The sequence below is a fragment of the Amycolatopsis sp. NPDC001319 genome, assembly GCF_042896185.1.
GTDB lineage: Bacteria > Actinomycetota > Actinomycetes > Mycobacteriales > Pseudonocardiaceae > Amycolatopsis.
This window is the reverse complement of sequence record NZ_JBIAWY010000003.1, coordinates 563,252-787,130: the sequence shown is the minus strand read 5'-3', so window position 1 is coordinate 787,130 and position 223,879 is coordinate 563,252. Positions and strand designations below refer to the sequence as shown.

Genomic DNA, 223,879 nt, shown 5'->3' with positions numbered 1-223,879 from the left:
CGACCGCGCCCTGGTCCATCACCACGGACTTGCCGTCGTCGGACAGGATGTGGCCGCCGAGCGATTCGACGAGCGTGTTGTAGATGACGACCAGGCCTTCGTACTGCGCACCGGTGAAGACGATGCTGTACGGCTTCTTCTCCTGCTTGAGCTGCTGCGACATCTGCATCATCTCGTCCCACGTCTTCGGCGGGTTCGGGGTGATGCGGTCGTCGTACCAGAGCAGCTGCACGTTGGTGTTCTTCGGTGCGGCGTAGAGCTTTCCCTCGTAGGTGGCCGTCTCGAGCGGGCCCTGCAGCACACCGTCGGACGCGGCGGCCTTGTTCTGGCCCGTCCACTCCTCGGCCCAGCCCGCCTCGGCGAACTCCGACACCCACGTCACGTCGAGCCCGAGGATGTCCATCGAGGTGTCACCGGCGGCGAGCCGGCGCGCCATCTGGATTCGCTGGTCGTCGGCACCGCGCTGGAGTTTGTTGTAGACGATTTCGTAGCGCCCGTTCGCGGCTTTGTTGCAGTTGTCGACAACGGTCTGGAAATTGTCCTCAGGCGCGTAGTACACGTTGATCTTCATCGGTCCCCCGCCCGTGCCACACGCGGCGAGCAGACCCGTGGTCATCAATCCGGCGGCCAGCAGCGCGCCCGTTCGGGCGGGCGAGCGACCCCGTAGCCTCTTCTTCCCCATCGAACAAAAGCCTCCTCACCCGCGCACGCCGGTTACCGTGACGCCCCCAGGCATCACGACGCGATGAGGCGAGTCGCGCCAGCACCCCGACGTGCTAGTGCTCGGTCGGTCGCGCTGGAGGACGCGGCCGCCCGACTGGTGTCGGACAACCTATGCCCGGCGATCACACCCCGCAAGCAGTATCCGTAACGATTCAGGCTTGTGCAGCGCGAAACGCCGGAATTATTGGGGTGAACTGTGGACCGGGAGTGCTTCCATTCGGGTGACTCAGCACGAATTCGCCATCGGCACAACCCGAATTCGGCCTAGGAAGGCCCCTAATCGGCCCCCTCTTCTTCACTGCCCGGCACCACGGGGATGCGGCGCCGGGCAGTGGAGAACGGGCGTCAGGCGGTGGCGGGTGGCGGCTTCAACGCGAGCTTCGAGAGCAGTTCCCGCCCCTGTTCGGCCGAACGCGGCTGGCACAGCACGTCGTAACGGCCGGCCACCAATTGGCTCGCCGACGAGAAGTCACGGCGCCCGCGGGCCGCGCGGTAGCCGATACCCGCGAACAACAGACCCGAAAGGACACCGAGCACGAGCCCGGTGAGCAATTGCAACGCGAAGCCCTGGTTCACGAACAGGCCCAGCAGCAGCCCGGCGAACAAGCCGAACCACGCGCCGGACATCGCGCCCGCCCCCAGGACCCGGCCCCACGTGAGCCTGCCGATCACGCGTTCCACGAGCATCAGGTCCACGCCGACGATCGTCACGTCGGTGACCGCGAACTCGCTCTCCGCCAGGAAGTCCACCGCGCGCTGGGCTTCCTCGTAGGTACCGTACGACCCGATCGGCCAGCCGGTGGGCGGCGTCGGGAGCCGCGGCGGCCCGGCCGGCCGTCCACCACCAAAGGGACTGCTCACCATCATCACCTGCGTACTCGTCCGGTCCGAGGGGTCCATCTTGTCAAGAACCGGCGAACCGTGCGAACCGCGTACTGGTGAATGCCGTTCACCCGCGGTGGGTCAGTGGTCCAGCCCCTTCGCGAAACCGGCCACCGCGTCGGCGAACGGCCTGGGCTCCTCCAGGTGGCCGAAGTGCCCGCTGTGCTCCAGGACCACGAGCTGCGAGCCCGGGATCCCGTCGTGCAGCTCGCGGCCCCAGCGCACGCCGCAGATCACGTCGTAGCGGCCGACGACCACGAGCGCCGGCACCCCGATCGTGGTCAGCACCGGACGGTCGTCGAACAGGTCGGGGGTGCCGTCGGCGTCGCGGCCGGAGATGTAGACGCCGCCGACCTGATCCTGCAGCGGGCCGAACTCGGCGAAGCGGCCGCGGAAGTCGGCGAAGTACGCGGGCAGGACCCCGCGCACGGCCCGCGTCATGTCCTCGTCGGACGAGATCGAGCCGATCGACTGGAACGCCGCGAGCACGTCCGGCAGACCGCGGTCGCCTTCGGAGCGGGCCGCGTACGCCTCCAGCTGACGCATCAGCTCCTCGCCGTGCTCCGCCCCGACGACGGGCGCGCTGTCGTAGAGCACGATCCCGGAGACGCGCTCGGGGTGCGTCAGCGCGAGGCGCTGGGCGACGAACCCACCGTGGGAGTGGCCGAGGAAGAGCGTCTTCTCGAGCCCGAGGTGGTCGAGAAGCGCGAGGACCGCGCGGACGTAGCGGTCGCGGGTGTAGCCGTCCGGGTGCGTGGCCAGCCGGCTCGAACCGCCGGTGCCGATCGGCTCCGGGTAGACGACGGTGAACTGCTCCTCCACGACCGGCATGCGCAGGTACTCCCAGTCGATGCCGGGACCACCGGAGTGCGCGAGCAGGACGGGCCCGCAACCGTGCACGTGGTAGCGCTGGGCGAGGCCGTCGAGCTCGACGGTGTGGGTGCCCGGGGAAAGGTGGTCGGTCACAGCTGGGTCGGTCACGGGGTGCTCCGTCTCGTACGGGTGTTCTGGACACCCGCACGATGCGCAGCGGCGGCGGTTAGTTCGATCCGTTCGCTGTGACGGCGACCATAGGCGCGTGGTGGAGCCGCAGCTCCGCCACGCGGCCGCCGTCCAGCGTCATCAGCCAGGCGACGCCGGGCGGGCAGTGCGTCGGGTTGTCGGGCGGGTTGACCAGGTCCATCTCCCACACCACGACGTCTCGGCTGGCGACGACGTGCACCGGCCGCTGGCGCACGCCCGCGGCGAGATCACCTTCCATCCCGCGCAGCAGGAAGTCGTGGCCCACGCCGCGGACGTCACCCGCGGTGAGCACGACGTCCTCGGCCCACCGGTCGGCGAGCACCCGGGTGAACTCGCCGCGCTCGGCCGCGGCCAGGGTGTCCAGCGCGTCGAGCTTGCTGCCGGCGACGAGCGCGCCGGCGTCGTCGTGGGCCGAAGCCGCGGTGGCGCGCAGTGCTTCGGCGAGCTTGGCGCGGCCGTGGTTCAGCCGGCTGCGCACGGTGCCGACGGGGACGCCGAGCGCTCGCGCGATCTGCTCGTACGACGTGACGCCGAGCGAGAAGTGCCGCAGGATCATCACCATCCGCACGGGCGGCGAAAGCTGCTCTACGGCCTGCCAGACCCAGTCGCGCAAGGCGTGGTCGTCGAGCAGCTGCTCGGGAGTGGCGAGCGTCGACGCGGTGAGGTCCCAGCCGTCGGCGACGGGAATGTCGCGTGTGGACCGAAGCCGCGCGCGGCAGGCGTTGCGCACCACCATCCGCAGCCACGCGCCGGCCGCGGCCGGGTCGCGGACGTCGCCGATCCGCCGCAGTGCCACCACGGCCGCGTCCTGCACGGCGTCGTCGGCCTCGGCGGTGTAGCCGAGGAGCGCGATCGCGACGCCGCGCATGCCGGCTTCGTGGCGCGCGAGGAGCACACCGAGCGCCGTCATGTCACCGGACTGCGCGGCGCGCGTCAGCTCGGCGTCCGAAAGCTCGCTCACCACTCCAATGTACGAGCGGTCCGGTGCACTTCCGCGTGAACTCGGGCACTCCGGGCAGCGAAGGGGGTGTGGTCAGGCAGGTGTTCAGGATTTCGACTTGTACTCACGCAGCAGGCCGCGGCTGATGATCGTCTTCTGGATCTCGCTGGTGCCCTCGCCGATCAGCAGGAACGGTGCCTCGCGCATGAGCCGCTCGATCTCGTACTCCTTCGAGTAGCCGTAGCCGCCGTGGATGCGGAAGGCGTCCTGCGTGACCTCGGCGCAGTACTCGGACGCGAGCAGCTTCGCCATGCCGGCCTCGACGTCGTTGCGGGCGCCGGAATCCTTGAGCCGCGCGGCGTTGACCATCATCAGGTGCGCGGCCTCGACCTTCGTCGCCATCTCCGCGAGCTTGAACGCGATGGCCTGGTGCTCGGCGATGGGCTTGCCGAACGTCTTGCGCTGCTGCGCGTACTCCACCGCCAGCTCGAACGCGCGGATCGCGATGCCGCACGCCCGCGCGGCCACGTTCACGCGGCCGACCTCGACACCGTCCATCATGTACGCGAAGCCCTCGCCCGGCGCGCCGCCGAGCACCTGGCCGGCGTCGATGCGGAAGCCGTCGAACACCGCCTCGGTGGTGTCGACGCCCTTGTACCCCATCTTCTCGATCTTCCCCGGGATGGTGAGGCCCGGCAGCACCTCGCCGTAGCCCTCGGGCTTCTCGACGAGGAACGTCGTGAGGTTGCGGTGGGCCTTCTGCGCACCTTCGTCGGTCTTCACGAGCAACGCGATGAGGTTCGAGGTGCCGCCGTTGGTGAGCCACATCTTGGCGCCGTCGATCACGTAGCCGTCGCCGTCGCGGCGGGCGCGGGTCTTGATCGCGGCGACGTCGGAACCCAGGTCCGGCTCCGACATCGAGAACGCGCCGCGCACCTCACCCGTGGCCATTCGCGGCAGGTAGTGCTGCTTCTGCTCTTCGGTGCCGTGACGGGAAATCATGTGGGCGACGATGAAGTGCGTGTTGATCACGCCCGAGACGCTCATCCAGCCGCGCGCGATCTCCTCCACCACGAGCGCGTAGGTGAGCAGCGACTCGCCGAGGCCGCCGTACTCCTCGGGGATGGTGAGGCCGAACAGGCCCAGTGCCTTCATGCCCTCGACGATCTCCGCCGGGTAGGCGTCCGCGTGCTCCAGCTCCTGCGCGCGCGGGATGACCTCCTTGTCCACGAACGAACGCACGGTCGCGAGGATCTCGGACTGCACGTCGGTCAGGCCGGCGGTCTGGGCGAGGCGGGCCATCACGGGCTCCTTCCGCGGGGTTACCGCGGAGTATGGACGGCTGCGCGGGTACCCGCCTATGAGGGTGCTCACGCCCAGGCCGCGTTTGCCCCGTTACTGTACCGATCGTTACTGATCCGACCACAGTCACGGCCGAATGGCTTCGTAGCAACGGTTACGTGCCGCGTGGGGGGTCGGCCTACTTTTGGCCGGATCAGTAAAGTGCGGTTCCAGGCAACCTGTGGCTGGGAAGGAGCGTGATGAACGAGAGCTACGAACACCCGTCGTTCGAGCACCAGCCGTACCCGCCGCAGGGTCCGCCGCCCGGCGCGGGTCTGGCGATCGGGTCGCTGGTGTGCTCGATCGCGGGCTTCATCGTGTGCGCGCCCGCCGCGATCGCCGGGGTCGTGATGGGCCACATCGCCTACTACCGCTCGCGCCACGGGCGGGCGACCGGCGGCGCGCTGGCGATCGCCGGCTTCGTGATCGGTTACCTGGCGCTGGCCGTGTGGGGGATCATGATCCCGCTCGTGCTGCACGAGCTCGACAAGTACGGCGCCTTCGGCTGAGAAGGCTCGCGGTGGGCGACCACCAGAACCGAGGGGGAACCCGATGACCAACCCGTCCGAGCCGCAGGACCGGCCGAACGAGACCACGGCGTACGAGCCGCCGGCGACCGCCGAACCCGGCTCGTACGACCCGCCGGCCACCGCGGACCCGGCGCCGTACGACCCGCCGGCTTCCGACGCGACGGGGTTCGGCTCGCCCGACAGCGTCAGCACGGCGAGCGACCAGCCGATGAGCTTCGCAGCGCCGGACAGCACCGGGTCTTCGAGCGAGACCGCGTTCGCCGCGCCGGGCTCGACCGAGGCCGCATCGCCGTACGCGGCGCCGGGCAGCGGTGAGCAGCCGTCCCCGTACGCCGCGCCCGGAAGCCAGCCCTCCGGCGGCTTCGCGGCGCCCAGCCAGCCCGAGGCCGCCGCGTACCCCGGTGTCCAGCCGTCCAGTGCGTACGCGGCTCCGGCCTACCCCGGCCAGCCGTACCCGGGCCCGACCGCCTCGTACCCGGGTGCGCCGGGAGGTCCCGGTGTTCCGGGCGTGCCGGCCGCCGCGCCGTACGGCCAGCCCTACCCGCAGCAGCCCTACGGTCAGCCGTACTCGCCGTACGGCCCGCAGCAGTCCAACGGCCTCGCCATCGGCGCGCTCGTCTGCTCGCTCCTGGGCCTGCTCACGTGCCTGATCGCGATCCCCGGCATCGTCATGGGCCACATCGCGCTCGCGAAGGCCAACCGCGGCGAAGCGGGCGGCCGCGGCATGGCGCTCTCGGCCGTGGTGATCGGCTACGTGATCGTGGCGCTGTACGTGGGCTTCTTCGTCACGATCGTGATCCTCGGGACCAACGGGTACCTCGACAACTAGCAGCCGTCACTCAGCCAGCGCGTCACCCTCCTGGCGCGGCTGCGGCGGGCCGGCGTGCCCGTTGGGCACCGGCGCGGTCACCTGCGGCACGGGTCGCTCCAGCGCGGGCGGCTCGGGCTCGGGTGCCTCGGGGGCGGCCGGCTCCTCGGCCGGCTGCTTCTTGCCCTGCGGGGTGTTCGCGTCGAGGAAGCGCAGCAGCTCCACCGGGAACGGCAGCACCAGCGTCGAGTTCTTCTCCGCCGAAACCTGCACCACCGTCTCCAGCAGGCGCAGCTGCAACGCACCCGGGTGGTCGCTCATGGCCGCCGCGGCCTGCGCGAGCTTTTCCGACGCCTGCAGCTCACCGTCGGCGGAGATCACGCGCGCACGGCGTTCGCGTTCGGCCTCGGCCTGGCGCGACATCGAGCGCTTCATCGACTCCGGCAGGGCCACGTCCTTGATCTCGACGCGGTCGATGTGGATGCCCCAGTCGATCGCGGGGCTGTCGATCATGATCTCGAGGCCCTGGTTGAGCCGTTCCCGGTTCGACAGCAGGTCGTCGAGGTCGCTCTTGCCGATGATGGACCGCAGCGACGTCTGGGCCACCTGGCCGACGGCCGCGCGGTAGTCCTGCACGTTGACCGCGGCCAGCACCGGGTCGACCACGTTGAAGTACACAACGGCGTCGACGCGGACCGTCACGTTGTCACGCGTGATGCCGTCCTGGCCCGGCACGGGCATCGTGACGATCTGCATGTTCACCTTGTGCATGCGGTCCGCAACCGGTACCAGCAGCGTCAGGCCGGGCCCGCGCACCTCCGGGCGAACCCGCCCGAAGCGGAACACCAGGCCACGTTCGAACTGCTTCACCACGCGCACACCGGAGGCGAGCCAGACTCCGCCCACGACGACCACCGCGCTGAGAATTTCAACGATCATGGCAGCTCCCCGGGATCGCAGAACCCCTGGATTTTTACTGTACGCGCGCTTGGTGCCCAGGGAAATGACTCGACGTGACTGCCACGATGGTCGAGTGCCCCGACTCGTGATCCCGCCGTCGTTCGCCACCCGCGCGCCCCGGGTCCTCGGACCGGAGTCCCAGCCGTGCTGGCGGCGCTGCCCGGCCTGGCCGATCGCTTCGCCCGCGAATGGGGCCTGGAGTTCGAAGGCGAGGCGATGCACGGGTTCGTCGGCGTCGTGCAGCCCGCGCGCCGGATCGATGGCACGCCGGTCGTGCTCAAACTCGGCTGGCCGCACGAGGAATCCCGGGACGAGCCGCTGGCACTGTCCACATGGGCCGGTCGCGGTGCCGTGCTGCTGCTGGAGTCCGCGCCGGAAGAAGGCGTGCAGCTGCTGGAGCGCCTCGACCACACGCGGACCCTGCACACCGAGCCGGTGCTCGAAGCCGTGGAGATCATGAGCGAGCTCGCGCGCCGGCTGGCCGTGCCGGCGCCACCGGAGTTGTCGCGGACGCTGACCGGCGAAGCCGAACGCCTCCTGGAGGAGCTGCCGAAGACCTGGCACGACCTCGGCGGCCCGTTCCCCCGCCGCGAGCTCGACGCGGCCCTCGCCGTGTGCCGCGACCTCGGCCCCACCGCGGGCGCGCTGCTCGTGAACGAGGACCTGCACTACGAGAACGTGCTGGCCGCCCGGCGCGAACCGTGGCTCGTGATCGACCCCAAACCGATCGCCGGCGACCTCGAGTACGGCGTGTTCTCCTTGCTTTGGAACCGGTTCGACGAATCCACAGTGGACGCCAAGCTGGCCGCCACCGGGCTCGACCCCGATCGCGCCCGCGCGTGGACGCTCGTGCGCGCGGTGCAGAACCGGCTGTGGTTCGAGTCGGATCTGCGCGACTTCACCGACCTCGGCGACGAGCAGCCCTCCTCTGCGGCTCTGCCCGCTTTGACCGCCTGGGCCTGCGAGTCCTAGCTGAGAGGACGCTGGCAAGACACGGTCGCGCGACGCGGGCGCCGGGGCCTGCTTGCGGATAGTGTCTGCCTCATGGCTGCCGTGAACAGGGTTTTCGTGGCTCGGCTGGCGGGTCTGCCGGTGTTCGGGCCCGACGGCGAGTCGATCGGCAAGGTCCGCGACGTCGTCGCGGGCCTCCGGCTCGACCAGCAGCCGCCCCGCATCCTCGGCCTGGTGGTCGAGCTCGCGACGCGGCGGCGCGTTTTCGTGCCGATGCTGCGCGTCACCACGATCGAGCCGACGGCTGTGACGCTGGCCACCGGATCGGTGAACATGCGGCACTTCACCCAGCGCCCCAACGAAGTCCTCGTCTGCGGGCAGCTGCTCGACGCGCACGCGTCGCTCGCCGGCACGGACACGCGCGTGGCGGTCGTCGACGCCGCGATGGAACCCACCCGCACGCGCGACTGGGTGCTCGCGAAGCTCGCCATCCGCGAACGCCAGACCCGGCTCGGGATCGCCCGCCGCCGCACCGCCATGCACGTCGTGCCGTGGAACGAGGTCGCCGGGCTGGGCCTCACCGATCTGTCGGCGCGGGAACCTCAAGGCGCGGGCCAGCTGCTGATGCTCTTCGACACCATGCGGGCCGTCGACATCGCCGCCACCGTGCGCGACCTGCCGCTGAAGCGCCGGCACGAGGTCGCCGACGCGATGGACGACGAACGCCTCGCCGACGTCCTCGAAGAGCTGCCCGACGACGACCAGAAAGAGCTGCTGGCCTACCTGTCGGAGGAGCGCGCGGCCGACATCCTCGAGGCGATGAGCCCCGACGACGCCGCCGACCTGCTGGCCGAGCTGGCGCCGGCGGACCAGAGCCGCCTGCTGGCGTTGATGGAGCCCGAGGAGTCGGAGCCGGTCCGGCGGCTGCTGGCCTACTCGTCCGACACCGCCGGCGGTCTGATGACCCCGGAACCGGTGGTGCTCACACCCGACGCGACCGTGGCCGAGGCGCTCGCGCACATCCGCAATGCCGACCTGCCCGCCGCGCTGGCCACGATGGCGTTCGTGTGCCGCCCGCCGACGGCGACGCCGACCGGCCGGTTCGTGGGCGTGGTGCACTTCCAGCGCCTGCTGCGCGAGCCGCCCGCGGAGCTCGTGGCGAGCGCCGTGGACACCGACCTCACCGCGCTGCGGCCCGAGGCCTCACTGGCTGAGGTCACCCGTTACTTCGCCGCGTACAACCTCGCGTGCGGCCCCGTGGTCGACGCCGAGGAACACCTGCTGGGCGCCGTCACCGTCGACGACGTGCTCGACCACCTGCTGCCCGACGACTGGCGTGAAACCGGCCTGCACGACGTTGCCGACGTGCCCGCCGAAGTCCACGACCAGGCCGAAGCCCACATCCAGGAGGCCGACCGTGCCTGAACTCACCTCGGGCCGCCGGCTCGACCAGCCGCGCAGCCAGGCGCGGTTTCGCCTCAACATCGATCCGGACACCTTCGGCCGCTTCACCGAGCGCATCGCGCGGTTCCTCGGCACCGGCAAGTACCTGTTCTGGCAGACGCTCATCGTCATCGTCTGGATCGTGCTGAACCTGGCCGCGGTGTCGCTGCGCTGGGACCCGTACCCGTTCATCCTGCTCAACCTGGCGTTTTCCACGCAGGCCGCGTACGCCGCGCCGCTCATCCTGCTGGCGCAGAACCGGCAGGACGACCGTGACCGCGTCTCCCTCGAAGAGGACCGCACGCGCGCCGCGCAGACGAAGGCCGACACCGAGTACCTGGCACGCGAGCTGGCGGCGCTGCGGCTCGCGGTCGGCGAGGTCGCCACCCGCGACTACCTGCGCAGCGAGCTCGATCGGCTGCGCGACGACCTCGCGATGAGCCCGAAGTCACGCAAGGCGAAGCAGGCGGCGAAATCGGACGTGCCGACCGGTACGTAACATGGGTCTGGTGACGAGTACACAGCAACTCCCCAGCGTCGAAGACGTCCGCACCGCGCTGAAGGACGTGTACGACCCCGAAATCAAAAAGCCGATCACCGACCTCGGCATGGTCAAGGATGTCGCGGTCGGCGAAGACGGCGTGGTCGCTGTCGGCATCTACCTCACCGTGGCGGGCTGCCCGCTCAAGGCGACGCTGACCGAGGACACCACCAAGGCCGTCAAGAAGCTCCCCGGCGTCGCCGACGTGCGGGTCGAGCTCGACGTGATGAGCGACGAGCAGCGCACGGAGCTGCGCAAGTCGCTGCGCGGCGACGCCGCCGAGCCGGTGATCCCGTTCTCGCAGCCGGGTTCGATGACCCGCGTGTACTGCGTGGCTTCGGGCAAGGGCGGGGTCGGCAAGTCTTCGGTCACCGTGAACCTGGCCGTCGCGATGGCCGAGCGCGGCCTTTCGGTGGGTGTCGTGGACGCGGACATCTACGGCCACTCGATCCCCCGCATGCTGGGCGCGCGCGAGAAGCCGACCAAGGTCGAGACGATGATCATGCCGCCGCAGTCGCACGGCGTGAAGGTGATCTCGATCGGCATGTTCACGCCGGGCAACGCGCCGGTGGTGTGGCGCGGCCCGATGCTGCACCGCGCGTTGCAGCAGTTCCTCGCCGACGTGTTCTGGGGCGACCTCGACATCCTGCTGCTGGACCTGCCGCCGGGCACCGGCGACATCGCGATCTCCGTGGCGCAGCTGATCCCCAACGCGGAGATCCTCGTGGTCACCACGCCGCAGCAGGCCGCCGCCGAGGTGGCCGAGCGCGCGGGCGCGATCGCGATGCAGACGCGGCAGCGCGTGGCCGGCGTGATCGAGAACATGTCGTGGCTGGAGACGCCCTCGGGCGAGCGCATGGAGATCTTCGGCTCCGGTGGCGGCCAGGCCGTGGCCGACTCGCTGTCGAAGTCCGTGGGCTCGCAGGTGCCGCTGCTGGGCCAGGTGCCGCTCGACCCGCGCCTGCGTGAGCAGGGCGACGAGGGCACGCCGATCGTGCTGGCGGAGCCGGACGCGCCGGCGTCGCTCGTGCTCAAGGAAGCGGCGAAGAAGCTCACCGTCCGGGCCCGCGGCCTGGCGGGGATGATGCTGAACGTCAGCCCCGCCGGCCGCTGAGCCCGGCCGTTCGAACCGCTGGGTCCGCCGGGTCCGCGCCTGAGGTCAGGAGGCGCGGACCGTCGTCAGCAGCGTCTTGTCGGCGCCCAGCGTCACCGCGGTGGCGCCGGGCTGCGTGACGGCCCAGTCGATGTTCGCGGAGTCGCCTGGGCCGACGGCGGTGGCGGCTTCGGGGTGGCCGTCGACGTTCACGTCGACCTGCTGGTCCGAGGTGAGCACGACCCGGACGCGGTTGCCGACCTGCACGTCGACGGTGCCGGCCGGCGGGCTGATCTTGCCCTTGGCCCAGTCGAGCGTGATCAGGACGTCGACGTCGGGCACGCCGGTCTGGGCGCCGCGCTTCACGAAGGCCTGGTCGCCGGCGGGGGCGTTCAGCGTGCTGCTCGGGGACGGCGAGCCGGACGGGCCGCCGGTCGTCGCGGGGGCGGGCACCGACGTGTAGGTGGCCGGTGGCTGGGTGCTGGGCTCGTCGTCCGCGGTGCACGCGGCGGCCAGGACACCCGCGGCGGCGATGATGGCGGCCAGAGCGCCCGCACGGCGTGACATGTCAGAGACCTCCAGGGTCGTTATGGGCGGTTTGCCCGAGGCTACCCAGGAAGTTCGTCTGGTCGTGCGAGAGGTCGGGTCACGCCGGGCCGGCCGCCACATCGGCAACCCGGCACAGCCAACTCGCCCGTTCCCGGCGCCGCAAGTCGGCGCGCACCCGACGTCGCGAGGTCCGGCCGAGGTCACACCCGGACGGGTCGCAAGGGGACGGACCCGGCGCTCAGGTGGCGTCGGGGTCGACCGGGGGCCGCTCGCCCGGCTTGAGCGGTTCGGCCTGCGACGGGGCGCTCTGCGGCTTCACGGCGGCGGAACCATTGGAGCCGTTCGTCCCGTTCGAACCGTTCGTCGAGTTGAAACCGTTGAGCCCCAACGGATCCGCGTCGCCGTCGAACAGGTGCTGGGTCACGACCCGCTTGGGGTCGAAGTTGCGCAGCCCGCGCAGGTCCTCCAGCGGCTTGCGGAGCTGGTCGAACTCCGGCCCCATCTCCTCGCGCAGCTGCGCGCGCGCACCGTTGGCGAACTCGCGGACCTTTTTCACGCTCTTCGCCAGCCACGACGCGGCTTCCGGAAGTCGCTCCGGGCCGAGGATGAAGAGCCCCGCGACGATGAGCACGAGGATCTCGCCCCATCCGACACTGTCGAACACCCGTGAACCTCCGCTCGGTACTTCCCCGGTCAGAGTACCCGGGCCGCCCCGCGTTCCGGCAGGCCCGAAGGACGAAGCGGGGCTTAAGACGATGTGACGTCGATCAGTCGGATCCGAGAGTCACGTCGACAACCAGCACCGCGCCGGCGCGCGCCAGCTGCACGGGCACGACCTCACCGACGTCGTGGTTGCGGACGGCCACGGTCAGCTCCGCGGAGTCGCGCACCAGGCGGTCGCCGATCTTCGTGATCACGTCGCCCTCCTTGATGCCGGCCGCTGCCGCGGGACCGTTGGGCTCCACGTTCTTCACCTGCGCGCCCATCGTCGACGAGCCGGCGACCGTGGACGAGGCGTTGATGCCGATGTCCGCGTGGACGACCTTGCCGTTCTTGATCAGCGCCTTGGCGATCTTCATCGCGTAGTCGCTCGGGATGGCGAAGCCGATGCCGATGCTGCCGCCGTCGGCGCTCGAGGAGCGGATCGACGAGTTGATGCCCACCAGCGCGCCGGTGGAGTCGACGAGCGCGCCGCCGGAGTTGCCGTGGTTGATGGCGGCGTCGGTCTGGATGGCCTCGTAGGTCACGGGCGGCTCGCCGCTGTCGCCGCCGGCCGTGATCGGCCGGTCGAGCGCGCTGACGATGCCGGACGTCACGGAGTTCTGCAGCGCCAGCGGCGAACCGACGGCGATCACGGCGTCGCCCACCTGCAGGTCGGCCGACTTGCCGATCTGCATCACCACGGGGTTGGTGACGTTGACCTTCACCACGGCGAGGTCGGTCTTCTGGTCGGAGCCGACGATCTTGGCTTCGGTGCGCGTGCCGTCGTTGAAGATGGCGGTGATCTTCACGGTCGGGTCGGCGACGGCGGTGGTGACCACGTGCTCGTTGGTGAGGATGTAGCCCTGCGGGTCGATCATCACGCCCGAGCCCTGCTCACCGGAGTCGGCGCCGGGCTTGAAGACCTCGAGCGACACGACCGCGGGCGACACGCGCTTCGCGATGTCGGCGATCGACCCCGGCGGACGTTCCTTCGACGCTTCGGCCTCGGAGATCGTGGCGCTGCCGGTGAGCGCCGAACCCGTGTCGGCGATCCACCAGCCGACGAGCCCGCCGACCGCACCCACGAGCAGCGCGACCACGCCGAGCAGCGCGAGCGCCTTCGGCTTCACGCGACGGCCGAACAGCACCTCGGGCAGGCTCAGCAGCGCACCGGACGGGCGTTGGCCGGGCTTCTCTTCGTCTTCCGCCGGCATCGCCGGACCGGCCAGCACGGCACCGGCCGCGGGATCACGCCACGGGTCGCGCGTGTCCGTCCACAGCGGATCCTCGGGCGCGGGCTGCTCGCCGGTCGCCTCCCGCGGACGCTCCAGCACCACCCCTTCGGCCCCCGGCGGCCGGCGGAACGCCTCCGCCAGCGACTCGGGCGTGGGCGGGGCGAGGTCGAGGTTCCCCTTGCCGTTGGCGGCGGGCGTGTAGAGCTTGTCGAACGCCCCGTCGACGCCACGCGGCCGGCCGAACACCGCCTCCTGCGCCGGGTCCACGGCGGGGCGATCGAGCGGCCGTGGCCCCAGCCGATCGTCGCCCGCGGCAGGCGGCTGGGCGGAGTTCGCGTTCGGCTGCTCGGTCATCATTCCCCGGGGCTGAGATCAGGTGGCTGGGCGTGACGATACCCAAGCCTCGACGTCCGAGTCTGCCCAGACGACGGTGAAATGGCTGTTGCCCCGTGCTCCCGGCCCGATCTGGCGCGGTGGTCGGGGCCGCTCATCGAGTCGATTCGGGACCGCCCGCGTAGCCGGGCGACGGCAATTTGGCCCCGTTGCGGCGGGTTGGCTCGGAGAGCTCGAACGCGGGCGACCGCCCACGTGGCAGTCGGCGGCCGATGGCTGACTCCGCGTGCCGGACCGCCGGAGGCCGACCGGCGCCGTGTCGAACACACCGGCAGCACAGGCTGTTGCCCCGCACCGCTACCTCCCCCTGGAGAAGCGGTGCGGGCGGCTCAGCGAGCCGGGACCGGGGTCAGCCGGTCGACCACCGGCGTGGCTGTCGGCGACGTCGGGGACGGGGGTGGCAGCGTCGGCTCGGAGCGGGGTACGGCCATCTGGGCGGGCAGCAGGTTCGCGTTCGGCTGCGGCACGCCGCCGGTGTCCGGGGCGCCTTCGCCGCTGTCGGCGGTGGTGCCGACCAGGGCCAGGGCGCTCAGCACCAAGCCGGAGACGACGACGCCCGCGCCTTGGGCGGCGCGCTTACGGGTGAGGGTGAAACGGCCGCCGCCGAGCACGTGGGACGAGTGCCCGAGCGGCGTGGACGAGCCCAACGGGGCAGTACCTCCGAGAACCCCCGCGTCTCGCAGGCCCGCGACGCGGTCGGGGCGCTGGATGGCGACGAGCTGGCCGTCGGCCGTCATGGCCAGGTTGTCGGGGGTGCCGGGCAGTTCGGTGTGGTCCGGGATCGACCGCAGGCTCGCGAGGAACCCGGCCGACATCGACGGCTCGCCGGCGCGCTTCACGGCCTCGACGGCCTGCCGCTGGGCGGCGACCTCGGCCGCGCACCCCGGGCAACGGGCAATATGGGCCGACGCGCGGTCCTGCGCGCCGAGCGAAAGCTCGCCGTCGACGAGCGCGACCACGACGTCGGGAAGCAAGTGCGACTCGGGGAGACCCCACCCTCGCGCAGCGGTCATACCGACACCTTCGCAGACTCGTCGCGGAGCGCACGGCGGCGCTCCAGCGACGCACGCAACGCCTGCCGGCCGCGGTGGATGCGGCTGCGGACGGTGCCGAGCTTGACACCCAGCGTGGCGCCGATCTCCTCGTAGGAGAGGCCTTCGACGTCGCAGAGCACCACGGCGGCCCGGAACTCCGGGGGCAGCTCGTCGAGCGCCTCCTGCAGGTCGGGGTCGAGGTGCGTGTCGGTGTAGACCTGCTCGGGGCTCGGGTCGTCGCCGACGATGCGGTCGGTGTCGTCCGGCAGCCCCTCCATGCGCACGCGCGAGCGGCGGCGGGCCATGTCGAGGAACAGGTTCGTGGTGATGCGGTGCAGCCAGCCCTCGAAGGTGCCCGGCTTGTACGACGCGAGCGAGCGGAAGACGCGGATGAACGTCTCCTGCGTGAGGTCCTCGGCGTCGTGCGTGTTACCGGTGAGGCGGTACGCCAGGCGGTAGACGCGGTCGGCGTGTTCGCGCACGACCTCGTCCCAGGACGGGGGCGTCCAGGTGGCCTCGCCCGAGTCCACGGTCACCGGCTCGGGTTCCGACTTGTCGGCGTTCTGCATCAGGGGAGCAGGCACCTCCATCTGCGACTCTCCTCTTCTGCTCAGCCAACGCTGCTCTCGGGCACGGTGTTCCCGCGCGGTCGAGATTGAGTTTGTCGGGTCTCCTTATGGTTCTAGTGAGACGGGACTGAGAGCAGCCTGAGAAGTTATTTCGGCGGGCTTACCAGGGAGCCTTCGCTGATTTATCGACAAGCAACGCTAACCTTCGCGCGTGAGTTCCGGGACGCATGCGGCCTCGGCGGCCGAGCCGGTCGGCGCCGAGTACGTCGACGGGTACCTTCCCGACGACGACGTACTGGCCGCGGCGCGGGCGCGCGCGGCCGACCTGGGCTGCGCGCCGCTGGCCTCGGGGGCGGGCGCGACCTTGCGTTTCCTCGCCGCGACGCTCGGCGCGCGGGCCGTGGTGGAGGTCGGCACGGGGGTCGGCGTGAGCGGCCTGCACCTGCTGCGCGGGATGGCTCCCGACGGCGTGCTGACGTCGATCGACCTCGAGCCGGAGTACCAGCGCGCGGCGCGCATGACGTTCCGCGAAGCGGGCATCCCGCCCGGCCGCACGCGGCTGATCGTCGGCCGCGCCCTCGACGTGCTCCCCCGGCTCACCCCCGGTGGCTACGACCTGGTGTTCGTCGACGCGGCGCGCCTCGAGTTCCCGAACTACTACGAGAAGGGCGTCTCGCTGCTGCGCCGCGGCGGGATCATCGCCTTCCACAACGTGCTGGCCGGCGGCCGCGTCGCCGATCCGTCGCGCCGCGACCCGGAGACGCTCGCCCTGCGCGAGGTCGCGCGGGCGATGCGGGAGGACGAACGCCTGGTCCCGGCCCTGTTGCCGGTCGGCGGCGGGCTGTTGGTGGCGGCGGTCGGCTGAGTTCTCACGTGTGCGCGAGCTCGCGCGGGCGGAGGCGGACGGTGGTGCCCACCCCGACGGCGGCCGCCGCGAGCACGAGCCACACGGCCACGGCGGCGATGAGCCAGGCCCAGCCGGCTTCGCCGTAGATCACCGCGCCGACCGCGCCGCCGACGCTGCTACCGAGGTAGTACATCAGCGTGTAGAAACCGCCGGTCTGCCCGCGCGCGTTTTCTGGCGCTTCCGCGGCGGCCCAGCTGTTGGCGATGGCGTGGGCGGCGAAGAACGAGCAGGTCAGCACTACAAAACCGACGGCGACCATGGCCACGGAGTCCGGAATCGTGAGGGCCGCGCCGACGGCCATGACCAGCAGCGCGCCGATGATGGCGCGACGGCGGCCGATCCTCGTCGCCAGGCGGTTGGCCGTCGCCGAGGAGACCGAGCCCAGCGCGTAGGCGAGGAAGACCAGTGACGCGATGGCCGGCGAGAGGTGCAGCTCGCCGGTGAGGCGGAAGCCGGCGGCGTTGTAGAGCGCGACGAACGACCCCATGGCCAGCAGCGCGACGGCGTACTGGGCCAGGAGCACCGGTTTGCGCACGGCGTGGAGCAGGCCGATGCCGACGTCACGCAGGGTTTGGCGGTCTTCCCGGTGCTGCCGGCCCCTCGGCAGCGCGACGACGGTGACGATCGCGCAGACCAGCGAGATGCCGGCCACGACGTACAGCGCGCCCCGCCAGCCCAGCGGGCCCGCGGTGAAGCCCGTCGCGAGACGGCCGGTCATGCCGCCGATGGAGTTGCCGGCGATCATCGCACCCACCGCCGCCGCCACCCCGACCTTGCCGAGCCGCTCGACGAGGTACGCCGTGGCGACGCCGGGGAACCCCGCGATCGCCACGCCCTGGACGGCCCGCAGCACCAGCATCACCGAGTACGACGGCACGAGCGGCAACAGCAGCCCCAGCACCGCCGAGATCACCACCGACGCGATGATCACCGACCGCCGCCCGACCACCTCGGACAGCGCCGCGATGGGCAGCACGGAGATCGCCAGCGCCCCCGTCGCCACACTCACCGCGAGCGACGCGCCACCGGGGTCGAGGTGGTACTGCTGCGCGAGCTGCGGCAGCACCGGCTGGGGCGCGTAGAGCAGCGCGAACGACGTGAACCCGGCAGCGGCGACGGCGACCTTGACCCGGACGGTGGTACTGGCGGTAGTGGTCACATCTGCCGAAAGTAAGGAGAGCTAACCAATACGTCCAATACGGTTGTGCGCGATAATCCATACCGTGTCGCATGAAAGCCTGACTTCCCAGCTCGCGCCCCACCTACTGCTCCTCGCGACCCTGCGGAGCACGAGGAACGTCACACGCACGGCCGAGTTGCTGGGGGTGCCGCAGCCCACAGTGAGCCGTCGGCTGGCCGCGCTCGGCGAGTCGTTGGGCGCGCCGTTGACGGTGCCGGACGGGCGCGGGATCCGGCTGACTCGGGCGGCCGAGTTGCTCGCGGAGGCTTCGGAGCGGGCGCTGGCTTCCGTCGACGCGGGGGCGCGGCTGGCGAGGGAGGAGATCGAGCCGGAGAGCGGACGGGTGGTGCTCGGGTTCCTGCATCTGCTGGGGAGGTCGTTGGTGCCGTCGTTGCTGCGGGGGTACCGGGCGCAGGTGCCGGGGGCGCGGTTCACGTTGGTGCAGGGGTCGCGGCAGGAGATGGTCGACCGGTTGGCGGGTGGGGAGCTGGATTTGGCGTTGCTGGCGCCGGTTCCCGACGACGTCGTGTTCGAGACTGCGGTGTTGTCGACGCAGCCGATTTTGTTGTCGGTGCCGTCCGGGCATCGGTTGGCTCGGCGGGCGGGCGTGCGGATGGAGGAGCTGGCGGATGAGGAGTTCGTGATGTTGGAGCCCGGGTATGGGCTTCGGCGGATCACGGACGAGTTGTGTGCGGAGGCGGGGTTTTCGCCGAAGGTGGCGTTCGAGGGGCAGGAGTCGGACACCGTGCGGGGGTTGGTGGCGGCTGGGTTGGGGGTGGCGTTGTTGCCGCACTTTGAGCCGGGGGCGCCGGCGGGGGTGGCGGAGGTGCCGATCGAGCCGGGGGTGGGGAGGACGATCGGGCTGGCTTGGCGGAGAGGGGAGCCGGTTAGTCGGGCTGTGGGGGTTTTTCGGGAGTTTGTGTTGGGTGGGGTGTGAGGGGTTCTTGGTCCTCGCAGGGCGTGTTGCGTTGGGGGTGCACCCCGAAGCTGGATTGTGTTGACGGCCGGTGAGCCGTTGTCAAGGCGGGAAAGCGTGCCTTGACAACGCCTCGCCGGCCGCAAGGAGGCTTCGGATCGGGGTGCCGGGGCGGGGCTGGGTGCAGGTTTCGTCGCGTGGGTGGGCGGCGGTTGGTGAGGTTGGCGGCGGTTGGGTGGTGGCCAAAGCGCCCCAATGTGGCGTTCGGTGCGCTCGGCGCAACCAACGCCGCATTGGGGTGCGGCGGGCGCGGGTGGCATTCGCTGCGGCGGAGCGAGGGGCTGGGGGGGTCAGGCCTGAGGGTTGCGTTGCGGGCGAGGGCGGCGGGGGTTTTCTGTTGCCTCGTCGCCGGCTGGGAAGGGGACTTCGACCGGGGCGGTGGTCAGGTCCTTCGCGTCGATGAGGGTGTCGGCGACGGAGCAGGAGGATTTCGCCGCGACGCCGGTGCGGATGAAGAATTCGGCGCGGGACAGCGTGAGGGGGCCTTCGCGCAGGGCCACTCCCAGGCGTTTGGCTTCGGCGAGATCCATGTCCAGCGTCACGCGGTCGGCGGTTCTGGATATGAGCATGCGGGCCAGCCTAGGCACCTGGGGCGGGTGGTGAGTGGGACGCCAGAGCGCCCCAATGTGGCGTTCGGTGCGTTGAGCGCAACCAACGCCGCATTGGGGTGCGCGGCCTCGTGAGGGGTCAGGCTGAGTAGGAGGCGGCCAGTTCCACCAGGGTGCGGGCGGCGAAGCCGGAGGCGCCGGGGACCACGTCGTCGTAGGTTTTGTCGGCGCGGGCGGGGCCGGCGATGTCGAGGTGGGCCCAGGGCAGGCCGGCCGTGAATTCGCGGAGGAAGAGGGCCGCCATGATGCCGCCGGGGCCGCCGGGGGCCTGGCGGACGTCGCCGAGTTCGCCTTCGATGGAGGGGGCGTAGTCGTCGACCAGGGGCATGCGCCACCAGGATTCGCCGGCGCGGGTGCCGGCCGCGATGACGCGGGCGGCCAAGTCGTCGTCGGTGGAGAAGAGGCCGCCGGTGCGGAGGCCGAGGGACACCTTCATGGCGCCGGTGAGGGTGGCGGCGTCCACGACGAGGTCGGGTTTGTACGTCTGAATCCCGTAGGCGAGGGCGTCGGCCATGACCATGCGGCCCTCGGCGTCGGTGTTGCCGACCTCGGTGGTGCGGCCGCCGTAGTGCCGGACGATGTCGCCGGGGCGGTACGAACCACCGGAGACGTGGTTCTCGGCGGCGGGCACCAACGCCGTCACGCGCACGGCCAGACCCAGCGCGGCGATGGCGCGCACGGAGGCGATCACGGCCGCGCCGCCCGCCATGTCGGTGCGCATGAGGTGCATGCCGTCGGCGGGCTTGACCGACAGGCCGCCGGTGTCGAACGTGATGCCCTTGCCCACGAACAGCAGGTGGGTCTTGGCGCCGCGCGGAGAATACGAGAGCTCGATCAGGCGCGGCGGCGAGTCCGAACCTCCCCCGACCGCGAGCACGCCACCGAAGCCGTTGTCCGCGAGCCACTTCTCGTCGCGCACGTTCACGGTCACCGCGGCCGAGCCGACGACCTTCGCGGCGGTGTTCGCGAGCCACGCGGGGTTCTTGATGTTCGACGGCGCGTTGGCCAGGTCCCGCGTCAGCGCGGCGGCGGCCGCCAGCTCACGCACGCGCGCGACCTCGTCCGCGTAAGCCGCGGCCGAAGGGCTCACCAGCCGGACGGTCTGCACCGCGGGCTTCGGGTCCTCTGTGGTCACGACGAACCGGTAGCCGCCCAGGAGCAAACCCATCGCGAGCTCGCCGACGTGCGCGGCGGCCACGTCCTCGGGCAGCCCCACCTGGACGGTCCGAGCCGGCTGGTCCACGGAGGACACCGCGCGCGCCAGGGCCGCCCCCGCGCGGCGGTAGTCGCGCGGCTCGCCGGCGCCGAGGCCCGCGACCCAGCGGACCGCGCCGTCGGACGGGACTTCCTGCACGTCGCCCGCTTTGCCGGTCGCCTTCACCCCGCCGAGCTCCAGCTCCGCGGACGAAAGTGCCAGCACCACTTGCGGGGCCCCGCGCCGGAACGCGTCGGCGACCTCGATCTCGGGCAGCTTGGTCGGGACAGGCGGTAGTGAGTTACGCACGGTGAGCAACCTTTGGGCGCAGACGAACCGCGACCCCGGCCTCCATGAGGAGGCCGGGGTTCGGTGAGTGGATGGGGAGGGGAGCCGGAATCAGCCGGTGACCTCCTGAAGTGCTGCGCCGAGGTCCTTCGCTTCTTCCGCGGAGAGCTCGACGACGAGACGGCCGCCACCTTCCAATGGCACTCGCATCACGAGGCCCCGCCCCTCCTTGGTCACTTCGAGGGGACCATCTCCGGTCCGGGGCTTCATGGCCGCCATAGCGTGCTCCCTCCGTCTCAACCGGCGCGCCCGGGTCGCGCACTCCCATGCCAGCCGGGTCTTGACCCCCATTGTCCCTCATCAGCGGCCGGGCGCGAACGCGGACCGATCATTTGCCGCCGTATCGGTGCTGGTATGCGCCACGCGGGGCTGAAAGACTCGGCGGAGGACCCACGATTACGCCAAGAGGAGCACCACAGTGACCACACCCGACGTCCTCCTGACCGCCGACGCAGACGGCGTGCGCACCCTGACCCTGAACCGGCCGGAGGCGTACAACTCGCTGACCGTCGAGCTCAAGGAACGGCTGCTCGCCGAGCTGCGCGCCGCGGCCGACGACGCGGACGTGCGCGCGATCGTGCTCACCGGCGCGGGCAAGGCGTTCTGCGCGGGACAGGACCTGAAGGAACACGTCGGGCTGCTGCAGGCCAACGACCCGGCCCCGCTGCACACGGTGAGCGACCACTACAACCCGATCGTCAAGGCCATCGTGGACATGCCGAAGCCGGTCATCGCCGCGGTCAACGGCACGGCCGCCGGCGCTGGCGCCGCCTTCGCCTACGCGAGTGACCTGCGGATCGCCGCCGAGTCGTCGTCGTTCCTCATGGCCTTCGCGAACGTCGGCCTCGGCCCCGACTCGGGTGCGTCGTGGACGCTGCAGCGGCTGATCGGCCTCGGCCGCGCCGCCGAGCTGATGCTGCTGGCCCGCACCGTCGACGCGAGCGAGGCCCAGCGCATCGGCCTGGTCGGCGAGGTCGTGCCCGACGAGGAGCTCGCCGCGCGCGCCCAGGCCGTGGCCGCGAAGCTGGCCGCCGGCCCGACGGTGGCGTACTCGAAGATCAAGCACGTGCTGGCCGTCGCCGCGCAGTCCTCTCTGGACGAAGCGCTCGCGGCCGAGGACGAGGCCCAGACCGCGCTCGGCGCCACCGCCGATCACACCGAGGCCGTGGAGGCCTTCGTCGGCAAGCGCAAGCCGAATTTCCAGGGCAAGTAGTCCGCGGGGGGTGTTCCGTCCGGCCGAAACCGGACGGAACACTCACGAGCGCTTGGCCCGGAAGCAGCCCGAGACGTGGTCGTCGACCATGCCGGTCGCCTGCATCAGCGCGTAACACGTCGTGGGGCCGAGGAACGCGAAGCCGCGCTTCTTCAGTTCCTTCGCCATCGCCTTCGACTCGTCGGTCACGGCCGGCACGTCGGCCATCGTCCGCGGCCGCTTGTGCTTCGCCGGGGCGAACGACCACAGCAGCTCGTCGAGCGGCACGTCCAGGTCCGCGATCGCGCGGGCGTTGTTGATGGCCGCGAGGATCTTCGCGCGGTTGCGCACGATGCCGGCGTCGGCCATCAGCCGCTCGATGTCGGCGTCGCCGAAGCGCGCGACCTTCGCCGGCTGGAACTTGCGGAACGCTTTGCGGAAGTTCTCCCGTTTGCGCAGGATCGTGATCCACGACAGTCCCGACTGGAACGACTCGAGGGTCAGCCGCTCGTACAGCGGGGCCTCGCCGTGCAGCGGCGTGCCCCACTCCTCGTCGTGGTAGGCCACGTAGTCCGGCGTCGAGTTCCCCCAGGAGCAGCGCTTGACGCCGTCCTGGCCCAGCAGTTCGGTCACTGCTCACCGACCGAATAGTCCTGCACGAACTTCGCGAACCGCTTCATCGACTGGTGCACCCCGAGCGAGAACGCCGGGCGCACCGCGGGCCAGCCGAGGCGCCCGATCAGCCCGAACGGCAGGTCGAGGTGCTCGGCCCAGACGAACGTGGAGCGCGTCGGCCCGTTGGCCACGACCTGGAACGCCGCCGTGCCGCGCACGAGGCTCCCGAGGTGGCGCATCGTCACCCGCAGCGGCGGCTCCCACGCGGTGACCTCCATGGTGTCGGTGAACCCGACGCCGGCGATCCCCGTGGTGGCCGCGATCTTCGAGCCGACACTGCGCCCGTTGCCTTCGAGCACGCGCACGGTGGTGCCGAGCACCCACTCGCTCTGGCGCGGCCAGTCGGTGAGCGCCAGCCACGTCGTGCCCGCCGGCGCCTCGACCTCGACGGACAGGATCAGGTCACTACTCACCCGCGGGCCTCGGCTCCGGCTGGGCCGCTTCGAGCTCCGCGACGCGGCCGCGCAGCTCGTCGAGCTCCACGCCGAGCCGGCGCATCACCCAGTCCACTTCGGACATCTTGTACCCGCGCAGCACGAGCTGGTAGCGCACGTGACGCACGTCCTCGCCGGTGATGTCCTCGGCGGGCAGGCGCGTGGGCGAGCTGCCCGGCGGCAGCGGGGCCAGCTCCTCGCCCCGGCCGAACACCACGGCAGCGAGCAGGAACACCACGGCGGCCACCAGCAGCATGACTACGAGGTAGATCAGCGCGGTCGTCACGCCACGATCGTGGCACACCGGCCCCAGGAACGTCGCGCGAGCACGACCAGACGCACCGACAGCAGTACATACGCCACCATCAGCAACACGCACGGAACGGACAGGAACAGCCGCGAGACGTCCACGAACCCCGTCGCCACCACGAGAGTGAGCACCGAGGCGAGGTTGATCCCGACGGCGCCGGCGATGAAGAACCCGCACGTGCGCGCCAGGCGGACGCCGTCGACGCGCCGGCTCAGCCACCGCGCGCAGACCAGCGCGACGAGCCCCACGGCCGGCACCACGAACACCGCGCCGTGGGAGAAGTGCGTGGCCACGCGGTACCACTCGGGCGTCGGGGTCGACAGGCGCGTCCAGTCGCCGAACGTGAGGATCCGGGCGAAGTCCCAGGAAAGCTGCATCGCGGGCACACCGAGCACGAGCTTCCACAGCGTGCGCACGCCGCTGTGCATGGACAGCTCCGCCTGGTAGTCGCCGGCCACCACGTCGACGCCACCGAAGTCGGCCACCGCGCGGCGCTCGGCTTCGTCGTGCGGCCAGCCGCCTTCGCGGTACGCGTCCGCCGCGTCGCGCAGGCCGTGTCGCGCTTCGGCGAGCAGGTCGTCCTTCGTCGACCGGCAGCCGACGAGCCGCCGGTCGAGGTCGCTCAGGTACCCCTCGATCGCGTTCACGCGGACCTCCCCCGCCGTCATGCCTCCGCCCGCAGGACGCCGCCGATCACCGTGGTGAACTCCCGCCACTCGGCCCGCTCGGCAGCGAGCGCCTGCTGCCCGGAGCGGGTGAGCCGGTAGGTGCGGCGCTTGCGTCCCGACACCACGTCCCACTCGCTGGCCAGGTAGCCGGCCCGCTCCAGCCTGCGCAGCGCCGGGTACACGGTCCCGGTCGGCAGGTCGAGCGCGCCGTCGCTCCGCAGCGAGAGCGCCTCGATGATCGCGTAACCGTGCAGCTTCCGGCCGTCGAGCACAGCCAGCAGCAGCGCGTCGAGGTGCCCGCGCAACGTGTCCGCCTTCATAGGTGGGCAGTCTACTCATGTTGTCCCCGGAAGCGTAATCCCCCGTTCCTCCTAGGGGACCCGGGGAAAACCCTGAGATGACCCTGGTCTCATAGATTTCTCTACTACATGTAGCCGCACTACCTATACACTCGCTCGCCATGGACCCCCTACCCATCGCGAGACTCCAGTTCGCGACCACCACGTCGTTCCACTTCCTGTTCGTGCTGCTCACACTGGGTCTGGTGACCGTGACCGCGGTCATGCAGACGCGCGCGACGATCAGCGGCACGCCGCAGCTGCTCCGCATGACCCGGTTCTGGGGCCGGCTGTACGTGATCAATTACGCGCTGGGCATCGCGACCGGAATCGTGATGGAATTCCAGTTCGGGCTCACGTGGACCGGGCTCTCCGCATTCGCCGGTGACGTATTCGGCGCCCCGCTCGCGATCGAGACGCTGGTGGCGTTCTTCCTCGAGTCCACATTCCTCGGCCTGTGGATCTTCGGCTGGGGCCGGCTCAACAAGTGGCTGCACCTGTCGCTGATCTGGCTGGTCACACTCACCGCGTACGCGTCGGCGCTGTTCATCATGGTCGCCAACTCGTTCCTGCAGAACCCGGTCGGCAGCCACCTGCAGGGCGGCGTGCTGCGCCTCGACGACTTCGGCGCGCTGCTCACCAACCCGGCCCTCGTGGCGTCGCTGCCGCACGTGATCGGCGGCGCGCTGATGACCGGCGGCTTCTTCGTGACCGGCGTGAGCGCGTACCACTTCCTCAAGCGCACCGCGCAGGTCGACTTCTTCACCCGCTCGATGCGGTTCGGCGTGGTCACGGCGCTGATCGGCAGCATCGTCACGATCAACCAGGGCTTCGAGCAGTTCGGCGAGCTGGCGAAGTACCAGCCGGACAAGCTCGGCGAGAGCGCCGTCGGGGTGCCGCTGGCCGCGATGATCGGAATCGGGTTCGTCGCACTGCTGTGCTCACTGGCCGGCACGATCCTGCTGATCCGCGGCTGGCTGATGCGCGCCCGGTTCCTGCACTACCTGATGGTCCCGGCGATCGTGCTGCCGTTCGCCGCCGCGATCTGCGGCTGGCTCGTGCGGGAGCTCGGCCGCCAGCCGTGGCTGATCTGGGGCAAGCTGCGCACGGCCGACGCGGTCGCGGACGTGCCCGGCGGCCAGGTCCTGTTCTCCTTCATCGCCTTCGGCCTGCTGTTCGCGGCGCTCGCCGTGGCCGACTGGGTGCTGATGTCGCGGGTCGCGCGGCGCGGGCCCGAGCCGGAAGAGGCGCCCGCGGAACCCGAACTTCCCGTACTGAGCGGAGTCTGACGATGACGACCATCTGGTGGGGTGTGCTCGGGCTGCTGCTCGGTGGGTACTTCGCGCTGGCCGGCTACGACTACGGCGTCGGCTTCCTGCTGCCCGGCCTCGGCCGGGACGAGGCGAAGCAACGGCGGGCGCTGGGTGCGCTCGGGCCGTTCTTCCTGGCCAACGAGGTGTGGCTGATCGCGGCGGTCGGGGTGCTGTTCGGGGTGTTCCCGCACCTGGAGGGCCGGGTGTTCGCCGGCGCGTACGTGCTGGTGGTGGCATTGCTGCTGGGGCTCGTCACGTTCACCGCGTCGGTGCAGCTGCGCAGCCGCCGGCCGGATGGGCGCCGCGGACCGTGGTCGTTCGGCATCACGGCGGGCGCGCTCGTGACCACGCTGGCGTGGGGCCTGTTCCTCGGCAACCTCGTGCTCGGCCTGCCGGTCGACGCCCAGGGCAACCCGGTCGACGACGTGCTCGCGCTCTTCGACCCGTACGCCGTGCTGTGGGGCCTCGGGTTCGTGGCACTGTTCGGGCTGCAGGGGGCGGTGTTCCTCGCCGTGCGCGGGCCGGCGGAGCTCACCGGCCGGTCGGCGCGGCTCGCGAAGACGTTCACCACGCCGGTCGGCACGTTCCTGGTGGTGGCCACGGCGTGGGGTGCGCTTGCCGTTTCGGGGATCTCGTGGGCCGCGGTCGCGGTGACGGCACTGGCGTTCGCCGCGTTCGGCACCGTCCTGTTCGGACTGCGAGCCAAGCGGTACCGGCTCGCACTGCCCGCGGCGATGCTGCTGTCGGCGACCCCGGCGCTGGTGGTCGGTGCGCTGCGGTTCCCGACGATCCTGGTGTCCGCTTCGGACCCTGGGTACGCGCTCACCGTCTCCGACGCGTTCACCGCACCTGAGACGGCGTCGTTGCTGGTGTGGTTCGCGGTGCCGGTGCTCGTGGTGCTGGTGGTCGTGCAGTGGCTGACCTGGCGGGCGAACCGCGGGCCCGTCGACCGGCAGTCGCTGCTGCACTTCTAGAGGGGGAACGAAATGCCGTCACTGCCCGGCTTGCGCCGGTACCTGTTCCTGCTCGGGCTCCTCGGCGCGCTGACCGCCGGCGTGGTCCTGCTGCAGGCCGAAGGCCTCGCGACGCTGCTCACCGGCGGCGGCCTGGGTGTCACGTTGGTCGTCGCCGTGGCCCTGCGAGTGCTGCTGGCACTCGCGATGGGGGTGGTCACGGGGCGGTTCGCGGCCGGCGCCCAGGCCGGGCTGCGCCGGCGGCTGCTCGGGTCGACGGCCGATGCCGGCGTGGTCACCACGCAGGTCACGAAGGGCGTCGACGCGACCACGGCGTACCTCACCGGCTACCTGCCGGCGCTCGTCGCGTCGGTGCTCGTGCCGATCGCCGTGGTGGTGCGGCTGGTCACGACGGACCTCACGTCGGCGTTGATCGTGGTGGCCACGCTGCCGTTGATCCCGGTGTTCGCGGCGCTGGTCGGGGCTCGCGCGAAGGCGCGGACGGAACGGCAGTGGGCGCTGCTGACCCGGCTGGGCGGGCACTTCCTCGACGCCGTGCGCGGCCTGCCGACGTTGAAGCTCTTCGGCCGCGCCCGCGCACAAGCCCAGCACGTGCGCGCGATGGCCGACGCGCACGCCGACGCGACACTGGGCACGCTGCGCGTCGCGTTCCTGTCGTCGCTGGTCCTGGAACTGGTGGCGACGCTGTCGATCGCGCTGATCGCCGTGCCGATCGGCTTCCGCCTGCTGGAGGGCTCCCTCACCGCGCACACCGCGATGCTCGTGCTGGTGCTCGCGCCCGAGGCCTACCTGCCGCTGCGCGCGGCGGGCGCGAAGTTCCACGCAGCGGCCGAGGGGCTCACGGCTCTGCGCGAAGCGCTGGCCATGCCGCTTGCGACTCGACGCGGTGGCACGGTCACCAGGCCGGCGGGGCCGCCGGAGATCGAGTTCGCCGGCGTTTCCGTGCATTACGGCGAAGTTTCCGCACTGTCCGAAGTGGACCTGGTGATCCGCCGCGGCGAACACGTCGCCCTCACCGGGCCGAGCGGTTCCGGGAAGTCGACGCTGCTGGCCGTGCTACTGGGGTTCGTCACGCCGTCCGCCGGCCGCGTGCTCGTGGACGGCGTGGACCTGCGGTCCCTCGACCACGCGGCCTGGCTGCGCGACACGGCGTGGCTACCGCAGCGGCCGACGTTGTTCAGCGGCACCGTCGCGGAGAACATCGCCCTGGGCTCATCAGCCGACGTGCGCACCGCCGCCCGCGCCGCCGCGCTCGACGACGTGGTCACCGACCTGCCCGAGGGCTACGCGACCCGCATCGGCGAGCTGGGCGCAGGATTGTCGGCAGGCCAACGGCAACGCGTCGGCCTCGCCCGCGCACTCGCCCGCACCGACGCCGGGCTGGTCCTGCTCGACGAACCCACGGCCCGCCTCGACCGCGGCACCGAACAGGCTGTACTCGCCGGAACAGCGGCGTTGCTGCCCGGCCGCACGGCGTTGTTCGTCGCCCACCACCCCGCGTTGGCCGCCATGGCCACCCGCACCATCCCACTCGCGGGCGGCCGAGTCCCGCTGGAGGTCCGATGAACACCACACGCCTGCTGCGCGCCGCACTGCTCGCCGCCGGGGCCGAGGTCTCCGGGCTGGCGCTCACCGGCACGGCGGCGTGGCTGCTGATGCGGGCGGCCGAACGTCCGCCGCTCGCCGCGTTGACCGTCGCGATCGTGGCGGTGCGGGTGTTCGCCTTGGCGCGCGGCGGTTTGCGGTACGCCGAGCGGCTGGCCGGGCACGAGGTCGTGCTGCGGTACCTCGGCGCGTTGCGTGCTCGGGTGTACGCGGCGCTCGTGCCGCGGCGCGTCGCCGAGCACTCCGGCGCCGACCTGGTGACGCGGCTGGTGTCCGATGTGGACGCGGTGCAGGACGCGGTGCTGCGGCTGGCGCTTCCGGCCGCGGTGGCCGGGCTCGTGGGCCTGGCGTTGGCCGCGGTCACGGCGTTCGTGAGCTTCCCGGCCGCGGCGGTGCTCGTGGCCGGGCTGCTCCTCGCGGGTGGGCTGCTGCCGTGGCTGGCCGCGCGAGTCACGGCGCAGAGCCAGGCCCTCACTTCGCCTGCTCGGCAGGAGCTGGCCGAGCACACGGTCGAGCTGGTCACCGGGCGCCACGAACTGGTGGCCTACGGCGTCGAGCCCCAGGCGACGAAAGCCGCCGGCGCCATCATCGACGGAATAGCCGCAAGGGCCCGCAGTGTCTCGGCCCGGCTGTCCGTGCTGACCGCGGCCGGCGCCCTCGTCCAGCTGGCGACCACCGCAGGCGTGGCTTTGCTCGCCGGCGCGAGCCTGCCGGTGACGGCCGCGTTGACGCTCGCTGTGCTGGCCCTGTTCGAGATCGTCCTTCCCCTGACCGCCGCGGCCCAGCGCGTTCCCGAACTGCGGACGTCGCTGGGCCGCGTGCGTGAACTACTCGCGACCACGCCACCGGAAACCCCCGAACACACCGGACCCGGTCACCTGAAGCTGGACAACGTCACAGTCCACCACCCGGGCCGGCAACCCGCTCTCCGGAACATCGACCTCGACCTCCCGTCCGGCACCCGGCTGGGCGTGCTCGGCCCGTCCGGCGCCGGCAAGACCACCCTGCTCCACGTCCTGCTCGGCTTCACCGCACCGACGTCCGGACAGGCCACAGTGGACGGTCACCCGATCCAGGGCCCCAGCCCCCGCGTGGTCTCCGGCGCCCTCGCCGACGCGCACGTCTTCGCCACCACCGTCCGCGAAAACCTCCTCATCGCCGCGCCCAAGGCGACCGACGACGAGCTCCGCACGGCCTGCGCCGTCACCGACCTCGACGTGCCGCTCGACCGCGACGCCACCACCCTGTCCGGCGGCCAGCGCCAGCGCCTGGTCCTCACCCGCGCCGTCCTCGCCGCCCCGCCGGTGCTCGTGCTCGACGAACCGGTGGAAGGCCTCGACGAAACCCACGGCGACGAGGTCCTCGCCCGCGTCCTCGCGAACGCCCGAGGGACCGTCGTCCTCGTGACGCACCGGCCTGAGCACCTCGAAAACTTCGACCGCGTGCTCAGCCTCGAGGACGGACGGCCCGCACCTGCGCCATCGGCGGCCGGTCCAGCACGGGGATCTCGCTGACGTCGGGCAGCCACTCCCCCGACACCTGCACGAACTGCGTCAGCCGCGCCTCGGCGTGGGTCGGCACGCCGCAGCGCGCCAGGGCCGTGCCGAGGATCTGCCGGGCCATCACGCCCAGCTGCAGCAGCGAGCGGTTGCGGTGTTTGCGGACGCCGAGGTTGACCTGGGCGAGGCCGTCGAGGCCGTAGCGCTGCTCGGCGTCGAGCAGCAGGCCGATCTCCACGCCGTAGCCGCCGGCGAAGGGCACCGACTCGAAGAACTCGCGCGTGCCCGCGTACTCGCCGCCGAGCGGCTGCACGAGCTCGCCCAGCGCCGGGCGCAGCGCGGACAGCACGGGCCGGGCCAGCAGCTCGGTGACCCGGCCGCCGCCCGTGCTCTCCAGCCGCAACGGGCGCCGGTAGAAGCCCTTGACCAGGTGCACGCCGGGTTCGGTGAGCAGCGGCCCGAGCAACGCCGGCACGAACGCCGGGTCCGGGTCGACGAGGTCCGAGTCGAGGAAGACGACGACGTCGCCGGTCGTCGCGGCCAGCGACCGCCACAGCACCTCACCCTTGCCGGGGCGCGGCGGCAGGTCGGGCAGCACGTCCTCGCGGTGCACCACGCGCGCGCCGGCCGCGGCCGCGACCTCCACGGTGGCGTCGGTGGAGCCGGAGTCGACCACCACGAGCTCGTCGACGACGGTGCCGAGCAGTGGCCGCACCGACGCGACGACGTCACCGACCGTTCGCTCTTCGTCCAGCGCCGGAAGCACCACCGAAACCGTGCGGTCACGCTTGGCCGCCAGGATGTCCGCGGGCGTCCACGCGGGTTCCTGCCAGGTGCGACGTTCGAACCAGCTCATCGGCCGATCGTGCCATGCTGGTGACACCGACCTGCCCGCCGGAGGGAGACCCCTTGCTGCCCCTGCTCGTCCGTTTCGTGCTCGGCCCGCTGGTCCGCGCGATCTATCGCCCCGAGGTCGAGGGTGTGGAGAACGTGCCGGCCGACGGACCGGTGCTGCTCGCCGCCAACCACCGCGCGGCACTGGACACCGGCGTGATCACCTTCACCACGCCGCGCAAGGTGCGTTTCCTCAGCAAGGCCGAGTACTTCACCGGCACGGGCCTGAAGGGCCGCTTCATCGCCAACTCGCTCGACGCGCTGGGCTACATCCCCGTCGAGCGCGGCAGCGCCTCCGCCGGCCTCGCCGCGCTGGAGGCCGGGCGGCGCGTGCTCGAAGACGGCGGCGTGTTCGCCATCTACCCCGAAGGCACGCGCTCGCTCGACGGCCGCCTGCACCGCGGCCACACGGGCGTCGCGGCGCTCGCGCTGTCCACCGGCGCGAAGGTCGTGCCCGTCGCGCTGTGGGGCACCGAGGGCATCCAGCCGAACGGCTCGAAGATCCCGCGCGTGTGCAAGATCAAGATCAAGTTCGGCACGCCGCTGGACTTCTCGCGCTACGAGGGCCAGGACTCGTCGTCGGCCATCCGGCGTTCGGTGACCGACGAGGTCATGTACTCGATCCTCGAGCTGTCGGGCCAGGAGTACGTGGACACCTACCACAAGCGCCCGAGCGAGGGCGCTGCTTGAGCTGTCAGTTCCACTTCGGGGGCGCGGGCGGGGCGTACTCGGCGAAGCGGTCGAGCAGGGCCGACACGTCGGAGTCGATCAGCAGCAGGTCGCGATAGCCGGCGCCGAGGAACCCTTCGGTGACCATGTGGTCGGCGAAGGACACGAGCGGGCCGTAGTAGCCGCCGACGTCCACGAGGCCGATGGGCTTCGAGTGCAGGCCGAGCTGGGCCCAGGTCCACACCTCGAACAGCTCCTCCAACGTCCCGGCGCCGCCGGGCAGCGTGAGGAAACCGTCGGACAGCGCCGCCATCTTGGCCTTGCGCTGGTGCATGTCGGGGACCACGTGCAGCTCCGTGAGGCCCGCGTGCGCGATCTCCACGCTGGACAGCGCCTCGGGGATCACGCCGATCACCTCACCGCCCGCCGCCAGCGCGGCGTCGGCGACCACGCCCATGGTGCCGACGCTCGCACCGCCGTACACGAGCCCGATCCCGCGCTGGGCCAGCAGCTTGCCCAGTTCGGCGGCAGCCTCCGCGTACGCCGGGGAGAAGCCCATCGAGGACCCGCAGAAGACGCAGATCCGGCGCAACGAGCTCATCAGTGGGTGTCCTCCCAGGCCTGGTACGACTCCTCGACCACGCGCACGGCGTCGTCGATGTCGTCGGTGAGGTGCAGCAGGTCGAGATCCTTCTCGCTGATCTTGCCGCCGTCGAGCACCGACTTCGAGATCCAGTCGTAGAGCCCGCCCCAGTACTCGGTGCCGAACAGCACCACGGGGAACTTGGTCACCTTCTTGGTCTGCACCAGCACCAGCGCCTCGAACAGCTCGTCGAGCGTGCCGAAGCCGCCGGGCAGGCAGATGAAGGCCTGCGAATACTTGATGAACATCGTCTTGCGCGCGAAGAAGTAGCGGAAGTTCACGCCCAGGTCGACCCACGGGTTCAGGCCCTGCTCGAACGGCAGCTCGATGCCGAGGCCCACGGAGAAGCCGCCGGCCTCGTTGGCACCGCGGTTCACGGCCTCCATCGCGCCCGGCCCGCCGCCGGTGATAACGGCGAAGCCGGCTTCGGCGAGCGCGCCGCCGATCTTGCGACCGAGGTCGTACTCAGGGTCGTCGCGCTTGGTCCGCGCGGAGCCGAACACGGTCACCGCGCGCGGCACCTCCGCGAGCGCGCCGAAGCCCTCCACGAACTCGGCCTGGATGCGGAGCACCCGCCACGGGTCGGTGTGCACCCAGTCGCTCGGGCCGCGCGCGTCCAGGAGCCGCTGGTCGGTGGTGCTGCCCTGGTCACGACGGTCGCGCCGCAGCACGACCGGGCCCTTGTGGCGCTCCACCGGGCGCTCGGGGTACTGGCCGTCCGGAAACTCAGACTGTTCACTCACCAACCCAGCCTACGGGCCGTCCCGCCAGGCAGAACCCCAGCGTCGCCACCATTGGGCGACGCCGGTGACCGCGAGGTGAACGGTCCCTTGTGGACCACCGGTCCACACCTACCAACGGCCGGTTCACGGCAAGTCCCGACGAAAGTAGCCCCGCGTACCGCGGACCGGGAAACGCCCTGATGTTCAAGGGTTTTTCGCGGTTGATTAATGCCCGAGTAATGCTTTCCTGGGCCATTCGGAGCATTGACCGACCCTGTGACGACTCCTTTACTCACGGTGATCATCCCCGTCCCCGAAGGGAACCCGATGACCGGCAGAAGAGGGATCACCGCAGGCCTGGCCACCGCCGGGCTCGCCCTGTCCGCGTTCACCGTCCCGGCTGCGCCCGCGTCAGCCGCACCCCCACCGGCCGACCCCCTGACCTTGGCGGCCACCGCGTCCGACCAGGCCACGAGCCTCTCCGCGCTGCGTTCGAGCGCCGACGAGGCGTTCCACCGCGTCGGCACCACCGCCGGCGGGGGCGGGCTCTACTACAGCGCGTACGAACGCACCTACCGCGGCCTGCGCGTGGTGGGCGGCGACGCCGTGGTCGTCGCCGACGGCACCGGGCGCGTCCGCGACACCACGGCGGCCGATACCGCGCCGCTGTCGGTCGCGACGATCGCGACGCTCGACGCCACGCGCGCCGCCGACACCGCGCGCCGACAACTGACCACTGTGGACGGTGTGGCCAAGCCGGACCTCGTCGTCCTCGCCGGGAAGCAGCCCAAGCTCGCCTACGAGGTCGTGGTCACCGGCCGCACCGCGAAGGCGCCGAGCAGCCTGCACGTGTTCGTCGACGCCGCCACCGGGGCCGTGCTCCAGCAGCGCGACGACTGGAAGTCGGAGGCGGGCGATCGGGAAGCGGGCACCACGGCGGCGGCCCCGCTCGCCGCCGGCAACAGCTTCTACGCCGGCAGCGTCAGCATCGACACCACCGGCTCCGGCTCGTCGTTCTCGATGCGTGACCCCGGCCGTCCCGGCATCAGCTGCGGACGCGAGGGCGGCTCGGTGTTCACCGGCCCCGACGACAGCTGGGGCAACGGCAACGGCACCGACCTCGAAACCGCGTGCGTCGACGTGCTCTACAGCGTGCAGACCGAGTGGAACATGCTGCGCGACTGGCTCGGCCGCAACGGCATCAACGGCACCGGCGGCGGCTACCCCGCGTCGGTCGGGCTCGACGACGTCAACGCCGGCTGGGACGGGCGCTCCACGCACTTCGGGCACTCGTCGGACAACCAGCGCCAGGCCTCGTCGATGGACGTCGTCGGCCACGAGTTCGGCCACGGCATCTTCCAGACGACCCCGGGCGGCGCCGGCGGCAGCATCGAGAACGGCGGCATGAACGAGTCGACCGGCGACATCTTCGGCGCACTCACCGAGGCGTACGCGAACAACCCGAAGGACCGGCCCGACTACGAGGTGGGCGAGGGCGTGAACCTCGACGGCCAGGGCCCGATCCGCTACATGTACAACCCGTCGCTGGTGCGCGACCCCAACTGCTACTCGACGTCGCTGCCGCCCGAGGTGCACGCCGCCGCGGGGCCGCAGAACCACTGGTTCTACCTGCTGGCCGAGGGTTCCGCCCCGGTCGGCAAGCCGGCGAGCCCGACGTGCAACGGCAGCAGCGTGACCGGCATCGGCATCCAGAAGGCCGGCAAGATCTTCTACAACGCGCTGCTGAAGAAGACCTCGTCGTGGAACCACCGCGCCGCCCGCAAGGCGACGCTGGAGACGGCGCTCGCGCTGTACCCGGACAGCTGCGCGGAGTTCACCACCGTGAAGGCGGCGTGGGACGCGGTGAGCGTGCCCGCGGCGACCGGTGAGCCGACCAGCTGCGGCACGACCACCCCGCCCACCGACTGCGCCGCCGTCTCCAACGGCACCGACGTCGCGATCCCCGACGCGGGCGCGACCGTGGCCAGCAGCCTCACTGTTTCGGGTTGCGCTCGCGCCGCCTCCGCTTCGACCCGGGTCGAGGTGCACATCGTGCACACCTACGTCGGTGACCTCGTGCTCGACCTCGTCGCCCCCGACGGCACCGCGTACCGCCTGAAGAACTCCAGCAACGACTCCGCCGACAACATCGACACCACCTACACCGTGAACGCCTCCACCGAAGCCGCCAACGGCACCTGGCAGCTGCGCGCCCGCGACGTCGCCCGCGCCGACACCGGCCGGCTCGACTCCTGGACGCTGACCGTCTAGCCCGCCCGGAGGCCGCCGCTCCCCAGGGCGGCGGCCTCCCCCCGTGGAAGGGGAAACCATTGCTGTGGAAGAAAAAATCCGTCGCGGGACTGGCAACGCTGGCATTCGCGGTGGGCTCGCTGGCGCAACCGCCGGTCGCGTCGGCCGCGGTCGCGCCGGACATCTCGCTCGCCAATATCAAGACCCACCTCGGCCAGCTGGAGGCCATCGCCCGCCAGAACGGGGGCAACCGGTCGGCCGGTGGCGGCTACGCGGCCTCGGTGTCCTATGTGGAGGGTAAGCTGCGCGCCGCCGGCTACACCGTGACGCGCCAGACGTGCACGAGCTGCGCCGGGCGCACGCAGAACCTCATCGCGGACTGGCCGAAGGGCGACTCGAACCGCGTGCTCATGCTGGGCGCGCACCTCGACAGCGTCAGCGCCGGGCCGGGCATCAACGACAACGGCTCCGGCAGCGCGTCAATTCTCGAAGTCGCGCTGACGCTGGCCCGCACCGACCCGGCGATGGCCCAGCGCGTGCGGTTCGCGTGGTGGGCCGACGAAGAGTCGGGTATGCGCGGCTCGAAGTTCTACGTGAACAGCCTCTCGGCGGCCGAGCGCGCGAAGATCACCGCGTACCTCAACTTCGACATGATCGGCTCGAAGAACTGGGGGTACTTCGTCTACGACGACGTGGCTTCGATCAAGAACGTGTTCGACCGGTACTTCTCGTCCGTCGGGATCCAGACCGAGGGCGACCGCGAGGGCGACGGGCGCTCGGACCACGCGTCGTTCAAGAGTGCGGGGATTCCCGTCGGCGGTCTGGCCACCGGCGCGGGTGACGTGAAGACCACCGCTCAGCAACGCAAGTGGGGCGGGACGGCGGGGGCGGCGTTCGACAACTGCTACCACCGCGCGTGCGACACCGTCGCGAACATCCCGGACGCGCCGCTGGAGCGCAACAGCGACGCGATCGGTTACGCGGTGTGGCAGCTGGCGACCACGTGAGGACAAGGCCGAGGGTGGCGACGCGGCGACGGCACCCTCGGCCGGCTTGTCCAGACCACCTATTTGTCTAGACCACCAGTTCGTAGGTAGTCAACTGCTCCATACGCCGCCTACCGTTCGTCGGAACGCCGCGTGCTGGGACAGCGTTGTCGCGAGACGGGAGCCGGGATGTTCGGTCGCAGGTCACGGATCTTCGGTGCGGTGGTGGCCGCCGCGCTCGCCCTGCCGTTGGCGGGGCTCACGGGGACCGCGGGCGCGTCGGTGCAGGCCGACACGTGTGCGGTGAAGTCGAAGCCCGCCGGGAAGGTGCTGCAGGGTTACTGGGAGAACTGGGACGGCGCCGCCAACGGTGTGCACCCGGGCCTCGGCTGGGTCCCGATCACCGACGCGCGCATCAAGTCCCACGGCTACAACGTGATCAACGCGGCCTTCCCCGTCATCCGCTCCGACGGCACGGTGCTGTGGGAAGACGGCATGGACGCCGGCGTGAAGGTGGCGACCCCGGCCGACATGTGCGCCGCGAAGGCCTCGGGCGCCACGATCCTGATGTCCATCGGCGGCGCGGCGGCGGGCATCGACCTGTCGTCGTCGGCGGTGGCGGACAAGTTCGTGAGCACGATCGTGCCGATCCTCAAGAAGTACAACTTCGACGGCATCGACATCGACATCGAGACCGGCCTGACCGGCAGCGGGAACATCAACTCGCTCTCGGCTTCGCAGGCGAACCTCATCCGCATCATCGACGGCGTGCTCGCGCAGATGCCGTCGAACTTCGGCCTCACGATGGCGCCCGAAACCGCTTACGTGACCGGCGGCAGCGTCACCTACGGCTCGATCTGGGGCTCGTACCTGCCGATCATCAAGAAGTACGCGGACAACGGCCGCCTGTGGTGGCTGAACATGCAGTACTACAACGGCTCCATGTACGGCTGCTCCGGAGACTCCTACGAGGCCGGCACCGTGCAGGGCTTCACCACGCAGACCAACTGCCTCGCCAACGGCCTGGTCGTGCAGGGCACAACGCTAAAAGTGCCGCTCGACAAGCAGGTACCCGGCCTCCCGGCCCAGCAGGGTACCGGCGGCGGGTATCTGGCGCCGAACCTCGTCTCGCAGGCGTATCGCGCTGTTTCGGGCGTGAAGGGCCTGATGACCTGGTCCATCAACTGGGACGGCTCGAAGAACTGGACGTTCGGCGACAACGTCCGCTCGCTCGAAGGCCGCTGAAATCCGGCGCCGGGGCCCCGAACACCAGGCCTCGGCGCCGGAACCGCTCCCGGTTCCCGCTGTGGCCCAAGGCTTGTCGTTGACGTCGCTGATAACGTGCCCCGACAAAGTCGAGCAGAGGAGACGACGTGTTCGGGCGCAAGCGAAACAACGGACAGCGTGGCGGGCCCGTGACGTTCAACGCCGAAGCCGGACTCCTCAGCGTGCGGGTCGGTGACGAGCACGGCCGCCCGCTCCCGGGCACGCAGATGGTGATGCTGCACAAGCGCACCCAGCGGCAGACGAAGGCCGTCGCGGACGAGTTCGGCCTGGCGGTGAGCACCTTGTCGGCCGGGACGTACGCGGTGACCGTGAGCGCGCGCGGCTACCAGCCACGCAACAGCACGGTCGAGGTCGTGAGCGGCGACCACACCTCCCTCGAAGACCTGCGGCTCGTGCCGGACGACAACCGCCAGCTGCCTGACCCGGGCGAATGGGTGCTCGACCCCGACCACACGGCCATCCGGTTCATCGCGCGGCACATCGGGCTGTGCGAGGTCCACGGCCGGTTCCGCAGCTTCCAGGGCAGCATCGTCGTCGGCAAGCAGATCGAGGACTCCACCGTCGAGGTCGTGATCGACGCCGCGAGCATCGACACCTCCGCCGACAAGCGCGACGACCACCTGCGCTCCCCCGACTTCCTCGACGTGCGCCGCTTCCCGCAGATCCGCTTCCACGGCCACCGGTTCCGCCGCGCGCCCGGCGACCGCTGGAGCATCGACGGCACGCTCAACCTGCACGGCGCCAGCCGCGGCGTCCGCCTCGACGCCGGCTACCTGGGCTTGCGAACGTGGAACGGCGACCGCCTCGGTGCCGTCGCCACGACCGAGCTGCACCGCGAGGACTTCACGATCAACTGGCAGCAGACGCTCGCCAAGGGCCTGGTCATGGTCGGCTCGACGATCGAGATCCAGCTCGACATCCAGGCCGTCCGCGCGGGAACGGCCTAGCCACCCGGCCACTCACCCCGGCCGCCGGGTCTCGGCAAGCACCCCAATGCGGCGTTCGGTGCGCCCAACGCACCGAACGCCGCATTGGGGGCGCAGGACCGGCAAGCGGCCGGGGGTCAGCCCAGGAACTTGCGCAGGACGTCGGCCACCTGGCGGATCTCGGCGACGTGCACGTGTTCCTGCTGCGTGTGCGCGAGGCTCGGGTTGCCGGGGCCGAAGTTGACGGCCGGCATGCCCAGCGCGGCGAATCGGGCGACGTCGGTCCAACCGAGCTTCGCGGCGGCGCGGCCACCGGCGGCGGCCACGAGCTCGGCGGCCGCCGGCGCCGAAAGGCCAGGCAGCGCGCCCGGTGAGAGGTCCGTGAGCGTCACGTCGTAGCCGTCGAAGACCTCGCGCACGTGGGCCTCGGCCTGCGCGGGGTTGCGGTCCGGGGCGAAGCGGAAGTTGACCGTGAGCACGGCGGCGTCGGGCACGACGTTGCCGGCCACGCCGCCGGAGATCTTGGTGGCCTGAAGGCCTTCGCGGTAGGTGAGGCCGTCGATGTCGACCACGCGCGGCGCGTACTCGGCGAGCCGGCGCAGGGGTTCGGCCAGGGCGTGGATCGCGTTCTCACCCATCCACGCGCGGGCGGTGTGCGCGCGGGTCCCGCTCGTGCGGATCTCGACGCGCAGCGTGCCCTGGCAGCCGGCCTCGATGACGCCGTTGGAGGGCTCGCCGACCACCGCCAGGTCGCCGGCCAGCCACTCGGGCAGCTCGCGCTCGATGCGGCCGAGGCCGTTCTTGACCGCTTCGACCTCTTCGTTGTCGTAGAAGACGAACGTCACGTCGTGGCGAGGCTCGGGCAGCGTGGCGGCGAGGTGCAGGAACACCGCGTCGCCGCCCTTCATGTCGACGGAGCCGAGGCCGTGGAGCAGCTCTTCGTCGCCGGAACCGGTGCGGTGCGACGGGAGGTTGGCGTTCTCCGGCACGGTGTCGAGGTGCCCGGCGAGGATCACGCGCGAGCTGCGGCCGAGGTTCGTGCGCGCGAGCACGGCGTCCCCGTTGCGGACCACCTCGAGGTGCGGCGCCTGCTCGGTGAGCGCGGCCTGCACGGCGTCGGCGAGCCGGGCCTCCTCGCCGGAGACGCTGAACGCGTCGACGAGGGCGGCGGTGAGGTCGGCGGGGTCGGCGCGCAGGTCCAGCGAGGTCATACCGGCACCGTACCGACCCGGCGCGAGGGCTACCGTGAGGGACGTGCGCACGCGAAGCTCCCTGGTCGCTCTCGGCGGCGTCCTCCTGTCCCTGGTCCTGACCGGCTGCGGCTCCGAGGCGGGCCCCACGCCCGGCCCGAACCCCGGGTCGCCGGGCCCTGACGCGCTGCCGATCAAGCTCGACGCGCTGTCCGCCGACGCCTGCTACACGAGCCCGCAGACGCAGCTGCCCAAGGGCTGCGAGAAGTTCGTCACGGAGGTCGGCGGCACGGCCGCGTCGGTGCACGAGCGCGCGGCGGCCGGCAAGACCGTCGACGTGGCGCTCGATCACGCGGCGGCCGCGCTCGACCAGGGCGTGAGCGCGTTCCGCGGGGCGGGCTGCACCACCGTGCCCACCGCGGGCGGCGCCTGCACGCAGGCGCTGATCACCATCTCGGCTGCGCTCACGTCGGTGAAGAAGCTCGTGAACCAGCAGGCCACCACGAGTTGAGGCGCGTGGCTCGACTACCGTGACCGGCGTGAGCGAGCAGACCCCTGACCCCGAAACGACCGGCGCCGTCGGCGTCGGGCTGGCCACCGTCGCGTCCGACGGGACGGTGCTGGACACCTGGTACCCGCACCCGAAGCTGACCGGCACCGGCACCAGTGGCACCGAGCGGCTGTCGGCCGCCGAGACCACCGAGCTGCTCGGTGACGCCGCGGCGGCGCTGCTCGGGCCCGACACCGACCGTGGCGTCGAGGTCGTCGCGGTGCGCGTGACGATCGGCAGCCTGGCCGCGGCCCCCGCCGACGCGCACGACGCCTACCTGCGGCTGCACCTGCTGTCGCACCGGCTCGTGCAGCCCCACGGGCAGAACCTCGACGGCATCTTCGGCAAGCTGGCCAACGTCGTGTGGACGAACCACGGCCCGTGCCCCGTCGAGGGCTTCGAGCAGACCCGCCTGCGGCTGCGCTCGCGTGGCGCGGTGGCCGTGTACGGCGTGGACAAGTTCCCGCGGATGGTCGACTACGTGCTGCCCTCGGGCGTGCGCATCGCCGACGCCGACCGCGTGCGCCTGGGCGCGCACCTCGCCTCCGGCACGACCGTGATGCACGAGGGCTTCGTGAACTTCAACGCCGGCACGCTCGGCGCGTCCATGGTCGAGGGCCGGATCTCGGCGGGCGTGGTCGTGGGCGACGGCAGCGACGTCGGCGGCGGCGCGTCGATCATGGGCACGCTCTCGGGCGGCGGCAAGGAGGTCATCGCGATCGGCGAGCGCTGCCTGATCGGCGCCAACGGCGGCGTGGGCATCTCCCTCGGCGACGACTCCGTGATCGAGGCCGGGCTGTACATCACGGCCGGCACGAAGGTCGTCGTCGACGGCAAGACCGTGAAGGCGCGGGAGATCTCGGGTATTTCGGGTGCGCTCTTCCGGCGGAACTCGGCGACGGGCGCGGTGGAGGTCGTGTCGCGCACCGGCGTCGGGATCGAACTGAACGAAGCGCTGCACGCGAACTGATCGTCTTGCCGAAAAGGGCGCGCCCCACCGGGGTCGCGCCCTTTTCGTCACGAGTCACATCCACTCTGCCTGCGTGTTCACTTACCATTCATGTCGTGACCACCGAATCGTTGCCCTCCTCGACCCGCCGCCGCGCACCTGAGCCGACGACCCCGGCCGAGCTCGGCCTGCCCGACGAGCCCGCGAAAGCCGGCCCCCGGGACCCGGCGGCCACCCACATCCGGGCCAAGCTGGACCACGAGCTGCGCGAGCTGCTGTCGCGCGAGCCCGGCACCCGCAGCGGCACGGACCCCGAAGACCTGCACCAGATGCGCGTCGCCCTCCGGCGCATGCGCAGCGTGCTGAAGACCTCCGGCGCGCTGCTGGGCGAGTCCGCCGAGCCCGTGCGCGCCGAGCTGGGCTGGCTCGGCCAGTCCCTCGGCGAGGTCCGCGACTACGACGTGCTGATCGGCCACCTGCGCGAGGTGATCGCCACCTTCGAGGTTCGCGACCAGCCCGCGGGCCGCCGCCTGGTCTCGAAGTTCGTCACCGAACGCGGCGCCGCCCGCCGCCGCCTGACGCGCGCCCTGTCGAGCGCCCGCTACGCCACGCTGCTGCAGCGCATCGCCCAGCTCACGCGCATCCCGGACCACGAGCTCGACCCCACGCCGCTGGGCTCGGGCAGCCTGGCGACCGACGTCCGCAAGCCGTACCGCCGCCTGTCGAAGGCCGTCCGCGCCCTGCCCGCGGACCCGCCGGACGACGACCTGCACGCCCTGCGCATCTACGGCAAGAAGCTGCGCTACACCGCCGAACTGGCCCGCTCGTCGGCGAAGAAGAAGCAGGCCACCGCCCTCACTGAACTCGTCAAGTCGACCCGCAAACTCCAGACCGTCCTCGGCGACCACCAGGACGCCGTGATCGCCGCCGAAAGGGTGCGCGCGGTGCTGGCCAGCGTCGACAGCGAGGTCGGCTTCATCGCGGGCCGCATCGCCGAACACGAACTCCTCAAGCGCACCGAGGCCCGCGCGGCCTGGCCGGCGGTCTGGGCCCGCATCGACAAGGCGGCAGACACGGCTCTCTGACCCTCGGCCAGATCACTCCGCCGTGATCGACCAGACGTAGCCGTCCGGGCGGATCAGCACGCGGCGCCCCGCCGTGGCCTCGTAAGCCGCGTACGCGTGGCCGCCCGCGTCCACCAGATCCGAGCCCGAAGCCATCGACCCGGCGGGCAAGATCCGGTGCGCCTCCGGGGAGGAACCCACCGCACCCGAACCAAAGACGAGCTCCGTCGCGTGCGGGCCCCGGAACAGCTCGAACAGCCGCACCGGCTTCCCGTTCGCGTCCACCAACGGCGCGTCCGGAGCCCGGTCCCCAGCCCGAAGCGAGCCAGAACCAGCAGCGGCCAACGGCCCACCCCGATACCCGACATCCAGCTGCTGTGTCTCCGACCCCCGCCGATGGGCGTCCTCGTCGCCGTCGGCGTACTTCTCCATCAGAGCCGTCGAAACGCCCAGCACCCGCGCCGCCACCGCCCGCCGCTCGGGTTCGTAGGTGTCCAGCAGCGAGGGAGACCCGGAGGCCAGCTTCCAGCCCAGGTTGTACGCGTCCTGGACCCCCGTGTTCAGCCCCTGCCCACCCGTCGGCGGGTGCACGTGTGCGGCGTCGCCGGCGAGGAACACGCGCCCGACGCGGAAGGAAGCGGCCAGGCGGATGTTCGGCCGCCACACGGTCGACCAGGCCAGGTCGAACAGCCGGATCCCGCCGCCCGACACCGAGTCCAGCCGCGCCTGCAACGCCGGCAGCGAGGTCTCCACCGCCAGGTCCCCGTCCCCCAGCGGCGCCCCGAACTGGAAGTGCGGCGTGCCGGCCAGCGGCGTGAACGCCACCCCGCTCATCGGCGACGAAGCCGGCGCGAACCAGTACGACGAGTCGTGCGAGAGCCCCGACGCCTGGACGTCCCCCAGCAACATCCGGATCGACTCGTCGGTCGTGCCCTCGAACGGAATCCCCAGTGCCTTGCGCACGAAGCTCTTCCCGCCGTCGGCACCGACCAAGTAGGAAGCCTCGACCGTCTCCCCCGTCGACAGCGAAGCCGTCACGCCCGAAGCGGACTGCGTGAACCCCGCCAGCCCCACCCCGAGCTCCACCCGCACCCCGAAAGACGACAGCCGCTCGCGCAGGATGCCCTCCGTCTGCGACTGCCCGAGGAACCAGATGTTCGGGTACGGCACCGCGGGCGTCGGCTCGACGGTGTCGCTCATCCAGCGCTCCTGCACGAACTCGCCGTCCAGGTAGACCTTCATCGGGTACTGCGGCGAGCCCGCCGCCAGCACCGCGTCGAGCACGCCCAGGTCCTCGAAAACCTCCAGCGTGCGGGGCTGCAGGCCGTCGCCTCTCGAGCCGTTGAAGAAGGCCGGGGCCTTGTCGACAATCCGGACCGCGACGTCGCGCCGGGCCAGTTCGATCGCCAGGGTCAGGCCGGTCGGGCCGGCTCCCGCGATCAGCACCGTGGTGTCCATGTCCCCTCCAGTGAATTCAAATTCAGTGAATCTGAATTCAGCATGCGCGCTGCTAGCGTTCCTGTCAAGGGAGGTGCCGAGATGACGGCGACGAGCCGCAAGGAGAAGGCCGCCGAGACGGAGACCGCGTTGAAGGAGGCCGCCAAGCGCGTGTTCGCGCGCAAGGGCTACCTGAACACGAAGATCACCGACATCACGGCGGAAGCCGGCCGGGCGGCGGGCTCGTTCTACAACCACTTCGCGAGCAAGGAGGAGCTGCTCGAGGCGCTCCTGGGCGACCTGGCGGCGGCGGGCGACGAGGAGGCGGCCTCCGAGGGCCACCTGTCGGACTTCAGCGACCCCGAGGCCGTGCGCTGGCACGTGCGCCAGTACTGGGCCTTCTACAAGGAAAACGCGGCCACGATGCAGGCGCTGCGCCAGGCGTCGATGGTCCACGACGGGTTCGCGAGCACGCTCGCGAGCTTCGGCGTCACGCAGGCGGCCGACATCGCGGGACACCTCGAGAGGGTCACGGCGGCCGGGTACGAACTGCCCGCGTCGACGCAGCTGAGCATCGTGATGATGTACCAGCTGATCGACAACTTCGCGCAGATGTGGCTCACCGCGCCGGCGCCGACGGGCTGGACGGCACCGAGTGACGACGAGGCCGTCGAAGCGCTCACGAGGTTCGTCTACCGGGGCTTCACGGGACGGGATTTCTGAGCGGGCGCACCGAAGCGCGCCCGCCCGGAAATCAGGAGTTCAGCCGCTCCGCGGCGGCGTCGATGCGCTCGTCCGTGGCGGTCAGGGCCACGCGCACGTGGTTACCGCCGGCCGGGCCGTAGAACGTGCCCGGCGCCACGAGGATGCCGCGCTCGGCCAGCCACGCGACGGTGTCCAGCGCCGGTTCGCCGCGCGTGGACCAGAGGTACAGCCCGGCTTCGGAGTGGGAGATCTCGAAACCGTTGTCCTGCAATGCTTTCCGCAACACGAGCCGGCGGCGCAGGTACCGCTCGCGCTGCGCGGCGACGGCCTCGTCGTCGGTCAGGCCGGCCACCATGGCCTCCTGCACCGGACGCGGCACGATCATCCCGGCGTGCTTGCGGATCTCCAGCAGCTGCTTGACCAGCTTCGGGTCGCCGGCGATGAACCCGGCGCGGTAGCTCGCGAGGTTCGCCGACTTCGACAGCGAGTGCACGGCCAGCAGCCCGTCGAGCCGTCCACCGTGGACGGACGGGTGCAGCACAGACACGGGCTCGGCGTCCCAGCCGAGCGAGAGGTAGCACTCGTCCGACGCCACGATCACGTCGCGCTCACGCGCCCACTCCACGACCTTGCGCAGGTGCTCGACCCCGAGCACCTTGCCGGTCGGGTTCGACGGCGAGTTGAGCCAGATCATCGCCGGCCGCTGCGGCCCGAGCTGCGTGAGCCCGTCCGCGCGGACGACGTCGGCGCCCGCCAGCAGCGCCCCCACCTCGTAGGTCGGGTACGCCAGCTCGGGGATCACCACGGTGTCGCCCTGCCCGAGGCCGAGCAGCCGCGGCAGCCAGGCCACGGCTTCCTTCGACCCGATCGTCGGCAGCACCGCGTCCGGCTCGAGCCCCTCGACGCCGTAGCGCCGGCCCAGCGCCTCCACGGCGGTCGTCCGCAGCGCGGGCGTGCCGTGGGTGGCCGGGTAGCCCGGGATCTCCGAGACCGATGCCAGCGCGTCGCGGATCGAGGCCGGAACCGGGTCCACGGGCGTGCCAACGGAGAGGTCGACGATCCCGCCGGGATGCGCCTGCGCGCGGGCCTTGACCTCGGCGAGCGAATCCCAGGGGAAGTCGGGCAGGGGGCGGGTTGTCATTCGCCCTGCGGGGGCAGCGCCTTGATGAAGGCGGGGTCGTGGCTGGTCTTGCCGACCTTGGAGGCACCGCCGGGCGAGCCCAGCGTGTCGAAGAAGTCGACGTTGGCCTTGGTGTAGTCGGACCAGTTGTCGGGGACGTCGTCCTCGTAGTAGATCGCCTCGACCGGGCAGACCGGTTCGCAGGCGCCGCAGTCGACGCACTCGTCGGGGTGGATGTACAGCATCCGCTCGCCCTCGTAGATGCAGTCCACGGGGCACTCGTCGATACACGCCTTGTCGAGCACGTCGACGCAGGGCTCGGCGATCACGTAGGTCACTGCGTACTCCTGCTTTTCTCTGCTTAGCCAGTCCCTGCGGACATTACGCGCTTCCCGAGGCACCGGTGGTGCTTAGGCAACCCTTAGCCATACCCCTGGTATGGGGCCGAATGTCCCGCTCAGCGGTCCCGGCGGCGGGGCTTCGGGGCGTTGCGCGCGTCGCCGGTGATGGTGAACCCCGGGCCGGTGGGCTTGGTGTCGCCCTCGCGCTTCTCCTTGAGCGTGCGTTCGAAACCGTCGGCGATCTCGTCGACCAGGTCGTCGTTGTGCTTGTCGTCCCTGCGCACGTAGCTCATCGGTTCTCCCTGCGAAAATGGGGTGCCGCGTCAAGGACAATCTAACCGTGAACGACTCGGAAATGCTCGAACTCGTGTGTGCGCGGGCCTGGCCCCCGGTGGTCGACGAACCCCTCGGCGACTGGCGCCTGCGCTGGGCCGACGGCTTCACCGGGCGCGCCAACAGCGCACTCGCCGTGGGCGACCCCGGCCGGAGCGTGGCCGCCGCGTTGACGGCCGTCTGTGACTTCGCCCACGATCGGGGGATCCCACCTGTTGCGCAGGTGATCCAGGACAGCGCCACCGAGCGTGCCGTCGCAGCCGCCGGTTGGCGCGAGTGGACCGAACACGCCGCGGGCCACGAGGTGTCGGTGCTCGTCGGGCCGCTGCCGGCCGGGCCCGCGCAGGACGCCGAGATCCTCGACGAGCCGACCACGGCGTGGTGGGAGCTGGCCGCCGACAGCCCGTCGCCGGGCGCGGCCGAACGCCACGTGCTGAGCACGGGCAAGGTGGGTTATGGCGTGGTCGACGTGGACGACGCTGCCGGTGTCACCGCCGGAGCCGTGCGCGGTGCCATCGTGGACGGGTGGCTCCACGTGTCGCGCCTGGCCGTGCGGCCGGAGTTCCGCCGGCGTGGGCTCGCGTCGGCGCTCATGTCCGCGCTGGCCGGGTGGGGTCGCGCGCACGGTGCGGAGAGGTGGGTGTTGCAGGTGGCCGTGGATAACGAAGGCGCGTTGAAGCTGTATTCCGCGCTCGGCTGTACGGAGCACCACAGGTACCGCTACTGGGGCCCGGGACCGGGCGCGTGCGAGGATCCGCAGTCGTGAAGATCGTCGTTTTGGTCGGTGGAGTCGGTGGCGCGCGCTTCCTGCTCGGCGTGAAGACCGCACTCGGGATGCCCGCGATCGGCGAGCCGGAGAGCCCGTCCCCGCACGAGGTCACGGCGCTGGTGAACACCGGCGACGACGTGTGGATGCACGGCCTGCGCATCTGCCCCGACCTCGACACCTGCATGTACACCCTCGGCGGTGGCATCGACACCGAACGCGGCTGGGGCCACGCGGGTGAGACGTGGGTCGTCAAGGAGGAGCTCGCCGCGTACGGCGCGGAGCCGACGTGGTTCGGGCTGGGCGACAAGGACATCGCGACGCACCTGATCCGCTCGCGGATGCTGCGCGCGGGCTACCCGCTCTCGGCCGTCACCGAGGCGCTGTGCGATCGCTGGCGCCCGGGCGTGCGGCTGCTGCCGATGTCGGACGACCGCGTGGAGACCCACGTCGTGATCGACGACCCCGACCAGCCGGAGCAGCAGAAGGCGATCCACTTCCAGGAGTGGTGGGTGCGCTACCGGGCCGACCGGCCGGCGCACTCGATCGTCTCGGTCGGCGCCGACGAGGCCAAGCCCGGGCCGGGTGTGCTCGAGGCGCTGGGCGAGGCCGACCTGGTGCTGTTCGCGCCGTCGAACCCGGTGGTGAGCGTCGGGACGACGCTCGGGGTGCCGGGTGTGCGCGAGGCGCTGCGCAAGTCGAAGGCCAAGGTCGTGGGGATCTCGCCGATCATCGGCGGCAAGGCGCTGCGCGGCATGGCCGACGCGTGCCTCACGGCGATCGGCGTGGAGACCTCCGCCGAGGCGGTCGGCCGGCACTACGGCGCCCGCTCCGACGGCGGGGTGCTGGACGGCTGGCTCGTCGCCGAGGAGGACCACGACGTGACGGTGCCGGGCGTCGACGTGCGCGCGGTGCCGCTGCTGATGTCCGATGCGGACGCCACGGCCGCGATGGTGCGGGCGGCCTTCGACGTTGCGGGAGTGTCCGGTGTCTGAGTTCAGTGATCACGCGTCGGCCAAGGTCGAGATCCTGCCCGTGACCGGGCTGCCGGAGTTCCGTCCCGGCGACGATCTCACCGGCGCCATCGTCGCGGCCGCGCCGTGGCTGCGGTCGGGCGACGTCGTGGTGGTGACGAGCAAGGTGTTCTCGAAGGTCGAGGGCCGGCTCGTGCGCGTGCCGAGCGACCCGGAGGCCCGGGACGCGGCGCGACGCGAGCTGATCGACCAGGAGACGGTGCGGGTCGTCGCGCGGGTGGCGCGCACGGTGATCACGGAGAACCCGCTGGGGATCGTGCAGGCCGCTTCGGGGATCGACGCGTCGAACGTGCAGGGCGACGAGGTCGCGCTGCTGCCCGCGGACCCGGACGCGTCGGCCCACGCGCTGCGCGGCGGACTGCGGGACCGGCTGGGTGTCGAGGTCGCCGTGGTCGTCACGGACACGATGGGCCGCGCGTGGCGCGTCGGGCAGACCGACGCGGCGATCGGCGCTTCGGGACTGCGCGTGCTGCACGCGTACGCGGGGCAGGTCGACTCGCAGGGCAACGAGCTGGCCGTGACGGAGATCGCGGTGGCCGACGAGCTCGCCGCCGCCGCGGACCTGGTGAAGGGCAAGCTCGGCGGCCTGCCGGTGGCGGTCGTGCGCGGACTGCAGCTCACCGACGACGGCTCCACCGCGCGGAACCTGATCCGGCCCGTCGACGAGGACCTGTTCCGCTTGGGCACCAACGAAGCGCTGGCGCAGGGCCGGCGGGAAGCCGTGCCGCACCGGCGTTCCGTGCGCACGTTCTCCGACGCGCCGGTGGATCCTTCGGTCGTCCGGCGCGCGGTCGCGGCGGCGTTGACCGCGCCCGCGCCGCACCACACACACCCCGTGCGGTTCGTGTGGCTGCGCGACACCGGGCTGCGCGCGAAGCTGCTGGACGCGATGCGCGAATCGTGGCGGGCGGACCTGTCGAACGACGACTTCACGCCGTCGCAGATCGAGAAACGCTTGTCGCGCGGGGACATTCTGTACCGCGCGCCCGAGGTCGTGATCCCGTTCCTCGTGCCCGAGGGCGCCCACACCTACCGCGACCAGCGGCGCAACGACTGCGAGCACACGATGTTCACGGTCGCCGCCGGCGCCGCGGTGCAGGGCCTGCTGGTCGCCTTGGCGGCGGAGGACCTGGGCTCGTGCTGGATCGGGTCGACGATCTTCGCGGCCGACCTCGTGCGCTCGACGCTGGGCCTGGACTCGCGCTGGGAGCCGCTGGGCGCGGTCGCGATCGGGCACCCGCTCGAAACGCCTGCCGCGCGCTCGCTGGGTGAGCCGGGCGAAGGGCTGGTCGAACTGTGACGCTGCATGCGGATGCGGTGAAGATCCTGACGGCGTGGGCTCCTTCCCTGGGCTCGCAGGAATCGCTGCGCCAGGCGTTCCTGGGTTTCCTGGCCACGCGGGACGACACCGTGCAACGCTCGTGCGCGGCCGGGCACCTCACGGCCTCAGCGGTGGTCCTCGACTCGACGGGTACGCAGGTGCTGCTGACACTGCACCCGCGTGTCGGCCGCTGGCTGCAGCTGGGTGGGCATTGCGAGCCGTCCGACGCGTCGGTCGCCTCCGCGGCTCTGCGCGAAGCGACGGAGGAGTCGGGCATGACGGGCCTGGAGATCGGCGCCGAGCCGGTGCACCTCGACGTCCACCCGATCACGTGCTCCCTCGGCGTGCCGACGCGGCACTTCGACGTGCGCTACGCGGTCCGCGCGCCGGCCGGGGCGCTGCCCGTCCGCAGCGACGAGTCCGACGACCTGCGCTGGTGGCCGGTCGACGCCCTGCCCGCGGGGTCGGAGGATCTGGCCGAACTCGTGAACGCGGCCGTTTCGTCCCGTTAGCATGGTCGGCATGCCCTTGGTGCTCGCCAACCCGCACATCCACACCGGCGACGGCGGGTTCGTGAGCGGCTGGGTCGTGGCCGTGGGGTTCGGGGTGGCGTTCGTGCTGGTCGTCGTGGGTGTGGTCGTCAGCCTGCGCAGGAAGCGCCGGCGTTAGGGAGGTTTCGCGGTGACCGTGAGCTACGACAGCGCCTCTTCGGTGCCGCCGTTCGAGCAGGTGCGCTCGTCGATCGCCGCGCAGATCAACGACGGCACCCTCGCCGTCGGCACCAAGCTCCCCACCGTTCGCGCGCTGGCCTCGGACCTGGGCGTCGCCCCGAACACCGTGGCTCGCGCGTATCGGGAGCTGGAGGAAGCCGGCCTGATCGAAACGCGCGGCCGCGCCGGCAGCTTCGTGGGTGCCTCGGGGGACGAGTCGCGTTCGCGGGCCCTGTCGGCGGCCGCCGATTATGCAGCAGTGACGCGACAGCTGGGCCTGTCGACGGACGAGGCGCTGGCCATCGTGACGGCCGCGCTGCGCTGACCGCTCCGGTCTCGCCCAGCCCCCGACGGCCACTCCCCCCTACGATGACCATGGGCCGGGGAGAGGGGACTTTTGTCGTGAACGCCATTCAGCCTTGGCATCTCATCATCTTGCTGCTGCTGGCAGGCATCGTCGCGGCCATCGTGGTGGGCGTGCGGGCTTCGAAGAAGCGCCGTCAGCCGCCGATTCCGCCGCCGTGGCAAGGAATGCAACCGCCGGGTTATCCGGGCTACCCCGGTTGTCCGCCCGGGCAGGCGGGGTATCCGGGTTACCCGCAACAGCCCGGCTACCCGCCCGGACAGCCGGCGCAGCAACCCGGCTATCCGCAACAGCCGGGATATCCGCAGGGTCAGCCCGGTTATCCACAGCAACAGCCTCCGGTACCCGGCCAGTACCCGCAGCAGCCCTATCCGCCGCAGCCGCCGGGCCAACAACCGCCGTCCGGATTCGGGAACTGAGGCGACCGGTGAACATCCACAACCTGATCACGCCGATCCTGCTGGTGGCTCTGCTCGTAGTCCTTCTCGTCCTGAAGCTCACGGTGTGGCGAAAGCCGAAGCAACCGTCGTATCCGCCGCAGCCCGGCCCTCAGCAGCAGTACCCGGGCCAACTGCCATTTTCTTCGCAACAGCCGTGATATCCGCAGGGTCAGCCCGGCTTTCCGCAACAACAGCCTCCGGTGCCCGGCCAGTACCCGCAGCAGCCCTATCCGCCGCAGCAGCCGGGTCAAACACCGCCGTCCGGATTCGGGAACTGAGAAGGAGATTCAGCCGTCGTGTTGCGTCAAGTGCTTCCAGCGCTGCTGATCATCGTGCTGGTGGTCATCCTCGTGCTGAAGTTCACCGTGGGGCGGAAGCCGAAGCAGCAGCCTGGGCCGCAGTATCCGTCGCCACAGCAGCAGTATCCGCAGCAGCAGCAGTATCCGCAGCAGCAGCCGATGCAGTCGGGGCAGTATCCGCAGCAGCCGGGGTATCCCGGGCAGCAGCCAGGGCCGTATCCGCAGCAGGGTTATCCGCAGCAGGGTTATCCGGCGCAGCAGCCGAATCAGCAAGCCGCGCAGAACTGGCAGCCCTACCCCTCACCGCAACAGCAGCAGTACCCGAACCAGCAGCCCGGCCAGGGTCAGCAGCCGCCGCAGTAGGTCACATCGCGCGGTAGTCGCGGAGTTCGATGCGGGGCCCGTACCGCGGCGCGCGGGCCCCGCCGACTTCCAGGTACCGAATCGCGCGCTGGCGATGGGGGGCGTAGGGCGCGAGCAACTCGGCCATGGTCTCGTCGTCGATGCGCCGGCCCAGCAGTGTGTGGCCGACCATGTTCGGGATGTTGTAGTCGCCGAAGCTGACGGCGTCCGGGTCACCCCAGGCGCGTTGGGCGATTTCGGCGGCGGTCCACACGCCGATGCCCGACACTTTGCGCAGCAGGGCTCGGCCCGCGGAACCCCGGAGCGCCACGGCTTCCTCCAGCCGCGGAGCCACGCGGGCGGCGTTGATCAGCGCTGTCCGGCGTTTGAGGTCCACGCCGATGCGGTGCCAGTTCCAGTCCACAATGGACCTGATCGCCACCGGGGACGGGGGCACGCGCAGCGAAGCCGGCCCCGGGCCGGGCGCGGGCGTGCCGAACCAGCGGCACAGCTCGGCCCACGACCGGATGGCCTCCTTGCCCGAGACCTTCTGCTCCAGCACCGCGAGCACGAGCGAGTCCCACACGCGCCGCGTCGAGCCGAGGCGCAGGCCGGGGGCGTCGTGGCGCGCGCGGGCGACCACGGGGTGGTGCGCGACGAAGCCGGTGTCGTCGTCCTCGGCGCCGAGCAGCGCCGGCACGCCGTCGAGCAGGAACTCCGCGCCGGGGCCCCACGCGTCGGCCTCGACGACGCCGTCGGGCCGGCGCAGCAGCGCCAGCGTGCCCACGCCGGACGGCGTGTTGGCGGCCAGCCACCAGACGCCACGCTCACCGCGGAAGTTCAGCGAACCGCGCCCGCGGCTGAGCGGGCCCAGCACCGCGGCCAGGTCCAGCGGGAAGGGCGGTCGCCACTCGATCATGCGTCGCTCGAGAACCGGATGCCGCCGTCGGGCAGGGTGACGCCGGGCCAGACGCGGGCGCCGTCGAGGAGCTCGCAGCCGGCGCCGACGGACGCGCCGTCGCCCAGGACCACGCCCCGCAGCACCGCGCCCGCCCCCACGAACGCGCCGCGACCCAGCACCGAACGCTCCACAATGGCCCCGGCCTCGACCACGGCTTCGTCGAACACGACCGAACCGTCGACCGTCACCCCGTCGCCGATCACGGCCTTCTCCCCGATCGTCGTCCCGCCCGTCAGCTGAGCGGACGAGGCCACGGAAGCACCGTCGAGGACCAGCGACTCGCCGGTCGGGCCCGCCAGGGCGGACGTCGGCGCGATGCCGCGCACCAGGTCCGCGCTGCCGCGCACGAACGCCTCGGGCGTGCCGACGTCGAGCCAGTACGAGGAGTCGACAAAGCCGTGGAGGTGCGCGCCGGCTTCGAGGAGCCCGGGGAAGGTCTCGCGCTCCACCGACACGCGCCGGCCCGCCGGGATGGTCTCGACCACCGAGCGGCGGAAGACGTAGCAGCCGGCGTTGATCTGGTCCGTCGGCGGGTTGGGCGTCTTCTCGAGGAACGCCTGCACGCGGCCGTGCTCGTCCGTGGGGACGGAGCCGAACCGGCTCGGGTCGGGCACGCGCTGGAGGTGGAGGGTGACGTCGGCGCCGGTGTCCACATGGGTCTGGAGCTGATGGCGCAGGTCGGCGCCGGAGAGGATGTCGCCGTTGAAGATGATCGCGTGGTCCGCGCGCAACCTGTCGTACACGTTGCGGATGGCGCCGCCGGTGTCGAGCGGCTCGTCCTCGACCACGTACTCGAGTTCGAGGCCGTGGGCCGAACCGTCGCCGAAGTACTCCTCGAAGACTTCGGCGCGATAGGACGTGCCGAGCACGACGTGGCGGATCCCGGCCGCGCGAATTCGCGAGAACAGGTGACTCAAGTAGGGGGTCCCGGCCGTCGGCAACATCGGCTTCGGCGCGGACAGGGTGAGCGGCCGCAGGCGGGTGCCCTTGCCCCCGACCAGCACGACGGCGTCGACCTCGAGCTCGGACGTCACAGAAAACTCCTCTTGTATCACGCACCGCTGAGCGACAAGCCGCGGGAAACGCTGACGGCTGCGCCCCCGAGGGCCTACCCTAGACAGGAAACAGGTGGGCCTTTCCCCAGAGGCCCCGGGTCAGTCGGGAGGCCGAGGGGATGGACCCCCGCGATCGCGCGGACGCTTTGCTCGCACGCGCCCGTTCCCGCGGCGCCTTCGTGGTGACGCCGGACAACATGACGTCGCCGATGGACGCCTCCAACACGCAGCAGATCCCGAGATCCGTGGTCTCGGAGCTCGACCAGCAGGATCCCGACACGACGACGCAGCTCCCGGCGTCGTTGATCGAGGAGAACGACGAGCACCCGCTGGCGAAGCCGAGCACGACCACGCCGCTGGAGGTGCCGGCCGCGCAGGTGACCACTCCGCTGGTGCCGCGTCCGCAGGCCGCGCCCGTGCCGAGCCCGCTGCGGGAGCCGGCCGAGGAAGAGCTGACCGGGCTGGTGCCGACGATCAAGCAGAGCACCGGCCGGTCGAACCTCTCGCGGCGGCTCGACGGGCTGTGATCAGGCTCCTTCGAGCTTGACGCGCACGGCCAGCCCGAGCTTCACCGCCGCCAGCACGGGCTTCCACAGCACGCCCTGGTGCCGGTCGGCGAGGTAGCGGTAGGCGCTGGCGTGGTGCGCGCGCAGCATCTTCTTCGACACGCGCGCCGTCGACACGCCACCGATGTGCATCACGCTCGACGAGGGCGCGTAGACGTTCAGCCAGCCGGCCTTCGCCAGCCGGTCGCCGAGGTCGACGTCTTCGAAGTACATGAAGTAGCGCGTGTCGAAGCCGCCCACCGAGTCGAACGCCTCGCGCCGGAACAACTGGCACGAGCCACTCAGCCACTCCGACGTGCGCTCCTGCGGCGCGGCGTTCTCCTGGCGGTACTGGCGCGTCCACGGGTTGCCGGGCCAGACCTTCGAGAACACGGCGTGCCCGATCCCGCGCCCGAACGACGGCAGCAACCGCGCGGACGGGTAGACGGTCCCGTCGAGATCGTGGATCAACGGCCCGAACGCACCCCCACGCGGCCACCGCTTCGCCACTTCCAGCAGCGCGTCCAACGACCCCGGCTCCCACTCCAGGTCCGGGTTGACCACGACGACCCACCCGTAGCCGTCGTCGAGCGCCGCCACGCCGCGGTTGGCGGCCGTGCCGTACCCGACGTTTTCGCCGATGCTGACCAGCTGCACGTTCTCGCGCTCCGCCGCCTTCTCCGGCCCGCCATCCGTGGACGCGTTGTCCGCGACCACCACGCGGACGTCCCGGTCGGTCGCCTTGTCCAACGTGTCGAGGAACTTCTCGAGCATGTCGCCGGGAAAGTAGGTCACGGTCACGACGGCGAGTTTGTCGCCGTAGGTGCGCTGCTGCTCGGTCACGGGCGCCATTGTCCCCCGCTCACGCACGGCTACGGGCATGGATCAACCCCGTCACCGAGGGTGATGGCAGGGCCGCCAGAATGAGCGGATGTCTGTGCACGCTTTCGTCGACGAATCGGCGCGGAATCGCCAGTTCCTGCTGTGCGTCACCCTCGTCGAACCTGCCCACCTCCGCCCAACGCGGCGCGCGTGACGGAGTTGCTCCTCCGTGGCGCGCGGGAGCTGCATTTCAAGAAGGAGAAGGAGCCTCGGCGAAGACAACTCATCGATCAAATGGCCAAGATGTCGGTCTCTGTTCGCATGTACACCGGGTCGTGCACACCCAAGACCGAAGAAGCCGTGCGGCAGCAATGCCTGCGCAGGGCTGTCGAAGACCTGCTCGAAAGCCGCGCGCACCGTCTCGTCCTGGACACCAGGAACGAGCGCGACGACCACGACCGCCGGACGATCCAGGAGACGCTGGGTTCTCAGCCGTCTAAGACCGAGCTGACCTACGAACACCTGGACTCAACGCTCGAGCCCCTGCTCTGGATCTCCGACGCCGTCGCCTGGTGCTTCGGCGCAGCCGGGAACTGGACGCACAAGATCGAAGGGCTGATCGAGGAGCACGTTCGGCCCTGAAAAGGCGAAAAGCCTGTGAGACGACCGTCCGGACGCATCACAGGCTCTCTTCTCGGTCCCACCGGGACCTCGCACGATCATGGTAGCAGAACCTGGCAGAACCGGCTCAATGCATCCGGCGGTGCCGGTCCCACGCTTTCTCATACGCCCCGCGGTGACGTTCCGCCGTTGTGGCCCACGAGAAGTCCTTCGCGCGCTGCTGGGCGGCCGCGGAGAGGAAGGCGCGGCGGGGCGGGTCGGCGAGGAGTTCGGTGATCGCGGCGGCCACGTCGCCCGCGCCGACGCCGCAGTAGGCGACGGCGTCGCCGCCGACTTCCGGGAGGGAGAGGCGGCGGGTGGTCAGGACGGCGGCGCCGCAGGCCATGGCTTCGAGCACGGGGAGGCCGAAGCCCTCGCCCAGCGACGGGTAGGCGACCAGCTCGGCCCCGCCCAGGAAGCCCGCGAGGGTCCCGAAGGGCAGGTAGCCGGCGCGGATCACGCGCAGCCGGTGCGGCACGGCGTCCAGCGCGCGTTCGACCTGCGTGTCCCAGCCGGGCTGGCCGGCCAGCACCAGAGCGGGCGCGTCCGGCTGGCCGGCGACGGCGCGGGCGTAACCGCGGATCAGGGCCGGCACGTTTTTGCGCGGCTCAAGCGCCCCGAGGAACGCGATGTACGGCGTCCGCCCGATGCCGACGGCCGCGCGCGCCGCGGCGATCTCCTCGGGGGACGGTGGGTGAAAGCGTTCCGAGTCCACGCCGTGGTGGATGATTTCCAGTTCCGCGTGCCGCACGGGAGTCACGCGGCCGAGCTCCAGCGCCGTCGCCTGGCTCGGGACGACGCACAGCGTCGCGCGGCGCAGGGCGGCCACCGTCCACGCGCGGAAGAACCGCGCCTTCACCGACGAGTGCAACACGGGGTCGGTGAAGAACGTCGCGTCGTGCAGCGTCACGACCGAAGCCGCGGGGCTCGCAAGGGGCATCGTGTAGTGCGGCGAGTGGACGACGTCCGCCGCCAGGCGACGCACGAGCCGCGGCAACGTCGCCTGTTCCCAGGTCAGCCGGGCCGTCCGAGTGGACGTCGCGGGCGACGCGGGCACCACCCGCGCCCCCGGCGCGAGCCGGTCGTACAGCGACAGATCCCGGGGCTGGCACACGACCGTCAGCCGCGCCCCGTCCTGGTCCAACGCCGCGACGAGCGAGTCCACGTACCGGCCGACGCCACCCCGATCCGCGGGCACCGCGGTCGCGTCGATCAGCACACGGGGATCACCGGTCACGTGAGCAGAGTACGGCGATCACCCAACGCATAGGTGAGGAACCGACGAACTGTGCTGTGTTGTCCGCCTCCGGCACTGTGTTGCCTGCCGACGCGGCAAGATCGCCGCAAACGATCTTGCGCGCCACTCACGTTCGCTGCCCAAGCTCAGGCAGCGCCGATGGGGCGCTCGCGCACCGCCCGGCCGTCCGCACTCACGCCGACTGGCGGCGAACCTACGCTCGCGTCGGGTAGCAGCTCACGAAAAGCGCTCACGCAGAGCGACGGTCTCCGCCGTGCCGGCACCGGGTCGGCAGCTCCCCACCGCCGCCGTCCAAGCTCGGCCCGCGCGCGTCCCCGTGCCTGGCCCGCGCCCATCGCCGCCACTCCTGTCGGCGACTCGCGCTCAAGCGCGCTTCCAACGAGCAGCCCGCACGGCCTCCAACGCGACCAGCCGCTCGAACTCGCCCGCCGCGGCCCAGTCGCACCAGTTCCGCCACGTGCATCAGCACCCGGCGCTGTCCATCGCAGGCACCCGGCCGACCCCTAGATCACGTCCGCTTCCAGTACGCCGCCCGCACGACCTCCACCGCGGCCAAGTCGCACCAGTTCCGCCACGCGCGCCAGCACCCGACTCTGTCCATCACAGGCACCCACTCAACCCGCGGTCACGTCCGCTTCCGATGCGCCGCCCACACCGCCTCCGCGGCGGATCGCCACGTGAACTCCCGGGCGCGGTCGCGGCCCAGCCGCGCCAGGTCCGCCGCGCGTGCAGGGGAGCCGAGGACCTCGCGCAGCCCGGCGGCCAAGGCCACCGCGTCGCCGCGCGGTACGACCACGCTCGCGCCGCCGGCGACCTCGACCAGGGCAGGCACGTCGGTGTGCACTACGGGGACCCCCGAGGCCATCGCTTCGAGCACCGGCAACCCGAAGCCCTCGGCCAAGCTGGGCACCGCCAGCACGCTCGCGCCGCGCAGGGCCGTGGCCAGTTCCGCGTCGGTGACCTTGCCCAGCACGTGCACGTCGGTCAGGCCGCGTGAAGCGGCAAGCGCGACCGGGTCGATGCCGCCCCAGCCCGGCTGGCCGGCGAGCACCAGGGCGACGTCGCCCACCGCGGCGACGGCGTCCACGAGCACGTCGATGCCCTTGCGCGGCTCGATGGTCCCCACCGCGAGGACGTACTTCGACGGCAGGTCCAGCGCCGCCGAGCCCTGGGGCACGGTCACGCCGTGGGGCACCACGCGCACCGGCACGGTCACGTCCACCAGCACAGCCAGCTCGTCGGCCACCGCGCGCGTCGGCACGATCAAGGTCGACGCGCGGCGCGCGGCGCGGGCGATCATCGACCGGTGCCAGCTCACGCCGCGGGCGGTGAGGGTCTCCGGGTGGGTCCACGGCACGGTGTCGTGCACGGTCACGGTCAGCGTCTTGCCCGCGGGCGGGCGCGGCGGCGCGAACGGCGTCGGCGCGTGCACCGCGTCGCCGCCCGGCCACCAGGGCACGCCCAGCTGCCACAGGCCGACCAACGCGCGCGGCGGCACCGGGAGCGCACGCGGCCCCTCGACGCCTTCGACGACGGCGGCAGAAACATCCGCGTGGCGCGCGACCACGCTCGACACCGTCCAGCCCGGCGGCGCGGTGCGCGCCAGCGCGGGCAGCAGTTCGGCGGTGTACCGGCCCGTACCACCCGGGACGGGGGCGAGCAGCTGCTCGGCGAGCACTACCAGTTCGGGCACGCCGCTATTCTCACCCAGGTGACCAGCGCGGAAACCGGCAGCACCGTCGTCGTGGTCACCTGGCGTGGCGCGGCTCACGTCGAGGCCTGCCTCGACGCCCTCGCCGCCCAGACGCGTCCACATCGGACGCTCGTGATCGACAACGCCTCCGACGACGGCACTGCCGCCCTCCTCCAGGCGCACCCGTCGAAACCGCAGGTCATCCGCCTCAAGCGCAACACCGGCTACGCGGGCGCGATGGCCGTGGCCCTCGACCACACCACCACCCCACACGTGGCCTGGCTCAACGACGACGCCGCCCCCGAACCCACCTGGCTCGCCGAGCTCGAAGACACCCTCGCCGAACAGCCGCTCGCCGCCGCCGTCACGAGCCGCCTGGAGCTGGCCGACGGCACCACGCAGTCGACCGGCGTCCGCCTCACCGCCGACGGCCACGGCGCCGACCTCACCGAACCCGCCGACAAGGTCTTCGGCTTCTGCGGCGGCGCCGCCCTCCTGCGCACGGACGCGCTCAAAGCCGTCGGCGGCGTCCCCGCGAGCTTCTTCTGCTACTACGAGGACACCGACACCGCGTGGCGCCTGCGGCTGGCCGGCTGGCACGTCGTCTCCGCCCCGAAGGCCCGCGTCCACCACCTCCACGGAGCCAGCACCAAACCCGGCTCTCCCCTGTTCCACCGCTGGAACGAACGCAACCGCCTCCTCATGCTTCTCCGCTGCGCCCCGGCCGCGATCGCCGTGCGCGAAATCGTCCGGTTCGCCCTGATCACCGCGCTGCTCCCGCTGCGCCGCAACAAGCCCGCCGCCGCCAACTTCCGCGTCGGCCTCCGCGCTCGCGTGCTGGCCGAAGTGGCCCTGAGACTCCCCGCCACCCTGCGCGCCCGCAGACGCACAGGCGAGATCACCACCCTCGGCCGAGGGGCGATCTGGGACGCCTGGGCGGGCCTTTAAGCTGGGCGAGGCCCGACATCACGGACAGGAGCTCGTTTTGGCGCTGGGGGAACCGCAACCGCTCGTCTCGGTGATCGTGGTGAACTACCGCGGCGCCGAAGACACGATCACTTGCCTTCGCGCGCTGTCCGACCTGGACTACGAGCACGTCGAGCTGATCTGCGTCGAGAACGCCTCCGGCGGCGACGACGCCGAGCGCATCCGCGCCGCCGTGCCGGCCGTGAAGCTGATCGAGTCGCCCGTGAACAGCGGCTTCGCCGGGGGCTGCAACCTCGGCGCGAAGCACGCCAACGGAACCGTGCTCGCCTTCCTCAACAACGACGCCCGCCCGGCGCCCGCGTGGGTCTCCGCGGCCGTCGCGGAGCTGCAGGCGCAGCCGACCGTCGCCGCGGTGGCCAGCAAGGTCGTCGACTGGGACGGCACCGGCACCGACTTCGTCGACGCGGGCCTGACCTGGTTCGGCATGGGCTACAAGCGCCACGCGGGCAGCCCGCTGGCCGACGTGCCCGAGGCCGAGCGCGAAGTCGCCAAGGACGTGCTCTTCGGCACCGGCTCGGCGATGTTCGTGCGCGCCTCGGTGTTCGCCGAGCTCGGCGGCTTCGACGAACGATTCTTCATGTTCTACGAGGACGTCGACCTCGGCTGGCGGCTGAACCTGCGCGGCTGGCGCGTGCGCTACGTGCCGGAATCGCTGGCGTACCACCGTCACCACGGCACGATGTCCGCCGTCGACGCGCCCGAGACCGGCCGCGAGACCTTCCTCCTGGAACGCAACGCGCTCGCCGCGCTGTACAAGAACCTCTCCGACGAGTCGCTCGCCAAGGCGCTGCCCGCGGCGCTCGCGCTGGCCGTCCGGCGCGCCACCGCCCGCGGCGGCCTGGACCCCGAGCAGCTGAACCTCGAAAAGGGTGTCGGCCCGGTCGAGACGGGTGACCTCGCCGTGCCGCGGACGACGGTCGCGGGCGTGCTGGCCATCGACCGGTTCGTGGAAATGATGCCCTCGCTCGCCGAGTCCCGCGCCGAGGAGCAGGCCGCCCGCGTCCGCACCGACGCCGACCTGCTTCCCTTGCTGCGCAAGGCTTTGGAGCCCGCCTATCCCCTGCCGGACTACCTGCGGGCCCACGAAATCCTTGTCGAGGCCTTCGGCATCGAGGCCGTGTTCGGGCAGCGCCGCAAGATCCTCGTGCTCACGGGCGATTCGATCACCGAGCGCATGGCCGGCCCCGCGATCCGCGCGTGGAACATCGCCTCGACGCTCGCCGCCGAGCACGAAGTGCACCTGATGACCACCAACCCGCTGCTCTCGCCGCCGGCCGCGGCGTTCCGCATCAGCTCGGGCAAGTTCCGCGACCTCGACGCCCCCATCGAGTGGGCCGACGTGATCATCCTGCAAGGTCACGTGCTGGAGCTCGCGCCGACGCTGAAGAAGCAGCACGCCAACAAGATCGTGGTCGCCGACGTCTACGACCCCATGCACCTCGAGCTGCTGGAGCAGGGCAAGGGCGTGGCCGACGACCAGCGTGCACTCGACCTCGCGGGCGTCACGAAGGTCCTCGACGCACAGCTGGAGCGCGCCGACTTCTTCCTCTGCGCCTCCGAGCGCCAGCGCCACTTCTGGCTGGGCCACCTCGCCGCGCTGGGCCGGCTCTCGCCGCGGCTCTACGACGCCGACCCGACCACGCAGTCGCTGCTGGCCGTGGTGCCGTTCGGTCTCTCGCCGCAGGAACCCGTGCGCACCGGCCCCGGCCTGCGTGCGTCGCTCGGCCTCGGCGAGTCCGACCGCGTGGTGCTGTGGGCCGGCGGCGTGTACAGCTGGTTCGACCCGCTCACGCTCATCCGCGCCGTGGATCTGCTCCGCCGGAACCGCGACGACGCACGGCTCGTGTTCCTCGGTATGAAGCACCCGAACCCCGAGGTCGCCGAGATGGACATCGGCGCCCGCACGATCCGGCTGGCCGACTCGCTCGGCCTCACGGACAAGCACGTGTTCTTCAACGAGCAGTGGGTGCCCTACGGCGAGCGCCAGAACTGGCTGCTCGACGCCAACTGCGGCGTGACCACGCACTACGAGCACGTCGAGACCACGTTCGCCTTCCGCACCCGCGTGCTCGACTACCTGTGGGCGGGCCTGCCGATCGTCACCACGGACGGCGACGCGTTCGCCGACCTGGTCCGCACCGAGCGGCTCGGGGTCGTCGTGCCGGCCGAGGACGCGGAGGCGCTCGCGGCCGCGCTGGAGAAGTCGCTGTACGACGAGGAGTTCGCGGCCGGCTGCGTCGAGCGGATCGCCGAGGTCGCGCGCCGCTACGCGTGGCCGGAGGCGCTGAAGCCGCTGGTGGAGTTCTGCCGCAACCCGCGCCCGGCCGCCGACCGGCTGCCGGGCGGCGCGGACCTTACAACCACCGCCCCCGTCCGCGGCACGGCGCTGGTCCGCCGCGACGTCGACCTCGTCCGCGAGTACCTCGCGCAGGGCGGCCCGAGCGAGCTGGCCCGCCGCGTCGGCGGCCGCTTCGTGAAGGTCGCCCGGCAACGGTTGCGCCGTGGCTGACCGACCGCTGCGCGTGCTGCTCGACGGCACCCCGCTGCTCGGCTCCCGCACGGGCATCGGCCGCTACACGGCGGCGTTGAGCGAGGAACTCGCGTCGATGTCCGAAGTGGACCCTCGCGCGGTGGCGTTCACGTTGCGCGGCTGGCGAAAGCTGCGCGGCGTCCTGCCCCACGGCGCGCGGGCGCGCGGGATGCCCGTGCCCGCGCGGTTGTTGCGACGCGCGTGGCTGCGGTCCGAGATGCCGCCGGTCGAGCTGTTCGCCGGCCCCACCGACGTCGTCCACGGCACCAACTTCGTCCTCCCCGGCCGGCTGCGCGCCGCCGGCGTGCTGACCATCCACGACCTGGCGTTCCTCGACGAACCCGGCGAGCTCGCGCCGTCCGACCGGACGCTGCCGGAGCTGGTCCGCCGCGGCGCCCGCCGCGCCGACGTGATCTGCACCCCCACCGCGGCCGTCGCCGACTCGGTGGCCGAGCGCCTGGACGTTGCTCGCGACAAGATCGTCGTCACCCCGCTCGGCGTGAACCCGGCGTGGTTCACCGCGCGTCCGCCGGACGACGGCCAGCGCGCGAAGCTCCGCCTGCCGGAGAAGTACCTGCTGTTCGCCGGTGCCGCCGGGCCACGCAAGGGCCTCGACTGGCTGGCCCGCACGCACGCGTCCGCGCCGGATCTGCCGCCGCTGGTGTTCGCCGGGCCAGGTCCGTTCCCGCGGCTGCCGCGTTCCGGGCAGACGGGTTATCTGTCCGATGTGGACCTCCGGACCGTCGTCGCCGGGGCGGCGGCGTTGGTGCTGCCCTCGCGCGACGAGGGCTTCGGGCTGCCGGTGCTGGAGGCCATGGCGTCGGACGTTCCCGTGGTCTGCACGGACATTCCGGCGCTGCGGGAAGTAGCCGGTCCGTGTGCGACGCTCGTGCCCTACGACGACGTCGACGGCCTGGCGACGGCGTTGCGGCAAGCCGTGCTCGATCCCCACGCGACGGCCACGTCGACGGCCCGCCGCACGCACGCCGCCGGCTTCACCTGGCGCAACTGCGCGACGCTCACCGTCGAGGCCTACCGCCGGGCCGCCAAGCGCTGAACCGCCGGTGAGGGCGCACCGCGCCCTCACCGGTCAGCTCCGGAAGTACTCTGCGAGCGCCTCGCGCCACGGCCGCAACGGCGTCAGCCCCGCCTCGCGCCAGGACGCGTTGGACAGCACCGAATACGCGGGTCGCGGCGCCGGCCGCGGGAACTCTTCGGTCGTGCACGGCCGCACCCGCTCGGGGTCCGCGCCGATCTCCTCGAAGATCGCCTTCGCGAACCCGCACCACGTCACCTCGCCCTCGCCGGTGCAGTGCAGCACCCGCGACGACGGACCTTCGCCGGCCGCGATCCGCCCGGCCAGCTCCACCACCCCGGCGGCCAGGTCCGCGGACCACGTCGGCGACCCGGTCTGGTCGTCCACCACGGTCAGCTGGTCCTTCTCGCCCTCCAGCCGCTGGATGGTCTTGACGAAGTTGGCCCCGCTCTTGCCGTAGACCCAGCTCGTGCGCACCACCCAGGCCGACGCGCCGGACCCGAGCACCGCGTCCTCGCCGGCGGCCTTGGTCCGCCCGTACGCGCTCTTCGGTCCGAGCTCGTCCGTGACCTCGTACGGCCGCGAAGCGTCGCCCGGGAACACGTAGTCCGTGGACACGTGCACCAGCGGCACCCGCCGCGACGAGCACACGGCGGCGAGCACGCGCGGCCCGTCGGCGTTCACCCCGAACGCGCGGACCTCGTCCTGCTCGGCCGCGTCGACCGCCGTGTACGCCGCCGCGTTCACGACCACCGGCGCCACACCCGAGGCGGCGGCCCGGGAAACCAGCGCGTCGAGCGCCCGGACCACCTCGCCGGCCGAGCGGACGTCGAGCTCCGCCGAAGCCGGCGCGACCACCTCCACCTCGGGACCCGCGAGCGCTGCCAGGTCGCGGCCGAGCTGGCCGGAACCGCCGGGGACGAGCAGAGCGAGCCGCACCGTCTTACCTCCACACGAAAAGCACGAAAAATCCTCAGGACGTACCGAGCGCGGCGCGGCCCTTCAGCGGCTCCCACCACGCGCGGTTGTCGGCGTACCAGCGCACCGTACCTGCCAGACCGTCCTCGAAGGACACCCGCGGCGCGTAACCGAGCTCGGAGCTGATCTTGGTGATGTCGACGCTGTAGCGCCGGTCGTGGCCCTTGCGGTCCGCCACCGGCTCCACCCGCTCCCAGCCGACGCCCACCGCGTCGAGCAGCCGCCCGGTGAGCTCGCGGTTGGTGAGCTCCGTGCCGCCGCCGATGTTGTAGATCTCGCCGGCGCGCCCGCCGTCGGCGACGAGCTGGATGCCGTGGCAGTGGTCGTCGACGTGGAGCCAGTCGCGCACGTTGAGGCCGTCGCCGTAGAGCGGCACTTTCAGCCCGTCGAGGAGGTTGGTGGTGAAGAGCGGGATGACCTTTTCAGGGAACTGGTACGGGCCGTAGTTGTTCGAGCACCGTGTGACGCACACGGGCAGGCCGTGCGTGCGGAAGAATGAGCGCGCGATCAGGTCCGACGACGCCTTCGACGCGGAGTACGGCGAATTCGGCTCCAGCACGTGGTCTTCCGACCACGAACCGTCCGCGATGGACCCGTAGACCTCGTCGGTGGACACGTGCACGAACTTGCCGACGCCCGCCTCCAGCGCGGCCTGCAGCAGCGTCTGGGTGCCCAGCACGTTGGTGAGCACGAAGTCGGCCGAGCCCAGGATCGAACGGTCCACATGCGACTCCGCCGCGAAGTGCACCACCAGGTCGATGCCCCGCATCAGGTCCGAGACCAGCGGCGCGTCGCAGATGTCGCCGCGGACGAACCGCAGGCGGGGGCTGTCGGCGACCGGGTCGAGGTTCGCCTCGTTGCCGGCGTACGTGAGCTTGTCCAGCACCACGACCTCGGCGTCACGCAGCGTCGGGTAGGCACCCGAAACCACCTGCCGGACGTAGTGCGATCCGATGAATCCCGCACCGCCCGTGACCAGGACTCGCATCCTTCTCCACCCTTCGTGCCCGCTTCTCGTGCCCGACCGGGCAATCCGACCACCAGACTACGGATGACCCACCCGAGACTCGGTAGAGTCTCCCGAAGGCACTCCGGTGCCCACGGGGCATGGGTGGGGGAGGAACGCGTGACCGAGTGGCCTGGGTCTCCGCTGCCGTCGCAGCGGGTACCGGCAGCGCACGGCCGCGGCGTGCTCGTCGGGCTGCGCCGCGGTGGCAAGGTCGTGCTCTCGATCCTCTCGATCGTGATCCTGGCCCTGACCTGGTACGGCTGGCAGTTCATCGGCGACCCGCAGACCGGGTTCACGACCACGCAGATCTTCGACCAGCCCGAGGCGCACGCCAAGCCGCTCGACGGCGCCATCGACATCCTCCTCGTGGGCCAGGACAGCCGCACCGACGCGCAGGGCAACCCGCTGCCGCGCGAGGTGCTCGACATGCTCCACGCCGGCATCGCGGACGGTGAAAAGCAGACCGACACGATGATCCTGGTGCACATCCCCCAGAACGGGCAGCACGCCGTCGCCATCTCCTTCCCGCGTGACTCGTGGGTGGAGATCACCGGCGGCTTCGGCAAGCACAAGCTCAACAGCGCGTATGTGTACGCCTACAACGACACGTTCAAGACGCTGCAGAACCAGGGTGACACCGACCTCAAGGACGTCGACCAGAAGTCCAAGGTGGCCGGTCGCAAGAACCTCGTGGCGACGCTGGAGAAGTTCATCGGCAAGCCGGGCATGATCGACCGCTACGCCGAGGTGAACCTCGCGAGCTTCTACGAGATCACGAAGGCCATCGACGGCGTGGACGTGTGCCTCAAGGCGCCGGTGAAGGAGAAGAAGTCCGGCGTGGACCTGCCGGCGGGCCGCCAGAGCATCTCGGGTGTGCAGGCGCTCGCGTTCGTGCGCCAGCGCTACGGCCTGCCCAACGGTGACCTCGACCGCATCGCGCGCCAGCAGGCGTTCCTCTCGGGGCTGGCGAACAAGGTCCTCTCCGGCGACGTGCTCACCAACCCGGCCAAGATCGCGCAGCTCGTGGCCGCGGTGAAGAAGTCCGTGGTGCTTTCCGAGGGCTGGGACCTCACCGAGTTCGCGGAGCAGATGCGCGGCCTGACGGGCGGCAACGTCGAGTTCCACACCATCCCCACGCAGGGCAACGCGGTGATCGGCGGCGCCGACGTGCTGCGCGTCGACCCGGCCCAGGTTCAGGCGGAGGTCGACCGGCTCACCTCCGACGGCACGCCCGACACCCCGACCTCGACGCCCGCCACGCTGCCCGGCGCCGGCGCCGTGACGGTCGAGCTGTTCGACGGCAGCGGCGCCGACGTCGCCACGCAGACCCACACCCTGTTGCAGGGCAAGGGCTTCAAGCTCGCGGGTGACACGAAGCTGTCCGCCCGGGCGAGCACCGTGATCCGCTACAACCCGGCCGACGACGCCGCGCTCGCGCTGGTCCGCCAGGCCCTCGGCGGCGACCTCGAGGCCGAGCCCGACTCCGACGTCACCGCCGGGCACGTGCGCGTGCTGCTGGGCAAGGACCGGCGCGGCGCGGGCGCCGGGTCGGGATCGACGGTCACGACCACCCCGACAACGCCCACCGCGCCCACCGCGCCGGCCGCACCACCCGCTCCGCCGATCACGGCCGGCGGAGTGCCCTGCGTCAACTAGAGTCGGGCACTCAGCGTGGCGGCCGGGGCGGGCCTCTAGGCTGGGCTATGGGGAGGTACTTGGGGTGGATGAGAACGAGGACAAGCCGGACCGGGTCGAGGGCGGGGAGCCGGCAGAGCCGTCGCCGGAAGAAGCCGTCGAGCCGGCTGAGGCCGCCGAGACGCCGGAATCGGACACGGACAGTGACGAATCCGCGGAGTCTTCCGAGTGGAAGCCGTCGCCCTACCCCCGGTTGGACCTGCCACAGCCGACGGTGCGGACCCCGCGTGTCCGCCCGGGCCGCGCCGGCCGCATCACCCGGCGGATCGCGCTCGGGCTCGTGTCGGTGCTGGCGCTGGGCGCCACGGGCTACGCGTACGTGACGAAGGACCAGCTGCAGAGCAACGTCCCCACCACCGACGTCCTCACCCCCCGCGCGGGTGAACCGCCGGCCCCGCCCGCCGACGACGGCGCCACCGACATCCTGCTCGTCGGCAGCGACGCGCGCACCGACGCGCAGGGCAACCCGCTGCCGACGAGCATGCTGAAGTCGCTGCGCACCGAGGAGAAGGCGGGGATCAACACCGACACGATCATCCTGCTGCGCTTCCCGAAGGACGGCAGCAAGCCGTCGGGCGTCTCGATCCCGCGCGACAGCTGGGTCGACATCCCGGGCCGCGGCCAGGCGAAGATCAACTCGGCGTACGGCGTGGCGAAGGCCCAGTTCGCGGACGCCGAGCGCGCCAAGGGCGAGCGCGACCAGGCGAAGATCGAGCGTGACTCCGACAGCGAGGGTCGCCGGGTATTGGTCCAGACCGTGCAGGACCTCACGCAGATCCGCGTGGATCACTACGCCGAGATCAACCTGCTGGGCTTCTACCTGCTCACCGAGGCCCTCGGCGGCGTGAAGGTGTGCCTGAACCACTCGACGTCGGACAAGGACTCGGGCGCGGACTTCCGCCGCGGCGTGCAGACGGTGTCCGGCGGCGAGGCGCTGTCGTTCGTGCGCCAGCGCAAGAACCTGCCCCACGGCGACCTCGACCGGATCGTGCGGCAGCAGGCGTTCCTGTCCTCGGCGCTGCACCAGGTGCTGTCGGCGGGCACGCTGACCAGCCCGTCGACGATGAGCAGCCTGATGGACGCCGTGCACCGCTCGATCACGCTCGACGACGGCCTCGACGTGCTCGACTTCGCGCAGCAGGTGAAGGGCGTGGCGTCGGGCGACCTGAACTTCACGACCGTGCCGGTGATCACGGCCAACGGCCGCAGCGCCGACGGGCAGAGCATCGTCGAGGTCGACCCGACGGCGGTGCGCAAGTTCGTGGCCGGCCTGGTCGGGCGCGCGCCGATGGGTGGCGGCGGGGCCGCGGCGGGTGCACCCGTACTCCAACTGCAATCGGGCATCCCCGGCGTGCCGTGCGTCGACTGAAGCCCCGGCTAGCCTGGACTGCATGAGCCTCACCGAACAGCTGCTGCGCCCGCTGCTGGCGTCGCCCGCGAAACCGCTGATCACGCACTACGACGACCAGCTCGGCAGCCGCGTCGAGCTGTCGGTGGCGACCACGCTGAACTGGGCCGCGAAGACGGCCAACTGGCTCGTCGACGAGTTCGACGTCGAGCCGGGCGACGACGTCGCCGTGCAGCTGCCCGCCCACTGGCAGACCGCCGGCATCCTGCTCGGCGCCTGGTGGTGCGGCGCCCGCGTCGTCCCCGAGCCCAACGGCGCGCGCGTGGTGTTCATCGGCCCCGACGCTTCCGTCGACGCCCCGGCCGTCGCCGTGGTCTCCCTCGACCCGATGGGCCGCGGCCTGTCCACTCCCCCGGCGGGCGGCGCGCTCGACTACCTCACCGAGGCGCGGATGTCGGGCGACCAGTTCACCCCGATGTCGGCCATCCCGGGCGACACTCCCGCGCTCGGCTCGTCCACTGTGGACGAGATTCTCTCGGAAGCCCGTGCGCGCGCCGAAAAGCTGGGCCTGACCGCCGCCGACCGCGCTCTGTCCACCTTGGACTGGACCATCCCCGACGGCGTCCTCGACGGTTTCCTCGTGCCCCTGGCCGCGAGCGCCCACCTCGTCCAGGTCACCCACGCGGACCCGGCGAAGCTCGACCGCAAACGCGACGCCGAACGCACCACGACCGACCTCGGCTGACGAACGTCAGACGGTTTCCAGCTCGGCCGGCCGCGCCTCGCGCTTGCGCCAGAACAGCACGTGGTCCACCGACAGGCGGCCGCCGTTGAAGCCGAGGGCGAGGGCGGCCAGGCCGAGCACCAGCACGAGTTCGTAGCCGTTGTCGCCGGTGAGGCCGTTGGACACGTGGACCGAGAGCAGCGCGCCCGTCATGTCGACGACGTAGCCGAGGGCGATCACCGGCAGCAGGAAGCCGGCGACGAAGGCGATCGAGCCGAGCACCTCGAGGATGATCACGAACACCGCCGCGACCGAGGGCAGCGGGACACCGACCTGGCTGAAGAAGTTCGCAGTGGCGCCGATGCCACTGTTCCACTTCTGCACCCCGTGGGCGAAGAAAACCACTGCCACGCCGATCCGGCCGAGCAGCAGGGCGACATCCTTGACTCGAGTGTCCATCAAAAACTCCTGATCGGTGATCTTCCCACTGTCCCGGCCCACAGTAGGTCGGGTCGCACCACCGAAGCCCGCTTCGGCGAGTGATCGACAGGAAACCGACAGGCACCGGAAAATACTCGCTGTACGCGTCCGTCACCGAGCGGTATCGTGCCGACCGCCCTGTCCGAGACGGTGAGGAGACCCCGATGCGCCGACAGTCCGACCGACCCCAGTTCGGCCTGTCCATCGCATCGATGAGGACCTCACCCACCCATGAAGACCCTCACCCTTGGCGTTCTCGCGCACGTCGACGCCGGTAAAACCAGCCTGACCGAGCGCCTGCTCTTCGAGACCGGCGTGATCGGCCGGCTCGGCAGCGTCGACTCCGGCGACACCCAGACCGATTCCCTGGAGCTCGAACGCCGCCGCGGCATCACCATCAAGTCGGCCGTGGTCGCCGTGACCACGGGCGAGCACCGGCTCACGCTCGTCGACACCCCCGGTCACTCCGACTTCATCGCGGAGGTCGAACGTGCCCTCGGCGTGCTCGACGCCGCCGTGCTCGTCGTGTCCGCAGTGGAGGGTGTGCAGGCGCAGACCCGCGTGCTCATGCGGACTCTCACCCGCCTCGGCATTCCCGTGCTCGTGTTCGTGAACAAGATCGACCGGTTGGGCGCGCAGGAATCCACCCTGCTCGACGCCCTGCGCACCCGGCTTTCCCCGCGTTGCGTCGCCCTCGACACGGTGACCGGGCTCGGGACGCCGCAGGCGAAACCCGTGCCGCTGCCGCCCGGCGAGCACCTGGCCGAAGCCCTGGCGGACGACGACGAGTTCCTCGCGTCCTATGTAGCGGGACGGGAACCGGACTACCACGCGGCCCTCGTTCGCCAGGTCGCACGCGGAGCCGTGCACCCGGTGGTTTTCGGCTCGGCGATCACCGGCGCGGGCGTGGCCGCGCTTTTCTCGCGCGTCCGGGACCTGTTTCCGGCACGGGAACGCACCGACGCCGGAGAGCTGGCCGCCACCGTGTTCAAGATCGAACGTGGGCGCGCCGGCGAGAAGATCGCGTACGTCCGAGTGCGGTCGGGCTCGCTGAGCCCGCGCACGCCGTTTCCCTTCCACCGCCGCGAATCCGACGGCACGGTCACCGAGCTGACCGGCCGCGCGTCCGCCGTGCGCGTCTACGAACACGGCGCCACCCCGGTCGACGGCCTGGCGTGCGCCGGCGACGTCGCCCGCGTCTGGGGACTGAAGGACATGCGGATCGGCGACCACCTGGGTCTCGCCGACCCCCTGGCCGAGCCCGGATTCTTCGCCCCGCCCAGCCTGGAGACGGTGGTGCGGCCCGTCGACCCGGACGACGCCGTGGCCCTGTACTCGGCGCTGGAACGACTGTCCGAACAGGACCCGCTGATCAGCGTCCGCCGCCACGAACACGAAGTCTCCGTACGGCTCTACGGCGAAGTCCAGAAGGAGGTGATCCGCTCGACGCTGGCCGAGGACTTCGGCCTGGCCGCGGAGTTCGAGGAGTCCCGCGTCCTGCTCGTCGAACGCCTCTGCCGTGCGGGCCACGCCGTGGGCCGCCGTGCACCTGACGAACGCGTGTACTTCTTCGCCACCGTCGGCCTGCGCGTGGAACCCGGCCCGCCGGCCTCCGGCGTCGGGTACCGGCTGGGCGTGGAGCTCGGGTCGCTGCCGCTGGCGTTCCACAAGGCCATCGAGGAGACCGTGCGAGCTCAGCTGAGCCACCGCCCGCGCCCGGTGATCGACTGCGTGGTGACCCTGACCGACGCCGCGTTCTTCCCGCCACTCACCACAGCCGGCGACTTCCGCGGCATGACCGCGCTCGTGGTCGCCGAAGCCTTGCGCGCCGCCGGCACCCGCATGCACGAACCCGTGCACAGCTTCGAAGTCGAGGCCCCGGCGAACGCGGTGAGCGGCGTGCTCCGCAAGCTCGTGGAGCTGCGCGCCGTGCCCGACGAGCCCGCGGTCACGGCCACCGGCTGCACCGTCACCGGCACGATCCCGGCCGCGTCCGTGCACGAGTTCGAACAGGCGTTGCCCGCACTCACACAGGGCGAGGGGGTGTTCTTCAGTGAGTTCGCCGAATACCGGCCGCGCTGAGCGTCACCGCTTGTGCGCCCACGCCGCCCCGAAACAGTACGCACCGAAAGCCGCGAGTCCTAACGCGACAATCGTGAGCAGCACCGCGCCGAACGGCTGCCCGGCCAACGTCCGCAGCGCCGCGTCGAGACCGCCGGCCTCCCGAGCGTCGGACTGCAGACCGGCATACCCGAGCAGCACGGCCACCAGCGCGAGGACCACGCCTTTCGCCACGTACCCACCCGTGCCGAGGCGAGCCACCCAGCGCCGGGTGCCCCGCGGCAGCTCTGAGGTGTCGAGGTCCTCCAGGAACGACTGCCGCACACCCTTCACACCGGATGCGACGGCGACCGCGGCCACGCAGCACGCCGCGACCACCACGAGGGCAGGCCCGGCAGGCAACGCGAGCACCTTCCCGGTGGCCTCCTGCTGGCGCTGGTTGCCCGCGGACGAACCGGCACCGACCGCGATCCGGATCGCGCTGTACCCCAGCGCGAACACCACGATCGCGCGGCCGCCCGAGCCGAGGCGCTTGCGCACCCGTTTGCCGCCGGACACCCACTCGTACCCGGTCGCGGCCATGAGCACCTGCCACAAGCCGAACGCGATCAGCCCGACCGCGAGCACCCACAGCACCGCGGTGCCGAACGCGTTGGAGCCGATCTCTTGCAGCGCGCCGTTCTGGTCCGCGGCTTGACCGGTGCCACCGCCGAAGGCGATGCGCAGCGCGAGGTAGGCGATGATCAGGTGCACCAAGCCGTAACACGCCATTCCGGCGCGGCCGAGCGTTTGCGCGACCTTGGTGCGGCGCGGGTTTTCGACGTGCGATCTCGCCGCGGCTGCGGCGGACTGGGGAGCGGTCATCGGGCACCTCCGTTCCCGGAGGCTTACCCGCCGATGACCGCCGCTACCCGCCTGGACAGGATTAGCCCGGCGATTGGGCCGTTCGGCTCAATCGACTGTCGCGTGTGGACTCAGGCCGGGCCGCGGCGGACGGAGTCGAGGGCGGCCCAGCCGCCGTGGGTGGCCAGGAGCGTCAGGACCTGTTCGGCGTGCGCGGCGAAGCGCTGCAGGTCTTCGTGGAGCTTGGGCGCGCGGTCGGAGTCCAGGGGCGCGAAGTCGTCCCACCACAGGCCGATCACGGCGCTCGCGCACAGGGCCAGGGCCTGGATCACGTGCACGAACTCCTCCGACGGGTCGGCGGAAGACTCGCGGTACACGGTCTCGATGTCGTCCAAGGCGTCGAGCAGTTCGCGCAGCTGTTTGACCGCGTCGGCAGGGGTGCCGTCCCACGCGGCCGTGGGCCAGGCGCGGTCGCTCAGCTCGAGCCACAAGCGCCAGCCGGCGACCAGCTCGGCATCGTCGCTCGGCTTCCAGGTGTCAGGGACCGGCCAGAACATGTCGACGACTGTGACACTCTGCCGCGGGCCTGCACAACCGGAATGGCACAACGGGACGAAAAGAGTTCGCGTTTGTACCTACTTCTGGAATCCTCGTTACGTGCTCATCCGCGACGCGACGGGCGAAGACTGGCCCGCCATCTGGCCGTTCCTGCACACCATCGTCGCCGCCGGTGAGACCTACGCGCTGCCCCGTGACCTGGGAGAACAGGCCGCCCGCGACTACTGGCTGGCATCCCCGCCATCGCGCACAGCCGTGATTGTGAACAATTTCGGTGACATTCTCGGCTCCGCGAAGATGGGGCCGAACCGCGAAGGACCGGGCTCGCACATCGCGACCGCAAGCTTTATGGTGGCGCCCGCTTCCGCCGGCGAGGCGCCGGCCGCGCCCTCGGCGAGAACATGCTGGAGTGGGCGCGCGCCGAGGGCTACCGCAAGGTGCAGTTCAACGCCGTCGTCGAGACCAACACCCGAGCGGTCGCCCTGTGGAAATCATTCGGCTTCACCGTGATCGGCACGGTGCCCGGGGCCTTCCACCACCCGACGCACGGGTACGTCGGGCTGCACGTGATGTACCAGTCGCTCAGCTGATCACCGGAGGCACGAACACGCATTTCGGGGTCTGCGCGTGCGCCGGGTCGAGCGCGTTGAGCACCTCGCGCTCGGCGATCGGGTCGTACGGGATGCCGAGGTGGTCGGTGAAGTCCGCCGAGCAGACGTCCTGCAGCACGATGTTCTCGACGTTCGGCGCCGGCTTGAGGAACGCGTTGGTGTAGGGCGTGACCACGTCGTCGTACTTCGTCTGGATCACGGTGTAGTCGATGCCGGGCACGGTGTCGCCGCCGGCGTTGAGGTCGGTCAGGAAGGCCGAGCCGGTGGACTGCTCGTTGCACGACGCGCACGCGAGGCCCACGAGGTCACGCACCGGCGGGATGGCCTGCAGCGTGCTGAGCAGGCCGAACAGGCTCGTGCCGTAGTTCGACGGCGAGAGGCCGATGAGCTTGCCGATCTTCGAGGCACCGCCGAGGTACTTGATCCAGTAGCGCGGGTTCATGCCGCCCTGCGAGTGCCCGACGATGTCCAGTTTCGCCGCACCCGTGGCAGCGAGGACCTTGTCGCCGAACTGCGCGAGCTGCGCGGCCGTGCCCGCGACCGGGCCGACGGTCTGCAGGAAGCTACCCGGCGAGCCGCCGAAGTTGCCGGCGAACACGCAGTAGCCGTGGTCGGCGAGCACCTTCGAGAGATTGGCCCAGTTCTCGTACGCGTTGGCCGTGGTGCCGTTGGACAGCAGGACCGGGTTGGGGTGCTCGGCGGAAGGCTTGCAGTTCCAGTCGTTGGCGCCCGGTGGAGCGATGGTCGGCTGCACCACGGAGTACAGCGCCGCCGAGATGATGTTCGGCTGGACCGGGCCGGTCGGCTCCTTCACCGCCGCGTCCGCGGTGCCGGTACTCAGGGCGACCGCTCCCAGTGCCGCCATGAGAACCACTACCCGACGCCCGAACGCGCGCACGCCCATCCGCTCCACCTCTCTGTGAACCGATGGTGACCCCAGTCACCTGATCAGTTAACGCGTTGAGAGAGGAACGGAAACTCCTCCAAGTGGGTTACTTGCCCGCAGCGTGGGCTTCGAGGAACTTCTTCAGGTGGGGCTGCACGTCCGACGCGTGGGTGAGGCTGAGGAAGTGCGCGCCGCTCACGACCGTGACCAGCGGTTCGGCGTTGGGGAGCCCGGCCACGAGCGACTCGGCGCGGGCCATCGGGTACTCGTTGTCGCCGCTGCCGTGCAGCACGAGCGCCGGCGCCTGGATCTCGCCCACGCGTTCGAGCACGCTGTCGCGGCTGACGAGGGTCTCCATGATCCGCTGGAACTTCTCCCCGGGGACCTTGAGCCACTTCGTCTTCCAGTCGGACGCTTCGAAGTCGCCCAGGCAGAACGTGGCGATGCCGTCGACCAGCGGCTCCGGCCCGGCTTCGAGCCAAGCGGCAATCAGGTGCCGGTAGACCGTGGCGGTGCCTTCGGCCTCCTTCTCGGCGGACGTGCCGAGCACGGCCAGCGCGGTCACGCGCTCGGGTTGGAGCAACGCCATGCGCAGGGCGATGAACCCGCCCTGGCTGGTGCCGATCACGGCGGCGCGCTCGATGCCGAGGTGGTCCAGCACGCCGAACGCGTCGCGGGCGACGTCCCAGTAGTCGAAGTCCGCGTCGGCCGGGGTGGCGCCGTGGCCGCGTTCGTCGATCGCGATGAGCCGGTAGTCCGCGCCGAAGGACTCGACCTGTGGCTGCCACATGTCGATGTCCATCAGGAAGCTGTGCAGCAGCAGGACAGCGGGGCCGTCACCGCCGTAGTCGACGAAGTGGACCTGCTGCCCACCGTTGACGGTCACCGTGGCCATCCGACACCTCCGCGTTCGGGATCAGCATGGCACATGTCTCACATGCGCCCGGGTCGGGCAAGAGGCTGGGAAATCCTCACCCGAATGCCTGGTCTCCGCCGCCGATTCGCCGGTGTGGCGTGGATCAGCGCGCGGCGTGCGCGGCGAGGAAACTCTTGAGATGCGGGTTGACGTCGGCGGCGTGGGTGAGGCTGAGGAAGTGCGCGCCGTCCGCGATCGTGACCAGCGGTTTCGCGTTCGGCAGACCGTTGACGAGTTCTTCGGCCTTCTCGAGGGGGTAGGCGCGGTCGGCCGTGCCGTGCAGGACCAGCACCGGGGTCTGGACCTCTCCGAGGCGGTCGAGGAGGCTGTCGCGGCCGGCGAGGGCGCCGATCAGCAGGCGGGCTTGCTCACCCTGGTAGTGCTCGCGCCACTTGGCCTTCCACGCCGTGGCGTCGAAGCTGTCGCCGAAGCAGATGGCGGCGACGCCGTCGATCACGCCGTCGGGGCCGTCCTGTGCCCACACGTCGCCGAGCTGCCGGTAGACGGCCGCGACCTCGGCGGGCTCCGCGTCGGCCGACGTGCCGAGCACGGCCAGCGCGGTCACGCGCTCGGAGGCGAGCAGCGCCATGCGCAGGCCGACGAACCCGCCCTGGCTGGTGCCGATCACGGCGGCGCGGTCGAAGCCGAGGTGGTCGAGCACCGCGAGCGCGTCGCGGGCGATGTCCCAGTAGTCGAACGGTCCGTCCGCGGGGGTCTCGCCGTGGCCGCGCTCGTCGATCGCGATCAGGCGGTGGTCACCGCGGAACGCCTCGACCTGCGGGAGCCACATGTCGACGTCCATCAGGAAGCTGTGCAGCAGGACGACGGCCGGGCCGTCGCCACCGTGGTCGACGTAGTGGACCTGTTGCCCACCGTTCACGGTCACCGTGGCCACACCGCACCTCCGCATTGAGACAGACAAACGTTTTGTCTCACGTTCGAGGTGTTTTGGCAAGCGGACTCGGCCATACTGCGCGGATGGCCGGCCCACCCTCCACCGACGACGTCGTCCGCGCGGCGACCGAGGCGTACCTGCGCGGCCGGCCGATCGACATGTCGGCACTGGCGGCCGAACTCGGCCTGAGCCGCGCGACGTTGTACCGCCGCGTCGGCAACCACGAGCAGCTGCTCGGGCGCGTGCTCGCCGACAGCACCGAACGGACCTACCTCGCGATCGAGTCCGGCGTGACCGGTCCCCCGGGCCTCACGCGGACGCTCGTGGTGGTCGAGCGGTTCATGCGCACCGTCGTCACGCTCGCGCCCCTGAAGGACCTCGCGCGCCGTGACCCCGTGCTGTTCGCGAAGGTGATCATGTCACCCGGCGAGGTCGAGTCCCGCGCGGCGCGCCTGTTCACCGAACTGCTCGACCGTAACGGCCTCCACTTCGACGCCCCGACCGAGGCCGTCGCCCAGGCCGTGATCCGCATCGGCGACTCGTTCATGTACTCCCAGCTCCTCGGCGGCGAACCCCGGCTCGACGACGCCGTTCAGGTCATCGGCCTGCTGCTCGCCACCGCGAAGTAACCCGCGGCTGGGTGGTTCAGCGCCGGCCGCAAGCGCTTCGCGAAGTGACCGCCGCGGCCGGTGGTTCAGCGCCGGCGCAAGCGCTTGTCGAGGATCGCCGGTGTGGGGTTGATGTAGAAGTCGCCCGAGTGCACGTCGACGCCCGGCGGCACGATCTCGTCGATGCGGTCGAGCACGTCGTCGCTCAGCTCCACGTCGGCGCCGGCCAGCAGGTCGGTGAGGTGCTCGGGCCGGCGCGGGCCGATCAGCACCGACGTGACCGCCGGGTGCGCGCGCACGAACGCGATCGCCAGGTGCGGCACGGAGATCCCCGTGTCGGCGGCGAGCTTGGTCAGCTCGGCCACGGCGTCGGCTTTCGCCTGCACGCCCGGCCGCGAGAGGTCGAACATCTGCGCGCCGCGGCCGGCGTTGCGGTGCCCGGCGGTCGGGTCCGCGCGGCCGGACAGCCAGCCCGAGTTGAGCGGGCCGAACGTGAGCACGCCCATGCCGTAGCGCTGCGCGGTCGGCAGCACGCGCTGCTCGACGCCGCGCGCGAGGATCGAGTACGGCGGCTGCTCGGTGCGGAAGCGGTGGTGGCCGCGGCGTTCGGCCGTCCACTGCGCTTCCACGGTCTCCTCCGGCGAGAAGAACGAGCTGCCGATCGCCCGCACCTTGCCCTCGCGCACGAGGTCCGACAGCGCGCCGAGCGTCTCGTCGATGTCGGTGTCCGGGTCGGGACGGTGCAGTTGGTACAGGTCCACGTAGTCGGTGCCGAGCCGGCGCAGGCTGTTCTCCAGCGCCCGCTTGACCCAGCGCGGTGAGCCGCCGCGCTGGTTCGGATCCTCGCCCATGGGGAGGCCGAACTTGGTCGCCAGCACCACCGCGTCGCGCCGCCCCGCGAGCGCCTTGCCGACGATCTCCTCCGACTCCCCGGCCGAGTACACGTCGGCCGTGTCGAGAAAGTTGATGCCGGCGTCGATCGCCGCGTGGATCATGCGGACCGACTCGTCGTGGTCGGTGTTGCCCATGGCGCCGAACATCATCGTGCCGAGCGCGTATTCGCTCACGGAGATGCCGGTGCCGCCGAGAATGCGTCGTTTCATGGTTCCCACGCAACCACCGTTCGCTCCCGAGGTGAGAGGACTCCCTCCACCGGGGGTCCAGCAGACCCCCTCTCGCGGCGGCGATCGGCCCTACGCTGGATCGCATGAGCGAGCAACTCCGGGACTTCCTGCGCTCGCGCCGAGCGAAGATCACCCCCGCCGACGCGGGCCTCACCCCGCACCCCGGCCCCCGGCGCGTGCCCGGCCTCCGCCGCGAGGAGGTCGCGCAGCTCGCGGGCGTGAGCGTGGACTACTACGTCCGCCTCGAACGCGGCCGCAACCTCAACGTCTCCGAGTCCGTCCTCGACGCCATCTCCCGAGCCCTGCAGCTCAACGACCTCGAGCGCACCCACCTCTTCACCCTCGCCAAGCCCACGCGCTCACGGCCGCGGCCCCTGCCGCCCCAGCGCGTGCGCCCGGGCCTGCAGCTCGTGCTCGACAGCCTCCACCACGTGCCGGCCATCGTGCTCGGCCGCCGCATGGACGTGCTCGCCGCCAACCGCCTCGCCTGCGCCCTCTACGCCGACTTCGACGCCCTCCCTCCTCGCTCCCGCAACATGGCCCGGCTCATCTTCCTCGACGACACCGTCCGCGGCCTCTACACCGACTGGGAAGGCGCCGCCCGCGGCGTCGTCGCCACCCTCCAGCTGTACGCCGGCCGCTACCCACACGACCCCGCCCTCGCGGAGCTCATCGGCGAACTCTCCGTGCGCGACCAGGACTTCCGCCACTGGTGGGCCGACCACGACGTCTTCCAACGCACCCACGGCGTCAAGCACTACCACCACCCGCTCGTCGGCGAGCTGACCCTCGGCTACGAAGCCATGACCCCCGTCGACGACCCCGAGCAGACCCTCGGCATCACGACCGTCGAGCCGGGCTCCCCTTCCGAGGAACGCCTGCGCCTCCTGGCGAGCTGGACGTCACCGGCCAAAGTGGACGGTTAGCTTTCCGTCGAACACCCCTCCTCTCCCAGTGTCGTGACCAGCCGCGCTCGCAACGCCTCCCGCACCTCGGCGTCGTCAGGATCGAGCACCTGGCCCCGCTCCGGCAACGCCCGGTCCACTTCCGCCAGCAACCGCACGGCCTCAGCGGCGTCGCCATCCCTCTCCGCCAGCACGGCACTCGCGAGTTCGCCGTACGGCACCAGGTCGCCGACGTCGTGTTCCCTCGCGTACCGCCGAACTCCCTCGAACAACTCCCGCGCCCGCCCGACATCGCCGGACTCCAGCTCGACGTACCCGAGGTTCAGCTGCTCCCAGACCACGAGATCGGCCAGCCCCGCCTCCTCCCGCAACGCGATGCTCCGCGCGAACAACTCCCTCGCTTCCTCCAGCTCTCCCTTCATCCGCGCCACCGCCGCCAGCACATGCACCGGCCCCCGCTCCAACGCCGAGTCACCACTGCGGCGCGCAACCTCGAGCGCCGCCACGGCCAGCTCCCGGCACCCGGCCAAGTCCCCACCCCGCACGGCGACCCGGGCCAACATGCACAACGCATCGACCTCGCCGACCGCGTCACCCGCGGCCTTCGCCCGCGCGAGCTCCGTGCGACTCATCCTCTCGACAGCGTCGGTCTCCCCTCGCCTGAACGCGGCGAACGCCTCTTCCGCAAACGCCATCCCACTCCCTTCCTGCCGAGCGCCCGGCCCAGCGATCGCCCCACCGGAAGCCACCCGGCGGCCACAGCTCGGCCCTCATTTCTCCACCCCTCACCTCGATTCTTCTGCCTCCGCCGGGAATCGCGCGAAGGACCGCCGAGTCCTCTTCGTCACGCCGCTCCCCGCAACGGCACCTCGATCCCCCTCGACGGCACCTCGATCAACTCCGCCGCGGCAACCAGCTGCGCGGCAAGCTCGCGCGCCCCGGCGCCGTCGACCTCGACGTCGGCCCAGCAGTCCCGGTTTTCGACGTGCACCAGCACCGTCTGCCGCTCGGTGGACCACGTCTTCGCCATCAACACTCCTCATCCACTGCTCCTCGTGCAGCACAGTGCTCCATCAGCACCGCTGTCACCCAGCGTGCCTCAAGCGGCGCTGCGCGTCAAGCACTACACTGCTCCTCGTGCAGGATCTCCCGGAACCACCGCGCGAAGCGCCCGGCGACGCCATCGGCGCCCAAGCCGAGCGCACCTTCGCCCTCAACATGCGTGCGCTGCGAGAAGAGCTGGGCGTGTCCCAGGCTGGGCTCGCGAAGAAGCTGGAACGAGTGGGAATCCAACTCGACAGCACGGCCATCACCCGCATCGAGAAACACGCCGACGGCACCACCGGCCGGACAATTCGCCTCAGTGAAGCGGTCGCCATCGCGAAGGTCCTCGACACTTCGCTCGCGAACATGGTCCTGCCCGCGCGGTCAAGCCTGTTCGAACAACTGTCCCAAGCGACGGAAGAACTGGAATCCGCGACCGACGCCGCCGACACCGCCAACCGCCACCGCGACGACGCCGAGGAAAAAGTCCGCACGCTGCAAAGCCGTTTCGTCGAACGCGAAGTCCCCAGCCTGCAAGAGATCCTGCGCTACACCGCCCGAGACCTGCACCGTCTGGCCGGCACCTGGAGCGAGCAGCGGGAATCGTTCAAACAACAGCGCATCAATCTGGCGAAAAACGCGGACGCGACCGACCCCGAAACCGAGTCAAGGCTGCTGCAACTGGAAGAAAAAGAACTGATCTGCCTCGACGTCCTCTACCGGATCGAAGACGCCGCCAAGATCCGCGCCGGCTGGCGACGGCAATGAAAAAGCCCGCGCACCCGGAAAAGGTGCGCGGGCCGAAAAGCCGAGAACCTCAGCCCTTGAGCAGAGCCCGGGCCATCACCATGCGCTGGATCTGGTTCGTGCCTTCGTAGATCTGCGTGATCTTCGCGTCGCGCATCATGCGCTCGACCGGGAAGTCGCGGGTGTAGCCGGCGCCGCCGAAGAGCTGCACGGCGTCGGTGGTCACGGACATCGCGATGTCGGACGCGTAGGCCTTCGCGGCGGAGGCCATGAAGCCCGCGCGCTTGTCGCCGCGCTCGGAGGCGGCGGCGGAGGCGTAGACGAGGTGGCGGGCCGCCTCGATCTTCGTGCCCATGTCGGCGAGCATGAACTGCACGCCCTGGAACTCGGAGATCGACTTGCCGAACTGCTTGCGGTCCTTGACGTACGCGATCGCGGCGTCCAGCGCACCCTGCGCGATGCCCAGCGCCTGCGCGCCGATGGTCGGGCGGGTGTGGTCGAGCGTCTTCAGCGCCGTCTTCAGCCCCGTGCCCGGCTCGCCGATGATGCGCTCGGCCGGGATCGTGCAGTTCTCGAAGTAGATCTCGCGCGTCGGAGAGCCCTTGATGCCGAGCTTCTTCTCCTTCGGCCCCACGGAGAAGCCCGGGTCGTCCTTGTGCACGACGAACGCGGAAATGCCGTTGGACTTCTTCTCCGCGTCCGGATCGCTCACGGCCATCACCGTGTACCACGAAGATTCACCCGCGTTGGTGATCCACGCCTTGGTGCCGTTGAGCACCCAGTGATCACCGTCGAGCTTCGCCCGCGCACGCATCGAGGCGGTGTCCGAGCCGGCTTCGCGCTCCGACAGCGCGTACGAGGCCATCGCCTCGCCCCGCGCGATCGACGGCAGCACGATCTTCTTCAGCTCTTCCGAGGCCGACAGGATGATCGGCTGCGTGCCGAGCTTGTTCACCGCCGGGATCAGCGACGCCGACGCGTCGACCCGCGCGACCTCCTCGATCACGATGCAGGCGCCCACGGCGTCGGCACCCTGGCCGTCGTACTCCTCGCCGATGTGCACGGCGTTGAAGCCCGACTTGTTCAGCGCCTCGAGCGCCTCGGTCGGGAACCGCTCGTTCTCGTCGACGTCGGCCGCGTAGGGCGCGATCTCCTTCTCGGCCAGAGCCCGGACCGCGGCCCGCAGCTCCTCGTGCTCCTCGGCAAGCTGGTACAGGCCCTCGGCCACTTCCGTCACCTTCTCTGCAGCAATGGGGAGAGTTTTGTCGATGTTAGCGCTCGTTCACGCCGGGCGCTCCGCTCGATCTTGTGTCCTTGGCCGCACTCTTCGTAAGGTCGGGTGATGGCCATCACCGCGTCGACGCCGCCGCCCGGATTGCCCGCTTCCCTCACCTACCCCGAGGTTCCGGTGGGTTCGATACTCGCCGGCGCCGCCGCCCGCTTCGGTGATCGCACCGCGTTCGCCATGGGCGACGACAGCCTCACCTTCACCGAAACCTACGCAGGTGCGTGCAAGTTCGCCAACTCCCTGCTCGCCCGCGGCATCGGCCACGGCGACGTGGTCGCGATCCACCTGCCCAACTGCCTCGCCTACCCCATCGCCTACTACGGCACCCTGCTCGCCGGCGCGACCTTCAGCCCCACGAACCCGCTGCTCCCGCCCGACGACCTGGCCTTCCAGCTCACCGACTGCGAAGCCGCCGCCGTGGTCACGTTCGGGCCGGTCGCGGGCACCGTCGCGGCGGTCGCGGACCGGATCCCGGCCCGGCTGACGATCGTCGTCGCGCCGAGCGCGCCCGCCTGGTCCCACGACGTCGTGGAGTTCAAGCAGTTCTTCACCGAAGCGCCCGCCACCCGGCCCGACGTGGCCATCGACGTCCACCGCGACCTCGCCCACCTCGCCTACACCGGCGGCACGACCGGCCGGTCGAAGGGCGTGGAGCTCACGCACCGCAACATCGTGGCCAACACGATCCAGAGCGCGTGCTGGAGCAGCGGGTCCGTCCCGACGCTGGACACGCACGGTGACGTCATTCTCGACCAGATCGGCAGCGAGGACGAGTGGCCCGGGCGCCTCGGCACCGGCGTCGCGATCAACCTGACACCGTGGTTCCACGCGATGGGCGTGATCGCCGGCCTCAACGCCCTGCTGCTCAGCGGCACCCAGACCGTGTTGCACGCGCGCTTCGATCCGGCCGCGTACGTCGCCGATGCCGAACGCCTGCGCGTCACCTCACTCGGCGGCGCGCCCGCGCTGTTCGCCGCGCTGCTGGCGACGCCCGCGTTCCACACGGCCGACCTGTCGTCCGTGCGCAGCATCGGCTCCGGCGCGGCGCCGATGAACCACGAGATGATCCGCGCGCTCCACGAGCGCTTCCCCGGCGTCGTGATCGCCGAGGGCTACGGGCTGACCGAGATGACGATGGGCGCGGTGATCTCACCGTCGTACCGCTCAGGTGTGCGCAAGGTGGGCTCCGTCGGCGGGCCGATCTTCGACACGGAGGTGAAGATCGTCGGCCTCGACGAGACCCCGCTGCCCGCCGGCGCCGAGGGCGAGGTGTGCCTGCGGGGGCCGCAGATGATGCGCGGCTACCGCAACCGGCCGGACGAAACGGCTGCCGCGCTCGTCGACGGCTGGCTGCACACGGGCGACATCGGCGTGCTCGACGACGACGGTTACCTGTCCATTGTGGACCGCAAGAAGGACATGCTGCTGTACAAGGGGTACAACGTCTTCCCGCGTGAGCTGGAGGAGCTGCTCATCGCATTGCCGGGCGTCGCGACGGCCGCGGTGGTCGGCCGCCCGCAGGCCGACGTCGGCGAGCTGCCCGTCGCGTTCGTGGTGCGGCGGCCGGATGCCGACCTCGATGCCGACGGGCTGATCGCCGCCGTGAACGAGAAGGTGGTGCCGTACAAGCGGATCCGGGAGCTGCACTTCGTCGACGAGATCCCGGTGTCGGCGGCGGGGAAGGTGCTGAAGCGGGAGCTTCGCAAGCAGCTGCCCTGACCTACTGGCCGGCCTTCTCGCGCAGCGCCGCGTCCTTCTCCAGCACCAGCGTCTCCAGGCTCGACTGGAACTCGGCCAGCTTCGACTGCAGCTGCAGGTCCGAAGCCGCCAGGATGCGCACGGCGAGGAGGCCGGCGTTGCGCGCGCCGCCGACCGAGACCGTGGCGACGGGGATGCCGGCGGGCATCTGGACGATGGACAGCAGCGAGTCGAGGCCGTCGAGGTACTTCAGCGGCACCGGGACGCCGATGACGGGCAGCACGGTGGCGGAGGCGACCATGCCGGGCAGGTGGGCGGCACCGCCGGCGCCGGCGATGATGGCGCGCAGGCCGCGGGAGGCGGCGGACGTGGCGTAGTCCAGCATGCGCTGCGGGGTGCGGTGGGCGGAGTAGACGCCGACCTCGTACTCCACGCCGAACTCCGCCAGGGCCTGGCCGGCGGCCTCCATGACGGGCCAGTCGGAGTCACTGCCCATGATCACGCCCACCTGCGGCGCCATATGTGTTCCCTTCAGTGGACTCAGTGGATCTCGTAGCCGTCGAGCCAGACGGCGTGGGACAGCCAGTGGGCCGACAGCAGCGCGCGGTTGCGCAGGTCGTCCATGTTGTCGCCGACGAAGTTGACGTGGCCGAGCTTGCGGCCAGGGCGGTCCTGCTTGCCGTAGAGGTGGATCTTCACCTCGGGGTAGCGCGCGAACAGGTGGTGCACGCGCTCGTCCGGGCTCATCTGCGGCGCGACGTCGGCGCCGAGCACGTTGGCCATCACGCACGCGGGCGCGACGAGGTCGGTGCGGCCCAGCGGGTAGTCGAGCACGCCGCGCAGGTGCTGCTCGAACTGCGATGTGCGCGCGCCGTCCATCGTCCAGTGGCCGGAGTTGTGGGGGCGCATGGCCAGCTCGTTCACGAGCAGGCCCCGCTCCGTCTCGAACAGTTCGACGGCCAGCAGCCCCGTGACGTCCAGCATCGACGCGATGCGCAACGCGAGGTCCTGCGCTTCGTGCACGCGCTCCTCGGACAGGCCGGGCGCGGGGGCGAGGACCTCGGTGTTGATGCCGCCGGTCTGCACCGTCTCGACCACGGGGTACGCGGCCCCCTGGCCGAACGGCGAGCGGGCGACCAGCGCCGCCAGCTCGCGCTTCATCTCGACCTTCTCCTCGACCAGCAGCGCCGTGCTCGCGTCGAGCAGCTTCGGCACCACCTCTCGCGCGTGCTGCGCCGTGTCGAGCATCCAGACGCCGCGGCCGTCGTACCCGCCGCGGGCGGCCTTGAGGACCACCGGCCACCGGTGCGCCGCGCCGAAGGCGATCACTTCGTCCACAGTGGACACCTCGGCGAAGTCCGGCCCCGGCACCTCCATGCCGGCCATCATCTCGCGCATCACGAGCTTGTTCTGCGCGAACCCGAGCGCCGACGGCGCCGGCCGCACCACGACGCCCTCCATCACGAGCGTCAGCAGGTGCTCGCCGGGCACGTGCTCGTGGTCGAACGTGAGCACGTCGACACCCTGCGCGAACTTCCGCAGCGCCTCGAGATCCGTGTGGTGCCCGATGACCACGTCGGACGCGACCAGCGCGGCCGAATCGTCGGCGCTCGCCGACAGGACCCTCAGCGACTGACCGAGGGCGATCGCCGCCTGGTGCGTCATGCGGGCCAGCTGCCCACCGCCCACCATGCCCACCACGGGAAGACCGGTTCGTTTGTCCATAGCGCCGCTCAGGTTACTTGGCGAGACCTGGCGGAGCTGCGGGTACCGGCTCAGTGACCGGCGCCACCGGCGCCCGCGCCCAGGCGTGTGCGACCGGTTCGCGGCCGGGCCGCCGCGTCGGCGCGCGCGGTCAGGTGCTTCACGACGTACTCGGCGTCGCGGCCGGCGCCGCCGACGAGCATCGACGAGAAGGCCCACTGGAAGGACAGCCCCACGAAGTACAGGCCCGGGGCCGTGGTCGCCACGCCGTGGTCCTCGCGCGGCCAGCCGGAGTCGTCCGTGATGGGTGGGTCAATCCAGGAGAAGTCCTGGCGGAAGCCGGTGCACCACACGACGTTGGCGACGTCGAGCACCCGGCCGTCGGCGAGGACGGGGGCACCGGCGCGGACGCCGGTCGTGCGGTCGGCGACGTGCTCGACGCCCTCGCGGGTCAGGTCGGCGCGCTTCACGCGGATCAACGGGCCGCCGTGTGCCCGAATTTCGGACCGCAGCGCGCGGCCCAGCGGCGTCCGCAGCGTCAGCACGTGTTTGGCCGCGAAGAACAGCACCGGGAACAGGACGCGCGCCGGGCGCCGGTTGATGTCGAACGGCAGTTCGCCGCGGATCGGCCCGCTGAGCACCACCGGATGGCCCGCCCGGGCGGCCTCGAAGGCGATGTCGCCGCCCGAGTGCGAAGCGCCGACCACCAGCACCGGACCCGGCTTCAGCTGCAAAGGGTTGCGGTACTCGCTGGAGTGCAGCTGCCGGATCCCGGGATCGAGCCGGTCGGCGAACTCGGGAACGCGCGGCGCGCGGCCGAACGTGCCCGTCGCGACCACCACGTTGTCGCAGGTGAACGTCGTCGTCTCCGTGGTCACCTCGAAACCGGCCCCGTCGTGCGACACCCGGGCCACGCGCTGCCCACCCCGCACGGGCAGCGCGAACCGGCGCGCGTAGGTCTCCAGGTAGTCGGCCATTTCGTCCTTGGTCGCGTAGTGCATCGGCGGACCCGGGAACGCCATGCCAGGCAGCCCGGCTGCCAGGGCCGGCGTGAATAACCGCAGCGTGTCCCAGTGGCAGCGCCAGTTGTCCCCGATCCGGTCGTTGCCGTCGAGGATCACGAAGTCGCGGCCGCGCCGCGCGAGGTGGTACCCCGCCGACAGCCCCGCTTGCCCCGCTCCGATGACCACGGTTTCGGTGTGCTCGTTCATCAGTCCTACCTCCTGACCAGCACGTTAGGAGCCGGCGGCGCCGTCGGCATCGAACAGCCGTACCACTTCGCCCGAAGTGGGATGGTCCGTCCGTACCACGGGTCAGATGAGGTGCTGCTGCACCGCGTGGGTGGCCGCGGCGGCGCGCGAAGGCACGCCGAGCTTCGCGAACACGTTCTGCAGGTGCCGCCGCACGGTGTGTTCGCTGATCACCAGCCGCGCCGCGATCTGCCGGTTCGACAGTCCCTCGGCCACCAGCGCCAGCACTTGCAGTTCCCGCTCGGTGAGCGAGGTCTGCGAAGTCGGCGGAGCACTGACGTCCGCGCCGAGCCGCTGCAGGACCTCGCGCGCGGTGGCGAAGTCCACTTCGGCCGCGTCCTCCTCGCCCGTCAGCTGCCGGGCCCGGCCGATGAGCAGGCGTGTGCGCGCTCCCTCGTACGGCGCGTCCAGCTCGGCCCACCCCTCGCACGCGGCGCGCAGCTCACCGAGCGCGGCCGAGGGATCGCCCTCCGCCAGCAGGACCGAGCCTCGCGCGTGCGCGGCCGTCGCCCACAGCAGTGGCATGCCGATCTCGGCGGCGATCGCCGACAGCTCGTCGGCCGCGCCGCGGGCGGCGCCCGGTTCTCCGGCGGCCAGCACGATCTCCACCTGCGCCGCGAGCATCCGGGCACGCACGAGGTGGTCGTCCACCGCCTCGACGACGGCGTGGCCTATCGCCGAGACCGCCGCGGCTGTCCGGCCCTGGGCCAGGCGCAGCAACGCGCAGCCGGGCTGGGTGGGATGGCCGTACTCGCCGGCGCTCCGGTAGCCGTCGTCGGCCGCGGCGAGCTCGCCGCGCAGCCGGTGCAGCTCGGCTTCCTGGTACAGCGCCATGCCGAGCGCCGGCTGGCGGCGTGGACCGGAAAGCCGCTCACCGGCTCGGCGGGCCTCCACCAGGGCTTCCGGCCACGCGCCGAGCGCCTGCAGCACCTGCGAACGGTGCACCAGGCACTGGCCGCGGAAGAGCACCAGGTCCGGCTGCGCCGCGCACCACGCGCTCAGCGACGCCGTCCACTCCTGTGCGCGGACGACGTCGAAAACCTCGTGGCAGCCTTCGATCGCGCTGCAGTAGACGACTCCCGCGGGGATCGGCGACACCTCGCCCGAGGTCACCGAGACCATCGCCTCGTCGAGCAGAGCCAGTCCTTCGGCGGTGCGGTGCAGCTTGATCAGGGCGCGGCCCTGCGCGTGCCGGCCCAGCGCCAGGAGGTCCGCGTCGCCGAAGCGGGCGGCGATCTCCACCGCGGAGGTGAACGCGTCGTGCGCGCCCCGGGTGTCCCCGCCGTGGATGCGCTGCAGGCCCACGGGCACCAGGAGGTAACCCCGTTCGACGCAGTCCAACCCGTGCTCGTCGAGCAGCCGCCGCGCCCGCGCCAGCCAGCCGTTCGCGCGCGCCGGCTCACCCCGCAACAGCAGCGGCAGGGCCAGGAAGAACGCGCACCGGGCAGCCTCGGCCGGGCAGGCGTCCCGCACGTACTCGAGATACGCGCGCTCCCGCGATTCGAAACTCTCGTCGTCGTGCCCGAGCAGGTAAGCCGCCGTCGAAAGGCGTACGAGATCGTCCGCGGTCAGTGCCGCACGACCTCCGGTGAGCCCCGCGTACACCTCTCGCCACGCCTGTCCGGCGAAGGCCCGCTCGGCCGCCTCGCCGTTCACCACCGCCATGCACCTCCCGGCAGTCGTTCCACTGTACGACGTGGATCCGACGCTGGGGAGCGGCGCTATTTCGCCAGCCTCGCCGCCGGAGAGCTCAGCCGCAACTCGCGGACCGCCAGGCCGAGGATCGTGCCGGCCGCCGCGATGACGTACGCGTTGCCCAGGATCGACCAGCCCAGGCCCCACCTGAGCTCGATGTCGGCGCCGTTCGGGACGAGCATGACGATGTGCGAGGCGAACAACGCGGTGGCGGCGAGGGCCCACCAGCGGCGGCCCGTGGTGACGAGCAGGGCGATGAGCGCCACGGCCCACACCCAGTGGTGCGACCAGGAAACGGGGGAAAGCAGCAGCCCGTAGAACGCCGTCACGAGCAGGGCGGCCACCGGTTCACCGCGGCGGTGCAGGCGGATCACGAGCCACACGGCGGGCACGGCGAGCACCGCGCCGACCGCGACGGCCACCGTGAGCGACCACGGGGCGAGGGCGGAGGCGCGGTTGACGAGACCGTTGAGCGACTGGTTGAAGATCCACGTGACCGAGCCGACGCGGCTGGGGTCGGTGGCGGACTTCGTCCAGAAGAACCACGCGTCGTGCGGGATGACGGCGAACATGATCGCCTCGAGGCCGACGAAGGTGCCCAGGGCGCGCAGGCCGTCTTTCCAGCGGCCGGTGAAGAACAGGTGCGGTACGAAGATCAGGGGCGTCAGCTTGATGGCCGCGGCGACGCCGATCAGCACGCCGGCCCAGCGTGAGCCGCGCAGCGAGAGCACCAGGACGTCGACGACGACGAACGCCATCAGGATCAGGTTGATCTGGCCCAGGAACAGCGTTTTCCACACCGGCTCCAGGCCTAAGGCCAGCACCGTGCCGCCGAGCAGCCACCAGCGCGAGGGGTGCGCGACGACCGCGATCACCACCGTCAGTGACACCACCGACAACACCGCCACCACGCCCCACACCAGCCCGGCCGGCACGAGGACGAGCGGCACGAACAGCGCGGCCGCGGCGGGCGTGTAGGTGAAGGGCAACCGGACCCAGTCGGGCAGCGTCGTGAGGTCGCCGGTGGTGTAGAGCGGCTCGCCCTTGAGCAGGGTCAGCGCCCCGGCCCGGTAGACGGCGCTGTCGGCACCGAGGTGCCGATGCGTGAGCCAGACGACGACTCCGAGGACAAGTGCGAGGAACGGCAGCGCCAGCAGGCGCGGGTCAGTGAGCCGGCGTGGCGTCGGCACGGTCCGCGGCCTCCCCCGAACCCGAACCGGAACCCGGCGCGGAACCGGAACCCGGTCCCGTGTCCGGCCCCGCATCCGGCGAGGAACCGCGATTACGCGCCCGCCGCTGCAGCCCCCACCGCAGGATCAAGGCAACCCCCAGCACCACCGGCATCAGGATGTACGCGTCACCGAGGACGTTCTGCCACACCTTCCAGTGCAGCTCCACGTTGCGCCCGTTCGGCAGGATCAGCAGCACGCAGCTGACGAACACGAACGCCACGAGCCCCGTGCCCAGCCAGCGTTTCCACGCCGTGGCGGGTGTCGTCTTCGGCAGGCGCGACACGAGCAGCACGATCAGCGGAGCGACCCACACCCAGTGGTGCGACCACGAGATCGGCGACATCAGGAGCGTCCAGAACGCCGTCACCAGCAGCGCGGCCAATGCCTGACCCTTGCGGTGGAAGCGGATCAGCAGCCACAGCGCCGGAATCGCCAGCAGCAGGCCGATGCCCATCGCGGCCTTCGACGCCCACGGCGCGAGGTCGGTGGCGCGGTTCATCAGCGCGTTGAGCGATTGGTTGCCGGCCCAGTGCACGGGACCGATGCGGCCGGTGTCGGGCAGCGTCGCGGTCCAGTAGCGCCACGCGTCGTGGGAGTTGATCAGGAACATCAGGCCCTGCAGCACCACGAACGTCGCCAGCCCGCGCAACGCGTCCTTGCGGCGGCCGGTGATGAACAGGTGACCCAGGAACACCAGTGGCGTCAGCTTGATCGCCGCCGCGACGCCCACCAGCACGCCGCCCCACCGGCTGCCGCGCGCGCCGAGCACGAGCATGTCCAGCAGGATCATGGCCATCAGGATCAGGTTGATCTGGCCCAGGAAGATCGTGCGCCACACGGGTTCCAGACCGAGGAACACGACGAAGAACACGATCGTCGACCGCGCGGGCGAGGCCCACCACCGCGGCCCGTCCTCGTCGGGACGCGGCAACGCACCGATCGAGATCCGCACCGACAACGCGAGGGCACCCAGCGACACGGCTGTCAGGAACCCCCACGCCACCTGCGTCGGCACGAGCGCGAGCGGCACGAAGAACAACGCGGCCGTCGGCGGGTACGTGAACGGCAGCAGCGCCCACCACGGTTCGGTGGACAGCGTGTTGGTGTCGTACAGCGAGTCCCCGTGCAGCAGGGTGAGCGCGCCGCCGCGGTAGACCGCGCTGTCGACGCCCAGCCCCCACTCGTGCGTCCAGCCCCAGATCCCGACGCCGATCGCGACCAGCGGGATCACCGAGAGGATCAGGATCGACCGCGGCCGCATCGACAGCCTGGCGAGTGACCTGCGCAGGGCCAGGCGAGGCTGGGCAGCGCTCACCGGAACTTCGCCGTCGAAGGCGGAGGGAACGGTCCTGGTCACCACACCAGGAAATCATGAACGCGCCGCAGCAGGCCCGATGGGTCGGGCCGCGAGCCTTCACCGGGCCAAGATCAGAACCACATCCGGCGCACCTCCGGACAACGTCAGCCGCGGGCCAGGTCGGACAGCAAGTCGCACGCGCTGTCGTGCGAACCCGGCAGGCGGACCGCCGAGACGCGCGGCCGGTTGACCTCGCGAAGCTGCGCGTCGACCGACAGCCGGTCGTTCAGGGCCCGGCGCAGGGCCACGCCTCGCGAAGCCAGACGGCCGTCCCGGCGGCACAGCACCGCGACCACCGACGGCCCCAGCGTCGCGTGGCTCTCGCCGGTGTCGAAGACCGCGCGCAACGCGTCGGCCACCAAGATCATCCCCGTGAGCCGGGGCCAGCCGGACACGGTGGTCAAGTCCATTGCGACCACGAGCAGCACGTGTTTGTCCGCGGCGCTCGCCCGGTAGACCTCTGCCAGCCGCGTCCGCAGATACGAGGCGGAAGGCAAGCCGGTCAACGGATCCGTCACCTCGGTGTGCACCAGCTGATCCGTGGCGACGTCCGCCCAAGCCAGTGCGGTCACGCGCAATAACCGGGCGGGGGTGGCGTCGACGTCCGGTGAGACGAAGCCGTCGACCGCGTCCGGGTCGTCGAGCACGGCGTGCAGCGCGGCCAGGTCGGACAGCGTCTCCGCGAGGTTCGCGCCCGCGGCGGCCCGGGCGCGGCCGAGGCCGGCCAGCGCCGTCTCGGCGCCCGTCGCGCCGTGGCGGACCACCGCGGCGCACACGGCGTCCACTTCGGGCAGTGCCCAGTCGCTCGGGAAACGCCACCCCGCGGCGAGACTGGCGGTGCGCCATCTGGCCCGCAGGGCGCGTAGGTTCCGGTCCCGGTCGAACCGGGCACGGGACTCCTGCTCGCCGGCGGGACCGGACAGTGCCCCGGTCGCCGGTACGTCCACTGGCCACCGCTCCTTCCCGGTCGATGTCGATCTTGTCCTGCTCCACTCAGGGGACGTGACACCGCCGTCCGCGTGACGGCGTTCCGGGGTCTTTTTCGCAGGACCGCCGCAGCGACACACCCCAGACCCGGGTGAACTTGTTGCGCCGACGGAGTCAACACGCCGACCACGAGGTGACGCGTATCGCCGCGTCCGTCACACTTGTGCTCGCGTTGGAGAGGTAGATCGTGGCTGGCCAAGGCCGCGTGTGCCAGATGAAGGAGCCCCGTGTCCACCGTTCCCGCCGATCTGTCCGGTAAGAGCGACGCCGAGCTGATCGCCGAGGTCCGCTCAGGGAACATCGCCAGCTACGGGCCCCTGTACGAGCGCCACAGCGGCGCCGCCCACAACCTCGCCCGCCAGCTCGCGCGCTCGAGCTCCGAGGCCGACGACCTCGTGTCCGAGGCCTTCTCGAAGGTCCTCGAGACGCTGCGCGGCGGCAAAGGTCCGGACACCGCGTTCCGCGCGTACCTCCTCACCGCGCTTCGCCACACCGCGTACGACAAGACCCGACGCGACCGCCGCGTCGACCTCAACGAGGACATGAGCGACGTCGGCGGGGCCGTCGGCGAGGCGCTGACCGTGCCGTTCTCCGACACCGCCGTGGCCGGGCTCGAGCGCACGCTGGCCGCGAAGGCGTTCGCGCGGCTGCCCGAACGCTGGCAGGCCGTGCTCTGGCACACCGAGATCGAGCAGCAGAGCCCGGCGGAGGTCGCGCCGCTGCTGGGCCTGACCGCGAATGGCGTGTCCGCCCTCGCCTACCGCGCCCGCGAGGGCCTGCGCCAGGCGTACCTGCAGGTCCACCTGCAGGAAACCGCCGCCGAACGCTGTCACGCCACCGCGGAGCGGCTCGGCGCGTGGACTCGCGACGGGCTGTCCAAACGCGAGCGAGCCCAGGTCGAGAGCCACCTCGACGAGTGCGAGGACTGCCGCGGTCTGGCCGCCGAGCTCGCCGACGTCAACGGCGGCCTGCGCGCGATCATCGCCCCGATCGTGCTGGGCGGCGCCGCGCTGGGTTACCTCGCGACGATCGGCGCCGCGAAGGCGGGCGCGGCCACGGCGGGTGCCGCCGTGGGTGCGGGCGCCGCCGCGGCGGGTGGCGCCAAGGCCGGTGCCGCGGCCGCCGCTTCCGCGCCCCGTCAGTTCGTGGGTGTCGCGGCTTCGGGCGCCGCCATCGTGGCGACGGTGGCGGTCGCGCTGGCCGCGGCCGGCTCGCCGCAGGAGATCCCCGTGGCCGCGCAGGTTCCGCCGCCGGCCGCCGCGCCCGCGGTGCCGCCGGCCAAGCCCGCGCCTCCCGCGCCGCCGGCCCCGCCCGCACCTCCGCAGGCGCCGCCGCCGGCGGTCCCGGCACCCCCGCCGGTCCAGCCGCCGCCCGCCGCTCCGCCCGCGGCACCGCCTCCCCCGGCGGCACCCGCGGCGGCGAAGATGTCCGCGACCACACCTTCGGGTGATCTCGAACTCCAGCCCGGCGCCGGGCCGGTGAACCTGCCGATCACGGTCCGCAACGACGGCGGCAGCCCGTCCGACCCCGTCCAGGTCGCGTTGAACCTGCCGCCCGGCGTGTCCGCCGTGCCCGCGGGTGGCGGCGGCGGTGCCGTGAGCGGGTTCTCGCGCCAGGCCGACACCCCGGCGACGACCCAGCTCAGCATCGACTGCCCCGGCGGCACCGGCACCGTGACGTGCAAAACGGGCTCCGGCCTGCAGCCCGGTCAGACGGCCGTGCTCACGTTCCGCCTTCAGGCCGACGACTCCGCGCAGGGCGGCACCGTCACGGGTTCGGTCACGGCGGGCGCGACGATCAAGGTCGCCGTGAGCGTGAAGGTCACCGTGAAGTCGCCACCCGACCTGCTCGCGCTGCAGGCCGACACCGACGGGCTCTCGGCGTTCCCGTGGACGCGCAACCCGCTCGTCTACGTCCGCGTCCGCAACACCGGCGACACCACCAAGCCGGTCACCGTCACCTTCGACCACGCGCTGTACCAGTCGTGGAGCCTCAGCGGCTTCCCGTGCCACTCCACCGACACGGGCGCCACGTGCACCACGCGGGGCGCGCTCGCGCCGGGCCAGCACGTGAACCTGTGGGTGCGCCTCAAGGGCCGCCCGGCGCACAACGCGGCCGTGACCGTGAACGCCACACTCGGCAAGGCGGCGCAGCAGGCCAAGGTGTCGTTCGGCTGCTGGCTCGGGATCTGCGACGTGCCGTACCCGACGACCGGAGTCCCGCCGACGCCGACTTCTTCCCCTTCTTCCTCGACGACGACCTCGGACACCCCCGAGTCGGCCAGCTCGTCGAAGAAGCCGCCGCACCGGAAGCCGACGCCGTCGAGCACCCCGCCGGCGAAGCCCACGGACCCGGTCACCACCACCCCGCCGAGCACGCCGTCGACCACCACGAGCGCGCCCCCGACCCCGGGAAGCGGCAACTCCGGCAAACCCGGCGAGACCCCGCCGTCGATCGAGCCCCGCGGCTTTTTCGACTGGCTGAGGGGGTAGCGTCGCCCGGGTGCGAGGGTTCCTGGCGAAGCACCGCGAGCTGCTGCGGTTCGCCGTGGTCGGCGGGATCAGCTTCCTGATCACCACGGCGATCACCTACGTCCTGAAGTTCACCGTGCTGCGGAGCAATCCCGTCACGGCACTCATCATCGGCGTGCTGATCGCCACGATCTTCTCCTACGTCGCCAACCGCGAGTGGTCCTTCCGCACCCGCGGTGGCCGCGAGCGCACGCACGAGGCCGCGTTGTTCTTCCTCATCAGCGGCATCGCGCTGGGGCTCAACGCGCTGCCGCAGTGGATCTCGCGCTACGTGCTCGACCTGCAGCAGCCGCACCTCACGTTGCTCGGGCAGGAAGTGGCCGACTTCGTGAGCGGCATGATCCTCGGGACGCTGCTGGGCACGCTGTTCCGCTGGTGGGCGTTCAAGAAGTGGGTGTTCCCCACGGAGGGTGCTCGCCTGCGTGCGGTGAGGTCATCGGACGATGCGGACATTTCCGACAGGAAGGCCGCCTGAGACCCGCGGTGACCTCGGGTTCTCTAAACTGGCGGGCGTGACCGTTGTCGAGACCGTGCTGGCCCGCACACCGGAGCCATTGCGCTCGGTGCTCATCAAGCACCGGGAGATGCTGAAGTTCGCGATCGTCGGCGGCACGACCTTCGTGGTCGACAACGGCGTCTGGTACCTGCTCAAGCTCAGCGTCCTCGAGTCGAAGCCGACGACCGCGAAGGCCATCGCCATCATCGTGGCCACGATCGTGTCGTACGTGCTCAACCGCGAGTGGTCCTTCCGCACCCGCGGCGGGCGCGAGCGGACCCACGAGGCCGCGCTGTTCTTCGTGATCAGCGGCGTGGCGGTGGTGGTGAACCTGATCCCGCTGTACGTCTCGCGGTACGTGCTGCACCTCGAAGAGCCGTTCGTCTCGAGGTTCGTGCAGGAGTTCGCCGACTTCGCGAGCGGCTCGATCATCGGCATGCTGCTGGCGATGGTGTTCCGGTACTGGGGCTTCAAGAAGTGGGTCTTCCCGGCCGAACTGGGCGAACGCCGGCGTGAACAGGTCACGCGGCTGCCGCGGTAACTCGGTTGTGCGCGGACCTGTGTTTGCCTAGCGTCCTGTTCGTCGTTGTTCCTTCTTGAGACACCGCCCGGGGTCGACCGGGCCGGTGGGACGAATCCGAGGTGGTCGCCGAGCGCGAAGAGGACCGCACCCGATCGCGGGTGACGGTTGGACCCTTTTCCCGTCTCGTGCCCTCGCACGCCCTCGTGCGTTTTCGTTCTGTCTCAAGGAGTTCTTTTCGTGATCCTCGTTCTCGGCGCCACCGGCAAGGTCGGCCGCGCCCTCGTTCCCGCCCTGCTCGACGCCGGCTCCCCCGTCCGCGCCCTCACGCGCGACCCCGCCCGCGCCCGCATCGACCCGCGTGCCGAAGTGGTGCGCGGCGACCTGGACGACGTCGACTCTGTGCCGCTGTCCGGCGTCTCCCGGGTGTTCGTGCTGACCTCCGGCCACGGCGGTGACCTGGCCGCGCGGGAAACCGCGTTGGCCGGCGCTGCCGCGCGGGCCGGCGTCACACACCTCGTGAAGCTGTCCACCGCGGGCGTCCACTTCGGACAGACGGACCCGATCACCCGCGCCCACGCCCGCGCGGAGCGGGCGATCCGCGAAGCCGGTCCGGCGTGGACGATCCTGCGCCCCGGCGCGTTCATGGACAACCGCCGCTTCTGGCTCCATACCGCCCGCACGGACGGCGCCGTGTACGTCCCCGAAGGCGACCCCGCGTCGGCGCTGGTGCACGTCCGCGACATCGCCGCCGTCGCCACGCTCGCGCTCACCACCCCCGGCCACGAGCGCGCCACCTACGAACTGACCGGCGGCGAAGCCCTCACGCCCGCCCAGCAGGTCGCCATCCTCGGCGCCGCGCTGGGCCGTCCGGTGCGCTACGTCGAAGAGCCCGAACCCGCCGCCCGCGCGCGCCTGCTCGCCCTGGGCTGGCCCGCGGACGCGGTCGACGGTGCGTTCGAGCTCAAGCGCCAGTCAGCCGGCCGCGAGGACGTCGTGTTCGACACGGTGGAACGGCTGCTCGGCCGCAAACCGCTGACGTTCGCCGAGTGGGCCCGGGAAGCCGCCGGGCCGGGGACCGGTCCCCGCCCGCGGCCTTAACCTCGGCCGCCGGAAGGGGGCGTGAGGTGGACGCGGAACCGGCGGTGCCCGAGGTCGTGCTCGTGATCGGCGCGATCTGGCTGGTGGGCATGACCTGGTACACCATCGCGAAGATCCGCTCGTCCAGGGCGTTTCGGCGACAGCAGGTGCGCCAGATCGCCCGGGTCCGGGAAACCAAGCCGGGTCCCGCCGAGCTGGGTTCGCTGGTGTCGGTCCACCGCACGGCGGGCCGCCACCGGCGACGCCGGGTCGCGTTGTGGGCCACCGTGATCGGCTTCGCCGGGCTCGCGGCCGTGCTCTGGTTCGCCTTCATCGCCCTCGGCGACGACTCGTCCGACCACGTGGTGCCGATCGGGGGTTACGCGGGGCTGGCCGGGCTCGCGTTCGCCGTGCTGGCGAGCGGCGTGAGCGTCGGTGTGAGCGAGGTGCGGCACGGCGACGAGGAGTTCCGGCTGCACGAAGGCGGTTTCGTCCACACCGACCGCCACGGCACGCGCACGGTCAAATGGGCCGACGTCGCCTACGTGCACCAGCGCACCGGCGGCACGCGCTGGACGGCCAGCGGCAAGGTCGAGCTGCGCGACGGCGCCCGGATCGTCGTCGCGGGTCTGGTGGAGAACGGCTTCTCGCTGCTCGAACGGGCGAAGCAGGCGGTTCACCTCGGCCGCTACCCGCGTCGGACGCGCTAGCGCGGCACCGGCTCCGCCGGCCAGCGGACCTCGCCGACGTCGTCCGGGCGGGGCACTTTGAGGAACAGGCTGAAGATCGCCGGGCGTTTGTTGGACAGCTCCAGGCGGCCGCCGTCGGCTTCGACGAGGGCGCGGGCCAGGGCGAGGCCGACGCCGGTGGAGCCGCCGCCGGAAAAGCCGCGTTCGAAGATGTGCGGGGCGAGCTCGTCGGGCACGCCGGAGCCGGTGTCGCCGACTTCGATGACCACCGTGGCGTCGGACTCGCCGCGGCGGGCGGCCAGCGTCACGGTCCCGGCGCCGTGGCGCAGGGCGTTGTCCAGGAGAACGCCGATGACCTCGCGCAGGCGGCCGGGCGTCGCGCGGGCCATGAGGCCGTCGGCAACCTTCAGACGTAGGTTGCGGCCCTCGACCCGCAGCAGCTGGCGCCACTCCTCCGCGACCTGGGGCAGCGTCGCGTGCAGGTCGACGGGCTCGGCGTCCACCTCGCGGGCCGCGCGCGCGGCGGCAAGCAGCTCGTCGAGGGCCTCGGCCAGGCGGTCGGCCTGCTCCTGCGCGGCGCGCGACTCCTCGACGACGTCGGGATCGCCGTGCACCGTCAGCGGTTCCAGCCGCAGCTGCAACGCGGTGAGCCGGCTGCGCAGCTGGTGCGAGACGTCGCCGACGAGCTGCCGTTCCCGCTGCACGAGCTGCGCCAGCGCCGACGCCGACGTGTCCAGCGCCTCCGCGACCATGTCCAGCTCGGCCACGCGGTAGCGCCCCGGGTCGGGCCGGAAGTCGCCGCCGCCGAGGCGCGAGGCACGGTCCGCGACGTGCCGCAGCGGTTTCGCGAGCCGGCGCGCGGTCACAGTCGCCACCACCGCACCGGTGCCGACGGACAGCACCACCAGCAGCACCACGAGCAGCGTCACCTGCGTCTGCTTCGTGCGCACCGGACCCCGCGGGATCGACAGGACCACCTCGCCGTGGCGTGCCGTCGGCACGCGTTCGACCACCGGGTCGGGCCCGGGGTTCACGCCGAGGTGCTTCTCGATCAGCCCGTCGCCGCGGACCTCCAGGAAGCCGCCGTGCGGCACGCCGACGCGGAACTGCTGGATGTCGATCTCGTCGCCGTTGGCGACCTGCGTGTCGACGGTCGCGGCGATCACGCGCGCGCGTTCGGCCAGGCTCTCGCGATTGAGGTTCTCCACCAGCCGCCAGGCCGTGACGCCGAGCGGGATCCCGAGCACCGCCGCGGTCACGAGCACGGCCAGCAGGATCGCCATCAGGATGCGGCGGCGCATGCTCATCGCGCGGCGCTATTCGACGTTGAAGCGGAAGCCGACGCCGCGGACGGTCGCGATGCGCCGTTCGCCGTCGGAGTGGGTGGACTTGGCCGGGCGCCCGGCGGCTTCGTCCGCCGCGACGGCGAGCTTGCGCCGCAGCCAGGACATGTGCATGTCGAGCGTTTTCGACGTCTTCGACTCCAGGTCGTTCCACACCTCGGCGAGGATCTCGTCGCGGCTCACGACCTGGCCGGCGCGGCTCATCAGCACGCGCAGGAGCTCGAACTCCTTGTTCGCCAGCTGCACCTCGTGCATGTCGACGGTGACGAGCCGCGCGCCGAGGTCCATGCGGACGCCCCCGGACTCGAGCACCTCCGGCACCCGGCGGCGCAGCAGTGCGCGGATGCGGGCCAGCAGCTCCGCCAGGCGGAACGGTTTGGCCACGTAGTCGTCGGCTCCCGCGTCGAGCCCCACGACGAAGTCGACCTCGTCGGTACGGGCCGTGAGCATCAGCACCGGCAGCTCGGTGCCGCCGGCGCGCAGTCTGCGGCACACCTCGAGCCCGTCCATGCCGGGCAGGCCCAGGTCGAGCACGAGCAGGTCGACGCGGTGGGCGGAGGTGGCGCCGAGCACCGCCGGTCCGTCGGTGACGACCTCGACCTCGTACCCCTCTCGCTGGAGCGCCCGGGACAGGGGCTCGGCGATGGTGGGGTCGTCTTCGGCAAGTAGGACCATGCTCACCTCGCCAACCTTACGGCGAACACCCGTGAAACCATCGTGACCGTGCCTGGCTACGAGGATGATCTGACCCTTGCCACCCGGCTGGCTGACGCCGCCGACGCGATCACCACAGCGCGTTTCCGCGCGCTCGACCTCTCGGTGTCCCGCAAACCCGACCGCACCCCGGTGACCGACGCCGACACCGCGGTCGAGGACGCCATCCGTGCGATCCTCGCCACAGAGCGCCCCGGCGACGCCGTCGCGGGCGAAGAACGCGGCGGGACGGCCGGCGCGACCGGCCGCGCGTGGGTGCTCGACCCGATCGACGGGACCAAGAACTTCCTGCGCGGTGTGCCGGTCTGGGCGACGCTGATCGCGCTGGTCGAGGACGGTTCGCCCGTCGTCGGCATGATCACCGCGCCGCTGCTGGGCCGCCGCTGGTGGGCTTCGCGCGGCGACGGCGCGTACAGCAGCGACACGGCCGGCGTGCGGCGGCTCGCGGTGTCGGCCGTGGCTTCGCTGGAAGACGCGTACCTCTCCACGACGGACCTCAACACGTGGACCGAGTACCACTCCCGCGAGAAGTACCTCGCCCTCACGGAGGCCTGCTGGGAGAGCCGCGCGTTCGGCGACTTCTGGCAGCACTGCCTCGTCGCGGAGGGCGCGCTGGACCTCGCGGCCGAGTGCATCGTGAACCCGTGGGACGTCGCGGCCGCGCAGGTCCTCGTGACGGAAGCCGGCGGGCGGTTCAGTGACCTCACGGGCGCTGCGACCTACGAGGGCGGCTCGGCGTTGTCGAGCAACGGCGCGCTGCACGACGCCGCGCTCGGCCTCCTCAAGCGCTAGCCCGGCGGGTGCTGCCCGGCCCCGATCGGTTCAGTGGCCGGGCAGCACGCCGACGGCGCCGCGCGCGACCTGCGACCACGCGAGGCGGCCGAAGAGGTAGTGGCAGGCGACCTGCTCGGACGTGAAGCGCGCCCAGTCGTAGCGGTTGCCCTGCTCGCGCCAGAAGACTTCCCAGCCCTCGTCGTCGGCCGGCATCAGGCACCACGCGTTGTCGGCCTCGGTGCCGACGGAGACGACCTCCGCGGGCACGCCCAGCCGGTCGAGCCAGCGCCGGATCGACTGCGTGTTCATCGCGCCTCCCGCGTGACGTCGGCCAGGAACCCCAGGGTGACCAGCTCGTCGGCGGCCAGCACGGCACGGTAGCGGATCCCGCCGCCCGGCTGCCCGAACCACTCCGGTGCGGTCGAGCCCCACATCGGCACCGGCTTCACCACGCGGTAGCGCCGGTAGCCGGCGTGGCGCGCGGACTCGGGCAGCGACCGCTGCGCGAACGGCGTGCCGTCGGCGGCGAAGAGGCGGCCGTGTTCGTCGCCGAAGCGGTCGAGCAGGGTGTTTTCCGGGAGCACCACGGCGTTTTCTTCCGGAACCGGTGGCCACGCGGGCTCCTCGGCGCCCGGCTCGTAGCCCTCGAAGAGCGCGGCGGGCGGCTGCGGGTCGGCCGGCGGGGCGGGCGCGCGACGGAGGCCGCGTGAGACGTATTCGAGCGTGGCGGTGTCGTCGAGCAGCACGGAGTCCGGGTGGTCGAACGGCCCGGAACCGTTGTCCGGCAACGGCAGTTGCAGCGCGGGCCGGTCCGCGGCCACGGGCAGGTGCCCGATCGGGAACATGTGGACCAGGAACAACGCCAGCACGCTCTCGCGCTCGGTGCGCAGCGCGCCCATCGGCGGAGGTGGCGGCGGAGCCGGGTACGGCACGGGCCCGCGGAAGACCTGGTTGTGCGGCCGGCCGGGAAACGGCAGCCGCGGCGCCGGCTGTGCGGGCGGGAGACGGGTGCCGGTCGGGGGTGTCGGGGCGTCGTCGAACCCGCCGTCGAGCAGGCCGCCGTACTGCGCGGGCAGCCGGATGGGCCCGGTGGCCAAGTCGGTGTCGACCGGTTCGGCGTGTTCGGACACGGACACCCTCTTCTCGGTTGCTCCGGCTTCAGGAAAGACGTCCGCCGCGCCAGCCGGTTCCACACAATTCCCCGATAGGGGGAACTTCCGTGCGGCACCGGACAAGGTGGTGATTCCACCTTATCCGGCGCGGGCGATCTTCCGCCGCACCAACGCCCGCGCCGCTCCGCGTCGTTCGACAACCTCGAAATCCGCGCGCGTGAACAGGCCGAGTGTGCCGTGGTAGAGATCCGCCGGCGGCCGGTCGCCGTCGGCCACGGGGTAGCCCTCGACGACGTCGGCGCCGTGCTCCGCCGCGTACGCGACGGCCGCGTGCAGCAGCTCGGCCGCCAGTCCTCGCCGACGACCGCGGCGGTCGACGTAGAAACACGTCACGGCCCAGACGTTCCCGGGTTCGGCCGAAGCCGCCACGGGCGAGCGCGCCAGCCGCGGGTTGTCCGGCTTCGGCGACACGGCGACCCAGCCGAGCGGCTCGCCGTCGACCACGGCCAGCAGGCCCAGCGGCACGCCGGACCCGGCCGCGCCGCGCACATGCGCCTTGCGTCCGTCGCGGCCCGCGGCCTTGAACTCCGGCCCGGTCAGGCGGAAGAACGCGCACCAGCAGCCGCCCTGCACCCCGCCCGGCCCGAAGAGCCGCTCGAACAGCGGCCACGACGCCGCGTCGAGCGGAACGAACTCGCGCACCTCAGCCGGCGAGCGCGTTCACGACCCGCGACGGAGACGGCCGGCCGAGCCGCCCGGCCATCCACACGCTCGTCTCCACGAGCTTGCCGAGGTCCACGCCGTGCTCCACGCCGAGGCCCTCCAGCAACCACACCAGGTCCTCGGTGGCGAGGTTGCCCGTGGCCGACTCCGCGTACGGGCAGCCGCCGAGGCCACCGGCTGACGAGTCCACAGTGGACACGCCGGCGCGCAACGCGGCCTCGGTGTTGGCCAGGGCCTGGCCGTAGGTGTCGTGGAAGTGCACAGCCAGCGCCGAGACGTCCACTCCGGACTTCTCGAACTCCTGCACCAGCCGCGTGACCTGGCCCGTGGTCGCGACGCCGATGGTGTCGCCCAGCGACAGCTGCGAGCAGCCGAAGTCGAGCAGCCGCTTGCCCGCGCGCACGACCTGCTCGGCCGGCACCACGCCTTCCCACGGGTCGCCGAAGCACATCGACAGGTAGCCGCGCACGTCCATGCCCTCGGCGCGCGCCCGCGTGACGACCGGCTCGAACATGGCGAACTGCTCGTCGAGCGTCGAGTTCAGGTTCTTCTGCGCGAACGTCTCGGTGGCGCTGGCGAAGATCGCGATGTCAGAGACGCCGGCGTCGAGCGCGCGGTTGAGGCCGCGTTCGTTGGGCACGAGCACCGGGTAGCGCACGCCTTCGCGGCGGTCGAGGCCGGCGAGGAGCTGTTCGGCGTCGGCGAGCTGCGGCACCCACTTCGGGTGCACGAAGCTGGTGGCCTCGAGCGTGGTGAGGCCGGCGGCGGCCAGTCGGTCGAGGAACTCCAGCTTCACCTCGACGGGGACGACGGAGGACTCGTTCTGCAGGCCGTCGCGCGGACCGACCTCCCAGATCGTCACGCGCTGGGGCAGGCCTTCGGCGGGGACCCGTTCGGGCAGGCCGACTTCGCGGGCGCCCACGTCAGCGCCGCCGTCCGCGCGGCGGGTGGTTCGTCGGCGGCAACGGCTCGGTGTCCTGGGGGCCGGCCTGCCCGGGTGCGCCGCGGTAGTCGTCGTACGGGTTGTCGTTGACCTCGCGGTAGATCACCGTGTGCACGCGCTCGACGTGGGGGATGTCGTCGAACCGCAGCGGCTCGTCCGAGGCCGACTCGATGATCAGCGTGCCGCAGCCGAACACCCGGTCCAGCAGGCCGTGCTCGAACTGAACGCTGTTGATGCGCGACATCGGGATGTCGATGCCGGTGCGCTTCACCACGCCTTCGCGCGCGATCAGGCGGTCGGTGGTCACGATGAAGTGCGTGGTCCGCCAGCGCACGAGCGGCGCGAGGAACAGCCACACCACGAGCACGAGCGCCACCACGCCGATGGCGATCATGCCGACGTTGTTCCACGGCGCCGTCGCGTCCTGCACGAGCAGGATGAGCCAGACGGCGGCCGCGATCGTGATCACGAAGGCGACGAACGGGAAGATCAGCATCTTGAAATGCGGGTGGCTGTGCACCACCACTTCCTCGTTCTGACTGAGCAAATCGTCCGGATAGGCCACGACGGACGCTCCCCTGGTGTGTGTCTGCGCTGGTCGACTCACCGTACCGGCGCGAGGGCGCTCGCGGCGCGCGGACGCCGCGGTTCACCGATCCGACCAAAAGCAGGCCGACCCCGCGCGGCACCTAACTGTTGCCGCGAAGCCATCCGGCCGTGACTGTGGTCGGATTGGTAACGATCAGCACAGCGGGTCACGCCGGGCGAACGTGCACCACGTCGCCGGCGGACACGGTCACGCGGCGGCCGTCGGTGGCGTCGACGAGCAGCTGGCCCATCGCGTCGAGGTCGACGGCGCGGCCGGTGAGGGCGCGGTCGCCGGGCAGCTCGACGCGCACCTCCTGGCCGAGGGTGGCGCAGTGGGCGCGGTAGTCGTCGAGCAGGCCGGCGGCGGTGAGGTCGCCGGCCGCGGCGCGCCAGCGGCGTTCGAGGTCGTCAAGGCGGCTGAGCAAGGCGAGCGCGACCTCGGTGCGGTCCGGGTCGGGGGCGCCCTGCTCGGCGAGCGACGTCGCGGGCAGGCCGCCGGGGCCGGCCGGCACGTCTTCACCGAGCGGCAGCACGTTGAGGCCGATGCCGAGCACGACCGCCGGCTCGCCGCCCGCGACGGCCTCGGCCAGGATCCCCGCGCACTTGGCGCGGTCGGGTCCGGCGAGCACGTCGTTGGGCCATTTGAGAACGGCGTCGACCCCCAGCTGGGCGGCCACCCCGCGCACGGCGAGGCCCGCCACCACGGACAGTGAGCCGAGTGCCGCGAAGGGCACGCCCGCGGGCCGCAGCGCCACGCTCAAGTACAGCCCGGCGCCCTTCGGCGAGCTCCACGAACGCGCCCGCCGGCCGACGCCCGCGGTCTGCTCCTCGGCGACCAGCACCGTGCGGTCGACACCCCCGTCTTCCAGGGCTTCTCGCAGGTCGGCGTTGGTGGAGCCGGTGGTCTCCACCACGTCCACCCGGGAGTACCGATCGCCGAGTCCATCCCGCAGTCGCGCTGCGTCCATGCCAGACATGTGCCCAGAATATGAGAGTCCCCCTAACGTGCAAGCGACTCGCTCGTTACGCAGAGGTGCGCTCTTCTAGATTGGACGCCGTGACGCCGCCTGACCCCGAGCACAGCGCTGTGTTCGATTCAAACGCTGTGCCGGATACGAAAGCCGTGCCGGATGAAAAAGCCGCGCCCTCGTCTGCCGCTGCCGGCAAGGGGGCAGGCAAGTCCTGGGCGCGCGGTGCGTTCCACCGTGGACTCGTCGCGCTGCCGCTCGTGGCCGGCCTCGTCACCGCGGGCTGGCTCGTGGCCGACCGCGACCAACCCGCGCCGCAGACTCCCGTCGCGTCCGCCGCGACGGCGCAGGCCGGACCGTCGGTGCTCGAGGTGAGCGCGCCCGTCGCGGCACAGGAACCCGGTCAGGGCGCTGCCGGCGGTGGCGGCAAGACGCCGTTGCAGCAGTGGGCCGAGTCGCTCGCCGGCCCCCTCGACATCCCCGCCGACGCGCTGATCGGCTACGCCAACGGCGAGCTCGCGCTGCGCTCCGAAGACCCCGGCTGCCACCTGTCGTGGGTGACGCTCGCGGGCGTCGGCGAGGCCGGCTCCGACCACGGTCGCCACGGCGACAACCCCATGGGCCTCTCGCCGGCGGCGTGGAAGAAGTACGGCGCGAAAATCCCGGGAGTCGACAAGCCGGCTCTCACCGACCCGAGTTCGGCGTCGGTCGCCGCGGGCCGCGCCCTGTGCGCCGGCGGCGCCGACCTGTCCGCGGGCACGGGCTGGTGGAAGTCCATCGCCGCGTACGCGAGCAAGGACAGTGAGCTGTTCCGCCAGCGCGTGCTCGGCAACGCGCAGCTCTACGCCACGCTCTCCCTCGACCCCGCGAAGGCGAACAGCCCGGCCGTGCGCGCCACCCGCTTCGCCCTCGGCCAGCTCGGCCTGCCGTACGTCTGGGGCGGCAACGGCCCCGACGCCGGCGCCGCGGGCTTCGACTGCTCCGGCCTGACGAAGGCGTCCTACGACAGCGCCGGCGTCGCCCTGCCCCGCACGGCCGACAGCCAGTTCCGCGCCCTGCCCCCGGTCACCGGCGAACCCCAGCTCGGCGACCTCGTCTTCTACGGCTCCCCCGCCACGCGCATCCACCACGTCGGCCTGTACCTGGGCAACGGCCTGATGATCAACGCGCCCACCGAGGGCCAGGCCATCCAGATCCACACCTACCACTCCCCCGGCGACGACTACGCGGGCGCGGGCCGCCCGGCCTGATCACCGTCACTTCGGCCGTCTTGGCGACGGCGAGCTCGGTTAGCCTTTCGCCGTGCACAGCCAGGAATCCGGTGAGGCGCTGGTCGATCTGCTCGCGCGCTACGCGCGGGTGAGCGCGGACCGGACCGGCGGCTCCCTGCCGAGGGTCACGGACGCGACGAAGGGCGACGCGGAGGTGCTGGCCGCCGCCGGTCGTGCGCACGACGCACTCCGGCGGACCACCCACGACGAGGCGGTCACCACGCTGCGGGAGCTCGGGGCAGCGTGGGACCCAACAGATGCGGCGGCGGTGTGGGTCCCCGGGTTGTGGTCGGCGTCGTGGGCTTGGCGACCCGCGCTGACCGGGGCGCTCCTCGCGCGCGGGCTGCCCGAGCACGAGTCCGTTCCGTATCCAGGGTCGGACGTCTGCCGAGTGTGCGGGACGAAGGCGTTGCCGGTGCTCGCGCCGACGGATTCCTGGTACCGGCGGCACACCGAGGGCGCGCCGATCGACGGTGACGTGCCGGGTCACGTTCTGGCGCTGGAAGAGCTGACCGGGCAGCCGCGGCCGGTTCCGTCCAAGCACGACCGCTGGGTGCTGCGCGCGGTGCTGACCGTGCTTCGCACCTTGCCCGCAGGCAAGGGTTACGGGCCTACCCGCACGGAACTCAAGCGCCACCGGCTGCTGGGCACGACCGCGGTCCACGCGTACGGCTGCCTGCTCGAAGAGCTCGCGCTCGTCGGCGTGGTGGCGACGGCGGACCACCACGGGTTGGCCCGGCGCTGGTCGGACTACGTCGAGCGGGACCAGCGCCCGAACGACCGGGTCGAGGTCCAGGGACCGCTGGCGTGGTGGCGATCGTCGGACGGGTTGCGCGAGGACGTCGTGCGCGAGGTGTTCGCGGACTTCGACACCGGCGACGTGGATCTCGACGCGCCGCGGCCGACACCTGGCTCGACGATCACTGCCGCCGTCGGGAAACGCGTGCGGGAGCTGGCGAAGCAGGCCCGCACCGGAGCGGTTCCGCGATCCGTCGGTACGGAACCCGCCGCGGCGGGCGACGTGTACGCGATGCGAGTCACCGCCGACCGGTGGGTGACCTTGTACGTCTGGTCGGTCGACTCGACGGGCGCCCGGCCGTACGCGGAGGTCGAGTTCCTGGCCGGGCTGTTCCCGGAGCTCCCGGCTCCCGCGGCGCTGTCGGGCCGGGTCCAGCCCCGCCGCGCCGAGCGGTGGCGATACCGCGCGCACTCTTTGGAGAAGGCGCCGAACACCCGGCGCGTCGCCCAGGGAGTGCCCGGCCCAGCGGCTGAGGCGCCACCGCCCGACCGATCGCCCGCCGGGAACGCGAAGGACCTGCGCCTGCTCGCCGCCGCGTGTTTCCCCGAACTCGGCTGAGCTTTCCGCTCAGCCGAAGACGAGCCGCTTTCCCGGATTGGCGGGTTCGAGCAGCTCGAACTTCAGGTTCAGACCGGCGCGCTTCAAGAGCTCCACTTGCTGGGTGAACGGCTCACTCGTGGCGTAGGCGGTGTTCGAGAACTTCCACTCGTCCCTGAACCACGTGCGCAGCGCCGCGAGAAGGCGTTCGTCCATGCCCTTCTCCATTTCGGGCAGCCGGGCCCAGAAGAAGACGACCGCGTCCACGTCCGCCCAGGAGTCGTCCCCGATGGGAGTCACCGTGGCCTTCGTGAGGAAAGTGGCGCTCGTGGGGAAGACGTAGACGCAGCCCACGCACCGGGCGCCGGCCGGGTCGAGCACGGTGTAGTTGAACGCCCGGTGCGCGGCATGGCGTTCTTCCATGTCGAGAACGTCTTTCCGGTTCTCCTCCACCGTGAACTCGTCCTCGGGCCACGTCGACTGCCGCCACAACCGCAGGGGCTCGCGCGTTTCCATCACGGCGGCGTAGTCCTTCTCCGTGTCACCAACGACGATCGGCCGCAGGAAGAACTCGTCGGTCCTCAGCTCCGGGGGAACCGGTTCGGTCGATTCGGTGAATGGCACGGCCGGCTCCTTCGACGAGTTCCCCTGGTACCGATCACCGTACGACGGCGCTCAACCGAGTTACGGCGACCGGAACCGCGTCACCAGTCCGACGGGACCAGCAACTCCCGCGGTTTGCGGTCGGCGTGCATGGTCCACAACAACTCCGCCAGGTCGGCCGGATCGGCGGCCGGGAAAGCGTCCTCCGGCCGGCCCGAAGCGCGGTAGTGATCGTCGAACGGCGTGCCGGTGATGCGCGCGCCGATGTGGAGCTGGCCGACGGTCACACCCTGGTCGGCGACCTCCGCGGCCAGCGACTGGAGGTAGTTGCGCTGCGCGGCCAAGAGCGGCCCCCAGCCGCTCATGTGGGGCCGGCCCTTGACGGCGGCGGCGCCCTGCGCGGTGAGGATCGCGCCGTCGCCGCGCGCGAGCATGGCGGGCAGGAACTCCGCGACGACGGCGATCAGGGCGTCGAGGGCCAGTGGCAGCAACGCGTGCAGCCGGGCCGAGGTGAGCGCCGCTGCGGAGGTGAAGTCCGGGTCGCCGGGTGAAGGGGCGTAGTAGACGACGTCGGGGTCTCCGACGAGGGCGCGGATCTGCGTGGCGAGAGCGGGGATCGAAGTGGTTTCGGACAGATCGGCGGTGAGCACGTGCGCGGTGGTGCCGTCGGCCGCCAGCACGGCGGCGAACTCCTCCAGCGGAGCCCGGCGGCGGGCGATGAGGACGACGTCGTAACCCGCCTTCCCGTAGCGGCGGGCGATGGCGCGGCCGACTCCCGGGCCGGCTCCGAACACGACTAGCGACTTGGTCATGGTGACCAGCCAACCCCGCCGCAGCCAGACCATCCATGGTCGACAGTCCAGGATTCCTTTGCGATCGTCTACCGTCGAGGTCATGGACGTGCTCACCGACCTCCTGCACCGCGCCCGCGCGAGGACCGCACTGGTGCGCCGGCTGGTCCAGCGCCCGCCGTGGTCGGTCTCGTACGCGGACGCGCCCGCCCTCACCGTGATGGCCACGCTCGGCGGCCGCGCGTCGATCCGGGCCGGCGGCGAGCCCGTGCGCCTCGAAGCCGGGGACATCGCGCTGGTCACCAGCCGCGACTACACGATCGCCGACGACCCGGGCACGGCCGAGCAGGTCACGATCCGCGGCAACCGCAAGTACCTGCCCAGCGGCGAACCCACGACGGAGCACTGGTTCCTCGCCCCGCGCACATACGGAGACGGGCTGCCCGGCGCGCCGGTGATGCTCCGCGCCGCGTACGAGCTCCACGGCGAGGTCAGCGACCGGCTCCTCGCCCTCCTGCCGGAGCTGGCCGTGGTGCCGGCGGGACCCCGCACCGGCGTGACGCTCGATCTACTCGCCGCCGAGGTCTCCCGCGACGAACCGGGCCAGGACGCCGTGCTCAACCGGCTGCTGGATCTGGTGCTGGTCCAGGCGTTGCGGGCCTGGTGCGCCGAGTCGCCGACCCCGCCGTCGTGGTACCGCGCGCTGGCCGACCCGAGCGTCGGCGAAGCGCTGCGCCTGTTGCACGGCGATCCCGCGCGCCGGTGGACGGTCGCCGAGCTGGCCGCCGAGGTCGGCTTGTCGAGGGCAGCGTTCGCCGCCCGGTTCGCGACGCTCGTCGGCGAGCCGCCGCTGACCTACCTCACCGGCTGGCGCATGACGCTGGCCGCGGATCTGTTGCGGGACACGGAAAAACCCATCGCCCACGTTGCCCGAGAGACCGGGTACACCGACGCGTTCGCGTTCAGCGTCGCGTTCAAGCGCGCCCGTGGCGTCAGCCCGTCGGACTGGCGGCGAACCGTTGCGGGCTAGCTTGCTAGCATGCTAGCTTCAGGAGGTGGGCGACGAGGACGTGAAGCAGTTCAACGTGTACCTGCCGGTCAGCCTGATCAAGCAGGTGAAGATCCGCGCCATCGAGACGGGCTCGTCGCTGTCCGCGCTGGTCGCGGAAGCGCTGCGCGAATACCTCGAGGAGGAGAGCGAATGACCGCCGAAGGCATCGAGGCCGTGTTCCTCGAAACGCACAACTGGGGCAAGGCCGCGAAGTTCTTCCAGTCGCTGGGGTTCGAGCTGGAGTTCGAGACCGACCACCACTCGGGGCAGTTCCGCGGCAAGCAGGGGCCGTCCGTGTTCATCGCCGAGGTGCCGGAAACGCAGGAGACCCGCACGCGGCTCGTGCTCAAGGCACCCGGCGCCGCCGAACCAGGCCCGGACGTCGAGGTCGTGACCCCGTACGAAACCACGCACTACGGCACGGAAGAGATGACCGTGCGCGACCCCGACGGTCGCTTGTGGACACTGCAGGCATGAGTGTGGACAACACCGCGCTGCGCACCGCGTTGTGGCGCGCCCTGCACCTCGAAGTGGACGCCGCGCCACACGTGTTCCAAGACCGCGTCGGCCTGGAGCTCGCGGCGCCCGACGAGGGCTGGCGCCGGCGCCCGGACATGGATCCCGTGACCACACGAGGGTTCCGGGCGAGCATGGTCGCGCGCGCTCGGTTCGTCGAAGAGCTGGTGCTGGAACGAAACGCGAGCCAGTACGTGATCCTCGGCGCCGGCCTCGACTCGTTCGCCCAGCGTCAGCCCGGGAAGACCACCGTCTTCGAGATCGACCAACCCGGCACCCAGGCCTGGAAACGCGAGCGCCTGCTGGCTCTCGGCTACCCGCTGCCGACGTTGGTGCCCGTCGACTTCGAATCCGGCCAGTCGTGGCCCGCCGAGCTGACGGCCGCCGGCTTCGACCCGGCACAACCCGCGGTGTTCGCGTCCACGGGTGTGAGCATGTACCTGTCGAAGGCCACCACCGCGGAAACCCTGCGCGCCGTCGCCGGCCTGGCGAAAGGCACGACGCTGGCCATGACCTTCCTGCTGCCCCAGGACCCGCTCGACACCACCGACCGCCCGGGCCTGCGGGCCAGCCAAGACGGCGCGAAGGCCGCCGGCACCCCGTTCGTCAGCTTCTACCGGCCCGACGAAGTGCTGGCGACGGCCCGTGACGCGGGGTTCGCCGACGTCCGCCACGTCTCCGGAACCGCCCTGGCCGAGCGGTACTTCGCCGGCCGCGCGGACGGCTTGCGGCCGTCCACCGGAGAGGACTTCCTGGTCGCCACCGTCTGAACCGGCCACAGACCGCGCCAAGCGGACGAATGCGCTACTCCACACCCTTGTTGTTCATTTTCCGACCACGCCCCGGACCCCAACCGGGCACGCCCCGGCCCGCTGGCGTCCCCATCATGAGTCGCCCTTCCCCCCGACCCAGGAGGACTCATGATCCGCAAGCGGATCGTGGCCGCGCTCGCCGCGGCGACGCTGGCCGCGGCCGGCGTGGTGACGGCAGCCGTCACGAACACCGGCGAACCGGACGTGGCGCCCGCCGCCGCGGCCGTGCCGGCGTTCGACCACATCGTGCTGGTGATGTTCGAGAACAAGAAGGCCTCGTCCATCACCTCGTCGGCCGCCCCGTACTTCACTTCCCTGGCCAGCCAGGGCGCGAAGTTCACCAGCTCCTTCGCGATCACCCACCCGAGCCAACCCAACTACGTCGCCCTGTTCTCCGGCGCCACCCAGGGCGTCACGAGCGACTCCTGCCCCGCCAACCTCGGCAGCAAGGCCAACCTCGGCCAGCAGCTGATCGGCGCCGGCAAGACGTTCAAGGGCTACTCGGAGTCCATGCCGTCCGACGGCTACACCGGCTGCGTCAGCGGCAACTACCAGCGCAAGCACAACAGCTGGGTGGACTTCTCGAACGTCCCGGCGGCCAGCAACGTCCGCTACTCCAGCTTCCCCACCGACTACACGCAGCTGCCCACGGTTTCCTTCGTGACGCCGAACATGTGCAGCGACATGCACGACTGCTCGATCGGCACCGGTGACACCTGGCTGAAGAGCCACCTCGACTCGTACGCGCAGTGGGCCAAGACTCACAACAGCCTGCTGATCGTCACGTTCGACGAGGACAGCGGCACCTCGGTCAACCAGATCTACACCACGTTCGTCGGCGCCCACGTGAAGCCGGGCAGCTACTCCGAATCCATCAACCACTACACGGTCCTGCGCACCATCGAGGCCTCCTACGGCCTGCCGGGGATCGCGGGCGCGGCGAGCAAGTCGCCGATCCTCGACGTCTGGCAGTGATCCCTCCGCGGGCGCGTCCACTGTAGACACAGTGGGCGCGCCCGCGGCTCCAGAAGGGCGCGTCCGTGTACCTCTCCACCATCGGCCGCAGTGAGCACAAGGTCTCCAAGGGGAAGATCGCCGCGAACGTGCTCGCGCTCGGCACCGTCAGCCTCGTCACGGACATCTCCTCGGAGATGGTCACGGCGGTGCTGCCCATCTACCTCGTCCTCAGCCTGCACCTGAGCCCCGCGATCTACGGCCTCGTCGACGGCCTGTACACCGGCGCGACGGCGCTGCTGCGGCTCGTCGGCGGCTACCTCGCCGACCGCGTGAGCCGGCGCAAGACCATCGCCGGGATCGGCTACGCGATCTCGGCCCTCGCGAAGCTGGGGCTTGTCGCGGCCGGCGCGTCGGCGGGCGCGATCGGCGCGGTGATCACCGCGGACCGCACCGGAAAGGGCCTGCGCACGGCCCCGCGCGACGCGCTGATCACCTTGTCGGCGCCGCAGGACATGCTCGGGCGGGCGTTCGGCGTGCACCGCGCGATGGACAGCGCCGGTGCGTTCGCCGGACCGCTCGTGGCGCTGGGTGTGCTCGCGCTGGTCGGCGCTTCGAGCACCGACGCGTTCGACGCGGTGTTCGTCACCAGCTTCTGCATCGCGGCGATCGGCGTGCTGCTGCTGATCCTCTTCGTGCGGGACCACCGCACGCCGCGCCCGGCCACCGGCACGGTGTCCCCGCGTGCGGCGGCCGCGTTGCTGAAGTCGGCGTCCGTGCGGCGGCTGCTGATCGCCGCGTGCGTGCTCGGCACGGCGACCATCGGCGACGGCTTCGTCTACCTGCTGCTGCAACGCCGCGAGGACATCGGCACGGGCTGGTTCCCGCTGCTGGCCGTGGGCACGAACCTCGCCTACCTCGTGCTGGCCGCGCCGCTGGGCTCGCTGGCCGACCGGTTCGGGCGGCTGCCGGTCGTGCTCTGCGGCTACGGCGCGCTGGTCGTGGTCTACCTGCTGCTGGCCGGGCCCGTGTCGGGCTGGCCGCTGGTGGTGCTGTCGCTCGCGCTCTACGGCGCGTTCTACGCGGCCACCGACGGTGTGCTGATGGCGCTGGCGGGACCGGTCCTGCCGGAAGCCCTGCGCACCACGGGCATCTCGCTCATCCAGACCGGCCAGGCCGTGGCGTACTTCGTCTCGTCCGCGCTGTTCGGGCTGGCGTGGCAGGTGTGGGGCATCGGGCCGTCGATGGCCGTGGCGGCGGGCGCGGCCGTGCTCGCGATCGTGGTGACGTTCGGACTCCTTCGGAAGGCGCGATGAAAACGCGGATCTTGGTGGCGGTGGCCGGCGTCGTGGTGCTGGTCGCCGCGGCGGCGGTGTACGTCGGGATGGCGGCGGCGCGCAACCGCGACGTCGCGGCCACCGGCACGGTGTCCCTGGCTCCCGGCCCGCGGCTGCTGGTGCGCAGCACGGCCGACGCTTCGCGCGGCCACGTCGTCACGGTGTCGGCGGCGGATCCGGGCGGCCCGCGCGCGGTGTCGCCCGTGACCTGCGCCCGCGTGTACGCCGCCGCAGGCACCGGCCTGTGCCTGCGCCAGGACGGCGACCTGACCACGTACCAGCTGGCCCTGCTCGACTCCGGGCTCACGTCGAAGCGGGAGATCCCGCTGGTCGGCCTGCCCAACCGCGCGCGTGTCTCGCCGAGCGGCAACCTGGTGGCGTGGACGGTGTTCGTCACCGGCGACTCCTACAACGGCGGCGTGTTCTCCACCCGCGCCGGCATCCTCGACACGCGCACGGGCGAGCTGGCGCCGACGCTGGAGGACTTCGCGGTGACGCTGAACGGCAAGCCGTACCAGGCCGTGGACCTCAACTTCTGGGGCGTCACGTTCACCCGCGACGACCACACCTTCTACGCCACGATGTCCACCGCCGGTCACCGCTACCTGGTCCGCGGCGACTTCCGAGCGCACACGATCGTGTCGATCCGGGAGAACGTGGAGTGCCCCTCGCTGTCGCCGGACAGCACGCGCATCGCGTTCAAGTCGGCCATCGACGACGACCCGGCCAAGGGCTGGCGCCTCTCGGTGCTCGATCTCGCCTCGGGCCACGTGACGCCGTTGGCCGAGACCCGCAGCGTCGACGACCAGGCGGCGTGGCTCGACGACCGCTCCGTCGCGTACGCCATCCCGCGTGGCACGCAGCACTCGGACGTCTGGACGGTGCCGGCCGACGGCAGTGGCGTGCCGCGCGTGCTGGTGTCCGACGCGGAGTCGCCGGCCGCGCTGGGCTGACCGTTCCCCGGGCGCCGGCGAGGCCCCGCCGGGTGTCAGACTTGTCCGGAAGAGCGGATCTGACACCCAGGGAGACCGATGAGCGCGGAGCCGGACCCGGCCGACGTGCTCGCCGCGGAGCTGGCCGCGCTGCGCGCGAGCGCCGGCAACCCGTCGTTCCGCAAGATGGCCGAACGTTCCGGCTGCATCTCCCACACCACCTTGCACGAGGCGGTGAAGGGCACGCGGTTCCCGTCGTGGGAGACCACACGGGAGTTCGTGAAGGCGTGTGGCGCGGACGAAGAGCCGTGGCGGGCGCGGTGGGTGGAGCTCAAGGGCGTGCCGCCGGTGCCGGAACCAGTCGCGGTGGCCCAGGTTAGTGAGGCCCCGGTCAGCGCGGCCGAGGCGAGTGCTGTCGAGGCGAGTGCTGTCGAGGCGGGTCCTGCCGAGTCGGATGCTGTCGAGTCGGATGCTGTCGAGTCGGATGCTGTCGAGCCGGGTGTCGAAGGCGTCCGCCTCGTCCCGCCGCCGCGCAAGCGCTCGACCCGCCGGAACGCGCTGGTCGTCGGCGCTGCCGTGGTCGCCGTGCTGGCGGCCGTGGCCGCGTTCGTCATCCCCGGCAAGCTGGGCACCCCGGCGGGCGACCCGAGCGCCCGCATCCCGGGCGACAACACCAAGTTCATCGCCGACGTGACGGTGCCCGATGGCACGGCGGTGCACGTCGGCGTGACCGTGCAGAAGGTGTGGGAGCTCGAGAACGCGGGTTCGGTGCGCTGGCACGAGCGCTACCTGCAGCGCATGGACCTGCCGCCCGCGCCTGGCACCTGCCGCACGCCCGACCGCGTCCTGATCGGCGACACGGCGCCCGGCGAGCACGTGATGATCAGCGTGCCGGTGACCGCGTCGGACGCACCGGGCCGTTGCTGGATCGGCTGGAAGATGGTCGACGCGGCGGGCACGGAGTTCTTCACGACGAAGCGTCCGGTGTACGTGCTGGTGACCGTCGTTCCCTGACGCTGTCAGATTCTGTAAGACCTGGTCAGGTTGGTACCGAACACCCCATTCCGCCCGGAAAATGGGTCGCAGCGAAGACGACCCTCCCACCGTCTTCGGCGGATTCTGGGGGTCGGTCCGTGGGGTGGCCCGGGCGAAGGGTGCCCCACGGACCGCCGATTCACGCGGTGCGGCGGAACGTGCTCCGGTAGGCGCTGGGCGACACCCCGAGCGCGCTCTGCAGGTGCTGGCGCAGCGAAGCCGCCGTGCCGAAGCCGCAGTCGGTCGCGATGCGGTCGATCGGCAAGTCCGTCTCCTCCAGCAGCTGCCGTGCGCGTTCCACGCGCTGCTGCGTGAGCCACTGCAACGCCGAGATCCCGACCTCCTCGCGGAAGCGCCGCGTGAACGTCCGCACGCTCATCGCCTCCTTCGCCGCCAGGTCGCGCAGCGTCAGCGGCCGACCGAGGTGCTCCAGCGCCCACGCCCGCGCGGCGCCCGTCGACGCGGTCTGCGGCTCGGGCACCGGGCGGCGGATGAACTGCGCCTGCCCACCCTCGCGGTGCGGTGAGACGACGGTGCCGCGCGCGACCTCGTTGGCCACGGCCGCGCCGAAGTCGCGCCGGATCAGGTGCAGGCAGAGGTCGATGCCGGACGCGACGCCGGCGGAGGTGAAGACGTTGCCGTCCTCCGTGTAGAGGACGTCGGGGTTGAGTTTCACCCGCGGGTACTCCAGCTGGAACTCGCACGCCGAACGCCAGTGCGTGGTCGCGCGGCGACCATCGAGCAGGCCCGCGGCGGCGAGCACGAAGGCGCCGGTGCAGATCGACGCGATACGAGCGTCGGGGCGGATGCGGTCGATGGCGGCGGCCAGCGCCGGCGGGTACTCGCGGCCGGTGGGCTCGTACTCGAGCGACGACGCCGGGATCACCACCGTGTCGGCCTCGGCGATCGCCTCCGGACCCACCGCGACGGGGATGACCACGTCGGAGTCGGTGCGGACGTCGCCGGGCTCGGGCGTGCACGTGACCACCTCGTACAGCGGCTCGCCCTCGGCCGAGCGCGCCTGGCCGAACAGGCGGTGCACGATGCCGAGCTCCATCACGAGCATGCCGTGGCGCACGAGCACCGCCACGTGGTGCCTGTCAGGGTGCCGGAAAACGGACATGGCCTGATTCTTGCACAGGTTGTCCATCGGGCCACTTTTTCCGGTCCGGCCCGCGAGCGACCCTGGCGGCATGAACGTCCTCTGGCTCTTCGCCCACCCCGACCCGCACTCCCTCGGTGGCGCGCTGCGCGACGAGGGCCTGGCGACGCTGCGCGCCCTCGGCCACGACGTGCGCGAGTCGGACCTGTACGCCATGAAGTGGAACCCGGTCGTCGAGGAGATCGCCGCGGTCCCGGCCGACGTCCGGGCCGAACAGGCCAAGCTGACCTGGTCCGATGCCGTGGTCTTCCAGTTCCCGCTCTGGTGGTACGGCACGCCCGCCATGCTGAAAGGCTGGTTCGACCGCGTCTTCGTGAAGGGCTACGCCTACGACGTCCGCGGCGAAGACGGCCGCACCCTCCGCTACGGTGCCGCCGGCACTCGCGCGTCGAGGCCCCGAGAATTCTCGAGGAGGTGCGCCAGCCCACGGGGGTTGATGTCCACACAGGACACTTCCGCGCGATAGTCGCCCGTCGCCGGCGGCGTGAACAACTCCGGGGTCACGCCTTCGCCGTACTGCGAAGCCCACTTCGCCGTGGCACGGGCTTCGCCTGGCGTGCCTGAGGAGCGCGGCCAGGCGCTCAACACCGCGCTCCTCACCCTCGGCGAATGGGGCGAGACGAACATGCACCACATCGCCACCACCCGAGGCGTCCTGGCTGGCGCGGTGAGCTCAGCCCAGCGCGCGGTTGTACGGCGCGAACCGCCGCGCCGCGTCACCCGGCAGCGGCCGGCCACCGTGGACCAGGCGTGGAGCCGGGCCGATCGGCAGCAGGCCGGACGCGCGGCACCAGCCGGAGAGACCCGGGTGGGCGAGATCCACGTCGACGCGGATCCGGCCCCCGGCCGCTCGCGCGATGCCGCGGATCAACGAGCGCGCCTGCTCCTCGTCCGGAGCGACCACCGGGCCGATCACCGTCACGCCGTCCAGCACGGTGCCGAACGCGAACCCGTCGTCCGTCACGTGGACGTGCTCGGCCTCGAACAGCAGCCGGTCCAGCAGCGCCTCTCGCGAGAAGCCCTGCGCGTCGGCGTCGAGCGAGTACACCCGGGCCACGTCGGACGGAGTGATCGGCCGCGAAGCCGGGCCGCCGTCGTCGGCGAGCAGTCCGAGGTGGCCTTCGCAGCCGCCGTCGGCCACGAAGCCGAGGGACTCGTAGAGCCGCAGCCCGAAGTCGCTCGCGTGCAGGAACACCGTGGCGTCGCCGGCGGCCGCGACGGCCTCGGACGTCACGCGGCCGCCCAGGCCCTGGCGTGCGTAGCGGGCGGCGACCACGACCATCGAGATCGACGCGACCGGCCCCGTCTCGACCAGGATCGAGGTGGCGGCGAGCCCGCCGTCGGGCGCGTCGATGCCGAAACCACGCCCGACGTCGAGCAGGATCGACCACTTGCGGTGCTCCCGCGGCCAGTCGCGGTCGGCTCCGAGGTCGAGGCAGGCGGACAGGTCGGCGGGCCCGAGCGGGCGGACGGGAAGCACGCCGCCAGCCTATGCCCGGGGAGGCGTACGCCACACGCGAAGCGACCTGGCGGTAGCTAAGCTCCGCTTCATGAGCAGTGCGACGCAGCCGCTCGGGACTCCGCCCGAGGAAGAACCGGACATCCACACCACGGCCGGCAAGCTCGCGGACCTCTACCGCCGCTACGACGAGGCCGTGCACGCCGGATCCGAGCGCGCCATCGAAAAGCAGCACGCCAAGGGCAAGAAGACGGCCCGTGAGCGCATCGACCTGCTGCTCGACGAGGGGTCGTTCGTCGAGCTCGACGAGCTGGCGCGCCACCGCTCCACGAACTTCGGGCTGGAGAAGAACCGCCCGTACGGCGACGGCGTGGTCTCGGGCTACGGCACCGTCAACGGGCGGCCCGTGTGCGTGTTCTCCCAGGACGTCACGGTCTTCGGCGGCGCGCTCGGCGAGGTGTACGGCGAGAAGATCGTGAAGGTCATGGACCTCGCGATCAAGACCGGCTGCCCGATCATCGGCATGAACGAGGGCGGCGGCGCGCGCATCCAGGAAGGCGTGGTCTCCCTCGGCCTCTACGCCGAGATCTTCCGCCGCAACACCCACGCGTCGGGCGTGATCCCGCAGATCTCGCTGATCATGGGCGCCAACGCCGGCGGCCACGTCTACTCCCCCGCGCTCACCGACTTCGTGGTGATGGTCGACGAGACGTCGCAGATGTTCATCACCGGCCCCGACGTCGTGAAGACCGTGACGGGCGAGGACGTGACCTTCGAGGAGCTCGGCGGCGCGCGCACGCACAACACCAAGTCGGGCGTCGCGCACTACCTGGGCTCCGACGACGAGGACGCGATCGCCTACGTCAAGGAACTGCTGTCGTACCTGCCGCAGAACAACCTGTCCGAGCCGCCGGCCTTCGAGCCGGGTGAGCCCGCCGGGTTCTTCGACGACGTGACCGACACCGACCGCGAGCTCGACACGATCATCCCCGACTCGCCGAACACGCCGTACGACATGCACGAGGTCGTCACCCGCGTGCTCGACGACGGCGAGTTCCTCGAGGTCCACGAGCTCTTCGCGCCCAACATCCTCGTGGGCTTCGGCCGTGTCGACGGGCAGAGCGTGGGTGTGGTCGCGAACCAGCCGACGCAATTCGCCGGCTGCCTCGACATCGCGGCGTCGGAGAAGGCCGCGCGGTTCGTGCGCACGTGCGACGCGTTCAACATCCCCGTGCTCACCTTCGTCGACGTGCCCGGCTTCCTGCCCGGCACCGACCAGGAGTGGAACGGCATCATCCGCCGCGGCGCGAAGCTGATCTACGCGTACGCGGAGGCCACGGTCCCGCTGGTCACGGTGATCACGCGCAAGGCCTACGGCGGCGCGTACGACGTGATGGGCTCCAAGCACCTCGGCGCCGACGTCAACCTGGCCTGGCCGACCGCGCAGGTCGCGGTGATGGGCGCGCAGGGCGCGGCGAACATCGTGCACCGCAAGACGCTCGCGGCCGCCGCGGCCGAGGGCCGCGACGTGGACGCGCTGCGCGCCGAGCTGATCCAGGAGTACGAGGACACGCTGCTGAACCCGTACGCCGCCGCCGAACGCGGGTACGTCGACTCGGTGATCGTTCCGGCGCACACGCGCGGCCACATCACGAAGGCGTTGGCGCTGCTGAAGACCAAGCGCGAAACGCTGCCGCCCAAGAAGCACGGCAACATCCCCCTGTGAGGTCTCCCGTGAGCGATCGCCCCCTGCTCCGCGTCGTCCGCGGCAACCCGGACGACGCCGAACTCGCCGCCCTCACCGCCGTCGTCGCGGCGGTGGCGGCGGCTTCGGGTGGCTCACCCGCGCCTCGGCGGCGAACGTCGTGGTGGAACGACCGCGCGACCCGGCTCGGCACTTCGCCCGCACCGGGCGACGGCGCTTGGCGCGCCTCCGCCCTGCCGCGCTGACCCAAGCACGTCAAACACCCCAATGTGGCGTTCGGTGCGTTGAGCGCACCCAAAGCGGCGTTCGGTGCGCCGAGCGCAACCGAAGCCGCGTTGGGGCGGTGTGTCAGATGCCGGCGCAGGCGTTCACCACGCGGTCGGCCAGCGCGTCGGTGAACTCGCGCGTGACGGGCGCGCCGGTGACCAGCACGCGGTAGTGGACGGGCCCGATGGACTGCTCCACCAGGCTGTCGAGCTCGGTGTCGGCCGGGAGTTCGCCGCGGGCGACCGCGCGTTCGAACGGCAGCCGGTCGCGCTCGTGCTGCCCGTGGATCTGCTCCGCGCGCAGGCGCGCGGCCAGCTCCGGGTCGTGCTGCGCCTGGCCGATCAGTGCGCGGAACACGGCGCCGGCGTCGGCCGTGGTCAGGAAGGTCGCGACGGCCGCGAGGTGCTCCCGCAGGTCGCGGCGCAGGTCGCCGTGGTCGGGTGGCACGAGCTCTTCGGCGAGGTCGTCGCCCAGCGCGTCCAGCAGGATGTCCACTTTGGACGGCCACCAGCGGTAGATCGTCTGCTTCGCCACGCCCGCGGCCGCCGCGATGCGCTCGATCGTGAGCCCGGCGAAGCCGTGTTCCACCAGCAGGTCGTCGGCGGCCTCCAGTACGGCGCGACGTGCGTCCTCGCTGCGGCCGTAACGGTTCCCGTGGTGCCGGCGCGTGTCCGGTGCGGTGGTGTTTCCCACCTCGGCGAGCCTAATCGGCTTCTAGACAAGACGCAACGTCGCGTCTAGCGTAGGCCGCGGCAAAAGGGGGTCACTCGACATGTGTTCCGCGTGTGGCGTGCCGACGCACGTCCTGGAGGAAGGCGACAGCCCGGTCGCGCCCGCACCGCGCAAGTTCGCCGCGCTGTACAACAAGGACTGCCGCCCGTACCTGTTCGGCGCGGCGCTGGCGATGATGGCCGACAACATCGAGCACGTCATCACGTATTGGGTGCTGTGGGAGAAGTTCCACTCGCCCGCGCTCACCGGCTTCGAGGTGATCAGCCACTGGGTGCCGTTCCTGCTGTTCTCGGTGTACTTCGGCGGGCTGGCCGACCGGCACGACTGCCGGCGGATCATCCAGGCCGCGCAGGCGTTGTTCATGCTCGTGTCGGCGCTGTGGGGGGTGCTGATCCTCACCGACACGCTGCAGGTCTGGAGCGCGTGCGTGCTGCTGATCTTGCACGGCGTCGCGGGCGCCGTGTGGGGTCCGGGCGAACAGCTGATGCTGCACGACTTCGTCGGCCCGGCCGAGCTGCCGAGCGCGGTGCGGCTCAACGCGACCTTCCGCAGCCTGGGGATCCTCTTCGGCCCGGTCGTCGGGTCGGCGCTGCTGCTCGGGCTGGGGCCGGTGGCGGGGATCTTCGTGAACGTCGCGTTCTACCTGCCGCTCACGATCTTCTTGTTCCGCACCAAGTTCACCGGCCACACCCGCGACGGCGGCATCGTGGCGCGCCCGCGCGTGGGGCTGTTCGACTCGGTGCGGGTGCTGCGCGAGGTCGGCGCCAACCCGACGATGGTCGGCATGATCATCCTGGCCGGGCTCGGCGCGTTCTTCGTGGGCGCGTCCCTGCAGAGCTCGATGCCGATCTTCGCCCAGGACCTGGGCGCCGGCAGCGCCGGCACGGCCTACGGCGTGCTCCTGTTCGCCAACGGCGCCGGCGGCGTCCTCGGCGGCATCCTGCTCGAGGCGACGGGCCGCATCAAACCGAGCGTGTTCGCGGCCGTGGTCAGCACGGCGATCTACGGGCTGTCGAGCCTCTTCTTCGCCCTGACCGCGAGCTATCCACTCGCCCTGGTCCTGCTGGTGATCGGCGGCGTGGCGAACCTGGCGTCGATGTCGATCGGCCAGACGGTGGTGCAGCTGCTCGCGAAACCGGCCGAACGGGGCCGTGTGATCGGCGTCTACAACGTCTCCGCCAACGGCCTGCGCGCCGGCAGCGGCTTCACCGTCGGCCTCCTCGGCGCCGCGGTGGGCGTGCACTGGTCCCTGGGCCTGAGCGCAGCCGCACTGACGGTGGGGACGGGGATCTCCGGCTGGTACTCCCTGTGGGGGAAGCGAGCGCGCGAGGCCCGGAAGCAGCTGCAGCACGTGGCTGGCTGACGGGTTGCGTCGTTCCGGGTGCCAGGCAGGCCGCCGAGCCGCTGCGGCCGCCGCCTCCGCGCACCGCAGTACTGCGAACCGCGCCGATCCGCGGCCACCCACCTCGACAGCGCGGCAACCGTGGCCACCGCCGCACCCGGTGGCCACGGCCACCCGCCCCGGCACCGCGAGACGCCGATCCTCCGCGACACCCGGCGCCACCTCCCACCGCAGCACCGCAGCCCGCGCCGATCCGCCGCACCACCCGCCCGTCGTCCCTTCTCGGGGGCGGCGGGCGGCGTCGTTTCCGCTGGTCACGCACAGCGACCGCCGTTTTTGTCGGGGTCGCCGGTTACCGTGTCGGCATCGGGTCCAAGCCTTGCCATCACCGTGCGCGACAACGCGCTCACCAGCGCAAATCGCACTGGACCCGCCTCTACTCAACACCGTATAGTCCACACGGAATAACCACGCCGGATCACTCGAAAGGATCAACAGCCATGGTTGCGGCGAAGCTGACCGCTCTGGGGGTGGCCGTGCTGGAGCTGCTGCACGAGAAGCCGATGCACCCCTACGAGATGGCTCAGCTCATGCGCGAGCGGTACGTGGACCAGCGCGTGAAGCTGAAGGCCGGGTCGCTCTACCACACCGTGGAACGGTTGCAGCACAACGGTTTCGTCGAGATCGTCGACACGCAGCGCGACGGCCGGCGGCCCGAACGGACCGTGTACGCGATGACGACGGCCGGCCGGGACGTGTTCGAGCAGCGGGCGCGGGAGATGCTGGGCGACGTCGCCCAGGAGTACCCGGAGTTCCTCAGCGGGCTGGCGGTCATCGACGACCTCGGCCGGGACAAGTCGCTGGTCGAGCTGGAGCACCGCCTCACGCTGCTGCGCGCGAGCGTCGCGGCGGACCAGGTCATGTTCGAGAAGGTGCGGAACAAGGCGGTCCCGGAGATCTACTGGCTCGACTTCCGCTACGCCGCCGCCCACCGGGTTTTCGAGCTCGAGTGGTGCGAACGCCTGTACGCCGACCTTTCCTCAGGGCGCATCCGGTTCCAGGACGAGAAGCCCTCCCTCAGTCTCATCACCAAGGAAGACCATGAACGCAAGACAAGCTAACCCGTGGGCCGCGCTGGGCGCGTTGTGCCTGGGGTTCTTCATGATCCTGCTGGACACCACCATCGTGTCCATCGCCGTGCCGAACATGCTGAGCAAGCTCAACACGGGCTTGAACTCCGTGGTGTGGGTGATCAGCGTCTACCTGCTGACCTACGCCGTGCCGATGCTGTTCACCAGCCGCCTGGGCGACCGCTTCGGGCCGAAGCGGGTGTTCCTCGCCGGCCTGATCGTGTTCACGGGCGCGTCGCTGTGGTGCGGCCTGTCCGGCAGCGTCGAGATGCTCATCGCGGCCCGCGCCGTGCAGGGCCTCGGTGCCGCGCTGATGACGCCGCAGACGCTGGCGTTCATCACGCACCTGTTCGCGCCCGCCAAGCGCGGCCCGGCGATGGGCGCGTGGGGCGGCGTCGCCGGCCTGGCCACCATTGCGGGCCCGCTGCTGGGCGGCGTGCTGGTCGACCACCTCGGCTGGGAGTGGATCTTCTTCGTCAACGTGCCGATCGGCGTGATCGCCATCGTCCTGACGGTGCTGCTCGTGCCCGACTGGCAGCCGAAACACGCGCACGCGTTCGACTTCATCGGCATCTTCCTGTCGGCGGCGGGCCTGTTCTGCCTGGTGTTCGGTGTGCAGAACGGCCAGCAGTACGACTGGGGCACGGTCTTCGCCGGCATCACGGTGTTCGAGTTCATCGGCGCCGGCGTGGTGCTGCTGGTGGCGTTCGTGCTGTGGCAGAAGTACAACCGCCGCGAACCGCTCGTGCCGCTCGCCGTGTTCGGCAACCGCAACTTCTCCGCGGGCACGCTCACGGCCACCACCGTCGGCTTCACGATGACCGGCATGTTCCTGCCGCTGATCATCTACATCCAGACGGTGCTCGGCCTGAGCCCCACGCTTGCCGGTGTGCTGACCGCGCCGATGTCGCTGCTGTCGGGTGTCATCGCGCCATTCGTGGGCCGCGCGTCGGACCGCATCAACGGCAAGTACCTCGTGATGGGCGGCCTTTCGCTGCTCGCGCTGGGCATCGGCATCATCGCCGTGCAGGCCGGCCCGGACACCAGCCCGTGGGCGCTGATCCCGGCCCTGCTCGTCTGCGGTCTCGGCATCGGCTGCATCTTCTCGCCGATGAGCAACCTGACCATGGCCTCGGTGCAGCCCCAGCTCGCCGGCACCGCGTCGGGCATCTTCAACACCGCCCGCCAGGTCGGCGGCGTCCTCGGCAGCGCGGCCATCGGCGTGCTCCTGCAGGCCCGCATCAGCGCCTCCATCGCCGACGAGGCCACCACCGCCGCGACCCAGCTGCCCGAGCAGTACCGCCAGCCCTTCGCCGACGGCATCGCCCACGCCGCGGCGTCCACCGGCGAATTCGGCGCCTCCGGCGGCCCCGCGCCCATCCCGGGCCTCCCCGCCGACGTCGCCGCCCAAGCGGGCCGCCTCGCCTCCGAAGCCGTCCACAACGGCCTCACCGACGCCGCCCGCGCCACCCTGATCCTGCCCATCGCCGTGCTGCTCCTGGGCGTCGTCTCGGCCGCCTTCCTGCGCCGCGTCACCCCCCGCCCCGCCCCGACACCCACCACCCCGACCACCTCGGAAACCCCGGTCACCGCCTGACCCGACAGGCACGGCGAGCCTCGTGAGCGCCTGAGCTTCAACTCGCGCTCACGAGGCTCGGCTGGGGTACGGCAAAGCAAGCGCGAGGCCCCCGGCGGCGGGGTTGTCCCTGGCGGCACCACCGCGGACGAGCGTTGGCCGGCAGTAGGCCCCAAGGCGGCGTGGACCGGCGACGCCGGCGGCGGCCGACAGCTGCGGGCCACCGCGCCCGTATCCGGCCGAGCGGGCCAGTCAGTCCGAACAAGCCTCCGCGGCCTCGACGTGCAAAGACGTGCTGCCCCTCGGCCGCCGGTGCGGGAGCCGGGGCCGAGGGGCGGCACGTTTACCGCGGGAGAAGAAAGTCGAGGGGCGCAGGCCGGCGGCAGGGTCAGCCGCGCATGGGTGGGGAGCTCTTCAGGACCTCAGTGCCACCAGCGCGAACAGGGTCGCGGTGTTTCGGCGCGCGCAGGCGCGACCACCACGCGGAGCGCAGCCTGGTCGGCGGCGTGGATTCCGTCACCCGGACCGTCATGCGGCACCGTGGTCCCTTCCCGGCATCTGCCTTGATACCGTCGAGGCGAGCTGAGGTCGATATGTTGCGAGCAACAACAAACTAGCTCCACGGTCGGGTGTTGCAGGTCACAATTCGGCAACGCTCGCTACGCGCGGTAGCTTTCACCCGTGCGTCTCGTACTTGCTTCCCAGTCCCCCGCCCGTCTCGCGTTGTTGCGCGCCGCCGGTCTTGAGCCGAGTGTCGTGGTGTCCGGTGTCGATGAGGACGCCGTGGCGGCGGCGCTCACCGATCCGGCGCCCGACGAGCTGGTGATGGCGCTGGCCGCGGCCAAGGGCAACGCCGTGTTCGCCGAAGTGGCCGGCATCCACGCCGACGCGGTGATCGTGGCGTGCGACTCGATGCTGTCGATCGGTGGCGAGATGGTCGGCAAGCCCGGCACGCCCGAGATCGCGCGGCGGCGGTGGGAGGTGATGGCCGGCAACTCCGGCGAGCTGCTGACCGGCCACGCGATCATCCGCGTCGAAAACGGCCACCGCACCAAGGAAGCCGCCGGCACGCAGCGCACCACCGTCCACTTCGGACGGCCCAGTGCCGAGGAGCTCGACGCCTACATCGCCACCGGCGAGCCGCTGCAGGTGGCGGGCGCGTTCACGCTCGACGGGCTCGGCGGCTGGTTCGTCGAGGGCATCGAGGGCGACCCGTCGAGCGTCATCGGGCTCAGCCTGCCGCTCGTACGCCGTCTGCTGACCGAGGTCGGCGTGAGTGTCGTGGATCTCTGGACCGCTCCCACATCCTGAGAAGACTTTCACTCCACCGAGTGATCGAAGAAAGTTCATGTTCGGCCCGGTTCGGGCCTGAACGGGAACTTTCGACCTCTGGGGTGGCTTCGTGTCCTTCCTCCGCGCGTACACCAAACCTCGAGTCTTCGCGGCCGCCGTGATCGGTTCGCTCGTCGTCGGCGCCCTGCTGGGCGTTCTCGCCAGGACGACGGGCGCCACCACACTCACCGAAGTGCTGCACCAGATCGGCTCGATCTTCACGACGCTGCTGCAGATCGCGGTGATCCCGCTGGTCTTCACGGCGATCGTGGTCGGCATCACGAGCCTGCGCGGCCTCGGCGGCGGGCGCACGGCCGCGCGGCTCGGCGGCCGCACGGTGCTGTGGTTCGCCATCACGTCGTTCATCGCGTCGCTCATCGGCATCGCGATCGGCAAGCTGTTCAACCCGGGCGCCGGCGGCCTCGGCGCGGGCATCGCGGCCACGGCGAAGAACGCCGACAAGGCCGCGAAGAGCGTGAGCGACTGGGGCTCCTGGGACGCCTTCATCGACGGCCTGCTCCCCCAGAACTTCTTCTCCGCCTTCGCCGAAGGCAACACGCTGCAGGTGCTCTTCCTCGCCGTGCTGATCGGCGCCGCGGCCTACAGCCTCGGCGACAAGGCGAAGCCGTTCGTCGACTTCACGACGAGCGTCTTCGAGATCATCCAGCGCTACCTCGGCTGGATCGTGCGCCTGGCCCCGCTCGGCATCGCCGGCCTGATCGGCGCGGCCGTGTCCAACTACGGCGATGCCCTCTTCCGCCCGCTGCTGTCCACCACGGCCGCGGTCTACGTCGGCTGCCTGCTGGTGCTGTTCGTCGTCTACCCGATCCTGCTGAGGTTCGTCGCCAAGATCAGCCCGGCCACGTTCTTCGCCAAGGCCGGCACGGCGATCCAGTTCGCGTTCGCCTCGCAGTCCTCCGCCGCGACGCTGCCGCTCACCCGTCAGGCCGCGGTGAACCTGGGTGTCGCACCGTCCTACGCCGCCTTCGCCACCCCTCTCGCCAGTGCGACCAAAATGGACGGTTGCGCGGCCGTTTTCCCGGCCATCGGCGCCATCTTCATCGCCAACCTGTCGGGTGTGCAGCTGAGCATCGGGCAGTACGTGGGCATCGTCGTGGTCGCCGTGCTCGGCGCGCTCGCCACCGCGGGCACCACGGGCTGGCTCACGGCGCTCACGCTCACCACCGCGTTCATCGGCCTCGACGCCAAGCAGGTGGCGCTGGGCATCGCCCTCATCTACTCCGTGAACCCGATCATGGACATGATGCGCACGGCCACCAACGTCGCCGGCCAGATCGTGGTCCCGACCATCGTCGCGCGCGCCGAAGGCCTGCTCGACGACACGGTGCGCGACGCGCCGGTCGCCAAGGCCAAGGCCGAACCCGTCAGCGCCTAGTACGAACCCGACGGCGGCTGGGCACCGGCGAAAGCAGCAACAGCCGAGCTCAGCCGCCGTCCGCACACGGCCGCAGCTCCGAGGCCCGCACCTCGACCTGCGGCCACCCCCTCAGATCCGACGGCGACACCACCGTCCGAGTACAGCCCAGCTCCGTGCCGCTCAGCTGGTAGACCTCGGCGAGCACCGGTGCGGCCTGGCACTTGGGCGTGCCCGGTGTCGCATCCGGACACTCGTGCCGCACGACGATCACGTCGGGCCGGCCGTCGGTGTTGACGTCGAACAGCGAAAGCGTGCCGGCGTCGGCGAAGTAGGGCTTCCCGAAGTCACGCCACACGCCGCCCGAGCCGATCAGCAGCTCGCCGTACGCCCCACCCGCGCCGTCGCCCCCGCCGACGTCGCCGGTCACGAGGCACGCCGACGTCTCCCCCGCGATGCAGCGCAACGACTGCGCGTTGAGCTTCGCCCCCATCGTGGTGATCGCGAGCTCGAACTCCGTGCCCGGCTGCGGCCCCACCTGCACGCGCCCCCAACCGCCGGACGCGTCGGAGAGCAACACGACCGGGGTACCGCCCACGGTCATCGCGGCCAGCTGGCGGCACGCACCGCTGCCGCAGGTCGCCGTGGTGGGCGCCGCCGGCTCCAGGCTCACGGGCGGAACGCCGGGCGCACCGTCGGGTTTCGGCCGCAGCACGACGACGACCACCAGCGCCGCCACCGTCACCACGGCGGCGAGCACCGCCGTGAGCAGCGCGGACCGTGGGGTCCGGGTCGGCGAAGTCCGCATATCCGAGACTGTAGGCGACCTTGCGGACGGTGTCCGTCTATGTTGTTCCCGTGACGAACCCCAACCTCCCCCCGGCCCTGTACCTGCCGACCGGACCGGTCTCCGGCACCACCGACGGCGGCACCGGTGCCAACATCGAGCTGCGCCGCACCCCCGACGGCCGCGTGGCCCTGGTCGCGTTCACCGCGCTCGACCGGCTGATCGACTGCTGCGGCGAGCACCAGCCGTGGATCATGATCAACACCGAGCACCTGCCGAAGATCCACCAGGTCAACCCCTACGACGTGATCGTGCTCGACTCCGAACTCCCGGTCGAGCTGCGCCACACCGCGCGGGTATAACGAAACCACCGGGTGGTCCAGCTCTCATCCCAGCGGGTAGTGCGGTCCGTAGACTCCGGGACACCAGGCAGTGGAGCTCACGGGAGGTACCGGGTGACCGAGCAGGACGTCGCGAGCACGGGTGGTCCGGTGACCAAGATCCTCGTCGCCAACCGCGGTGAGATCGCGGTCCGCGTGATCAGGGCGGCGAAGGACGCGGGTCTCGAAAGTGTGGCCGTGTACGCCGATCCCGACCGCGACGCACCCCACGTGCGCCTGGCCGACGAAGCGTTCGCGCTGGGCGGCACGACCGCCGCCGAGAGCTACCTCTCCATCGACAAACTCCTCGACGTGGCCAAGCGTTCCGGCGCCGACTCCGTCCACCCGGGATACGGGTTCCTGTCGGAGAATGCCGATTTCGCCCAGGCCGTACTGGATGCCGGGCTCACGTGGATCGGCCCCAGCCCACAGTCCATTCGCGACCTCGGCGACAAGGTGACCGCGCGGCACATCGCGACGCGCGCCGGCGCACCGCTGGTGCCCGGCACCAAGCAGCCGGTGAAGAACGCCGACGAGATCATCGCGTTCGCCGACGAGCACGGCCTGCCCGTGGCGATCAAGGCGGCGTTCGGCGGCGGCGGGCGCGGCCTCAAGGTCGCCCGTACGCGCGAGGAAATCCCCGAGCTGTTCGAATCCGCGACGCGCGAGGCGGTGGCCGCGTTCGGCCGCGGCGAGTGCTTCGTGGAGCGCTACCTCGACAAGCCGCGCCACGTCGAGGCGCAGGTGCTGGCCGACCAGCACGGCACCGCGATCGTGGTCGGCACGCGCGACTGCTCGCTGCAGCGCCGCCACCAGAAGCTCGTCGAGGAGGCGCCCGCGCCGTTCCTCACCGACGACCAGCGCGCCCGGATCCACTCCTCGGCCAAGGCGATCTGCAAGGAGGCCGGTTACTACGGCGCCGGCACCGTCGAGTACCTCGTGGCCACCGACGGCACCATCTCCTTCCTCGAGGTGAACACCCGCCTGCAGGTGGAACACCCCGTTTCCGAGGAGACGACGGGCCTCGACCTCGTGCGCGAGATGTTCCGCATCGCGCGCGGCGAGAAGCTGCGCATCACCGAAGACCCCGAGCCGCGCGGGCACTCGATCGAGTTCCGCATCAACGGCGAGGACGCCGGCCGCGGCTTCCTGCCGGCGCCGGGCACGGTCACGAAGTTCATCTCGCCCAACGGCCCCGGCGTGCGCGTCGACTCCGGCGTGGAGTCCGGCAGCGTGATCGGCGGCCAGTTCGACTCGATGCTCGCGAAGCTGATCGTCACCGGTTCCGACCGCAACAACGCCCTCGAGCGCAGCCGGCGCGCGCTGGCCGAGTTCGTGGTGGAGGGCATGGCGACCGTGCTGCCCTTCGACCGCGTGATCGTGGACGACCCGGCGTTCATCGGCGACGAAAACGGCTTCTCCGTGCACACGCGCTGGATCGAGACCGAGTTCGACAACAAGATCGAGCCGTTCACCGCACCCGACACCGAGGCCGAGGAAGAAGCGCCGCGCCAGAACGTGGTGGTCGAGGTCGGCGGCCGGCGGCTCGAGGTGTCGCTGCCGGGCGGCTTCGCGCTCGAAGGCGCGGGCGGCGGGGCGACGGCCACTAAGGCCAAGCCGCGCAAGCGCTCGGGCGGCGCGAAGGCAGCGGTGAGTGGCGACGCCGTCACGGCGCCGATGCAGGGCACGATCGTGAAGATCGCCGTGGAGGAAGGCCAGCACGTCGAAGCGGGCGAGCTGATCGTGGTCCTCGAGGCGATGAAGATGGAAAACCCGGTCACGGCGCACAAAGCGGGCACCGTCACGGGGCTTTCGGTCGAGGTCGGCGCCGCCGTGACTCAGGGAACGCAACTTCTGGAGCTCAAGGACTGAAGTTGTGCTGAATGTCGTGGGTCCGCAGGCCCGGGGCGGCATACCATCGTCGGTGTGACAGAGGTGCCGTCTCCGCAACTGCGGATCAGCGACCAGGAACGGGAATCCGCGCTGAATGCGCTCGGTGAGCACATGAGCGCGGGGCGGATCGACATCGACGAGTACGGCGAGCGCTCGGCGCGCATCACCGCGGCCAAGACGCGGGGTGAGCTGGCGGGGCTGTTCGACGACCTGCCCGCTCCGCACCCGGTGTATGGCGGCGCGGCGCCCGTCGCTGCTCCCGCCGCGCCTCCGGTTCCCGCCCCGGCCCCGCAGACGGCAGTGGCCCGGCCGGACGGCTGGAACGGTGGCCAGCGAGCAGTGGCCGCGCTGGTGCCGCTGGTGTGGATCGCGACCATCGCGCTGATCGCGACGAGCACGCTGCCCGCGTGGCCGCTGGTCATCGCGCCGATCGCGCTCAGCATCATCGGCCGAGCACTGTGGGGCCACGGCGGCGACCGCTACGACCATCGGGACCGCGCGCGCCGCGAACACCGGCTCTACCACCGCGAGGCTCGTCGGGAAATTCGTGACGAGTTCCGCGACCGCCGCCGACGAGACCGCTGGTGAGGCGGACCCCGTGCCCGACATGCGGCTGAGCGACGAAGAACGCCAGGACGCGCTGGATGTGCTTTCCGAGCACGTCCGCACCGGCCGCCTGGACGTCGACGAATACGGCACCCGTTCGGCCAAGGTCACGGCCGCCAAGCGGGTCAGCGACCTGGAACCCCTCTTCGACGACCTGCCCTCACCCCGGCCCAGCGCGCTGCTGGCGATTCCGCGGGCCGGGGCCACCGCCGTGCCCGCTCCGAGCCCCGCCGGCGACAGCGCGTTGATGCGCTTCGCGCTGCGGTTCGCCGTGCCGATCGCCGTGGTGGTGGCGATCGCGGTGTTCGTGCTCTCGCGAGGGCGGCTCATCCTCGTTTTCGCGCTGCCCTTGGCCATCCTGCTGATCACGGGCTGGCGCCGGCGCTGATCCACCGATCGGTGGAGGCCGGCGTCGAACGGTGGACCCCCGCGGCGGCGTCGAGCTGCGAGAATCGCGCCCATGATGGGTGTGGTGCCGGGTGCCGTGCACCCGCGCGGGGAGCGGCTGGCCGGGCCGCTGTTCGCCGCGATCGGGATCGTGGTGCTCGCGGTGTGCACGATCTGGGCGGCGGGTGACCACGTCGGCACGGTGACGCTCGTCGTCGCGGGCCTGTCGGCAGCGTGGCTGCTGTTGCTCGTGCCGCTGTTCCCGCAACGGGAGCGGCACCCGTGGCTCGCGGTCGGGTTCTTCGCCGGGCTGCTCGCCGGGGCGGCCGCCCTCACGACGCTCGACACCACGTACACCGCCTTCGCGTCGGTTGGTTACCCCATCGCGTTCGTGCTGTTCGCCGCGCGCTGGAGCGTCTTCGCCGTGACCGCGACGGCCGCGATTCCCTTACTGGCCAAGGAAATCCTGGGCACGGACACGCCGGCGCCGGCGTGGGTGTCCGTGGCTTCGGTCGTCGGGCCGATGCTGTACGCCGCGTGGTTCGTCGGCGCGGAGAACGACAAACGGCGGCGCGCCAACGCGGCCCTCGCCGAGGCCAACGCCCGCCTCGAAACCGCGCTCGAGGAGAACGCCGGGCTCCACGCGCAGCTGCTCACCCAGGCGCGCGAGGCGGGCGTGCACGACGAACGCCAGCGCATGGCCCGCGAAATCCACGACACCCTCGCGCAGGGCCTCACCGGCATCGTCACGCAGCTGCAGGCCGCGGACCGGGCTTCGTCCGCGGACTCCCGGCAGCGGCACCTCAGCCAGGTCCACACGCTCGCCAAGGACAGCCTCACGGAGGCCCGCCGCGCCGTGCAGGCGTTGCGGCCCGAACCACTCACGGACTCGCGCTTGCCCGACGCACTGGCGGAGCTGGCGCGGCGCGTCACCGGCACTTCGGGTGTCGCCGTGACCGCCCAGACGAGTGGCGAACCCGTGCCGCTGCTGCCGGAGCTGGAGGTGACGTTGTACCGCGTCGCGCAGGAAGCCTTGGCCAACGCGGAAAAACACGCCCGCGCTTCGCGGATCGCCGTTTCCTTGACCTACGCCGGCGAGGTGGTGCTCCTCGACGTCCGCGACGACGGCGCCGGCTTCGACCCCGCCTCACCGGAGCGCGGCGACGGCACCGGCTTCGGCCTGCAGGCGATGCGCCAGCGCGTGCGGCGCGTGGCGGGGACGTTCGCGCTCGAATCGGCGCCGGGCGAAGGCACCGCGGTCAACGTGCAGCTCCCGGCCATCCCGGCGGACCGATGATCCGCCTCCTGCTCACCGACGACCACCCCATCGTCCGCGACGGCCTGCGCGGCGCGTTCGAGGGCTGCGCCGACATCGAGGTGATCGGCGAGGCCGCCACGGGCGTCGAGGCGCTGGCCTTCGTCGCGCGCCACCACCCCGACGTCGTCCTCATGGACCTGCGCATGCCCGAACTCGACGGCGTCGGCGCGATCCGCCGGCTCGCCGCCGAGCACCCCGCGGTGCGCGTCCTGGTCCTCACCACCTACGACTCCGAGGCCGACGTCCTGCCCGCCATCGAGGCGGGCGCCACCGGGTACCTGCTGAAGGACGCGCCCGTCGCCGATCTGCAGCACGCCGTGCGCGCCGCCGCCCGCGGCGAGTCGGTGCTCGCACCCGCGGTGGCTGCGCGCCTGATGGCGCCGCTTCGACGTCCGGCGCCGGGCGCGTTGACTGCCCTCGAACTCGACGTGTTGCGCCTGGTCGCGGCCGGTGCGACCAACCGCGCGGCGGCGAACCAGCTGTTCATCAGCGAGGCCAGCATCAAGACCCACCTGCTGCACGTCTACGCCAAGCTGGGCGTGAACGACCGCGCGGCCGCCGTCGGCGAGGCGTACCGGCGCGGGCTGCTCTGACCGATCCGTCGGTGACGCCGGCCCGAAATCGCGTCCAATCGGCCGCTCGACCAGAGTGGCGCACCCGTCATGCGGAAGCGCTGAGCACCCGACTCTGGTTACCCTCGTGACGTGGAACCCGTGGAGATCAACGCGGGCGCGTACTACCTGCGCCAGCTGCGGGCGGACCGGCACCTCGACGACCGGGCCGCGCTGATGGAGGCGTTCGCCGATCCCGAGCACCGGCGGTACGTGCTGAACTACCGGCTGCGAACGCTCGACGAAGCCACCGAGTACATCGCGCTGCGCACGGCGCAGTGGTCGTGCGACGAGCGGTGCTCGTGGGCGGTCGCGGAGCCGACGACCGGGCGGCTGCTCGGGGAGGTCGGGTTGCGGGACCTGGACCTGACGTTCGACACGGCCGAAGCGTCCGTCTGGACGCATCCCACGGAGCGCGGCAAGGGCGTGGCGAGCACGGCGCTCAGCGCGGCCCTCCGCTACGGCTTCGGCGGGCTCGGGCTGCAGGAGATCAGCTACCGGCACGAGGAGAGCAACGTCGTGTCGGCGTCGGTCGCCGCGAAGTGCGGGTTCACGTACGTGGGGCCGGAGCGGACGCCGGCGCCGACCGGCGAGCCGTTGATCAGGTGGATTCGCAAGGCCTGAACCAGCGGTGAAAATTCAGCGACGGTGAATCGCCGTGGAGGGCACCTCGTGGTGCCCTCCACGGCAACGACGGAACCTCAGCTCACCGGCTCGATGATGCCCGACCGAGCCTCCGGCGCCGCGGCGCGAAGCGCGTCCGCCGACTCGTCCGTCGGCTGCGACTGCGATTCGCGTTCGGCCTGCACGCGGGCCGTGTAGACGTCGACCTCGCGCTTGATCGTCTCCGCGGACCAGCCCAGCACCTCGCCGACGAGGCGCGCGACCTGGTCGGCGCAGTCGGCGCCGCGGTGGGCGTACTCGATGGAGATGCGGGTGCGTCGCGCGAGCACGTCTTCCAGGTGCAGCGCGCCTTCGTGGCTGGCGGCGTAGACGACCTCGACACCCAGGTAGTCGGGCGCGGAGTCGATCGGCTTGAGCAGCTCCGGACGGCCGTCGGCCAGCGCGAGCACCTCGTGGACCAGCGAGCCGTAGCGGTCGAGCAGGTGCCGCACGCGGTACGGGTGCAGGCCGTGCTGCGCGGCCAGGTGGTCGGCCTGGTTCACGAGCGCGTGGTAGCCGTCGGCACCGACGAGCGGCACCTGGTCCGTGATGGACGACGGCGGCCGGCCCGGCAGGTCCACCACGGCCGCGTCGACGGCGTCGGCCGCCATCACGCGGTACGTCGTGTACTTGCCACCGGCGATGGCGACCAGGCCCGGCGCGACGCGCGCGACGGCGTGCTCACGCGAGAGCTTCGACGTCTCCTCGCTTTCGCCCGCCAGCAGCGGACGGAGGCCGGCGTACACACCCTCGATGTCGTCGTGCGTGAGCGGTGTGGCCAGCACCGTGTTCACGTGGTCGAGGATGTAGTCGATGTCGTGCTTCGTGGCCGCGGGGTGCGCCAGGTCGAGGTGCCAGTCGGTGTCCGTGGTCCCGACGATCCAGTGGTTGCGCCACGGGATGACGAACAGGACAGATTTTTCAGTGCGCAGGATCAGCCCCGACTCCGAGACGATCCGGTCGCGCGGCACCACGATGTGCACGCCCTTGCTCGCGCGCACGCGGAACCGCCCGCGCCCGCCCGAGAGGCGCTGCAGCTCGTCGGTCCAGACACCGGTGCAGTTGATGACCGCGCCGGCCTGGATCTCCGTTTCACGCCCGTCCTCGACGTCCCGCACCCGCACGCCCGAGATGCGGTCGGCTTCGCGCAGAAAACCCACCACCTGGGTCGACGTGCGCACCACGGCGCCGTAGTGCGCGGCGGTGCGGGCGACGGTCATGGTGTGGCGGGCGTCGTCGGACTGCGCGTCGTAGTAGCGGATGCCACCGATCAAGGCCGACCTTTTCAACGCAGGAACCATCCGCAAAGCACCCGCGCGGGTGAGGTGCTTCTGCCCCGGAACGGACCGCGCACCGCCCATCGTGTCGTACATCAACAGGCCCGCGGCGGTGTACGGCCGCTCCCACCCGCGGTGGGTCAGCGGGTACAGGAAGCTCACCGGCTTGACCAGGTGCGGGGCCAGCTTGGTCAGCATCAGCTCGCGCTCGTGGAGCGCTTCGCGGACCAATCCGAACTCCAGCTGTTCCAGGTAGCGCAGGCCACCATGGAAGAGCTTGCTCGACCGGCTGGACGTGCCGGATGCCAGGTCACGGGCCTCTACGAGGGCCACGCGCAGGCCGCGCGTCGCCGCGTCGAGTGCTGTCCCGGCACCCACGACCCCACCGCCGATCACGACCAGGTCGAAGGTCTCCTTGCCGAGGCGCTGCCAGGACTCCTCACGCGCCGCCGGTCCCAGCTTCGCTTCCGTCACAGCGCCTGCCCTCCTTGCAACTTACGGTTGTACACACTCCCAGCATCGCACGAGGACCGAGCGTTCCGCCCAACCGGAAACTTGTCCGTTCCGGCGAGGCAGAGCAGCATGGTAGGTCTCGACGCAAGGAGGCGTCGAATTGAGAGGGGAAGCGATGAGCGAGCAAAACTCTCAGAGGTCAAACGCTTGGAGCCGACTACGCTCGAACATTGGCGGCGAAATGCTCGCCGAGTTTCTCGGGACAGCCGTCATCATCCTGCTCGGCTGTGGCTCGGTCGCGGTCGCCGTGGTCGGTCTCCCCGGATCCGGCCGGCAATCGGTCGATTTCGGTGCGTCCAACTGGCTGATCATCGCGTTCGGCTGGGGCTTCGCGGTGATGTTCGCGGTCTACATGACAGCCGGCGTCAGCGGCGCGCACCTCAACCCGGCGGTGACTCTGGCCTTCGCCGTGCGGCGGAAGTTCGCCTGGGCCAAGGTGGCGCCATTCTGGTTGGCCCAGGTACTCGGCGCGCTGGCCGGCGCCGCAGTGGTCTACGCCGTCTACCACGACGCCATCGACGCCTTCAACGCAGCGCAAAACCCACCACTGTCGCGACCGGACTCATTGGGCACGTTCTCGATCTTCGCGACTTTCCCGGCCAAGTACTTCGGCGGCGGGGTGTGGGGACCGCTGCTCGACCAGATCGTCGGCACTGCGATCCTCGTCGGGATCATCGCGGCGTTGATCGACAACCGGAACAACGCCCCCGAGAGCAACCTGGGGCCGGCCCTGATCGGCTTCGTAGTCGTAGGGATCGGGCTGTCGTACGGCACGAACGCCGGTTACGCGATCAACCCGGCGCGTGACTTCGGACCGAGGCTGCTGACCTTGTTCGAAGGGTGGGGGAACAAGGCGTTCCCCGGCAACGGTGACTGGTTCAGCAACTACTGGTGGATCCCGATCGTCGGGCCACTCGTCGGTGGTTTGGTCGGCATCCTGATCTACGACCTGCTCATCGGCCAGGTCCTCACGGCGCGGGAGAAGGCTCCCGGTGAGTTCCTGCCTGAGCCGGGACGGGTCCCGGCCGACCAATCGGCGGAAGGCCAGCGGACGGCCGCCGAATGACCGACAAGATCGCCGTTCCGACGGATCTCGCCAGAGCGAGGGAGCAACGATGACTTCGTACGTAGCCGCGATCGACCAGGGCACCACGTCGACTCGCTGCATGATCTTCGACCACTCCGGACGGGTGGTCGCCGTCGACCAGCGCGAGCACGAGCAGATCTTCCCGAAGGCCGGCTGGGTCGAGCACAACGCCGAGGAGATCTGGGAGAACACGCGCGCCGTCGCCGCGGGCGCGCTCGCCAAGGCGGACCTGACCTCGAAGGACATCGCCGCCGTCGGCATCACCAACCAGCGCGAGACCGCGCTGGTGTGGGACCGGACCACCGGCAAGCCGGTGTACAACGCGATCGTCTGGCAGGACACGCGCACGGACAAGATCGTCGGCGAGCTCGGCGCGCTGGGCGGCGGCCAGGAACGCTATCGCCAGAAGGTCGGCCTCCCGCTGGCGACGTACTTCTCCGGCCCGAAGGTCAAGTGGATCCTCGACAACGTCGACGGCGCCCGCGCGAAAGCCGAGGCCGGTGACCTGATCTTCGGCAACATGGACACCTGGGTGCTGTGGAACATGACGGGCGGCGTCGACGGCGGCATCCACGTCACCGACCCGACCAACGCGTCTCGCACGCTGTTGATGGACCTCGAGACGCTGCAGTGGGACGCGGACATCGCCGCTGAGATGGGCATTCCGCTCTCGATGCTGCCGGAGATCCGCTCGTCCTCGGAGGAATACGGCAAGGTCCGCGAAAAGGGCGCGCTCGCGGGTGTGCCGATCGCCGGGATCCTGGGCGACCAGCAGGCCGCGACGTTCGGCCAGGCGTGCCTGTCGCCCGGCGAGGCCAAGAACACCTACGGCACCGGCAACTTCGTGCTGCTCAACACCGGCACTGAAAAAGTCATGTCGGACAACGGCCTGCTCACCACGGTCTGCTACAAGATCGGCTCCAACGACACGGTCTACGCACTCGAGGGTTCGATCGCCGTCACCGGTTCGCTGGTGCAGTGGCTGCGCGACAACCTGGGCATGATCGCTTCGGCCGCCGAGATCGAGGAGCACGCCCGCACGGTGGAGGACAACGGCGGCGCGTATTTCGTGCCGGCGTTTTCGGGTCTGTTCGCGCCGTACTGGCGCTCGGACGCGCGCGGCGCGATCGTCGGCCTCACGCGGTTCGTCAACAAGGGTCACCTCGCGCGAGCCGTGCTCGAGGCGACCGCGTTTCAGTCGCGTGAGGTCATCGACGCGATGAACGCCGACTCCGGCGTGCCGCTGAAGTCGCTGAAGGTCGACGGCGGCATGGTCGTGAACGAGCTGCTCATGCAGTTCCAGGCCGACATCCTCGGCGTGCCCGTGATCCGGCCGGTGGTGGCCGAGACCACCGCGCTGGGCGCGGCCTACGCGGCCGGGCTGGCCGTCGGGTTCTGGGCGTCGGAGGACGACATCCGCACGAACTGGGCGCAGGACAAGCAGTGGGACCCGTCGATGGACGAGTCGCGCCGCGAGTCGGAGTACCGCAACTGGAAGAAGGCCGTGACGAAGACGTTCGACTGGGTCGACTGACCCGCTGCTTCGGCCGGCGAACGGCCCCCGTCCGGGTTCGGGCGGGGGCCGTTCGCGTTCGTGGAAACGGCTGTGCGGCGTCGTCCGGGTCAGGCGCCCCAGCCCTCTTGGGTCCCGGACTGCTCGTTGGGCGCCATGAGCTGGAAGGACGCGCCCTGGTTGTCCTTGGCCATGAGCATCCGCCCGAACGGCGTGTCCACCGGGTTCTCGGTCACGGTGCCGCCCAGCTCGGGGATCTTGGCCGCCGCGGCGTCGACGTCGGCCGACCAGAAGTAGGTCATCCAGCCCGGTTCGTAGTCGCCGTTCGCCTGGCCGAGGCCGCCGGCCGGGCGGCCGTCGATGTCGAGGGTGGCGTAGGTGAACTCGTCGTTGGAGATGTCGTTGAACGAATACCCGAAGACGTTGCCGTAGAACGTCTTGGCGGCGGCGAAGTCGCGGGACATGTTCTCGTTCCACGCGAGCGCGCCCGGCGCGAGCGTGACCTCCGTGCCCTTGTGCTGACCGGCCTGCCAGAGGCCGAACACCGAACCCGTCGAGTCCGTCGCGATCGCCATGCGGCCCTGGGTCATCACGTCCATCGGCGGGGCGACGACGTGGCCGCCGGCCTCGGTGATGGCGGCCACCGTCTTGTCCACATCGGACACGGCCAGGTAAGTGGTCCACGCGGCCGGCATGCCGGCTTGCTCGGCCGGGATCTCCCCCACCCCGGCGACCGGACGGCCGGCGAGCTGCGCCATGCCGTAGTAGCCGGTTTCGGCACCGCCGAACTGCACGTCCCAGCCCAGCAGGCTTTGGTAGAACGTCGCGGCGGCGGTTCTGTCGGGCACCATCAGGTCGACCCAGCACGGCGTGCCGTCGGGCCAGCGTTCGTCGCGGAACAACATCTGCACTCCCCATGATCCGTTGCGGATTGTGTCTGCGGCCACAGTCTTGCACCGGCGACCGACAAAAACCCGAACCATCACGAACGAGCAGCGATCAGTGACCGTCGGCGACGAGTCGCGCGTAGACGATCACGTTGTCCTCGTAGTTGTGCGCCGCGCGGTCGAACGCGCCGCCGCACGTGATGAGCCGCAGCTGCGCGTCGGGAGTGTCGCCGTACACCGCGTCGCTCGGGAACACATCTTTCGGCACCTGGTCCACCTTGGTCACTTCGAAGTGCGCCGTGCTGCCGTCTTCGCGCTTGATCGACACCTGGTCCCCGGGGGCCATTTCCTTGAGGTGGAAGAAGATCCCCTCGTGTTTGTTGCCGTCCACGTGCCCGAGCACCACCGCCGGCCCGCGCTCCCCCGGCGTCGGCGAGTACTCGTACCAGCCCGCCTGCAACGGCGTGCTCACCGGCGGGACCTGCACGGTGTTGTCGGCGTTGAGCCCAAGCGGGACGAGCGTGGAGTGCGCGTCGATCTTCGGGATGTCCAACGACACCGGTCTGGACTTCGGCAGCACCACGGACGTCTCGGGTGCCGGCGGCGTCAGGGAATGCCCCACCGGCGGCGGGGACGAAGCGGACGGGGCGGCGCAGCCACCCAGCACGGCCAGCGCGGCCAGAGCCACTGCGGCGAAACTCTTCCTGAACATGTCTCCCCCTTCGGGTCCCGAGGGCGCACTGAGCACCCAACCAGGTGACCGAGCGCGGTCGCCGGAGGGGCCGCGACTCCCCTCCGGCGACCGGGATTCGTCAGCCGCGCGAGCGCCGCCGCGCCAGCACCATGCCCGCGCCGCCGACGGCGAGCACGCCCATCGCGCCCGCGGCCACGGCGAGCCCGGAGGACGAGTCGTCGACGGGACCGTCGGTGCCACCGGTCTGCGGCGCCCCCACCGGCACCTTGGTGACCTGCTTCGGCGTCGTCGGCGGGGTCGCCACGGCGTCCTTGGCCGGCAGGACCTTGAAGCTCTCCGTGAGCTTCGCCTTGCCGCACAGGAACGTGACGGTGTAGGTGCCCGGCTTCGCGTTCTTGTTCACGTCCGCGAGTGTCTGGTAGACGGTCGCGGTGTCGAGGTCCGCCTCGGTCCCGACGGCTTCGAGCTTCCCGAACGTGATCACCGACGAAGACAGCGTCATGGTCGTCTTCGGCGTGCACACCACGCGCGCCGTGACCGAGTCACCGGCTCTGGCCGCGCGCGGCAGGACCGACACCGACGGCTTGGGCGGCTTGTGGTCGCCCGTCGGTGGCGTGGGCTTGTCCGAGGTGGGCGGGACCGGTGTGCTCGACGTCGGCTGCTCCGGCGTGGTCGGCGTGGTCGGCGTGGTGGCTTCGGCCGCGAAGGCCGGCGCCGCCAGGAGGAAGCCGGCCGCGACAATCGACGAAATTACCGCAATGCGTTTCATGGAATTTCCCCTCAAATGATTTTTCGCAACGGAGAACAGCGGATTCTGCAACCCCGCGTGCGCAGTTCCCCCTGCCGCACGGGTGTGCTCCTCCGACACCATGAAGACGTCTCTGACCTGCACCGGGTTGTCAATCAGGGTAACGATTCGGGCACATCGGGAACTGGGTTCGAAGCACACGAAAAAGCCGCCGGAAATGGTTCCCGGCGGCTTTTTCGTGGGTCTGGCTGCGTTATTCGGCGAGGCTTCCGTCGCCCGCCTTCGCGGCGCCTTCCGGAACTGTCGCCACCTGGGCGGCCGGCACGGTGAACGTGGCGCTGTAGGTCTTTCCGCCGCACGCCACCGTGAGCGGGTAGTCGCCGGCGGCGGTGCCGGACACGAGGTCGGCGTCGGCCGAGACGGTCGCGTTGACGCCGATGAAGGGACCGAAGTCGTAGTTCGCGAACTTCAGCACTGGTGAGCTGAACGTGGTCGAGCCGGCCTTGGCGCCGGGGCAGTCGGCGAGGGCGACGTTGGACTCGCCGCGCTGGAAGTGGTTCACCAGCCCGTGCAGGGCCGCCGTGTCCTGGTTCAGCTGCACGGTCACGGCCGGTGCGGGCGCTGCGGCGAGCGCGGGCCTTCCGGTCGCCGCCACTGCCTGGCCGGCCACGGCGATCGTCCCGATCGCCATCGCCGCAACGAAAACCGCCCTCTTGCGCACCCGCTGACCCCTTGTCGTGCGTCGTCACATCAGCCTGTCACCGCACAAGACGCGGCGAGCCACGTGGGGTTGCGCGGGAACGGAAAAACCTTCGTACCGGATCAGTCGAGATCAGTCGAGATCGTCGTGGCGCATCAGCTGGCGCCCGGCTTCGGTGATCGAACCCGACAGCGACGGGTACACCGAGAACGTCAGGGCCAGGTGGTCCACCGTCAGCTGGTTCTGCACGGCCAGCGCGATCGGCAGGATCAGCTCGCTCGCCGACGGCGCCACGACCACACCGCCGACCACCACACCCGTGGCGGGGCGGCAGAAGAGCTTCACGAAACCGCGGCGCAGACCTTCCATCTTGGCGCGCGCGTTGGTGGCCAGCGGCAGCATGATCGTGCGCGCCGGCACCTCGCCGGAGTCGATGGCGTGCTGGCTGATGCCGACCGTCGCGATCTCCGGGTGCGTGAACACGTTGGCGGCCACGGTCTTCAGCTTGATCGGCGCGACGCCCTCGCCCAGCGCGTGCCACATCGCAATGCGGCCCTGCATGCTCGCGACCGACGCGAGCATCAGCAAGCCGGTGCAGTCGCCGGCGGCGTAGATACCGGGGACGCTGGTGCGCGAAACGCGGTCGACGGTGATGAAGCCGCCGGGGCCGGGCTCGATGCCCACGCGGTCGAGGCCGATGTCGGCGGTGTTCGGAATGGACCCGACGGTCATCAGCGCGTGGCTGGCCTCGATCACGCGGCCGTCGGCCAGGTGGACCTCCACGCCCTTCTCCGTGCGCTCCACGCGCTCGGCGCGCGCGTGCTTCGCGACGGTGGTGCCGCGCTGCGAGAAGACTTCTTCGAGCACCGCGGCGGCGTCGGCGTCTTCGTGGGGCAGCACGCGGTCGCGGCTGGACACCACGGTGACCTTCACGCCCATCTCGGTGTAGGCCGACGCGAACTCGGCGCCGGTGACACCCGAACCGATCACGGCGAGGTGCTCGGGCAGCTCGGTGAGGTCGTAGAGCTGGCGCCAGTCGAGGATGCGCTCGCCGTCGGGCACGGCACCGGGCAGCACGCGCGGGGTGGCGCCGGTGGAGATGAGGACGACGTCGGCCTGCAGCGCCTCCGTGGTGCCGTCGGCGTGGGTCACGGCGACCTTGTGCGTCGCCAGGCCCGGCTCCTCGTCACAGAAGCGGGCGGTGCCGTTGACCACCCGCACGCCCTCGCGCTGCACGCGGGCGCGGATGTCGGCCGACTGCGCGAGCGCGAGGCCCTTCACCCGGCCGTGGACGGTCGGCAGGTCGACGCTCGTGTCGGCCAGGTCGGTGTTGATGCCCAGCTCACCGAGGTCGTGCATCTTCGCCAGCGCGCCGGAGGACGCGATGAACGTCTTCGACGGAACGCAGTCGTAGAGGACACAAGCGCCGCCCAGGCCGTCACGCTCGACGATCGTCACGTCGGCGCCGTGCTGGGCGGCGACCAAGGCGGCTTCGTAACCCGCCGGGCCCCCGCCCATGATCACGATCCTGGTCACCTGAGGTCCTCCTCGATACGCGTGTGGCCGGTGGTCCCAACGTTACGCGGAGGGGTCCGCGACCAGCGAAGTGGCCGGACACGGCATGTGCATCCGCTTGTGCGCGGGGCGGGTCGCTAGGCTGTCGCCCGTGCCGTTGTATGCCGCTTACGGATCGAACATGGAGCCCGCCCAGATGCTGGAGCGCGCCCCGCACGCACCGATGGCCGGCACCGGCTGGCTGGAGGGCTGGCGGCTGACCTTCGGGGGCGAGGACCTCGGCTGGGAAGGCGCGCTGGCCACCATCGTCGAGGACCCGGCCTCCCGCGTCTTCGTGGTGCTCTACGACGTGACCTCTCTCGACGAGGCCGGCCTCGACCGCTGGGAAGGCGGCGAGCTCGGCATGCACAACAAGATCCGCCTCCGCGTCCAGACCATGGACGGCTCGGTGCTCGCCTGGCTGTACGTGCTCGACGCCTACGAAGGCGGCCTCCCGTCCGCCCGCTACCTGGGCGTGCTCGCCGACGCCGCCGAGGCCGCCGGAGCCCCCGCGGACTATGTGGATGACCTGCGCACCCGGCCGTGCTCCGGGATCACCGGCTGACCACAGCCCTGTGGACAACTCGGCGGATTCACGCGCTGACCTGGGCATCATGAACAGTGTTCACCATCAGCCGGTAAAGCCCTGACACCTCTTCACGTTTTCCGCTTGCGACGCTTTGTTTTGCGGCCGTCGCATGTGTTGTCGAACGTGCTTATAGGTGGCGTGGATCTGTTGGGGGGTAAGTAAAAACGCTAGTTTCAAGCACTTTCGCGGAAGTGCTGCGGCGACTGGCGATCACCCGCGGTGAATAGGCCGGGTGGCGGCGTGCTGAGCGTTCACGAGACCGGGTGAAATAGGTGTCCACAGGGCTTTGCGTAGAGGCAAAAACCACCCGCTTGAGTTATCCACAGCTCGGCCGAGCTGTGGATAACTCAAGCGGGTGAGCCTGTGGATAACTCAGGCCAGCGCGGCCTGCGGTGGGCGGACCGGCGTTCGGACACCGACCATCGGCGCCCGCTCGCCGAGGATGCCTCGCTCCTCGGCCGCGGACACGCCCGACCCCGCCGATCTCGTGGCCGCGCCAACCGCAGCCGGCGCCCGAACCTCAGGCCAGATCCGTGTGGACAAGCGTTCGCACGTCAACCTCAGCGACCCGCTCGCCGCAGCACCTCGCCTGTCGGCCGCGACCCCGCCCCGACGGGTAAGGCCGACCGCGCCGCCGGGCCAACCCGAACCTCAGGCCAGAGCGGCCAGCGCCGTGTGGACCAACGTGCCGACGCCAACCTCAGCGCCCGCTCGCCCCTCCCGCGACCCACCGACCCGGCCCGACGGGACAGGCCGCCGTCGCGGCCGGGCCAACCACAGCCCGAACCTCAGGACAAAGCGGCCGGCACCTCGTGGTCGAGCATGCGGACGTCAACCGCAGCGCCCGCCGACCCGCCCCGACGGGGCAAGCTGACCTCTCGGCCAGAGGCCAGCGCCGGCCCGAACCTCGGGCCAAAGCGGACGGCACCTCGTGGACCAGCGTGCGGACGTCAACCGCAGCGCCGCGCTCGCCCTTCCCGCGACCCCGTCGGCCCGTCCCGACGGGGCGGGCCGACCTCATGGCCGGGGCCAACCGCGGCCCGAACCTCAGGCCAGGGTGGCCAGCGCCGTGTGAACCAGTGTGCGGACACCGACCATCAGCGCCCGCTCGTCGAGGGTGAAGGTGGGGCGGTGGATGTCGGCTTGGGGCGCGGGTGGGCCGGGCCACACGCCGAGGCGGGCGAAGGCACCCTGGACGTGCTCGAGGTACCAGCCGAAGTCCTCGCCGCCGGAGGACTGCTCCGTGCCGGCCAGGCCCTGTTCGCCGAGGGCGGCTTCGACGCCCGCGCGCAGCAGCGCCGTGGACTCCGGGTCGGAGACGACCGGGGGCACGCCGCGGCGGTAGTCGAGCGAGAAGCCGACGCCGGTGGGCGCGAGCAGCGACTCCACGGACGACGCGACGAGCGGTTCGAGCGCCGTCCACACCTCGTGGTCGGCCGTGCGCAGGGTGCCGCGCAGCACGCCGTCCTGCGGGACCGCGTTGGCGGCCTGGCCGGCGTGCACCGCGCCCCACACGAGCACCGTGCCCGAGCGCGGGTCGACGCGGCGGGACAGCACCGACGGCAGCGACGTGATGACCGTGCCCAGCGCGTACACGAGGTCCGCGGTGAGGTGCGGCCGCGACGTGTGGCCGCCGGGCGAGGTCAGGCGCAGCTCGATCAGGTCGGCGGCCGAGGTCAGCGCGCCCACGCGGGTGCCGATCTTGCCGACTTCCAACCGCGGGTCGCAGTGCAGGCCGTAGATCCGTTCGACGCCTTCGAGCGCACCCGCCGCGATCATGTCCAGCGCGCCGCCGGGCATGACCTCCTCGGCGGCCTGGAAGATCAGGCGCACACGGCCGGGCAGCTCGGGCGCGCCGGCCAGCGCGCGGGCCGCGCCCAGCAGGATGGCGGTGTGGGCGTCGTGCCCGCACATGTGGGCCGCGCCCTCCGTGGTGGAGGCGTACGGGAGGCCCGTGTCCTCCGTCAGCGGCAGCGCGTCCATGTCGGCCCGGAGCGCGACGCAGCGTTCGCCCTGGCCGATGTCGCACACCACGCCGGTGCCGCCGGGCAGCACCCACGGCTTGAGACCGACGGCGCGCAGCAGCGACACGACCAGCTCGGTCGTCGCGAACTCGTGCCGCGACAGCTCCGGGTGGGCATGAATGTGGCGGCGCCACGCGAGCACGTCGGTGACGTTGGCCCGCAGCCAGTCGTCCAGCCAGAACGGGCCGCGACCCGCACCGAGATCCTCCACAGGTGCCATGCTGACGCCGGCTTCGGTGATCAGCGCGGTGGGCGCCTCGATCGGGTTGGCCATGCGACCCTCGGAATCACCTGGAACGTCCGGACGTGAATCAAGCACAGTCACGCCGCACCTCCTCCCGCAACACGGGTGGTGCCTGGGGACCCGCACCGTGCCGTTCGATCTGTCGTACGCATTTGCAGATGATCGTGCACCATGCAGGTGGCAAGCCGCTCGCCGCGGCGGGGGAGCCGAGACGGCCGGTACCGGATCTGCGTTGAACGGCCCGACGAAATTCGGTCTGGGTGAACGGGCCCGTTCAGCCGTTGCCCTTCTTGCGCTTCCGCCGCCCGAAGAACACGATCGCGAGCAGCACGACGGCGATCCCGCCCGCGATCAGCTTGTTCCGCGTCTTCTGCGCGTTGGCCTTGTCGGTCTGCGTCGGGTCGAGCACCGGGCCCGGCGCCGCCTGCTGCGGGGCCGGGAACACCGCTTCCGCAGGTGCCGCCGTCCGCGCCGGCACCTGCACGTGAGCCTGAGCCGGCGCCACGACGACGGCCGCCTCCGCCGGAGCCGCGCAGTAGAACAACGCGCCCAGCAGGCCGACCAGCAGCAGTCCCCGCACCTTCGCCATGACATCCCTTCTACGGCACTGCGTCGCATTCTGCCCGCCGAACGCCCGCGACGTCAGCCGCCACGCGGTGGAGCCCCTCCGCTCAGCCCGCGACACCGCCCGCCGACCGCACCTCCACACGGTGACCGGTCGTCACGGAGCGTGGAGCGGTCGTGAGGTCAGACCAAAGTCACTTCGGGGGACCGTTCGTCAGCCGAACGGGGCCGTTGGTCCACCGAGGGTGGGTCTGGTGGGCGTTTCACTGCGTCGGTGTCTCGAACGGGGGTTGGTGGGTGGTGGGTCAGCCGTCCGTCGGGGTTGGTGGGTGGTGGCTCCGCTGGCAGCTGAGTTTCCGGGCGGTGACTGCGCAAACGACTACGACATTGGCGGTGGCCGCTCCCCCGTCAGCTGGGTTGGCGGCCGATGGCTCCGCAATCGGCTGCGGAGTTGGCGGTGATGGCTCCGTCGGCAGTTGGGCGGGCGGCGACTCCGCAATCGCCTGCGAAGTTGGCGGTGTTGGCTCCGCCCTCCGCAGGGTTGGCGGGCGGTGGCCTCACAACCATCTACGGAGTTGGCAAAGGTGGCTCCACCGTCTACGAAGTGTCGCCTTGTTACTCCGCATTCATCCACAAGGCGCTCGCGGCGGGCGGAGTTGTCCACAGATTTCGTTTCGGCAGTTTTCCGAGGTCAGGGGCCGATAGACTGGGATGGGGACGCCCCCCAAGGGAGGGCGGGGGCTGTCTGGCGGGGCCGGTGAGGTTCAACTAGCGAGCCTTCGGACGGCGAAAAGTTGCGGCGGCAGCAGCTGCGCGGGTTGCCAAGCCGGTGGTGCCCGCCCGGAGCTTGGCCGAGCGGATCACCATCGGGGATTCGGAATCGGGGATCGACCCGCGGAGGCACAGCGGGCGATTGCGGCCGCGCCAAGTCGGCCGGTCTCGACGATCAACTGAGCACCGCAGCCAGACGACACCAGGGAAACCCCCTGCCGCCAGCGAGATCGCCGTCGAACAGCCGGCAACACGAGGGGCTGTCTGTCGAGCGGGCCCGCCCCGGCACAAAACCCAGCTCAGCCGTCCGTCGGTTCCCCGAACGCCGTCAAGATCCGGTCCGCCGCCAGTGTCGCCGTGAGTTCGCCGGCGCGGACGGCGCGTTCGACGTCGGCGACCTGGGCGCGCACCGAAGGGTGCGAGGTCAGGCGGTCCAGCAACTGCTCGCGGACCATCGACCAAGTCCAGTCGACCTGTTGTTGGCGGCGGCGGTCGGCGAGCTCGCCCGATTCCTGCATCAGCGAGCGGTGCCGGCCGATGGTCGCCCAGACCTCGTCGAGGCCCGAGCCCTCCAGGGCGCTGCAGGTGAGCACCGGCGGCGTCCACGGGGCGTCCTTGCCGTAGATCATCCGCAGGGCGCCGGACAGCTCCCGGGCGGCGCGGGCGGCGTCGCGCGCGTGCGGGCCGTCGGCCTTGTTCACGGCGATGACGTCCGCCAGTTCGAGCACGCCCTTCTTGATGCCCTGCAGCTGGTCGCCCGTGCGGGCCAGAGTCAGGAACAGGAAGGAGTCGACCATGTTGGCGACTGCGACCTCGGACTGGCCGACGCCGACGGTCTCCACCAGCACCACGTCGAAGCCCGCGGCCTCCATCAGCACGATCGTCTCGCGAGTCGCCCGCGCGACCCCGCCCAGAGTTCCCGAGGTCGGCGACGGCCGGATGAAGGCCCGGGGATCCACGGCCAAGCGGGACATCCGGGTCTTGTCACCGAGGATCGAGCCCCCCGTGCGGGTGGACGACGGGTCGACGGCCAGCACGGCGACGCGGTGGCCGGCCGCCGTGAGGTCGGTGCCCAGCTGGTCGATGAAAGTCGACTTGCCGACACCGGGAACGCCCGTGATGCCGACTCGCTGGGCGCCGCCGGCGTGTGGCAGCAGCTCGACGAGCAGCTCCTGCGCCTGGGCCCGGTGGTCCGCCCGGTGCGACTCGACCAGCGTGATCGCCTTGGACAGGGTGCCGCGGTCGCCCGCGAGCACGCCCTTCGCGTAGGCGGCGACGTCGATCCTGCGCGGCAAGGCTCAGGACTCCTGGTGCGCGAGCTGCTCCAGCAGGCCGATCGCCGCGTCGGCGATGACCGTGCCCGGCCCGAAGATGGCGGCGGCACCGGCGGCACGCAACTCGTCGTAGTCCTGCGGCGGGATGACGCCACCCACGACGACCATGATGTCCGAACGCCCCAGCTCCGCCAGCTCGTGCCGCAGCGCCGGCACCAGCGACAGGTGCCCGGCGGCCAGCGAAGACACGCCGATCACGTGCACGTCCGCCTCCGAAGCCTGCCGCGCGACCTCGCCGGGCGTGGAGAACAGCGGGCCGACGTCGACGTCGAAGCCGAGGTCGGCAAAGCCGGTGGCAATCACCTTCTGGCCGCGGTCGTGGCCGTCCTGGCCCATCTTCGCGATCAGGATGCGCGGCCGGCGCCCCTCGTCCTCGGCGAACTTCTCGACCAGCGCACGGGCCTTCTCGACGTTGTCCGACTTCCCCACCTCTTCCCGGTACACACCGGAGATCGTGCGGATCTGCCCGGAGTGGCGGCCCCAGATCTTCTCCAGCGCGTCGGAGATCTCGCCGACGGTCGCCTTCGCCCGCGCCGCGTCGATGGCCAGCGCGAGCAGGTTCCCGCCGTTCTGCGCGCCCTCGGTCAGCCGCCGCAACGCGTCTTCCGTGGCAGCGGAGTCACGCTCGGCTCGCAGCCGCCGCAACTTCTCCAGCTGCTGCGTGCGCACGCCGGCGTTGTCGACCTTCAGCACGTCGATGTCGATGTCGTCGGTGACCTGGTACTTGTTCACGCCGATCACGGGCTGCCGGCCGGAGTCGATGCGCGCCTGCGTGCGGGCGGCGGCCTCCTCGATGCGCAGCTTCGGGATGCCCTCGTCGATCGCGCGCGCCATGCCGCCCGCGCTCTCGACCTCCGTGATGTGGCCCCACGCCTTGCGCGCGAGGTCGTAGGTCAGCTTCTCCACGAACGCGCTGCCGCCCCACGGGTCGATCACCCGCGTGGTGCCCGACTCCTGCTGCAGCAGCAGCTGCGTGTTGCGGGCGATGCGCGCGGAGAAGTCGGTGGGCAGCGCAAGCGCCTCGTCGAGGGCGTTGGTGTGCAGCGACTGCGTGTGGCCCTGGGTCGCGGCCATCGCCTCGACGCAGGTGCGCGCGACGTTGTTGTAGACGTCCTGCGCGGTCAGCGACCAGCCCGACGTCTGCGAGTGCGTGCGCAGCGAAAGCGACTTCTCCGAGCGAGGGTCGAACTGCTTCACCAGCTTCGCCCACAACAGCCGCGCCGCCCGCAGCTTCGCGACCTCCATGAAGAAGTTCATGCCGATCGCCCAGAAGAACGACAGCCGCGGCGCGAACTTGTCCACGTCCAGCCCCGCGTCGACGCCGGCGCGGATGTACTCGACGCCGTCGGCCAGCGTGTACGCCAGCTCCAGGTCGGCGGTCGCCCCGGCCTCCTGCATGTGGTAGCCGGAGATCGAGATCGAGTTGTACTTCGGCATGTTCTGCGAGGTGAACGCGAAGATGTCGGAGATGACCCGCATCGAGGGCTGCGGCGGGTAGATGTAGGTGTTGCGGACCATGAACTCCTTGAGGATGTCGTTCTGGATCGTCCCCGCGAGCTGCTCCGGCTTCACCCCCTGCTCCTCGGCCGCGACCACGTAGAGCGCGAGCACCGGCAGCACGGCGCCGTTCATCGTCATGGACACCGACATCTTGTCCAGCGGAATGCCGTCGAAGAGCTGGCGCATGTCGTAGATCGAGTCGATCGCCACGCCCGCCATGCCGACGTCGCCGGACACGCGCGGGTGGTCGGAGTCGTAGCCACGGTGGGTGGCCAGGTCGAAGGCGACCGACAGGCCCTTCTGCCCGGCCGCGAGGTTGCGGCGGTAGAACGCGTTGGACTCCTGCGCGGTGGAGAACCCGGCGTACTGCCGGATCGTCCACGGCTGGTTCACGTACATCGTGGGGTACGGCCCGCGCAGGAACGGCGCGATGCCGGGGTACGTGCCCAGGAAGTCCACATCGGACAGATCCTCGGCCGTGTACACCGGCTTCACGCCGATGCCCTCGGGCGTCTCCCAGGCCAGCGCGTCGGCGCCCTTGCCGGTGGCGTCCTGCACGGCCTGCGCCCACGCGGCGCGGTCTCCCGGCTCGGGTGTGCCGAGCGGGACGTCGGCGAAGTTCGGGATGCTCATGCGGACACTCCCAGCTTGGCGTGGATGCCGGTCAGGACTTCGAGCGCGTCGCAGCCGGCGAAGACGTTGCCGCTCACGCCCGGGTAGCTCGCCTTGCCCGCGAGCAACACCGTCTCGGCGCCGAGCGACGCGGCGACGTCGGCCGCCTGCTCTTCGTACGCGGCGTCGGTGCCGCAGAGGCACGCGATGCGCGCCCCGCTTTCCCGGAACGCGGCGGGCAGATCGTCGGTGGCGCCCGGGTTCACAGCCTCGATGCCGCCGGCCTGGAACAGGTTCGCGGCGAACCCGGCACGTGTGGTGTGCGCGGCGACGGGGCCGAGCGTGGCGAGGAAGACCTTCGGCCGTTCCCCGTGCGCGGCCAGGTACGCGTCCGACGCGTCGCGCAGCCGCTCGAACGCTTCGGCGTAGCGGTGCCGCGGCAGGCCACCGTCCACAGTGGAGCCGACCGCTTCCCTGGTCACGGGTTTCTCATCCAAGTTGGGGAACTCGCTCACGCCGGTGATCGGGTCGCGGCGCGTGGCCAGGCGCTTCGCGCGCTTCTCCCACGTCGTGGCCAGGCGCCCGGCCAGCGCGCCCGAGGCCAGCTCGGCCTCGACGCCGCCCGCGCCTTCGATCGCGGTGAACTCGGCCCACGCGGCTTTGGCCAGCTCGTCGGTGAGCTGCTCGACGTACCAGGAACCACCGGCCGGGTCGATCACGCTGCCCAGCTTCGACTCCTCCAGCAGCACCGCGTTGGTGTTGCGGGCGATGCGCGCGGAGAACGCGTCGGGCAGGCCGATCGCCGAGTCGAACGGCAGCACGGTCACGGCGTCCGCACCGCCGACGCCCGCGGCGAAGCACGCGACGGTGGTGCGCAGCATGTTCACCCACGGGTCGCGCTGCGTCAGCATCGCGGGCGAGGTCACGGCGTGCTGGTGCATACCACGCGCAGCGGCGGGCGCGCCCGAAACTTCGAGCACGCGGTCCCACAGCCGGCGCGCGGCGCGGAACTTGGCGATGGTGAGGAACTGGTCGGCCGTGGCGGCCAGGCGGAACTCCAGCTGTGCGGCCGCGGCGGAGACGTCCAGACCGGCTTCGGTCAGCGCCCGCAGGTAGGCGACGCCGACGGCGATCGTCGCGCCCAGCTCCTGCGCGTCGGAACCGCCGGCCTCGTGGAACGGCAGGCCGTCGGCCACGAGCGTGCGCACCTTCGGGTACTTCGCCGCGACGCGCGCGCCCAGCTCGGCGGCCGGGGCGACGGGCAGCGCTTCACCCGTGCGCGCGCCGACGCCGATCGGGTCCGCGCCGAGCACGGCGATCGCCTCACTGGGCGGAATTTCGCGCTCGGCCAACACGTCCAGCAGCGCTTCGGCCGCGGCGGCGTACTCGGCGCCGGCGTCGAGGACCACGGGCGCGAGGTCGAGGTAGACCTCGTTGAGCGCGTCGGCCAGCGCGTCGAGCGGGAGCGCTTCGCCGCCGACGCGCAGCCACACGGACGTGGCGCCGCCTTCGAGGTCGGCGAGGATCGCGGTGTTGGTGGCCTTCGCGTCGGCCCGCAGGTGGCGCACGCGCACGTCCCACCCGGTGCCGATCACGCCTTCGGGCCGCGTGCCGCGGACGAACGGCGGCAGCCCCGGGTAGCCGGGCTCACCGACGGCGTCTTCGCGCGTGTACAGCGGCTGGATGTCGATGCCGTCGTACGTGTGGGTGACGAGTTTGCTCTCCGGCGCCCCCGCGAAGTCCTCCGGCAGGCGGCCGCTCTTGCGCAGCACTCCCGCCACGAGTTCCTGCCACCGGGCCCGGTCGGCGGCCGGAAACTCGGCCGCCAGCGCGAGCTCGGGTTCGGAGATCGGCACCGACTCCGGCCCAGCCACGTTCGTCATACCCAGTGATGGTAGAGGCACGCCAGTGCCGGCACCTGTGACTCTAGTCGCCCCACCAGAGTGTTCAGGGGTATCCGCGGAACACGGGTGGGCAGGTCTTGCACACTGGGTCGAAGAGTGTCGGTGCCTTACGACACAATCAGGGGGTGTCCTCCTCGAAGGAAGAGCCGACCCCAGCAGAGTCGGGTGCCGCCGAGCCGCAGTCCCGTGTGGTCGCCGGGCGCTACCGGCTGCGATCCGTGCTCGGTTCGGGGTCGATGGGCACGGTGTGGTCGGCCTACGACGAGTTCCTCCACCGGCCGGTGGCCGTCAAGGAGATGAAGCTGCCGCCGGGCGTGCCGGCGTCGCAGGCGGACGAGCTGCGGGAGCGGACGCTGCGCGAGGCGCGCGCGATCGCGGTGCTGTCCCACCCGAACGTGATCATCCTTCACGACGTCGCGCGCGACAACAACGAACCGTTCGTGGTCATGGAGCTGCTGCCTTCGCGCAGCCTCGCGCACATCCTGCGCGACCACGGGCCGTTGAGCGTCGAGCAGGCGGCCGCCGTCGGCATCGCCGTAGCCGCCGCGCTCGAAGCGGCGCACGACGCGGGCATCACGCACCGCGACGTGAAGCCGGGCAACGTCCTCGTGGCCGGCGACGGGCGGATCAAGCTCACCGACTTCGGCATCGCGCGCAACGTTTCCGAAGCCACGATGACGCGCACCGGGATCATGCTCGGCTCGCCCGCGTACATCGCGCCGGAGGTCGCGTCGGGGGGCGCGGTCACGCCGGCGGCCGACCTGTGGGGCCTGGGCGCGACGCTGTTCGCCGCGGTCGAGGGTGCGCCGCCGTACGACGCGGACGGCGATCCACTGGAGACAGTCGGCAAGGTCGTGAACGGCTCGGTGCCCAAGCCGAAGCCGGGCCCGCTGGCCGACGTGATCGCCGCGTTGATGAAAAAGGAGCCGGAGAAGCGGATCTCGCTGCGCGAGGTGCGCCACCGCCTGTACCCGTTGCAGGGCAAGACAGCGCTGGACCTGTTCGGCCCGGAGTTGTTCCGCACGCCGGACGGGAAGAAGACCTCGGCGCAGCTCGACGCGACCGACACGCAGGTGCTGGAGACGGTGGCACCGACCGACAAGAAGTCGGAGGCCAGTGGCGCGCTGGCGGCGGACCCGGGCCCGTTGCCGTTCCTGCGTCAGGGCCCGGCACCTGCTGTCGCGGCTCCGGTTGCTTCTGTCTCGCCGCGCCGCAGTCCGCGGGCGTCGGCGTTGCTGGCGGTGGCGGTGGTGGTGCTGTTCCTCATCGCCGGTGTCGGCGGATTCGCGCTGGCCCGGTTGATCAGCGGGCAGTCGCTGATCCCGCCGGCCGGCAGCGCGGCCTCCGCCGGGGCGCCGAGCACGACCGCGCCGCCGCAGGACGTGAAGCTGGTGGAGCAGCGCGGCAACGCGAGCGAAACGGCCAACGTCTCGCGCGACACTGCGTACGTCGTCTCGGTGCCGGAAGGCTGGCTGCGCTTCATCGCCGCACGGACGTCGAACATCGTCGGCTCGTCCACGGTGGTGCAGTACGTCTCGCCGGACGGGCGCGAGTCGCTGCGCATCGAGCGCTTCCCGAACTTTTTCAAGAAGCACGATGTCTCGGACTACGAGGCGAGCGTGCGGGCCGGGACCGACGCCGGCGCGTTCGCCCTCGTCAAGGAAGCCAAGACAGCGACGGGAACCGAGATGGTCTACCGCACCGCGGAGCGCGGCCGCTCCGGGCAGAGCGGCGCCGACTCCTCGGTCACCCGTACGACCTTCGCGGTGCTGAAGTCTTCAGGTGACGCGCTGTGGGCCGTGTCGCTCACGGTGCCGTCGGAGATCGAGCCCGACGGCGTCACCACGTGGGACAAGATCGAGCCGACGCTGTCGTTCCCGGCCGAGCAGTAGGGCTCAGCGGTAGGGGTTCAGCCCAGTCCGTTGGGATAACGCCGGCCGGATTCGGCCGCCTGCGCGAGGCGGCGCAGGCCCGCGAACAGCCGGTCGCCCAGCACCGTGCCGACCACGGCCGCCTCCACGATCCGGTCCAGCGACGGCTGCGCGGCGAGCGTATCGAGGTCGACCTCGGCGATGCGGTCGGCGAGCTTGGCGTAGTCCTCGATGCGGTCGAGCAGCGCGGGGTGACCGAGCGCTCGGATCGTGCACAGCGTGGTGATCAGCCCGGGCGCCGCCGGGTGCTCGGGCGCGAACTTCCAGCCGTGGGCGGCCGTCACCTTTTCCAGCAGGTCCAGCGCCCACGCGCGGGCCTCCTCGTCGACGTCGGTCGCGCCGCCGACGAGGGCGCGCTGGGTGACGCCGAGGACCTCGTTGGTGGGCTCGCCCGCGTCGATCGCCGCGAGCACGCCGCCGACGGTGGCCACCGACAGGCCGCCGACGTCGAGCAACGCGCGGATGAGCTTGAGGCGCTGCACGTGCTCGTCGCCGTAACGCGCCTGGTTGGGGCTGGTGCGCTCGCCCGGGTGGAGCAGGCCTTCGCGCAGGTAGTACTTGATCGTCGCGACCGGCATGCCGGACTCGGCGCTCAGTTCGGCCATCCGCACGGCCGCATCAACTCCCTGGAACTCGGGGGAAAACCCTGAGGACTTCTCAGCTTGGATAGCCTAGCTTCCCATAATGGATACTGTGACTATCCATCCTGGGAGGGACGCCATGACCTTGCTTTCGAGGCTTCCGAGCCGAACGAACACCTGGCACCGACCGTCCACGCGCTTCGCGGCGGCGCTCGTCGTCACGGCGCTGGCCTGCGTCGTCGCGATGGTGGTGGACCAGCGCACGGTGCTGGGCGCGCCCGTGTGGGCGAAGCTGCTGAAGTTCGCCATTTCGGGTGCGCTGTACTTCTTCACCTGGGGCTGGCTCGTGTCGCTGCTGCCCCGCTTCCGCCGGACCGCGCACGTCGCCACGAACGTGGCCATCGCGGTGTTCACCGCCGAGTACGTGGTGATGGTGTTCCAGGCCGTGCGCGGCCGGCCCAGCCACTTCAACAACGCGACGCCCCTGGACAACACGCTGTTCCAGATCATGGGCGGCATGATCGCCGTCCTCTGGGTCGCGACGCTCGTGCTCACGGTCCTGCTGATGTTCACCCGCCTCGAAGACCGCGCCACCCACTGGGCCGTGCGCACCGGCGCGGTCATCTCGCTCATCGGCATCGGCCTCGGCGCCCTCATGACGGGCCCCACGGCCGCCCAGCAGGCGTCGCTCAACACCACCGGTACGTCGGCGTTGATCGGCGCCCACAGCGTCGGCGTCCCCGACGGCGGCCCCGGCCTGCCGATCCTCGGCTGGAGCACCACCGGCGGTGACCTGCGGATCCCGCACTTCACGGGGATGCACGCCTTGCAGCTACTTCCGCTGGTCGCGCTGGGCCTGGGCCTGCTCGCGTCGCGAGTACCGCGCCTTCGCGACAGCGCGGTCCGCGTCCGGCTGGTGTGGGTCGCGAGCTTCGGCTACGCGGGCCTCGTCGCCCTCGTCACCTGGCAAGCCCTGCGCGGCGAGTCCTTGATCCACCCGACCACCCCGACCCTCGCGGCCTTCGGCGCCCTGCTCGCCGCCGTGGCACTGGCCGGCTTCGCCTCGGTGCACCGCCCGACCCGCGAGCTCGTGCGATGACCGCGCTCAGCCACCCACCTCGTCGGGAGGTCCCGCGATGACCCAGCAGTTGTTCACCTGGACCTTCCCCCTCGCCACGCCCTTCTGGCTGCTCATGATCTTCGCCCCCGGCTGGCGGTGGACGCGGCGGGTCATGGCGTCGCCGTGGGTGCCGTTGTTGCCGTTGGTGTGTTACTTCGCCATCGCGGTCCCGCACTTCGGGGAGCTGTGGCAGGCGGTGAGCCGGCCGGACCTTTCCCTGTTGCAAGCGTTTGCGGGGTCGCCGGCGGGGGCGGCTCTGGTCTGGGCGCAGCTGATCGCGTTCGACTTGTTCCTCGGGCGGTGGATGTTCTTCGAGGGGCGCCGGCTGAAGATGCCGTGGTGGCAGGTCAGCCCAGTGCTGGTGCTGACGATCTTCCTGTCGCCGTTCGGGCTGGTGGTGTTCCTGGCGCTGCGCAGTGCCCGGATACGCTCGGCGCCATGACCAACCACGAGGAAGCGGCCGCGGCCGCCATCGCCGAGCGGACCGGCGTCGAGAAGCACGACATCGCCGTGGTGCTGGGCTCGGGCTGGCGCCCGGCCGCGGACGTGATCGGGACGGCCGAGGCGGAGATCCCGTTCGGCGAGCTGCCCGGTTTCACCACTCCCGGCGCCGTGGGGCACGGCGGGACCGTCCGGTCGCTGAAGATCGGCGACAAGCGCGCGCTGGTGCTGCTCGGCCGCACGCATTTCTACGAGGGCAAGGGCATCGACCCGGTGGTGCACAACGTGCGCACCGCGGCCGCGGCCGGCGCGCGCACCGTGCTGCTCACCAACGCGGCCGGCGGCCTGCGCGAGGGCTTCAGCGTCGGGCAGCCGGTGCTGATCTCCGACCACCTCAACCTCACGGCCCGTTCGCCGATCGTCGGCGCGAACTTCGTGGACCTCACGGACCTCTACTCCGCCCGCCTGCGCGGCCTCGCCAAGGAGATCGACGGTTCGCTGGAGGAAGGCGTCTACGCCGGCCTCACCGGCCCCCACTTCGAGACGCCCGCCGAGATCCGCATGCTGCGCACGATGGGCGCGGACCTCGTCGGCATGTCGACGGTCCTGGAGGCCATCGCGGCCCGCGCCGCCGGGGTCGAGGTGTTCGGGCTGTCGCTCGTCACCAACCTCGCCGCCGGCATGACGGGTGAGCCGCTCAACCACGAAGAGGTCCTCGAAGCCGGCCGCCAGGCGGCCACGCGCATGGGTTCGCTGCTCAAGGAACTCATCGCCCGCGCGTGACACAAGGGCGCCTCGAGGAATCGAGGCGCCTTTCACATCAGACGTAGTCGGGCAGCTGCGCGGCAACCTCGTCCGGCGACGGCATCGCCGCGACTTCGGCCGCCAGCGCCCGCACGGCGTCGGCCACGGCCGAGTCCGCCAGCAGCCGCCGGGCCTTCTCCCGCATGGCTTCCGTCGTCACGGCGTCGCCCACCAGCTGGTCACCCACGCCGGCCGCGGTCACGGCCTCGGCGTTGCTGAACTGGTCCGCCCCCTGCGGCAGCACGAGCTGCGGCACCCCCGCGGTGAAGGCACCCATCGTCGTACCGCTGCCGCCGTGGTGCACCACGAGGTCGACGTGCGGCAACAGCTCCGACTGCGGCACCCACGCCTCGAGCCGCACGTTCGCCGGCACCTCACCGAGCGCAGCGACGTCGACCGACGGCCCGGTCGCCACCAGCACGTCGACGTCCAGCGCCGCCAGCCCGCTGATCGCCGAGGTCAGGATGTGGGCCTGGCTCATCGGCGTGGTGCCCAGCGTCAGATAGACGAGCGGCCGCTCGTGATCCACGACGCCCGCGGGCAGGTCACCCGGCTCGCTCCAGCCCACCGGACGCAACGGCAGCCGCCGCGCGCCCGCCAGGAACTCCGGCGACTGCACCGACGGCGGGCAGATGTCCACGAACGGGTTGCCCCAGGAGAACTGCTCGTCGCCGGCGATCCCGAGCTCGACGGCGTGTTCCTGGATCGCCGTGCGGATCCCGTCCGCGATCCCGCCGGTCGCGACCCGGCCGAAGCCGTGGCCCATCGCCGGGATCCCGGCCTTCATCGCCGCGAACGCGCCGCCGGGGTTGCCGATCTCGTAGACCAGCAGGTCGGGTCGCTGCTTCTCGAACACCGCGTCGAGATCCGCGATGAAACGATCGGGCAGCACCCGGCTGAACACGCGGGCGATGGTCGCCTCGAGTTCGGCGGGCGCCACCTCGTTGCGCTTGCTCAGGTCGCCGTCGTACTGCGCCATGAAGGCGTCCTGGATCGTCAGCCCGATGTCGACGGGCTCCAGCCCGGCCTTCTCCACCGTCGGGTGGAAGTCGGCCGCCGTCGCGAACACGACGTCGTGCCCGGCCTTCCGGGCGGCGACGGCGAGCGGGAGCAGCGGGTAGAGGTGGCCATAGGACGCGAGGGAGGTGAAGATCAATCGCACTTTCCCGAGAGTAACGGCTTTTCCCGCCACCGCGAGGCAGTTTCCGACAGAACCTCGGCAGTTCTTCGTTGCTCCGTAACGGATCCTCGGGGCGAAAAGACGAATTCGGTCACTCCGGCGTCAGCCGCCCCAGCTGAGTGGCGACGGAGTCCTCGTCTCCCACCACCGCCACGTCACCCGCCCCGGCCACACCTTCGCGCTCGAAGACCGCCCGGTGCTCCGGCGACGAAGCGGCCAGCGCGAAGTTGGCCGAAATCCCTTACCGAACCGGGGTTTCCTCGGCGGTGACGCCCGGCGATCACCCGCTTGCCACCCCGGATCGACGGCACGACGTACTCCCCCAACGTCCGCAGCCCGGCCGGCCACGTCACCGTGCCGTCGGCCAGCTCGCCGGCGACCCGCAGCATCGCGGGCCCAAGGCCGCCACGCCCACGGACGGCGGCCGCGCACATGGCACCACCACAGACCCGAACGCCGTGAGCGGCTCGCCGGAAAACGCGACGCTTTCCCCACTCAGCAACGGAATCAGCACCTCGTGGCACTCCCGCACCCGCCGACCCACCGGCAGCCCCGCCATCCCGGCGATCCCCACCCCGACGTCAACCAATTCTGCGGAGCAGATCCTGGCGGCGTTCGCGAGGCCGAACCGGTCCCGAAAACCCGGCAGATTCCGACGGGCCGGCCGACCCCGCCGAGACAAAGCCCCCGCCCTCCCTGGGGGGCGTCCCCGTCCCAGTCTATCGGCCCCTGACCTCGAAAAACGTCCCGAGCCGAATCTGTGGACAACCTCGCCGCGAGCGCGTCGCCTGTGGACAACCGCGACAGGGCCTCGCCACGAAGCTTCACACCACCCGAACGGGGCGCCGACCCATTCAAGGCCAGTCCGGCCAGGAGGCCACCCGAGATCCATCCAGATCCACCCCACCTCAGCCAGGTAGGCAGCCCCGATGCGCGCCAACGCCCGCCGCAATTGCGAGCGGCTGCTCGCGACCGCCGTCGAGGTCGTCGCGGAGCTGCTCGGCGCCGAGGAAGGCCGCGAGTACCACGCGAAAATCCTCGACGCCGGCCACCGCCTCCTGTCGCGAGCGCAGCAGGCGGGCGAGGCGAACGAAGCCACCGACATCGACGACCTGCTCTTGCTCGTCAACGCGATCTCCCAGGCCACCGAGGACGACGCCGAGCGAGCCGACGCCCTGCTCACCGTCGTCGTGGCCGGGGTTCGGCGGTCCAAACCCGTAGAGTGACCCGGTGCAGAACACGATTACCCCCGAGCTGCGCGACGCCGCCCACCGGTGGATCGCCGAAGACCCCGACCCGTCGACGCGCGAGGAGCTGCGGCAAGTGCTCGACCGCGCGCTCGCGGGTGACGCCACCGCGGCCGGCGACGTCGCCGACCGGATGGCGGGACCCCTGGAGTTCGGCACGGCCGGGCTGCGCGGGCCGGTGCGGGCGGGGCCGAACGGGATGAACGTCGCCGTCGTCACGCGGACCACCGCGGGTGTGGCGCGGTGGCTCGCAGACAAGGGCCTCGCGGGTGGCGTGGTCGTGGTCGGGCGCGACGCGCGGCACGGGTCGGAAGCGTTTGCGCAAGCGGCCGCCGAGGTGCTCGTCGCGGCGGGCTTCGCCGTGAAGACGATGCCGCTGCCGTTGCCGACGCCCCTGCTCGCGTACTCGGTGAAGCACTACGACGCGATCGCCGGGATCCAGATCACCGCGTCGCACAACCCGCCCGCGGACAACGGGTACAAGCTCTACGACAGCACCGGCGGCCAGATCGTGCCGCCGTCCGACGGCGAGATCGAGCAGGCCATCCAGGCCACGCCCGCGGCGGTCGACGTGCCGCGCGCGCCCGGCGCCGAGGTCGTCGACCCGCGCGCCGCGTACCTCGGCGAAGTCGCCAACCTGCCGCAGAGCCCGGAGCGCGAGCTGCGGATCGCCGCCACCGCGCTGCACGGCGTCGGCGCGGCGACGCTGGAAACGGCGCTCACCCAGGCCGGGTTCACCGACGTGCACTTCGTCGCCGAGCAGTCGCGGCCCGACGCCGACTTCCCCACCGTCTCGTTCCCCAACCCCGAGGAACCCGGCGCCACCGACCTGCTGCTGGCGCTCGCGTCCGAAGTGGACGCCGACCTCGCCGTGGCGCTCGACCCGGACGCAGACCGCTGCGCCCTGGGCGTTCGCGGCCGCGACGGCGAGTGGCGCATGCTGCGCGGCGACGAGACAGGCGTGCTGCTCGGCTCGCACCTGCTGTCCACAACGGACAGTCCCGACCCGCTCGTGGCCACCACCATCGTGTCCTCCTCGCTACTCGGCGAGCTGGCGAAGGCCGCGGGCGCGCGTTATGCGGAGACGCTCACCGGCTTCAAGTGGCTGGTCCGCGCGGGCGAGGGACTGATCTTCGCCTACGAGGAGGCGCTCGGCCTCTGCGTGAACCCGGGCTTCGTGCGGGACAAGGACGGCATCGCCGCGTCGGTGTTCGCCGCCGGGTTCGCCGCTGAGCTCAAGGCCGCGGGCCGGACGCCGCTCGACGTGCTCGACGACATCGCCACCCGCCACGGTGTGCACCTGACGGACCAGGTTTCCTTGCGCGTCACCGACCTCGCCGTGCGCGGCCGGCTGATGGCGGGCCTGCGCGCCGAGCCGCCGGTGACACTCGGCGGCACACCTGTCACGCAGGAAGACCTCCTGCCCGACGCCGACGTGCTGCGGCTGCGCGGCGAAGGCCTGCGCGTGGTGATCCGCCCGTCGGGCACCGAGCCGAAGCTGAAGGCCTACCTGCAGGTGGTCACGCCGGTGATCGGTGACCTCGCGGCGGCGCGCGAAACCGCTTCCGCGCGGCTCAGCGCGGTGCGGGCGGACATAAGCACGCTGCTGAGCTGAGCGGGACCGGTATCCCGGGTTCGACGTCGCGGCCGAGCAGGCTCGGTCCGAGCAGGCCGACGACGTCGACCAGCAGCAGCACCACGAACGCCACGATGAACTCCCGCCGCCGCAAGACGACGGCGAAGATCAGGCCGACCACCGCGGGCACCATCCACGGCCACAGCCGGTCCACCTCGCCGGTCCAGTCGCCGGGCGAGAAGATCGCGTCGGCGAACGCGGAGAAGACCAGTGCGATCGTGCAGACCAGCCCGGCTATGCCGAGCAGTACGAGTGCGGCCACGGAAAGAAGGGGCCGCAGTCTCTCCCCCATCACCGGACCCAGCCTGCCCGCGCGTGGACACGGGCACAAGTGGCAGGCTGCGGTCATGGCCACGCTGTTACTCGTGCACCACACCCCATCGCCGTCGATGCAGGCGATGTTCGAAGCCGTGCTCGCCGGCGCGAAGCACCCGGACATCGAAGGCGTCGACGTCGTCCGCCGCCCCGCGCTCGGCGCGACCGCCGCCGACGTGCTGGCCGCCGACGGTTACCTGCTCGGCACTCCCGCGAACCTCGGCAGCATGAGCGGTGCCCTGAAACACTTCTTCGACACCGTTTATTACCCGTGCCTCGACTCGACGCGCGGCCGGCCGTTCGGCGCGTACGTGCACGGCAACAACGACACGGCCGGCACCGCGCGCCAGCTCGCGTCGATCACCACGGGGCTGGGCTGGACGCAGGTCGCGGACCCCGTGCTGCTCACGGGCGAACCCGACAAGGCGGCGCTGGAAGCGTTGCAGGAGCTGGGTGCGACGGTGGCCGCGACGCTCATGGACTGACCGGCCCGGAGAGACAACCCGGAAATTAAAGGGGCCTGTCACCGGAAGCCCTGGGGGTCGACCTCCGGCAACAGGCCAGATCAAGGGTTCGCTACGAGGCGATCAACCTTGACCACGCAAGCGTACTACAAATGGCTGATCACGGCGAGCCAGGCGCAGGACAAGATCCCGCTCCGGGTTCCGAACACCCCCAGAGTGCGGACGTGTCCGAAGCGGGACGCGGCCACTGTAAACCACTGCATACAGGTGGTGTCAACAGGTGCGTACAGTGGACTCGGCGCTACTATCCGGACAAGGGAGAAGGGGGCGGTGATGCCACGCCAACGCACCTTCGCGGAGAAGCTGAGCACGCTCATCGACTCGTCCCGGGCGGACGGCCGCGCACCGCACAGCTACCGGGAGATGTCGGCGGCGATCGAGCGTGCGGGCGGGCCCGCGATGTCCCCGGCATACCTGCAGCAGCTGGCGACGGGCAAGCGGATCAACCCGAAGATCCACTACGTCGAGGCGCTGGCGAAGCTGTTCGGGGTGCCGGTCACGTACTTCTTCGACGACGAGGACGAGCGCGCTTCCGGGGACGCCCCGGCCGTCGAGGCCAAGCTGATGGCCATGCGGGCGCAAGAGCTGTCTCCGCAGGGCCGGCGGCAGGTGATGGACCTGCTCGACCTCGTCGAGCGCTACGAGCGCGCCGAACGGGAAGGCCACAGCGGACCGTGAAGGAACGCGAACTCCGCAAACGCTGCCGGCGGCTGCTGAAGGACCTCGGGATCAGCCCGCCGCTCGACGTCGGGCAGCTCTGCGCACGCCTCGGCGAGCGCCGCGGCCGCCCGATCCGGCTCATGGCCTACCCGCTCGAGGTGCCCGGCCCGTTCGGCTGCTGGATCGCGACCGCCACCGCCGACTACATCTTCTTCCAGCAGGAAACCACGAAAGCCCACCAGGACCACATCATCCTGCACGAGCTCGGCCACCTGCTCGCCGACCACGAGCCGGGCGGCGACGCGGAGCCGGCCGACTTCCTGCGGGGCCCGGCCGTGGAAAGCCTCGACGGCGACGCCGTGCGCCGCGCGTTGCGCCGCACCTCCTACGACGAGGCCCACGAGTGGGAGGCCGAGACCGTGGCCACGATCATCCTCGAGTGGGCGTCGGTGCTGAACTACACGATCCCGCGCGCCGCGGCCGACCACGACCTGCGGCGCATCCAAGGCACGTTGGGCGACCACCAGGGCTGGCTGTGACCGCCGCGCTTTTCGTCCTCTTCTCCGCTGCGCTCGCCTGGCGCGTCTACCAGCTGGTGCGCTCGCCGCGGCTGCCGAACTGGGCCGTCACGGTCACGATCGCCGCGTTCGCCCTGGCGTTCCTCGCCCAGCAACGTGGGGTCACCACGTGGTTCGACGGCCTGACCGCGCCCGGTGGCGCGCGACTGGCGAACAACGTGCTGCTCTCGTGCGGCGTCTGCTCGCTGCTGATCTTCTTCCTCGGCTCCGCGCTCGGCCCGCGCCAGGCCCGCCGCGTCGCGCTGGAGCTCGTGCCGCTGGCCGCCGCGATCGCCGTGATGACGGTGGCGCTGGCGATCACGCCGGTGCCGCTGCGGGGCGCCGCGCTCGGGCCGGACACCGTGCACGAGCCCGGGATCGCGTTGTTCTACTTCGGTGGTGGCGCGTACCTGATCTACGCGATCACGGCGTGCGCGGTGTGGATCGGGCGCTACCAGCGCGTGGCCGACCCGCACCTGCGCACAGGCCTGCGCATCGGCGCGGCGAGCCTCGTCGCCGCGGCGGCCGGCAGCGTGTTCCGGGCCCTGTACCTGGTGCTGGCGTGGGTGTTCGACGTGACCGTGCCGGCGTTGCTGTGGCTCGGGGTGCCGCTGGTGATCCTCGGCAGCGTGCTGTTCCTGGCCGGCATCACCTACCCCGGCGTGCGCGCCCGCGTGGCGGCCGTCGTCCGGCGGCGCCGGCACCGGGCCGACCACCACCGGCTCGCTCCACTGTGGACGTTGCTCGTGGCCGCGTACCCGAGCATCGTGCTGCGGACGCCGCCGGGCAGCGGACTGCGCGACCGGTTCGCCGTGCACCGCCGCTACTACCGGCGCGTGATCGAGATCCGCGACGGGCTGGTGCAGCTGAGCCCGTACCTGGAGACGGACCTGGCCTCGCTCGCGGCCGACGATCCGTCCGCCGCGGCCGCGGCACTGCGCGCCGCGCTGGCCCGGCAGGCGTCGGGTGAGGTGAGCGACGGGCGGGCCAAGCTCGTGCTGCCGGGCGGTGGCGCGGACCTGGAATCGGACGTGCGGCCGTTGCTGTCGCTGTCGACTTCTTTGGTGGGAAAGGAAAGCTGAACGGTGGACACCCTGATCACGGCGGCCCGGGTGCTGCCCCGGCCCTCGACCCCGATCGACGGCGGCGCCGTGCTGGTGCGCGACGGTGAGATCGTCGCGGTCGGCCGGCCCGACGAGGTGGCCGCGGCGGCCGTGAACCCCGTGGTGCGCGACTTCCCGGACGCGACGGTGCTGGCGGGGCTGGTCAACTCCCACGTGCACCTGTGCTTCGACGCCACCCGCGAGATGCTGCCGAACTTCCTGGCCAGTGACGACACCGAGGTCGCGATCGGCGCCGAGGAACGGCTCGGGCAGCTGCTGCGCGCCGGCGTCACGACCGTCCGCGACCTCGGCGGCCGTACCGTGCTGAAGCCGGCCGGCGGACCACGGGTGCTCGCGGCCGGGCCGCCGCTGACCGTCCCGGAGGGACACTGCCACTTCTTCGGCGGCGTGGTCTCCTCCGACGCCGAGATCCGCGCGCGGATCGACGCCAACGCGGCCGCGGGCGCCGACGTGATCAAGGTGATGGCCGGCGGCGGCCAGATCACGCCCGGTGGCGCGGAAATGTGGGAGTCGCAGTTCGACGCGCGGCAGCTGAGCGTGGTCGTCTCACAGGCCGCGCGCCGCGGTCTGCCGGTCGCCGCGCACGCCCACGGCGCCGACGCGATCGCCGACTGCACCGAGGCCGGTGTCGCGACGATCGAGCACTGCACGTTCATGACCGGGCCGCAGCAGACCGACCTGCGCCCGGAGGTCGCGCGCCGCATGGCCAAGGGCGGCGTCTCGGCGTGCTCCACGAGCAGCCGCAACTGGCGGATGATGGTCGAGCGCATGGGCGAGGACCTCGCACGCCGCGTCTACGGGCGGTTGCCGTGGCTGGAGGAACACGGCGTGCGCCTGCTCTCGGGCACCGACGCGGGCCTGCCCGGCTCCCCGTTCGACGACCCCGTGGGCGCGCTGGAGCTGTACGAATGGCTCGGCTTCTCGCGGCGGCGGATCCTCGAGATCGCCACCGAGGACAGCGCGGCGGGCCTCGGCCTCGGCTCGGTCACGGGCCGGCTGGAGCCCGGGCTGGCGGCCGACCTGCTGGTGGTCGACGGTGATCCGCTGGCCGAGCTGGCGGCGCTGGGCAAGCCGCTGCTGGTCATGGCGCAGGGCGTCGTGGCCGCCTGAATTTCTGAGCAGGGTCGATCTTGACCTTGGTCACGCTCCCTTTCGATACACCGACGTATTGAGTACGCTCGTGTATCGAAAGCGGGAGGCCTGATGATCGAACCGACGGCGGACCGCGTGCCGCGTCGCCGTGCGGAGACCCGCCGGCGTCTGCTCGAAGCCGCTCTCCCGGTGTTCGCCGAGGAGGGCTTCGGACGGTCCACAGTGGAGCAGATCTGCGAGCGCGCGGGCTACACGCGCGGTGCGTTCTACTCGAACTTCGCCTCGCTCGACGAGCTGTTCCTGGCCATGTGGGAAGGGCGGTCGGCGGCGATGATCGCGGCCGTGCGCGCGGCGTTCGACGCGTTCACGCCGGTCGAGCTGCCCGACGTGCGAGCGATCGTGGAGCGCGTGCTGCCCGCGATCCCCGTGGACGACGCGTGGTTCCGCGTGAGCGCCGAGTTCACCGCCCACGCCCTGCGCAACCCAGGCCTGCGGCGCGTGATGACCGCGCGCGAGGAAGCCATCGCCGAAGCGCTCATGCCGCTGATGGTCGAGCTGCTCGCGCGGGCCGGCCGCTCGATCCCCGACCCGGTGGCGCTGGGCCAGGCGCTCGTCGCGATGCACGACGGCACCAGCGTGCAGTGCCTGATGGACCCCGACAACCCGCTCGTGTGGCAGCGGCGCCGCGACCTGTGCGTACAGGTGATCACGGCCTACACCGAGGAGACTTGAGTTGGACTTCGAAGCGGACGCGATCGTGGTCGGCGCCGGCCTCGCCGGTCTCGTCGCGACCCACGAGCTGGTGAAGGCCGGGCGCCGCGTGCTCGTGCTGGACCAGGAGAACCGCGCGAACCTCGGCGGGCAGGCGTTCTGGTCGCTGGGCGGGCTGCTGTTCGTGAACAGCCCCGAGCAGCGCCGGCTGGGGATCAAGGACTCCTACGAGCTGGCGTTGCGCGACTGGCTCGACTCGGCCGGTTTCGACCGCGAGGACGAGGACCTGTGGGCCCGCAAGTGGGCCGAGGCGTACGTCCGCTTCGCCACGTACGAGAAGCGCGATTACCTGCACGAGCTGGGCCTGCGCGTGACGCCGCTGGTCGGCTGGGCGGAGCGTGGCGGCGGCAAGGCCGGCGGGCACGGCAACTCCGTGCCGCGGTTCCACCTGACGTGGGGCACCGGGCCCGAGGTGGTGCGGGTGTTCGCCGAGCCGGTGCTGGCTGCGGAGCAGCGCGGCCAGGTGCGTTTCGCGTTCCGGCATCAGGTCGACGAGCTGGTGGAGACCGACGGCGTGGTCACGGGCGTGCGCGGAACCGTGCTGGAGCCGAGCGATCTGCCGCGGGGCAAGAAGTCTTCGCGCGTCGCGGCCGGCGAGTTCGAGCTGTCGGCGCCGGCGGTGCTGGTGAGCTCCGGCGGCATCGGCCACAACCACGAGCTGGTGCGGCAGAACTGGCCCGTCGACCGGCTGGGCCCGGCGCCGCAGACGATGATCCCGGGCGTTCCGGCCCATGTGGACGGTCGCATGATCGGCATCAGCGAGGCCGCGGGCGCGCGTGTGGTGAACCGCGACCGGATGTGGCACTACGTGGAGGGCATCCACAACTGGGACCCGATCTGGCCGGACCACGCGATCCGGATCATCCCCGGGCCGTCGTCGATGTGGTTCGACGCCAACGGGGTCCGGCTGCCCGCACCGAACTTCCCGGGTTTCGACACGCTGGGGACGCTGAAGACCATCCTCTCGACCGGGTACGACTACTCGTGGTTCGTGCTCACGCAGTCGATCCTCGAGAAGGAGTTCATGCTGTCGGGCTCCGAGCAGAACCCGGACATCACGGGGAAGGACCTGAAGCAGACGTTGCTCAGCCGCGCCGCGAAGGGCGCGCCGGGACCGGTGGACGCGTTCAAGCGGCACGGTGTCGACTTCGTGGTGGCCGACGACCTGGAGACGCTCGTCGACGGGATGAACAAGATCGCGCGCGGGCCGGCGCTGGACGTTGCCGCGTTGGAGCGCCAGATCGTGGCGCGGGACCTGGAGGTCGGCAACCGGTACTCGAAGGACCTGCAGCTGATGGCGGTGGCCAACGCGCGCAAGTTCGTCGGCGACCGCGTGGCGCGCGTGGCGAAGCCGCACCGGATCCTCGACCCGGCGCACGGGCCGTTGATCGCCGTGCGGCTGAACATCCTCACGCGCAAGACCTTGGGCGGCGTGCAGACCGACCTCGACTCGCGCGTGCTGCGGGCCGACGGTGAGCCGCTGCCCGGCCTGTACGCGGCGGGCGAGGTCGCGGGCTTCGGCGGTGGTGGCGTGCACGGCTACAACGCGCTGGAGGGCACCTTCCTCGGCGGCTGCATCTTCTCCGGCCGCGCCGCCGGGCGCGCCATGGCCCGGGCGGTGGAGTGACGCGGCGGACGACGGGCACGGTCCTGGACGTCGACGGGATCGCCCTGCACCTGCGTGAGGACGGACCCGCCGACGCCCCGGCCGTGCTGCTCGTACACGGCTTCAGCGGCTCGCTGCACTCCTACGACCGGCTGGCGCCCCTGCTGTCCGACCGCTTCCGCGTGCTGCGCCCCGACCTGCGCGGCCACGGCTGTACCGGCGGCCACACCGGCCTCGACGCGGTTTCCCAGGCCACGACCCTGGCCGGCGCGTTGAAGATCGTGGGCGCCGAAGGGCTGACCGCCGTCGGGCACTCCTTCGGCGCCGACGTGGTCCTGGCGCTCGCTGCGCTTTCGGGGGCCGTGACCCGGACCGTCCTCATCGGACAGGCACCGGACTACAGCCACGCCACTTTCCCGCCGGGCAACGGTTTGCTCGCGGCACCGTTCATCGGGCGTTCGCTGCACCGGCTGGTTTCACTGGCCCCGCTCGGTTTCGTGCTGCGCCCCACCCCGTTGCGCCAGGCCCACGCCGACTTCTCCGCCACCAGCCCGGCGATGGCCCACGCCGTCCTCACCGAACGGCGCCGCCTCCTGGCCGCCACTCCGCTCGACGCGCAGGTCTCCGCGCTCGGCCTGCCCACCCTCGCCGTCCTCGGCCGCCGCGACCGCCTCTACGATCACACCGGCAGCGCCACCCGCTACCGCGCGGCCGGCGCCGACGTCGCCTTCCTCGACGCCGGCCACACCCCGTTCACCGACCAGCCGGCCGAAGTGGCCGCCTTGGTCGCCTCCTTCTCCCTCGCGCCCTGACCCGGCCCCGCCGAGGGGGCGGGACCGCCGCAGTGGCAACGGGAGGCACGAAACAGCCCCGCCGGCATCGCGCCGGCGGGGCTGTTTTTCGATTGATCTACCAGCAAAAACTCAAGCCGGCGTAACCATCCCGCCCACGATCGCGGCGACATCCGCCAGCGCGACCTGCTGCTGTTCCCGCGTGGCCAGGCTGCGAACGGTCACGTTCCCACCGTCCCAGTCCTCCTGGCCCACGATCACCACGGCGGCGGCGCCGGCCTTGTCGGCGCGCGTCAGCTCCTTGCCCAGCTTGCGGTGCTCGATCGGGGTCGACGTGCGGAGGCCGGCGCGGCGCAGGGAGGTCGCGACCTGGCGGGCGGCGTCGGCGAGGTCCTCCGTGACCGGGATGACCATCACGTCCACCTCGTTGCGCGGGGCGGGCGTAAGGCCGTGGGTGTCGAGGAAGTCGATGAGCGTGACGTCGCCCATGCCGAAGCCGATGCCGGGGATGCGTTCCTTGGTGAAGAGCGACGCGAGGTCGCCGTAGCGGCCGCCGCCGAAGAGGGCGCGGCGGTTCTTCGGCGAGGTGTCGAAGACCTCGAACACCGTGGACGTGTAGTAGGCCAGCCCGCGCACGATCATCGGCTCGAACTTCACCAGGCTCGCGGCCGAGCTGGACAGCACGCGCACCAGGTTGGACCGCTCCTTGACCTCCGCGGGCAGCTCGTCGAGCAGCGCGGCGCCGGAGCCCAGGGCCTCGGTGAGCTTCTCGAACTGCTTGTCCGTGAGCCCGATCTCCTCGGCGGACGTGGCGTGCTCCTCCGCCGACGTCTTCTCCCAGCGGTCCACCAGGCCGAACACGGCCGGCAGGTGCTCCGGGGAGACGCCCACGACGTCGGTGAGCGCCGACGTCAGCAGGTTCCGGTCGTTCACGCGCACGGCGAACATGTCCGAAGACGCGCCCACCGACTGCATGAGGTCGTGGATGAGCTCGAACATCTCGATCTCGCAGTTCGCGCTCTCGGAACCGAAGATGTCCGCGTTGATCTGCCAGTGCTCGCGCACGCGGCCGCGCTGCGGGCGCTCGTAGCGGAAGCAGTTCGGGTGGCTGTACCAGCGCACGGGGAACGACAGCGACTTCGCGTTGCCGGCGATCATCCGGGCCACCGACGGCGTCATCTCCGGGCGCAGCGCGAGGCGCTCGCCACCCTTCGTCGTCAGCGTGTAGAGCTGCTGGTCGGCGATCTCCTGGCCCGACTTCCGCTCGTAGATCTCGGCGGGCTCCAGCACGGGACCGTCGTAGCGGAGGAAGCCGTAGCGCTCCAGCACTTCGTAGAGATGGCCGAACACCTGCGTGCGAACGGACATTTCGGCGGGGAGGAAGTCTCGGGTCCCCTTGACAGGCGCGGTCGACAGGTATTCAGGCACGTCATCAAGCTTAACGACCGCGCCCAACCGTTAGAGGAACGCCACCCCATACGCCGTGAGCAGCATCGCCGCACCCAGCAGCACGGCGCCGACCGTGGTGATCGACATGCCGACCCGCGTGCGCAGCATCGCCAGGAAGAACCCACCCGACTGCGCCAGTACGCCGAACAGCAGCAGGAAGCAGGCAACCCACCGCCCGGTATCGCACAGCCCGCTGCGGTCGAGCACCTGCAACGCCACCAGCGCGAGCACCAGCAGCACCCCCGCGTGCGCGTGGCCGGCGCGGAAGAAGCTCTTCTGCTGGTCGTTGAGCACCCCGCGCTTGAGCAGCCCCATCAGCGCGTAACCCCCGTACATCACGGTGGGCAGCGACACGAGGGCGATGACGGTGAACAGCTGGACCGGTCCGTGCATGGCTTTCTCCTCCCAGAGCGTTCCCCGGGAGCGTAACACTGTTTTAAAACACTGTCACGGTTAATGCCGCGCCCATCGTTGACCTCGGGATCGAGCACTCAGGCCCGCGTGAACCTCAACGTGAACGTCGCCCCGACACCCGGAACCCCCGCCGCCGCGATGGTGCCGCCGTGGCCTGTCACGACTTCGTGCACCAGGGCCAAGCCCAGGCCGAACCGGCGGCCCTCGCCCTGGCCGCCGTGGGCGAAGCGCTCGAACAGCCGCTCCGCGTCCCGTTGCGCGAAGCCGACTCCGGTGTCGGCGACGCGGATCTCGACGTGGCGATCGTCGGGGTTCTCCAGCGTCACCTCGATCGAGCCGCCCGGCGGGGTGTGGCCGATCGCGTTGTCCAGCAACGCCGACAGCACCCGCCGCAGTGCCGCGGGAACCCCTGGCACCACGTCGAGCAGCCCCGGCGAACGGCGCACCTCGATCCGCACCCGCCGGTCCCCCGCGCGCACGGCTTCGGCTTCCACTGCCTGTTCGGCCAGCAGACCCAGCTCCACCGGCTCCAGCAGTGGCCGCTCGTTGCACGCCTGCGTCGACAGCAGCAGGTCCTCCACGACCTCACCCAGCTCGCGCGTGCCCGACACCAGCAGGTCCAGGTCGTCCGACGGCACCGGCGCCACCCGCGCGCGGCGCGCCAGCAGCTGCGCGCGCGTGTGCAGGCGAGTGAGGGGCGCGCGCAGCTCGTGCGACGCGTCGGCGACGAAGGTGCGCTGGCGCCGCAACGCCTCGCCCAGCGGCCGGATCGCGCGCGCGGCCAGGACGTAGCCGCTGAAGACGGAAACCAGCAGCACCACCAGTTCCGCGATCACCAGGCCCATCAGCAGCTGCTGCCGGTCGGCGGCCTGGTAGCGCTGGTCGACGAAGATCTGCCACACCTGGCCGCCGTGGTCGACCGCGCGGACCGTGAACGTCGAGCCGGCCAGCTCCTGCTCCGTAGTCACGGAACTGCCGGGCGGAACGGCGGGCGCGGGCGGCGGCACGAACGGCAACGCGGCGGGCACGTGCCCGGCCGGCGTCACCAGGAACACGCAGCCCGGCGGCGTCGCCAACAGGCCCTGGGCCAGCGTGTAGTCGATCTGCCGGTCGACCTCCTCGCGCTGGCCGTGCACCAGCACCCAGTACGCGATGGCGCCGGCGGCGAGCACAACCAGCGTGATCACCACGGCGATCTGGCTCGCGATCGTCCGCCGCGCGCGCCGCAGCGCCCGCGCGTCGGGATCGACGATCACCGTCACATGGCCCCGATCTGGTACCCCAGGCCGTGGACGGTCTTCACCACCTCGCGCCCCAGCTTGCGCCTCAGGTAGTACACGTAGGTATCCACAATGGATTCCCCCGTCGAGTCGGCGAACACGTGGGTGCGCAGCGCCTCCCGCGGGTGGATGGCCTTCGGCCGCTGCGCGAGCGTGCGCAGCAGCTCGAATTCACGGCCCGACAGCGTCACGCGCTCGCCGCGGGACAGCACGACCTCGTGGCGCAGCAGGTCGAGCGCCGCCGTGCCCAGCGGCAGGCACTCGGCGCCGTCGAGATCCCGCCGGCACAACGCGCGCAGCCGGGCCAGCAGCTCGTCGGTCTCGAACGGTTTCACCAGGTAGTCGTCGGCGCCCGCGTCGAGACCGTGGACGCGGTCGGCCAGCTCGCCCAGCGCCGAAAGCACCAGCACGCGCGCGGTCACGGCCCGGCGCCGCAGCCCGGCGAGCACCTCCAGCCCATCCATCACCGGCAGCCGCCGGTCGAGGATGATCACGTCGTGGTGGCCGGTGAGGCCGCGGTGCAGGCCGCGCTGGCCGTCGTGGACGAGCTCGACCTCGTAGCCCTCGTCGGTGAGCAGCTCGGACAGCATTCCGGCCAGTTCACGATCGTCCTCCACGAGGAGCACTCGGGCTGCGGTTTCTGCCTCTTCGTGCACGTGTCCATACTCGCAGTCAGAGCGTCGATTGAACCCTCAACTTTCGTAGGGAATCGATCATTTACCCGCCGATTGGGCCGAAAGGAGGAACTCCGGCAGCTCATCGGACGAGTACTTCCGCCGATCCCGCCGGTCGAGCCAGCCGAGCACGGGCGAGGTCATGATCGTCGTCACCAGAGCCACCAGCACGAGCACGGTGAACAACGCCGGCGACACGATCCCCGCGGCCAGGCCGACGTTCAGCGCGATCAGCTGCATCAGCCCGCGCGCGTTCACGAGCACCCCGACGCGCAACGCGATCGGCTGCGGTTCCCCCGCCAGCCGCGCCGCGCCCCACGAGGCGCCGAGCTTCCCGATCACCGCGACCACCACGCAGACCACCGCGAACAGCAACAGGTTCGGGTCGGCCAGCAGCGCGAACCGTGTGTTGAGTCCGGAATAGGTGAAGAACAGCGGCAGGAACACGATCTGCCCGAGCGGCATGATCTTCGCCAGCACCTTGTCCGCCGCCTCGCCGCGCGGGAACGCGATGCCGATCACGAACGCGCCGAACACCGCGTAGAGCCCGATGGTGTCGGTGAACCACGCCGCCGCGAACAGGATCATGGCCGTCACGAGGATGCGCTGGCTTTCGCTCACCCGCGGGCTCGCCATGGTCTTCACGAGCACCCGCCGCACCACGAGCCACACGAGCAGCGCGAACAGCACCCCGCCACCGATCGCGGTCACGACCGGCCCCGCCGAGCCGGCGTGCATGCCGAGCACGACCGCCAGCAGGATCCACGCCAGCACGTCGTCGAGCGCGCCGCACGCCAGCGCGAGCGAGCCGAACCGCGTGCTGCCGAGGCCGCGTTCGGTGATGATCCGCGCGAGCATCGGAAACGCCGTGATCGCGATGGCCACCCCGACGAACGCCGCCGACACCACGGGCGAGACCCCGGGTTTGAGGATCCCGACCCAGCTCGCGCCGAGCACACTGACGCCGACTCCGAGCGCGAGCGGCACCACCGTGCCCGCGGCCGAGACCGCCGCCACCGACCGGGCCGAATCCTTGATGGAGCCCACGCGGAACTCGTAACCGGCCCCGAACATGTAGATCACGAGCCCGATCTGCCCGCCCAGGTACAGCAACGTGCGGACCGTGTCGGGGAACAGCGCCGCCTGCACGCCGGGCAGCACCAGCCCGAGCAGCGACGGTCCCAGCAACACCCCGGAGATCATCTCGCCCACCACCGGCGGCTGGCCCACCTTCACCGCGAGCGCGCTCACCAGCCGCACCACGGCGAGGATCACCACCACCGCCAGGAAGAACGCCGGCGCGGCCTCGGTCGGGGTCATCATTCGCCTCCGTGGTTCGCGAAGTAGTTCACGCACAAACGCTTCTGCCGCGCGTCGAGCACCATGTAGGTGCCGAACACGAGCTGGGCGAGGCTGCGCCACACGTCTTCCCAGCGGTCACGCACGGCGAGGTACGCCAGCGGGCCGCGGGTCGAGCGCGTCGAGCCACGCGGGGTGAGGAACACCGGGCCGCGGTTGGGGATCGAGCGCGTGTGGGCCGCGCTCGACGCGACGGAGTAGCGGCGCAGGAACTCCCGCGTCACCACGCGCATGGTGATCGGCGCGAGCCCGCGGGCCGGGCACGCGCGGTTCTGCGCGACGCCGAAGGGCAGGAAGTTCGCGTCCTTCTTCGACAATCCCGCGTGCGCCGGGCAACCGGCCGGCGGCTCCCAGCGCGACGGATCGAACTCCTCAGGCCGTTCGAAGCCGGCGTGGTGGAAGTCGGGGTAGCTGAACAGGAGCACGGTGCCCGCGTCGATCGTCGTGTCGTCGAGCTCGATGTCGCCGGTGGTGATGCGGTGGGCGATGCCGAAGAGCGGGTAGGTGCGCAGGCCTTCGTCGATCACGCGGTCGAGGTACTCGTCGTCGTCCGGGTTGGCCACCAGCCGCCGCTGCACGTCCGGGTGCTGCGCGATGATCATCAGCAGGTGCGCCATCGCCTCCGACATCTGCACCACGGCGGTGTTGAAGAACGTGCCTTGCAGGTAGAAGACCTGCTCGTCGCGTGTGAGCCGGGACGGCAGCGCGTGCGGGATGTCGCCGAGGCGGCGCCGCAGGTACTTCGTGAGCTTCGCGCGGCGGCGCATGTTGCGGGGCCGTACGCACTTCAGCGCGGAGACGACGTCGTCGGCGTGGCCCACGATGAGGTCGCGCGCCTCGGGCGGGCACGGTTCGCCGAACACCAGCTCGTAGTACAGCTCGGCCCAGATCGGCATCATCTCGTCGCGCAACCGGATCAGCCGGCCGTCACCGACCTCCAGGCCGTCGAGCACGTGCTCGGTCACGCGGCGCGTGAGCTCCTCCGACTCCGCGCGCGTCTTCACGAGGATGTGGCGCGTGGTCTTGGCGACCTCGTCGTAACGCGGTCCCGCTTCCAGGTGCTCCTGGTGGACCTCGGGTCCGGGCGCGAGCCAGTACCAGAACAGGTCCGACAGCGCCGCGCCCTTGCTGCGCCCATTGGCCGCCGGATCGGCGTACACCCGGCGAAAGTTCTCGACGCCCACGCGGTCGCCGGGGATCGGCAGGCCTTCCTCGCCGTTGACCAGTGCAAAGATCTTCACCCGCAACGCGACCACGCGGCCGGGCAGCCACTTCGGCAGCGAACCGACGAGCCCGGCCGCCAGCGCCGCCGTGAGCAGGCGCCTCATCGGACGAGGTCCGCGGTCAGGTCGCCGAGTGCGGTGGCCCCGCACAGCGCGAGCGTGTGGTCGGTCTCTTCCCGGAGGCGTTCCAGCACTTCCGTCACCCCTTCCTCACCCGCCGCGGCGAGGCCCCACACCACGGGCCGGCCGACGCCGACGGCGGTGGCGCCCAGCGCGAGCGCCTTCACCACGTCGGTGCCCCGCCGCACACCGCCGTCGAGCACGAGCGGGATCGCGCCCGCCACGGCCTCGGCCAGCGCGGGCAGAGCGTCCACAGTAGACACGGCGGTGTCGAGCTGACGGCCGCCGTGGTTCGACACCACGAGCCCGTCGACGCCCGCCTCCACCGCGAGGCGGGCGTCGTCCGGGTGCAGCACTCCCTTGAGCAGCACGGGAAGCGCCGTCGTCCGCTTGAGCCAGGCGACGTGCTCCCATGTGAACTCGGCCGACATCTCGATGTCGCGCACGCGACCCGAGCCGTCACGCAGGTTCTCCACGACCAGCCCGGGCGGCAGGTCGTGGAACCCGTTGCGGTGGTCGCGTTCGCGCCGGCCGAACACCGGCGAGTCGACCGTGACCACGAACGCCCGCACGCCCGCGCGTTCGGCCCGGCGCACCACGGACTCCGTGAACTCCAGGTCCGGCTGCAGGTACAGCTGGAACCACAGCGCCGGGTCGGCCGCGGCCTGGCGCGCAGCGGCGGCGATGTCCTCGACGGCCGTGGTCGCGGCCATGCTCACCACCAGCACCGTGCCGGCCTTCGCCACCGCGCGAGCCGTCGCCAGCTCGCCTTCGGGGTGCGCGAGCCGGTGGAACGCAGTCGGCGACACCAGCACCGGCATCGACAGCGGCGAGCCCACCAGCTCCGTCGCCAGGTCGCGCTTGGCCGCGCCCCGCAGCACGCGGGGCACGAGCACACGCCGGGAAAACGCCTCTTCGTTGGCCCGCAGCGTCAGCTCGTCGCCGGCGGCACCCGCGTAGAAGTCGTAGTGCACCGGGTCGAGCCGCTCGCGCGCCGCGGCCTCGAGCTCCGCGATCGTGCGCACGGCTCAGGCCAGCTGGCCGGTGAAGAACTTCGTGAGCGCCTCCACGTGCACGGGCCGGTCCCACTCGTTGTCGAGGTTCTCCGTCACGTGGTGGGTGGCCACGAGCTCGCCGCGCCGGTAGTGGCGGACGATCGGGTGCAGGTAGTGGCCCTCGCCGCTGTCGTTGGCGACGTCCTGGCTCGCCCGCTTCACGGTGAAGTCGAACGGGTCGACCTTGTCGTGGTCGGGGCCGTAGTCGAGCGTGATGAGGAACGCGTTCTCGGCTTCGCTGAGCGGAGTGTCGGCGAAGCGGGCCACCGGCATCTCTTCGAGGTAACGCGCCTGGCCGCCCTCGACGACGAGGACGTCGGCGAGGAACCCGAACTGCTGGAACAGCCCCGACGTGCGGTTGATCCGCTTGAGCACGGCGTCGACCAGCTCACCGGTCTCGGCCTTGAGCACGGTCTGCGGCCACTCGTTGTCGTGGTAGCGCTCTTCGAGCACCTTCGACAGCGCGCGCACGCCGTAGCGGAAGCCGTGGATGAAGGCGCTGGTGGCCTTCTTGAAGTCGCGGACCTGCGTGATCGTGCCGGCGAAGTAGAGGCCGGGCACGTTCACCGACTCCCACGACGACGTCTGCGCCGGGAAGCGGCCGTTGATCGCGAGCTCGGGGCGGCAGTCCTCGTCGAACATCGAGGCGTCGAAGCGGAAGCCGGTGGCGGCGATCACGCGGTCGTAGCGGATCTCCTTCACCACCTCGTCGGCGCGGGCGAAGGCGAACTTCACGTGGTAGCCGTCTTCGTCCTTGCGGATCTCACGCACGTCGCCGTCGAGGATCGCGTGCTGCAGCTTGAGCTGGTACATGTCGAGCACGCCGGCGTTGAACGCGCGCAGGTGGCCGACGAAGTGCGTGCGCCAGGCCAGCTTCACTGGGCGCGGACCGGCGACGTGCAGCACCGCCGCGTACGCGTTCACGCTATCGGCGGTCTCGAAGGCCGAGTTGCCCTTGCCGAGGATGAGCACGCGCTTGTTGGTGAACTGCGCGGGGTCGGTGTCGAAGTCGGCGTACTGGTCGACCAGCTCCATGCCCGGAACGTCGGGGATGTACGGCTTCGTCACGCCCGTCGCCATGATCAGGCGCTTCGTGGTGTAGGTGTTTCCGTCGCCGTCAGTGAGCGTGAAGAGAGCGCTTTCCGCGTCACGGCCGATCCGCGTCACCCGGGTGCCGTAGCGGATGGCGATCTTGTGCTTCGCCGCGTAGTCGGCGGTGTAACGCAGGAACGTCTCGGCCGGCGGGAAGAGTTCGGCGCTGTAGTCGGTGAACAGCAGGGGGTCGGGACCGTCGTCGAGGAGTGAATTCCAGTCGACGCGCAGGTTGAGCTCGGGGTCGGTCCAGCCGGTGTGCTTCTTGTTCACCGAGATCAGCGTGCGGTGACGCGGGAACCTCGTGAAGAACGTGGCCGGCGTGCTGCCCGCTTCGAGGACGAGGTAGCGGTGGCCTGCCTGTTCGAGCTGCCGGCCGAGCTGCAGGCCCGCGGGCCCCGCGCCGACCACCAGATAGTCCAGAACGTCGTCCACCACACCGGCCTCCAGCCTCGATCTTCGCCTGACGGCCGACAGCCTGATCCGGAGATCTCAGAAAAGGCTCAGAGATCCCGATCAGCGGGCGGGCGAAAATCCGGGAAGGGCACCTCGCGGGAACCACTGTCCCTCGAGGTACCCTTCACCGTTGGTGGCTCAGCGTGACAGCAGCTTCATCGCCGTCTCGGAGTAGCGCGGGCCGGCCACTTCGGCGGCGGGCACGGCGGTCTCGATCGCCCGGATGTCCTCTTCGGACAGTTCGAGCGCGACGGCACCGACGTTCTCTTCGAGGTACTTGCGCCGCTTCGTCCCCGGGATCGGCACCACGTCCTCGCCGCGGGCCTGTACCCAGGCGAGCGCGAGCTGCCCCGCGGTCACACCCTTCTCCTTGGCCAGCGCCCGCAGCGCCTCGACCATCGCGAGGTTCTTCGCCAGGTTCTCGTCCGCGAAGCGCGGCTGCGTCTGGCGGCGGAAGTCGTCCTCGCCGAAGTCCGCGGCGGAGGTGAACTTGCCGGTCAGGAACCCGCGGCCCAGCGGCGAGTACGGCACCAGGCCGATGCCGAGCTCGCGGCACGCCGGCACCACGGCGTCCTCGATGTCGCGCGACCACAGCGACCACTCCGTCTGCACGGCCGAGATCGGGTGCACGGCGTGGGCGCGGCGGATCGTCTCGGCGCCGGCCTCGGACAGGCCGAGGTGGCGCACCTTGCCCTGCTGCACCAGCTCGGCCATGGCCCCGACCGTCTCCTCGATGGGCACGTTCGGGTCCACGCGGTGCTGGTAGTAGAGATCGATGTGGTCGATCCCCAGGCGCCGCAACGAGTTCTCCACGGCCTCGCGCACGTACGCCGCGTCGCCGCGCACCCCGCGCTTGCTCGGGTCCTCGGGGTCGCGTACGAAGCCGAACTTCGTCGCGAGCACGACCTGATCGCGCCGGTCGGCGATCGCGCGGCCGACGAGCTCTTCGTTGGCCCCCATGCCGTACATGTCGGCGGTGTCGAGCAGGGTCACGCCCAGCTCCAGCGCGCGGTGGATGGTGGCGATCGACTCGGTGTCGTCACCCTCGCCGTAGAACTCGCTCATCCCCATGCAGCCGAGGCCCTGCGCGCTCACTTCGAGCGTGCCGAGGCGGCGGGCGGGCAGCGTCATGTCGTCTCCCGATTAGTGAAGTGGCGGTTGCTCATTTGCCGGCGGCCCGCGCGAGCCGCTCGGGGTAGCGAGCCCCGGCCACGGCGTCGGCCGGAGCCGCCTGCTCGATCGCGGCGATGTCCTCTTCGGACAGTTCCAGCTGCGCCGCGGCGACGTTCTCTTCCAGGTACTTGCGTCGCTTCGTCCCCGGGATCGGCACCACGTCGTTACCCTGGGCCTGCACCCACGCGAGCGCGAGCTGCCCGGCGGTCACGCCCTTCTGCTCGGCCAGCGCGCGCAGAGCGTCCACAATGGCCATGTTCCGCTCGAAGTTCCCGTCGGCGAAGCGCGGCATCCCGCGGCGCATGTCGTCTTCGGGCAGGTCCTTCACCGACGTCACGGCGCCGGTCAGGAAACCGCGGCCCAGCGGCGAGAACGGCACCACACCGATGCCCAGCTCACGGCAGGTCGCGAGGATCTCGTCCTCGATGCCACGGGTCCACAGCGACCACTCGCTCTGCAGTGCCGTGACCGGGTGCACCGCGTGGGCGCGGCGGATCGTGTCGGCGTTCGCCTCGGAAATCCCGGCGTAGCGGATCTTTCCGGCGGCCACCAGCTCGGCCAGCGCGCCCCACGTCTCCTCGACGGGCGTGTCCGGGTCCACGCGGTGCTGGTAGTAGAGGTCGATGTGGTCGACGCCCAGGCGCTGCAGCGACTCGTCGCAGCACTGCTTCACGTACGCGGCGTCGCCGCGCGCGCTCATGCCGCCGTCCTTCCAGACGATGCCGAACTTGGTGGCGAGCACCACCTGGTCGCGCCGGTCCGCGATCGCGCGGCCGACCAGCTTCTCGTTCTCCCCCGCGCCGTACACGTTGGCCGTGTCCAGCAGCGTCACGCCCAGCTCCAGGGCGCGGTGCACGGTGGCGATCGACTCGCCCTCGTCGTCGCGCACCCCGTACGCCTGGCTCATCCCCATGCAGCCCAGCCCCTGGGCGCTTACTTCCAGCTCACCGAGTTTCCTCGTAGCGATCACGCGGAGATCTCCTCCATGGCGGACACGTGGCCGAGGACCTTGCGTTCCACCTGGTCGTAGTTGCTGATCTTGTAGTCCAGAATGTCCAGGCAACCCTGGAGCTCGGCGATCCGGTCGGCGACCGACTGGCGTTGCTCCACGAGGATCGCCTTGCGGCGTCCGGCGCTCGCGACGCCGTGGCGCCGCAGTGACGCGTACTCGCGCATGCTCTTGATGGGCATGCCGGTGAGCCGCAGCTTGGTGAGGAACCCGAGCCAGTTCAGATCGTCGTCCGAATACGCGCGCCGCCCCGCCGCGTCGCGGGCCGGCGGGTCCAGGAGCTTGATCCGCTCGTAGTACCGAAGGGTGTCGATCGACAGGCCGCTACGTCGTGCGGCTTCCGCTATCGAGTAGCTCATGCGCTCGACAGTACGACCTGGAGTGCGCTCCAGGTCAAATCCCGACCGGGTGGGGTGATGCCTGGATTGTGCAGGTCAGCAGGCGACCGGCGCCACAATGTCGGCCCCGTGGAGCGGATCGGCCGAGGCGGAACCGGTTCCCGCACCCAAGATCACCCCGCGAAGGGTCGCGTACCGTAACACCGTTGCGTTACCCTGAGCACATGCCCCGTCCCCGTACGCACGACGAAGCCCTCCGGCTGAAGCTGCTGGACCGGGCCGGCGAGCTGATCTCCGCCGACGGCCCCAAGGCCCTGTCCCTGCGCAAACTGGCCGCCGACGCCGGGACGTCGACCACGGCCGTGTACTCGCTGTTCGGCAGCAAGCCCGACCTGGTCAACGCGCTGTACGTCGAGGGCTTCCGCCGCTTCGGCGCGCGGCTGAACGCCGTGGCGCGGACCGCCGACGCCGTCGCGGACCTGGTGCGCCTCGGTGTCGCCTACCGCGCGAGCGCGCAGGCGGATCCGCACCTGTACGCGATCATGTTCACCCGCTCCGTGCCCGGCTTCGAGCCCAACGCCGAGGCCGACCGCCAGGCCCGCGCGACCCTCGAGCCACTCGAGGACGCCGTGCGGCGGGGCATCGCGTCGGGGCAGCTCGTCGACGTCGCGCCCGAGGTGATCGTCGTCAGCTCGTGGGGCATCGCCCACGGGCTGGTGTCTCTGGAGCTGTCGGGGAACCTGCCGCCGGAGTTCAGCGTGGGCGGCGCGTATGAGGAAGCGTTGCGCGCCAACGCTTCCGGCTGGCTGAAGTGACCGAACCCGGCGTGAGCGCCACGGCGCTGATGATCGCCGCCGCCCGCGCCATAGAGACCAACCGCCCCGACGGCCTCATCCGCGACGAGTGGGCCGAACGCTTCGTCCGCGCGGGCGCGGTGGATCTGCCCACCCGCATCGAGGACGTCGAACAGGGCGACGCCGACCCGCTCTGGGGCCGCGGCGGCGCCTACTCCGGCCTGCGCACCCGCGTCTTCGACGACTTCCTCCTGGCCGCGAGCAAAACCGTCACCCAGGCCGTGCTGCTCGGCTCCGGTCTCGACAGCCGCGCCTGGCGCCTCGACCTGCCCGCCGGCCTGCGGTTCTTCGAGCTCGACCGCACCGACGTCCTCGGTTTCAAACGCCGCGTCCTCGCCGGCGCGGCGCCGCGGGTTCGCCACGAGTTCCTGGTCGCCGACCTCACCGACGACTGGGCCGCCGTGCTCACCGACGCCGGCTTCGAGCCCGGCGAGCCCACCGCGTGGCTCGTCGAAGGCGTGCTGCCCTACCTCTCCGGCGCCGCCGAGGCCCGGCTGATGGCCACCGTCGACCGCCTTTCCGCGCCCGACAGCCAGATCGGCTACGAAATCGTGCTCGGCCAGGAAGACGAGTCCCTGCGCTCCCACGACCTCTACGCCGCCACCGAGGCCGGCACTGGCACCAACATCGGCCGCCTCTTCGACGACGGCACCCGCCCCGACTCGGCCGCCTCCCTGCGCGCCGCCGGCTGGACGGTCACCAGCTCCCCCGTCGCCGACTTCACCACCCGCTACGGCCGCGGCCCCGACCCGACCGTCGACGACCCGATCGCCCAGATCCGCTGGGTGATGGGGTCGAAGCCGGTCAGAACAGCTTGAGCGACGCCTCGATCACCAAGTTGCCCGCGGCGTCGTAGGCCTTCACATTGGTCCTGGCGTCCACTGTGGACGAATTGTCGGCGTCGGTGTGCCAGACCGCGAACGTCCCGTGCGCCACCGTCGCATCCCTCGGCGTCCCTCCCGGGTAGGTGACCGAAACCCTCGTCACGTTGTCCGGCACGCCCCCGGCGAGCACGAGCCGCTCCGGCTCGCCCGTGTCCTTCACCGGCGCTGACACGGGGATAAGCGCAGCGCCGCCGGCGCCCGCCTTCAGCTCCTGCACCGAGGAAGGGTCGATCGCGTAGTAGGTCGCTCCGGCCCGTCCCGGATACGGTCGCGCCGAGCAGGCCAGCATGTGCTGCCCCAGCCGGGCGACGACCAGCTTGCGGTCGTTCCAGGTGAGGTACGGCCCGGCGACGTAGGCGCCTCGGTCGGGCACCTGCTGTGGAGCGGACGCGAGGCATTCGTCGAGGAACCTGCCGGCCTCGGACCGGCGATCCGCCGACGCCGGCCGGTCGACCCTGATGGTGAGCGCGGCCGGGGCCGAGACGAGGGCGGACGGGTCCACCTCGCTGCCATCCGGCCCCAGGGCGAGCCGCACCGCCGGGCCCGCGCCCGTGAACAACGCGAACTGGTGCGACAGCGGCGAGACCCACTCTGCCGTCGGCCCGTCCGGCTGCAGCGTCACGTCGGGCGTGACGGCCCGCACGCCCTGCCACGCCGGGTCCGCCATCCCCGCCACCAGGCCGTCGGCCGTGCGCAGGTACACCTTGGCCTGGGACCCGGGCACGGGCGAAGGAACCGCGTCGGGGTCCGAGACGGTCACCGTCGTCGCGGTCGTCTCGCAGAACAGCGGCCGGCCGTCGATCATCGCCGCGGTCAGGGTCGCGGCGCCGTGGCTCAGGATGAACGGGATGTCCCACGCGCTCGGATCGGCGATGGTCGGGTAGTAGGGCTTCATCGCGTTCCAGCAGCGGTCGAGCATGTCGTGGCCCGGGTCGCGCGGTCTGGCGGGAGCGAGCGGACCCGCCGAGTCATCGCGCGGTACGCCGGCCGCGAACACGACACCGGTGGCCACCACCACGACGGCCGCCGCCACGAGCCACACGGAACGCCGCCGGTGAGCGGGCCTCTTCTCCTCGGCGAGCCCGGCCCGTACCCGCAGCCGGATGCGGTCGCGCACCTCGGGCGGGAGTTCGCGGCGCGGCGGGAGGTTGTCGATCATTTGTCCTCCAGAGTCTTGTCGTCGAGGAGGGCACGCAGGTGGGCTCGCGCCCGGGACAGGTGCGAGCGGACGGTGACCTCGGCGACTTCGAGCAGCGCCGCCGCGTCGGCGGTCGGCAGGTCGCCCAGCAGGCACAGCTCCACGACCTGGCGCTGCGCCTTCGGCAATCCGGAGACGGCCTCGATGATTTCTTTCAGGCGTGCTTCGCCGTCGAGCTGGGCCGCGACTTCGTCGGCGTGATCCGACACCGCCGGCGGCTCGGGGATGCGCGTCAGCAACCGCAGACGACGGCGCGCGCCGCGGTGTTCCGTGCGGGCGAGGTTGCCCGCGACCGTGTACAGCCACGGCAACGCGCTGTCCCTGATCAGCTTCAGCTCGGCCCGCTTGCGCCAGGCGATCAGGAACGTGTTCGACGTCAGGTCCTCGGCCACCGCCCACGACCCGGTCAACCGGTAGGCGTGGTTCCACACCGCCTGCGCGTGGCGTTCGAACAGCTCGCCGAACGCCCTCTCGTCCCCGCCTGCCGCGCGCCCGAAGAGCTCGGCGTCCACGGTCACCCCTTGGATGGTCACACCGGGAAGTGGCCGGGAACCTCGGAAGTGTTGTGGGTGTCTTTCTGGTGGTTCAGGCCGCTTGGTTCAGTACGGCTTGGTTCAGGCTGCTTGGTTCGGGCTGCTTGGTTCAGACCGCGCCGTACTGGCGGTCTCCCGCGTCGCCGAGCCCGGGGACGATGAAGCCGGAGTCGTTGAGCCGCTCGTCGATGCTCGCGGTGACCACCCGCACCGGCAGCCCGGTCTTCTCCAGGTGCTCCAGACCTTCGGGCGCGGCCAGCGCGCAGATGGCCGTGACGTCCGTGGCGCCCCGGTCCGTGAGCAGCCGGATGGTGTACTCCATCGAGCCTCCGGTGGCGAGCATCGGGTCGAGCACCATCACGGGCCGGTCGGCCAGCGACTCCGGCAGCGACTCCAGGTACGGGGTCGGCTTGAGGGTTTCCTCGTCGCGCGCGAGCCCGACGAACCCCATCTGCGCGTCGGGGATCATCTTGTGCGCCTCGTCGGCCATGCCCAGGCCGGCGCGCAGCACGGGGACCAGCAGCGGCGGGCTGGCCAGCCGGTAGGCCTCCGTGCGCGCGACGGGCGTGTGGATCCGCTCGGTGCGCACGGGCACGTCACGGGTGGCTTCGTACACGAGCATCATGGTCAGCTCGTGCAGCGCGGCCCGGAACGCCGCGCTGTCCGTCCGCGCGTCACGCATCGTGGACAGACGGGCCTTGGCCAGCGGGTGATCGACGACGTGCACATCCATGCCGCCTAACTTAGCTGCCGGGTGTCGTCCGCGTCTCGGCTCATCTCGTAGTAGTTCACCGCCTCGAAGAAATGCCCGACGACCGGCGCCAGCTTGTCGTACGGCCACTCCGGCACATCGGGACCGTTCGCGTCATCCGGCGGCTCGATGCTGACAATGATCCTCCAGTTGGCGTACGCTCCACTGATCTTCCAAGACTGGCGCATGGTTTTCCTCCTCCGCGAGAACACGAGCCAAACGTTCTCCCGATGCCAGAACCGCACGCAACCTTCCTTCAGGTGAGCGATCTTTCGTGCCACCGTGGCAAGAGGACAAAGTGTGCCCATGACGAAGAACAAAGGCGTTTCGGTTCGCCAACGCAGAGTTTCCGGCGAACTCCGCCGCCTGCGGTTACTCCGGAAGATGACCTGCAAAGAGGTGGCGCAGGGCGTGGACTTCTCGGAGAGCAAGATCTCCCGCATGGAAACGGGCGACCGCGGCCTGTATCCCGACGACGTCGCCGCGATCCTGGGTTTCCTGCAGGCCCCGTCGGATCTGCGGCAAGAGCTCATGGCCCTCGTGAGGGGCGGCGAGGAGCGCAACTGGCATGAAGTGAACGGGAAATTGCCACCGACGTGGAAGGACCTGATCCGGTTCGAGGAGCAGGCTTCGGCCATCAAGAACTATGAGACTCTGCTGATCCCCGGCATCGCGCAGATCCCCGAGTACACCCGAGCGCTGCTTCACGGTGGCGATCACAACCTGACCGACCCTGAACTCGAAGGGCTAGTCGCCGCCCGGATCAAGCGCCAGCTGATTCTGAGCCGAAGAGACGCTCCTGCCTTCCATGTCATGGTCGATGAGATGGCTCTGCACCGACCGATCGGCGATCAGGAAACCATGCGCGCCCAGCTTCGCCACCTCCTGACCCTTGGGCGCAGATCGAACGTCACGTTCCAGATCGTGCCCTTTTCAACTCGTGCACATGCCGGGCTTCGCGGTCCATTCGTTCTCCTCGAGTTCTTCAACGAACCCACGCTGGCACACGTCGAGAGCCGAGGGACAAGCAGCTTCCTCGAAGAGGATGACTTTGTCGACAACGTCAAGGCCGCTTGGCGTGATATTCGCTCCATCGCGCTGTCAACTGGCGACTCGGCCCGGATGATTGCCGATATCATCGGCGAGCCGACACCAGCTGAGGAGTACGAACCATGATCGCCCCAGACTTCGCCCAGGCCGCGTGGCGCAAGAGTTCCTACACCACGAACGACTCCAACTGCGTCGAGTTCGCGGCCTGGCACAAGAGCTCGCACAGCACAGACCAGTCGAACTGCGTCGAGGTCGCCACCTCGCCGGTCGAGATCGGGATCCGCGACACGAAGGACCGCGCGGGCGGCCACCTCACCGTGTCGCCGGCCGCGTGGACTGCGTTCCTCAGCTCCGCGCGCTAGCGAACCAGCGAACCCACCGCCGCTGCCAGGCCGTTTCGACGGCCCGGTGGTGGTGGTTCTCGCGTACCCACTCGATGGCGTCGTCCGGGGACAAGCCGGCAATGGTGGCAAGGCAGGCGAGGACCGTGCCGGTGCGGCCGACGCCTCCGTAGCAGGCCACCTCCACCGATTCCCCCGCCAGCGCGCGGGCGTGCAGCGCGAGGATCTTGCGCCGCGCGTCGGCCCAGTTCAGCGGTAGCAGGAAGTCCGGCCAGCGGATCCAGTCGTGGTCCCAGGTGAGACCGTCGTCGTGTTTGCGGCGCAGGCGGTTCGACCCCAGGTAGAGGCCGTAAGCGGGAGCCGGGCCTTCCGGCGCGGGCCGGCCGAGGCCGCGGCCGCGCAGGACGGCGCCGTCGGGCAGTGCGAGGGTCCCCACCAGTGCAGATGCCATCGCCCCATCTTGGCCCTTATCCGTCGTTCGATGGACCCCGGACCACCCCCGATCGGGCTAGGCTGCCCCGGGTGAGTGACGACGCAGCCCTTCCGAGCCCCGACCAGATGCGGGCCTCCGACGCCGACCGCGAGCAGGTCGCGCAGGTTCTGCACCAAGCGCTGTCCGAGGGCCGCATCACGATGACGGAGCTCGAGGAGCGGCTCTCCACTGTCTACGCGGCGAAGACCATCGGCGAGCTGAAGCCCGTGACCCGCGACCTGCCGATCGGCGCCACGCCGTCAACGCCCTCTTCGGCTCTGCAGCCGGCCACCAGCCGCGCCCTCGGCCTCCCCGACAGCCGCATCGGCGGCCACCCGGGCTCGAACGTCTCGATCGGCGTCCTCTCCGGCGCCGTCCGCAAGGGCAGCTGGGTCCTCCCGCCGCAGCACACCAGCGTCGCCTTCTGGGGCGGCGCCGAGATCGACCTCCGCAACGCCCGCTTCGCCGACAAACAGTCCACCATCACCGCCGTCGCCATCATGGGCGGCATCGAGATCACGGTCCCCGACGACATCAACGTCGACGTCACCGGCCTCGGCCTCATGGGCGGCTTCATCCTCGAAGACAAGTCCGGCGCCCCACCCGCACCCCCCACGGCCCCCACCCTGACCGTCAACGGCCTCGCCTTCTGGGGCGGCGTGGTCGTCTACCGCAAACCCGCGAAGAAGGACAACCGGCAGCTGGAGTCCTGACCGCGCTGATGAGAACCGACGATGTGAACCCGGGCGTCGCCGCCGCCCGCCGGCTGGCCGAGCTGGGTTGCTGCACGATCGCGCCCAGTCTGACCGATGCCGAATTCGCCCGCATCGAGGCCGAACACGGCTTCGAATTCGCCGACGACCACCGAGCTTTCCTCGCGGCCGGGTTGCCGATGAACAGCCCGTTCGTCCCGGAACCGGACACCTGGACCACCTGGGAGAAACCGTGGCCCGAATGGCGTGACGGCGACGCCGCCGAACTCCGCAAGCAGCTCGACTGGCCGGTCGACTACCTGCTGTGGGACATCGACAAGATCGGATACTGGCGCCCGGACTGGGGCACGCGGCCGGAGTCGCTCGACGCAGCCCTTCAAGTGGCCCGCCTGGCCCTGGCCGACGTGCCCAGGCTGGTGCCCGTCTACGCACACCGCTTCCTCCCCGCCGGCCGCGGCACGTCCGGACACCCCGTCCTGTCCGTACGGGGCACGGACACCATCTACTTCGGCACCGACTTGGCCGAATACATCGACCGAGAATTCGAAGAACCCGCACCCGAACTCCCGGACGACTGGTCGCCCCAAGCCACGGTCCCGTTCTGGCGCGACTACGTTGCTCCGCCATTCACCGGCCGCACAACCACGTGATCCGAAGTCCTGTGAATGCCCTGGCACAGCGTAAAGTTCTGGCGAGGATGGTCGAGCTAGAGATCTGGTACGACCAGGAACCGGGCAACGTGTCCGAAGTCCTCGCAGGCGTCGAAGTGCCGGTGGCCACAGTTCGCCGCGGGCTGCACGAGTTCCTCGCGAGCGGGGAGCAGCCCGGAGTTGTGCACACCACCGACGAGTAATCCACAGATTTCCGTGAGTGACCCGGCACAGGACGTGGCCCACCTACACTCACAGGCATGACCACAACCACCAGCCCGAACGCGGTGCCGGACACCCCGGCGCCGTTGGCGGACGTGACTCGCGACGAGGCGAGCCTGCGGCGGTTCCTGCATGGGCTGCCCGGCGTCGACCAGGTCGGGGTCGAGCAGCGAGCGGCGGCCTTGGGCACACGCAGCATCAAGAAAGACGCCAAGCGCTGGGCGATCGACACCGCCATCTCGATGGTCGACCTGACCACGCTCGAGGGCGCCGACACGCGGGGCAAGGTCCGCGGGCTCGCGGCGAAGGCCCTGCGCCCCGACCCGGAGCGGCAGGACTGCCCGCGCGTGGCCGCCGTGTGCGTGTATCCCGACATGGTCGAGGCCGCGGTCGACGCGCTCAAGGGCAGTGCCGTGCACGTGGCGAGCGTCGCGACCGGGTTCCCGTCCGGGCGCACCAGCCGTGAGGTGAAGCTGGCCGACACGCGCCTGGCCGTGGAGTACGGCGCCGACGAGGTCGACATGGTGATCGACCGCGGCGCGTTCCTCGAGGGCCGCTACATGGACGTCTTCGACGAGATCCGCGCGATCAAGGTGGCGTGCGGCGGAGCGCACCTGAAGGTGATCCTGGAAACCGGCGAGCTGGCGACGTACGACAACGTCCGCCGCGCGTCGTGGCTGGCGCTCCTCGCCGGTGGTGACTTCATCAAGACGTCGACCGGCAAGGTCTCCCCCGCGGCGACGCTGCCGGTCACGCACGTGATGCTGCAGGCGGTACACGACTGGCACGAGCAGACCGGCGAGCTGCGCGGCGTCAAGCCCGCGGGCGGCATCCGCACGACCAAGGACGCGATCAAGTACCTCGTCGCCGTGCACGAGGTGGCCGGCGAGCAGTGGCTGACCCCGGACCTGTTCCGCTTCGGCGCGTCCAGCCTGCTCAACGACCTGCTGCTGCAGCGGCGCACCCAGGTGGACGGCCACTACAGCGGCCCCGACTACGTGACGGTGGACTGACCATGGGCATCTTCGAATACGCCCCCGCGCCCGAGTCGCGCGACATCGCGAACCTCAAGGACCACTACCGGCCGTTCATCGGCGGTGAGTTCGTCGACGGTTCGGGCGAGCCGCTGAAGACGGTGAACCCGGCCACCGAGGAGATCCTCGCCGAGGTCGGCACGGCGTCGGTGTCCGATGTGGACGCTGCCGTCCGCGCGGCGCGCGCCGCCTATGAAACGGTCTGGTCGCGGATGCCGGGCAGCGAGCGGGCGAAGTACCTGTTCCGCATCGCGCGCCTGATCCAGGAACGCTCGCGCGAGCTGGCGGTGCTGGAGTCGCTCGACAACGGCAAGCCCATCAAGGAATCGCGCGACTCCGACATCCCCACGGCCGCCGCGCACTTCTTCTACCACGCCGGCTGGGCCGACAAGCTGGAGTACGCGGGCTACGGCCCGAACCCGAAGCCGCTGGGCGTCGCCGGTCAGGTGATCCCGTGGAACTTCCCGCTGCTGATGCTGGCGTGGAAGATCGCGCCCGCGCTGGCCACCGGCAACACCGTGGTGCTCAAGCCGGCGGAGACCACGCCGCTCACGGCGCTGGTGTTCGCCGAGATCTGCCAGCAGGCGGAACTCCCGCCGGGTGTCGTGAACATCCTCCCGGGCGCCGGCGACATCGGTGCGGCCGTGGTGGAACACGGTGACGTCGACAAGATCGCGTTCACCGGCTCCACCGAGGTCGGCAAGCTGATCCAGCGCACGGTGGCGGGCACGCGCAAAAAGCTCACGCTGGAGCTGGGCGGCAAGGCGGCCAACGTCGTGTTCGACGACGCGCCGCTCGACCAGGCCGTGGAGGGGATCGTCAACGGGATCTTCTTCAACCAGGGCCACGTCTGCTGCGCGGGTTCGCGGCTGCTGGTGCAGGAATCCGTGGCCGAGGAGGTCATGGAGAAGCTGCGCTACCGCGTCTCGACGCTGCGGATGGGCGACCCGCTCGACAAGAACACCGACATCGGCGCCATCAACTCCGCCGAGCAGCTGGCGAAGATCCGCGGGCTCGTGGAATCCGGCGACGCCGAGGGCGCGCAGCGCTGGACCAGCCCGTGCCCGGTGCCCGACCGCGGGTTCTTCTTCGCTCCCACGGTGTTCTCCGACGTGCACCAGTCGATGCGGATCGCGCGCGAGGAGATCTTCGGGCCGGTGCTGTCGGTGCTCACGTTCCGCACGCCGGACGAGGCCGTGGCGAAGGCCAACAACACGCCGTACGGGCTGTCGGCCGGCATCTGGACCGAGAAGGGCTCGCGCATCCTCTGGATGGCGAACAAGCTCCGGGCCGGCGTCGTCTGGGCCAACACGTTCAACCGCTTCGACCCCGCCGCGCCGTTCGGCGGCTACCAGGAGTCCGGGTTCGGCCGCGAGGGCGGACGCACCGGTCTGGAGGCTTACCTCGATGTCTGAGTCCAGGATTTCCGTGGCCAAGACGTACAAGCTCTACATCGGCGGGGCCTTCCCCCGCTCGGAGTCCGGCCGGGTCTACCCCGTCACCGACCCGCAGGGGAAGTTCCTGGCCAACGCGGCGCACGCGTCGCGCAAAGACGTACGGGACGCCGTGGTGGCGGCGCGCAAAGCCTTCCCCGGCTGGTCGGGCGCCACGGCCTACAACCGCGGCCAGGTGCTCTACCGCGTCGCCGAGATGCTGGAGGGCCGGCGCGAGCAGTTCGTGAGCGAGGTCGCCGCCTCGGAAGGTCTAGCGCCGAGCCAGGCGGAGTCCCTTGTGGACGCTGCCATCGACCGCTGGGTGTGGTACGCGGGCTGGACGGACAAGATCGCGTCGGTGCTCGGCGCGGCGAATCCCGTTGCGGGGCCGTACTTCTCGTTCACCGTGCCCGAGCCGACGGGTGTGGTCGGCGTGCTCGCGCCGCAGGAGTCGTCGCTGCTCGGCCTGGTCAGCGTGCTGGCGCCGGTGCTGGCCGGTGGCTCCACGGCCGTCGTCGTCTCGAGCGCCGAGCGGCCGCTGCCCGCGATCACGCTGTCGGAGGTCCTCGCGACGTCCGACCTGCCGGGCGGTGTCGCCAACGTGCTGACCGGCCGCGCGGCCGAGCTCGGCCCGTGGCTGGCCTCGCACGGTGACGTCAACGCCCTCGACCCGACGGGCGCCACGCCGGAGGACCGCATCACGCTGGCGCGTGAGGCGGCGGGCACGGTCAAGCGCGTGCTCACGGTCCCCGACGCCGAACCCGACTGGACGCCGACGCCGGACCTCTCGCGGCTGCGCCGGTACCTGGAGGCGAAGACCGTCTGGCACCCGCTGGGCGTCTGAGCCAACCGGAACCGACAGCCGACCCGGACCAGCAGCCGGCCTGGACCAACAGAAAGGGGCGGGCGGCACCCCCTGGTGTGCCGCCCGCCCCTGGAACAACAACGGTCACGCGGTCGGCGCGAGCCCCTGCGTCACCGCGCCGACGTCGATGGTGTGGCTGACCGAGTCGGCGTCGACCACGCCGAGGGTCCAGTCGACGGTGATGTTCGGGTTGATGTAGTCACCGTGCTGGTTGGAGTCGGCCGGCGCCACGACGTTCACCGCGTTGGGCGTCTGCTGCTGGGCGTAGGGCTCGATGCCGGTCCAGTGCAGCGGCACGTAGGCCGAAGAACCGTCGACGAGCGCCACGGCGGGCGCGTCGGCCGTGGCCGTGTTGTTGATCAGCACGTTGTGCGCGCCGACGAGGTCCACCTCGAGGTTGCCGGGCAGGTAGCAGCGCTCGCCCTGGTTGGCGGTGAACTGCAGGGCGCCGTAGCGGTTGCCCGCACCCGCGCCGCCGTAGACGAGCTTCGAGGTGAACTGGTTCGACGTGCACGGCTGCACAGACGACGCAGACGAGCCGGCCGAAGCAGCCGAAGCAGGCGCGGCGCTCGCGGTCCCGGCAGCCAGAGCCGTTGCCCCGGCGGCGATCCCGGCCACGGCGACGGCGGCGACAACGCGGCTGATGGTCTTGCGTGTGGTCATGTCGGACTCTCCCCTTGTTCGAACCCCGGGCAGCCTCTCCGCCCGGCAGAACGACCGGTTTGGTGATTCATTCCCCTCGGTCGCTCTCACCGGGAAAGACGTCCACACCACAGGTGGGATGTTCGACTGTGGGATCAGCCGCAGAAACGCAACCCCAACCGCCCCGAAGCGTCACAAAGAGTGAACACGCGCGCGAGCGCGGTTCAGTTGATGTCGTGCCGTCCCAACGGCCGACCCGGCAACGGTGTCCCCGGCCGGGCCTGCAGCCCGTCGATCATGATCGCGATACTCCGCGCCGTGGACATCCGGGCGATTTCCGGCGAACGGGACTCCAGCTGACGCAGCAACAGCGCGAACAGCATGGCCACGTCGCCCTCGGCGACGTCCGGGCGCAACGTCCCCTCGTTCTGCGCGCCCTGCACCATCGCTTCGAGCTCCACCAGCAGCTCTTCGCGCAACCTCGCGATCGCCGGGTCTTCCTTCAGGATCTCGTGCGCCTTCTTCGACAACATCGCCAGCTGCACGGAAAGGTGCAGCTCAACGGACTGGTGCAGCAGCCGCACCAGCGCGCGCCAAGCCGTGGGCTCCTGCTCGGCCGCCTCGCGTGCGTCGTCCAGCACCCGCGAGAAGTTGTCGACGGCCACCGCCCGGATCAGCGCGTCGCGGTCGGGGAAGCGCCGGTACAGCGTGCCGACGCCGACGCCGGCCGCGCGGGCGATCTCCTCCATCGGCACCTCGGGCCCGAACTCCGCGAAGATCGCGCGCGCCGCGGCGATGATCTGGTCGCGGTTGCGCCGCGCGTCCGCACGCAAGGGGACCTGGGGATCCGCACTCATGGCCCACCTTCCGCTCGCCGGGAACTCGTTACGCGCGCAAATTCTCGCATGGACACCGCTCCACGCACTGCGACCACAACCCGTCACCCCTTTGCTAGTGGACGGAGATCCTCCGCTTCGGTACCGTGGGCAATGAACCGGAATGTAATCCTCCACATACATTGCGTAAAGGTTCAAAACCACCAAAAGGGGATCCCACCATGACAGAAGTTGCCGAACCCGAGCTCGCCAGCTTCCCGATGGCGCGCACGTGCCCGTTCGCGCCGCCGCCGGAGTACGAGCGTTTCGAGGACGCGCGGGCGAAGCTCGTCGAGCTCGACTCCGGGCAGCGCGCCTGGGTGCTGTCGAAGCACGAGGACGTGCGCGCGATGCTGAACGACCCCAGGTTCAGCTCCAACCGCTTCAACCCCGGCTTCCCGGTCCTGTTCCGCGACGGCGCACCGCGCCGCGAACGCAAGCTCAACCCGTCGCTGATCAACATGGACGCGCCGGAGCACGGCCCCGCGCGCCGCGAGGTCGTCGGCGAGTTCACCGTGAAGCGGATGAAGGCGCTTCAGCCCCGCATCCAGGAGATCGTCGACGAGCACATCGACGCGATGCTGGCCGGCGACAAGCCCGCCGACCTGGTCTCGGCGCTGTCGCTGCCCGTCCCGTCGCTCGTGATCTGCGAGCAGCTCGGCGTGCCTTACAGCGACCACGACTTCTTCCAGAAGCACAGCTCGCGCATCCTCAGCCGCGACATCACCTCCGACGAGCGGCTCGAGTCCGTGCTCGCCCTGGAGGAGTACCTCGACAAGCTGGTCGCCGCCAAGGAGGAGACGCCCACCGACGACCTCCTCGGCCGCCAGATCGCGAAGAAGCGCGAAGAGGGCGAGTACGACCGCAACGACCTCACGTCACTCGCGTTCCTGCTGCTCATCGCCGGCCACGAGACCACGGCGAACATGATCTCGCTCGGCACCGTCGCCCTGCTGGAGAACCCGGACCAGCTCGAGGCGATCAAGGCCGACCCCGGCAAGACGCTCGACGCCGTCGAAGAACTGCTGCGCTACTTCACCATCGCCGAGTTCGCCACCACGCGCGTCGCGACCGAGGACGTGGAGCTCGCGGGCGTCACGATCCCCGCCGGCGACGGCGTGATCGGCCTCAGCTACGCCGCCAACTTCGACGGCGACGCCTTCCCCGAGCCCGAAAAGCTCGACATCACCCGCGGTGGGCGCAAGCACGTGGCGTTCGGCTTCGGCGCGCACCAGTGCCTCGGCCAGAACCTCGCGCGCATGGAGCTGCAGATCGTGTTCGACACGCTCTTCCGCCGCATCCCGACCCTGAAGCTGGCCGCCCCGGTCGACCAGCTGCCGTTCAAGCACGACTCCGCGATCTTCGGTCTGCACTATCTGCCCGTCACCTGGTGAGGGAGGAAGCATGAGCACGATGGAGGAACTCCCGGTCGCCCGGAAGTGCCCGTTCGCGCCGCCGGAGGAGTACACGGCCACGCGCGAAGAGGCGCCCGTGCACCGGGTGAAGATCCCGGACGGCAAGGAAGCCTGGACGGTCTCGCGGCACGAGGACGTGCGAGCCGTGCTCAACGACCCGCGGTTCTCCGCCGACCGCCTCCACCCCGACTTCCCGACGCTCGTCCCGGGCGGCAACGTCATCCGCCGCACCGAGGCCGAGCGCACGATGCTGGCCATGGACGCGCCGCAGCACGGCCCGGAACGCAAGGCGGTGCTCGGGGAGTTCACCGTCAAGCGCGTCGCCGAGCTGAAGCCGCGGATCCAGGAGATCGTCGACGGCCTGATCGACGACATCCTCAAGGCCGACGGACCCGTCGACCTCGTGGAGAAGCTCGCGCTGCCGGTCCCCTCGCTCGTGATCTGCGAAATGCTCGGTGTTCCCTACGAAGACCACGACTTCTTCCAGGAGAACACCAAACAGCTGATCAACCGCGCGACCACCGCGCAAGACCGGCGGGCCGCGTTCGAGCGTGTACAGGCCTATATGGGCGAGCTCATCGCGAAGAAGGAAGCCGACCCTGGTGACGACCTCATCAGCCGGCAGATCGCGAAGCGGCGCGAAGAAGGTACCTACGATCGGGCGAAGCTCGTCAGCCTCGCGTTCCTGCTGCTCGCGGCCGGGCACGAGACCACGGCGAACATGATCTCGCTCGGCACCGTCGCGTTCCTGCGGAACCCGGAGCAGCTGGCGCTGATCAAGGCCGACCCGGCCAAGACGCTCACCGCCGTCGAGGAGCTGCTGCGCTACTTCTCCATCGTGGACAACACCACGCGCATGGCGAAGGAGGACGTCGAGATCGGCGGCGTCACCATCCCCGCAGGCGACGGCGTGGTGGTGATGACATACGCGGCGAACTGGGACCCGGAGGTGTTCGAGGACTCGTCGGCGTTCGACATCGAGCGCGGGGCGCGCCACCACGTGGCGTTCGGGTTCGGGCCGCACCAGTGCCTGGGCCAGAACCTCGCGCGGACGGAGCTGCAGATCGTGTTCGACACGCTGTTCCGCCGCATCCCGACGCTGAAGCTCGCCCAGGACGTCGACGACCTGCCGTTCAAGGACGACGCGCTCATCTACGGCCTCTACGAACTGCCCGTGACCCGGTGAAGGAGGAGCGATGACCACGGCCGAAGAACTCGAACTGCCGGTGGCGCGGAAGTGCCCGTTCGCACCGCCCGAGGAGTACACGCAGATCCGCGAGGAACAGCCGATCACCCGCGTGAAGATCCCCGACGGCAAGGAAGCCTGGGTGGTTTCGCGGCACGAGGACGTGCGGACGGTGCTCAACGACCGCCGTTTCTCCTCCGACCGCTTCAACCCGAACTTCCCCATCCTGGTCAAGGGCGGCAACGTCTTCCGCCAGACCAACGCCGAGCGCACGATGATCACGATGGACGCGCCGGAGCACGGCCCGGCGCGCAAGTCGGTGCTGGGCGAGTTCACGGTGAAACGCGTGAACGCGATGCGGCCGCGGATCCAGGAGATCGTCGACGGGTTGATCGACGACATCCTCAAGTCCGACGAGCCCGTGGACCTGGTCGAGAAACTGTCGCTGCCGGTCCCGTCGCTCGTGATCTGCGAGCTGCTGGGCGTGCCGTACTCCGAGCACGACTTCTTCCAGGAGAACACCGCGAAGATCCTGAAGCGCACGGTGAGCTTCGAGGAGCGGCGCGCGGCGTTCGAGCGCGTGCGGGGTTACCTCGACCAGCTGATCACCAAGAAGGAAGCCGACCCGGGCGACGACCTGCTCGGCCGGCAGATCGTGAAGCTGCGCGAGGAAGGCAACTACGAGCACGGCGCGGTGCTGGGCTTGTCGTTCCTGTTGCTTGTGGCCGGCCACGAAACCACGGCGAACATGATCTCGCTGGGCACCGTCGGCCTGCTGCAGAACCCGTCGCAGCTGGAGACGATCAAGGCCGACCCGGGCAAGACGCTCGACGCGGTGGAGGAGCTGCTGCGCTACTTCACCATCGTCGACACGGCCACCGCGCGCGTCGCGGTGGAGGACGTGGAGCTCGACGGCGTCACCATCAAGGCGGGTGAAGGCGTGCTCGCGCTCGGGTACACCGCCAACTGGGACCCGGAGGTGTTCGACGAGCCCGCGAAGCTGGACATCACTCGCGGCGCCCGGCATCACGTCGCGTTCGGGTTCGGGCCGCACCAGTGCCTGGGCCAGAACCTCGCGCGCGCCGAGCTGCAGATCGTGTTCGACACGCTGTTCCGGCGCATTCCTTCACTGCGGCTGGCGGTCGACGTGGCCGACCTGCCGTTCAAGGAGGACGCGTCGATCTACGGGCTCTACCGGCTGCCGGTGACCTGGTAGATGACCATTCCGGAGCTGCCGGTGGCGCGGACGTGCCCGTTCGCGCCACCGGAGCTGCACCCGCGCTTGCGTGAGCACGAACCGGTCGCCCGGGTCCGCACCCCGAGCGGCCGGTCCGCGTGGTTCGTGACCCGTTACGACGACGTGCGCACGGTGCTGAGCGATCCGCGGTTCTCCTCGGACCGCTCGAAACCGGGCTTCCCGAGCCTGTCGGCCGGTGGCGGCGGCGAGTCCATGCGCACGATGCTCGGCATGGACGCGGAGGAGCACCGGGCCGCCCGCGGCGCCGTGCTCGGCGAGTTCACCCTGCGACGGGTCGCCGCGCTGCGGCCGCGGATCCAGGAGATCGTCGACGGCCTGGTCGACGACATGCTGGCGGCCGGCGGGCCCGTGGACCTGGTGGAAATGCTGGCGCTGCCGGTGCCGTCGCTGATGATCTGCGAGCTGCTCGGCGTGCCGTACGCGGACCACGGCTTCTTCCAGGAGAGCACCGCGACGCTGTTCGCGCGCGAGATGCCGCCCGAGGTCGCGGCGGCCGCGTTCGAACGGCTCTACGGCTACCTCGGCGAGCTGGTCAAGGCCAAGGAAACCGAGCCCGGCGACGACCTGCTCAGCCGCCAGATCGCCGCGGGCGCCCACGACCACACCTACCTGGTGGGGCTCGCGTTCCTGCTGCTCGCGGCGGGCCACGAGACCACGGCGAACATGATCTCGCTGGGCGTTCTCGGGCTGATGGAGCACCTGCCGGCCTCCCTGACTGCCGCCGCGGTGCCCGACGCCGTCGAGGAGCTGCTGCGGTACTTCTCGATCACGGACACGGTGCCGTTGCGCATCGCAGTGGAGGACGTCGAGGTCGCGGGGGTGATCGTGAAGGCGGGTGACGGGGTGCTCCCGTCGCTTTACGCCGCGAACTGGGACCCGGCGGCGTTTTCTTCGCCTTCGGAGCTGGACTTCACTCGCGGCGCCCGGCACCACGTGGCCTTCGGGTTCGGGCCACACCAGTGCCTGGGCCAGAACCTCGCGCGCGCCGAGCTGCAGATCGTGTTCGAAACACTGTTCCGCCGCATCCCGACGCTGAAGTTGGCCGCTGCGGTGGACGACCTGCCCGGCAAGGAGAAGGCCTCGGTCTACGGGCTGCGCCGGCTGCCCGTGAGCTGGTAAACATCACAACGCTCCCACCACGAGCAAGGAAGAAGGAACCATGAAGATCATCGCGGACACCGGCAAGTGCGTCGGCGCCGGCCAGTGCGTGCTCACCGAGCCCGCCCTGTTCGACCAGAGCGAGGACGACGGCACGGTGATCGTGCTGAACGAGACGCCCGAGGGCGAGCTCGTGGACAAGGCCCGCGAGGCCGTGAACGTCTGCCCGAGCCAGGCGCTTTCGCTGCAGGAGTGAACTACTTCGCCGCGGTGAACAGCACCGTGGTGTAGTCACAGGCGAACTGACCGCCGCGGGCGTCGATGGCGGCGCCCACGGCGGTCAGCACTTCGCCCTGCTGGTGCTGGGGGAGGCGGGTGAGGCCGCCCTGGGTGGGGAGCAGGTCGAGGTACTCGTCGCGCGTGTAGTGGTGTTGCCATTCGTAGAAGTGCCGTTGCGGGCTGTGGAAGCCGGTTTTGAGCAGCGCCTCTTCGGTTTTGTCGATGATGGGTTTGTAGGCTTCTCTGTTCGGTGTTCTGTCGACCTTGATGGGGAAGTTCGGCGCCACCTTGCGGAACGCCTCGCCGAAGGCTTGAGCGATGTCGTCCGGCGGTAGGAACAGGTGCCAGAAGACGGCGAAGGTGCCGTTTTTCTTGAGGACCTGGGCGGCTTTCTCGGAGCCTCGCTGGGGATCGACCCAGTGCCAGGCTTGGCCGGCGGTGAGGGTGTCGAAGGTGCGGTTCTTCGGGTCCCAGTCTTCGAAGGTGGCTACTTCCACCTCGATCCCGGTGCTTCGGGCGAAGTCGGCCATGCGCTCGTCGGGCTCCACGCCGAGCACGCGGCAGCCTCTGTCCCTGATCTGCCGGGCGACGATCCCTGTGCCGGTCCCTACGTCGAGGACCTCTTTGCCACCTTGGGTCACCTCGTCGATCAACGCCCCGGGATACCTCGGCCGCGCCCGGTCATAGCGCCCGGCATCGACCCCGAACGACTCGGCGGTCTTCCTCAACTCGTGCGGCTCAAGTGCCCCCATCACGCCCACTCCCGTCAGACAGACCCCCGCCCTCCTAGGGGGGCGCACCCATGTCCAGTCTACTGGCCGCCCCCGACGAAACCCGGGCCCAAGGCCGAAGTGCGCCAAGTAGTGCACAACTCGACGGCCCTGTGGACAACTCCAGCCGAAATGCCAGAGCACCGCACAACGCGACCGCGCTAAAGGCGTGCTGCACAAGCACTTCACGGACTTCGACGGCTTCCTGACCGAGCTGGTGCTGGACCGCATCGCTGCCGTCGAGTCCCACTCCGACACCCTGGTCTCCACCGCCGGCACCAGCTCGGTCGTCGACAACGTCTGCTCCGCCCTGCACGACGCCTTCACCTCGGTCGCCGTCTCCATCGTCGCCCTCATCACCTTCCGCGACGAACTCCGCACCCGCCTCCGCACCGCCCGCCCCGGCAGCGGCGTCCCCTTGGCGTCGGATATCGCAGTGCTGCTCATCCGCTACCTGACAGCCGAACAATCGCTCGGCCGGCTCACCGCAACCGCCGACGTGACCGTCCTCGCGCCCACAGTGGTGGGCGCCGGCCACCTCCACTTCGCCGACCGCTCCCCCGACGCGTCGTCCTTACGTCCCATGGTCGCGGCGGTTCCGTCGGGCGTGCTGGCGTAAAAAAGTGGCCACCCCCGGAAACCGGGGATGGCCACCGAAACCAGCGTGAACCTACTTGACCGCCCCCATCGACAACCCTCGCACCAGGTGGTTCTGCGCGAACCACCCCACGATCATCACCGGCAGCGAAGCCAGCAACGCCGCCGCCGACAGCTGTGCCCAGTACAACCCCTCACTGGTGATGAACCCGACCAGGAACACCGGCACAGTCCCAGCCCGAGCCGCTGTCAGGTTCACCGCGTAGAAGAACTCCGTCCACGAGAAGATCACGCAGATCAAAGCCGTCGCGGCAACACCAGGAGCGACCACCGGCATGATGATCTTTCGCAGCAACGTCGGCAGATTCGCGCCGTCGATGTGGGCCGCTTCGATCATCTCGCCGGGGACCTCGAGGAAGAACGAGCGCATCATCCAGATGGCGAGCGGCAGGTTCATCGACGTGTACAGGATGATGAGCGCCCACACCGTGTCGAGCAGGTTGGTGTTCTGGGAGATCACGTACAGCGGGATGATGGCCGCGACGATCGGCAGCATCTTGGTGGACAGGAAGAAGCTCAGGGCGTTCTTCGTCTTCTTCACCGGCGCCAGCGAAAGCGCGTACGCCGCCGGGATGCCGAGCAGCAGCACCAGCAGTGTGGACACCACCGTGACGAACGCCGAGTTCGCCAGGTACGGCAGGAAACCGCCCTTGAGCACACCCGAGATCTGGTCGAACGTCGGGCTGAAGAAGAGCTTCGGCGGGTCCGTGTAGGCGTCGGATTCCTGCTTGAACGCCGTGAGGATCATCCACAGCAGCGGGAACACGAAAAGAATGGCGACGATCCACGTGGCGACGGTGAGCGAACCCGCCCCGTAGCGGCGCTTGCGCCCGGAAATCCCGGAAACAGCCGTGGTCATTTCGTCCCTCCGTCCACGGAGAACGCGCGGAACATCAGGCGCAGGGCGAACGTCGCGACGATCATCGTGATGATCACGACCACCACGCCCATCGCCGACGACTGGCCGATGTCGAAGCCCTCGAACGCGCGCTGGTAGATGTAGAACGGCAGGTTGGTGCTGGCCGTGCCGGGACCGCCCTGCGTCATGAGGAAGATGGCGTCGAAGCTGTTCACGATGTAGATCGCGCCCAGCAGCGTGGCGAGTTGCAGGAACCGCGACAGGTGCGGCAGCGTGATCGACACGAACGTGCGCCAGCGGCCGGCGCCGTCGACCGAGGCGGCCTCCAGCACGTCCTTCGGCTGGCTCTGCAGGCCGGCGAGCGTCAGCAGCATCATGAACGGCGTCCACTGCCAGATGATCTGCGCCATCACCGCGGCGAGCGGGAACTGCGAAAGCCAGTCGACGTCGGTGCCGAACACGAAGTGCAGCAAGCCGTACGTCGGGTCGAACATCGTGGTCTTCCACAGCAGCGCGCCGGCCGCCGGCAGGATGAGGAACGGCGTGATCAGCAACGTCCGCACGAAACCGCGGCCGACGAACTTGCGGTCCAGCAGGATCGCCAGGCCGAGCCCGAGCAGCAGCGACACGAACACGCACACCACGGTGAGCACCACGGTGTTGAGCAGCGCGCCGAGGAACGTGGTGTCGGTGAAGACGTCGGCGTAGTTCTGCAAGCCGACGAAGTGGAACGAGCCCGGCCGCACCAGGTTCCACGACTGGAACGAGTAGTAGATGGTGAGCAGGAACGGAATCTGCGTCACCGCGATCACGAAGATCAACGCGGGCAGCAACGGCAGGCGCCGCTTGCCGGCCGTCCCGGTGGCCTTCTTGGTGGTGCTCGTACGAGTGCGGGCCGGCGCGGTGCCGGCGGGGACCGAGATCGTACTCATCCCTGCACCTCCTGGTAGGACTTGCCGACCGTTGCGGCGTACTTCTGCGACTGCGCGAGCGCATCAGCCACCGACGTCTGGCCCGCGATCGCCGCGGACAACTGCTGGCTGACGCGCGTGCCGAGGTCCTGGAACTCCGGGATCCCGACGAACTGGATCCCCGGGTACGGCACCGGGCTCACCATGGCTTTCTGCTGGTTGGCGTCGGCGATCCCGTCGAGCGTCGGCTGGGCGTACGCCTTGGCCGCGTCGCGGTACTGCGGGATCTCGTACGTCGACTGGCGGGTGCCCGGCGGTACGCGGTTCCAGCCGTAGGTTTCGCCGACCTTCTTCGCGTACGCCTTGTCGGTCATCCACGCCATGAACTTCCAGGCATCGTCCTTGTCCTTGGCGACCTTCGGGATACCCAACGCCCACGTGTAGAGCCAGCCGCTGGCCTGCGTCTTCTCGACCGGGGCCGGCGCGTAGCCGTTCTTGCCGACGACCTTGCTGCTGGTGGGGTCTTCGGTGGTGCCGGTCATCGACGTGGCGTCGTACCACATCGCGGCCTGGCCCTGGGCGTAGCGCGTGCCGCACTCGGAGAACCCCGCACTGGAGGCGCCGACCTCACCGTGGTCGCGCACGAGGTTCACGTAGAAGTTCGCCGCCTGCGTGAACTCCGGGCTGGTGAGCTTGGCGTTCCAATCCTTGTCGAACCACTGCGCACCGAAGGTGTTGGCGACGGTGGTGAACGGCGCGAGGCTCTCGCCCCAGCCCGGCTTGCCGCGCAGGCAGATGCCCGCGATGCCGGCGTTCTTGTCGTCGAGCTTCGCCGCGTAGTCCGCGATCTGCTGCCACGTCGGGTGCGCCGGCATGGTGATGCCGGCCTTCTGGAAGAGGTCCTTGCGGTAGACCACAAAGGACGATTCCCCGTAGAACGGCACCGCGTACATCTGGTTCTCGTACGAGAGCGACTGCCGGATGCTGGGGACGAAGTCGTTCTCGTCGTAGCCCGGGGTGGCCTTCATGTGCGGTTCGAGGTTCTCGAGCCAGCCGTTGGCCGCCCACTGCGGGGCCTCGTAGTTGCTGATCATCACCACGTCGAACTCGCCGCCCTGGGTGGCGGTGGAGGCGGTGATCTTCGCGCGCGCCTCGTTCTCCGGCAGGGAGACGAACTTGAGGTGCACGCCCGGGTTCGCCTTCTCGAACTCACTCGAGAGCGAGATGGCGTCCTTCATCTGGGGGTTCGAGACGATCGCGATGACGAGCGTCCGCCCACCGTTGCCGAACGACCCGGCTCCGGCGCATCCCGTGACGAACAACGCTGTTGCGGCAAGGAGGCACAGGAGTTTACGCACGGCCGCCTCCGGGGAGCACCTGGATCTTGAGGCCGGAGCCGCTGCGCATCTTGGCCAGCGCGTCGGGGTACTGCTCCAGCGGAAGGGTGTCGGTGATCAGCGCTTCGGTGTCGATGTAGCCCTTGCTGACGAGGCCGAGGGCGTTGCCGTAGCTGTTGAGCACGGCCATGGAGCCGACGATGGTGATCTCGTCGTTGTAGATGCGGAACGGCGACAGCGCCACGCGGGCCTCGGCAGGCGCGACGCCGAACACCAGCAGACGGCCGCCGCGGCGCAGCGCGTCGAAGGCCGACTCGATGGCGGGGGCGGCGCCGGTGCAGTCGACGGCGGCGTCGTAGAGCTCACCGTCCAAAGCGGACACGTCCTCGGCCACGGCGGTCGCGCCGAGGTCGGTGGCACGCGGCAGGCGGCTCGCGTTGCGGTCGACGACGGTGACTTCGGCACCCGCTCGTTGGAGCAGCTGCTGCATGATCAGGCCCATCGTGCCGGCGCCGACCACGAGGAAGCGTTCGCCCGCCTCGACGCCGATGCGGCGCACGCCGTGCACGGCGCACGAGACGGGTTCGACGAGCGCGCCCTGTTCCCACGTCATCGAGTCGGGCATCTTGTGGCAGGTGTCGGCCGGGACGGCGACGTACTCGGCGAACGCGCCGTTGACGGTGTCGCCGGTGGCGTTCCAGTTTGCGCAGAGGTTGCCGTGGCCGGAGCGGCACGGCGTGCAGTAGCCGCAGTACAGCGACGGGTCGACGGCCACGCGGTCGCCGATCTTCCACTCGCCCGGCACGTCGGCGCCGAGCTCGACGATCTCGCCGGCGAACTCGTGGCCGGGAACGATGGGGTACGGCGTCGGCGGGAAGTGCCCGTCGGCGATGTGCAGGTCGGTCCCGCAGATCCCGCAGGCGCCGACCTTCACGACGACCTGGCGCTCTCCGGGCTTCGGATCGGGAACGTCGCCGACCCGGATTTCCCCGGGCCGGTCCACGATCGCGGCACGCATGCCTCATCCCCTTCCTAGGCGCTCATCTGAGCAGTATTGACGTATCACGCAGCTAATTGGTGGAAGCATTACAGGTGTTTTCTAGGGGTTTCGTCAACCTTTTGGGTGGGATTCTGCGGTATGGTGCTCATATGAGCAGGAAGAAGGCTCGGCCGCTGCTGACCGAGAGCTTGGAGCTGGCCACCATGGCCCGCCGCTTCTACGTGCAGGGCCGGTCGAAACTGGAGATCGCTGAGGAGTTCGGCGTCAGCCGGTTCAAGGTCGCGCGCCTGCTCGACACCGCCCGCGAAACGGGCCTGGTCAGGGTGGAGTTCGACCTGCCGGCGCCGCTCGACGTGGAGCTGTCCGACGAGGTCAGGCGTGCCTACGGGCTGCGGCGCGCTTTGGTGCTCGAACGAGCGGCGGCGAAGGAGCCGCGCGAGGTCGTGCGCAAGAAGGTCGGGACGCTCGCCGCTCACCTCCTCGAGGAGATCGCCCGCCCGACGGACGTCATCGGGCTGTCGTGGGCCCGGTCGGTCAACGCGATGACCGAGGCCATCAGAACACTTCCGCGCTGCCCGATCGTGCAGTTGTGCGGCGTGCAGGCCGGCATGGACATGCGCGGGCGCTCCGTCGAAACCGTGAGCCGCGTGACCTCGGTCTCCGGCGGCGACGCTTATCCGATCTTCGGTCCCCTCGTCCTCCCCGACCGCCGGACCACGGAGATCCTGCGCCACCAGCCCGGCATCGCGGAGACTTTCGGGCAGTTCGGCAAGCTGACCAAGGCCGTCGTGAGCATCGGCGCCTGGCTCCCCGGCGAGTCCACCGTCTACGACGCCCTGGACGAAGCCGAGCGCGCCGCCATCGCCGCCCGCGGCGCGACGGCCGAGGTCGCGGCGCGCCTGTTCGACGCCTCGGGCAACGCCCTGTCGACCGGCCTGGCGCACCACGTCCTGGCCATCAGCACGGAAGAACTGCTCGCCGTACCGGAGGTGATCGCCATCGGCTACAGCGCCCCGAAGGCGGCCGCCGTGGACGCCGTGCTGCGGTCCGGCATGGTGTCCACGCTCATCACAGACGCGGCGGCTGCGGTGCCGCTGTTGGAGTTGGCGGAGAAGCGGCCGCTGTCAGAGTGAACTGTCGACCGCGAGCACACCGGCGAGGATGACGAAACAGATGCCGGAGCCGGCGTCGACCTTGCGCTGGGTCCTGGCCTTCACGCCGGCGACGCCGATGGCGCGGCCGACCAGCACGTAGGCGAGGCCGACGACGAGCTCGACCCCGAGGTAGGCGGCGCCCAGCTCGGCTAGCGCGGTCGGGCTGCCGGTGGTGGTGAACTGCGGCAGGAGGGCGGCGAAGAGCAGCAACGCCTTGGGGTTGCTGATGGCGACGGCGAACTCGTTGACCACGACGGCCCGCAGGTTCTTGCTCTTCGGCGGTTCCGGCGTCTGGCTCATCTCGCGGCGGGCGCGCAGGATGCTGCTGATGCCGAGCCACAGCAGGTAGGCGACGCCGATCCACTTGAGGATCGTGAGCAGCTCGGCGGACGCGGCCAGCAGCGTCCCCAGACCGGCCGCGACGAGGCCGATCAGAACCACGAACGCCGCGAACCGGCCGCCGATGCCGGCCATGGCGTAGCCGATGCCGTAGCGGGCGGCGTTGCGCAGGCCGAGCAGCTGGTTGGCGCCCGGGATGAGCGACACCAGGACCGCGGCGGGGACAAAACCGGCCCAGTCGACCATGGCTCGCCTCCTCGGATTTCGTTCCGGGGGACGGTAACCCGCGTTTGTCCGGCAGGGGCTGGGTTTGTGACGAAGCCTTCAGGCGTTCTGGGTCTTGACCACTTCATCCCCGTGCTCGTCAGCCCATCGGCCGAACGCCTCGATCGGCCCGACGAAGCTCTCGCCCAGCGCGGTGAGGGTGTAGCGGCCGTCGACGCGGCGGACGAGCCCGTCGCGCTCGAGGCGGCGGACGGCTTCGGTCAGCACCTTCGCGCTGATCCCGCCGATGCGCGCGAGCAGCTCACCGTGGCGGCGCGGGCCGTGGCGTAGTGCGCTCGCAGCCGGCCGCGACTCAGAACACGTCGCGGGAAGAGCCCACCGGGTTCACAGCTCGCCGATACGCGGACTTGTAACACCAGCGAATCCGCGGACTTCCCGGACCGCCGCGAGCACAAGCAGCCTGCGACAACGCCCGACGTCGGATGCACTCCCCTGGCCGCCGGCGGCCTGGAGCGTGCCACGTTGCTGGAAGCGACCGCCGCGTTCGCGATCGGTCTGTGGCGCGCCGGCTTCGACACGCGGGCGGCGTTCGTCTCGGGGTGATCTCAGGGTGTTCACCGGATGTGCCCGCGGTGGTGTCCAGGCGATTGTTACTGGTGTGACAAGGGTTTCGCCGCGGTGGCGGCAGGCGGTGGTGTGGCTGCACGCGGTGTCGTCGATCGCGTGGATGAGCCAGGCGTTCGGGCTCATGACGCTGACCCTCGTGGCGCTGCGGGGCGACGGGACCACCCGCGCCGCCGCGATGAACATGGCGCGGCACCTCGACACGGCGCTGCTGGCGCCCATGGCCAACGCCGCCGCGTTCACCGGCCTCGTCCTGGCAGGCGCGACCGCCTGGGGTTTCTTCCGGCACTGGTGGGTGCTCGTGAAGTTCGGGCTCACGCTCGTGCAGCTGTACGCCGGGATCTTCCTGGTGTCCCCCGCTTTGGAGAACGCCGCCGCAACGGCCACCCCGACGTGGCAACAGGCCGCCGGCGCCGGGCTCATGGCGGGCGGACTGGCCGTGCAGGCGTGGATTTCCGTGGCGAAGCCCTGGTCCCGCACGCCCTGGTCCCCCACCACCAAACCCGCGACGGCGCCCACGTGGGTGTTCGTGGCGGCGATCGTCGCGCCGGTTCTCGACACCACCGCGGGTCTGGTGCTGGGCTACCCGTTGCCCGCGCTGTCGCTGGTGATGCTCGTCGTCCTGCTCAGCGGACGGCGGCAGCGCTTGGCCGTGGCCTGACGCTCGTCTACTCGACGTCCCCACCGCTGGCGGGCTTGGCCTCCACGTCCCCACCGCTCGCCGGCTTCGCTTCCACATCTCCGCCGCTCGCCGGCTTGGCCTCGACGTCACCACCGCTGTTGTTCTTGTCCTCCACCATGGCCCCCTCCTCCTTCTCGGCTCGCCCAAACGTTAGAGCGCACCGGAGGACCCCACGACCACTCAGACAAACCTCACTCAAACGGACGCGGCCGTCAGAGTTGGTTCACGTCCACGATCCGCACCACAGCCGAACCCACCTCGTCCGACGCGCGCAGATCCACCTCCGCGCTGATGCCCCAGTCGTGGTCACCGGCGGGGTCGTCGAAGATCTGGCGGACGCGCCACAAGTCGGCTTCCTGTTCGATGAGCAGCAGCGCCGGGCCGCGGGCGTCGGGACCGGTGCCGAGGGTGTCGTGTTCGTCGAAGTAGTCCTCGATGGCGTCTTCCCAGGCGTCGGCGTCCCAGCCGGTGGCGGCGTCGAGCTCGCCGAGGGCGTAGTAGTTCCGGCGGGCGGCGAGTTCGACGCGGCGGAAGAGCTCGTTGCGCACCAAGACGCGGAAGGCGCGTTCGTTGCGGGTGACCGCGGGTGGTTCGGAAGGCGTGCGCTCCAGCGGAGAACCGTCGGCCGACGGGTGCCGCAAGGCCTCCCACTCGTCCAGCAGGCTGGAGTCGACCTGGCGGACCAGCTCGCCCAGCCACTCGATGAGGTCCTGCAGCGCCTCGGTCTTCGCCTCGTCCGGGACGGTGTGGCGCAGCGCGTCGTAGGTGTCCGCCAGGTAGCGCAGCACCAGGCCCTCGGAGCGCGCCAGCTGGTAGAAGCCGATGTACTCCACGAAGTTCATCGCGCGCTCGTACATGTCGCGCACCACGGACTTCGGGGACAGCTCGTAGTCCGCGACCCACGGGTGCCCCTGCCGATAGCTGGCGTACGCCGCGGAAAGCAGCTCCTCCAACGGCTTCGGGTACGTCACCGCCTCGAGCAGCTCCATGCGCTCGTCGTACTCGATGCCCTCGGCCTTCATCGCCTGCACGGCCTCGCCGCGGGCCTTGAACTGCTGCTGCGACAGCACCGGTCGCGGGTCGTCCACGGTGGACTCCACAATGGACACGACGTCCAACGCGTACGACGGCGATTCCACGTCCAGCAGCTCCACCGCCGCCAACGCGAACGGCGACAACGGCTGGTTCAGCGCGAAGTCGAACTGCAGGTCCACCGTCAGCCGCACGATCCGGCCGTCGGCGTCCGGAGTGGACAGCCGCTCCACGACGCCCGCGGCCAGCAGCGCCCGGTAAATGGCGATGGCCCGCAGGATCAGCTTCCGTTGCGTCGGCCGGTCGGAGTGGTTGTCCTCCAGCAGGTGCCGCATGTGGTCGAACGCGTTGCCCGGCCGGGAGATCACGTTCAGCAGCATCGAATGCGACACCTGGAAGCTCGACGTGAGCGGCTCGGGCTCGGCCGCGATCAGGCGGTCGAACGTGCTCTCCGTCCAGTTGACGAACCCCTCCGGCGCCTTCTTCCGGACGATCTTCTTCCTCTTCTTGGGGTCGTCGCCCGCCTTCTCCAGGGCCTTCGCGTTCTCCACGACGTGGTCGGGCGCCTCGACGACCACGTACCCGTCGGTGTCGTACCCGGCGCGCCCCGCGCGGCCGGCGATCTGGTGGAACTCGCGCGCCTTGAGGTGGCGCTGGCGCACGCCGTCGTACTTGGTCAGGGCGGAGAACACGACCGTGCGGATGGGCACGTTGATGCCGACGCCGAGCGTGTCCGTCCCGCAGATCACCTTGAGCAGCCCGGACTGCGCGAGCGTCTCGACCAGGCGCCGGTACTTCGGCAGCATGCCGGCGTGGTGCACGCCGATGCCGTGGCGCACGAGCCGCGAGAGCGTCTTGCCGAAGCCCGCGGAGAAGCGAAAATCACCGATCAGGTCGGCGATCGCGTCTTTTTCGGCCTTCGTCGTGACGTTGATGCTCATCAACGTCTGCGCCCGCTCGATGGCCGCGGCCTGCGAGAAGTGCACCACGTACACGGGCGCCTGGCCGCCGTGGAGCAGCTCGGACATGGTCTCGTGGATGGGCGTGAGCGCGTACCGGAAGGTCAGCGGAACCGGCCGCTGCGCCGACGTCACGACGGCCGTCGAGCGGCCCGTGCGCCGCGTGAGGTCCTTCTGGAAGAACGAGACGTCGCCCAACGTGGCCGACATGAGCACGAACTGCGCACCCGTCAGCTCGATGATCGGGACCTGCCACGCCCAGCCGCGGTCGGGCTCGGAGTAGAAGTGGAACTCGTCGGCGACCACCTGGCCCACGGGCGCGTCGGCACCGAAGCGCAACGCGATGTTCGCCAAGATTTCGGCCGTGCAGCAGATGATCGGGGCATCCGCGTTGACGCTGGAGTCGCCGGTCATCATGCCGACCTTGTCGGCGCCGAAGATCTCGATGAGCTGGAAGAACTTCTCCGAGACCAGCGCCTTGATCGGGGCGGTGTAGTAGCTGCGGCGGCCGTGGGCGAGCGCCGTGAAGTGGGCGCCGACGGCCACGAGGCTCTTCCCGGAACCGGTGGGCGTCGAGAGGATCACGTTGGCGCCGGAGACGACCTCGATCAGCGCCTCCTCCTGGGCCGGGTACAGCTGGATGCCCCGCTCGGCCGTCCACGTGGAGAAGGCTTCGAACAGGGAGTCGGCGTCGGGATCCGCTGGCAGGAGGTCTGTGAGTGTCATCGCGGTGCCCATCGTGCCATCCCCGGGCCGCCAGTTCCCCAGGGGCGATCGCGGCTGCTTGCCCCAACCCGTAGGCTTCGCGGTACCGCGCACCGACCGGGGGATACTTCCGGGCGGGCGCGCGTACACGGGCGGTACTCCGGAGGGTTCGCAGAATGGCACAGGACATCATCCCGATCGAGCTCGGGCTGCCGCAGGGCGACGTCGTCACCCTGTGGGCTCCGCGGTGGCGGGAGGACGGCGAGGAGTGGGAAGCGTTCCTCGGCGACGAGGACGACCTGTACGCCTTCCCCGACGCCGCTCACCTGGCCGCTTTCGTGCGCACGTCCGACCAGCACGACCTGCTCGACCACCCGGCGTGGGACGCGGTGCCGGCGCTGAACGTGCCCGAGCTGATCCCGGACGACGACCACTCCTACGACCTCGTCGGCGTGCCCGAGCTGGTCGCCGAGGAGCCCGACTCGTGGACGATCGCGGAGCTCGCGGAGATCGTCGGCATCGTCCGGTCGCTCGCCGACGTCTGCGAGCTCGACGAGGTGCACGAGGTCCTCGACGCGTACGAGGGCTTCTCGCTCCTGGAGCAGGGCCGGCTGCCGTTCACCGGCCGCGAGGGCGAGGCCCTGTGGAACGACCTGTCGAAGGCCGTGTCCGAGAAGTGGGACATCGTGCTCGACGCGATCGACAACCTCGTGACCGTGCCCGAGGTCGACGCCGCCGTGCTGGAGCAGACGGCCGAAGAGCTGGCTGCGTTCCACGAGGAGTCGGCCGAGGCCGAGGCCGCGCAGCCGGAGGACCTCGAAGCCGTGGACGCGCCCGACTCCGATGAGGACGAGGACGACGAGCCGGTCGGCTTCTGGGGCGAGGTCGGCATCGACCCGATCAAGATCGTCACGGCCGGCGCCGAGTACTACACGCTGCGCTGCTACCTCGACGACAAGCCGATCTTCCTCGGCAGCGAGGGCGAGATCGACGTCTTCCCCTCCGAGAAGGCCCTGCTCGCCGCTCTCAAGGACGGCAAGGACGTGGCCGACACCGACCTCGCCGACGTGTCCACTTGGGACGACGTGCTGACCAAGGCCGCGGCGGACGACCTCGAGATCGACATCGATGCCGAGAACACCTACGTCCTCACCGGCCTCGACGACGACATCGCCGCGGGCGTCGAGTCCATCGACCCCAACCAGCTGGAGCTGGCGGTCGAGCTCATCACCGACGCCGCCGACTGGGCCGAGGACGACTCGGTCGAGACCGCCCTGTCCCAGAACGAAAGCCTCGGCTGGCTGGTCTCGTTCGTCCTGCGCCCCGACCCGACCCGCCTCGAGCCGAGCGCTCCGTTCGACACGGAGCAGAGCGCGTGGCGCAAGCTGGTGGAGTCGTTCGAGAACCGCCTGACGGTGGTCTGAACCTCTTGACGCACCGCCGGCGGCCGCACTCGAATCCAGGGTGCGGCCGCCGGCGTCTTTCCAGGCCCGCGTGAGCCCGGGCCACCGCACAACGGTTCGGAATCCGTCCCGCTCAGTGGTGTGCTTCCGCCTCCGCGCGCACCGGCACCACTGCGATCGCCAGCGCCGGGAACACCGCCACCACGCAGAACGCCAGCGCGTAGCGGCTGTCGCCGATCAGGAGGCCGAGCAGGGGTGGCGTGAGGGCCCCCGCGATGTTCTGCGCGGTGTTCTGGGTGGCCATCGCGCGGCCGGACCAGGCGACGCCGGCGAGTTCGGCGGAGGCGGTGAAGCCGAGGCCGTTGTCAGCGACCGTGATGATCGCGGCGAGGACCAGGGCGAGCAACACGAGCCACAACCAGGTCGCGTCGCCGAGGGCGACGAGCAGCATCACGACCACGCCGGCCATCGCGAGCTGGCGCATCGGGCGCAGGCGGCTGCCGACGCGGTCGGACCAGTAGCCCGATGCCAGCCGGCCCGCCGCGCCGAGCACCTGGGCCACCGCGAGGAACACGCCGGCGCCCGACGGGCTCCAGTGCTGCTGCGACACGAGGTAGACGGGCGCGAACGCCGACACCGTGAACTGCGGCACGACCAGCAGCGCGCTCGCGCCGTGCACGCGCCACAACCACGGCTTGCGATACGGCGAAGGCGGCTTCGAAGCGCCGGCGGCGGGACGCGGCGGCCGCGGCGGGTCCATCACGAACACCGCGACCAGCAACGCGACCAGGATCGCCAGCACGGCCGGCAGCAGCATCGCGGCCTGGAACCCCCAGCGCGCGGCCAGCGGCGGCAGGCCCAGCGCGGCGACGCCGACGCCCAGCGGCTGGGCCGTCTGCCGGATGCCCATCGCCATGCCGCGCTCGGACTTCGAGAACCAGCCCATCACGACCCGGCCGCTCGCCGCGTTGACCGACGCCGTGCACGCTCCGGCAACAAGGAACACGCCGAAGAGAAGCCCGACCGGGTGATGCCACAGCGCGGCGTACACCAGGAGTAACCCCGAAGCGCCCAGTCCGAGGGCCATGATCAGACGCTCTCCGTAACGGTCCGCAGCCGCGCCCCACACGATCAGGGTGAGCAGCAGGCCGATGCTCGGCGCGGCGACGACAGTGCCGGCCTCGGCGAGCGTCAGGTCGTCGGCGGCGCGCATCGCGGGGACCAGGAAGGGCAGCCCGTAGAGGAAGGAACAGCTCGCGGTCTGCGCGGCGAGGCCGAGCGCGAGGATGAGCCACCGTCGAGAACTGGGCTTTTCGCGTATCGACTCCCCGGCCGCGACCTGCGACATCTTCCTCACCGTCTCACATATTGAGAATTAGTTCCTACATTCTGAACTTTAGTTGGGCATGCTAACGAACGCAACCACCAGGCGGGCGGTCGCGTTCGGCAGCAAGCGGCGTCAGGCCAGAGCGGCGTACCCGGGCTTGATCACGTCGTTGATCAGCGACAACCGGGCGTCGAAATCGAGGAACGCGGATTTCATGGCATTGATCGTGAACCAGCGAAGATCATCAAGGCCGAACCCGAACGTGGTCGCCAGAGCGGTGAATTCACTGGTCATCGTGCATCCGCTCATCAGCCGGTTGTCGGTGTTCACCGTGACCCGGAAGTGCAGGCGGGCGAGCTGCGCGATCGGGTGGTCGGCCAACGAGGAGACGGTGCCGGTCTGGACGTTCGACGTCGGGCAGATCTCCAGGGGTATGCGGCGGTCCCGAACGTAGCTCGCCAACCGTCCAAGGTGGACCGTTCCGTCCGAATCGGTCTTGATGTCCTCGACGATCCGGACGCCGTGGCCGAGCCGTTCGGCACCGCAATACTGGAGGGCCTCCCAAATGGACGGCAAACCGAATGCCTCGCCGGCGTGAATCGTGAAATGCGCGTTGTTCTGACGCAGATATTCGAATGCGTCGAGATTTCGGGTGGGCGGAAAGCCGTCCTCGGGGCCGGCGATGTCGAAGCCCGCCACGCCGGCGTCGCGGTGGCGCACGGCCAGCTCGGCGATCTCGAGCGCGCGGGCGTGCTGACGCATCGCGCAGAGCAACGTGCCGACCTTGATCGCACCGCCCGCGGCGGCCACGCGCTGTGTTCCCTCGTCGAGACCGGTCTGGACCGCTTCGACCACCGCATCGAGTGACAGGCCGCGTTCGACGAACAGCTCCGGTGCGTAGCGCAGCTCGGCGTAGACCACCCCGTCGGCCGCGAGGTCTTCCACAGCCTCGGCCGCGACCCTGACCAGCGCTTCCTCGGTCTGCATCACGCCGCAGGTGTGGGCGAACGTCTCCAGGTAGGACACGAGCGAGCCGGAGTCGGCGGCCTCGCGGAACCAGCGGCCGAGGGCCTCGACGTCGGTGGTCGGCAGGGCGTCGTAGCCCGTCGCTTCGGCGAGCTCGACGACGGTGGCCGGGCGAAGGCCGCCGTCCAGGTGGTCGTGCAGCAGGACCTTGGGGGCTCGGAGCAGGGTCGCTGCGTCGAGCGGGGTTACGTCTGACATGCACCAACGGTAGTCTTGTTGTCATTCCCCTACATGGCGGTAACTCTGAGCGTCGAGGCAACCCTGAGCTTTGACGATCAAGGAAGGAATCGGCCATCCGGGTAACGCCGCCGTTATCCCGTCTTAGCGGGGCCCACACGCACAGCAATTTTTCACTGGATAAGCTTCGGGCCACGTCCCTTCCATTTCCCCGCCGACGAAGGACACAGCAGTGACCACTGACAACCACATTGCCGCTCCGTCCTTCGACCGGATGCGCAACATGCTGGTGCGCGCGGCCGAAGTGCGCGAGAGCGAACAGCAGCAGATCTTCGACGCGCTGGACGACATCTACGCGCGCCTCGCCCCGGTCGACTCGCTGGGCGCCGTGCGCAAGCGGCTGTCCGAGATGCCCGACCGCACCGAGGTCGGCGTGATCGCGGAGCGGCTCGACGAGGCCATGACGCGCCTGGAGGCCCAGGACAACGCGATCGCCGCTCTGACCCACGCGGTCGAGAGCATCGTCGACAAGCTGGCCAAGCCGTTCGCGCAGCTCGACGGCCGGCTCGACGGCGTCGCCGCGCGCTTCGAGGGCGTCGCCGGCCGGATGGACGGGCTCGAGGACAAGCTGCAGAACATCCACCGCCGGCTCGACGAGCTGGGCGGCCACCTGGACAAGCAGGACGCGAAGCTCGACTCGATCCCGCAGACCACGCAGGGCCCGGTGCGCGAGCGCATCGAGCTGGCGGAGGCCACCCTGCGCGAGCGCATCGAGATCTCGGACGCCAGCCTGCGCGAGCGCATCGAGACGGCCGACCACGAGCTGCGCACCCGCGTCGACGAGCTCGACCGCGCCACCCGCGAGCGCTTCGGCAGCACCACGGACGCGTTGCGCACCGCCATCACCGAGACCGGCGAGATGGTCGACGCCTCCGAGCGCCTCGAAGGTCTGGTCAACCGCCTCGACACGGTCACCCAGCGCCTCGACGACCTGGGCAACCGCCTCGACAAGGTCGAAGACGGCTTCGTCTCCCAGCTGGGCGACCTGGACGGCTCCATCAAGACCGGCCTCTCCAAGGTCGAGGGCACGCTCGCCAAGCAGCCCGACACCGACTCCGTCGACTCCCTGGTGCGCCGCTCGAACGATGAGTCCGTGCGCCGGATCGGCGGCCAGCTGGACGAGGCCATGGCCACCTTCGCCGAACTGATGCTGGGCGGCGGCCCGGCCGTGCAGCAGATCGCCCCGCCCGCCCCGGCGCCGCGCCAGCCGCGCCGCAGCTCGCGCAACGGCCGGTCCCCGAAGGCGGTGGACCCGAAGGCGAAGAACGGGTCCGAGCCGGAAGACGCTGCTGGTGAGTGAGGTTTAGTCCTCTTGGAGAAAGCCCCTGCCTCGGCGGGGGCTTTCTTCGTCTGGACCACCTGGCGAACGTGTCCCGCAGGCTTCCTGCGGGACACTCTTGTGTTCAGGGCTGGTCCATTCGATCGGCCCCCACCGACAAAAGCGGTGGCCAAGGCGATCGGGGGCCGAGTTGTCCACAACTCAGGGATGGTGTGAACAACTCGGCCGCGAGTCAGGAGCGGATGGTCTCCAGGACGATCGGTCCCACAGCCGGAGCCGTGTCCGACACCGAGAAAGCCCCCTCCAAAGCCGCCAGAGCGCCGGCCACTGCGTCAGGTGTGTCGGTGTGCAGCTCCAGCAAAGGCTGGCCGCCGACAATCGGATCCCCCGGCTTCGCGAGGCACAGCACGCCGGCCGCCGACTGCACCGGGTCTTCCTTGCGGGCGCGGCCCGCGCCGAGGCGCCAGGCCGCCACGCCGACCGCGTAGGCGTCCAGCGAGGCCAGCACCCCCGACGAAGGCGCCGGAATCACGTGGACGTGCGCAGGTGCAGGAAGCGGAGCCGAAGGATCCCCACCCTGAGCGGTGATCATGCGGGCCCACGTTTCGTAAGCCTCACCCGAAGCCAGTACCGCCGCGGGGTCCACTGAGGACAAACCGGCCAGAGCGAGCATCTCGCGGGCCAGGGCGATCGTCAGGGAGACCACGTCGGCCGGACCGCCGCCCTGGAGGACCGAGACTGCCTCGGCCACTTCCACGGCGTTGCCGACCGCGCGGCCCAAGGGCACGTTCATGTCCGTGATCAGAGCCGTCGTCGCGACGCCGTGAGCCGCGCCGATCGAGACCAGAGTCGAGGCCAGCGAACGAGCGTCCGCCACCGTCTTCATGAAAGCGCCCGAGCCCGCCTTCACGTCCAGGACCAGGCCCGACGCGCCCTCGGCGATCTTCTTCGACATGATCGACGAGGCGATCAGCGGGATCGACTCCACGGTGGAAGTGACATCCCGCAGGGCATACAGCTTCTTGTCCGCCGGGGCCAAACCCTCCGTGGCCGCACAGACAACAGCACCGACCGAAGAGAGCTGCGCGGTGATCTCGGCCAACGACAGCGAAGCCCGCCAGCCCGGGATGGACTCCAGTTTGTCCAGGGTGCCGCCCGTGTGGCCGAGGCCGCGGCCGGACAGCTGAGGCACCGCCGCGCCGCAAGCAGCGACCAACGGCGCCAGCGGCAAAGTGATCTTGTCGCCGACGCCGCCCGTCGAGTGCTTGTCCACCGTCGGGCGCCCGACGGACAGCGAGAGCCGCGAGCCCGACGCGATCATGGCGCCCGTCCAGCGGGAGGTCTCGCCGGGAGTCATCCCACGCAAGTAGATGGCCATGGCCAGCGCGGCCATCTGTTCCTCGGCCACAACCCCGTAGGTGTAGGCGTCCACCACCCAGTCGATCTGCGCGTCCGACAGAACACCGCCGTCGCGTTTGGTTCGGATGATGTCGACCGCGGCGAAGGTCACGGGAGGTCCTCGGGCCCGAAGGCGTCGGGCAGGACGTCGGACATCGGCAGGATTCCGCGTGGCGTGTCGACCAGACAGGCAGACCCGCCCAGCTCGAACAGGATCTGCCGGCACCGCCCGCACGGCATGAGCAGCTCACCCGCGCCGCTGCGGCAGGCGACGGCCACCAAGCGGCCGCCGCCGGACAGCCGCAGCTGGCCCGCCATCGTGCACTCGGCGCACAGACCCAGGCCGTACGAAGCGTTCTCGACGTTGCAGCCCGTCACCATGCGGCCGTCGTCCACGATGCCCGCGACGCCGACGTGCAAGCCGGAGTAAGGGGCATACGCCGAAGCAGCGGCCGTGACCGCGGCGGCCCGCAGCGCGTCCCAGTCGAACGACATCAGTCGCCCTCCCCTCGTCGATACGGTGCGCCGTCGGCCTTCGGCGGACGGAGCCGTTGAGACGCCACCGCCAGCACGATCAGCGTCACGAAGTGCGCCGTGTACGGGATCAGGTCGCTCGGCAACGTGTCGTTGGTCCAGTAGATCGCGTACAGCGCGCCGGCGGCGATCACGCCGAGCGCGGCCGACAGCCAGCGCTTCCGGAACAGCTGCACGATCACGATGATCGCCACGAGGATCACCGCGCCGTACAACAGCGCCAGCACCGCGGTGCCACCGCCGGCGAGCTGCAGGCCGTCCGCGTACCCGAACAGCGCCGCACCTCCGAGCAGGCCGCCCGGGCGCCAGTTGCCGAAGATCATGGCGGCCAGACCGATGTACCCGCGGCCGTTGGTCTGGTTCTCCAGGTAGTCGGCGCCGCCCTTGAGCAGCACCAGCGAAGCGCCACCCATGCCGGCGAAGCCGCCGGAGATCAGCACGCCGAGGTACTTGTAGCGGTACACGTTGACACCCAGCGACTCCGCGGCCACCGGGTTCTCACCGCACGAACGCAGGCGCAGGCCGAACCGCGTGCGCCAGAGGATCCAGTAGCTGACCGGCACCAGGATGATCGCGATCATCGTCAGCGGCGCGATGCCGGTGACCAGACCACGCAGAATGCCGGCGACGTCGGAGATCCCCACGCGCTGCTCGTTCTCCAGCGTGCCGAGCCAGTCCGACAGGCCCGACGCGGAGTACGTGTCGAACTTCGGCACCGGCGGCGACTGCCGCGGGTTGCCCGAGATCGGCTCGAAGATCAGGTTCGCCAGGTATTTCGCGACGCCCAAGCCCAGCAAGTTGATCGCCACACCGGAGACGATGTGGTTGACGTTGAAGGTCACCGTCGCCACCGCGTGCAGCAGGCCACCGATGGCGCCGAACGCGATCGCCGAGATCAGGCCGACCCACACACCGCCGTAGTACGCACCCCAGGCCGCGCCGAACGTGCCGAGGATCATCATGCCCTCGAGGCCGATGTTGACCACGCCCGCGCGCTCCGACCACAGGCCGCCGAGCGCACACAGCAGGATCGGCAGCGCGAGCCGCAGCGCGGTCGACGCCGTGTTGCTCGACGTCAGCGCCGAAACACCGGTCGAGTACGACGCCGTGGACATCACCGCGATCGCCACGACGGCCCAGATCACGCCGCGCAGCCAGCCGGGCATCCGCCGCCGGGGCATCACCGGCTCGGTGATCCCGGAGGCGGGATCCGGCATCGGGAACTCCGTCACCTGGCTCACACCGCACCGCCTTCCGCGACGGACGAACCCTTGCGCCCGTTGCCGGCGAGCGCCCGGCCCACCCTGCGTTGTTCCGCCGCGAGGTCGGCGCGGCGCACGATCTCGTACGCGACGACGACCGACAGCACGATGATGCCCTGCATGATCGTCGCGATCTCCTTGGACACGTTGATCTGCTCCAGCGACACCGCCGAGGTGTCGAGGAACGCCCACAGCAGCGCGCCGAACGCGATGCCGCCGGGGTGGTTGCGGCCCAGCAGCGCCACGGCGATACCGGTGAAGCCGTACATCTGCGTGGCCGTGATGCCGTAGCTGTAGTCGCGGCCGAGCAGCTCCGGCATGGCGACGAGACCCGCCACCGCGCCGGAGAGCAGCATCGCGATCAGCGTCATCCGCTTCGCGCTCACGCCACCGGCCGCCGCGGCCGTCGACGACTCGCCGCTCGCCTTGAGCTCGAAGCCGAACCGCGTGCGGTTGAGCATGAACCAGTAGGCGATGCCGATCACGATGGCGATGAAGAAGAACCCGAACAGCACGCCCGAGCCGAGCGGGATGCCGGGAATCCGGCCCGACGGCGCGATCGTGCGCGTGCCGATGTTGTTGCCCGTCTGCACGCCGAACTGGTCGGCGTTGACGAGGAACGCGATGATGCCGGCGACGATCGAGTTCAGCATGATCGTCGAGATGACCTCGCTGACGCCGCGGGTCACCTTCAGCACGGCGGGGACCAGCGCGTACAGCGCACCCGACGCGACCGCGACGATCAGGATCACGAGGGTGTGGAGGACCGGCGGCAGCTGCAGCGCGCCACCGATGATCGCGGCGACCACGGCCGCGAACCGGTACTGGCCCTCGACACCGATGTTGAACAGGTTCATCTGGAAGCCGATGGCCACCGCGAGCCCGGACAGGTAGTACACCGTCGCGAGGTTCACCGTGTCCACGGCGGTGGAGCCCTTGAAGAGCTGGCCCACCATGGTCCCGTACGCCTCCAGCGGGTTGGCGCCGGAGATGACGAGCGCGATCGCCGAGAGCAGCACGGCGAACACGATCGCGAGCAGGGGCGGCAGCAGCCGCGTGCGCCACGAAGTCATTACGCTTCTTCACCTTCTTCGGCACCGGTCATGGCGGAACCGAGTTCCTGCGGGGTCACCGTGGCGGGGTTCGCCTCGCTCACCAGGCGCCCGCGCAGCATCACGCGGATCGTGTCGGAGAGCCCGATCAGCTCGTCGAGGTCGGCGGAGATCAGCAGCACCGCGAGCCCGTCGGCGCGCGCCTGCCGGATCTGCTCCCAGATCATGGCCTGCGCACCGACGTCGACGCCGCGCGTCGGGTGCGAAGCGATGAGCAGCACGGGATTGCCCGACAGCTCGCGCCCGACGATCAGCTTCTGCTGGTTGCCGCCCGAGAGCGCGGCGGCCGGCACGTCGATGCCCGGCGTGCGCACGTCGTACTCGCGGACGATGCGCTCGGTGTCGCGACGCGCGCCGGCGATGTCGAGCAACTGTCCACTCGAGACGGGTTTGCGCGTCTGGTAGCCGAGGATCCGGTTGGCCCACAACGGCTGAGTGAGCAGGAGGCTGTGGCGCGTGCGGTCTTCGGCGATGTAGCCGATGCCGGCCTCGCGCCGCGCGAGCGTGCCCAGCTTCACCAGGTCGTGGGTCTTGCCGTCGGCCTCGGCGAGCTCGATGTGCCCGCCGCTGGCCTTGCGCATGCCCATGATCGTCTCGACGAGCTCGGTCTGGCCGTTGCCCTCGACGCCCGCGATGCCGAGCACCTCGCCCGCGTGCACGGTGAAGTCGATGTCGTCGAGCAGCCGGAGCGACGAGTTCTCGGCCGTGAGGCTGATGCCGGTCAGGCGCAGCACGCCGCGGTCGGTCACCGTCGACTCGCGCGTCTGTGGGCTCGGCAGCTCCGAGCCCACCATCATCTCCGCCAGCTGACGGCTGGTGATGGACTTCGGGTCGACCGTGCCGACGGTGGTGCCGCGCCGGATCACCGTGACGGTGTCGGCGATCGAGCGCACCTCGTCGAGCTTGTGGGAGATGAAGAGGAAGGTGTAGCCGTCGGCCTGCATCTCGCGGACCGTGGCGAACAGCGCGTCGACCTCCTGCGGCACGAGCACCGCGGTGGGCTCGTCGAGGATGATGATCTTCGCGCCGCGGTAGAGGACCTTCACGATCTCCACGCGCTGGCGGTCGGCCACGCCGAGCTCCTCCAGCAACGCGTCGGGCTTGGCGCGCAGGCCCGTCTGCTCGGAGAGCTTCTTGAGCCGGGCGCGCGCCGCGCCGCCGATGCCGTGGAGGGCCTCGGCGCCGAGGAACACGTTCTCGGAGACGGTGAAGTTGTCGGCGAGCATGAAGTGCTGGTGCACCATGCCGATCCCGGCCTGGATGGCGTCCTGCGGGTTGCGCAGCTTCACCTCGGTGCCGTTGATCGCGATGGTTCCCTCGTCGGGCTGCTGCATCCCGTAGAGGATCTTCATCAGGGTCGACTTGCCCGCGCCGTTCTCGCCGCAGAGGGCGTGCACCTCGCCCGCGGCCACGGTGAGGTTGACGTCGGAGTTGGCGACCACACCCGGGAAGCGCTTGGTGATCCCGGTCAGCTGGACGGCCGTCGTGCCCCGGTCGGGGACGGCATCGGCCTCGGCAGTGCTCATTGCTGGGGCATCCAGTTCTGTCGAAACGCGTGAGGGCTCGGAAGGAAGATCCTTCCGAGCCCTGGCACGTGGCGGGTACTACTTGGCCGGCTTGTCCGAAACCTGGATGGCGCCCGAGATGATCTGGGCCTTGTAACCGTCCAGCACGTCCTTGATGTCGTCGACCTTGCCGCCGGAGGTGGCGTAGCCGACGCCGTCGACCTTCAGGTCGAAGCGCTTCGGCAGCACGCTCAGGTCGCCCTTCGCGTCGGCCTGCAGGAAGTCGAACACCGCGACGTCCACGCGCTTCATCATCGAGGTGAGGATGATGTCCTTGTCCGCGGCGACCGTGGCCTGGTTGTACTGGTCGGAGTCGACCCCGATGGCCAACGCCTTGCCCGACGTCTTGGCGGCGTCGAACACGCCCTTACCGGAGGCACCGGCGGCGTGGTAGATCACGTCCGCGCCGTTGTTGATCTCGGCGGCGGCCTTGACGTTGCCCTTGGCCGGGTCCTGGAAACCGGAGAAGTCACCGGCCGGCGTGAGGTACTCGTCCTCGATCTTGACCTTGTTCGACACGGCCTTGGCGCCCTGCAGGTAGCCGGCCTCGAACTTCTGGATCAGCGGCGTGTCCACGCCACCGACGAAGCCGATGTGACAGTTCTTGCTCTTGTAGACCGCGGCGACGCCGGCCAGGAACGAGCCCTGTTCCTCGGCGAACACCAGCGGCGTCACGTTGGGGAGCTTGATCGTGTCGTCGTCGACGATCGCGAAGCGGGTGTTCGGGTGCTTCGGCGCGACGGCGGCCACCGACGGCGCGTAGGCGAAGCCGACCGCGATGATCGGGTTCAGGCCCTGCGACGCCATCTGCTCGAGCCGCTGCTGCTTGGCCGACTCGCTCTCGCTCGGGCTGGCCGTGCTCTCGCTGACGGTCGTGATGCCGAGCTCGGACTTCGCCTTGTCGACGCCGGCCGCGGCCGCGTCGTTGAACGAGGCGTCACCCCGGCCGCCGATGTCGAACGCCAGGCCGACCTTGAGCTTGCTGCCGTCCACCTTCTCGCCGGACGAGCTGCTGGTCGTGGCTGCCGCCGGAGCCGCGGGCGGCTTCGGCGCGGTGACGCAGCTCGAGTCCGAGCTGCCGGCCGCGGCCGTGTTGTTGCTGCTGCCCCCGCCGGTGTCCTTCGCGCACCCTGCCAAGGTGAGGACCCCGGCCATGGTCGCGGCGGCCAGCGCGGTTCCACGCATGCGACGCAACGTGTGTCTCCCTCCCCGCTGATCCAGCGGACTAAGTGGAAGCGACCCGGCAGTTCTTCGTCAGTGCCGAGTTCAACCGCCAGACCGTACCCAACCGCCAGACAACCGCCATAGGAAAGGCACGCTACGTAACACAAACGTTTACTCAGCGGTCTGATTCGCGACCGATCGTGTACTTACGGTGATCAACTGAATCAGGCAAGTGCTCACCAGCTGTCACAGTCCGGGGCACCGCGGCCCGTCGTCGCCGCGCGACGGAACCCGTCCGGACGATCTTCGTCCACCGCCCGGCGAAGGCCCCGCGGGACGGGCGTTGCGGACATCACGAAACCCGTTCGGGCCCGGCTGGTTTTTCACTCGCGACCGGATCCGGTTCCGGTCTGCTGAATCGAATCGACCGGGCCGGGAGCCCCAGGTCGGATTCGCCCTGGACCGCCCGTGGAGCGTGGCCGGCGCCACACGTCCGAGTGGTGCGGGACGCTCCGGGTGTCTGGTCCATCACAGAGACGAACCCGGAGGTGAGCCGGGTCCAGATGGCGGGTCTAGCATCCTTTCATCCACGCTCGATGGCCTTAGATCTCGGCACCGCTGCCGGCGTTGTCCCCAGTGGACCGACGCTGAAGCGGGTGCGGACCTCACCGGTCAGCCGGGCACAACAGATGACGTTGGAGGCCGTTCACCGATGTCCACCACGGCGAGCACTGCCACCGAGGCAGGAGCGAGCGATCGGGCGGGTGCCTCACGCCGGCAGGGGACCTTCTACCGGGGCGACCCCGGCATGTGGTCCTGGGTGCTGCACCGCATCACCGGCGTGCTGACATTCTTCTTCCTGTTCGTGCACGTGCTCGACACCGCGCTCGTCCGCGTGTCGCCGAACACCTACGACCAGGTGATCGAGACGTACAAGACGCCGCTCGTGAACCTGCTCGAGGTCGGTCTGGTCGGGGCGGTCCTCTTCCACGCCCTCAACGGCGTCCGCGTCATGCTGGTCGACTTCTGGTCCAAGGGCCCGAAGTTCCAGAAGACGATGCTGTGGGTGATCGGTGTCGTGTGGGTCGTCGTGATGATTCCGGGTGCGTTCTTCATGCTGAAGCGCACGGTCGAGACGCTCTTCGGGGGTAACTGACCATGGCCGACTCGCTCGTCATCGAATCGCCGCGCACCCCCAAGCGCCCGGCGGCCCGCCGCAGCAACTTCGAGCTCTACAGCTGGCTGTTCATGCGCATCTCGGGCCTCGCGCTGATCATCCTGGTGCTGGGCCACCTGCTGATCATGAACATCCTCGACGGCGGTGTGCACCGCATCAACTGGGGCTTCGTCGCCGGTCGCTGGGCTTCGCCGTTCTGGCAGTTCTGGGACCTCGCGATGCTGTGGCTCGCCGAGATCCACGGCGGCAACGGGCTGCGCACGATCATCGACGACTACGCCCGCAAGGACTCCACGCGGTTCTGGCTGAAGATCCTGCTGTACGTCTCGATGGTCCTGATCCTGGCCGTCGGCACGCTGGTGATCTTCACGTTCGACCCCGAGATGCCCGCCAGCTAGGCGCACCCACCACACACAGTGCTCGATTCCTGATAAGCGGAGCAATCCCTATGCAGTTCCACAAGTACGACGTGGTGATCGTCGGCGCCGGCGGCGCCGGCATGCGCGCGGCCATCGAGGCCGGCCAGCGCGCCCGCACCGCGGTCCTCACGAAGCTGTACCCGACGCGGTCCCACACCGGCGCCGCCCAGGGCGGCATGTGCGCCGCGCTGGCGAACGTCGAAGAGGACAACTGGGAGTGGCACACCTTCGACACCGTCAAGGGCGGCGACTACCTCGTCGACCAGGACGCCGCGGAGATCATGGCCAAGGAGGCCATCGACGCGGTCCTCGACCTCGAGAAGATGGGCCTGCCGTTCAACCGCACGCCCGAGGGCAAGATCGACCAGCGCCGCTTCGGTGGCCACACCCGTGACCACGGCAAGGCGGCCGTGCGCCGCGCCTGCTACGCCGCGGACCGCACCGGCCACATGATCCTGCAGACGCTGTACCAAAACTGCGTCAAGTACGGCACGGAGTTCTTCAACGAGTTCTACGTGCTCGACCTCGTGACCAGCGAGGACGAGAACGGCAACCCGATCGCGTCGGGCGTCGTGGCCTACGAGCTGGCCACCGGCGAGCTGCACGTGTTCCAGGCCAAGTCCATCGTGTTCGCCACCGGCGGCGCGGGCAAGATCTTCAAGACGACGTCGAACGCGCACACCCTCACCGGTGACGGCCTCGGCATCATCTTCCGCAAGGGCCTGCCGCTGGAGGACATGGAGTTCTTCCAGTTCCACCCGACCGGCCTCGCGGGCCTGGGCATCCTGATCTCCGAAGCCGTCCGCGGCGAGGGCGGGATCCTGCGCAACGCCGACGGCGAGCGGTTCATGGAGCGCTACGCCCCCACCATCAAGGACCTCGCGCCGCGCGACATCGTCGCCCGCTCGATGGTCCAGGAGGTGCTGCAGGGCCGCGGCATGGGCCCGAACAAGGACTACGTGGTCCTCGACGTGACGCACCTGCCGGTGGAGGTCCTCGAGACCAAGCTGCCGGACATCACCGAGTTCTCGCGCACCTACCTCGGCGTCGACCCGGTGAAGGAACCCGTGCCGGTGTTCCCGACCTGCCACTACGTGATGGGCGGCATCCCGACCAA

The 223,879-nt window shown here is 70.6% G+C and carries 230 protein-coding genes and 2 pseudogenes (2 of these 232 cut by a window edge); 117 read left to right on the top strand and 115 right to left on the bottom strand.

Translation table 11 applies throughout. The features are described 5' to 3' along the window. From ACFY1H_RS14365 to ACFY1H_RS14345, 5 genes are all read right to left on the bottom strand, one after another. A protein-coding gene (locus tag ACFY1H_RS14365; RefSeq protein WP_366575222.1) for an ABC transporter substrate-binding protein crosses the window boundary here: on the bottom strand, nt 1–682 show its 5' portion. The gene continues 635 nt to the left of window position 1, outside the view; 682 of the gene's 1,317 nt are visible here — the first part of the coding sequence; it begins with the start codon at nt 680–682; its stop codon lies beyond the left edge, outside the window. Nucleotides 683–1,068: 386 nt separating this feature from the next. After that, nucleotides 1,069–1,590, bottom strand: a complete 522-nt coding sequence (locus ACFY1H_RS14360; RefSeq protein WP_366575924.1) for a general stress protein — start codon at nt 1,588–1,590, stop codon at nt 1,069–1,071. Nucleotides 1,591–1,686: 96 nt separating this feature from the next. Further along, on the bottom strand, nt 1,687–2,586 hold the full coding sequence (locus tag ACFY1H_RS14355; RefSeq protein WP_386946721.1) for an alpha/beta fold hydrolase: 900 nt from the start codon (nt 2,584–2,586) through the stop codon (nt 1,687–1,689). 58 nt (nt 2,587–2,644) lie between these two features. After that, a complete protein-coding gene (locus tag ACFY1H_RS14350) occupies nt 2,645–3,589 on the bottom strand; it encodes an RNA polymerase sigma factor (RefSeq protein ID WP_386946719.1) in 945 nt (314 codons plus the stop codon). Between the two features lie 84 nt (nt 3,590–3,673). Beyond that, nucleotides 3,674–4,870, bottom strand: coding sequence for an acyl-CoA dehydrogenase family protein (locus tag ACFY1H_RS14345; RefSeq protein ID WP_386946717.1), 1,197 nt, complete (start codon nt 4,868–4,870; stop codon nt 3,674–3,676). A gap of 239 nt (nt 4,871–5,109) precedes the next feature. Here ACFY1H_RS14345 and ACFY1H_RS14340 point away from each other — a divergent pair, with 239 nt between their 5' ends. Further along, entirely contained in the window at nt 5,110–5,418 is a 309-nt protein-coding gene (locus tag ACFY1H_RS14340; RefSeq protein WP_285970319.1) for a DUF4190 domain-containing protein, read from the top strand. A 43-nt stretch (nt 5,419–5,461) separates the two neighbouring features. Further along, nucleotides 5,462–6,268, top strand: a complete 807-nt coding sequence (locus ACFY1H_RS14335; protein WP_386946715.1) for a DUF4190 domain-containing protein — start codon at nt 5,462–5,464, stop codon at nt 6,266–6,268. A gap of 6 nt (nt 6,269–6,274) precedes the next feature. Here the strand turns inward: ACFY1H_RS14335 and ACFY1H_RS14330 are convergent, their stop codons facing one another. After that, a complete protein-coding gene (locus ACFY1H_RS14330) occupies nt 6,275–7,186 on the bottom strand; it encodes a slipin family protein (RefSeq protein ID WP_366575230.1) in 912 nt (303 codons plus the stop codon). A 165-nt stretch (nt 7,187–7,351) separates the two neighbouring features. On the opposite strand from ACFY1H_RS14330, the gene ACFY1H_RS14325 reads away from it, so the two are divergent. From ACFY1H_RS14325 to ACFY1H_RS14310, 4 genes are all read left to right on the top strand, one after another. After that, nucleotides 7,352–8,179 carry an aminoglycoside phosphotransferase family protein gene (locus tag ACFY1H_RS14325; protein ID WP_386946713.1) on the top strand — a complete coding sequence of 276 codons (828 nt, stop codon included), beginning with the start codon at nt 7,352–7,354 and terminating at the stop codon, nt 8,177–8,179. 72 nt (nt 8,180–8,251) lie between these two features. Beyond that, nucleotides 8,252–9,583: a magnesium transporter MgtE N-terminal domain-containing protein gene (locus ACFY1H_RS14320; protein ID WP_366575234.1), complete on the top strand. Its 1,332-nt coding sequence runs from the start codon at nt 8,252–8,254 to the stop codon at nt 9,581–9,583. Next, a complete protein-coding gene (locus tag ACFY1H_RS14315) occupies nt 9,576–10,100 on the top strand; it encodes a DUF1003 domain-containing protein (RefSeq protein WP_366575236.1) in 525 nt (174 codons plus the stop codon). Before ACFY1H_RS14320 ends, ACFY1H_RS14315 begins: the two co-directional genes overlap by 8 nt. 10 nt (nt 10,101–10,110) lie before the next feature. Continuing rightward, nucleotides 10,111–11,256 (top strand): Mrp/NBP35 family ATP-binding protein, encoded by a 1,146-nt coding sequence (locus ACFY1H_RS14310; RefSeq protein ID WP_386946711.1) that lies wholly within the window; start codon nt 10,111–10,113, stop codon nt 11,254–11,256. Nucleotides 11,257–11,301: 45 nt separating this feature from the next. On the opposite strand, the gene ACFY1H_RS14305 is transcribed toward ACFY1H_RS14310, so the two are convergent. From ACFY1H_RS14305 to sigE, 5 genes are all read right to left on the bottom strand, one after another. Continuing rightward, entirely contained in the window at nt 11,302–11,802 is a 501-nt protein-coding gene (locus ACFY1H_RS14305) for a hypothetical protein (RefSeq protein ID WP_366575240.1), read from the bottom strand. Nucleotides 11,803–12,022: 220 nt separating this feature from the next. Then, nucleotides 12,023–12,448 (bottom strand): Sec-independent protein translocase protein TatB, encoded by a 426-nt coding sequence (tatB, locus tag ACFY1H_RS14300; protein ID WP_386946708.1) that lies wholly within the window; start codon nt 12,446–12,448, stop codon nt 12,023–12,025. A 103-nt stretch (nt 12,449–12,551) separates the two neighbouring features. Then, nucleotides 12,552–14,075: a trypsin-like peptidase domain-containing protein gene (locus ACFY1H_RS14295; RefSeq protein WP_386946706.1), complete on the bottom strand. Its 1,524-nt coding sequence runs from the start codon at nt 14,073–14,075 to the stop codon at nt 12,552–12,554. Nucleotides 14,076–14,443: 368 nt separating this feature from the next. Further along, nucleotides 14,444–15,127, bottom strand: coding sequence for an anti-sigma factor family protein (locus ACFY1H_RS14290; protein ID WP_386946705.1), 684 nt, complete (start codon nt 15,125–15,127; stop codon nt 14,444–14,446). After that, nucleotides 15,124–15,738 carry an RNA polymerase sigma factor SigE gene (gene sigE / locus ACFY1H_RS14285; protein WP_366575248.1) on the bottom strand — a complete coding sequence of 205 codons (615 nt, stop codon included), beginning with the start codon at nt 15,736–15,738 and terminating at the stop codon, nt 15,124–15,126. Before sigE ends, ACFY1H_RS14290 begins: the two co-directional genes overlap by 4 nt. 190 nt (nt 15,739–15,928) lie before the next feature. Between sigE and ACFY1H_RS14280 the strand changes: the two genes are divergently transcribed. Next, nucleotides 15,929–16,582 (top strand): O-methyltransferase, encoded by a 654-nt coding sequence (locus tag ACFY1H_RS14280; protein WP_386946703.1) that lies wholly within the window; start codon nt 15,929–15,931, stop codon nt 16,580–16,582. Between the two features lie 4 nt (nt 16,583–16,586). On the opposite strand, the gene ACFY1H_RS14275 is transcribed toward ACFY1H_RS14280, so the two are convergent. Then, entirely contained in the window at nt 16,587–17,783 is a 1,197-nt protein-coding gene (locus tag ACFY1H_RS14275) for an MFS transporter (protein ID WP_386946701.1), read from the bottom strand. 64 nt (nt 17,784–17,847) lie between these two features. On the opposite strand from ACFY1H_RS14275, the gene ACFY1H_RS14270 reads away from it, so the two are divergent. Next, on the top strand, nt 17,848–18,741 hold the full coding sequence (locus tag ACFY1H_RS14270) for a LysR family transcriptional regulator (RefSeq protein ID WP_386946699.1): 894 nt from the start codon (nt 17,848–17,850) through the stop codon (nt 18,739–18,741). A gap of 329 nt (nt 18,742–19,070) precedes the next feature. Here ACFY1H_RS14270 and ACFY1H_RS14265 read toward each other — a convergent pair whose 3' ends face one another. The 3 genes from ACFY1H_RS14265 to ACFY1H_RS14255 all read right to left on the bottom strand — a co-directional run bounded on the left by ACFY1H_RS14265 (nt 19,071) and on the right by ACFY1H_RS14255 (nt 21,150). Beyond that, nucleotides 19,071–19,349, bottom strand: a complete 279-nt coding sequence (locus ACFY1H_RS14265) for a hypothetical protein (protein WP_386946697.1) — start codon at nt 19,347–19,349, stop codon at nt 19,071–19,073. A 118-nt stretch (nt 19,350–19,467) separates the two neighbouring features. Beyond that, complete coding sequence (locus tag ACFY1H_RS14260) at nt 19,468–20,892, bottom strand: leucyl aminopeptidase family protein (protein ID WP_366575257.1); 1,425 nt, start codon at nt 20,890–20,892, stop codon at nt 19,468–19,470. 90 nt (nt 20,893–20,982) lie between these two features. Then, nucleotides 20,983–21,150 carry a DUF3117 domain-containing protein gene (locus ACFY1H_RS14255; protein WP_005155393.1) on the bottom strand — a complete coding sequence of 56 codons (168 nt, stop codon included), beginning with the start codon at nt 21,148–21,150 and terminating at the stop codon, nt 20,983–20,985. Between the two features lie 199 nt (nt 21,151–21,349). On the opposite strand from ACFY1H_RS14255, the gene ACFY1H_RS14250 reads away from it, so the two are divergent. Beyond that, nucleotides 21,350–22,144 (top strand): enoyl-CoA hydratase-related protein, encoded by a 795-nt coding sequence (locus ACFY1H_RS14250; protein ID WP_366575260.1) that lies wholly within the window; start codon nt 21,350–21,352, stop codon nt 22,142–22,144. Nucleotides 22,145–22,186: 42 nt separating this feature from the next. On the opposite strand, the gene ACFY1H_RS14245 is transcribed toward ACFY1H_RS14250, so the two are convergent. Genes ACFY1H_RS14245 through ACFY1H_RS14225 form a run of 5 tightly spaced genes read right to left on the bottom strand, consistent with a single transcriptional unit; the run spans nt 22,187 to nt 24,530 of the window. After that, nucleotides 22,187–22,756 carry a DNA-3-methyladenine glycosylase I gene (locus tag ACFY1H_RS14245; protein ID WP_366575262.1) on the bottom strand — a complete coding sequence of 190 codons (570 nt, stop codon included), beginning with the start codon at nt 22,754–22,756 and terminating at the stop codon, nt 22,187–22,189. Further along, nucleotides 22,753–23,211, bottom strand: coding sequence for an SRPBCC family protein (locus tag ACFY1H_RS14240; RefSeq protein ID WP_366575264.1), 459 nt, complete (start codon nt 23,209–23,211; stop codon nt 22,753–22,755). The genes ACFY1H_RS14245 and ACFY1H_RS14240 overlap by 4 nt, the downstream gene beginning before the upstream one ends. After that, entirely contained in the window at nt 23,204–23,518 is a 315-nt protein-coding gene (locus ACFY1H_RS14235) for a DivIVA domain-containing protein (protein WP_360603028.1), read from the bottom strand. The genes ACFY1H_RS14240 and ACFY1H_RS14235 overlap by 8 nt, the downstream gene beginning before the upstream one ends. After that, nucleotides 23,515–24,189 (bottom strand): permease prefix domain 1-containing protein, encoded by a 675-nt coding sequence (locus ACFY1H_RS14230; RefSeq protein ID WP_386946693.1) that lies wholly within the window; start codon nt 24,187–24,189, stop codon nt 23,515–23,517. Before ACFY1H_RS14230 ends, ACFY1H_RS14235 begins: the two co-directional genes overlap by 4 nt. A gap of 17 nt (nt 24,190–24,206) precedes the next feature. Further along, nucleotides 24,207–24,530, bottom strand: a complete 324-nt coding sequence (locus ACFY1H_RS14225) for a helix-turn-helix transcriptional regulator (protein ID WP_220246405.1) — start codon at nt 24,528–24,530, stop codon at nt 24,207–24,209. A 140-nt stretch (nt 24,531–24,670) separates the two neighbouring features. Between ACFY1H_RS14225 and ACFY1H_RS14220 the strand changes: the two genes are divergently transcribed. Genes ACFY1H_RS14220 through cydC form a run of 4 tightly spaced genes read left to right on the top strand, consistent with a single transcriptional unit; the run spans nt 24,671 to nt 29,954 of the window. Next, nucleotides 24,671–25,837, top strand: coding sequence for a cytochrome ubiquinol oxidase subunit I (locus ACFY1H_RS14220; protein WP_386946691.1), 1,167 nt, complete (start codon nt 24,671–24,673; stop codon nt 25,835–25,837). Nucleotides 25,838–25,839: 2 nt separating this feature from the next. Continuing rightward, complete coding sequence (locus ACFY1H_RS14215) at nt 25,840–26,835, top strand: cytochrome d ubiquinol oxidase subunit II (protein WP_386946690.1); 996 nt, start codon at nt 25,840–25,842, stop codon at nt 26,833–26,835. 12 nt (nt 26,836–26,847) lie between these two features. Next, nucleotides 26,848–28,401, top strand: a complete 1,554-nt coding sequence (cydD, locus tag ACFY1H_RS14210) for a thiol reductant ABC exporter subunit CydD (protein ID WP_386946689.1) — start codon at nt 26,848–26,850, stop codon at nt 28,399–28,401. Next, nucleotides 28,398–29,954 carry a thiol reductant ABC exporter subunit CydC gene (gene cydC, locus ACFY1H_RS14205; RefSeq protein WP_386946687.1) on the top strand — a complete coding sequence of 519 codons (1,557 nt, stop codon included), beginning with the start codon at nt 28,398–28,400 and terminating at the stop codon, nt 29,952–29,954. Before cydD ends, cydC begins: the two co-directional genes overlap by 4 nt. Here the strand turns inward: cydC and ACFY1H_RS14200 are convergent. Then, nucleotides 29,887–30,795: a glucosyl-3-phosphoglycerate synthase gene (locus ACFY1H_RS14200; protein WP_366575275.1), complete on the bottom strand. Its 909-nt coding sequence runs from the start codon at nt 30,793–30,795 to the stop codon at nt 29,887–29,889. The two genes, cydC and ACFY1H_RS14200, sit on opposite strands and share 68 nt — an antisense overlap. 53 nt (nt 30,796–30,848) lie before the next feature. Between ACFY1H_RS14200 and ACFY1H_RS14195 the strand changes: the two genes are divergently transcribed. Continuing rightward, nucleotides 30,849–31,523, top strand: coding sequence for a lysophospholipid acyltransferase family protein (locus ACFY1H_RS14195; RefSeq protein WP_366575277.1), 675 nt, complete (start codon nt 30,849–30,851; stop codon nt 31,521–31,523). A gap of 4 nt (nt 31,524–31,527) precedes the next feature. Here ACFY1H_RS14195 and ACFY1H_RS14190 read toward each other — a convergent pair whose 3' ends face one another. Both ACFY1H_RS14190 and ACFY1H_RS14185 read right to left on the bottom strand, forming a co-directional pair. Next, nucleotides 31,528–32,103: a TIGR00730 family Rossman fold protein gene (locus ACFY1H_RS14190; protein ID WP_366575279.1), complete on the bottom strand. Its 576-nt coding sequence runs from the start codon at nt 32,101–32,103 to the stop codon at nt 31,528–31,530. Further along, on the bottom strand, nt 32,103–32,888 hold the full coding sequence (locus ACFY1H_RS14185) for a TIGR00730 family Rossman fold protein (RefSeq protein ID WP_354871266.1): 786 nt from the start codon (nt 32,886–32,888) through the stop codon (nt 32,103–32,105). The genes ACFY1H_RS14190 and ACFY1H_RS14185 overlap by 1 nt, the downstream gene beginning before the upstream one ends. A 306-nt stretch (nt 32,889–33,194) precedes the next feature. Between ACFY1H_RS14185 and ACFY1H_RS14180 the strand changes: the two genes are divergently transcribed. From ACFY1H_RS14180 to ACFY1H_RS14165, 4 genes are all read left to right on the top strand, one after another. After that, nucleotides 33,195–35,138, top strand: a complete 1,944-nt coding sequence (locus ACFY1H_RS14180; protein WP_386946684.1) for a M4 family metallopeptidase — start codon at nt 33,195–33,197, stop codon at nt 35,136–35,138. 59 nt (nt 35,139–35,197) lie between these two features. Next, complete coding sequence (locus ACFY1H_RS14175) at nt 35,198–36,124, top strand: M28 family metallopeptidase (protein ID WP_386946682.1); 927 nt, start codon at nt 35,198–35,200, stop codon at nt 36,122–36,124. A 168-nt stretch (nt 36,125–36,292) separates the two neighbouring features. Continuing rightward, the gene (locus ACFY1H_RS14170) at nt 36,293–37,348 is read left to right on the top strand and encodes a chitinase (RefSeq protein ID WP_386946681.1); all 1,056 of its coding nucleotides are present in this window, start codon (nt 36,293–36,295) and stop codon (nt 37,346–37,348) included. A 128-nt stretch (nt 37,349–37,476) separates the two neighbouring features. Beyond that, complete coding sequence (locus ACFY1H_RS14165) at nt 37,477–38,337, top strand: YceI family protein (RefSeq protein ID WP_366575286.1); 861 nt, start codon at nt 37,477–37,479, stop codon at nt 38,335–38,337. A gap of 116 nt (nt 38,338–38,453) precedes the next feature. On the opposite strand, the gene dapE is transcribed toward ACFY1H_RS14165, so the two are convergent. Next, nucleotides 38,454–39,527 carry a succinyl-diaminopimelate desuccinylase gene (dapE, locus tag ACFY1H_RS14160; RefSeq protein ID WP_366575288.1) on the bottom strand — a complete coding sequence of 358 codons (1,074 nt, stop codon included), beginning with the start codon at nt 39,525–39,527 and terminating at the stop codon, nt 38,454–38,456. Nucleotides 39,528–39,570: 43 nt separating this feature from the next. On the opposite strand from dapE, the gene ACFY1H_RS14155 reads away from it, so the two are divergent. The 3 genes from ACFY1H_RS14155 (at nt 39,571) to ACFY1H_RS14145 (ending at nt 42,090) form a co-directional block, all read left to right on the top strand. Continuing rightward, nucleotides 39,571–40,017 (top strand): hypothetical protein, encoded by a 447-nt coding sequence (locus ACFY1H_RS14155; protein ID WP_386946679.1) that lies wholly within the window; start codon nt 39,571–39,573, stop codon nt 40,015–40,017. A 28-nt stretch (nt 40,018–40,045) separates the two neighbouring features. Further along, nucleotides 40,046–41,026, top strand: a complete 981-nt coding sequence (gene dapD / locus ACFY1H_RS14150; RefSeq protein WP_366575292.1) for a 2,3,4,5-tetrahydropyridine-2,6-dicarboxylate N-succinyltransferase — start codon at nt 40,046–40,048, stop codon at nt 41,024–41,026. 95 nt (nt 41,027–41,121) lie between these two features. Beyond that, nucleotides 41,122–42,090: a CHAD domain-containing protein gene (locus ACFY1H_RS14145; RefSeq protein ID WP_366575294.1), complete on the top strand. Its 969-nt coding sequence runs from the start codon at nt 41,122–41,124 to the stop codon at nt 42,088–42,090. A gap of 12 nt (nt 42,091–42,102) precedes the next feature. On the opposite strand, the gene ACFY1H_RS14140 is transcribed toward ACFY1H_RS14145, so the two are convergent. After that, nucleotides 42,103–43,527, bottom strand: coding sequence for an FAD-dependent monooxygenase (locus ACFY1H_RS14140; protein WP_386946677.1), 1,425 nt, complete (start codon nt 43,525–43,527; stop codon nt 42,103–42,105). 81 nt (nt 43,528–43,608) lie between these two features. On the opposite strand from ACFY1H_RS14140, the gene ACFY1H_RS14135 reads away from it, so the two are divergent. Next, complete coding sequence (locus ACFY1H_RS14135; protein ID WP_366575297.1) at nt 43,609–44,229, top strand: TetR/AcrR family transcriptional regulator; 621 nt, start codon at nt 43,609–43,611, stop codon at nt 44,227–44,229. Nucleotides 44,230–44,260: 31 nt separating this feature from the next. Here ACFY1H_RS14135 and dapC read toward each other — a convergent pair whose 3' ends face one another. The 3 genes from dapC to ACFY1H_RS14120 all read right to left on the bottom strand — a co-directional run bounded on the left by dapC (nt 44,261) and on the right by ACFY1H_RS14120 (nt 45,965). Further along, nucleotides 44,261–45,352: a succinyldiaminopimelate transaminase gene (gene dapC / locus ACFY1H_RS14130; RefSeq protein ID WP_386946674.1), complete on the bottom strand. Its 1,092-nt coding sequence runs from the start codon at nt 45,350–45,352 to the stop codon at nt 44,261–44,263. Next, entirely contained in the window at nt 45,349–45,669 is a 321-nt protein-coding gene (gene fdxA / locus ACFY1H_RS14125) for a ferredoxin (protein ID WP_220246384.1), read from the bottom strand. Before fdxA ends, dapC begins: the two co-directional genes overlap by 4 nt. A gap of 119 nt (nt 45,670–45,788) precedes the next feature. Next, nucleotides 45,789–45,965: a hypothetical protein gene (locus tag ACFY1H_RS14120; protein WP_366575302.1), complete on the bottom strand. Its 177-nt coding sequence runs from the start codon at nt 45,963–45,965 to the stop codon at nt 45,789–45,791. Between the two features lie 62 nt (nt 45,966–46,027). Between ACFY1H_RS14120 and ACFY1H_RS14115 the strand changes: the two genes are divergently transcribed. From ACFY1H_RS14115 to ACFY1H_RS14075, 9 genes are all read left to right on the top strand, one after another. Beyond that, complete coding sequence (locus ACFY1H_RS14115; RefSeq protein ID WP_386946892.1) at nt 46,028–46,771, top strand: GNAT family N-acetyltransferase; 744 nt, start codon at nt 46,028–46,030, stop codon at nt 46,769–46,771. Then, nucleotides 46,768–47,766, top strand: coding sequence for a 2-phospho-L-lactate transferase (gene cofD, locus ACFY1H_RS14110; RefSeq protein WP_386946672.1), 999 nt, complete (start codon nt 46,768–46,770; stop codon nt 47,764–47,766). The genes ACFY1H_RS14115 and cofD overlap by 4 nt, the downstream gene beginning before the upstream one ends. Further along, nucleotides 47,702–49,105: a coenzyme F420-0:L-glutamate ligase gene (locus ACFY1H_RS14105; protein WP_386946670.1), complete on the top strand. Its 1,404-nt coding sequence runs from the start codon at nt 47,702–47,704 to the stop codon at nt 49,103–49,105. Before cofD ends, ACFY1H_RS14105 begins: the two co-directional genes overlap by 65 nt. Continuing rightward, the gene (locus tag ACFY1H_RS14100) at nt 49,102–49,638 is read left to right on the top strand and encodes an NUDIX hydrolase (protein ID WP_366575308.1); all 537 of its coding nucleotides are present in this window, start codon (nt 49,102–49,104) and stop codon (nt 49,636–49,638) included. Before ACFY1H_RS14105 ends, ACFY1H_RS14100 begins: the two co-directional genes overlap by 4 nt. Nucleotides 49,639–49,648: 10 nt before the next feature. Beyond that, a complete protein-coding gene (locus ACFY1H_RS14095) occupies nt 49,649–49,795 on the top strand; it encodes a hypothetical protein (protein WP_366575310.1) in 147 nt (48 codons plus the stop codon). Between the two features lie 12 nt (nt 49,796–49,807). Beyond that, the gene (locus ACFY1H_RS14090) at nt 49,808–50,161 is read left to right on the top strand and encodes a GntR family transcriptional regulator (RefSeq protein WP_386946668.1); all 354 of its coding nucleotides are present in this window, start codon (nt 49,808–49,810) and stop codon (nt 50,159–50,161) included. Nucleotides 50,162–50,238: 77 nt separating this feature from the next. Further along, the gene (locus ACFY1H_RS14085) at nt 50,239–50,619 is read left to right on the top strand and encodes a hypothetical protein (protein ID WP_386946666.1); all 381 of its coding nucleotides are present in this window, start codon (nt 50,239–50,241) and stop codon (nt 50,617–50,619) included. Between the two features lie 8 nt (nt 50,620–50,627). Next, a complete protein-coding gene (locus ACFY1H_RS14080; RefSeq protein WP_386946664.1) occupies nt 50,628–50,798 on the top strand; it encodes a hypothetical protein in 171 nt (56 codons plus the stop codon). A gap of 138 nt (nt 50,799–50,936) precedes the next feature. Then, on the top strand, nt 50,937–51,302 hold the full coding sequence (locus ACFY1H_RS14075; RefSeq protein WP_386946662.1) for a hypothetical protein: 366 nt from the start codon (nt 50,937–50,939) through the stop codon (nt 51,300–51,302). A 1-nt stretch (nt 51,303) separates the two neighbouring features. Here ACFY1H_RS14075 and ACFY1H_RS14070 read toward each other — a convergent pair whose 3' ends face one another. Both ACFY1H_RS14070 and ACFY1H_RS14065 read right to left on the bottom strand, forming a co-directional pair. Continuing rightward, complete coding sequence (locus ACFY1H_RS14070) at nt 51,304–52,197, bottom strand: DNA-3-methyladenine glycosylase 2 family protein (protein ID WP_366575928.1); 894 nt, start codon at nt 52,195–52,197, stop codon at nt 51,304–51,306. Next, nucleotides 52,197–53,276: an NDP-sugar synthase gene (locus tag ACFY1H_RS14065; protein ID WP_366575319.1), complete on the bottom strand. Its 1,080-nt coding sequence runs from the start codon at nt 53,274–53,276 to the stop codon at nt 52,197–52,199. The genes ACFY1H_RS14070 and ACFY1H_RS14065 overlap by 1 nt, the downstream gene beginning before the upstream one ends. A gap of 140 nt (nt 53,277–53,416) precedes the next feature. Here ACFY1H_RS14065 and ACFY1H_RS14060 point away from each other — a divergent pair, with 140 nt between their 5' ends. Continuing rightward, the gene (locus ACFY1H_RS14060; RefSeq protein ID WP_386946660.1) at nt 53,417–53,824 is read left to right on the top strand and encodes a hypothetical protein; all 408 of its coding nucleotides are present in this window, start codon (nt 53,417–53,419) and stop codon (nt 53,822–53,824) included. On the opposite strand, the gene ACFY1H_RS14055 is transcribed toward ACFY1H_RS14060, so the two are convergent. Further along, entirely contained in the window at nt 53,825–54,694 is an 870-nt protein-coding gene (locus tag ACFY1H_RS14055) for a glycosyltransferase family 2 protein (RefSeq protein WP_366575930.1), read from the bottom strand. It lies immediately after the preceding gene. Between the two features lie 273 nt (nt 54,695–54,967). On the opposite strand from ACFY1H_RS14055, the gene ACFY1H_RS14050 reads away from it, so the two are divergent. Continuing rightward, nucleotides 54,968–55,306, top strand: a complete 339-nt coding sequence (locus ACFY1H_RS14050) for a hypothetical protein (protein ID WP_386946658.1) — start codon at nt 54,968–54,970, stop codon at nt 55,304–55,306. 106 nt (nt 55,307–55,412) lie between these two features. On the opposite strand, the gene ACFY1H_RS14045 is transcribed toward ACFY1H_RS14050, so the two are convergent. Continuing rightward, nucleotides 55,413–56,543 (bottom strand): glycosyltransferase family 4 protein, encoded by a 1,131-nt coding sequence (locus ACFY1H_RS14045; RefSeq protein WP_386946891.1) that lies wholly within the window; start codon nt 56,541–56,543, stop codon nt 55,413–55,415. A gap of 664 nt (nt 56,544–57,207) precedes the next feature. Then, complete coding sequence (locus ACFY1H_RS14040; protein ID WP_386946656.1) at nt 57,208–58,275, bottom strand: glycosyltransferase family 4 protein; 1,068 nt, start codon at nt 58,273–58,275, stop codon at nt 57,208–57,210. An 18-nt stretch (nt 58,276–58,293) separates the two neighbouring features. Here ACFY1H_RS14040 and ACFY1H_RS14035 point away from each other — a divergent pair, with 18 nt between their 5' ends. The 3 genes from ACFY1H_RS14035 to ACFY1H_RS14025 are packed head-to-tail and all read left to right on the top strand — an operon-like array spanning nt 58,294 to nt 62,849. Then, on the top strand, nt 58,294–59,223 hold the full coding sequence (locus ACFY1H_RS14035) for a glycosyltransferase family 2 protein (protein WP_386946654.1): 930 nt from the start codon (nt 58,294–58,296) through the stop codon (nt 59,221–59,223). A gap of 37 nt (nt 59,224–59,260) precedes the next feature. Continuing rightward, nucleotides 59,261–61,771: a glycosyltransferase gene (locus ACFY1H_RS14030; RefSeq protein ID WP_386946653.1), complete on the top strand. Its 2,511-nt coding sequence runs from the start codon at nt 59,261–59,263 to the stop codon at nt 61,769–61,771. Further along, nucleotides 61,764–62,849 (top strand): glycosyltransferase family 4 protein, encoded by a 1,086-nt coding sequence (locus ACFY1H_RS14025; protein ID WP_386946652.1) that lies wholly within the window; start codon nt 61,764–61,766, stop codon nt 62,847–62,849. The genes ACFY1H_RS14030 and ACFY1H_RS14025 overlap by 8 nt, the downstream gene beginning before the upstream one ends. 33 nt (nt 62,850–62,882) lie before the next feature. On the opposite strand, the gene rfbD is transcribed toward ACFY1H_RS14025, so the two are convergent. Next, nucleotides 62,883–63,767, bottom strand: a complete 885-nt coding sequence (gene rfbD / locus ACFY1H_RS14020) for a dTDP-4-dehydrorhamnose reductase (protein ID WP_386946651.1) — start codon at nt 63,765–63,767, stop codon at nt 62,883–62,885. Between the two features lie 34 nt (nt 63,768–63,801). Continuing rightward, entirely contained in the window at nt 63,802–64,794 is a 993-nt protein-coding gene (gene rfbB / locus ACFY1H_RS14015) for a dTDP-glucose 4,6-dehydratase (RefSeq protein ID WP_366575332.1), read from the bottom strand. Nucleotides 64,795–64,932: 138 nt separating this feature from the next. Here rfbB and ACFY1H_RS14010 point away from each other — a divergent pair, with 138 nt between their 5' ends. The 3 genes from ACFY1H_RS14010 (at nt 64,933) to ACFY1H_RS14000 (ending at nt 68,603) form a co-directional block, all read left to right on the top strand. Then, nucleotides 64,933–66,471, top strand: a complete 1,539-nt coding sequence (locus ACFY1H_RS14010; protein WP_386946649.1) for an LCP family protein — start codon at nt 64,933–64,935, stop codon at nt 66,469–66,471. A gap of 64 nt (nt 66,472–66,535) precedes the next feature. Next, on the top strand, nt 66,536–67,879 hold the full coding sequence (locus ACFY1H_RS14005) for an LCP family protein (RefSeq protein WP_386946647.1): 1,344 nt from the start codon (nt 66,536–66,538) through the stop codon (nt 67,877–67,879). A 22-nt stretch (nt 67,880–67,901) separates the two neighbouring features. Beyond that, nucleotides 67,902–68,603 (top strand): TIGR03089 family protein, encoded by a 702-nt coding sequence (locus tag ACFY1H_RS14000; protein WP_386946646.1) that lies wholly within the window; start codon nt 67,902–67,904, stop codon nt 68,601–68,603. A 6-nt stretch (nt 68,604–68,609) separates the two neighbouring features. Here the strand turns inward: ACFY1H_RS14000 and ACFY1H_RS13995 are convergent, their stop codons facing one another. Beyond that, nucleotides 68,610–69,041, bottom strand: coding sequence for a DoxX family protein (locus tag ACFY1H_RS13995; RefSeq protein ID WP_386946644.1), 432 nt, complete (start codon nt 69,039–69,041; stop codon nt 68,610–68,612). Between the two features lie 252 nt (nt 69,042–69,293). On the opposite strand from ACFY1H_RS13995, the gene ACFY1H_RS13990 reads away from it, so the two are divergent. Continuing rightward, a complete protein-coding gene (locus tag ACFY1H_RS13990) occupies nt 69,294–71,144 on the top strand; it encodes a GTP-binding protein (protein ID WP_386946642.1) in 1,851 nt (616 codons plus the stop codon). 3 nt (nt 71,145–71,147) lie between these two features. Here the strand turns inward: ACFY1H_RS13990 and ACFY1H_RS13985 are convergent, their stop codons facing one another. Beyond that, nucleotides 71,148–71,894, bottom strand: coding sequence for a DUF1206 domain-containing protein (locus ACFY1H_RS13985; protein ID WP_386946889.1), 747 nt, complete (start codon nt 71,892–71,894; stop codon nt 71,148–71,150). 203 nt (nt 71,895–72,097) lie between these two features. Continuing rightward, nucleotides 72,098–72,523, bottom strand: a complete 426-nt coding sequence (locus tag ACFY1H_RS13980) for a hypothetical protein (RefSeq protein ID WP_366575343.1) — start codon at nt 72,521–72,523, stop codon at nt 72,098–72,100. Nucleotides 72,524–72,925: 402 nt separating this feature from the next. Between ACFY1H_RS13980 and ACFY1H_RS13975 the strand changes: the two genes are divergently transcribed. Further along, nucleotides 72,926–73,114, top strand: coding sequence for a GNAT family N-acetyltransferase (locus ACFY1H_RS13975; RefSeq protein ID WP_386946640.1), 189 nt, complete (start codon nt 72,926–72,928; stop codon nt 73,112–73,114). Here ACFY1H_RS13975 and ACFY1H_RS13970 read toward each other — a convergent pair. The 3 genes from ACFY1H_RS13970 to ACFY1H_RS13960 all read right to left on the bottom strand — a co-directional run bounded on the left by ACFY1H_RS13970 (nt 73,107) and on the right by ACFY1H_RS13960 (nt 75,832). Further along, nucleotides 73,107–74,000, bottom strand: a complete 894-nt coding sequence (locus tag ACFY1H_RS13970; protein ID WP_386946639.1) for an esterase/lipase family protein — start codon at nt 73,998–74,000, stop codon at nt 73,107–73,109. The genes ACFY1H_RS13975 and ACFY1H_RS13970 overlap by 8 nt on opposite strands. Before the next feature lie 127 nt (nt 74,001–74,127). After that, nucleotides 74,128–74,916 (bottom strand): alpha/beta fold hydrolase, encoded by a 789-nt coding sequence (locus ACFY1H_RS13965; RefSeq protein WP_386946638.1) that lies wholly within the window; start codon nt 74,914–74,916, stop codon nt 74,128–74,130. 124 nt (nt 74,917–75,040) lie between these two features. After that, nucleotides 75,041–75,832 carry an alpha/beta fold hydrolase gene (locus ACFY1H_RS13960; protein ID WP_386946636.1) on the bottom strand — a complete coding sequence of 264 codons (792 nt, stop codon included), beginning with the start codon at nt 75,830–75,832 and terminating at the stop codon, nt 75,041–75,043. Nucleotides 75,833–75,915: 83 nt separating this feature from the next. On the opposite strand from ACFY1H_RS13960, the gene ACFY1H_RS13955 reads away from it, so the two are divergent. After that, the gene (locus ACFY1H_RS13955; protein WP_366575353.1) at nt 75,916–76,461 is read left to right on the top strand and encodes a QsdR family transcriptional regulator; all 546 of its coding nucleotides are present in this window, start codon (nt 75,916–75,918) and stop codon (nt 76,459–76,461) included. 65 nt (nt 76,462–76,526) lie between these two features. Here the strand turns inward: ACFY1H_RS13955 and ACFY1H_RS13950 are convergent, their stop codons facing one another. Then, on the bottom strand, nt 76,527–77,543 hold the full coding sequence (locus ACFY1H_RS13950) for an aldo/keto reductase (protein ID WP_386946634.1): 1,017 nt from the start codon (nt 77,541–77,543) through the stop codon (nt 76,527–76,529). A 104-nt stretch (nt 77,544–77,647) separates the two neighbouring features. On the opposite strand from ACFY1H_RS13950, the gene ACFY1H_RS13945 reads away from it, so the two are divergent. Beyond that, nucleotides 77,648–78,490: a helix-turn-helix transcriptional regulator gene (locus ACFY1H_RS13945; protein ID WP_366575357.1), complete on the top strand. Its 843-nt coding sequence runs from the start codon at nt 77,648–77,650 to the stop codon at nt 78,488–78,490. On the opposite strand, the gene ACFY1H_RS13940 is transcribed toward ACFY1H_RS13945, so the two are convergent. Further along, the gene (locus ACFY1H_RS13940; protein ID WP_386946633.1) at nt 78,487–79,164 is read right to left on the bottom strand and encodes a hypothetical protein; all 678 of its coding nucleotides are present in this window, start codon (nt 79,162–79,164) and stop codon (nt 78,487–78,489) included. The two genes, ACFY1H_RS13945 and ACFY1H_RS13940, sit on opposite strands and share 4 nt — an antisense overlap. Nucleotides 79,165–79,313: 149 nt before the next feature. Further along, nucleotides 79,314–79,499 carry a hypothetical protein gene (locus tag ACFY1H_RS13935; protein ID WP_386946631.1) on the bottom strand — a complete coding sequence of 62 codons (186 nt, stop codon included), beginning with the start codon at nt 79,497–79,499 and terminating at the stop codon, nt 79,314–79,316. 107 nt (nt 79,500–79,606) lie between these two features. On the opposite strand from ACFY1H_RS13935, the gene ACFY1H_RS13930 reads away from it, so the two are divergent. Continuing rightward, entirely contained in the window at nt 79,607–80,281 is a 675-nt protein-coding gene (locus ACFY1H_RS13930; protein ID WP_386946629.1) for a hypothetical protein, read from the top strand. Nucleotides 80,282–80,330: 49 nt separating this feature from the next. On the opposite strand, the gene ACFY1H_RS13925 is transcribed toward ACFY1H_RS13930, so the two are convergent. Beyond that, nucleotides 80,331–81,488 carry an acyl-CoA dehydrogenase family protein gene (locus ACFY1H_RS13925; protein WP_386946627.1) on the bottom strand — a complete coding sequence of 386 codons (1,158 nt, stop codon included), beginning with the start codon at nt 81,486–81,488 and terminating at the stop codon, nt 80,331–80,333. A 114-nt stretch (nt 81,489–81,602) separates the two neighbouring features. On the opposite strand from ACFY1H_RS13925, the gene ACFY1H_RS13920 reads away from it, so the two are divergent. Further along, nucleotides 81,603–83,267 carry a class I adenylate-forming enzyme family protein gene (locus tag ACFY1H_RS13920; RefSeq protein ID WP_386946625.1) on the top strand — a complete coding sequence of 555 codons (1,665 nt, stop codon included), beginning with the start codon at nt 81,603–81,605 and terminating at the stop codon, nt 83,265–83,267. A 1-nt stretch (nt 83,268) separates the two neighbouring features. Here ACFY1H_RS13920 and purE read toward each other — a convergent pair whose 3' ends face one another. The 7 genes from purE to ACFY1H_RS13885 form a co-directional block, all read right to left on the bottom strand. Next, a complete protein-coding gene (gene purE / locus ACFY1H_RS13915) occupies nt 83,269–83,766 on the bottom strand; it encodes a 5-(carboxyamino)imidazole ribonucleotide mutase (protein ID WP_364053176.1) in 498 nt (165 codons plus the stop codon). A gap of 20 nt (nt 83,767–83,786) precedes the next feature. Next, nucleotides 83,787–84,971, bottom strand: coding sequence for a 5-(carboxyamino)imidazole ribonucleotide synthase (locus ACFY1H_RS13910; protein WP_386946623.1), 1,185 nt, complete (start codon nt 84,969–84,971; stop codon nt 83,787–83,789). Nucleotides 84,972–85,021: 50 nt separating this feature from the next. Then, nucleotides 85,022–86,161 carry a flavin-containing monooxygenase gene (locus ACFY1H_RS13905; protein WP_386946621.1) on the bottom strand — a complete coding sequence of 380 codons (1,140 nt, stop codon included), beginning with the start codon at nt 86,159–86,161 and terminating at the stop codon, nt 85,022–85,024. Nucleotides 86,162–86,263: 102 nt separating this feature from the next. Next, on the bottom strand, nt 86,264–87,865 hold the full coding sequence (locus ACFY1H_RS13900; protein WP_386946619.1) for a LuxR C-terminal-related transcriptional regulator: 1,602 nt from the start codon (nt 87,863–87,865) through the stop codon (nt 86,264–86,266). 56 nt (nt 87,866–87,921) lie between these two features. Then, a complete protein-coding gene (locus ACFY1H_RS13895) occupies nt 87,922–89,085 on the bottom strand; it encodes a glycosyltransferase 87 family protein (RefSeq protein ID WP_386946618.1) in 1,164 nt (387 codons plus the stop codon). Further along, a complete protein-coding gene (locus ACFY1H_RS13890) occupies nt 89,060–90,484 on the bottom strand; it encodes a glycosyltransferase 87 family protein (RefSeq protein WP_386946616.1) in 1,425 nt (474 codons plus the stop codon). The genes ACFY1H_RS13895 and ACFY1H_RS13890 overlap by 26 nt, the downstream gene beginning before the upstream one ends. Before the next feature lie 104 nt (nt 90,485–90,588). Beyond that, complete coding sequence (locus tag ACFY1H_RS13885; protein ID WP_386946614.1) at nt 90,589–91,431, bottom strand: GGDEF domain-containing protein; 843 nt, start codon at nt 91,429–91,431, stop codon at nt 90,589–90,591. 267 nt (nt 91,432–91,698) lie between these two features. On the opposite strand from ACFY1H_RS13885, the gene ACFY1H_RS13880 reads away from it, so the two are divergent. The 5 genes from ACFY1H_RS13880 (at nt 91,699) to ACFY1H_RS13860 (ending at nt 96,808) form a co-directional block, all read left to right on the top strand. Then, entirely contained in the window at nt 91,699–93,963 is a 2,265-nt protein-coding gene (locus ACFY1H_RS13880) for a sigma-70 family RNA polymerase sigma factor (RefSeq protein WP_366575377.1), read from the top strand. Nucleotides 93,964–93,973: 10 nt separating this feature from the next. Further along, nucleotides 93,974–94,477 (top strand): GtrA family protein, encoded by a 504-nt coding sequence (locus tag ACFY1H_RS13875; protein WP_366575378.1) that lies wholly within the window; start codon nt 93,974–93,976, stop codon nt 94,475–94,477. Between the two features lie 37 nt (nt 94,478–94,514). Next, nucleotides 94,515–95,039: a GtrA family protein gene (locus ACFY1H_RS13870; RefSeq protein WP_366575380.1), complete on the top strand. Its 525-nt coding sequence runs from the start codon at nt 94,515–94,517 to the stop codon at nt 95,037–95,039. 219 nt (nt 95,040–95,258) lie between these two features. Then, nucleotides 95,259–96,119, top strand: a complete 861-nt coding sequence (locus tag ACFY1H_RS13865) for an NAD(P)H-binding protein (RefSeq protein WP_386946610.1) — start codon at nt 95,259–95,261, stop codon at nt 96,117–96,119. Nucleotides 96,120–96,145: 26 nt separating this feature from the next. Then, nucleotides 96,146–96,808: a hypothetical protein gene (locus ACFY1H_RS13860; RefSeq protein WP_366575384.1), complete on the top strand. Its 663-nt coding sequence runs from the start codon at nt 96,146–96,148 to the stop codon at nt 96,806–96,808. On the opposite strand, the gene ACFY1H_RS13855 is transcribed toward ACFY1H_RS13860, so the two are convergent. Both ACFY1H_RS13855 and ACFY1H_RS13850 read right to left on the bottom strand, forming a co-directional pair. Next, on the bottom strand, nt 96,805–98,088 hold the full coding sequence (locus tag ACFY1H_RS13855) for an ATP-binding protein (RefSeq protein WP_366575936.1): 1,284 nt from the start codon (nt 98,086–98,088) through the stop codon (nt 96,805–96,807). The genes ACFY1H_RS13860 and ACFY1H_RS13855 overlap by 4 nt on opposite strands. A gap of 15 nt (nt 98,089–98,103) precedes the next feature. After that, complete coding sequence (locus ACFY1H_RS13850; protein ID WP_366575938.1) at nt 98,104–98,805, bottom strand: response regulator transcription factor; 702 nt, start codon at nt 98,803–98,805, stop codon at nt 98,104–98,106. 42 nt (nt 98,806–98,847) lie between these two features. On the opposite strand from ACFY1H_RS13850, the gene hisN reads away from it, so the two are divergent. Next, the gene (gene hisN / locus ACFY1H_RS13845; RefSeq protein WP_386946608.1) at nt 98,848–99,636 is read left to right on the top strand and encodes a histidinol-phosphatase; all 789 of its coding nucleotides are present in this window, start codon (nt 98,848–98,850) and stop codon (nt 99,634–99,636) included. Nucleotides 99,637–99,666: 30 nt separating this feature from the next. Here hisN and ACFY1H_RS13840 read toward each other — a convergent pair whose 3' ends face one another. The 6 genes from ACFY1H_RS13840 to ACFY1H_RS13815 all read right to left on the bottom strand — a co-directional run bounded on the left by ACFY1H_RS13840 (nt 99,667) and on the right by ACFY1H_RS13815 (nt 103,961). Then, nucleotides 99,667–99,927: a hypothetical protein gene (locus tag ACFY1H_RS13840; protein ID WP_220246333.1), complete on the bottom strand. Its 261-nt coding sequence runs from the start codon at nt 99,925–99,927 to the stop codon at nt 99,667–99,669. Beyond that, on the bottom strand, nt 99,924–100,748 hold the full coding sequence (locus ACFY1H_RS13835) for a TNT domain-containing protein (protein WP_386946606.1): 825 nt from the start codon (nt 100,746–100,748) through the stop codon (nt 99,924–99,926). The genes ACFY1H_RS13840 and ACFY1H_RS13835 overlap by 4 nt, the downstream gene beginning before the upstream one ends. Nucleotides 100,749–100,868: 120 nt before the next feature. Continuing rightward, complete coding sequence (locus tag ACFY1H_RS13830; RefSeq protein WP_386946604.1) at nt 100,869–101,432, bottom strand: GNAT family N-acetyltransferase; 564 nt, start codon at nt 101,430–101,432, stop codon at nt 100,869–100,871. 1 nt (nt 101,433) lies between these two features. After that, nucleotides 101,434–102,375 carry a hydroxymethylglutaryl-CoA lyase gene (locus ACFY1H_RS13825; protein WP_386946602.1) on the bottom strand — a complete coding sequence of 314 codons (942 nt, stop codon included), beginning with the start codon at nt 102,373–102,375 and terminating at the stop codon, nt 101,434–101,436. Nucleotide 102,376: 1 nt separating this feature from the next. After that, a complete protein-coding gene (locus tag ACFY1H_RS13820; protein ID WP_366575391.1) occupies nt 102,377–102,961 on the bottom strand; it encodes a PH domain-containing protein in 585 nt (194 codons plus the stop codon). 190 nt (nt 102,962–103,151) lie between these two features. Beyond that, on the bottom strand, nt 103,152–103,961 hold the full coding sequence (locus ACFY1H_RS13815; RefSeq protein ID WP_386946600.1) for a biotin--[acetyl-CoA-carboxylase] ligase: 810 nt from the start codon (nt 103,959–103,961) through the stop codon (nt 103,152–103,154). A 146-nt stretch (nt 103,962–104,107) separates the two neighbouring features. On the opposite strand from ACFY1H_RS13815, the gene ACFY1H_RS13810 reads away from it, so the two are divergent. Both ACFY1H_RS13810 and ACFY1H_RS13805 read left to right on the top strand, forming a co-directional pair. Further along, complete coding sequence (locus ACFY1H_RS13810) at nt 104,108–105,202, top strand: C40 family peptidase (protein WP_386946599.1); 1,095 nt, start codon at nt 104,108–104,110, stop codon at nt 105,200–105,202. A gap of 52 nt (nt 105,203–105,254) precedes the next feature. Further along, nucleotides 105,255–106,580: a hypothetical protein gene (locus ACFY1H_RS13805; protein WP_386946598.1), complete on the top strand. Its 1,326-nt coding sequence runs from the start codon at nt 105,255–105,257 to the stop codon at nt 106,578–106,580. A 9-nt stretch (nt 106,581–106,589) separates the two neighbouring features. Here the strand turns inward: ACFY1H_RS13805 and ACFY1H_RS13800 are convergent, their stop codons facing one another. Further along, entirely contained in the window at nt 106,590–107,183 is a 594-nt protein-coding gene (locus tag ACFY1H_RS13800; protein ID WP_386946597.1) for a hypothetical protein, read from the bottom strand. 80 nt (nt 107,184–107,263) lie between these two features. Further along, on the bottom strand, nt 107,264–107,974 hold the full coding sequence (locus ACFY1H_RS13795; protein ID WP_386946596.1) for an SDR family NAD(P)-dependent oxidoreductase: 711 nt from the start codon (nt 107,972–107,974) through the stop codon (nt 107,264–107,266). Nucleotides 107,975–108,056: 82 nt separating this feature from the next. Here ACFY1H_RS13795 and ACFY1H_RS13790 point away from each other — a divergent pair, with 82 nt between their 5' ends. From ACFY1H_RS13790 to ACFY1H_RS13755, 8 genes are all read left to right on the top strand, one after another. Beyond that, entirely contained in the window at nt 108,057–108,983 is a 927-nt protein-coding gene (locus ACFY1H_RS13790) for an AraC family transcriptional regulator (protein WP_386946594.1), read from the top strand. A gap of 25 nt (nt 108,984–109,008) precedes the next feature. Beyond that, nucleotides 109,009–109,158, top strand: a complete 150-nt coding sequence (locus ACFY1H_RS13785; RefSeq protein ID WP_366575401.1) for a CopG family transcriptional regulator — start codon at nt 109,009–109,011, stop codon at nt 109,156–109,158. Then, nucleotides 109,155–109,481: a VOC family protein gene (locus tag ACFY1H_RS13780; RefSeq protein ID WP_386946591.1), complete on the top strand. Its 327-nt coding sequence runs from the start codon at nt 109,155–109,157 to the stop codon at nt 109,479–109,481. The genes ACFY1H_RS13785 and ACFY1H_RS13780 overlap by 4 nt, the downstream gene beginning before the upstream one ends. Continuing rightward, entirely contained in the window at nt 109,478–110,290 is an 813-nt protein-coding gene (locus ACFY1H_RS13775; RefSeq protein ID WP_386946590.1) for a class I SAM-dependent methyltransferase, read from the top strand. The genes ACFY1H_RS13780 and ACFY1H_RS13775 overlap by 4 nt, the downstream gene beginning before the upstream one ends. Before the next feature lie 150 nt (nt 110,291–110,440). After that, the gene (locus tag ACFY1H_RS13770) at nt 110,441–111,307 is read left to right on the top strand and encodes an alkaline phosphatase family protein (protein WP_366575405.1); all 867 of its coding nucleotides are present in this window, start codon (nt 110,441–110,443) and stop codon (nt 111,305–111,307) included. A gap of 65 nt (nt 111,308–111,372) precedes the next feature. Next, a complete protein-coding gene (locus ACFY1H_RS13765) occupies nt 111,373–112,602 on the top strand; it encodes an MFS transporter (protein WP_386946589.1) in 1,230 nt (409 codons plus the stop codon). Continuing rightward, nucleotides 112,599–113,576: a TolB family protein gene (locus ACFY1H_RS13760; protein WP_386946588.1), complete on the top strand. Its 978-nt coding sequence runs from the start codon at nt 112,599–112,601 to the stop codon at nt 113,574–113,576. The genes ACFY1H_RS13765 and ACFY1H_RS13760 overlap by 4 nt, the downstream gene beginning before the upstream one ends. A gap of 78 nt (nt 113,577–113,654) precedes the next feature. Beyond that, nucleotides 113,655–114,569: an NBR1-Ig-like domain-containing protein gene (locus ACFY1H_RS13755; RefSeq protein ID WP_386946587.1), complete on the top strand. Its 915-nt coding sequence runs from the start codon at nt 113,655–113,657 to the stop codon at nt 114,567–114,569. 160 nt (nt 114,570–114,729) lie between these two features. Here ACFY1H_RS13755 and ACFY1H_RS13750 read toward each other — a convergent pair whose 3' ends face one another. Continuing rightward, the gene (locus tag ACFY1H_RS13750) at nt 114,730–115,713 is read right to left on the bottom strand and encodes a GlxA family transcriptional regulator (protein ID WP_386946586.1); all 984 of its coding nucleotides are present in this window, start codon (nt 115,711–115,713) and stop codon (nt 114,730–114,732) included. A gap of 70 nt (nt 115,714–115,783) precedes the next feature. Here ACFY1H_RS13750 and ACFY1H_RS13745 point away from each other — a divergent pair. Further along, nucleotides 115,784–116,140 (top strand): annotated as a pseudogene (locus tag ACFY1H_RS13745) (NAD(P)H-dependent oxidoreductase); the annotation flags it as partial. A 285-nt stretch (nt 116,141–116,425) separates the two neighbouring features. Here the strand turns inward: ACFY1H_RS13745 and ACFY1H_RS13740 are convergent. Next, on the bottom strand, nt 116,426–117,232 hold the full coding sequence (locus tag ACFY1H_RS13740; RefSeq protein WP_386946585.1) for a GNAT family N-acetyltransferase: 807 nt from the start codon (nt 117,230–117,232) through the stop codon (nt 116,426–116,428). A gap of 70 nt (nt 117,233–117,302) precedes the next feature. Between ACFY1H_RS13740 and ACFY1H_RS13735 the strand changes: the two genes are divergently transcribed. Next, on the top strand, nt 117,303–118,937 hold the full coding sequence (locus ACFY1H_RS13735) for an acyl-CoA carboxylase subunit beta (protein ID WP_220246313.1): 1,635 nt from the start codon (nt 117,303–117,305) through the stop codon (nt 118,935–118,937). An 8-nt stretch (nt 118,938–118,945) separates the two neighbouring features. Further along, nucleotides 118,946–119,161 (top strand): acyl-CoA carboxylase subunit epsilon, encoded by a 216-nt coding sequence (locus ACFY1H_RS13730; protein ID WP_366575421.1) that lies wholly within the window; start codon nt 118,946–118,948, stop codon nt 119,159–119,161. Nucleotides 119,162–119,264: 103 nt separating this feature from the next. Here ACFY1H_RS13730 and ACFY1H_RS13725 read toward each other — a convergent pair whose 3' ends face one another. Then, nucleotides 119,265–119,876 (bottom strand): TetR/AcrR family transcriptional regulator, encoded by a 612-nt coding sequence (locus tag ACFY1H_RS13725; RefSeq protein WP_386946583.1) that lies wholly within the window; start codon nt 119,874–119,876, stop codon nt 119,265–119,267. Between the two features lie 97 nt (nt 119,877–119,973). Between ACFY1H_RS13725 and ACFY1H_RS13720 the strand changes: the two genes are divergently transcribed. The 5 genes from ACFY1H_RS13720 (at nt 119,974) to ACFY1H_RS13700 (ending at nt 126,691) form a co-directional block, all read left to right on the top strand. Then, nucleotides 119,974–121,278: an MFS transporter gene (locus tag ACFY1H_RS13720; RefSeq protein WP_366575423.1), complete on the top strand. Its 1,305-nt coding sequence runs from the start codon at nt 119,974–119,976 to the stop codon at nt 121,276–121,278. Between the two features lie 479 nt (nt 121,279–121,757). Next, nucleotides 121,758–122,378 carry a helix-turn-helix transcriptional regulator gene (locus ACFY1H_RS13715; RefSeq protein ID WP_366575425.1) on the top strand — a complete coding sequence of 207 codons (621 nt, stop codon included), beginning with the start codon at nt 121,758–121,760 and terminating at the stop codon, nt 122,376–122,378. Next, nucleotides 122,359–123,984 (top strand): DHA2 family efflux MFS transporter permease subunit, encoded by a 1,626-nt coding sequence (locus tag ACFY1H_RS13710; protein WP_386946582.1) that lies wholly within the window; start codon nt 122,359–122,361, stop codon nt 123,982–123,984. The genes ACFY1H_RS13715 and ACFY1H_RS13710 overlap by 20 nt, the downstream gene beginning before the upstream one ends. A 660-nt stretch (nt 123,985–124,644) precedes the next feature. After that, nucleotides 124,645–125,274, top strand: coding sequence for a Maf family protein (locus ACFY1H_RS13705; RefSeq protein WP_386946580.1), 630 nt, complete (start codon nt 124,645–124,647; stop codon nt 125,272–125,274). Between the two features lie 91 nt (nt 125,275–125,365). Further along, on the top strand, nt 125,366–126,691 hold the full coding sequence (locus tag ACFY1H_RS13700; RefSeq protein ID WP_366575431.1) for a dicarboxylate/amino acid:cation symporter: 1,326 nt from the start codon (nt 125,366–125,368) through the stop codon (nt 126,689–126,691). A gap of 49 nt (nt 126,692–126,740) precedes the next feature. Here ACFY1H_RS13700 and ACFY1H_RS13695 read toward each other — a convergent pair whose 3' ends face one another. Then, entirely contained in the window at nt 126,741–127,478 is a 738-nt protein-coding gene (locus ACFY1H_RS13695) for a hypothetical protein (RefSeq protein ID WP_386946578.1), read from the bottom strand. Between the two features lie 50 nt (nt 127,479–127,528). Here ACFY1H_RS13695 and ACFY1H_RS13690 point away from each other — a divergent pair, with 50 nt between their 5' ends. From ACFY1H_RS13690 to ACFY1H_RS13660, 7 genes are all read left to right on the top strand, one after another. Then, complete coding sequence (locus ACFY1H_RS13690) at nt 127,529–127,819, top strand: SAV_915 family protein (protein ID WP_285970436.1); 291 nt, start codon at nt 127,529–127,531, stop codon at nt 127,817–127,819. 93 nt (nt 127,820–127,912) lie between these two features. Beyond that, nucleotides 127,913–129,709 (top strand): acetyl/propionyl/methylcrotonyl-CoA carboxylase subunit alpha, encoded by a 1,797-nt coding sequence (locus ACFY1H_RS13685; RefSeq protein ID WP_386946576.1) that lies wholly within the window; start codon nt 127,913–127,915, stop codon nt 129,707–129,709. 54 nt (nt 129,710–129,763) lie between these two features. Continuing rightward, nucleotides 129,764–130,318, top strand: a complete 555-nt coding sequence (locus tag ACFY1H_RS13680) for a DUF1707 domain-containing protein (protein ID WP_386946574.1) — start codon at nt 129,764–129,766, stop codon at nt 130,316–130,318. A gap of 10 nt (nt 130,319–130,328) precedes the next feature. Further along, entirely contained in the window at nt 130,329–130,724 is a 396-nt protein-coding gene (locus ACFY1H_RS13675; RefSeq protein ID WP_364053314.1) for a DUF1707 domain-containing protein, read from the top strand. A gap of 72 nt (nt 130,725–130,796) precedes the next feature. Then, on the top strand, nt 130,797–132,020 hold the full coding sequence (locus tag ACFY1H_RS13670; RefSeq protein ID WP_366575439.1) for a sensor histidine kinase: 1,224 nt from the start codon (nt 130,797–130,799) through the stop codon (nt 132,018–132,020). Beyond that, nucleotides 132,017–132,634 (top strand): response regulator, encoded by a 618-nt coding sequence (locus tag ACFY1H_RS13665; RefSeq protein WP_386946572.1) that lies wholly within the window; start codon nt 132,017–132,019, stop codon nt 132,632–132,634. The genes ACFY1H_RS13670 and ACFY1H_RS13665 overlap by 4 nt, the downstream gene beginning before the upstream one ends. Nucleotides 132,635–132,745: 111 nt before the next feature. After that, the gene (locus ACFY1H_RS13660; protein WP_364053326.1) at nt 132,746–133,276 is read left to right on the top strand and encodes a GNAT family N-acetyltransferase; all 531 of its coding nucleotides are present in this window, start codon (nt 132,746–132,748) and stop codon (nt 133,274–133,276) included. Between the two features lie 77 nt (nt 133,277–133,353). On the opposite strand, the gene ACFY1H_RS13655 is transcribed toward ACFY1H_RS13660, so the two are convergent. Next, nucleotides 133,354–135,066, bottom strand: coding sequence for a glycerol-3-phosphate dehydrogenase/oxidase (locus tag ACFY1H_RS13655; protein WP_366575445.1), 1,713 nt, complete (start codon nt 135,064–135,066; stop codon nt 133,354–133,356). 154 nt (nt 135,067–135,220) lie between these two features. Between ACFY1H_RS13655 and ACFY1H_RS13650 the strand changes: the two genes are divergently transcribed. Both ACFY1H_RS13650 and glpK read left to right on the top strand, forming a co-directional pair. Further along, nucleotides 135,221–136,171, top strand: a complete 951-nt coding sequence (locus ACFY1H_RS13650; protein ID WP_366575447.1) for an MIP/aquaporin family protein — start codon at nt 135,221–135,223, stop codon at nt 136,169–136,171. Nucleotides 136,172–136,220: 49 nt separating this feature from the next. After that, nucleotides 136,221–137,726: a glycerol kinase GlpK gene (glpK, locus tag ACFY1H_RS13645; RefSeq protein ID WP_366575449.1), complete on the top strand. Its 1,506-nt coding sequence runs from the start codon at nt 136,221–136,223 to the stop codon at nt 137,724–137,726. An 89-nt stretch (nt 137,727–137,815) separates the two neighbouring features. Here the strand turns inward: glpK and ACFY1H_RS13640 are convergent, their stop codons facing one another. The 3 genes from ACFY1H_RS13640 to ACFY1H_RS13630 all read right to left on the bottom strand — a co-directional run bounded on the left by ACFY1H_RS13640 (nt 137,816) and on the right by ACFY1H_RS13630 (nt 139,770). Beyond that, nucleotides 137,816–138,610, bottom strand: a complete 795-nt coding sequence (locus ACFY1H_RS13640) for a VOC family protein (protein WP_366575451.1) — start codon at nt 138,608–138,610, stop codon at nt 137,816–137,818. Between the two features lie 94 nt (nt 138,611–138,704). After that, a complete protein-coding gene (locus ACFY1H_RS13635; protein ID WP_366575452.1) occupies nt 138,705–139,304 on the bottom strand; it encodes a class F sortase in 600 nt (199 codons plus the stop codon). A gap of 100 nt (nt 139,305–139,404) precedes the next feature. Further along, the gene (locus ACFY1H_RS13630; protein WP_386946568.1) at nt 139,405–139,770 is read right to left on the bottom strand and encodes a hypothetical protein; all 366 of its coding nucleotides are present in this window, start codon (nt 139,768–139,770) and stop codon (nt 139,405–139,407) included. On the opposite strand from ACFY1H_RS13630, the gene ACFY1H_RS13625 reads away from it, so the two are divergent. After that, nucleotides 139,763–140,074 (top strand): hypothetical protein, encoded by a 312-nt coding sequence (locus ACFY1H_RS13625; RefSeq protein WP_366575456.1) that lies wholly within the window; start codon nt 139,763–139,765, stop codon nt 140,072–140,074. The genes ACFY1H_RS13630 and ACFY1H_RS13625 overlap by 8 nt on opposite strands. Before the next feature lie 213 nt (nt 140,075–140,287). Here the strand turns inward: ACFY1H_RS13625 and ACFY1H_RS13620 are convergent, their stop codons facing one another. Together ACFY1H_RS13620 and ACFY1H_RS13615 are read right to left on the bottom strand one after the other, a co-directional pair. Next, nucleotides 140,288–140,725, bottom strand: a complete 438-nt coding sequence (locus ACFY1H_RS13620; protein ID WP_386946566.1) for a hypothetical protein — start codon at nt 140,723–140,725, stop codon at nt 140,288–140,290. 141 nt (nt 140,726–140,866) lie between these two features. Next, nucleotides 140,867–142,270: an NAD(P)H-quinone dehydrogenase gene (locus ACFY1H_RS13615; protein ID WP_386946564.1), complete on the bottom strand. Its 1,404-nt coding sequence runs from the start codon at nt 142,268–142,270 to the stop codon at nt 140,867–140,869. A gap of 130 nt (nt 142,271–142,400) precedes the next feature. Here ACFY1H_RS13615 and ACFY1H_RS13610 point away from each other — a divergent pair, with 130 nt between their 5' ends. Continuing rightward, a complete protein-coding gene (locus ACFY1H_RS13610; RefSeq protein WP_285970451.1) occupies nt 142,401–142,853 on the top strand; it encodes a gamma-glutamylcyclotransferase in 453 nt (150 codons plus the stop codon). 1,071 nt (nt 142,854–143,924) lie between these two features. Here ACFY1H_RS13610 and ACFY1H_RS13605 read toward each other — a convergent pair. The 5 genes from ACFY1H_RS13605 to ACFY1H_RS13585 form a co-directional block, all read right to left on the bottom strand. Continuing rightward, complete coding sequence (locus ACFY1H_RS13605; RefSeq protein ID WP_386946561.1) at nt 143,925–145,226, bottom strand: amidohydrolase; 1,302 nt, start codon at nt 145,224–145,226, stop codon at nt 143,925–143,927. Between the two features lie 193 nt (nt 145,227–145,419). After that, nucleotides 145,420–145,734 carry a hypothetical protein gene (locus ACFY1H_RS13600; protein WP_386946559.1) on the bottom strand — a complete coding sequence of 105 codons (315 nt, stop codon included), beginning with the start codon at nt 145,732–145,734 and terminating at the stop codon, nt 145,420–145,422. Between the two features lie 1,045 nt (nt 145,735–146,779). Beyond that, the gene (meaB, locus tag ACFY1H_RS13595) at nt 146,780–147,775 is read right to left on the bottom strand and encodes a methylmalonyl Co-A mutase-associated GTPase MeaB (protein WP_366575465.1); all 996 of its coding nucleotides are present in this window, start codon (nt 147,773–147,775) and stop codon (nt 146,780–146,782) included. A gap of 3 nt (nt 147,776–147,778) precedes the next feature. Continuing rightward, on the bottom strand, nt 147,779–149,947 hold the full coding sequence (gene scpA / locus ACFY1H_RS13590) for a methylmalonyl-CoA mutase (protein WP_386946557.1): 2,169 nt from the start codon (nt 149,945–149,947) through the stop codon (nt 147,779–147,781). Next, nucleotides 149,944–151,809 carry a methylmalonyl-CoA mutase family protein gene (locus tag ACFY1H_RS13585; RefSeq protein WP_386946555.1) on the bottom strand — a complete coding sequence of 622 codons (1,866 nt, stop codon included), beginning with the start codon at nt 151,807–151,809 and terminating at the stop codon, nt 149,944–149,946. The genes scpA and ACFY1H_RS13585 overlap by 4 nt, the downstream gene beginning before the upstream one ends. Nucleotides 151,810–152,018: 209 nt before the next feature. Between ACFY1H_RS13585 and ACFY1H_RS13580 the strand changes: the two genes are divergently transcribed. Further along, nucleotides 152,019–153,722: a serine/threonine-protein kinase gene (locus tag ACFY1H_RS13580; RefSeq protein ID WP_366575943.1), complete on the top strand. Its 1,704-nt coding sequence runs from the start codon at nt 152,019–152,021 to the stop codon at nt 153,720–153,722. Between the two features lie 17 nt (nt 153,723–153,739). On the opposite strand, the gene ACFY1H_RS13575 is transcribed toward ACFY1H_RS13580, so the two are convergent. After that, complete coding sequence (locus ACFY1H_RS13575) at nt 153,740–154,366, bottom strand: MerR family transcriptional regulator (RefSeq protein ID WP_386946886.1); 627 nt, start codon at nt 154,364–154,366, stop codon at nt 153,740–153,742. A gap of 115 nt (nt 154,367–154,481) precedes the next feature. Here ACFY1H_RS13575 and ACFY1H_RS13570 point away from each other — a divergent pair, with 115 nt between their 5' ends. From ACFY1H_RS13570 to ACFY1H_RS13560, 3 genes are read left to right on the top strand one after another with little or no spacing between them, the layout of a single operon-like run. Beyond that, nucleotides 154,482–155,441, top strand: a complete 960-nt coding sequence (locus ACFY1H_RS13570; protein WP_386946553.1) for a hypothetical protein — start codon at nt 154,482–154,484, stop codon at nt 155,439–155,441. A 37-nt stretch (nt 155,442–155,478) separates the two neighbouring features. Next, complete coding sequence (locus ACFY1H_RS13565; protein WP_366575472.1) at nt 155,479–155,904, top strand: ABA4-like family protein; 426 nt, start codon at nt 155,479–155,481, stop codon at nt 155,902–155,904. Next, nucleotides 155,901–156,686, top strand: a complete 786-nt coding sequence (locus tag ACFY1H_RS13560) for a purine-nucleoside phosphorylase (protein ID WP_366575473.1) — start codon at nt 155,901–155,903, stop codon at nt 156,684–156,686. The genes ACFY1H_RS13565 and ACFY1H_RS13560 overlap by 4 nt, the downstream gene beginning before the upstream one ends. A gap of 37 nt (nt 156,687–156,723) precedes the next feature. On the opposite strand, the gene ACFY1H_RS13555 is transcribed toward ACFY1H_RS13560, so the two are convergent. After that, the gene (locus ACFY1H_RS13555) at nt 156,724–157,869 is read right to left on the bottom strand and encodes a glycosyltransferase (protein ID WP_386946551.1); all 1,146 of its coding nucleotides are present in this window, start codon (nt 157,867–157,869) and stop codon (nt 156,724–156,726) included. A gap of 947 nt (nt 157,870–158,816) precedes the next feature. Here ACFY1H_RS13555 and ACFY1H_RS13550 point away from each other — a divergent pair. Then, nucleotides 158,817–159,113: a hypothetical protein gene (locus ACFY1H_RS13550; protein WP_386946549.1), complete on the top strand. Its 297-nt coding sequence runs from the start codon at nt 158,817–158,819 to the stop codon at nt 159,111–159,113. Between the two features lie 4 nt (nt 159,114–159,117). Beyond that, nucleotides 159,118–160,749: a phospho-sugar mutase gene (locus ACFY1H_RS13545; protein WP_386946547.1), complete on the top strand. Its 1,632-nt coding sequence runs from the start codon at nt 159,118–159,120 to the stop codon at nt 160,747–160,749. Here ACFY1H_RS13545 and ACFY1H_RS13540 read toward each other — a convergent pair. Then, entirely contained in the window at nt 160,709–161,032 is a 324-nt protein-coding gene (locus ACFY1H_RS13540; RefSeq protein ID WP_366575481.1) for a hypothetical protein, read from the bottom strand. The two genes, ACFY1H_RS13545 and ACFY1H_RS13540, sit on opposite strands and share 41 nt — an antisense overlap. Nucleotides 161,033–161,117: 85 nt before the next feature. Between ACFY1H_RS13540 and ACFY1H_RS13535 the strand changes: the two genes are divergently transcribed. The 8 genes from ACFY1H_RS13535 to ACFY1H_RS13500 all read left to right on the top strand — a co-directional run bounded on the left by ACFY1H_RS13535 (nt 161,118) and on the right by ACFY1H_RS13500 (nt 168,231). Continuing rightward, nucleotides 161,118–161,570: an NAD(P)H-dependent oxidoreductase gene (locus ACFY1H_RS13535; RefSeq protein ID WP_366575482.1), complete on the top strand. Its 453-nt coding sequence runs from the start codon at nt 161,118–161,120 to the stop codon at nt 161,568–161,570. Between the two features lie 312 nt (nt 161,571–161,882). Further along, nucleotides 161,883–162,287, top strand: coding sequence for a helix-turn-helix domain-containing protein (locus ACFY1H_RS13530; RefSeq protein WP_386946545.1), 405 nt, complete (start codon nt 161,883–161,885; stop codon nt 162,285–162,287). Then, nucleotides 162,284–162,808 (top strand): hypothetical protein, encoded by a 525-nt coding sequence (locus tag ACFY1H_RS13525; RefSeq protein WP_366575486.1) that lies wholly within the window; start codon nt 162,284–162,286, stop codon nt 162,806–162,808. The genes ACFY1H_RS13530 and ACFY1H_RS13525 overlap by 4 nt, the downstream gene beginning before the upstream one ends. Continuing rightward, entirely contained in the window at nt 162,805–163,908 is a 1,104-nt protein-coding gene (locus tag ACFY1H_RS13520) for an MAB_1171c family putative transporter (RefSeq protein WP_366575487.1), read from the top strand. The genes ACFY1H_RS13525 and ACFY1H_RS13520 overlap by 4 nt, the downstream gene beginning before the upstream one ends. A gap of 3 nt (nt 163,909–163,911) precedes the next feature. Further along, nucleotides 163,912–165,060, top strand: a complete 1,149-nt coding sequence (locus tag ACFY1H_RS13515; protein ID WP_366575489.1) for an amidohydrolase family protein — start codon at nt 163,912–163,914, stop codon at nt 165,058–165,060. A 93-nt stretch (nt 165,061–165,153) separates the two neighbouring features. Further along, nucleotides 165,154–165,774, top strand: coding sequence for a TetR/AcrR family transcriptional regulator (locus tag ACFY1H_RS13510; RefSeq protein WP_386946543.1), 621 nt, complete (start codon nt 165,154–165,156; stop codon nt 165,772–165,774). Between the two features lies 1 nt (nt 165,775). Beyond that, nucleotides 165,776–167,440 (top strand): FAD-binding dehydrogenase, encoded by a 1,665-nt coding sequence (locus ACFY1H_RS13505; protein WP_386946541.1) that lies wholly within the window; start codon nt 165,776–165,778, stop codon nt 167,438–167,440. Beyond that, nucleotides 167,437–168,231, top strand: a complete 795-nt coding sequence (locus tag ACFY1H_RS13500) for an alpha/beta hydrolase (RefSeq protein WP_366575493.1) — start codon at nt 167,437–167,439, stop codon at nt 168,229–168,231. The genes ACFY1H_RS13505 and ACFY1H_RS13500 overlap by 4 nt, the downstream gene beginning before the upstream one ends. A gap of 111 nt (nt 168,232–168,342) precedes the next feature. Here ACFY1H_RS13500 and hisS read toward each other — a convergent pair whose 3' ends face one another. From hisS to ACFY1H_RS13445, 11 genes are all read right to left on the bottom strand, one after another. Further along, nucleotides 168,343–169,638, bottom strand: coding sequence for a histidine--tRNA ligase (hisS, locus tag ACFY1H_RS13495; RefSeq protein ID WP_366575494.1), 1,296 nt, complete (start codon nt 169,636–169,638; stop codon nt 168,343–168,345). Between the two features lie 30 nt (nt 169,639–169,668). Continuing rightward, nucleotides 169,669–170,052 carry a hypothetical protein gene (locus ACFY1H_RS13490; protein WP_366575495.1) on the bottom strand — a complete coding sequence of 128 codons (384 nt, stop codon included), beginning with the start codon at nt 170,050–170,052 and terminating at the stop codon, nt 169,669–169,671. A gap of 98 nt (nt 170,053–170,150) precedes the next feature. After that, nucleotides 170,151–171,329 carry a sensor histidine kinase gene (locus ACFY1H_RS13485; RefSeq protein WP_386946539.1) on the bottom strand — a complete coding sequence of 393 codons (1,179 nt, stop codon included), beginning with the start codon at nt 171,327–171,329 and terminating at the stop codon, nt 170,151–170,153. Nucleotides 171,330–171,331: 2 nt separating this feature from the next. Then, nucleotides 171,332–171,979: a response regulator transcription factor gene (locus tag ACFY1H_RS13480; protein ID WP_386946885.1), complete on the bottom strand. Its 648-nt coding sequence runs from the start codon at nt 171,977–171,979 to the stop codon at nt 171,332–171,334. A gap of 87 nt (nt 171,980–172,066) precedes the next feature. After that, nucleotides 172,067–173,347 (bottom strand): cation:proton antiporter, encoded by a 1,281-nt coding sequence (locus tag ACFY1H_RS13475; RefSeq protein ID WP_386946537.1) that lies wholly within the window; start codon nt 173,345–173,347, stop codon nt 172,067–172,069. After that, the gene (locus ACFY1H_RS13470; RefSeq protein WP_386946883.1) at nt 173,347–174,705 is read right to left on the bottom strand and encodes a cytochrome P450; all 1,359 of its coding nucleotides are present in this window, start codon (nt 174,703–174,705) and stop codon (nt 173,347–173,349) included. The genes ACFY1H_RS13475 and ACFY1H_RS13470 overlap by 1 nt, the downstream gene beginning before the upstream one ends. A 5-nt stretch (nt 174,706–174,710) precedes the next feature. Continuing rightward, nucleotides 174,711–175,754: an alpha-hydroxy acid oxidase gene (locus ACFY1H_RS13465; RefSeq protein WP_366575504.1), complete on the bottom strand. Its 1,044-nt coding sequence runs from the start codon at nt 175,752–175,754 to the stop codon at nt 174,711–174,713. Nucleotides 175,755–175,757: 3 nt separating this feature from the next. After that, nucleotides 175,758–177,314: an NAD(P)-binding domain-containing protein gene (locus ACFY1H_RS13460; protein WP_366575505.1), complete on the bottom strand. Its 1,557-nt coding sequence runs from the start codon at nt 177,312–177,314 to the stop codon at nt 175,758–175,760. 156 nt (nt 177,315–177,470) lie between these two features. Next, nucleotides 177,471–178,463, bottom strand: a complete 993-nt coding sequence (locus ACFY1H_RS13455) for an aldo/keto reductase (RefSeq protein WP_386946535.1) — start codon at nt 178,461–178,463, stop codon at nt 177,471–177,473. Between the two features lie 31 nt (nt 178,464–178,494). Further along, a complete protein-coding gene (locus ACFY1H_RS13450) occupies nt 178,495–179,475 on the bottom strand; it encodes an aldo/keto reductase (RefSeq protein ID WP_366575507.1) in 981 nt (326 codons plus the stop codon). Then, nucleotides 179,472–179,873, bottom strand: a complete 402-nt coding sequence (locus ACFY1H_RS13445; RefSeq protein WP_220246259.1) for a MerR family transcriptional regulator — start codon at nt 179,871–179,873, stop codon at nt 179,472–179,474. The genes ACFY1H_RS13450 and ACFY1H_RS13445 overlap by 4 nt, the downstream gene beginning before the upstream one ends. Nucleotides 179,874–180,076: 203 nt before the next feature. Here ACFY1H_RS13445 and ACFY1H_RS13440 point away from each other — a divergent pair, with 203 nt between their 5' ends. Next, nucleotides 180,077–180,667 (top strand): TetR/AcrR family transcriptional regulator, encoded by a 591-nt coding sequence (locus ACFY1H_RS13440; RefSeq protein WP_366575508.1) that lies wholly within the window; start codon nt 180,077–180,079, stop codon nt 180,665–180,667. Continuing rightward, the gene (locus ACFY1H_RS13435) at nt 180,664–181,524 is read left to right on the top strand and encodes an SAM-dependent methyltransferase (RefSeq protein WP_386946532.1); all 861 of its coding nucleotides are present in this window, start codon (nt 180,664–180,666) and stop codon (nt 181,522–181,524) included. The genes ACFY1H_RS13440 and ACFY1H_RS13435 overlap by 4 nt, the downstream gene beginning before the upstream one ends. On the opposite strand, the gene ACFY1H_RS13430 is transcribed toward ACFY1H_RS13435, so the two are convergent. The 4 genes from ACFY1H_RS13430 to ACFY1H_RS13415 form a co-directional block, all read right to left on the bottom strand. Then, a complete protein-coding gene (locus ACFY1H_RS13430; RefSeq protein ID WP_366575511.1) occupies nt 181,511–182,749 on the bottom strand; it encodes a hypothetical protein in 1,239 nt (412 codons plus the stop codon). The genes ACFY1H_RS13435 and ACFY1H_RS13430 overlap by 14 nt on opposite strands. Further along, on the bottom strand, nt 182,746–183,306 hold the full coding sequence (locus ACFY1H_RS13425; RefSeq protein WP_366575512.1) for an RNA polymerase sigma factor: 561 nt from the start codon (nt 183,304–183,306) through the stop codon (nt 182,746–182,748). The genes ACFY1H_RS13430 and ACFY1H_RS13425 overlap by 4 nt, the downstream gene beginning before the upstream one ends. Nucleotides 183,307–183,430: 124 nt before the next feature. Continuing rightward, nucleotides 183,431–184,054 (bottom strand): uracil phosphoribosyltransferase, encoded by a 624-nt coding sequence (gene upp / locus ACFY1H_RS13420; RefSeq protein ID WP_366575513.1) that lies wholly within the window; start codon nt 184,052–184,054, stop codon nt 183,431–183,433. A 5-nt stretch (nt 184,055–184,059) separates the two neighbouring features. Beyond that, entirely contained in the window at nt 184,060–184,353 is a 294-nt protein-coding gene (locus ACFY1H_RS13415; protein ID WP_366575514.1) for a hypothetical protein, read from the bottom strand. Nucleotides 184,354–184,378: 25 nt separating this feature from the next. Between ACFY1H_RS13415 and ACFY1H_RS13410 the strand changes: the two genes are divergently transcribed. After that, nucleotides 184,379–185,248 carry a helix-turn-helix transcriptional regulator gene (locus ACFY1H_RS13410; RefSeq protein WP_366575515.1) on the top strand — a complete coding sequence of 290 codons (870 nt, stop codon included), beginning with the start codon at nt 184,379–184,381 and terminating at the stop codon, nt 185,246–185,248. Then, on the top strand, nt 185,245–185,484 hold the full coding sequence (locus ACFY1H_RS13405; RefSeq protein ID WP_386946530.1) for a DUF397 domain-containing protein: 240 nt from the start codon (nt 185,245–185,247) through the stop codon (nt 185,482–185,484). The genes ACFY1H_RS13410 and ACFY1H_RS13405 overlap by 4 nt, the downstream gene beginning before the upstream one ends. Here the strand turns inward: ACFY1H_RS13405 and ACFY1H_RS13400 are convergent. Next, on the bottom strand, nt 185,468–185,914 hold the full coding sequence (locus ACFY1H_RS13400) for a protein tyrosine phosphatase (RefSeq protein ID WP_386946528.1): 447 nt from the start codon (nt 185,912–185,914) through the stop codon (nt 185,468–185,470). The two genes, ACFY1H_RS13405 and ACFY1H_RS13400, sit on opposite strands and share 17 nt — an antisense overlap. A 107-nt stretch (nt 185,915–186,021) precedes the next feature. Here ACFY1H_RS13400 and ACFY1H_RS13395 point away from each other — a divergent pair, with 107 nt between their 5' ends. Genes ACFY1H_RS13395 through ACFY1H_RS13370 form a run of 6 tightly spaced genes read left to right on the top strand, consistent with a single transcriptional unit; the run spans nt 186,022 to nt 190,831 of the window. Further along, a complete protein-coding gene (locus ACFY1H_RS13395) occupies nt 186,022–186,648 on the top strand; it encodes a DUF1707 domain-containing protein (protein ID WP_366575949.1) in 627 nt (208 codons plus the stop codon). Nucleotides 186,649–186,656: 8 nt separating this feature from the next. Continuing rightward, complete coding sequence (locus ACFY1H_RS13390; protein WP_386946526.1) at nt 186,657–187,298, top strand: hypothetical protein; 642 nt, start codon at nt 186,657–186,659, stop codon at nt 187,296–187,298. 47 nt (nt 187,299–187,345) lie between these two features. Beyond that, the gene (locus ACFY1H_RS13385) at nt 187,346–187,501 is read left to right on the top strand and encodes an Imm1 family immunity protein (protein ID WP_386946524.1); all 156 of its coding nucleotides are present in this window, start codon (nt 187,346–187,348) and stop codon (nt 187,499–187,501) included. A gap of 57 nt (nt 187,502–187,558) precedes the next feature. After that, complete coding sequence (gene deoC, locus ACFY1H_RS13380) at nt 187,559–188,533, top strand: deoxyribose-phosphate aldolase (protein WP_386946522.1); 975 nt, start codon at nt 187,559–187,561, stop codon at nt 188,531–188,533. A gap of 2 nt (nt 188,534–188,535) precedes the next feature. Continuing rightward, nucleotides 188,536–189,969, top strand: coding sequence for an aldehyde dehydrogenase family protein (locus ACFY1H_RS13375; RefSeq protein WP_366575522.1), 1,434 nt, complete (start codon nt 188,536–188,538; stop codon nt 189,967–189,969). Next, nucleotides 189,962–190,831, top strand: coding sequence for an aldehyde dehydrogenase family protein (locus ACFY1H_RS13370; RefSeq protein WP_366575524.1), 870 nt, complete (start codon nt 189,962–189,964; stop codon nt 190,829–190,831). The genes ACFY1H_RS13375 and ACFY1H_RS13370 overlap by 8 nt, the downstream gene beginning before the upstream one ends. Before the next feature lie 105 nt (nt 190,832–190,936). Here ACFY1H_RS13370 and ACFY1H_RS13365 read toward each other — a convergent pair whose 3' ends face one another. Both ACFY1H_RS13365 and ACFY1H_RS13360 read right to left on the bottom strand, forming a co-directional pair. Continuing rightward, entirely contained in the window at nt 190,937–191,515 is a 579-nt protein-coding gene (locus tag ACFY1H_RS13365; protein ID WP_386946520.1) for a DUF4232 domain-containing protein, read from the bottom strand. A gap of 203 nt (nt 191,516–191,718) precedes the next feature. Next, a complete protein-coding gene (locus ACFY1H_RS13360; RefSeq protein WP_366575527.1) occupies nt 191,719–192,351 on the bottom strand; it encodes a helix-turn-helix domain-containing protein in 633 nt (210 codons plus the stop codon). Nucleotides 192,352–192,551: 200 nt separating this feature from the next. Here ACFY1H_RS13360 and ACFY1H_RS13355 point away from each other — a divergent pair, with 200 nt between their 5' ends. Genes ACFY1H_RS13355 through ACFY1H_RS13335 form a run of 5 tightly spaced genes read left to right on the top strand, consistent with a single transcriptional unit; the run spans nt 192,552 to nt 197,582 of the window. Further along, nucleotides 192,552–193,763 (top strand): cytochrome P450, encoded by a 1,212-nt coding sequence (locus tag ACFY1H_RS13355; protein WP_386946517.1) that lies wholly within the window; start codon nt 192,552–192,554, stop codon nt 193,761–193,763. Between the two features lie 10 nt (nt 193,764–193,773). Beyond that, nucleotides 193,774–194,970 carry a cytochrome P450 gene (locus ACFY1H_RS13350; protein ID WP_366575529.1) on the top strand — a complete coding sequence of 399 codons (1,197 nt, stop codon included), beginning with the start codon at nt 193,774–193,776 and terminating at the stop codon, nt 194,968–194,970. Nucleotides 194,971–194,980: 10 nt separating this feature from the next. After that, nucleotides 194,981–196,186, top strand: coding sequence for a cytochrome P450 (locus ACFY1H_RS13345; protein WP_386946515.1), 1,206 nt, complete (start codon nt 194,981–194,983; stop codon nt 196,184–196,186). After that, the gene (locus tag ACFY1H_RS13340) at nt 196,187–197,347 is read left to right on the top strand and encodes a cytochrome P450 (RefSeq protein WP_386946513.1); all 1,161 of its coding nucleotides are present in this window, start codon (nt 196,187–196,189) and stop codon (nt 197,345–197,347) included. Between the two features lie 40 nt (nt 197,348–197,387). After that, entirely contained in the window at nt 197,388–197,582 is a 195-nt protein-coding gene (locus ACFY1H_RS13335) for a ferredoxin (protein WP_204091560.1), read from the top strand. Between the two features lies 1 nt (nt 197,583). On the opposite strand, the gene ACFY1H_RS13330 is transcribed toward ACFY1H_RS13335, so the two are convergent. After that, nucleotides 197,584–198,357: a class I SAM-dependent methyltransferase gene (locus ACFY1H_RS13330; RefSeq protein WP_386946881.1), complete on the bottom strand. Its 774-nt coding sequence runs from the start codon at nt 198,355–198,357 to the stop codon at nt 197,584–197,586. Nucleotides 198,358–198,544: 187 nt separating this feature from the next. Here ACFY1H_RS13330 and ACFY1H_RS13325 point away from each other — a divergent pair, with 187 nt between their 5' ends. Further along, nucleotides 198,545–198,994, top strand: a complete 450-nt coding sequence (locus tag ACFY1H_RS13325) for a TetR/AcrR family transcriptional regulator (protein WP_386946511.1) — start codon at nt 198,545–198,547, stop codon at nt 198,992–198,994. A 51-nt stretch (nt 198,995–199,045) separates the two neighbouring features. Here the strand turns inward: ACFY1H_RS13325 and ACFY1H_RS13320 are convergent, their stop codons facing one another. The 4 genes from ACFY1H_RS13320 to ACFY1H_RS13305 are packed head-to-tail and all read right to left on the bottom strand — an operon-like array spanning nt 199,046 to nt 203,157. Then, complete coding sequence (locus ACFY1H_RS13320) at nt 199,046–199,891, bottom strand: carbohydrate ABC transporter permease (protein ID WP_366575545.1); 846 nt, start codon at nt 199,889–199,891, stop codon at nt 199,046–199,048. Next, nucleotides 199,888–200,823 (bottom strand): sugar ABC transporter permease, encoded by a 936-nt coding sequence (locus ACFY1H_RS13315; protein WP_366575547.1) that lies wholly within the window; start codon nt 200,821–200,823, stop codon nt 199,888–199,890. The genes ACFY1H_RS13320 and ACFY1H_RS13315 overlap by 4 nt, the downstream gene beginning before the upstream one ends. Continuing rightward, complete coding sequence (locus ACFY1H_RS13310; protein WP_386946507.1) at nt 200,820–202,160, bottom strand: ABC transporter substrate-binding protein; 1,341 nt, start codon at nt 202,158–202,160, stop codon at nt 200,820–200,822. The genes ACFY1H_RS13315 and ACFY1H_RS13310 overlap by 4 nt, the downstream gene beginning before the upstream one ends. Continuing rightward, nucleotides 202,153–203,157, bottom strand: a complete 1,005-nt coding sequence (locus ACFY1H_RS13305) for a zinc-dependent alcohol dehydrogenase family protein (protein WP_386946505.1) — start codon at nt 203,155–203,157, stop codon at nt 202,153–202,155. Before ACFY1H_RS13305 ends, ACFY1H_RS13310 begins: the two co-directional genes overlap by 8 nt. Before the next feature lie 131 nt (nt 203,158–203,288). Here ACFY1H_RS13305 and ACFY1H_RS13300 point away from each other — a divergent pair, with 131 nt between their 5' ends. Then, on the top strand, nt 203,289–204,272 hold the full coding sequence (locus tag ACFY1H_RS13300) for a sugar-binding domain-containing protein (RefSeq protein ID WP_366575552.1): 984 nt from the start codon (nt 203,289–203,291) through the stop codon (nt 204,270–204,272). Here the strand turns inward: ACFY1H_RS13300 and ACFY1H_RS13295 are convergent. Both ACFY1H_RS13295 and ACFY1H_RS13290 read right to left on the bottom strand, forming a co-directional pair. Continuing rightward, on the bottom strand, nt 204,264–204,878 hold the full coding sequence (locus tag ACFY1H_RS13295; RefSeq protein WP_386946503.1) for a LysE family translocator: 615 nt from the start codon (nt 204,876–204,878) through the stop codon (nt 204,264–204,266). The two genes, ACFY1H_RS13300 and ACFY1H_RS13295, sit on opposite strands and share 9 nt — an antisense overlap. 78 nt (nt 204,879–204,956) lie before the next feature. Next, nucleotides 204,957–205,178, bottom strand: a pseudogene (locus ACFY1H_RS13290) (winged helix-turn-helix transcriptional regulator); the annotation flags it as partial. A 337-nt stretch (nt 205,179–205,515) separates the two neighbouring features. On the opposite strand from ACFY1H_RS13290, the gene ACFY1H_RS13285 reads away from it, so the two are divergent. Then, nucleotides 205,516–206,142: a hypothetical protein gene (locus ACFY1H_RS13285; RefSeq protein ID WP_386946501.1), complete on the top strand. Its 627-nt coding sequence runs from the start codon at nt 205,516–205,518 to the stop codon at nt 206,140–206,142. 7 nt (nt 206,143–206,149) lie between these two features. Here ACFY1H_RS13285 and ACFY1H_RS13280 read toward each other — a convergent pair whose 3' ends face one another. Both ACFY1H_RS13280 and ACFY1H_RS13275 read right to left on the bottom strand, forming a co-directional pair. Continuing rightward, nucleotides 206,150–206,281 carry a hypothetical protein gene (locus tag ACFY1H_RS13280; RefSeq protein WP_255638653.1) on the bottom strand — a complete coding sequence of 44 codons (132 nt, stop codon included), beginning with the start codon at nt 206,279–206,281 and terminating at the stop codon, nt 206,150–206,152. A gap of 94 nt (nt 206,282–206,375) precedes the next feature. After that, on the bottom strand, nt 206,376–208,880 hold the full coding sequence (locus tag ACFY1H_RS13275; RefSeq protein WP_366575560.1) for a DUF3516 domain-containing protein: 2,505 nt from the start codon (nt 208,878–208,880) through the stop codon (nt 206,376–206,378). 155 nt (nt 208,881–209,035) lie between these two features. Here ACFY1H_RS13275 and ACFY1H_RS13270 point away from each other — a divergent pair, with 155 nt between their 5' ends. Continuing rightward, nucleotides 209,036–210,283 (top strand): primosomal protein, encoded by a 1,248-nt coding sequence (locus ACFY1H_RS13270; protein WP_366575562.1) that lies wholly within the window; start codon nt 209,036–209,038, stop codon nt 210,281–210,283. 112 nt (nt 210,284–210,395) lie between these two features. Here ACFY1H_RS13270 and ACFY1H_RS13265 read toward each other — a convergent pair whose 3' ends face one another. Together ACFY1H_RS13265 and ACFY1H_RS13260 are read right to left on the bottom strand one after the other, a co-directional pair. Next, nucleotides 210,396–211,610, bottom strand: a complete 1,215-nt coding sequence (locus ACFY1H_RS13265) for an MFS transporter (protein WP_386946498.1) — start codon at nt 211,608–211,610, stop codon at nt 210,396–210,398. 111 nt (nt 211,611–211,721) lie between these two features. Continuing rightward, nucleotides 211,722–212,813 carry an adenosine deaminase gene (locus tag ACFY1H_RS13260; protein WP_366575566.1) on the bottom strand — a complete coding sequence of 364 codons (1,092 nt, stop codon included), beginning with the start codon at nt 212,811–212,813 and terminating at the stop codon, nt 211,722–211,724. Between the two features lie 211 nt (nt 212,814–213,024). Between ACFY1H_RS13260 and ACFY1H_RS13255 the strand changes: the two genes are divergently transcribed. Then, nucleotides 213,025–214,152 carry a PA containing protein gene (locus ACFY1H_RS13255; protein WP_366575567.1) on the top strand — a complete coding sequence of 376 codons (1,128 nt, stop codon included), beginning with the start codon at nt 213,025–213,027 and terminating at the stop codon, nt 214,150–214,152. Between the two features lie 211 nt (nt 214,153–214,363). On the opposite strand, the gene ACFY1H_RS13250 is transcribed toward ACFY1H_RS13255, so the two are convergent. From ACFY1H_RS13250 to ACFY1H_RS13225, 6 genes are all read right to left on the bottom strand, one after another. Continuing rightward, nucleotides 214,364–215,641: a thymidine phosphorylase gene (locus tag ACFY1H_RS13250; RefSeq protein ID WP_386946496.1), complete on the bottom strand. Its 1,278-nt coding sequence runs from the start codon at nt 215,639–215,641 to the stop codon at nt 214,364–214,366. Then, a complete protein-coding gene (locus ACFY1H_RS13245) occupies nt 215,638–216,024 on the bottom strand; it encodes a cytidine deaminase (RefSeq protein WP_386946494.1) in 387 nt (128 codons plus the stop codon). The genes ACFY1H_RS13250 and ACFY1H_RS13245 overlap by 4 nt, the downstream gene beginning before the upstream one ends. Then, nucleotides 216,024–217,280 carry an ABC transporter permease gene (locus tag ACFY1H_RS13240; RefSeq protein ID WP_386946879.1) on the bottom strand — a complete coding sequence of 419 codons (1,257 nt, stop codon included), beginning with the start codon at nt 217,278–217,280 and terminating at the stop codon, nt 216,024–216,026. The genes ACFY1H_RS13245 and ACFY1H_RS13240 overlap by 1 nt, the downstream gene beginning before the upstream one ends. Before the next feature lie 20 nt (nt 217,281–217,300). Continuing rightward, nucleotides 217,301–218,398, bottom strand: coding sequence for an ABC transporter permease (locus tag ACFY1H_RS13235; RefSeq protein ID WP_366575571.1), 1,098 nt, complete (start codon nt 218,396–218,398; stop codon nt 217,301–217,303). Then, entirely contained in the window at nt 218,398–219,963 is a 1,566-nt protein-coding gene (locus ACFY1H_RS13230) for an ABC transporter ATP-binding protein (RefSeq protein WP_386946492.1), read from the bottom strand. Before ACFY1H_RS13230 ends, ACFY1H_RS13235 begins: the two co-directional genes overlap by 1 nt. A 78-nt stretch (nt 219,964–220,041) precedes the next feature. Continuing rightward, nucleotides 220,042–221,187 (bottom strand): BMP family ABC transporter substrate-binding protein, encoded by a 1,146-nt coding sequence (locus ACFY1H_RS13225; RefSeq protein ID WP_366575574.1) that lies wholly within the window; start codon nt 221,185–221,187, stop codon nt 220,042–220,044. 691 nt (nt 221,188–221,878) lie between these two features. Here ACFY1H_RS13225 and sdhC point away from each other — a divergent pair. The 3 genes in view from sdhC to sdhA are tightly spaced (at most 50 nt apart) and all read left to right on the top strand, a layout consistent with a single transcriptional unit that may run on beyond the window. Beyond that, on the top strand, nt 221,879–222,322 hold the full coding sequence (gene sdhC, locus ACFY1H_RS13220; RefSeq protein WP_364181685.1) for a succinate dehydrogenase, cytochrome b556 subunit: 444 nt from the start codon (nt 221,879–221,881) through the stop codon (nt 222,320–222,322). A 2-nt stretch (nt 222,323–222,324) separates the two neighbouring features. Beyond that, on the top strand, nt 222,325–222,741 hold the full coding sequence (locus tag ACFY1H_RS13215) for a succinate dehydrogenase hydrophobic membrane anchor subunit (RefSeq protein WP_220246220.1): 417 nt from the start codon (nt 222,325–222,327) through the stop codon (nt 222,739–222,741). 50 nt (nt 222,742–222,791) lie between these two features. Beyond that, nucleotides 222,792–223,879: the 5' portion of a succinate dehydrogenase flavoprotein subunit gene (sdhA, locus tag ACFY1H_RS13210; RefSeq protein WP_366575576.1), read on the top strand. It continues 667 nt past the right edge of the window; 1,088 of the gene's 1,755 nt are visible here — the first part of the coding sequence; the start codon lies at nt 222,792–222,794; the stop codon falls past the right edge of the window.

What these genes read in the sequence shown, in the direction of transcription:
- ACFY1H_RS13230 (WP_386946492.1), bottom strand. Translation starts at nt 219,963, where the DNA reads ATGAGCACTGCCGAGGCCGATGCCGTCCCCGACCGGGGCACGACGGCC.
- ACFY1H_RS14345 (WP_386946717.1), bottom strand. Translation starts at nt 4,870, where the DNA reads ATGGCCCGCCTCGCCCAGACCGCCGGCCTGACCGACGTGCAGTCCGAG.
- ACFY1H_RS14305 (WP_366575240.1), bottom strand. Translation starts at nt 11,802, where the DNA reads ATGTCACGCCGTGCGGGCGCTCTGGCCGCCATCATCGCCGCCGCGGGT.
- ACFY1H_RS14105 (WP_386946670.1), top strand. Translation starts at nt 47,702, where the DNA reads ATGCGGACGCCACGGCCGCGATGGTGCGGGCGGCCTTCGACGTTGCGG.
- ACFY1H_RS13940 (WP_386946633.1), bottom strand. Translation starts at nt 79,164, where the DNA reads ATGGCGTTTGCGGAAGAGGCGTTCGCCGCGTTCAGGCGAGGGGAGACC.
- ACFY1H_RS13910 (WP_386946623.1), bottom strand. Translation starts at nt 84,971, where the DNA reads ATGGACAAACGAACCGGTCTTCCCGTGGTGGGCATGGTGGGCGGTGGG.
- cydD (WP_386946689.1), top strand. Translation starts at nt 26,848, where the DNA reads ATGCCGTCACTGCCCGGCTTGCGCCGGTACCTGTTCCTGCTCGGGCTC.
- ACFY1H_RS13950 (WP_386946634.1), bottom strand. Translation starts at nt 77,543, where the DNA reads ATGAAACGACGCATTCTCGGCGGCACCGGCATCTCCGTGAGCGAATAC.
- ACFY1H_RS14255 (WP_005155393.1), bottom strand. Translation starts at nt 21,150, where the DNA reads ATGGCGGCCATGAAGCCCCGGACCGGAGATGGTCCCCTCGAAGTGACC.
- upp (WP_366575513.1), bottom strand. Translation starts at nt 184,054, where the DNA reads ATGGATGTGCACGTCGTCGATCACCCGCTGGCCAAGGCCCGTCTGTCC.
- ACFY1H_RS13975 (WP_386946640.1), top strand. Translation starts at nt 72,926, where the DNA reads ATGCTGGAGTGGGCGCGCGCCGAGGGCTACCGCAAGGTGCAGTTCAAC.
- ACFY1H_RS13565 (WP_366575472.1), top strand. Translation starts at nt 155,479, where the DNA reads ATGACCCAGCAGTTGTTCACCTGGACCTTCCCCCTCGCCACGCCCTTC.
- ACFY1H_RS14190 (WP_366575279.1), bottom strand. Translation starts at nt 32,103, where the DNA reads ATGAGCTCGTTGCGCCGGATCTGCGTCTTCTGCGGGTCCTCGATGGGC.
- ACFY1H_RS13980 (WP_366575343.1), bottom strand. Translation starts at nt 72,523, where the DNA reads ATGTTCTGGCCGGTCCCTGACACCTGGAAGCCGAGCGACGATGCCGAG.
- ACFY1H_RS14170 (WP_386946681.1), top strand. Translation starts at nt 36,293, where the DNA reads ATGTTCGGTCGCAGGTCACGGATCTTCGGTGCGGTGGTGGCCGCCGCG.
- ACFY1H_RS13995 (WP_386946644.1), bottom strand. Translation starts at nt 69,041, where the DNA reads ATGGACACTCGAGTCAAGGATGTCGCCCTGCTGCTCGGCCGGATCGGC.
- ACFY1H_RS13710 (WP_386946582.1), top strand. Translation starts at nt 122,359, where the DNA reads ATGAACGCAAGACAAGCTAACCCGTGGGCCGCGCTGGGCGCGTTGTGC.
- dapE (WP_366575288.1), bottom strand. Translation starts at nt 39,527, where the DNA reads ATGACCTCGCTGGACCTGCGCGCCGACCCCGCCGACCTCACCGCCGCC.
- ACFY1H_RS13345 (WP_386946515.1), top strand. Translation starts at nt 194,981, where the DNA reads ATGACCACGGCCGAAGAACTCGAACTGCCGGTGGCGCGGAAGTGCCCG.
- ACFY1H_RS13530 (WP_386946545.1), top strand. Translation starts at nt 161,883, where the DNA reads ATGCCACGCCAACGCACCTTCGCGGAGAAGCTGAGCACGCTCATCGAC.
- ACFY1H_RS14115 (WP_386946892.1), top strand. Translation starts at nt 46,028, where the DNA reads ATGCTCGAACTCGTGTGTGCGCGGGCCTGGCCCCCGGTGGTCGACGAA.
- sigE (WP_366575248.1), bottom strand. Translation starts at nt 15,738, where the DNA reads ATGGAGGTGCCTGCTCCCCTGATGCAGAACGCCGACAAGTCGGAACCC.
- ACFY1H_RS13440 (WP_366575508.1), top strand. Translation starts at nt 180,077, where the DNA reads ATGCCCCGTCCCCGTACGCACGACGAAGCCCTCCGGCTGAAGCTGCTG.
- ACFY1H_RS14265 (WP_386946697.1), bottom strand. Translation starts at nt 19,349, where the DNA reads ATGCTCATATCCAGAACCGCCGACCGCGTGACGCTGGACATGGATCTC.
- ACFY1H_RS14220 (WP_386946691.1), top strand. Translation starts at nt 24,671, where the DNA reads ATGGACCCCCTACCCATCGCGAGACTCCAGTTCGCGACCACCACGTCG.
- ACFY1H_RS13945 (WP_366575357.1), top strand. Translation starts at nt 77,648, where the DNA reads ATGAGCGAGCAACTCCGGGACTTCCTGCGCTCGCGCCGAGCGAAGATC.
- ACFY1H_RS13575 (WP_386946886.1), bottom strand. Translation starts at nt 154,366, where the DNA reads ATGGCCGAACTGAGCGCCGAGTCCGGCATGCCGGTCGCGACGATCAAG.
- ACFY1H_RS14360 (WP_366575924.1), bottom strand. Translation starts at nt 1,590, where the DNA reads ATGATGGTGAGCAGTCCCTTTGGTGGTGGACGGCCGGCCGGGCCGCCG.
- ACFY1H_RS14225 (WP_220246405.1), bottom strand. Translation starts at nt 24,530, where the DNA reads ATGAAGGCGGACACGTTGCGCGGGCACCTCGACGCGCTGCTGCTGGCT.
- ACFY1H_RS13735 (WP_220246313.1), top strand. Translation starts at nt 117,303, where the DNA reads ATGAGCAGTGCGACGCAGCCGCTCGGGACTCCGCCCGAGGAAGAACCG.
- ACFY1H_RS13390 (WP_386946526.1), top strand. Translation starts at nt 186,657, where the DNA reads ATGAGAACCGACGATGTGAACCCGGGCGTCGCCGCCGCCCGCCGGCTG.
- ACFY1H_RS13265 (WP_386946498.1), bottom strand. Translation starts at nt 211,610, where the DNA reads ATGTCGCAGGTCGCGGCCGGGGAGTCGATACGCGAAAAGCCCAGTTCT.
- ACFY1H_RS13260 (WP_366575566.1), bottom strand. Translation starts at nt 212,813, where the DNA reads ATGTCAGACGTAACCCCGCTCGACGCAGCGACCCTGCTCCGAGCCCCC.
- glpK (WP_366575449.1), top strand. Translation starts at nt 136,221, where the DNA reads ATGACTTCGTACGTAGCCGCGATCGACCAGGGCACCACGTCGACTCGC.
- ACFY1H_RS13815 (WP_386946600.1), bottom strand. Translation starts at nt 103,961, where the DNA reads ATGTCTGGCATGGACGCAGCGCGACTGCGGGATGGACTCGGCGATCGG.
- ACFY1H_RS14320 (WP_366575234.1), top strand. Translation starts at nt 8,252, where the DNA reads ATGGCTGCCGTGAACAGGGTTTTCGTGGCTCGGCTGGCGGGTCTGCCG.
- ACFY1H_RS13455 (WP_386946535.1), bottom strand. Translation starts at nt 178,463, where the DNA reads ATGACGCTGCCCGCCCGCCGCCTCGGCACGCTCGAAGTGAGCGCGCAG.
- ACFY1H_RS14290 (WP_386946705.1), bottom strand. Translation starts at nt 15,127, where the DNA reads ATGACCGCTGCGCGAGGGTGGGGTCTCCCCGAGTCGCACTTGCTTCCC.
- ACFY1H_RS13385 (WP_386946524.1), top strand. Translation starts at nt 187,346, where the DNA reads ATGGTCGAGCTAGAGATCTGGTACGACCAGGAACCGGGCAACGTGTCC.
- ACFY1H_RS13780 (WP_386946591.1), top strand. Translation starts at nt 109,155, where the DNA reads ATGACCGCCGAAGGCATCGAGGCCGTGTTCCTCGAAACGCACAACTGG.
- ACFY1H_RS13955 (WP_366575353.1), top strand. Translation starts at nt 75,916, where the DNA reads ATGGCCGGCCCACCCTCCACCGACGACGTCGTCCGCGCGGCGACCGAG.
- ACFY1H_RS13490 (WP_366575495.1), bottom strand. Translation starts at nt 170,052, where the DNA reads ATGCACGGACCGGTCCAGCTGTTCACCGTCATCGCCCTCGTGTCGCTG.
- scpA (WP_386946557.1), bottom strand. Translation starts at nt 149,947, where the DNA reads ATGAGCATCCCGAACTTCGCCGACGTCCCGCTCGGCACACCCGAGCCG.
- ACFY1H_RS13510 (WP_386946543.1), top strand. Translation starts at nt 165,154, where the DNA reads ATGATCGAACCGACGGCGGACCGCGTGCCGCGTCGCCGTGCGGAGACC.
- ACFY1H_RS13560 (WP_366575473.1), top strand. Translation starts at nt 155,901, where the DNA reads ATGACCAACCACGAGGAAGCGGCCGCGGCCGCCATCGCCGAGCGGACC.
- ACFY1H_RS13225 (WP_366575574.1), bottom strand. Translation starts at nt 221,187, where the DNA reads ATGCGTGGAACCGCGCTGGCCGCCGCGACCATGGCCGGGGTCCTCACC.
- ACFY1H_RS14295 (WP_386946706.1), bottom strand. Translation starts at nt 14,075, where the DNA reads ATGACCGAGCAGCCGAACGCGAACTCCGCCCAGCCGCCTGCCGCGGGC.
- ACFY1H_RS13900 (WP_386946619.1), bottom strand. Translation starts at nt 87,865, where the DNA reads ATGGCGGTGGTGAACGGCGAGGCGGCCGAGCGGGCCTTCGCCGGACAG.
- ACFY1H_RS13280 (WP_255638653.1), bottom strand. Translation starts at nt 206,281, where the DNA reads ATGGTGGAGGACAAGAACAACAGCGGTGGTGACGTCGAGGCCAAGCCG.
- ACFY1H_RS13370 (WP_366575524.1), top strand. Translation starts at nt 189,962, where the DNA reads ATGTCTGAGTCCAGGATTTCCGTGGCCAAGACGTACAAGCTCTACATC.
- ACFY1H_RS13650 (WP_366575447.1), top strand. Translation starts at nt 135,221, where the DNA reads ATGAGCGAGCAAAACTCTCAGAGGTCAAACGCTTGGAGCCGACTACGC.
- ACFY1H_RS13775 (WP_386946590.1), top strand. Translation starts at nt 109,478, where the DNA reads ATGAGTGTGGACAACACCGCGCTGCGCACCGCGTTGTGGCGCGCCCTG.
- ACFY1H_RS13395 (WP_366575949.1), top strand. Translation starts at nt 186,022, where the DNA reads ATGCGGGCCTCCGACGCCGACCGCGAGCAGGTCGCGCAGGTTCTGCAC.
- ACFY1H_RS14215 (WP_386946690.1), top strand. Translation starts at nt 25,840, where the DNA reads ATGACGACCATCTGGTGGGGTGTGCTCGGGCTGCTGCTCGGTGGGTAC.
- ACFY1H_RS13350 (WP_366575529.1), top strand. Translation starts at nt 193,774, where the DNA reads ATGAGCACGATGGAGGAACTCCCGGTCGCCCGGAAGTGCCCGTTCGCG.
- ACFY1H_RS13430 (WP_366575511.1), bottom strand. Translation starts at nt 182,749, where the DNA reads ATGATCGACAACCTCCCGCCGCGCCGCGAACTCCCGCCCGAGGTGCGC.
- ACFY1H_RS14055 (WP_366575930.1), bottom strand. Translation starts at nt 54,694, where the DNA reads ATGGCGCCCGTGACCGAGCAGCAGCGCACCTACGGCGACAAACTCGCC.
- ACFY1H_RS13360 (WP_366575527.1), bottom strand. Translation starts at nt 192,351, where the DNA reads ATGAGTGCGGATCCCCAGGTCCCCTTGCGTGCGGACGCGCGGCGCAAC.
- ACFY1H_RS13445 (WP_220246259.1), bottom strand. Translation starts at nt 179,873, where the DNA reads ATGAGCTACTCGATAGCGGAAGCCGCACGACGTAGCGGCCTGTCGATC.
- ACFY1H_RS13405 (WP_386946530.1), top strand. Translation starts at nt 185,245, where the DNA reads ATGATCGCCCCAGACTTCGCCCAGGCCGCGTGGCGCAAGAGTTCCTAC.
- ACFY1H_RS13275 (WP_366575560.1), bottom strand. Translation starts at nt 208,880, where the DNA reads ATGACACTCACAGACCTCCTGCCAGCGGATCCCGACGCCGACTCCCTG.
- ACFY1H_RS13315 (WP_366575547.1), bottom strand. Translation starts at nt 200,823, where the DNA reads ATGAGTACGATCTCGGTCCCCGCCGGCACCGCGCCGGCCCGCACTCGT.
- ACFY1H_RS13240 (WP_386946879.1), bottom strand. Translation starts at nt 217,280, where the DNA reads ATGCCGGATCCCGCCTCCGGGATCACCGAGCCGGTGATGCCCCGGCGG.
- ACFY1H_RS13850 (WP_366575938.1), bottom strand. Translation starts at nt 98,805, where the DNA reads ATGGTCCTACTTGCCGAAGACGACCCCACCATCGCCGAGCCCCTGTCC.
- ACFY1H_RS14340 (WP_285970319.1), top strand. Translation starts at nt 5,110, where the DNA reads ATGAACGAGAGCTACGAACACCCGTCGTTCGAGCACCAGCCGTACCCG.
- ACFY1H_RS13600 (WP_386946559.1), bottom strand. Translation starts at nt 145,734, where the DNA reads ATGGCGAAGGTGCGGGGACTGCTGCTGGTCGGCCTGCTGGGCGCGTTG.
- ACFY1H_RS14095 (WP_366575310.1), top strand. Translation starts at nt 49,649, where the DNA reads ATGCCCTTGGTGCTCGCCAACCCGCACATCCACACCGGCGACGGCGGG.
- ACFY1H_RS13715 (WP_366575425.1), top strand. Translation starts at nt 121,758, where the DNA reads ATGGTTGCGGCGAAGCTGACCGCTCTGGGGGTGGCCGTGCTGGAGCTG.
- ACFY1H_RS13410 (WP_366575515.1), top strand. Translation starts at nt 184,379, where the DNA reads ATGACGAAGAACAAAGGCGTTTCGGTTCGCCAACGCAGAGTTTCCGGC.
- ACFY1H_RS13665 (WP_386946572.1), top strand. Translation starts at nt 132,017, where the DNA reads ATGATCCGCCTCCTGCTCACCGACGACCACCCCATCGTCCGCGACGGC.
- ACFY1H_RS13400 (WP_386946528.1), bottom strand. Translation starts at nt 185,914, where the DNA reads ATGGCATCTGCACTGGTGGGGACCCTCGCACTGCCCGACGGCGCCGTC.
- ACFY1H_RS14050 (WP_386946658.1), top strand. Translation starts at nt 54,968, where the DNA reads ATGTCGGTCTCTGTTCGCATGTACACCGGGTCGTGCACACCCAAGACC.
- ACFY1H_RS13750 (WP_386946586.1), bottom strand. Translation starts at nt 115,713, where the DNA reads ATGTCCGTTTTCCGGCACCCTGACAGGCACCACGTGGCGGTGCTCGTG.
- ACFY1H_RS14330 (WP_366575230.1), bottom strand. Translation starts at nt 7,186, where the DNA reads ATGATCGTTGAAATTCTCAGCGCGGTGGTCGTCGTGGGCGGAGTCTGG.
- cydC (WP_386946687.1), top strand. Translation starts at nt 28,398, where the DNA reads ATGAACACCACACGCCTGCTGCGCGCCGCACTGCTCGCCGCCGGGGCC.
- ACFY1H_RS13920 (WP_386946625.1), top strand. Translation starts at nt 81,603, where the DNA reads ATGGCCATCACCGCGTCGACGCCGCCGCCCGGATTGCCCGCTTCCCTC.
- ACFY1H_RS14140 (WP_386946677.1), bottom strand. Translation starts at nt 43,527, where the DNA reads ATGGACACCACGGTGCTGATCGCGGGAGCCGGCCCGACCGGCCTGACC.
- sdhC (WP_364181685.1), top strand. Translation starts at nt 221,879, where the DNA reads ATGTCCACCACGGCGAGCACTGCCACCGAGGCAGGAGCGAGCGATCGG.
- ACFY1H_RS13790 (WP_386946594.1), top strand. Translation starts at nt 108,057, where the DNA reads ATGGACGTGCTCACCGACCTCCTGCACCGCGCCCGCGCGAGGACCGCA.
- ACFY1H_RS13215 (WP_220246220.1), top strand. Translation starts at nt 222,325, where the DNA reads ATGGCCGACTCGCTCGTCATCGAATCGCCGCGCACCCCCAAGCGCCCG.
- ACFY1H_RS13795 (WP_386946596.1), bottom strand. Translation starts at nt 107,974, where the DNA reads ATGACCAAGTCGCTAGTCGTGTTCGGAGCCGGCCCGGGAGTCGGCCGC.
- ACFY1H_RS13550 (WP_386946549.1), top strand. Translation starts at nt 158,817, where the DNA reads ATGCGCGCCAACGCCCGCCGCAATTGCGAGCGGCTGCTCGCGACCGCC.
- ACFY1H_RS13300 (WP_366575552.1), top strand. Translation starts at nt 203,289, where the DNA reads ATGAGCAGGAAGAAGGCTCGGCCGCTGCTGACCGAGAGCTTGGAGCTG.
- ACFY1H_RS13755 (WP_386946587.1), top strand. Translation starts at nt 113,655, where the DNA reads ATGAGCGCGGAGCCGGACCCGGCCGACGTGCTCGCCGCGGAGCTGGCC.
- ACFY1H_RS14135 (WP_366575297.1), top strand. Translation starts at nt 43,609, where the DNA reads ATGACGGCGACGAGCCGCAAGGAGAAGGCCGCCGAGACGGAGACCGCG.
- ACFY1H_RS13840 (WP_220246333.1), bottom strand. Translation starts at nt 99,927, where the DNA reads ATGAACACGCAGTCGATCCGGCGCTGGCTCGACCGGCTGGGCGTGCCC.
- ACFY1H_RS13770 (WP_366575405.1), top strand. Translation starts at nt 110,441, where the DNA reads ATGATCCGCAAGCGGATCGTGGCCGCGCTCGCCGCGGCGACGCTGGCC.
- ACFY1H_RS13570 (WP_386946553.1), top strand. Translation starts at nt 154,482, where the DNA reads ATGACCTTGCTTTCGAGGCTTCCGAGCCGAACGAACACCTGGCACCGA.
- ACFY1H_RS13620 (WP_386946566.1), bottom strand. Translation starts at nt 140,725, where the DNA reads ATGGCGATCGGGACGATCGCCGTGGCCGGCCAGGCAGTGGCGGCGACC.
- ACFY1H_RS13970 (WP_386946639.1), bottom strand. Translation starts at nt 74,000, where the DNA reads ATGGCGGCACTGGGAGCGGTCGCCCTGAGTACCGGCACCGCGGACGCG.
- deoC (WP_386946522.1), top strand. Translation starts at nt 187,559, where the DNA reads ATGACCACAACCACCAGCCCGAACGCGGTGCCGGACACCCCGGCGCCG.
- ACFY1H_RS13760 (WP_386946588.1), top strand. Translation starts at nt 112,599, where the DNA reads ATGAAAACGCGGATCTTGGTGGCGGTGGCCGGCGTCGTGGTGCTGGTC.
- ACFY1H_RS13295 (WP_386946503.1), bottom strand. Translation starts at nt 204,878, where the DNA reads ATGGTCGACTGGGCCGGTTTTGTCCCCGCCGCGGTCCTGGTGTCGCTC.
- ACFY1H_RS13535 (WP_366575482.1), top strand. Translation starts at nt 161,118, where the DNA reads ATGGCCACGCTGTTACTCGTGCACCACACCCCATCGCCGTCGATGCAG.
- ACFY1H_RS13475 (WP_386946537.1), bottom strand. Translation starts at nt 173,347, where the DNA reads ATGACCCCGACCGAGGCCGCGCCGGCGTTCTTCCTGGCGGTGGTGGTG.
- rfbB (WP_366575332.1), bottom strand. Translation starts at nt 64,794, where the DNA reads ATGCGAGTCCTGGTCACGGGCGGTGCGGGATTCATCGGATCGCACTAC.
- ACFY1H_RS13670 (WP_366575439.1), top strand. Translation starts at nt 130,797, where the DNA reads ATGATGGGTGTGGTGCCGGGTGCCGTGCACCCGCGCGGGGAGCGGCTG.
- ACFY1H_RS13305 (WP_386946505.1), bottom strand. Translation starts at nt 203,157, where the DNA reads ATGCGTGCCGCGATCGTGGACCGGCCCGGGGAAATCCGGGTCGGCGAC.
- ACFY1H_RS13340 (WP_386946513.1), top strand. Translation starts at nt 196,187, where the DNA reads ATGACCATTCCGGAGCTGCCGGTGGCGCGGACGTGCCCGTTCGCGCCA.
- ACFY1H_RS13585 (WP_386946555.1), bottom strand. Translation starts at nt 151,809, where the DNA reads ATGACGAACGTGGCTGGGCCGGAGTCGGTGCCGATCTCCGAACCCGAG.
- ACFY1H_RS14335 (WP_386946715.1), top strand. Translation starts at nt 5,462, where the DNA reads ATGACCAACCCGTCCGAGCCGCAGGACCGGCCGAACGAGACCACGGCG.
- ACFY1H_RS13355 (WP_386946517.1), top strand. Translation starts at nt 192,552, where the DNA reads ATGACAGAAGTTGCCGAACCCGAGCTCGCCAGCTTCCCGATGGCGCGC.
- ACFY1H_RS13935 (WP_386946631.1), bottom strand. Translation starts at nt 79,499, where the DNA reads ATGGCGAAGACGTGGTCCACCGAGCGGCAGACGGTGCTGGTGCACGTC.
- ACFY1H_RS14000 (WP_386946646.1), top strand. Translation starts at nt 67,902, where the DNA reads ATGAGCCTCACCGAACAGCTGCTGCGCCCGCTGCTGGCGTCGCCCGCG.
- ACFY1H_RS13985 (WP_386946889.1), bottom strand. Translation starts at nt 71,894, where the DNA reads ATGGCGTGTTACGGCTTGGTGCACCTGATCATCGCCTACCTCGCGCTG.
- ACFY1H_RS13855 (WP_366575936.1), bottom strand. Translation starts at nt 98,088, where the DNA reads ATGCGCCGCCGCATCCTGATGGCGATCCTGCTGGCCGTGCTCGTGACC.
- ACFY1H_RS13330 (WP_386946881.1), bottom strand. Translation starts at nt 198,357, where the DNA reads ATGGGGGCACTTGAGCCGCACGAGTTGAGGAAGACCGCCGAGTCGTTC.
- ACFY1H_RS13235 (WP_366575571.1), bottom strand. Translation starts at nt 218,398, where the DNA reads ATGACTTCGTGGCGCACGCGGCTGCTGCCGCCCCTGCTCGCGATCGTG.
- ACFY1H_RS13365 (WP_386946520.1), bottom strand. Translation starts at nt 191,515, where the DNA reads ATGACCACACGCAAGACCATCAGCCGCGTTGTCGCCGCCGTCGCCGTG.
- ACFY1H_RS13640 (WP_366575451.1), bottom strand. Translation starts at nt 138,610, where the DNA reads ATGTTGTTCCGCGACGAACGCTGGCCCGACGGCACGCCGTGCTGGGTC.
- ACFY1H_RS14120 (WP_366575302.1), bottom strand. Translation starts at nt 45,965, where the DNA reads ATGAGCTACGTGCGCAGGGACGACAAGCACAACGACGACCTGGTCGAC.
- ACFY1H_RS13245 (WP_386946494.1), bottom strand. Translation starts at nt 216,024, where the DNA reads ATGTCGTTCGACTGGGACGCGCTGCGGGCCGCCGCGGTCACGGCCGCT.
- ACFY1H_RS13905 (WP_386946621.1), bottom strand. Translation starts at nt 86,161, where the DNA reads ATGAACGAGCACACCGAAACCGTGGTCATCGGAGCGGGGCAAGCGGGG.
- ACFY1H_RS13375 (WP_366575522.1), top strand. Translation starts at nt 188,536, where the DNA reads ATGGGCATCTTCGAATACGCCCCCGCGCCCGAGTCGCGCGACATCGCG.
- ACFY1H_RS14060 (WP_386946660.1), top strand. Translation starts at nt 53,417, where the DNA reads ATGGACCCCCGCGATCGCGCGGACGCTTTGCTCGCACGCGCCCGTTCC.
- ACFY1H_RS13695 (WP_386946578.1), bottom strand. Translation starts at nt 127,478, where the DNA reads ATGCGGACTTCGCCGACCCGGACCCCACGGTCCGCGCTGCTCACGGCG.
- dapC (WP_386946674.1), bottom strand. Translation starts at nt 45,352, where the DNA reads ATGACAACCCGCCCCCTGCCCGACTTCCCCTGGGATTCGCTCGCCGAG.
- ACFY1H_RS13635 (WP_366575452.1), bottom strand. Translation starts at nt 139,304, where the DNA reads ATGTTCAGGAAGAGTTTCGCCGCAGTGGCTCTGGCCGCGCTGGCCGTG.
- ACFY1H_RS14200 (WP_366575275.1), bottom strand. Translation starts at nt 30,795, where the DNA reads ATGAGCTGGTTCGAACGTCGCACCTGGCAGGAACCCGCGTGGACGCCC.
- ACFY1H_RS13990 (WP_386946642.1), top strand. Translation starts at nt 69,294, where the DNA reads ATGAAGACCCTCACCCTTGGCGTTCTCGCGCACGTCGACGCCGGTAAA.
- ACFY1H_RS14180 (WP_386946684.1), top strand. Translation starts at nt 33,195, where the DNA reads ATGACCGGCAGAAGAGGGATCACCGCAGGCCTGGCCACCGCCGGGCTC.
- ACFY1H_RS13965 (WP_386946638.1), bottom strand. Translation starts at nt 74,916, where the DNA reads ATGGCCACGGTGACCGTCAACGGTGGGCAGCAGGTCCACTTCGTCGAC.
- purE (WP_364053176.1), bottom strand. Translation starts at nt 83,766, where the DNA reads ATGGCGCCGCAGGTGGGCGTGATCATGGGCAGTGACTCCGACTGGCCC.
- ACFY1H_RS13270 (WP_366575562.1), top strand. Translation starts at nt 209,036, where the DNA reads ATGGCACAGGACATCATCCCGATCGAGCTCGGGCTGCCGCAGGGCGAC.
- ACFY1H_RS13335 (WP_204091560.1), top strand. Translation starts at nt 197,388, where the DNA reads ATGAAGATCATCGCGGACACCGGCAAGTGCGTCGGCGCCGGCCAGTGC.
- ACFY1H_RS13320 (WP_366575545.1), bottom strand. Translation starts at nt 199,891, where the DNA reads ATGACCACGGCTGTTTCCGGGATTTCCGGGCGCAAGCGCCGCTACGGG.